The 230,686-nt window shown below is 72.4% G+C and carries 203 protein-coding genes and 2 pseudogenes (2 of these 205 cut by a window edge); 96 read left to right on the top strand and 109 right to left on the bottom strand.

What is annotated here, in order from left to right:
- Positions 1-2,519, bottom strand: the 5' portion of a protein-coding gene (locus AC2H4J_RS06360; protein ID WP_487464006.1) for an ATP-binding protein. The gene continues 2,965 nt to the left of window position 1, outside the view; 2,519 of the gene's 5,484 nt are visible here — the first part of the coding sequence; it begins with the start codon at positions 2,517-2,519; its stop codon lies beyond the left edge, outside the window.
- A 210-nt stretch (positions 2,520-2,729) separates the two neighbouring features.
- On the opposite strand from AC2H4J_RS06360, the gene AC2H4J_RS06355 reads away from it, so the two are divergent.
- Positions 2,730-3,482, top strand: a complete 753-nt coding sequence (locus AC2H4J_RS06355; RefSeq protein WP_487464005.1) for a class II glutamine amidotransferase — start codon at positions 2,730-2,732, stop codon at positions 3,480-3,482.
- 75 nt (positions 3,483-3,557) lie between these two features.
- Positions 3,558-5,189 (top strand): glucose-6-phosphate isomerase, encoded by a 1,632-nt coding sequence (pgi, locus tag AC2H4J_RS06350; protein WP_487464004.1) that lies wholly within the window; start codon positions 3,558-3,560, stop codon positions 5,187-5,189.
- On the opposite strand, the gene AC2H4J_RS06345 is transcribed toward pgi, so the two are convergent.
- Both AC2H4J_RS06345 and AC2H4J_RS06340 read right to left on the bottom strand, forming a co-directional pair.
- Positions 5,190-6,104: a DMT family transporter gene (locus tag AC2H4J_RS06345; RefSeq protein ID WP_487464003.1), complete on the bottom strand. Its 915-nt coding sequence runs from the start codon at positions 6,102-6,104 to the stop codon at positions 5,190-5,192. It abuts the gene before it with no gap.
- 47 nt (positions 6,105-6,151) lie between these two features.
- Positions 6,152-7,180 carry an Atu2307/SP_0267 family LLM class monooxygenase gene (locus AC2H4J_RS06340; protein WP_487464002.1) on the bottom strand — a complete coding sequence of 343 codons (1,029 nt, stop codon included), beginning with the start codon at positions 7,178-7,180 and terminating at the stop codon, positions 6,152-6,154.
- 198 nt (positions 7,181-7,378) lie between these two features.
- Here AC2H4J_RS06340 and AC2H4J_RS06335 point away from each other — a divergent pair, with 198 nt between their 5' ends.
- The 3 genes from AC2H4J_RS06335 (at position 7,379) to AC2H4J_RS06325 (ending at position 9,397) form a co-directional block, all read left to right on the top strand.
- Positions 7,379-7,945, top strand: a complete 567-nt coding sequence (locus AC2H4J_RS06335) for a DUF6529 family protein (RefSeq protein WP_487464001.1) — start codon at positions 7,379-7,381, stop codon at positions 7,943-7,945.
- The gene (locus AC2H4J_RS06330; protein ID WP_487464000.1) at positions 7,942-8,385 is read left to right on the top strand and encodes a QcrA and Rieske domain-containing protein; all 444 of its coding nucleotides are present in this window, start codon (positions 7,942-7,944) and stop codon (positions 8,383-8,385) included. Before AC2H4J_RS06335 ends, AC2H4J_RS06330 begins: the two co-directional genes overlap by 4 nt.
- A 163-nt stretch (positions 8,386-8,548) precedes the next feature.
- Positions 8,549-9,397, top strand: coding sequence for a nucleoside hydrolase (locus tag AC2H4J_RS06325; protein WP_487463999.1), 849 nt, complete (start codon positions 8,549-8,551; stop codon positions 9,395-9,397).
- 6 nt (positions 9,398-9,403) lie between these two features.
- On the opposite strand, the gene AC2H4J_RS06320 is transcribed toward AC2H4J_RS06325, so the two are convergent.
- The gene (locus AC2H4J_RS06320; protein ID WP_487463998.1) at positions 9,404-10,654 is read right to left on the bottom strand and encodes an RNA polymerase sigma factor; all 1,251 of its coding nucleotides are present in this window, start codon (positions 10,652-10,654) and stop codon (positions 9,404-9,406) included.
- Positions 10,655-10,658: 4 nt separating this feature from the next.
- Positions 10,659-11,003, bottom strand: coding sequence for a YciI family protein (locus AC2H4J_RS06315; RefSeq protein ID WP_487463997.1), 345 nt, complete (start codon positions 11,001-11,003; stop codon positions 10,659-10,661).
- A 263-nt stretch (positions 11,004-11,266) separates the two neighbouring features.
- On the opposite strand from AC2H4J_RS06315, the gene AC2H4J_RS06310 reads away from it, so the two are divergent.
- The 4 genes from AC2H4J_RS06310 to AC2H4J_RS06295 all read left to right on the top strand — a co-directional run bounded on the left by AC2H4J_RS06310 (position 11,267) and on the right by AC2H4J_RS06295 (position 15,968).
- Positions 11,267-12,511, top strand: a complete 1,245-nt coding sequence (locus AC2H4J_RS06310; protein ID WP_487463996.1) for a globin domain-containing protein — start codon at positions 11,267-11,269, stop codon at positions 12,509-12,511.
- Between the two features lie 72 nt (positions 12,512-12,583).
- Positions 12,584-13,723: a globin domain-containing protein gene (locus tag AC2H4J_RS06305; RefSeq protein WP_487463995.1), complete on the top strand. Its 1,140-nt coding sequence runs from the start codon at positions 12,584-12,586 to the stop codon at positions 13,721-13,723.
- Positions 13,720-14,463, top strand: coding sequence for a DivIVA domain-containing protein (locus AC2H4J_RS06300; protein ID WP_487463994.1), 744 nt, complete (start codon positions 13,720-13,722; stop codon positions 14,461-14,463). The genes AC2H4J_RS06305 and AC2H4J_RS06300 overlap by 4 nt, the downstream gene beginning before the upstream one ends.
- 80 nt (positions 14,464-14,543) lie before the next feature.
- Positions 14,544-15,968: an MFS transporter gene (locus AC2H4J_RS06295; protein WP_487463993.1), complete on the top strand. Its 1,425-nt coding sequence runs from the start codon at positions 14,544-14,546 to the stop codon at positions 15,966-15,968.
- 3 nt (positions 15,969-15,971) lie between these two features.
- Here the strand turns inward: AC2H4J_RS06295 and AC2H4J_RS06290 are convergent, their stop codons facing one another.
- Positions 15,972-16,556 carry a peroxidase-related enzyme gene (locus AC2H4J_RS06290; protein ID WP_487463992.1) on the bottom strand — a complete coding sequence of 195 codons (585 nt, stop codon included), beginning with the start codon at positions 16,554-16,556 and terminating at the stop codon, positions 15,972-15,974.
- Positions 16,557-16,600: 44 nt separating this feature from the next.
- Between AC2H4J_RS06290 and AC2H4J_RS06285 the strand changes: the two genes are divergently transcribed.
- The gene (locus AC2H4J_RS06285; protein ID WP_487463991.1) at positions 16,601-16,987 is read left to right on the top strand and encodes a YchJ family protein; all 387 of its coding nucleotides are present in this window, start codon (positions 16,601-16,603) and stop codon (positions 16,985-16,987) included.
- Positions 16,988-16,991: 4 nt separating this feature from the next.
- Here the strand turns inward: AC2H4J_RS06285 and AC2H4J_RS06280 are convergent, their stop codons facing one another.
- A complete protein-coding gene (locus tag AC2H4J_RS06280; protein WP_487463990.1) occupies positions 16,992-17,375 on the bottom strand; it encodes a DUF6221 family protein in 384 nt (127 codons plus the stop codon).
- A gap of 193 nt (positions 17,376-17,568) precedes the next feature.
- Here AC2H4J_RS06280 and mqo point away from each other — a divergent pair, with 193 nt between their 5' ends.
- On the top strand, positions 17,569-19,083 hold the full coding sequence (gene mqo / locus AC2H4J_RS06275; protein WP_487463989.1) for a malate dehydrogenase (quinone): 1,515 nt from the start codon (positions 17,569-17,571) through the stop codon (positions 19,081-19,083).
- Here mqo and AC2H4J_RS06270 read toward each other — a convergent pair.
- The gene (locus AC2H4J_RS06270) at positions 19,073-20,095 is read right to left on the bottom strand and encodes an NAD(P)-dependent alcohol dehydrogenase (RefSeq protein WP_487463988.1); all 1,023 of its coding nucleotides are present in this window, start codon (positions 20,093-20,095) and stop codon (positions 19,073-19,075) included. The two genes, mqo and AC2H4J_RS06270, sit on opposite strands and share 11 nt — an antisense overlap.
- A gap of 88 nt (positions 20,096-20,183) precedes the next feature.
- Here AC2H4J_RS06270 and AC2H4J_RS06265 point away from each other — a divergent pair, with 88 nt between their 5' ends.
- From AC2H4J_RS06265 to AC2H4J_RS06255, 3 genes are read left to right on the top strand one after another with little or no spacing between them, the layout of a single operon-like run.
- Positions 20,184-20,846: a TetR/AcrR family transcriptional regulator gene (locus tag AC2H4J_RS06265; protein ID WP_487463987.1), complete on the top strand. Its 663-nt coding sequence runs from the start codon at positions 20,184-20,186 to the stop codon at positions 20,844-20,846.
- Between the two features lie 27 nt (positions 20,847-20,873).
- Entirely contained in the window at positions 20,874-22,001 is a 1,128-nt protein-coding gene (locus AC2H4J_RS06260; protein ID WP_487463986.1) for a flavin-containing monooxygenase, read from the top strand.
- An 11-nt stretch (positions 22,002-22,012) separates the two neighbouring features.
- Positions 22,013-22,375: a DUF1330 domain-containing protein gene (locus AC2H4J_RS06255; protein WP_487463985.1), complete on the top strand. Its 363-nt coding sequence runs from the start codon at positions 22,013-22,015 to the stop codon at positions 22,373-22,375.
- Here the strand turns inward: AC2H4J_RS06255 and AC2H4J_RS06250 are convergent.
- The 4 genes from AC2H4J_RS06250 to hppD all read right to left on the bottom strand — a co-directional run bounded on the left by AC2H4J_RS06250 (position 22,338) and on the right by hppD (position 26,841).
- Complete coding sequence (locus tag AC2H4J_RS06250; RefSeq protein WP_487463984.1) at positions 22,338-23,225, bottom strand: ATP-grasp domain-containing protein; 888 nt, start codon at positions 23,223-23,225, stop codon at positions 22,338-22,340. The two genes, AC2H4J_RS06255 and AC2H4J_RS06250, sit on opposite strands and share 38 nt — an antisense overlap.
- Entirely contained in the window at positions 23,222-24,364 is a 1,143-nt protein-coding gene (fahA, locus tag AC2H4J_RS06245) for a fumarylacetoacetase (protein WP_487463983.1), read from the bottom strand. The genes AC2H4J_RS06250 and fahA overlap by 4 nt, the downstream gene beginning before the upstream one ends.
- Positions 24,361-25,566: a cupin domain-containing protein gene (locus AC2H4J_RS06240; RefSeq protein WP_487463982.1), complete on the bottom strand. Its 1,206-nt coding sequence runs from the start codon at positions 25,564-25,566 to the stop codon at positions 24,361-24,363. Before AC2H4J_RS06240 ends, fahA begins: the two co-directional genes overlap by 4 nt.
- Before the next feature lie 69 nt (positions 25,567-25,635).
- A complete protein-coding gene (hppD, locus tag AC2H4J_RS06235; protein WP_487463981.1) occupies positions 25,636-26,841 on the bottom strand; it encodes a 4-hydroxyphenylpyruvate dioxygenase in 1,206 nt (401 codons plus the stop codon).
- A gap of 117 nt (positions 26,842-26,958) precedes the next feature.
- Here hppD and AC2H4J_RS06230 point away from each other — a divergent pair, with 117 nt between their 5' ends.
- Positions 26,959-27,453: an Lrp/AsnC family transcriptional regulator gene (locus AC2H4J_RS06230; RefSeq protein WP_487463980.1), complete on the top strand. Its 495-nt coding sequence runs from the start codon at positions 26,959-26,961 to the stop codon at positions 27,451-27,453.
- 175 nt (positions 27,454-27,628) lie between these two features.
- On the opposite strand, the gene AC2H4J_RS06225 is transcribed toward AC2H4J_RS06230, so the two are convergent.
- From AC2H4J_RS06225 to AC2H4J_RS06195, 7 genes are all read right to left on the bottom strand, one after another.
- Positions 27,629-28,180, bottom strand: a complete 552-nt coding sequence (locus AC2H4J_RS06225; protein ID WP_487463979.1) for a DoxX family membrane protein — start codon at positions 28,178-28,180, stop codon at positions 27,629-27,631.
- A gap of 104 nt (positions 28,181-28,284) precedes the next feature.
- Entirely contained in the window at positions 28,285-29,148 is an 864-nt protein-coding gene (locus AC2H4J_RS06220) for a dioxygenase family protein (RefSeq protein WP_487463978.1), read from the bottom strand.
- Between the two features lie 13 nt (positions 29,149-29,161).
- Positions 29,162-30,133, bottom strand: a complete 972-nt coding sequence (locus tag AC2H4J_RS06215) for a quinone oxidoreductase family protein (RefSeq protein ID WP_487463977.1) — start codon at positions 30,131-30,133, stop codon at positions 29,162-29,164.
- A gap of 2 nt (positions 30,134-30,135) precedes the next feature.
- On the bottom strand, positions 30,136-30,495 hold the full coding sequence (locus tag AC2H4J_RS06210) for a hypothetical protein (protein ID WP_487463976.1): 360 nt from the start codon (positions 30,493-30,495) through the stop codon (positions 30,136-30,138).
- Positions 30,492-31,355, bottom strand: coding sequence for a DODA-type extradiol aromatic ring-opening family dioxygenase (locus AC2H4J_RS06205; protein ID WP_487463975.1), 864 nt, complete (start codon positions 31,353-31,355; stop codon positions 30,492-30,494). The genes AC2H4J_RS06210 and AC2H4J_RS06205 overlap by 4 nt, the downstream gene beginning before the upstream one ends.
- Entirely contained in the window at positions 31,348-32,172 is an 825-nt protein-coding gene (locus AC2H4J_RS06200; RefSeq protein WP_487463974.1) for a citryl-CoA lyase, read from the bottom strand. The genes AC2H4J_RS06205 and AC2H4J_RS06200 overlap by 8 nt, the downstream gene beginning before the upstream one ends.
- Positions 32,165-33,319: a CaiB/BaiF CoA transferase family protein gene (locus AC2H4J_RS06195; protein WP_487463973.1), complete on the bottom strand. Its 1,155-nt coding sequence runs from the start codon at positions 33,317-33,319 to the stop codon at positions 32,165-32,167. The genes AC2H4J_RS06200 and AC2H4J_RS06195 overlap by 8 nt, the downstream gene beginning before the upstream one ends.
- A gap of 210 nt (positions 33,320-33,529) precedes the next feature.
- Between AC2H4J_RS06195 and AC2H4J_RS06190 the strand changes: the two genes are divergently transcribed.
- The 3 genes from AC2H4J_RS06190 to AC2H4J_RS06180 are packed head-to-tail and all read left to right on the top strand — an operon-like array spanning position 33,530 to position 36,913.
- On the top strand, positions 33,530-35,008 hold the full coding sequence (locus AC2H4J_RS06190; RefSeq protein ID WP_487463972.1) for an amidohydrolase family protein: 1,479 nt from the start codon (positions 33,530-33,532) through the stop codon (positions 35,006-35,008).
- Between the two features lie 16 nt (positions 35,009-35,024).
- Positions 35,025-35,849 carry an IclR family transcriptional regulator domain-containing protein gene (locus AC2H4J_RS06185; protein ID WP_487463971.1) on the top strand — a complete coding sequence of 275 codons (825 nt, stop codon included), beginning with the start codon at positions 35,025-35,027 and terminating at the stop codon, positions 35,847-35,849.
- A gap of 14 nt (positions 35,850-35,863) precedes the next feature.
- Positions 35,864-36,913, top strand: a complete 1,050-nt coding sequence (locus AC2H4J_RS06180; protein WP_487463970.1) for a 5-methyltetrahydropteroyltriglutamate--homocysteine methyltransferase — start codon at positions 35,864-35,866, stop codon at positions 36,911-36,913.
- Here AC2H4J_RS06180 and AC2H4J_RS06175 read toward each other — a convergent pair.
- The 3 genes from AC2H4J_RS06175 to AC2H4J_RS06165 all read right to left on the bottom strand — a co-directional run bounded on the left by AC2H4J_RS06175 (position 36,897) and on the right by AC2H4J_RS06165 (position 40,158).
- Positions 36,897-37,844 (bottom strand): MBL fold metallo-hydrolase, encoded by a 948-nt coding sequence (locus tag AC2H4J_RS06175; protein ID WP_487463969.1) that lies wholly within the window; start codon positions 37,842-37,844, stop codon positions 36,897-36,899. The genes AC2H4J_RS06180 and AC2H4J_RS06175 overlap by 17 nt on opposite strands.
- A gap of 4 nt (positions 37,845-37,848) precedes the next feature.
- Complete coding sequence (locus AC2H4J_RS06170; protein ID WP_487464353.1) at positions 37,849-39,114, bottom strand: MFS transporter; 1,266 nt, start codon at positions 39,112-39,114, stop codon at positions 37,849-37,851.
- 81 nt (positions 39,115-39,195) lie between these two features.
- Positions 39,196-40,158, bottom strand: a complete 963-nt coding sequence (locus AC2H4J_RS06165) for a LysR family transcriptional regulator (RefSeq protein ID WP_487463968.1) — start codon at positions 40,156-40,158, stop codon at positions 39,196-39,198.
- An 82-nt stretch (positions 40,159-40,240) separates the two neighbouring features.
- On the opposite strand from AC2H4J_RS06165, the gene AC2H4J_RS06160 reads away from it, so the two are divergent.
- The 6 genes from AC2H4J_RS06160 to AC2H4J_RS06135 are packed head-to-tail and all read left to right on the top strand — an operon-like array spanning position 40,241 to position 45,880.
- A complete protein-coding gene (locus tag AC2H4J_RS06160) occupies positions 40,241-41,236 on the top strand; it encodes a cyclase family protein (protein WP_487463967.1) in 996 nt (331 codons plus the stop codon).
- Positions 41,237-41,244: 8 nt separating this feature from the next.
- Positions 41,245-42,375: an FAD-dependent oxidoreductase gene (locus AC2H4J_RS06155; RefSeq protein WP_487463966.1), complete on the top strand. Its 1,131-nt coding sequence runs from the start codon at positions 41,245-41,247 to the stop codon at positions 42,373-42,375.
- 14 nt (positions 42,376-42,389) lie between these two features.
- Positions 42,390-43,328: a VOC family protein gene (locus tag AC2H4J_RS06150; protein WP_487463965.1), complete on the top strand. Its 939-nt coding sequence runs from the start codon at positions 42,390-42,392 to the stop codon at positions 43,326-43,328.
- A complete protein-coding gene (locus AC2H4J_RS06145; RefSeq protein ID WP_487463964.1) occupies positions 43,328-44,296 on the top strand; it encodes a fumarylacetoacetate hydrolase family protein in 969 nt (322 codons plus the stop codon). Before AC2H4J_RS06150 ends, AC2H4J_RS06145 begins: the two co-directional genes overlap by 1 nt.
- Before the next feature lie 13 nt (positions 44,297-44,309).
- Positions 44,310-45,479, top strand: a complete 1,170-nt coding sequence (locus AC2H4J_RS06140; RefSeq protein ID WP_487463963.1) for an alpha/beta hydrolase family protein — start codon at positions 44,310-44,312, stop codon at positions 45,477-45,479.
- Positions 45,476-45,880 carry a VOC family protein gene (locus AC2H4J_RS06135; RefSeq protein WP_487463962.1) on the top strand — a complete coding sequence of 135 codons (405 nt, stop codon included), beginning with the start codon at positions 45,476-45,478 and terminating at the stop codon, positions 45,878-45,880. Before AC2H4J_RS06140 ends, AC2H4J_RS06135 begins: the two co-directional genes overlap by 4 nt.
- Positions 45,881-45,886: 6 nt before the next feature.
- Here the strand turns inward: AC2H4J_RS06135 and AC2H4J_RS06130 are convergent, their stop codons facing one another.
- Together AC2H4J_RS06130 and AC2H4J_RS06125 are read right to left on the bottom strand one after the other, a co-directional pair.
- Positions 45,887-46,531, bottom strand: coding sequence for an NAD(P)-dependent oxidoreductase (locus AC2H4J_RS06130; protein WP_487463961.1), 645 nt, complete (start codon positions 46,529-46,531; stop codon positions 45,887-45,889).
- Positions 46,532-46,634: 103 nt separating this feature from the next.
- Positions 46,635-47,906: an ROK family transcriptional regulator gene (locus AC2H4J_RS06125; protein ID WP_487463960.1), complete on the bottom strand. Its 1,272-nt coding sequence runs from the start codon at positions 47,904-47,906 to the stop codon at positions 46,635-46,637.
- A 362-nt stretch (positions 47,907-48,268) separates the two neighbouring features.
- Between AC2H4J_RS06125 and AC2H4J_RS06120 the strand changes: the two genes are divergently transcribed.
- From AC2H4J_RS06120 to AC2H4J_RS06095, 6 genes are all read left to right on the top strand, one after another.
- Complete coding sequence (locus AC2H4J_RS06120; protein WP_487463959.1) at positions 48,269-49,561, top strand: ABC transporter substrate-binding protein; 1,293 nt, start codon at positions 48,269-48,271, stop codon at positions 49,559-49,561.
- A gap of 100 nt (positions 49,562-49,661) precedes the next feature.
- A complete protein-coding gene (locus tag AC2H4J_RS06115) occupies positions 49,662-50,606 on the top strand; it encodes a carbohydrate ABC transporter permease (RefSeq protein ID WP_487463958.1) in 945 nt (314 codons plus the stop codon).
- Between the two features lie 16 nt (positions 50,607-50,622).
- On the top strand, positions 50,623-51,465 hold the full coding sequence (locus AC2H4J_RS06110; RefSeq protein WP_487463957.1) for a carbohydrate ABC transporter permease: 843 nt from the start codon (positions 50,623-50,625) through the stop codon (positions 51,463-51,465).
- A gap of 5 nt (positions 51,466-51,470) precedes the next feature.
- Positions 51,471-51,869: a C-glycoside deglycosidase beta subunit domain-containing protein gene (locus tag AC2H4J_RS06105; RefSeq protein ID WP_487463956.1), complete on the top strand. Its 399-nt coding sequence runs from the start codon at positions 51,471-51,473 to the stop codon at positions 51,867-51,869.
- Between the two features lie 11 nt (positions 51,870-51,880).
- A complete protein-coding gene (locus AC2H4J_RS06100; protein WP_487463955.1) occupies positions 51,881-52,936 on the top strand; it encodes a sugar phosphate isomerase/epimerase family protein in 1,056 nt (351 codons plus the stop codon).
- Positions 52,933-53,799, top strand: a complete 867-nt coding sequence (locus AC2H4J_RS06095; RefSeq protein ID WP_487463954.1) for a nucleoside hydrolase — start codon at positions 52,933-52,935, stop codon at positions 53,797-53,799. The genes AC2H4J_RS06100 and AC2H4J_RS06095 overlap by 4 nt, the downstream gene beginning before the upstream one ends.
- Positions 53,800-53,806: 7 nt before the next feature.
- Here the strand turns inward: AC2H4J_RS06095 and AC2H4J_RS06090 are convergent, their stop codons facing one another.
- The gene (locus AC2H4J_RS06090; protein WP_487463953.1) at positions 53,807-54,451 is read right to left on the bottom strand and encodes a TetR/AcrR family transcriptional regulator; all 645 of its coding nucleotides are present in this window, start codon (positions 54,449-54,451) and stop codon (positions 53,807-53,809) included.
- 107 nt (positions 54,452-54,558) lie between these two features.
- On the opposite strand from AC2H4J_RS06090, the gene AC2H4J_RS06085 reads away from it, so the two are divergent.
- Complete coding sequence (locus tag AC2H4J_RS06085) at positions 54,559-55,764, top strand: FAD-dependent oxidoreductase (RefSeq protein ID WP_487463952.1); 1,206 nt, start codon at positions 54,559-54,561, stop codon at positions 55,762-55,764.
- A 10-nt stretch (positions 55,765-55,774) separates the two neighbouring features.
- Positions 55,775-57,979: a cytochrome P450/oxidoreductase gene (locus tag AC2H4J_RS06080; protein WP_487463951.1), complete on the top strand. Its 2,205-nt coding sequence runs from the start codon at positions 55,775-55,777 to the stop codon at positions 57,977-57,979.
- Positions 57,980-58,004: 25 nt separating this feature from the next.
- Here AC2H4J_RS06080 and AC2H4J_RS06075 read toward each other — a convergent pair whose 3' ends face one another.
- From AC2H4J_RS06075 to AC2H4J_RS06060, 4 genes are all read right to left on the bottom strand, one after another.
- Positions 58,005-61,130, bottom strand: a complete 3,126-nt coding sequence (locus AC2H4J_RS06075) for a glycosyl hydrolase (protein ID WP_487463950.1) — start codon at positions 61,128-61,130, stop codon at positions 58,005-58,007.
- A 31-nt stretch (positions 61,131-61,161) separates the two neighbouring features.
- Positions 61,162-62,697, bottom strand: coding sequence for an MFS transporter (locus tag AC2H4J_RS06070; RefSeq protein WP_487463949.1), 1,536 nt, complete (start codon positions 62,695-62,697; stop codon positions 61,162-61,164).
- A 182-nt stretch (positions 62,698-62,879) separates the two neighbouring features.
- The gene (locus AC2H4J_RS06065; RefSeq protein WP_487463948.1) at positions 62,880-63,662 is read right to left on the bottom strand and encodes a nuclear transport factor 2 family protein; all 783 of its coding nucleotides are present in this window, start codon (positions 63,660-63,662) and stop codon (positions 62,880-62,882) included.
- Entirely contained in the window at positions 63,659-64,552 is an 894-nt protein-coding gene (locus tag AC2H4J_RS06060) for a ThuA domain-containing protein (RefSeq protein ID WP_487463947.1), read from the bottom strand. The genes AC2H4J_RS06065 and AC2H4J_RS06060 overlap by 4 nt, the downstream gene beginning before the upstream one ends.
- Positions 64,553-64,593: 41 nt before the next feature.
- On the opposite strand from AC2H4J_RS06060, the gene AC2H4J_RS06055 reads away from it, so the two are divergent.
- Complete coding sequence (locus AC2H4J_RS06055; RefSeq protein WP_487463946.1) at positions 64,594-65,925, top strand: ROK family protein; 1,332 nt, start codon at positions 64,594-64,596, stop codon at positions 65,923-65,925.
- On the opposite strand, the gene AC2H4J_RS06050 is transcribed toward AC2H4J_RS06055, so the two are convergent.
- From AC2H4J_RS06050 to AC2H4J_RS05950, 21 genes are all read right to left on the bottom strand, one after another.
- Positions 65,922-66,833: a ThuA domain-containing protein gene (locus AC2H4J_RS06050; RefSeq protein ID WP_487463945.1), complete on the bottom strand. Its 912-nt coding sequence runs from the start codon at positions 66,831-66,833 to the stop codon at positions 65,922-65,924. The genes AC2H4J_RS06055 and AC2H4J_RS06050 overlap by 4 nt on opposite strands.
- Complete coding sequence (locus tag AC2H4J_RS06045; RefSeq protein ID WP_487463944.1) at positions 66,830-67,606, bottom strand: TIM barrel protein; 777 nt, start codon at positions 67,604-67,606, stop codon at positions 66,830-66,832. The genes AC2H4J_RS06050 and AC2H4J_RS06045 overlap by 4 nt, the downstream gene beginning before the upstream one ends.
- A gap of 10 nt (positions 67,607-67,616) precedes the next feature.
- Positions 67,617-68,603, bottom strand: coding sequence for a sugar phosphate isomerase/epimerase family protein (locus tag AC2H4J_RS06040; protein WP_487463943.1), 987 nt, complete (start codon positions 68,601-68,603; stop codon positions 67,617-67,619).
- A complete protein-coding gene (locus tag AC2H4J_RS06035) occupies positions 68,600-69,544 on the bottom strand; it encodes a sugar phosphate isomerase/epimerase family protein (protein WP_487463942.1) in 945 nt (314 codons plus the stop codon). Before AC2H4J_RS06035 ends, AC2H4J_RS06040 begins: the two co-directional genes overlap by 4 nt.
- Positions 69,541-70,512, bottom strand: a complete 972-nt coding sequence (locus tag AC2H4J_RS06030) for a sugar phosphate isomerase/epimerase family protein (protein WP_487463941.1) — start codon at positions 70,510-70,512, stop codon at positions 69,541-69,543. Before AC2H4J_RS06030 ends, AC2H4J_RS06035 begins: the two co-directional genes overlap by 4 nt.
- On the bottom strand, positions 70,509-71,471 hold the full coding sequence (locus AC2H4J_RS06025) for a sugar phosphate isomerase/epimerase family protein (protein ID WP_487463940.1): 963 nt from the start codon (positions 71,469-71,471) through the stop codon (positions 70,509-70,511). The genes AC2H4J_RS06030 and AC2H4J_RS06025 overlap by 4 nt, the downstream gene beginning before the upstream one ends.
- A 173-nt stretch (positions 71,472-71,644) precedes the next feature.
- Entirely contained in the window at positions 71,645-73,303 is a 1,659-nt protein-coding gene (locus AC2H4J_RS06020; protein ID WP_487463939.1) for a GH35 family beta-galactosidase, read from the bottom strand.
- Positions 73,300-73,599: a hypothetical protein gene (locus AC2H4J_RS06015; RefSeq protein WP_487463938.1), complete on the bottom strand. Its 300-nt coding sequence runs from the start codon at positions 73,597-73,599 to the stop codon at positions 73,300-73,302. The genes AC2H4J_RS06020 and AC2H4J_RS06015 overlap by 4 nt, the downstream gene beginning before the upstream one ends.
- Complete coding sequence (locus AC2H4J_RS06010) at positions 73,596-75,065, bottom strand: glycoside hydrolase family 43 protein (protein ID WP_487463937.1); 1,470 nt, start codon at positions 75,063-75,065, stop codon at positions 73,596-73,598. The genes AC2H4J_RS06015 and AC2H4J_RS06010 overlap by 4 nt, the downstream gene beginning before the upstream one ends.
- Positions 75,062-76,018: an alpha/beta hydrolase gene (locus AC2H4J_RS06005; RefSeq protein ID WP_487463936.1), complete on the bottom strand. Its 957-nt coding sequence runs from the start codon at positions 76,016-76,018 to the stop codon at positions 75,062-75,064. The genes AC2H4J_RS06010 and AC2H4J_RS06005 overlap by 4 nt, the downstream gene beginning before the upstream one ends.
- A complete protein-coding gene (locus tag AC2H4J_RS06000; protein WP_487463935.1) occupies positions 76,015-77,322 on the bottom strand; it encodes a C-glycoside deglycosidase beta subunit domain-containing protein in 1,308 nt (435 codons plus the stop codon). Before AC2H4J_RS06000 ends, AC2H4J_RS06005 begins: the two co-directional genes overlap by 4 nt.
- A 3-nt stretch (positions 77,323-77,325) precedes the next feature.
- The gene (locus tag AC2H4J_RS05995) at positions 77,326-78,891 is read right to left on the bottom strand and encodes a GMC oxidoreductase (protein WP_487463934.1); all 1,566 of its coding nucleotides are present in this window, start codon (positions 78,889-78,891) and stop codon (positions 77,326-77,328) included.
- On the bottom strand, positions 78,888-80,393 hold the full coding sequence (locus tag AC2H4J_RS05990) for a GMC oxidoreductase (RefSeq protein ID WP_487463933.1): 1,506 nt from the start codon (positions 80,391-80,393) through the stop codon (positions 78,888-78,890). Before AC2H4J_RS05990 ends, AC2H4J_RS05995 begins: the two co-directional genes overlap by 4 nt.
- The gene (locus AC2H4J_RS05985; RefSeq protein WP_487463932.1) at positions 80,390-81,406 is read right to left on the bottom strand and encodes a sugar phosphate isomerase/epimerase family protein; all 1,017 of its coding nucleotides are present in this window, start codon (positions 81,404-81,406) and stop codon (positions 80,390-80,392) included. Before AC2H4J_RS05985 ends, AC2H4J_RS05990 begins: the two co-directional genes overlap by 4 nt.
- Positions 81,403-81,813 carry a C-glycoside deglycosidase beta subunit domain-containing protein gene (locus AC2H4J_RS05980; protein ID WP_487463931.1) on the bottom strand — a complete coding sequence of 137 codons (411 nt, stop codon included), beginning with the start codon at positions 81,811-81,813 and terminating at the stop codon, positions 81,403-81,405. The genes AC2H4J_RS05985 and AC2H4J_RS05980 overlap by 4 nt, the downstream gene beginning before the upstream one ends.
- A 16-nt stretch (positions 81,814-81,829) precedes the next feature.
- Positions 81,830-82,837 carry a sugar phosphate isomerase/epimerase family protein gene (locus tag AC2H4J_RS05975; protein ID WP_487463930.1) on the bottom strand — a complete coding sequence of 336 codons (1,008 nt, stop codon included), beginning with the start codon at positions 82,835-82,837 and terminating at the stop codon, positions 81,830-81,832.
- A 9-nt stretch (positions 82,838-82,846) separates the two neighbouring features.
- Positions 82,847-84,022: a Gfo/Idh/MocA family protein gene (locus AC2H4J_RS05970; RefSeq protein ID WP_487463929.1), complete on the bottom strand. Its 1,176-nt coding sequence runs from the start codon at positions 84,020-84,022 to the stop codon at positions 82,847-82,849.
- Positions 84,023-84,046: 24 nt separating this feature from the next.
- The gene (locus AC2H4J_RS05965; protein ID WP_487463928.1) at positions 84,047-84,433 is read right to left on the bottom strand and encodes a C-glycoside deglycosidase beta subunit domain-containing protein; all 387 of its coding nucleotides are present in this window, start codon (positions 84,431-84,433) and stop codon (positions 84,047-84,049) included.
- 2 nt (positions 84,434-84,435) lie between these two features.
- Complete coding sequence (locus AC2H4J_RS05960; RefSeq protein WP_487463927.1) at positions 84,436-85,416, bottom strand: sugar phosphate isomerase/epimerase family protein; 981 nt, start codon at positions 85,414-85,416, stop codon at positions 84,436-84,438.
- Positions 85,413-86,606, bottom strand: coding sequence for an ABC transporter ATP-binding protein (locus tag AC2H4J_RS05955; RefSeq protein WP_487463926.1), 1,194 nt, complete (start codon positions 86,604-86,606; stop codon positions 85,413-85,415). The genes AC2H4J_RS05960 and AC2H4J_RS05955 overlap by 4 nt, the downstream gene beginning before the upstream one ends.
- Entirely contained in the window at positions 86,606-87,502 is an 897-nt protein-coding gene (locus AC2H4J_RS05950; RefSeq protein ID WP_487463925.1) for a thioredoxin family protein, read from the bottom strand. The genes AC2H4J_RS05955 and AC2H4J_RS05950 overlap by 1 nt, the downstream gene beginning before the upstream one ends.
- Before the next feature lie 244 nt (positions 87,503-87,746).
- On the opposite strand from AC2H4J_RS05950, the gene AC2H4J_RS05945 reads away from it, so the two are divergent.
- Both AC2H4J_RS05945 and AC2H4J_RS05940 read left to right on the top strand, forming a co-directional pair.
- Positions 87,747-88,130 (top strand): C-glycoside deglycosidase beta subunit domain-containing protein, encoded by a 384-nt coding sequence (locus AC2H4J_RS05945; protein ID WP_487463924.1) that lies wholly within the window; start codon positions 87,747-87,749, stop codon positions 88,128-88,130.
- Complete coding sequence (locus tag AC2H4J_RS05940; protein WP_487463923.1) at positions 88,127-89,110, top strand: sugar phosphate isomerase/epimerase family protein; 984 nt, start codon at positions 88,127-88,129, stop codon at positions 89,108-89,110. The genes AC2H4J_RS05945 and AC2H4J_RS05940 overlap by 4 nt, the downstream gene beginning before the upstream one ends.
- Here the strand turns inward: AC2H4J_RS05940 and mug are convergent.
- From mug to AC2H4J_RS05925, 3 genes and pseudogenes are all read right to left on the bottom strand, one after another.
- Positions 89,107-89,622, bottom strand: a complete 516-nt coding sequence (gene mug, locus AC2H4J_RS05935; protein ID WP_487463922.1) for a G/U mismatch-specific DNA glycosylase — start codon at positions 89,620-89,622, stop codon at positions 89,107-89,109. The genes AC2H4J_RS05940 and mug overlap by 4 nt on opposite strands.
- 270 nt (positions 89,623-89,892) lie before the next feature.
- The gene (locus tag AC2H4J_RS05930) at positions 89,893-90,585 is read right to left on the bottom strand and encodes a fibronectin type III-like domain-contianing protein (RefSeq protein WP_487464352.1); all 693 of its coding nucleotides are present in this window, start codon (positions 90,583-90,585) and stop codon (positions 89,893-89,895) included.
- Positions 90,586-92,028, bottom strand: a pseudogene (locus tag AC2H4J_RS05925) (glycoside hydrolase family 3 C-terminal domain-containing protein); the annotation flags it as partial.
- Positions 92,029-92,254: 226 nt separating this feature from the next.
- On the opposite strand from AC2H4J_RS05925, the gene AC2H4J_RS05920 reads away from it, so the two are divergent.
- Together AC2H4J_RS05920 and AC2H4J_RS05915 are read left to right on the top strand one after the other, a co-directional pair.
- The gene (locus AC2H4J_RS05920; RefSeq protein WP_487463921.1) at positions 92,255-92,851 is read left to right on the top strand and encodes a TetR/AcrR family transcriptional regulator; all 597 of its coding nucleotides are present in this window, start codon (positions 92,255-92,257) and stop codon (positions 92,849-92,851) included.
- A gap of 52 nt (positions 92,852-92,903) precedes the next feature.
- Positions 92,904-94,559 (top strand): MDR family MFS transporter, encoded by a 1,656-nt coding sequence (locus tag AC2H4J_RS05915; protein ID WP_487463920.1) that lies wholly within the window; start codon positions 92,904-92,906, stop codon positions 94,557-94,559.
- Here the strand turns inward: AC2H4J_RS05915 and AC2H4J_RS05910 are convergent.
- From AC2H4J_RS05910 to AC2H4J_RS05855, 12 genes are all read right to left on the bottom strand, one after another.
- The gene (locus AC2H4J_RS05910; protein WP_487463919.1) at positions 94,556-95,437 is read right to left on the bottom strand and encodes an LLM class flavin-dependent oxidoreductase; all 882 of its coding nucleotides are present in this window, start codon (positions 95,435-95,437) and stop codon (positions 94,556-94,558) included. The two genes, AC2H4J_RS05915 and AC2H4J_RS05910, sit on opposite strands and share 4 nt — an antisense overlap.
- A 14-nt stretch (positions 95,438-95,451) precedes the next feature.
- The gene (locus AC2H4J_RS05905; protein ID WP_487463918.1) at positions 95,452-96,468 is read right to left on the bottom strand and encodes a zinc-dependent alcohol dehydrogenase family protein; all 1,017 of its coding nucleotides are present in this window, start codon (positions 96,466-96,468) and stop codon (positions 95,452-95,454) included.
- Positions 96,469-96,532: 64 nt separating this feature from the next.
- The gene (locus AC2H4J_RS05900) at positions 96,533-97,519 is read right to left on the bottom strand and encodes a Gfo/Idh/MocA family protein (RefSeq protein ID WP_487463917.1); all 987 of its coding nucleotides are present in this window, start codon (positions 97,517-97,519) and stop codon (positions 96,533-96,535) included.
- Complete coding sequence (locus AC2H4J_RS05895; RefSeq protein WP_487463916.1) at positions 97,516-99,921, bottom strand: glycoside hydrolase family 2 TIM barrel-domain containing protein; 2,406 nt, start codon at positions 99,919-99,921, stop codon at positions 97,516-97,518. Before AC2H4J_RS05895 ends, AC2H4J_RS05900 begins: the two co-directional genes overlap by 4 nt.
- Positions 99,918-102,545: a family 78 glycoside hydrolase catalytic domain gene (locus AC2H4J_RS05890; protein ID WP_487463915.1), complete on the bottom strand. Its 2,628-nt coding sequence runs from the start codon at positions 102,543-102,545 to the stop codon at positions 99,918-99,920. The genes AC2H4J_RS05895 and AC2H4J_RS05890 overlap by 4 nt, the downstream gene beginning before the upstream one ends.
- Positions 102,542-103,453 carry an alpha/beta hydrolase fold domain-containing protein gene (locus tag AC2H4J_RS05885; protein WP_487463914.1) on the bottom strand — a complete coding sequence of 304 codons (912 nt, stop codon included), beginning with the start codon at positions 103,451-103,453 and terminating at the stop codon, positions 102,542-102,544. The genes AC2H4J_RS05890 and AC2H4J_RS05885 overlap by 4 nt, the downstream gene beginning before the upstream one ends.
- The gene (locus AC2H4J_RS05880) at positions 103,450-106,089 is read right to left on the bottom strand and encodes a family 78 glycoside hydrolase catalytic domain (RefSeq protein ID WP_487463913.1); all 2,640 of its coding nucleotides are present in this window, start codon (positions 106,087-106,089) and stop codon (positions 103,450-103,452) included. The genes AC2H4J_RS05885 and AC2H4J_RS05880 overlap by 4 nt, the downstream gene beginning before the upstream one ends.
- Positions 106,086-108,500: a glycoside hydrolase family 3 C-terminal domain-containing protein gene (locus AC2H4J_RS05875; RefSeq protein ID WP_487463912.1), complete on the bottom strand. Its 2,415-nt coding sequence runs from the start codon at positions 108,498-108,500 to the stop codon at positions 106,086-106,088. Before AC2H4J_RS05875 ends, AC2H4J_RS05880 begins: the two co-directional genes overlap by 4 nt.
- 29 nt (positions 108,501-108,529) lie before the next feature.
- Positions 108,530-109,546 (bottom strand): oligopeptide/dipeptide ABC transporter ATP-binding protein, encoded by a 1,017-nt coding sequence (locus AC2H4J_RS05870; RefSeq protein ID WP_487463911.1) that lies wholly within the window; start codon positions 109,544-109,546, stop codon positions 108,530-108,532.
- The gene (locus AC2H4J_RS05865; protein ID WP_487463910.1) at positions 109,543-111,516 is read right to left on the bottom strand and encodes a dipeptide/oligopeptide/nickel ABC transporter permease/ATP-binding protein; all 1,974 of its coding nucleotides are present in this window, start codon (positions 111,514-111,516) and stop codon (positions 109,543-109,545) included. The genes AC2H4J_RS05870 and AC2H4J_RS05865 overlap by 4 nt, the downstream gene beginning before the upstream one ends.
- Positions 111,513-112,454 carry an ABC transporter permease gene (locus tag AC2H4J_RS05860; RefSeq protein ID WP_487463909.1) on the bottom strand — a complete coding sequence of 314 codons (942 nt, stop codon included), beginning with the start codon at positions 112,452-112,454 and terminating at the stop codon, positions 111,513-111,515. Before AC2H4J_RS05860 ends, AC2H4J_RS05865 begins: the two co-directional genes overlap by 4 nt.
- An 83-nt stretch (positions 112,455-112,537) precedes the next feature.
- Positions 112,538-114,082 (bottom strand): ABC transporter substrate-binding protein, encoded by a 1,545-nt coding sequence (locus tag AC2H4J_RS05855; RefSeq protein WP_487463908.1) that lies wholly within the window; start codon positions 114,080-114,082, stop codon positions 112,538-112,540.
- Between the two features lie 184 nt (positions 114,083-114,266).
- On the opposite strand from AC2H4J_RS05855, the gene AC2H4J_RS05850 reads away from it, so the two are divergent.
- Together AC2H4J_RS05850 and AC2H4J_RS05845 are read left to right on the top strand one after the other, a co-directional pair.
- Positions 114,267-115,091: an IclR family transcriptional regulator gene (locus AC2H4J_RS05850; protein WP_487463907.1), complete on the top strand. Its 825-nt coding sequence runs from the start codon at positions 114,267-114,269 to the stop codon at positions 115,089-115,091.
- Between the two features lie 135 nt (positions 115,092-115,226).
- Entirely contained in the window at positions 115,227-116,195 is a 969-nt protein-coding gene (locus tag AC2H4J_RS05845; RefSeq protein WP_487463906.1) for an alpha/beta hydrolase, read from the top strand.
- Here the strand turns inward: AC2H4J_RS05845 and AC2H4J_RS05840 are convergent.
- Together AC2H4J_RS05840 and AC2H4J_RS05835 are read right to left on the bottom strand one after the other, a co-directional pair.
- Entirely contained in the window at positions 116,185-116,694 is a 510-nt protein-coding gene (locus tag AC2H4J_RS05840) for a DUF1579 family protein (protein WP_487463905.1), read from the bottom strand. The genes AC2H4J_RS05845 and AC2H4J_RS05840 overlap by 11 nt on opposite strands.
- Positions 116,691-118,058, bottom strand: coding sequence for a wax ester/triacylglycerol synthase domain-containing protein (locus AC2H4J_RS05835; RefSeq protein ID WP_487463904.1), 1,368 nt, complete (start codon positions 118,056-118,058; stop codon positions 116,691-116,693). The genes AC2H4J_RS05840 and AC2H4J_RS05835 overlap by 4 nt, the downstream gene beginning before the upstream one ends.
- 157 nt (positions 118,059-118,215) lie before the next feature.
- Here AC2H4J_RS05835 and AC2H4J_RS05830 point away from each other — a divergent pair, with 157 nt between their 5' ends.
- From AC2H4J_RS05830 to AC2H4J_RS05815, 4 genes are read left to right on the top strand one after another with little or no spacing between them, the layout of a single operon-like run.
- Positions 118,216-118,776, top strand: coding sequence for a quercetin 2,3-dioxygenase (locus AC2H4J_RS05830; protein ID WP_487463903.1), 561 nt, complete (start codon positions 118,216-118,218; stop codon positions 118,774-118,776).
- Positions 118,773-119,702 carry an alpha/beta hydrolase fold domain-containing protein gene (locus AC2H4J_RS05825; protein WP_487463902.1) on the top strand — a complete coding sequence of 310 codons (930 nt, stop codon included), beginning with the start codon at positions 118,773-118,775 and terminating at the stop codon, positions 119,700-119,702. The genes AC2H4J_RS05830 and AC2H4J_RS05825 overlap by 4 nt, the downstream gene beginning before the upstream one ends.
- Positions 119,699-120,547 (top strand): fumarylacetoacetate hydrolase family protein, encoded by an 849-nt coding sequence (locus AC2H4J_RS05820; protein WP_487463901.1) that lies wholly within the window; start codon positions 119,699-119,701, stop codon positions 120,545-120,547. Before AC2H4J_RS05825 ends, AC2H4J_RS05820 begins: the two co-directional genes overlap by 4 nt.
- A complete protein-coding gene (locus tag AC2H4J_RS05815; protein ID WP_487463900.1) occupies positions 120,547-121,800 on the top strand; it encodes a DUF3500 domain-containing protein in 1,254 nt (417 codons plus the stop codon). Before AC2H4J_RS05820 ends, AC2H4J_RS05815 begins: the two co-directional genes overlap by 1 nt.
- 5 nt (positions 121,801-121,805) lie before the next feature.
- On the opposite strand, the gene AC2H4J_RS05810 is transcribed toward AC2H4J_RS05815, so the two are convergent.
- Positions 121,806-123,326 (bottom strand): HNH endonuclease, encoded by a 1,521-nt coding sequence (locus tag AC2H4J_RS05810; protein WP_487463899.1) that lies wholly within the window; start codon positions 123,324-123,326, stop codon positions 121,806-121,808.
- Positions 123,327-123,534: 208 nt separating this feature from the next.
- Between AC2H4J_RS05810 and AC2H4J_RS05805 the strand changes: the two genes are divergently transcribed.
- The 3 genes from AC2H4J_RS05805 (at position 123,535) to AC2H4J_RS05795 (ending at position 127,702) form a co-directional block, all read left to right on the top strand.
- A complete protein-coding gene (locus AC2H4J_RS05805; RefSeq protein WP_487463898.1) occupies positions 123,535-125,193 on the top strand; it encodes an FAD-dependent monooxygenase in 1,659 nt (552 codons plus the stop codon).
- The gene (locus AC2H4J_RS05800; RefSeq protein WP_487463897.1) at positions 125,190-126,359 is read left to right on the top strand and encodes a glycoside hydrolase family 1 protein; all 1,170 of its coding nucleotides are present in this window, start codon (positions 125,190-125,192) and stop codon (positions 126,357-126,359) included. The genes AC2H4J_RS05805 and AC2H4J_RS05800 overlap by 4 nt, the downstream gene beginning before the upstream one ends.
- A gap of 101 nt (positions 126,360-126,460) precedes the next feature.
- Positions 126,461-127,702 carry a multidrug effflux MFS transporter gene (locus AC2H4J_RS05795; RefSeq protein ID WP_487463896.1) on the top strand — a complete coding sequence of 414 codons (1,242 nt, stop codon included), beginning with the start codon at positions 126,461-126,463 and terminating at the stop codon, positions 127,700-127,702.
- Here AC2H4J_RS05795 and AC2H4J_RS05790 read toward each other — a convergent pair.
- The 11 genes from AC2H4J_RS05790 to AC2H4J_RS05740 form a co-directional block, all read right to left on the bottom strand.
- Entirely contained in the window at positions 127,699-128,556 is an 858-nt protein-coding gene (locus AC2H4J_RS05790; RefSeq protein WP_487463895.1) for an aldo/keto reductase, read from the bottom strand. The genes AC2H4J_RS05795 and AC2H4J_RS05790 overlap by 4 nt on opposite strands.
- Complete coding sequence (locus tag AC2H4J_RS05785) at positions 128,553-129,806, bottom strand: FAD-binding protein (RefSeq protein ID WP_487463894.1); 1,254 nt, start codon at positions 129,804-129,806, stop codon at positions 128,553-128,555. The genes AC2H4J_RS05790 and AC2H4J_RS05785 overlap by 4 nt, the downstream gene beginning before the upstream one ends.
- Before the next feature lie 17 nt (positions 129,807-129,823).
- A complete protein-coding gene (locus AC2H4J_RS05780) occupies positions 129,824-131,293 on the bottom strand; it encodes a rhamnulokinase (protein ID WP_487463893.1) in 1,470 nt (489 codons plus the stop codon).
- Positions 131,290-133,326, bottom strand: a complete 2,037-nt coding sequence (locus AC2H4J_RS05775) for a bifunctional aldolase/short-chain dehydrogenase (protein ID WP_487463892.1) — start codon at positions 133,324-133,326, stop codon at positions 131,290-131,292. Before AC2H4J_RS05775 ends, AC2H4J_RS05780 begins: the two co-directional genes overlap by 4 nt.
- Positions 133,327-133,354: 28 nt before the next feature.
- Positions 133,355-134,527: an L-rhamnose isomerase gene (gene rhaI, locus AC2H4J_RS05770; protein WP_487463891.1), complete on the bottom strand. Its 1,173-nt coding sequence runs from the start codon at positions 134,525-134,527 to the stop codon at positions 133,355-133,357.
- A 34-nt stretch (positions 134,528-134,561) separates the two neighbouring features.
- Positions 134,562-135,989, bottom strand: coding sequence for a hypothetical protein (locus AC2H4J_RS05765; protein ID WP_487463890.1), 1,428 nt, complete (start codon positions 135,987-135,989; stop codon positions 134,562-134,564).
- Positions 135,986-136,351, bottom strand: coding sequence for an L-rhamnose mutarotase (locus AC2H4J_RS05760; RefSeq protein ID WP_487463889.1), 366 nt, complete (start codon positions 136,349-136,351; stop codon positions 135,986-135,988). The genes AC2H4J_RS05765 and AC2H4J_RS05760 overlap by 4 nt, the downstream gene beginning before the upstream one ends.
- A gap of 88 nt (positions 136,352-136,439) precedes the next feature.
- The gene (locus tag AC2H4J_RS05755) at positions 136,440-137,453 is read right to left on the bottom strand and encodes a substrate-binding domain-containing protein (RefSeq protein WP_487463888.1); all 1,014 of its coding nucleotides are present in this window, start codon (positions 137,451-137,453) and stop codon (positions 136,440-136,442) included.
- Between the two features lie 145 nt (positions 137,454-137,598).
- Positions 137,599-138,648 carry an ABC transporter permease gene (locus AC2H4J_RS05750; RefSeq protein WP_487463887.1) on the bottom strand — a complete coding sequence of 350 codons (1,050 nt, stop codon included), beginning with the start codon at positions 138,646-138,648 and terminating at the stop codon, positions 137,599-137,601.
- Positions 138,641-139,681, bottom strand: coding sequence for an ABC transporter permease (locus AC2H4J_RS05745; protein ID WP_487463886.1), 1,041 nt, complete (start codon positions 139,679-139,681; stop codon positions 138,641-138,643). The genes AC2H4J_RS05750 and AC2H4J_RS05745 overlap by 8 nt, the downstream gene beginning before the upstream one ends.
- The gene (locus tag AC2H4J_RS05740; protein ID WP_487463885.1) at positions 139,678-141,198 is read right to left on the bottom strand and encodes a sugar ABC transporter ATP-binding protein; all 1,521 of its coding nucleotides are present in this window, start codon (positions 141,196-141,198) and stop codon (positions 139,678-139,680) included. Before AC2H4J_RS05740 ends, AC2H4J_RS05745 begins: the two co-directional genes overlap by 4 nt.
- 121 nt (positions 141,199-141,319) lie before the next feature.
- Between AC2H4J_RS05740 and AC2H4J_RS05735 the strand changes: the two genes are divergently transcribed.
- From AC2H4J_RS05735 to AC2H4J_RS05720, 4 genes are read left to right on the top strand one after another with little or no spacing between them, the layout of a single operon-like run.
- Positions 141,320-142,423 (top strand): LacI family DNA-binding transcriptional regulator, encoded by a 1,104-nt coding sequence (locus AC2H4J_RS05735; RefSeq protein WP_487463884.1) that lies wholly within the window; start codon positions 141,320-141,322, stop codon positions 142,421-142,423.
- Positions 142,420-143,217: a (Fe-S)-binding protein gene (locus tag AC2H4J_RS05730; RefSeq protein ID WP_487463883.1), complete on the top strand. Its 798-nt coding sequence runs from the start codon at positions 142,420-142,422 to the stop codon at positions 143,215-143,217. The genes AC2H4J_RS05735 and AC2H4J_RS05730 overlap by 4 nt, the downstream gene beginning before the upstream one ends.
- Entirely contained in the window at positions 143,214-144,671 is a 1,458-nt protein-coding gene (locus AC2H4J_RS05725; protein ID WP_487463882.1) for a LutB/LldF family L-lactate oxidation iron-sulfur protein, read from the top strand. The genes AC2H4J_RS05730 and AC2H4J_RS05725 overlap by 4 nt, the downstream gene beginning before the upstream one ends.
- Positions 144,668-145,276 carry a LutC/YkgG family protein gene (locus tag AC2H4J_RS05720; RefSeq protein WP_487463881.1) on the top strand — a complete coding sequence of 203 codons (609 nt, stop codon included), beginning with the start codon at positions 144,668-144,670 and terminating at the stop codon, positions 145,274-145,276. The genes AC2H4J_RS05725 and AC2H4J_RS05720 overlap by 4 nt, the downstream gene beginning before the upstream one ends.
- Positions 145,277-145,281: 5 nt before the next feature.
- Here AC2H4J_RS05720 and AC2H4J_RS05715 read toward each other — a convergent pair whose 3' ends face one another.
- The 3 genes from AC2H4J_RS05715 to AC2H4J_RS05705 form a co-directional block, all read right to left on the bottom strand.
- The gene (locus AC2H4J_RS05715) at positions 145,282-145,425 is read right to left on the bottom strand and encodes a hypothetical protein (protein ID WP_487463880.1); all 144 of its coding nucleotides are present in this window, start codon (positions 145,423-145,425) and stop codon (positions 145,282-145,284) included.
- 114 nt (positions 145,426-145,539) lie between these two features.
- Complete coding sequence (locus tag AC2H4J_RS05710; protein WP_487463879.1) at positions 145,540-147,537, bottom strand: ABC transporter ATP-binding protein; 1,998 nt, start codon at positions 147,535-147,537, stop codon at positions 145,540-145,542.
- Positions 147,534-149,267, bottom strand: coding sequence for an ABC transporter ATP-binding protein (locus AC2H4J_RS05705; RefSeq protein WP_487463878.1), 1,734 nt, complete (start codon positions 149,265-149,267; stop codon positions 147,534-147,536). Before AC2H4J_RS05705 ends, AC2H4J_RS05710 begins: the two co-directional genes overlap by 4 nt.
- Before the next feature lie 76 nt (positions 149,268-149,343).
- On the opposite strand from AC2H4J_RS05705, the gene AC2H4J_RS05700 reads away from it, so the two are divergent.
- The 19 genes from AC2H4J_RS05700 to acs all read left to right on the top strand — a co-directional run bounded on the left by AC2H4J_RS05700 (position 149,344) and on the right by acs (position 171,657).
- Positions 149,344-150,171, top strand: coding sequence for an IclR family transcriptional regulator (locus AC2H4J_RS05700; protein WP_487463877.1), 828 nt, complete (start codon positions 149,344-149,346; stop codon positions 150,169-150,171).
- Between the two features lie 33 nt (positions 150,172-150,204).
- Positions 150,205-151,743, top strand: coding sequence for a histidine ammonia-lyase (gene hutH / locus AC2H4J_RS05695; protein ID WP_487463876.1), 1,539 nt, complete (start codon positions 150,205-150,207; stop codon positions 151,741-151,743).
- 11 nt (positions 151,744-151,754) lie between these two features.
- Positions 151,755-153,410, top strand: coding sequence for a urocanate hydratase (gene hutU, locus AC2H4J_RS05690; protein WP_487463875.1), 1,656 nt, complete (start codon positions 151,755-151,757; stop codon positions 153,408-153,410).
- Entirely contained in the window at positions 153,407-154,579 is a 1,173-nt protein-coding gene (locus AC2H4J_RS05685) for an allantoate amidohydrolase (protein ID WP_487463874.1), read from the top strand. The genes hutU and AC2H4J_RS05685 overlap by 4 nt, the downstream gene beginning before the upstream one ends.
- A complete protein-coding gene (locus AC2H4J_RS05680) occupies positions 154,573-155,889 on the top strand; it encodes a formimidoylglutamate deiminase (RefSeq protein WP_487463873.1) in 1,317 nt (438 codons plus the stop codon). The genes AC2H4J_RS05685 and AC2H4J_RS05680 overlap by 7 nt, the downstream gene beginning before the upstream one ends.
- On the top strand, positions 155,886-157,037 hold the full coding sequence (gene hutI / locus AC2H4J_RS05675) for an imidazolonepropionase (protein ID WP_487463872.1): 1,152 nt from the start codon (positions 155,886-155,888) through the stop codon (positions 157,035-157,037). Before AC2H4J_RS05680 ends, hutI begins: the two co-directional genes overlap by 4 nt.
- 4 nt (positions 157,038-157,041) lie before the next feature.
- Complete coding sequence (locus tag AC2H4J_RS05670; protein WP_487463871.1) at positions 157,042-157,740, top strand: gamma-glutamyl-gamma-aminobutyrate hydrolase family protein; 699 nt, start codon at positions 157,042-157,044, stop codon at positions 157,738-157,740.
- A 109-nt stretch (positions 157,741-157,849) separates the two neighbouring features.
- Entirely contained in the window at positions 157,850-159,400 is a 1,551-nt protein-coding gene (locus AC2H4J_RS05665) for an amino acid permease (RefSeq protein ID WP_487463870.1), read from the top strand.
- Entirely contained in the window at positions 159,393-160,757 is a 1,365-nt protein-coding gene (locus AC2H4J_RS05660; RefSeq protein ID WP_487463869.1) for a glutamine synthetase family protein, read from the top strand. Before AC2H4J_RS05665 ends, AC2H4J_RS05660 begins: the two co-directional genes overlap by 8 nt.
- A 17-nt stretch (positions 160,758-160,774) precedes the next feature.
- Positions 160,775-162,124 carry an aldehyde dehydrogenase family protein gene (locus AC2H4J_RS05655; protein ID WP_487463868.1) on the top strand — a complete coding sequence of 450 codons (1,350 nt, stop codon included), beginning with the start codon at positions 160,775-160,777 and terminating at the stop codon, positions 162,122-162,124.
- Positions 162,125-162,126: 2 nt separating this feature from the next.
- Positions 162,127-162,909, top strand: coding sequence for a 3-oxoacyl-ACP reductase (locus AC2H4J_RS05650; RefSeq protein WP_487463867.1), 783 nt, complete (start codon positions 162,127-162,129; stop codon positions 162,907-162,909).
- A gap of 26 nt (positions 162,910-162,935) precedes the next feature.
- Positions 162,936-163,373, top strand: a complete 438-nt coding sequence (locus AC2H4J_RS05645; RefSeq protein ID WP_487463866.1) for an SRPBCC domain-containing protein — start codon at positions 162,936-162,938, stop codon at positions 163,371-163,373.
- A 75-nt stretch (positions 163,374-163,448) separates the two neighbouring features.
- A complete protein-coding gene (locus AC2H4J_RS05640; protein ID WP_487463865.1) occupies positions 163,449-165,062 on the top strand; it encodes a GGDEF domain-containing protein in 1,614 nt (537 codons plus the stop codon).
- Between the two features lie 56 nt (positions 165,063-165,118).
- A complete protein-coding gene (locus AC2H4J_RS05635) occupies positions 165,119-166,228 on the top strand; it encodes a histidine kinase (protein WP_487463864.1) in 1,110 nt (369 codons plus the stop codon).
- A 39-nt stretch (positions 166,229-166,267) separates the two neighbouring features.
- Complete coding sequence (locus AC2H4J_RS05630) at positions 166,268-167,017, top strand: LytR/AlgR family response regulator transcription factor (protein ID WP_487463863.1); 750 nt, start codon at positions 166,268-166,270, stop codon at positions 167,015-167,017.
- Positions 167,014-167,379 (top strand): hypothetical protein, encoded by a 366-nt coding sequence (locus AC2H4J_RS05625; protein WP_487463862.1) that lies wholly within the window; start codon positions 167,014-167,016, stop codon positions 167,377-167,379. The genes AC2H4J_RS05630 and AC2H4J_RS05625 overlap by 4 nt, the downstream gene beginning before the upstream one ends.
- 5 nt (positions 167,380-167,384) lie before the next feature.
- A complete protein-coding gene (locus AC2H4J_RS05620; protein ID WP_487463861.1) occupies positions 167,385-168,911 on the top strand; it encodes a sodium/solute symporter in 1,527 nt (508 codons plus the stop codon).
- Positions 168,912-169,045: 134 nt separating this feature from the next.
- The gene (locus AC2H4J_RS05615; RefSeq protein WP_487463860.1) at positions 169,046-169,690 is read left to right on the top strand and encodes an acetate uptake transporter; all 645 of its coding nucleotides are present in this window, start codon (positions 169,046-169,048) and stop codon (positions 169,688-169,690) included.
- Positions 169,687-171,657 (top strand): acetate--CoA ligase, encoded by a 1,971-nt coding sequence (acs, locus tag AC2H4J_RS05610; protein ID WP_487463859.1) that lies wholly within the window; start codon positions 169,687-169,689, stop codon positions 171,655-171,657. The genes AC2H4J_RS05615 and acs overlap by 4 nt, the downstream gene beginning before the upstream one ends.
- A gap of 2 nt (positions 171,658-171,659) precedes the next feature.
- Here the strand turns inward: acs and AC2H4J_RS05605 are convergent, their stop codons facing one another.
- Together AC2H4J_RS05605 and AC2H4J_RS05600 are read right to left on the bottom strand one after the other, a co-directional pair.
- Entirely contained in the window at positions 171,660-172,100 is a 441-nt protein-coding gene (locus AC2H4J_RS05605) for a flavodoxin family protein (protein ID WP_487463858.1), read from the bottom strand.
- A 7-nt stretch (positions 172,101-172,107) separates the two neighbouring features.
- Positions 172,108-173,424: an alpha-amylase family glycosyl hydrolase gene (locus AC2H4J_RS05600; RefSeq protein WP_487463857.1), complete on the bottom strand. Its 1,317-nt coding sequence runs from the start codon at positions 173,422-173,424 to the stop codon at positions 172,108-172,110.
- A 68-nt stretch (positions 173,425-173,492) separates the two neighbouring features.
- Here AC2H4J_RS05600 and AC2H4J_RS05595 point away from each other — a divergent pair, with 68 nt between their 5' ends.
- Both AC2H4J_RS05595 and AC2H4J_RS05590 read left to right on the top strand, forming a co-directional pair.
- A complete protein-coding gene (locus AC2H4J_RS05595; RefSeq protein WP_487463856.1) occupies positions 173,493-175,094 on the top strand; it encodes a N,N-dimethylformamidase beta subunit family domain-containing protein in 1,602 nt (533 codons plus the stop codon).
- 79 nt (positions 175,095-175,173) lie between these two features.
- A complete protein-coding gene (locus tag AC2H4J_RS05590) occupies positions 175,174-177,138 on the top strand; it encodes a potassium transporter Kup (RefSeq protein ID WP_487463855.1) in 1,965 nt (654 codons plus the stop codon).
- A gap of 13 nt (positions 177,139-177,151) precedes the next feature.
- Here AC2H4J_RS05590 and AC2H4J_RS05585 read toward each other — a convergent pair whose 3' ends face one another.
- Together AC2H4J_RS05585 and AC2H4J_RS05580 are read right to left on the bottom strand one after the other, a co-directional pair.
- Positions 177,152-177,634 carry a hypothetical protein gene (locus AC2H4J_RS05585; protein WP_487463854.1) on the bottom strand — a complete coding sequence of 161 codons (483 nt, stop codon included), beginning with the start codon at positions 177,632-177,634 and terminating at the stop codon, positions 177,152-177,154.
- Complete coding sequence (locus tag AC2H4J_RS05580; protein WP_487463853.1) at positions 177,631-180,069, bottom strand: molybdopterin oxidoreductase family protein; 2,439 nt, start codon at positions 180,067-180,069, stop codon at positions 177,631-177,633. The genes AC2H4J_RS05585 and AC2H4J_RS05580 overlap by 4 nt, the downstream gene beginning before the upstream one ends.
- Positions 180,070-180,270: 201 nt before the next feature.
- Between AC2H4J_RS05580 and AC2H4J_RS05575 the strand changes: the two genes are divergently transcribed.
- Positions 180,271-180,738, top strand: a complete 468-nt coding sequence (locus AC2H4J_RS05575) for a heme-degrading domain-containing protein (RefSeq protein ID WP_487463852.1) — start codon at positions 180,271-180,273, stop codon at positions 180,736-180,738.
- 7 nt (positions 180,739-180,745) lie between these two features.
- Here AC2H4J_RS05575 and AC2H4J_RS05570 read toward each other — a convergent pair whose 3' ends face one another.
- On the bottom strand, positions 180,746-181,189 hold the full coding sequence (locus tag AC2H4J_RS05570) for a winged helix-turn-helix transcriptional regulator (RefSeq protein ID WP_487464351.1): 444 nt from the start codon (positions 181,187-181,189) through the stop codon (positions 180,746-180,748).
- A 92-nt stretch (positions 181,190-181,281) separates the two neighbouring features.
- Here AC2H4J_RS05570 and AC2H4J_RS05565 point away from each other — a divergent pair, with 92 nt between their 5' ends.
- The 6 genes from AC2H4J_RS05565 (at position 181,282) to AC2H4J_RS05540 (ending at position 186,771) form a co-directional block, all read left to right on the top strand.
- Entirely contained in the window at positions 181,282-181,785 is a 504-nt protein-coding gene (locus tag AC2H4J_RS05565) for an N-acetyltransferase family protein (RefSeq protein ID WP_487463851.1), read from the top strand.
- Complete coding sequence (locus tag AC2H4J_RS05560; RefSeq protein WP_487463850.1) at positions 181,782-181,925, top strand: hypothetical protein; 144 nt, start codon at positions 181,782-181,784, stop codon at positions 181,923-181,925. Before AC2H4J_RS05565 ends, AC2H4J_RS05560 begins: the two co-directional genes overlap by 4 nt.
- Before the next feature lie 247 nt (positions 181,926-182,172).
- The gene (locus tag AC2H4J_RS05555; protein ID WP_487463849.1) at positions 182,173-182,376 is read left to right on the top strand and encodes a cold-shock protein; all 204 of its coding nucleotides are present in this window, start codon (positions 182,173-182,175) and stop codon (positions 182,374-182,376) included.
- Positions 182,377-182,590: 214 nt separating this feature from the next.
- Entirely contained in the window at positions 182,591-184,276 is a 1,686-nt protein-coding gene (locus tag AC2H4J_RS05550; protein WP_487463848.1) for a ribonuclease J, read from the top strand.
- Between the two features lie 57 nt (positions 184,277-184,333).
- Entirely contained in the window at positions 184,334-185,014 is a 681-nt protein-coding gene (locus tag AC2H4J_RS05545) for a Clp protease N-terminal domain-containing protein (protein WP_487463847.1), read from the top strand.
- 47 nt (positions 185,015-185,061) lie between these two features.
- Positions 185,062-186,771: a cation:proton antiporter gene (locus AC2H4J_RS05540; RefSeq protein WP_487463846.1), complete on the top strand. Its 1,710-nt coding sequence runs from the start codon at positions 185,062-185,064 to the stop codon at positions 186,769-186,771.
- A 34-nt stretch (positions 186,772-186,805) separates the two neighbouring features.
- Here the strand turns inward: AC2H4J_RS05540 and AC2H4J_RS05535 are convergent, their stop codons facing one another.
- From AC2H4J_RS05535 to AC2H4J_RS05525, 3 genes are all read right to left on the bottom strand, one after another.
- Positions 186,806-187,957 (bottom strand): thiolase family protein, encoded by a 1,152-nt coding sequence (locus AC2H4J_RS05535; RefSeq protein WP_487463845.1) that lies wholly within the window; start codon positions 187,955-187,957, stop codon positions 186,806-186,808.
- Positions 187,958-188,020: 63 nt separating this feature from the next.
- Positions 188,021-188,788, bottom strand: a complete 768-nt coding sequence (locus AC2H4J_RS05530) for a crotonase/enoyl-CoA hydratase family protein (protein ID WP_487463844.1) — start codon at positions 188,786-188,788, stop codon at positions 188,021-188,023.
- A gap of 2 nt (positions 188,789-188,790) precedes the next feature.
- Positions 188,791-189,969 carry a CaiB/BaiF CoA transferase family protein gene (locus tag AC2H4J_RS05525; RefSeq protein ID WP_487463843.1) on the bottom strand — a complete coding sequence of 393 codons (1,179 nt, stop codon included), beginning with the start codon at positions 189,967-189,969 and terminating at the stop codon, positions 188,791-188,793.
- 42 nt (positions 189,970-190,011) lie between these two features.
- On the opposite strand from AC2H4J_RS05525, the gene AC2H4J_RS05520 reads away from it, so the two are divergent.
- From AC2H4J_RS05520 to AC2H4J_RS05510, 3 genes are all read left to right on the top strand, one after another.
- Positions 190,012-191,187, top strand: coding sequence for an acyl-CoA dehydrogenase family protein (locus AC2H4J_RS05520; RefSeq protein WP_487463842.1), 1,176 nt, complete (start codon positions 190,012-190,014; stop codon positions 191,185-191,187).
- A 224-nt stretch (positions 191,188-191,411) separates the two neighbouring features.
- Positions 191,412-191,948, top strand: coding sequence for a cysteine dioxygenase (locus AC2H4J_RS05515; RefSeq protein ID WP_487463841.1), 537 nt, complete (start codon positions 191,412-191,414; stop codon positions 191,946-191,948).
- Positions 191,945-192,343 (top strand): rhodanese-like domain-containing protein, encoded by a 399-nt coding sequence (locus AC2H4J_RS05510; RefSeq protein WP_487463840.1) that lies wholly within the window; start codon positions 191,945-191,947, stop codon positions 192,341-192,343. The genes AC2H4J_RS05515 and AC2H4J_RS05510 overlap by 4 nt, the downstream gene beginning before the upstream one ends.
- A 1-nt stretch (position 192,344) precedes the next feature.
- Here the strand turns inward: AC2H4J_RS05510 and AC2H4J_RS05505 are convergent, their stop codons facing one another.
- The 3 genes and pseudogenes from AC2H4J_RS05505 to AC2H4J_RS05495 all read right to left on the bottom strand — a co-directional run bounded on the left by AC2H4J_RS05505 (position 192,345) and on the right by AC2H4J_RS05495 (position 193,624).
- Positions 192,345-192,623: a VOC family protein gene (locus AC2H4J_RS05505; RefSeq protein WP_487463839.1), complete on the bottom strand. Its 279-nt coding sequence runs from the start codon at positions 192,621-192,623 to the stop codon at positions 192,345-192,347.
- Positions 192,539-193,057 (bottom strand): annotated as a pseudogene (locus AC2H4J_RS05500) (VOC family protein); the annotation flags it as partial. The pseudogene AC2H4J_RS05500 and the gene AC2H4J_RS05505, both read right to left, overlap by 85 nt.
- 51 nt (positions 193,058-193,108) lie before the next feature.
- The gene (locus tag AC2H4J_RS05495) at positions 193,109-193,624 is read right to left on the bottom strand and encodes an arsinothricin resistance N-acetyltransferase ArsN1 family B (protein WP_487463838.1); all 516 of its coding nucleotides are present in this window, start codon (positions 193,622-193,624) and stop codon (positions 193,109-193,111) included.
- Between the two features lie 85 nt (positions 193,625-193,709).
- Here AC2H4J_RS05495 and AC2H4J_RS05490 point away from each other — a divergent pair, with 85 nt between their 5' ends.
- Positions 193,710-194,174, top strand: a complete 465-nt coding sequence (locus tag AC2H4J_RS05490; protein ID WP_487463837.1) for a hypothetical protein — start codon at positions 193,710-193,712, stop codon at positions 194,172-194,174.
- On the opposite strand, the gene AC2H4J_RS05485 is transcribed toward AC2H4J_RS05490, so the two are convergent.
- Together AC2H4J_RS05485 and AC2H4J_RS05480 are read right to left on the bottom strand one after the other, a co-directional pair.
- Positions 194,125-196,563 carry an HAD-IC family P-type ATPase gene (locus AC2H4J_RS05485; RefSeq protein ID WP_487463836.1) on the bottom strand — a complete coding sequence of 813 codons (2,439 nt, stop codon included), beginning with the start codon at positions 196,561-196,563 and terminating at the stop codon, positions 194,125-194,127. The two genes, AC2H4J_RS05490 and AC2H4J_RS05485, sit on opposite strands and share 50 nt — an antisense overlap.
- A gap of 8 nt (positions 196,564-196,571) precedes the next feature.
- On the bottom strand, positions 196,572-198,569 hold the full coding sequence (locus tag AC2H4J_RS05480) for a S41 family peptidase (protein ID WP_487463835.1): 1,998 nt from the start codon (positions 198,567-198,569) through the stop codon (positions 196,572-196,574).
- A gap of 73 nt (positions 198,570-198,642) precedes the next feature.
- Here AC2H4J_RS05480 and pdxY point away from each other — a divergent pair, with 73 nt between their 5' ends.
- The 3 genes from pdxY to AC2H4J_RS05465 are packed head-to-tail and all read left to right on the top strand — an operon-like array spanning position 198,643 to position 202,019.
- Entirely contained in the window at positions 198,643-199,494 is an 852-nt protein-coding gene (pdxY, locus tag AC2H4J_RS05475; RefSeq protein WP_487463834.1) for a pyridoxal kinase PdxY, read from the top strand.
- 3 nt (positions 199,495-199,497) lie between these two features.
- Positions 199,498-201,072 carry an amidohydrolase gene (locus AC2H4J_RS05470; protein ID WP_487463833.1) on the top strand — a complete coding sequence of 525 codons (1,575 nt, stop codon included), beginning with the start codon at positions 199,498-199,500 and terminating at the stop codon, positions 201,070-201,072.
- A complete protein-coding gene (locus AC2H4J_RS05465) occupies positions 201,069-202,019 on the top strand; it encodes a DMT family transporter (RefSeq protein ID WP_487463832.1) in 951 nt (316 codons plus the stop codon). The genes AC2H4J_RS05470 and AC2H4J_RS05465 overlap by 4 nt, the downstream gene beginning before the upstream one ends.
- 369 nt (positions 202,020-202,388) lie before the next feature.
- Here AC2H4J_RS05465 and AC2H4J_RS05460 read toward each other — a convergent pair whose 3' ends face one another.
- The 3 genes from AC2H4J_RS05460 to AC2H4J_RS05450 are packed head-to-tail and all read right to left on the bottom strand — an operon-like array spanning position 202,389 to position 206,724.
- On the bottom strand, positions 202,389-203,210 hold the full coding sequence (locus AC2H4J_RS05460; protein ID WP_487463831.1) for a shikimate dehydrogenase family protein: 822 nt from the start codon (positions 203,208-203,210) through the stop codon (positions 202,389-202,391).
- On the bottom strand, positions 203,207-204,928 hold the full coding sequence (locus tag AC2H4J_RS05455; protein WP_487463830.1) for an FAD-binding protein: 1,722 nt from the start codon (positions 204,926-204,928) through the stop codon (positions 203,207-203,209). The genes AC2H4J_RS05460 and AC2H4J_RS05455 overlap by 4 nt, the downstream gene beginning before the upstream one ends.
- Positions 204,925-206,724 carry an FAD-dependent oxidoreductase gene (locus AC2H4J_RS05450; protein ID WP_487463829.1) on the bottom strand — a complete coding sequence of 600 codons (1,800 nt, stop codon included), beginning with the start codon at positions 206,722-206,724 and terminating at the stop codon, positions 204,925-204,927. Before AC2H4J_RS05450 ends, AC2H4J_RS05455 begins: the two co-directional genes overlap by 4 nt.
- Before the next feature lie 140 nt (positions 206,725-206,864).
- Between AC2H4J_RS05450 and AC2H4J_RS05445 the strand changes: the two genes are divergently transcribed.
- The 3 genes from AC2H4J_RS05445 (at position 206,865) to AC2H4J_RS05435 (ending at position 209,861) form a co-directional block, all read left to right on the top strand.
- The gene (locus tag AC2H4J_RS05445) at positions 206,865-207,764 is read left to right on the top strand and encodes a LysR family transcriptional regulator (protein WP_487463828.1); all 900 of its coding nucleotides are present in this window, start codon (positions 206,865-206,867) and stop codon (positions 207,762-207,764) included.
- Between the two features lie 121 nt (positions 207,765-207,885).
- The gene (locus tag AC2H4J_RS05440) at positions 207,886-208,989 is read left to right on the top strand and encodes a Gfo/Idh/MocA family protein (protein ID WP_487463827.1); all 1,104 of its coding nucleotides are present in this window, start codon (positions 207,886-207,888) and stop codon (positions 208,987-208,989) included.
- On the top strand, positions 208,986-209,861 hold the full coding sequence (locus tag AC2H4J_RS05435) for a TIM barrel protein (protein ID WP_487463826.1): 876 nt from the start codon (positions 208,986-208,988) through the stop codon (positions 209,859-209,861). Before AC2H4J_RS05440 ends, AC2H4J_RS05435 begins: the two co-directional genes overlap by 4 nt.
- A gap of 1 nt (position 209,862) precedes the next feature.
- Here AC2H4J_RS05435 and AC2H4J_RS05430 read toward each other — a convergent pair whose 3' ends face one another.
- The 6 genes from AC2H4J_RS05430 to AC2H4J_RS05405 form a co-directional block, all read right to left on the bottom strand.
- Positions 209,863-210,612: a hypothetical protein gene (locus AC2H4J_RS05430; protein WP_487463825.1), complete on the bottom strand. Its 750-nt coding sequence runs from the start codon at positions 210,610-210,612 to the stop codon at positions 209,863-209,865.
- A 52-nt stretch (positions 210,613-210,664) separates the two neighbouring features.
- Positions 210,665-211,123 (bottom strand): type II 3-dehydroquinate dehydratase, encoded by a 459-nt coding sequence (gene aroQ, locus AC2H4J_RS05425; RefSeq protein ID WP_487463824.1) that lies wholly within the window; start codon positions 211,121-211,123, stop codon positions 210,665-210,667.
- Between the two features lie 41 nt (positions 211,124-211,164).
- Positions 211,165-211,929, bottom strand: coding sequence for an ABC transporter ATP-binding protein (locus AC2H4J_RS05420; protein WP_487463823.1), 765 nt, complete (start codon positions 211,927-211,929; stop codon positions 211,165-211,167).
- Positions 211,926-213,749 carry a branched-chain amino acid ABC transporter ATP-binding protein/permease gene (locus tag AC2H4J_RS05415; RefSeq protein ID WP_487463822.1) on the bottom strand — a complete coding sequence of 608 codons (1,824 nt, stop codon included), beginning with the start codon at positions 213,747-213,749 and terminating at the stop codon, positions 211,926-211,928. The genes AC2H4J_RS05420 and AC2H4J_RS05415 overlap by 4 nt, the downstream gene beginning before the upstream one ends.
- Positions 213,746-214,615, bottom strand: a complete 870-nt coding sequence (locus AC2H4J_RS05410; RefSeq protein ID WP_487463821.1) for a branched-chain amino acid ABC transporter permease — start codon at positions 214,613-214,615, stop codon at positions 213,746-213,748. Before AC2H4J_RS05410 ends, AC2H4J_RS05415 begins: the two co-directional genes overlap by 4 nt.
- Positions 214,616-214,699: 84 nt before the next feature.
- The gene (locus AC2H4J_RS05405) at positions 214,700-215,839 is read right to left on the bottom strand and encodes an ABC transporter substrate-binding protein (protein WP_487463820.1); all 1,140 of its coding nucleotides are present in this window, start codon (positions 215,837-215,839) and stop codon (positions 214,700-214,702) included.
- Between the two features lie 439 nt (positions 215,840-216,278).
- Here AC2H4J_RS05405 and AC2H4J_RS05400 point away from each other — a divergent pair, with 439 nt between their 5' ends.
- The 5 genes from AC2H4J_RS05400 (at position 216,279) to AC2H4J_RS05380 (ending at position 222,249) form a co-directional block, all read left to right on the top strand.
- The gene (locus tag AC2H4J_RS05400; protein ID WP_487463819.1) at positions 216,279-217,262 is read left to right on the top strand and encodes a LacI family DNA-binding transcriptional regulator; all 984 of its coding nucleotides are present in this window, start codon (positions 216,279-216,281) and stop codon (positions 217,260-217,262) included.
- Between the two features lie 179 nt (positions 217,263-217,441).
- A complete protein-coding gene (locus tag AC2H4J_RS05395) occupies positions 217,442-218,353 on the top strand; it encodes a shikimate dehydrogenase (RefSeq protein ID WP_487463818.1) in 912 nt (303 codons plus the stop codon).
- Positions 218,354-218,363: 10 nt separating this feature from the next.
- The gene (locus tag AC2H4J_RS05390) at positions 218,364-220,199 is read left to right on the top strand and encodes a bifunctional sugar phosphate isomerase/epimerase/4-hydroxyphenylpyruvate dioxygenase family protein (protein ID WP_487463817.1); all 1,836 of its coding nucleotides are present in this window, start codon (positions 218,364-218,366) and stop codon (positions 220,197-220,199) included.
- Positions 220,200-220,227: 28 nt separating this feature from the next.
- Positions 220,228-221,850: a peptide chain release factor 3 gene (locus tag AC2H4J_RS05385; RefSeq protein WP_487463816.1), complete on the top strand. Its 1,623-nt coding sequence runs from the start codon at positions 220,228-220,230 to the stop codon at positions 221,848-221,850.
- The gene (locus AC2H4J_RS05380; protein WP_487463815.1) at positions 221,851-222,249 is read left to right on the top strand and encodes a hypothetical protein; all 399 of its coding nucleotides are present in this window, start codon (positions 221,851-221,853) and stop codon (positions 222,247-222,249) included.
- A gap of 1 nt (position 222,250) precedes the next feature.
- Here AC2H4J_RS05380 and AC2H4J_RS05375 read toward each other — a convergent pair whose 3' ends face one another.
- The 4 genes from AC2H4J_RS05375 to AC2H4J_RS05360 form a co-directional block, all read right to left on the bottom strand.
- Positions 222,251-223,078, bottom strand: a complete 828-nt coding sequence (locus AC2H4J_RS05375; RefSeq protein WP_487463814.1) for a hypothetical protein — start codon at positions 223,076-223,078, stop codon at positions 222,251-222,253.
- Positions 223,079-223,175: 97 nt separating this feature from the next.
- The gene (locus tag AC2H4J_RS05370; RefSeq protein WP_487463813.1) at positions 223,176-224,615 is read right to left on the bottom strand and encodes an ATP-binding protein; all 1,440 of its coding nucleotides are present in this window, start codon (positions 224,613-224,615) and stop codon (positions 223,176-223,178) included.
- Positions 224,612-226,270, bottom strand: a complete 1,659-nt coding sequence (locus AC2H4J_RS05365) for an NAD(P)/FAD-dependent oxidoreductase (RefSeq protein WP_487463812.1) — start codon at positions 226,268-226,270, stop codon at positions 224,612-224,614. Before AC2H4J_RS05365 ends, AC2H4J_RS05370 begins: the two co-directional genes overlap by 4 nt.
- Positions 226,271-226,281: 11 nt before the next feature.
- A complete protein-coding gene (locus AC2H4J_RS05360) occupies positions 226,282-226,728 on the bottom strand; it encodes a DUF5709 domain-containing protein (protein WP_487463811.1) in 447 nt (148 codons plus the stop codon).
- 28 nt (positions 226,729-226,756) lie between these two features.
- Here AC2H4J_RS05360 and AC2H4J_RS05355 point away from each other — a divergent pair, with 28 nt between their 5' ends.
- A complete protein-coding gene (locus AC2H4J_RS05355) occupies positions 226,757-227,098 on the top strand; it encodes a UBP-type zinc finger domain-containing protein (RefSeq protein WP_487463810.1) in 342 nt (113 codons plus the stop codon).
- 130 nt (positions 227,099-227,228) lie between these two features.
- On the opposite strand, the gene AC2H4J_RS05350 is transcribed toward AC2H4J_RS05355, so the two are convergent.
- The gene (locus AC2H4J_RS05350) at positions 227,229-228,653 is read right to left on the bottom strand and encodes an NADP-dependent succinic semialdehyde dehydrogenase (RefSeq protein WP_487463809.1); all 1,425 of its coding nucleotides are present in this window, start codon (positions 228,651-228,653) and stop codon (positions 227,229-227,231) included.
- A gap of 106 nt (positions 228,654-228,759) precedes the next feature.
- Here AC2H4J_RS05350 and AC2H4J_RS05345 point away from each other — a divergent pair, with 106 nt between their 5' ends.
- Both AC2H4J_RS05345 and AC2H4J_RS05340 read left to right on the top strand, forming a co-directional pair.
- Positions 228,760-230,244 (top strand): amino acid permease, encoded by a 1,485-nt coding sequence (locus tag AC2H4J_RS05345; RefSeq protein ID WP_487463808.1) that lies wholly within the window; start codon positions 228,760-228,762, stop codon positions 230,242-230,244.
- A gap of 80 nt (positions 230,245-230,324) precedes the next feature.
- Positions 230,325-230,686, top strand: partial view of an anti-sigma factor RsbA family regulatory protein gene (locus AC2H4J_RS05340; RefSeq protein ID WP_487463807.1) — the start only. The gene runs 610 nt beyond the window's last position; 362 of the gene's 972 nt are visible here — the first part of the coding sequence; its start codon is at positions 230,325-230,327; the stop codon falls past the right edge of the window.

Below are 230,686 nucleotides of genomic sequence, written 5' to 3'. Positions count from 1 at the left end.
GCCACCGGCGGGTCGGCCTGCAGCCACCGCTCGAGCAACGCCTGCACGGCGGGCAGCTGGTCGGCGACGCGCTGCTGGGCGAGATAGAGCCGGTACACGGCCTCCTCGAGCGCCGGGCCGGGCTCGAGGTCCCGAACGTCGTAGTGCAGCAGCGCGCGGGCGAGCCGTCCCCGGAAGCTCTCGGGCAGCCCCTCGCGGTCGACGTCCAGGGAGTGCAGGTAGGCGTGGAAGAACTCGCGGGGACTGTGGACCTGCTGGTCGGCCTCCTCCTCGCTGCCCGACGGGCGGTTGCGGGAGAGCTCGCTCAGGTCGGCGAACGTGGTGAGGACCGTCAGCTCGCCGCGCAGCAACTCGGGGTCGTCGTTCGGCAGCTCGTTGCGGGCAGCGTCGTACTCGGCGACCAGCTCGGAGGCGTAGCGGCCGCTGACGTCGTAGCCGGTGATCAGCGCCTGGAGCGCCGCGAGCAGGGACAACGCCCGGTCGCGGTGGCCACCGTTGCGCACCTCGACGTCCGGCAGCTCGACCCGTTCCCCGGACGCCTCCTCGACGTCCCCGCCGACCTGCTCGAGGTTCAGCAGCGGTGCGCCCGCGTCGACCTGGGAGTTGGCCGCGGCCAGGATCTCGCGGACCCGGCCGGCGAACGGCGCGCGGACCGCCGTCTCCATCTTCATGCTCTCCAGGACGGCGATCGTCTGGCCGGCCTCGACCTCCTGGCCCACCTCGGCCCGGATCGCGACGACGACCGAGGGAGCCGGGGCGCGCACGACACCCCCGGCGTCACGGGTGACGCGGTGGCTCACGCCGTCGACCTCGACCAGGTGCGAGCCGACGGCCTCCACCGAGACGACGGCGAAGCGGTGGTCACCCACCCGCAGCCGGCTCTCCAGCGCGTTGAGCCGGTCCACGTCGACGTCGGCGTAGCGGCCGTCCAGCTCGACGCGGTAGCGGTCCCGGCCGATCTTCGTGACGGTCAGCCGGTACACCTGGCCCCGGTAGCCCAGCTCCAGCGTGCGGCCGACCTCGTGCCGCGCGCGGGGGCGGCCGCCGCGGGCCGAGGCGAGGAAGGCGGCCCGCTCGACGGACTCCTCGGCGTCGGCGGCGTCGATGGCCACCTGCACGAGCGCGGCGTAGGCCGAGGGCGCGGGCTCGGTCGTGCCCGCCGTCCCGGTGCGGTCCAGCCAGCCGGTGTCGGCGGTGCCGGCCACCACCTCCGGGCGGTCGAGCAGGTCGAGCAGGAACGTCTTGGTCGTCGTCCCGCCACGCAGGACGACGGTCGTGTCGCGCAGGGCCACGCGGAGCCGGGCCAGCGCCTCCGGCCGGTCGTGACCCCAGGCGATGATCTTGGCGACCATCGAGTCGTAGGCGGGCGGGATGACGTCGCCGACGCTCATCCCCGTGTCGACGCGGACGCCCGGCCCGGTGGGGAACCGGAGCAGCTGGACCTGTCCCGGTGCGGGGGCGAAGCCCTGCTCGGCGTCCTCCGCGTTGAGCCGCGCCTCGACCGCGTGCCCGAACTCCCGCGGCGGCTCCCCCTCGAGCCGGCCGCCGGAGGCCACGTGCAGCTGGAGCTTGACGATGTCGAGACCCGTCGTCTCCTCGGTCACGGGGTGCTCGACCTGCAGGCGGGTGTTGACCTCGAGGAAGGTGAACAGCTTCTCCTCGGGCTGGTACAGGAACTCCACCGTGCCGGCGCCCACGTAGCCGGCCGCCTTGACCAGGGCCATCGACGACTCGCGCAGCGACGTTGACTGCTCGGGCGTCAGCGCCGGCGAGCTCGACTCCTCGATCACCTTCTGGTTGCGCCGCTGCACCGAGCAGTCGCGCACGCCGGGCGCCCAGACGTTGCCGTGCTGGTCGGCGATCACCTGCACCTCGACGTGCCGGCCGCCCTCGACCAGCCGCTCCATGAAGATGGTGGGGTCACCGAAGGTCCGCTCGGCCTCGACCGTCGTGCGGGTGAGCGCCTCCTCCAGTTCCGACTCGTCCCGCACGATGCGGATGCCGCGGCCGCCACCGCCGCTGCGGGACTTGACGATCAGCGGGTAGCCGATCTCCGCCGCGTGCCGTCGTCCGTCCTCGACGCCCTCCACGGGGCCGCCGCTCCACGGCGCCACCGGGACACCGGTCCGCTCGGCGAGCACCTTCGCCTCGATCTTGGCGCCGAGCAGGCGCATGGCCTCGGGCGACGGGCCGATGAACGTGACGCCGAGCGAGGCGCAGAGTTCGGCGAACGCCGGGTCCTCGGCCACGAAGCCCCAGCCGACCCAGGCGGCGTCCGCCCGGCTCTCGCGCAGCGCCCGCCCCAGCTCCTCGTGGTCGAGGTAGGGGTTGCCGGCACCGGTCTCGCGGAGGACGACGGCCTCGTCGGCGGCGCGCACGAACGTCGCCCGGCGCTCGGACTCGGTGTGCAGAGCGATCACCCGGATGCCGTATCCGTGCTCCGCGTTGAGCTCGCGCACCGCTCGGGTCAGGCGCATGGCGGGCTCACCGCGGTTGACGACTGCGATCCGGCTGAACACCTGCGCACCTCTTCCCCCGGGAGCGCGGTCGCTCCCCCATCGGGAGCTTTCCCGTGCTGCGGTGAGGCCGTCAAACGGGGGTGGACGACGCGGGCTCCCGGGACGGGTGCGACGGGCGGTACGCGCCCCCTCCGGAGGTCCCCGGCTTGCCGCAGGACAACCTCCATCGTGGGGCGGACCGACCGCGATCCGAGGAAGGAAGGGCCCCCCATGTGCCGTCTCCTGGGCTGGGCCACCCGCGTGCCCACGACGCTCCGTGACCTGCTCGGAGCCGACCTCGTGGACTTCGCCGAGCTGTCCGCGAAGCACGGCGACGGCTGGGGCGTCGCCCGCGGCACCCGGCGCGGGGTCGCGGTGCGCAGGCGCCCGGACGCGGCGCGGACGAGCGCCCGGTTCGCCCGCGAGGCCGGACGGCGCAGCGACCTGGGCATCGCACACCTGCGATGGGCGACCCTGGGCCTCGGTGTCGGCCGGGACAACACCCACCCCTTCACCGACGGGCGCGTGGCGTTCGCGCACAACGGCTCGATCACGCCGCCGGCCGCCCTCGACCGGCTGCTGACCGACCGCGCACAGCGCCGCCGGCAGGGGACGACGGACAGCGAGCGCTACTTCCTCGCCGTCGCCCAGTTGCTGCGTGACGGAGCGGCGCCGGAGGAGGCCCTGCGGACGACGGCCGACCGGATCGCCGCGCTCGCTGCGTTCACCAGCCTCAACTGCCTGCTGCTGACCCCGGAGAACCTCTACGCGTTCTGCCGCTACGACCCGGCCGGCCGGTGGGAGGACGACGACCCCGACTACTACCGCCTGCGCTACCGGGTCGCCCCCGACGCGGTCGTGGTCGGCTCGAGCGGCTGGGGCAGCGGGTGGCGCGAGCTCGCGAACGGCGACCTGCTGGTGGTGGCCCGCCGCAGCCTGGACACGACCGTGGTGACCAGCGCCGGCCGCACCGTCGCCGCCTGACCAGCCCCCGGAGTCGTCCGTAGCGGCGTCCTGCGAGAGGCTGGCACCGACCGGCAGCGAGCAGGAGGAATCGGCGTGGGTATCAGCGACAGCGCGGAGTGGCAGGCACTGGCCGAACACCACCGAGAGGTGCGCGACCGCCACCTCCGCGAACTGTTCGCCGAGGACCCGGCGCGCGGCGAGGAGCTCAGCGTCCGCGCCGGTGACCTCTACCTCGACTACTCCAAGAACCGGCTGACCCGCGAGACCATCCGGCTGCTGGTGGCGCTGGCGGAGAAGGCCGGCCTGCGCGAGCGCACGGAGGCGATGTTCTCCGGGGAGCACATCAACACCGCGGAGGATCGCGCCGTCCTGCACGTGGCCCTGCGCGACCCCGCCACCAGCGGCCTGGTGGTCGACGGGCAGGACGTGCGGCACGACGTCCACGAGGTGCTCGACCGGATGGCCGACTTCGCGCACCGCATCCGGAGCGGCGCGTGGACCGGGCACACCGGCGAGCGCATCACGGCGGTCGTGAACATCGGCATCGGCGGCTCGGACCTCGGGCCCGCGATGGCCTACCTGGCGCTGCGCGACTACTCCGACCGGTCACTGACCTGTCGGTTCGTCTCCAACATCGACCCGACCGACCTCGCCGAGGCCACCCGCGACCTCGACCCGGCGAGCACCCTGTTCGTCGTCGCGTCGAAGACGTTCACCACCCAGGAGACACTGACCAACGCCACCGAGGCCCGCCGGTGGCTGCTCGACGGGCTCGGCGGCGACGAGAGCGCCGTCGCCAAGCACTTCGTCGCCGTCTCCACCAACGCCGAGAAGGTCGCCGCCTTCGGCATCGACACGGCGAACATGTTCGGCTTCTGGGACTGGGTCGGCGGCCGCTACTCGTTCACCTCGGCCATCGGGCTCTCCGTCATGGTCGCGATCGGCGCCGACCACTACCGCGACATGCTCGACGGCTTCCACACCATCGACGAGCACTTCCGCACCGCCCCCTACGAGGAGAACCTGCCGGCCCTGCTCGGCCTGATCTCGCTCTGGTACGTCGACTTCTTCGGCGCCCAGACCCAGGCAGTGCTCCCCTACTCCCAGTACCTGTCGCGCTTCCCCGCCTACCTGCAGCAGCTCTGCATGGAGTCCAACGGCAAGTCGGTGAGCCGGGACGGCACGCCCGTCGACGTGCACACCGGGGAGATCGTCTGGGGCGAGCCGGGCACCAACGGGCAGCACGCCTTCTATCAGCTGCTGCACCAGGGCACGCTGCTCGTGCCGGCCGACTTCCTCGCCTTCGCCCAGCCCCACCACGACCTCGACGGCATGCACGACCTGTTCCTGGCCAACTTCCTCGCCCAGCCGCGCGCGCTGGCCTTCGGGAAGACGGCCGAGGAGGTGGCCGAGGACGGGACGAAGGCCGACGTCGTCCCGCACAAGGTGATGCCGGGCAACCACCCGTCCAACGCGATCGTCGCGCCCAAGCTGACCCCCCACACGCTCGGCCAGCTGGTGGCCGCCTACGAGCACCGCGTCTTCACCCAGGGCGTGATCTGGGGGATCAACTCCTTCGACCAGTGGGGGGTGGAGCTCGGCAAGGTGATGGCCAACCAGCTCGCCCCGAAGCTGCAGAGCGAGTCGGCGCCCGAGTACGACTCCGACTCCTCGACGAACGCGCTCATCAGGCTGCTGCGCGAGGGCCGCGGCCGCCCCGCCTGATCAGGCGGCGCCGGGCTCGGCCAGCGGGGGCCGGGGCTCGGGGGGCCGGGTCTCGGCGGTGCCGTGCGGCTCGCCGGTGCGGGCCAGGAGGACGACACCGATCGCCGCGATGATGGCCGCGGGCACCCACACCGTGGCGTGCCCGGGCTCGAGGCGCTCGCCGAGCAGCCACTTCGCGGCCGGGATCGCGGCGAGCGGGTCCATCAGGATCAGCGCCGGCAACGACCACGCGAGTGATCCCCGGGCATACGCCTGCTGGCCGCCGACGATCGCCACCACCGCCACGAGGATCGCGCCCCACACGGCGACACCCGCGAAGGCGTGCACCCAGCCTCCTTCCTGCAGGCTGCGGACGCCGACGGAGATCAGGACGGCACCGATGCCGGCCGCGATCCCGGCGGCCGTGCCGCAGGCCAGCGCACCGTGGGCGCCGTGCCCCAGCAGCGTCGCCCCGGCGACGAGGAGGATGGAGAGCACGACGGCGGCGATCACCTCGATCGAGGACGGCGGCGCGGTGTGGATGCCCTTCGCCGGCTGTGCGGCCACCAGGAACACGGCCAGCCCGCCGGTGGTCAGCGCGGCGCCGAACAGCTCCAGCCGCAGCGGCGCCTGGCGGGTGCGAATGGCACGCAGACCGAGCGCCACGACGAGGCCGACGGCGAGCACCGGCTGCACGACCGCGACCGGCGCGACGGCGAGGGCGCCCACCTGGGTCCCGGTGCCGCAGAGGGTCGCCGCCTGGCCGAACATCCAGCGCTTGCGCCGGATCATCAGCCGCAGGCTCAGCCCGGTGGGTGTCTTGCTGCGCTCCGCGGCCTCGTGCTGCAGCACCGCGCCCACCGCGAACAGCACCGCCGCGAGCAGGGCGAGCAGCAGGCCCAGGAGGGGCCTGCCGTGAGCGTCGGGGCCGTGCACAGGTCAGGTATGCCCGACGAGCGGCATCACGAACAAGCCCCTGCCGATCACGAGGTGGCCACGCGCGGCGCGACCTCGGTGCCCAGCAGTTCGATGCCCCGCAGCAGGTCGTCGTGCGCCAGCCGCGGGTTGGTCATCTGCAGCGAGATGCGGTGGACCCCGCCCAGCTGCTCCGACACCCGCACGAGCTTGGCCGCGACCGTGTCCGGGTCGCCCATGAAGAAGGCGCCGTCCGGCCCGCTGGTGGCGTCGAACTGCGCCCGCGACGGCGGGGCGAACCCCCGCTCGCGGCTCACCCTCGCGAACATCTCGTGCCAGCCGGGGTAGATCGTGTCGGCCGCCGCCTGCGTGCTCTCGGCGACGAAGCCGAACACGTGCAGCCCGACCTTCAGCGCGTCGGCCGGGTGCCCCGCCTGGGCGCCGGCCCGGCGGTACAGGTCGACCAGCGGTGCGAACTGGCGCGGCTCGCCCCCGATGATCGCCACCATCAGCGGCAGCCCGAGCAGACCGGCCCGCACGAAGGACTCCGGCGTGCCGCCGACGCCGACCCAGATCGGCAGGGGGTCCTGCAGCGGGCGCGGGTAGACACCCTGGCCGGTGAGCGCCGGACGGTGCCGGCCACGCCAGGTGACGTGCTCGGACTCCCGGATGCGCAGCAGCAGGTCGAGCTTCTCCTCGAACAGCTCGTCGTAATCGGCCAGGCTCAGCCCGAACAGCGGGAACGCCTCGGTGAACGACCCCCGCCCGACCACCAGGTCGATGCGCCCCTTCGAGATCAGGTCGAGGGTGGCGAACTGCTGGAACACCCGGACCGGATCGGCCGCGCTGAGCACCGCGACCGCGCTGCCCAGCCGGATCCGCGTCGTCCGTGCCGCGGCGGCGGCGAGTATGACCGGCGGCGCCGAGTCGTAGTACTCGGGTCGGTGGTGCTCACCGATTCCGAAGGAGTGCAGCCCCACCCGGTCGGCGAGGGCGATCTCCTCCAGCAGGTGCGCCATGCGCTCCTCCGCTCCGATGACCCGGCCGGACCGCGGGTCGGTGACGGCGGAGACGAAGCTGTCGATGCCGAGATGCACGGCGGGAAGTCAACCAGCCCGGTCAGCGCGGCGGCGCCCGGCCCGGCCCGCCTCCGGCCCTGTCGACAGCCACGGGCGGTGCGAGGTGAGCCTGCCAGTCACACCGGGCCCGCTGGCAAGGGGCTGGGAGTGACGTGGCCGCGGTGCTAGCTTCGGCCCCTCCCGTCGTGCGCCCGCCCGTGTCAGGAGACTCAGGCCATGGTCGCGAAGCCGGCCGTCGCTCCCCCGCGCAACCGGACGGCGCTCGCCCTGCTCCTGCTCGCCGGGGCCGCGGTCGCCGTGACGGTGGGCGTCTACGCCCGGGTGCACCGGCCCGCGGCACGGCCGCTCTTCCTGCTCGGGTTCTCGGGGATGCTTCAGCTCAAGTCGTGGCTGGCCACCGCGGCGATGGTCCTGGTCGTCGTGCAGGTCGTGACCGCGCTCTGGATGTGGCGACGTCTGCCCGGCGCCGGCTCTCCGCCGGCCTGGCTGGGCGGCGCGCACCGCTGGAGCGGCAGCGTGGCCTTCACGCTGAGCCTTCCGGTGGCGGTGCACTGCGTCTGGTCGCTGGGGTTCGTCACCACGACACCGCGGGTGCTGGCGCACGGCCTGCTGGGATGCGCGTTCTACGGCGCGTACACCGCGAAGATGCTCGGCCTGCGGGTGCGCCGGCTGCCGTCGTGGACGGTGCCGGTGCTCGGGGGGTCGGTGTTCGCCCTGTTCCTGCTGGTCTGGACGACGTCCGCGGCGTGGTTCTTCACGCGCTCCGGCGTGCCGCTGTGGTGAGGAGGCTGACCCGGCGGAGCGCGCTGCGAGGGGCGCTGGTCGCCCTGGTCGGGGCGGCCGGCGGCTACCTGGCCGTCCGCGGCAGCAGCGCCGCCCGCCCGCCGCGAGGAGAGACCGTGGCCAACGCGTACGGACCGGCGACGCAGGACGGCAGCCGCACGCTGGTGGCCGTCGACGCGGTGCCCGTGGGCGGCGGCGTCGTCCTCCGGCAGGAGAAGGTCGTGGTCACCCGACCCACTGCGGACGCCGTGCGCGCGTTCTCCGCCGTCTGCACCCACCAGGGGTGCACGGTGAATGCGGTGGCCGACGGCACCATCGACTGCCCGTGCCACGGCAGCAGCTTCGACGCGACCACCGGGGCGGTCCGGCAGGGCCCGGCCACCCGTCCGCTGCCGACGGTGGCGGTCACCGTCCGGGACGGGAAGGTGTTCGCGTCATGACGCCGCTCCAGCGGCTGCTCGCATCCGGTCCCACGCTCGTCTGGCTGCTCGCCGCCGGCTTCGCGCTCGGGGCCCTCCTCGCCCTGCGCTGACCCGGACGCGGCCGTGCCGGCCATTGGCACGGGCGCCCCGGCCGGGCCACCGGGCGGTGCAGGGTGTCCGGATGGCCACCGAAGGACGGCTCCGTCTCGCCGAGCAGTGCCGGGTGATCGTCGACAACGACTGGGCCGGCGACCCGGACGGGCTGGTCGCGCTCGCCCACCACCTGCTCTCCCCGACCAACCGCGTCGTCGCCGTCACCAGCTCCTTCCTCAATCCCGTGTTCGGCGAGTCGGACGCGACCGCGGCGCGCGGGGCGCTGATGGCGCAGGAACTGATCGACCTCGTCGGCGGCCCGGCCCGCCCGCTGGTGCACTCCGGCGCCGAGCGGGCCCGCGGCGGCACGACGGCGGCGTCCGCCGCGATCGTCGCCGAGGCGCGCCGGGACGACGACCGGCCACTGTTCCTGGTCTGCGCGGGCCCGCTGACCAACGTCGCGGCCGCGCTCGAGGACGCGCCCGACATCGCCGAACGCCTGACCCTGGTCTGGGTGGGCGGTGCCCTGACGGCGGGAACGCCCGAGTACAACCGGGACACCGACCCGGCGGCCGCCGACCTCGTCCTCGGCCGTCCGGATCTCGACGTCTGGCAGTTCCCGCTCGAGACCTACCGGCGCTGCGCCTACTCGGTCGCCGAGCTCGAGCAGGACGTCGCCGGCAGCGGCCGGCTCGGCAGGTGGCTGTGGACCCGGTTCCTCGAGCTGCCGCTGCCGGACTGGATCCGGCTCGGCGGGGTCTGGCCGCTGGGCGACAGTCCACCGGTGCTGGTCACCGCGCTGAGCGACGAGTCGAGCACGTGGACGGAGTCGGCAGGCCCGGACGGGGGCGTCCGCCGGATCTACACCGACGTCGACACCCGGCTGCTCTTCGGCGACCTGCTCGCCCGCCTCCGCCGGCACGAGAGCCGGAGTTGACCGGCCTCAGGCCGGTCCGAGGCCCTGCAGCCGACTCATCAGGAAGTCGCGTTCCACCGAGTTCTCGGTGAGGACCAGCGCCTCGGTGTACGCCGTCCGCGCCTCGTCGACCCGGCCCAGCCGGCGCAGGAAGTCGGCCCGGGCCGCGGGCAGGTAGCCGTATCCGGCCAGCTGCCGGTCGCCGGCCAGAGCGTCCACCGCGGCCAGCCCGGCGTCCGCGCCGCAGGCGAACCCGATCGCGACCGCCCGGTTCAGCGCCACCACGGGCGAGGGCCACAGCTGCGCCAGTAGGCCGTAGAGCGCGGCGATCTCCCGCCAGTCGGTGTCGTTCCACGAGGGCGCCTCGGCGTGCACGGCGGCGATCGCCGCCTGCAACGCGTAGCGGCCCGGCGGGCGCCCGCGCAACGCCTCCCGGACGAGCGCGGCCCCCTCGGCGATGGCCTGGTGGTCCCAGCGGGCGCGGTCCTGGTCCTCCATCAGCAGCAGCCGGCCGTCGGGCCCCGTCCGGGTCTCGCGCCGGGCGTCGGTGAGCAGCAGCAGGGCCAGGAGCCCCGCCACGGCCGGGTCGCCGGGCAGCAGGCGGCGCAGCATCCGGGCGAGCTCCATCGAGCGCTCGACGAGGTCCCGGCGCACCAGCTCGTCGCCGGACGGCGTCGTGTGGCCGGTCGTGAACAGCAGGTGCACGACCGCCAGGACGGCGTCCACCCGCTCGGGCAGCTCCGCGGCCGGCGGCACCCGGTACGGGATCCGCGCCACCGCGATCTTCTTCTTCGCCCGGGTGATCCGTGCGGCCATGGTCGGCTCGCTCACCAGGAACGCCCGCGCGACCTCCGCCGTCGACAGGCCGCACATGAGCCGCAGGGTCAGCGCGACCTGCGCCGTCCGGTCGAGCGCGGGGTGGCAGCAGGTCGCGATCAAGCGCAGCCGGTCGTCGGGGATCTGATCGCCGTCCGGCGCCTCGTCCGGCCCCGGGACGGCGTCGTCCTCGACCAGCAGCGGCAGGTACCGGTGCTCCACACCCCGATGACGCAGGACGTTCAGCGCGCGACGCTTGGCGGCCGTCGTCAACCAGGCACCCGGCCGCTCGGGCACACCGTTGCGGCCCCAGTCGGTGAGCGCGGCCGCGAAAGCCTCCTGCGCGCACTCCTCGGCGGTGTCCAGGTCGCGCGTGACACGCACCGTCGCGGCGAGCACGAAGGCCCACTCGCGACGGTGCGCCTCGGCGACCGCGGCCGCGACGGCCGAGGGGTCCGTCACGCGCTCACTCGAAGGTCATGACCGGCCGCACCTCGACGCCGCCGAAGCGGGCCGGGCAGAGCTTGCCCGCGGCGAGCGCGGCGTCCAGGTCGGGGGCCTCGACGAGGTAGTAGCCGCCGAGCACCTCCTTGGTCTCCACGAACGGGCCGTCGGTGACATCCGAGCCGCCGCGGATGCTCGTGGCGGTTCCCGTCGACTGCAGGGCGTTGCCGCCGAGGATCTTCACGCCGTGCTGCTCGGCCCGGCCGGGAAAGTCGTTGTGCGCCTGCATGATCTCGCCGTAGACCTCGGGCGTCGCCGTCGCGTACTGGGCCTCGTCCTCGTAGATGAGGATCAGGTACTGGGTCATCTCGATCCCTTTCGGTCCGGACCCGCCGATCGGGCCCACACAACTACGACACGCACGCCCGGGGTCCATCGACAGGTCGTCGACAAGACTTTCTTCGACCGGATGCGGGGCCCGTTCTACCGCCTGGATCGGGGGCCCGCGGCTCCCGGCGACACGCCCGGGCCGGGATTCGCACGCCTGCCTTGCGGTAGAACGGGTAACGAACGACAAGCGGAACGTGACCGCTGCCAGCGGGGGGACATACGACTGGCAAAGGAGACCACGTGCTTTCCGATCGATCCCGACCCGTGATCGAGGCGACCCTGCCGGTGGTCGCCGACAACATCGAGGAGATCGCCACCCGGTTCTACGGCCACCTCTTCGGGGAACACCCCGAACTGCTCGACGGCACCTTCAACCGCGGCAACCAGGCGGAGAAGACCCAGCAGATGGCCCTTGCGGGCTCCGTGGCGGTGTTCGCCAGTTCGCTGGTGAAGGTGCCCGAGCAGCTGCCGGAGCACCTGCTCAACCGCATCGCCCACAAGCACGCGTCACTGGGCATCACCCCGGCGCAGTACGACGTCGTCCACGACAACCTGTTCTGGGCGATCGTCGACGTCCTGGGCGACGCCGTGACGCCCGAGGTGGCCGCCGCGTGGGACGAGGTCTACTGGCTGATGGCCTACGCGCTGATCAACCAGGAGCGCGGCCTGTACAGCGCCCGCGGGGTCCGGCCGGAGACCGTCTGGCGCGAGTGGGAGGTCGCCGAGCGCTACCAGGAGACCGACGACGTCGTCACCTTCCGGATGCGCCGGACCGACGACCGCCTGGTCCGGACGTCCTTGCCCGGCCAGTACGTCACCGTGCAGGTGCCGATGCCCGACGGCGTCCGGCAGCCCCGCCAGTACAGCCTCACCAAGGCCGACGACGGCGACCACCGCCAGTTCTCGGTCAAGCGGGTGCGGGGTGGGGACAAGCCGGACGGCGAGGTGTCCAACGTCCTCTTCGACCACGTGCACGTGGGCGACCGGCTGACCATGTCGCTGCCCTTCGGTGACGTGGTCCTCGACGACTCGCGTCCCGTGGTCTTCGCCAGCGCCGGCATCGGGATCACGCCGATGGCCGGCATGCTCTCGCACCTGACGGCGGCGCGGTCCCGCCTGCCGATCCTGCTGCTGCACGCCGACGCCGACGAGAGCTCGTTCGCGCTGCGCCGGCAGGTCCTCGCCGACGTCCGTTCGCTGCCGGGCGGCACCGCACACGTCTGGTACGAGCACGGCGCCAACACCACACTGCCGGTGGAGGTGCACGGCGGCATCATGGATCTCGACGAGGTGTCGCTGCCCGACGGCGCCATGTACTACCTGTGCGGCCCGGTCCCCTTCATGCAGGCCATCCGCAGCTCCCTCATCGACCGCGGGGTGCCGGCCCGCGACATCCAGTACGAGGTGTTCGGCCCCGACCTCTGGCAGGCCGACCTCGTCACCGAGGAGTCCCCCGGACACCACGCCGCACACGCAGGCGTCTGAGGCTCCCCCCGCCCTCCGCCGACCGTCCGCGCCCTGCCGTGCGGCCGGACGCCGTACCCCCGAGGAGATCTCGTGGACATTCCCGCGATGCGGGCCAACTTCGCCAAAGCCGCAGCGACCGGGGACGAAGCCCCGCTGTACTTCTACTCGCACCTGTTCCTGAGCCATCCCGAGACGCGGGCGCTGTTCCCGGTCTCGATGGCGCACCAGCGCGATCGGTTGTTCGCCGCGCTGGGTGACGTCATCGCCCGGGTCGACGACCTCGAGGCGCTGCTGCCGATCCTGCAGCAGCTCGGCCGCGACCACCGCAAGTTCGGGACCGTCGCCGCGCACTACCCCGCGGTCGGCGCCAGTCTGCTAGCCACGCTCGAGCACTTCGACGACGCGTGGACCCCCGAGCTCGCCAAGAGCTGGTCGGAGGCCTACGACGTCGTCGCCACGGTGATGATCGACGCCGCCGAGGCCGCGGCCGAGCAGCCGGCCTGGTGGGACGCCGATGTCGTCGGGCACGAGCGCCGCACCCTCGACGTCGCCGTCCTGCAGATCCGGCCCCGGGCCCGCTTCGACTACGCGGCCGGCCAGTCGGTCTCGTTGGAGACCGACGTCCGGCCGAAGCTGTGGCGCTACTACTCCCCCGCCAACGCGCCCCGGCCCGACGGCCTGATGGAGTTCCACGTCAAGGCCCGGGACGGCGGCCCGGTCAGCTCCGCGCTCGTCCGCCGCATCGGCGTCGGCGACGTGCTGCGCCTGGGGCCACCGGTGGGCCACCTGGTGCTGCACGAGGACGCCGACCGCGACCTGCTGCTCGTCGCCGGCGGCCTCGGCCTCGCCCCGCTCAAGGCGCTCGTCGACTCGGTGGCACGCAAGGGGCCGCCCCGCCGGGTGGACCTGTTCGCCGGCTTCCGCACCGAGGACCAGATCTACGACCGCGCCGACCTCGAGCGGCTGGAGCGGGAGCACCCCTGGCTGACGGTGACCTTCGCCGTCTCCGAGGACAAGATCTCCCGCCTCGAGCACGGCGAGATCGGCGACGTCGTCGAGCGCCACGGCCCCTGGAACAGCCGCGAGATCTGCGTCGCGGGCCCGGCCGTGATGGTCGAGGACACGGTGTCGAGACTGGTGCGCAGCGGCGTGCCCACCCAACGGATTTCCAGCGAGGTCTTCGCCCCCAGCCGACCGGGGCCCAGTGTTGACGGAGAGGTGACCGAATGACCACCGACCAGAGCCCAGCCGAGAACCCAGCAGCACCCACCGAGCGGGGACTCACGCCGGCGGACCTGCACAACGTGCGGTTCACCCGCGCCTCGATGATGCGGCCCGGCTACGTCGACAGCGAGGTGGACCGGGTGCTCGCCCGGGTCGCCGAGGAGCTCGGGCGCCTGTACGCGGAGAAGGCGGCGCTGCGCGACCAGGTCCGCTCGCTGCAGGCGCAGGTCGAGGGGATCGTGGTCCCCGAAGCGCCGAGCGAGCAGGCCGTGCGCATCCTGTCCAGCGCGCAGCAGACCGCGGACGCCTACGTCGCGGAGGCCGAGGAGTTCAGCCGCCAGGTCACCCACGACGCCCGCGTCGAGTACGAGGAGATGACCCGCGAGGCGCGCGAGACCGCCGGCGCGATCATCCAGGCCGCGCAGGAGGCCGCGGCGAAGATGGGACCGGCGCCGCTGGCTCCGGGCAGCGAGCGCGACGTCGAGCAGCTCCAGGAGCAGGTCGCCTACCTGAAGGCCTTCGGGCAGGCGTGCCGCACCCAGCTGCGGTCCTACCTGGAGGCGCTGCTCACCGAGGTGGAGTCCGAGTGGGGGAAGGCCGACCCGATGGCCCTGCCGGCGGCGGTCTCCCTCCCTCCGGCGCAGCGGTCCAGCACCACGTTCGTGGCAAATACCGTCGAGGAGAACCCGCCGGAGGACGCGGACGAGGCGGTGCCCGCCACGTCGGGCGGGCAGCGGGCCGGCTGAGCCGGGGCCGGAGGGCGTGACGCGAGCCACTCTCTCCGGCCCGGCGTCCCTGACCGTCCCGCTGGGAGGCTGGAGCGGTGGTGACCCCCCGATCCTCGCGCGCACTCGTGCCGGTCCTGATCTTCATCGGCACGGTCGTGGCGGTGATCAGCAGCCTGGGCGCGCCGCTGGTCCCGGCGATCGCGTCGGCGACCGGTTCCTCGCTGCCGCAGGCGCAGTGGGCGCTGACGATCACCCTGCTCGTCGGCGCCGTCGCCACGCCCGTGGTCGGCCGGCTCGGGGACGGTCCGAACCGGCGCGCCGTGGTGCTGACCGTCCTGGGCCTGGTGACCCTGGGCGGGCTGCTGGCCGCCCTGCCGCTCGGCCTCGGCTGGCTGATCGCGGGCCGGGCGCTGCAGGGGTTCGGTCTGGGTCTCACCCCGATCGCCATCGCCATCGCCCGCTCGGCGCTTGCCGGTGAGCGCTCGCGGTCGACCGTGGCCGCCCTGTCGGTGACCGTGGCCGCCGGCCTGGGCCTGGGATACCCCACCGCGGGTCTGATCGCGGAGGTCGGCGGCGTGCACGCCGCCTTCTGGACCGGTGCCGGCATCAGCTTCCTGGCACTGGTCGCCGCTGCCGTCGTGCTGCCGGGCTCGGCGGAAGCACCCGCGCGCCGGCTCGACGTCGTCGGGGCCGTGCTGCTCGGGGCCGGGCTGGCCGGCCTGCTCCTCGCCCTCGGGGAGTCCGAGGCGTGGGGCGCGGGTTCACCGCGGGTCTGGGGGCTGGCCGGAGGCGCCGTGCTCGTGCTCGCCGGCTGGATCTGGTGGGAGGCCAGGACGCCGTCCCCGCTGGTCGACCTCCGGCTCGCCCGCGGCCGGACGGCGGCCACCGCCCACGTCGCGGCGACGCTGGTGGGGCTCACCAACTACCTGCTGCTGGCCGCGATCCCGATCCTCTCGCAGGCACCCACCGACGGGGACGCGGGCTTCGGCACGTCGATCGTGGTGGCCGGCCTGATCCTGCTGCCGTTCTCGCTGGCCAGCGTCGCCGGCGGGAAGCTCGCCCGCGCCGTCGCCGACCGGGCCGGCGGGCGCATCGTGCTGCCGCTCGCGGCGCTCGTGCAGGGCGGTGCGTTCGTGCTCTTCCTCGTCGCGCGCACCCAGCTCTGGGAGCTGTTCCTGCTCATGGCGGTCGCCGGCCTCGGGGTCGGCGCGGCCTTCGCCGCGTTCCCCGCACTGATCATCTCCGCCGTCCCGCAGCACGAGACGGGCAGCGCGATGAGCCTCAACCAGGTCTTCCGCTACACCGGGTTCGCGGTGGGCAGCGCGCTGACGGCGACCGTCCTCGCCGCCTCGACCCCCGCGGGGACGTCGTCCCCCGGGAGCAGCGGCTACGGGACGATCGCGGTGATCGGCCTGGTCGCCTGCCTGACGACGGCGGCGGCCACCTGGTTCATCCCGGGCCGGGCCGCCGCGCCGCCGAAGGCCGGGGTGCGGACGCCGGAGGCCGTGGTCGATCGCGGCTGACGATCACTGCCCGCGGGGCACCCGCCCCATCAGGAAGAACTCCGGGTTGGGCTGCAGCGCGGCGAAGTGGGCCAGCCGGTTGGACAGCGCGAAGAACGACGTGATCATCCCGACGTCCCAGACGTCGTCCTCCGTCAGGCCGTGCGCGGTCAGCTGCTCGAGGTCGGCGGCGGTGACCGCCGCCGGCTCGGCGGCCAGCCGGGTCGCGACCGCGAGGACGGCGTGCATCCGGGGTGACAGCGGCGCCTTGCGCCAGTCGACGGCGACCTGATCGGCGATGTAGGGGTCCTTGGCCCGGATCCGCGCGATCGCCCCGTGGGCGACGATGCAGTACAGGCAGTCGTTGACGGCGCTGGTCGCCACCACGATCAGCTCCCGGTCGGCCTTGGACAGCCCCGGCGTCTCCTTGTCCATCAGCGCGTCGTGCATGGCGAAGAACCCCCGCGCCTCGTCCGGGCGCCAGGCGAGCGCGGAGAAGATGTTGGGCAGGAACCCGGAGCGCCCCTCCACGTCGGCGAACCGCTCGGCCAGGTCGGGGGGCAGCTCGTCGCGGGCGGGGATCGGGAAGCGGCTGATCGGCTGGCTCATGGGCTCACTCTCCCAAGGGCGGGGCGATCGGACACCATGAGCGAGTGGATCCTCGACGCTGTCCGTGCGGCACCGGCCTGCCCTACGCCGAGTGCTGCGGACGGCTGCACGACGGGAGCGGCACGGCGGCCACCGCCGAGCAGCTCATGCGCTCCCGGTACAGCGCCTTCGCCGTGGGCGATGCCGCATACCTGCTGGCCACCTGGCACCCGTCCACCCGCCCGGTCCGGCTGGACCTCGACGACGACGTGCGCTGGACCGGGCTCGAGGTGCTCGCCACCAGCGGCGGCTCGCTGCTGGCGGCCGAGGGCACCGTCGAGTTCCGCGCCCATCACGTCCGCGACCGGCATGCCGGGGCGCAGCACGAGAACAGCCGGTTCGTGCGCGAGGACGGCGCCTGGCGCTACCTGGACGGCGTCTCGCTCGGCTGAGCACTCACGGCCGCCACTCGGGGCGGTAGTCGTGATGGCCGGCGTAGGGCAACGCCAGCAGGGCGAGGGTCACCGCCGCGAGCTGGTGCTGGTCGTGCGGGGCGGGCGGATAGTCGCCGAGGCCCGCCAGCCGGGCGCCCAGGATCCGCGTGTCCGGCCGCAGCTCGCGGCAGGCGAGCACGATGCGGCGCTTGGCCGCGCAGTCGGCGCGCACCCGGTCGGGATCCAGCGGTGAGGGGTGCCCGTCGGGCTGCACGGGACCCGTGGCGGCCGGCGCCGCGGCGGCGAGCCGTTCGTCCTCCGCGATCCGCGCCAGGAGGAACTCGTCCAACCGCGGGCCGGACCCCCACGACGCCTCGGGACCCCACTCCACGTCCATGCCGCTCATCCTGTCCTCCCCCGGGGTGACGGGCAGCGCAGTCGCACCCCGAAAACGGCCGATCCCAGGCCGTTTCATGGCGGAGATCACGGACCGGGGATTCCTCACAGCCGCACAGCTACATGTTCTGCGCCTTCTGGGCCGACGATCAGAAGGAGCGGCGCCTTCGGCGCCTTCCCTTTGCACGTCCAGAGAGGCAGAAGTGACTTCCCAGCCCGGCCCGGTAGCCAGCGCGGTACCCGACAGCGCGAACCCCGACGTCGTTCTCGTGGGGGGTGGCATCATGAGCGCCACGCTCGCCGCCCTGCTGGGTGTGGTCGCGCCGCACTGGAGCGTCACGGTTTTCGAGTCCGCCGGGGACGTCGCCGGCGAGAGCTCGCAGGCGTGGAACAACGCGGGCACCGGCCACGCGGCCCTGTGCGAGCTCAACTACACGCCGGCGGGGCCCGACGGGCGGGTCGACCCCGCGAAGGCCGTCACGATCAACGAGCAGTTCCAGGTGTCGCGGCAGTTCTGGTCGCACCTCGTGCGCGCCGGGCTGACGGGGGCGCCGAAGGAGTTCATCACCCCCGTTCCGCACGTCAGCTTCGTCACCGGCGAGGACGGCCGCGCCTACATGCGGGCCCGCCACTCGGCGCTGGCCACCCAGCCGCTGTTCGAGGGCCTGGAGTACAGCGACGACGCGGCGGAGCTCGCCGACTGGATCCCGCTGATGATGGCCGGCCGCGATCCCCGGCAGGTCGTCGCCGCCACCCGCTCCGCCGCCGGCACCGACGTCAACTTCGGCGCCCTCACGCGCATGCTCCTCGAGGACGCGGAGGACCGCGGTGTCGCCGTGCACGTCAACCAGCGCGTCCACGGCCTGACCAAGGAGACCGACGGCCGCTGGAAGGTCGCCGTCCGGGACACCGTCACCGGTGAGCGCCGCACCGTGCGCGCCCGGTTCGTCTTCGTCGGCGCCGGCGGTGGCGCCCTGCCGCTGCTCCAGAAGGCCGGCATCCCGGAGATCGCCGGGTTCGGCGGCTTCCCGGTGAGCGGCAAGTTCCTGCGCACGACGTCCCCGGAGCTGGTCAGCAACCACCAGGCCAAGGTCTACGGCCAGGCCGCGGTCGGCGCGCCGCCGATGTCGGTGCCGCACCTGGACCTGCGCCTGATCGACGGTGACCACTCGCTCATGTTCGGCCCGTACGCCGGATTCTCCCCCAAGTTCCTCAAGGCCGGGTCGATGTTCGACCTGCCCCGCAGCGTCAAGCCGAACAACCTCGGGTCGATGCTCGGCGTCGCCCGCACCGAGCTGGCGCTCACCCGCTACCTGATCAACGAGCTGGTGCAGTCGGGGGCCGACCGTCACCAGACCCTGCGCGCCTTCGTGCCCGAGGCCGACCAGCACGACTGGGACATGGTCACGGCCGGGCAGCGGGTGCAGGTCATCAAGCGCGACCCCGCCACCGGTCGCGGCGTCCTCCAGTTCGGCACCGAGCTCGTCGTCGGCGGCGACGGCACGGTGGCCGGCCTGCTGGGCGCCTCGCCGGGCGCCTCGACGGCGGTGTCGGCGATGCTGACCCTGCTGGAGCGCTGCTTCCCCGAGCGGATGCCGGCCTGGCGCTCGGCGCTGCAGGAGGCCATCCCCTCCTACGGCCGCTCGCTGGCCGACGACCCCGGCCTGCTGGCCGAGGTGCGCGCCTCGACCATGCAGACCCTCGAGCTCAACGGCTGACCTCGACGACGACCTTCCCGCGCGCCCGCCCCCCCGCCACATGATCGACGGCGGCCGGGGCCTGCGCGAGCGGGAAGGTGCGCTCGACCGCCGGCCGCACCCGACCGGCCTCGACCAGCCCGGTCACCGCGATCAGGTCCGCGGCGGTGTCCGACGCGACGAAGAAGCCCAGCCGCTGCCCGACGAACGGTGACAGCAGCGCCGCCCACATCTGCCGGCCCATGCCCAGCCAGCGGCCGCCGCCCTCGCCTCCGACGATCACCAGCGTGCCGGTGGGGGTCAGCACTCGGCGGAGCCGGCGCACCGGCCGGTTGCCGCCGATGTCGAGGACGACGTCGTAGCGCGTGCCGCCGTCGTCGATGTCGGACCGCGTGTAGTCGATGACGGCGTCGGCGCCCAGCGAGCGCACCAGCTCGACCTTGGCCGTGCTGGAGACCCCGGTCACCTCCGCGCCGAACGCCTTCGCGATCTGGACCGCGTAGCTCCCCACACCGCCGGACGCGCCGATGACCAGCACCTTCTGCCCGGCCTGCACGTGCCCGTGGTCGCGGACCGCCTGGAGGGCGGTGGTCGCCGAGACGGGCAGGGCGGCCGCCTCCACCGCGCTGAGGTCCGCCGGCCTCGCCGCCAGCCGGTCCGCCGACGCCCTCGAGAACTCGGCGAACGTGCCCTTCCCGACGCCGTAGACCTCGTCGCCCACCGCGAAGGCCGTCACGCCGGCACCGAGCGCCGCCACCGTGCCGGCCAGGGCCATCCCGGGCACCGGCTGCCGGGGCGCGCGCACCCCGAAGGCCAGCCGGGCCGCGTAGGGCTTGCCGGCCATGAGGTGCCAGACCCCGCGGTCCACACCGGCCGCCGCCACCCGGACCAGCACCTCACCGGGGCCCGGCACGGGCCGCGCCGCCTCGGTCAGGCCCAGCACGGTTGCCGTGTCGCCGTACCGGTCCTGGACGATGGCGCGCATCGTCGTCGCTTCTGTCGTGGCACCCGTCCGTCGCTGCTGGGTCGTCATGATTCCTCCACCTCAGGATTGGCTTACGTTGTAAGGTTTACGCTTACAACGTAAGCTCGTCAAGGGACGAACGTCAGGAGGCACGCCGATGACCGACGCAGGCACGGGCCGCGCGCGGCTGAGTCGCGACCGCGTGCTGCGCGCAGCGGTCGCGCTGGCCGACTCCGCGGGCATCGAATCGCTCACCATGCGGCGGCTCGGGCAGCACCTGGGCGTCGAGGCGATGTCGCTCTACAAGCACGTGGCCAACAAGGAGGACCTGCTCGACGGGATGGTCGACCTCGTGTTCGCCGAGATCGAGCTGCCCTCGCCGGGCACGGAGTGGCGGACGGCGATGCGCGCGCGAGCCGTCTCGGCGCGCGAGGCGCTCACCCGCCACGCCTGGGCGCCCCCGCTGATGCAGTCGCGGACGGCGCCCGGTCCGGCGACCCTGCACCACCACGACACGGTGATCGGGACGCTCCGCGGCGCAGGCTTCTCCGTCGAGCTGACCGCGCACGCGTTCTCGGCCCTGGACGCCTACGTCTACGGCTTCGCGCTGCAGCAGCGCAGCCTGCCGTTCGACACCCTGGAGGAGGCGCAGGAGGTGGGCCGGCAGATGTTCGCGCGGATGCCACCGGGGGCGTTCCCGCACCTCACCGAGCTCACGGTCGAGCACATCCTGCAACCCGGCTACGACTACGGCGACGAGTTCGAGTACGGCCTCGACCTGGTGCTCGACGGCCTCCAGCGAGCGCTGGGCGAGAGCTGACCCGCTAGCGTGCCCGCGGGAGGTCCGATGGACGCGGATGTGCTGGTGGTCGGTGCGGGTCCCGCGGGGCTGGCGGTCGCCGCCTGCCTGCGCAAGCGCGGCGTCGACGTCCTCGTCGTCGATCGTGGCGGCTCCGTCGGCGACTCGTGGCGCAACCGCTACGAGCGGCTGCACCTGCACACCCCCCGCGTGCAGTCCGCGCTGCCCGGTCTGCGCGTGCCCCGCCGGTACGGCCGATGGGTGGCCAAGGACGACGTGGCGGCCTACCTGGCGCAGTACGCGGAGCACTCCGGCGTCACGCCGCGCTTCGGGGTGGAGGTGCGCCACCTGGAGCGGGACGGCGACGGCTGGACCGCGCACACCGACGGGGCGCCGCTGCACGCGCGCCAGGTGGTCGTGGCCACGGGCTACAACCGGACGCCGGTCGCACCGGACTGGCCGGGCCAGGACTCCTTTCCCGGCGACGTGCTGCACGCGTCGGCGTACTCGAGCGCCGAGAAGTACCGCGACCGGGACGTCCTCGTGGTCGGCGCCGGGAACACCGGGGCCGAGATCGCTGCCGACCTCGCCGAGAGCGGGGCCCGCAGGGTGTGGCTCGCCGTCCGGACGCCGCCGAACGTCGTGACGCGGCAGCTGGGCCCGATCCCCACGACGCTGCTGGCGATCTCGATGGACTTCTCCCCCGCGTGGCTGGCCGACCCGATCAACCGGGTGCTGCAACGGCGGTTCGTCGGCGACCTGACGCCGTACGGGCTGCCCGCCCCGCGCGCCGGCGTCGTCCGGCAGATGCGGGCCACCGGGGTCACGCCGACCATCGACGTGGGGCTGATCAAGGAGTTGCGGGCCGGGCGCGTCACGCCGGTCGCGGCGCTGACCGTGTTCGAGAACGGGGAGGCGGTCCTGGCCGACGGCACCCGGCTCTCCCCCGACGCGGTGATCGCGGCGACCGGTTACACGACCGGGCTCGCCCCGATGGTCGGCCACCTCGGCGTCCTCGACGACCGCGGCCGGCCGCTCACGAACGGGGCGAAGGCGCGCGTGCCGGGACTGCGGTTCGTCGGGCTGTCGAACCCGCTCAAGGGCCTGCTGCTGCAGATCAACCTCGACGCCCGGGCCACCGCACGCGCGATCGCCCGGGAACTGCGCCCCGCCTAAGGTCGGTGGGCATGGCGATCGATCCCCGCGGAACCGACCTCAAGCGCTACCTGCAGGAGGACCCGGGCGGTCCCGTGGTGATGCTCAACCTGCTGCGGTTCGCCGACGGCGGCCGCGAGTCCTACGACCGCTATGCCGAGGCCCTGCGGACCACGTTCCTCCCCCGCTACGGCGCCGAGGTGCTCTACGCCGGTGACGGGTCGACGACGCTGGTCGCCGAGACGGGCCAGGACTGGGACGCCGTCCTCCTGGTGCGCTATCCCTCGCGGGAGGCGTTCAGCCGCATGGTGGCCGATCCCGAGTACCAGGAGGTCACCGCCTGGCGGACCGGTGCGCTCACCGAGGCGGTGCTGCAGGCGACCGTCCCCTGGTGAGCGCGGCCACCGCCTGCGCCAGGGTGGCGGCGGCAGCGGGCACCTGGGGGAGGAAGAGGCTCGGCTCGGTCAGCTCGAGTTCCAGGACCACGGGTCGGCCGTCGCCGTCCTGCACCAGGTCGATCCGGGCGTAGAGCGGTGCGTCGTCGACGCCCCCCAGCCCGGGGACCGCGTCGAACACCGCCTGGGCCACCTCGCGCTGCGCCGGCGTCGGGTCGGCGGGCCGCAGGTCGCCCCGGCTGTCCCTGTCCTGGCGGACGCCCTCGCCGGCCGCGAGCAGCGGGCCCTTGCGGACGGCGTGCGAGAAGCCGCCGCCGATGAACAGCATCGCGGTCTCCCCGAGCGCGTCGACGCTGGCGAGATAGGGCTGCACCATCGCCGTCCGCCCGGCGCCGGTCAGCTCCGCGACGTGCTCCAGCACCGCGGCGGGGGTGTCCCAGCGTGCGGTGTCCCGGGAGCCGGCCGAGATCGACGGCTTGACGACCCACTCCTGCGCGTCCGGAAGCTCGTCGGCGCTCGTCGGGTTCCAGGCGGTCGGCACGACCGGCAGCCCGGCCCGCTCGAGGTCGCGCAGGTAGACCTTGTCGGTGTTCCAGCGCAGCACCTCGACGGGGTTGCGCAGCCGCGGCACGGTCTCGGCCCAGCCGAGGAACTCCTCCAGCCGCCAGGCGTAGTCCCAGCACGAGCGGACGACGACGAGGTGGTAGCCGGCCCAGTCCACGGCCGGGTCGTCCCACCGGACGACGTCGACGGCGATCCCGGCCTCCTGCAGCGCTGCGGCGGCGAGGGGCAGGTCGGGGTCGATGCCGAGACCCTGCTCGGAGCCGACCAGAGCCACGCGGTCGGTCACGAGGCGACCCTACCGGTGACCTCCCCGAGGCTGATCCGGCCGTTGGCGCCAGGGGCGGTGGCCGTGATGGTCACCTCGTCACCGTCCTCGAGGAACGTGCGCGACGAGCCGTCGGCGAGGACGAGCGGCTCGGCGCCGCCCCAGGACAGCTCCAGCAGCGACCCGCGCTGGTCACGCTCGGCGCCACTCACCGTGCCCGACCCGTACAGATCCCCGGTGCGCAGCGTCGCGCCGTTCACGGTGAGATGCGCCAGCTGCTGGGCTGCGGTCCAGTAGAGGCCGGCGGCCGGGGGCCGGCTCACGGTCTGCCCGTTCAGGGAGACCTCCAGGGTGATGTCCAGCCCCCAGGGCTCGTGGTCCGCCAGGTACGGCAGCGGCTCGGGGTCGCGTGCGGGTGGATCCACGCGCGCCGTCTCCAGCGCGGCCAGCGGCACCACCCACGGGGAGATCGACGTCAGGAACGACTTGCCGAGGAACGGGCCCAGCGGCACGTACTCCCAGGCCTGCAGGTCGCGGGCCGACCAGTCGTCGAGCAGGCAGACCCCGAACACGTGGTCGGCGAACGCGCCGACGGGCACCGGCCGGTCCGACGGCGCGCCGACGACGAACCCGAGCTCGGCCTCGAAGTCCAGCCGGGTGCACGGCCCGAAGACCGGGACCCCCTCCCCCAGCCGCTGCCCGTGCGGTCGCGGGACCGGCGTGCCCGAGACCGCCACCGTGCCGGCGCGGCCGTGGTAGCCGATCGGCAGGTGCTTCCAGTTGACCGGGAGCGGGTCGGAGCCCGGCCGGAAGATGCGGCCGACGTTCTCCGCGTGCTCCTGCGAGCCGTAGAAGTCGACGTAGTCGGCCACCTCGATCGGCAGGTGCAGGGTCACGTCGCCGACCGGGTGGAGGTTCGCGTCGACAGCGTCGTGATGCCCGCCGGCGGTGAGCCGTCGCGTCAGGTCGGCGCGCAGCGCGGCCCACGCCTGCGGGCCGCGGGCCATGAACGCGTTCAGCGTCCCGGTCGCGTGCGCGTCGTCGCCGGTGAGGCCGGCCAGGTCGAGCACCGCGTCGCCGATCCGCACGCCGGTGCGCGGGCCGCCGTCCGCAGTCGAGAAGATCCCGTACGGCAGGTTGTCGACGCCGAATCCCGTCACGCGGAGGGTCCGCGGCCCGACCACGACCAGGCGTAGGCGCCGTCGTCCGACGCCGTGCCGGCCTCACCCAGCGACAGCGGCCGGAACGTGTCGACCATGACGGCCAGCTCGTCGAAGTACTCCGCGCCCAGCGAGCGCTCCACCGCGCCCGGCTGCGGCCCGTGCGAGTGGCCGCCCGGGTGCAGCGAGATGGAGCCCTTGCCGATGCCCGAGCCCTTGCGCGCCTCGTAGTCGCCGTCGACGTAGAACATGACCTCGTCGGAGTCGACGTTCGAGTGGTAGTAGGGCACCGGCACGGCCAGCGGGTGGTAGTCGACCTTGCGCGGCACGAAGTTGCAGACGACGAAGTTGGCGCCCTCGAACACCTGGTGCACCGGCGGCGGCTGGTGCACGCGGCCGGTGATCGGCTCGAAGTCGGCGACGTTGAAGGCGTAGGGGTACAGACAGCCGTCCCACCCGACGACGTCGAACGGGTGCTCGGGCGTGACGTGGATCGTGCCGGTCAGCCCACCCGGCCCCTGCCCGCGGTGCTTGACGTACACCTCCACGTCGGTGCCGGTCTCCAGCAACGGCTCGGCCGGGCCGCGCAGGTCCCGCTCGCAGTACGGCGCGTGCTCGAGCAGCTGCCCGTACCGCGAGAGATAGCGCTTCGGCGGCGCGATGTGTGAGTTGGCCTCGATCGCGTAGGTGCGCAGCGGCTCCTCCCCCGCGGGGATCCACCGGTGCGTGGTGGCCCGCGGCAGGATCACGTAGTCGCCCTGGCCCACCTCGAGCACGCCGAACACGGTCTCGACCGTCGCCGACCCGCGCTCGACGTACACGCACTCGTCGCCGGTCGCGTTGCGGTAGAGCGGACTGGGCAGCGACGACACCGCGTAGGAGATGCGGACGTCGGCGTTGCCCAGCACCAGCCGCCGTCCCGTCACCGGGTCGGTGGCCTTGTGCTCCTCGCCGGGGAACAGGTCGTGCAGCTTCAGGTGCCGCGGCATCAGCGGGGCGTTCGGCGTCAGCGACTGGTCCGGCAGCTCCCACGGGCGCGCGTCCACCAGCGCCGACGGGATGCCGCGGTGGTAGAGCAGCGAGGAGTCCGACGAGAAGCCCTCCTCGCCCATCAGCTCCTCGGAGTACAGCCCGCCGTCCGGACGCCGGAACTGTGTGTGCCGCTTGCGCGGCACGTCCCCCACCTGCCGGTAGTGCGCCATCGCCGCCTCCTCCACCCAACCCGACGTCTAGTGCACTAACCGTCGGTACTTTTGTGCACAAACCGTCGGTTAGAAATTGCCGCGCTTGTCCTGCTCGCGCTCGATCGCCTCGAAGAGTGCCTTGAAGTTGCCCTTCCCGAAGCCCAGCGAGCCGTGTCGCTCGATCAGCTCGAAGAAGACGGTCGGCCGATCACCGATCGGCTTGGTGAAGATCTGCAGCAGGTAGCCGTCCTCGTCGCGGTCGACCAGGATGCCGCGCTTCTGCAGCTCCTCGATCGGCGCGCGCACGGTGCCGATCCGGGCCCGGAGCTCAGGGTCGGAGTAGTAGGAGTCCGGCGTGCTGAGGAACTCGATGCCCTCGGCCACCAGCGCGTCGACGGTGCCGATGATGTCGTTGCAGGCCAGCGCGACGTGCTGGGCGCCCGGGCCGCCGTAGAACTCGAGGTACTCGTCGATCTGCGACTTCTTCTTGCCGATCGCCGGCTCGTTGAGCGGGAACTTCACGCGGTGGTTGCCGTTGGCGACGACCTTGCTCATCAGCGCCGAGTAGTCGGTGGCGATGTCCTCGCCGATGAACTCCGCCATGTTCGTGAAGCCCATGACCCGGTTGTAGAAGTCCACCCACTGGTCCATCGCGCCGAGCTCGACGTTGCCGACCACGTGGTCGACGGCCTGGAACAGCCGCTTCGGCGCGCCCTCGCGCCTGACGAAGGACGACGTCCGCGCGACGTACCCGGGCAGGTACGGCCCGTCGTACCGCGACCGGTCGACCAGCGTGTGCCGGGTGTCCCCGTACGCGGCGATCGCGGCGACCCGCACCGTGCCGTGCTCGTCGGTGATGTCGTGCGGCTGCTCGAGCACGGTCGCGCCCTGCGCGGTGGCGTGGGCGATGCAGCGGTCGACGTCGGGGACGGCGAGCGCGATGTCGACGATCCCGTCGCCGTGCGCCCGGTGGTGGTCGGCCAGCGGACTGGCCGGGTCGTACGCGCCGGTGACGACGAAGCGGGCGGCGCCGGAGCGGAGCACGAAGGCGTGATGATCGCGGTTGCCGGTCTCCGGGCCGGAGTAGGCGACCAGCTCCATGCCGAACGCGGACCGGAAGAAGTGCGCCGTCTGCACCGCGTTGCCGACGATCCAGACCAGGGCGTCCCAGCCGGAGACCGGGAAGGGGTCGGTGGAGGCGTCGTACTCGACGAGGCCGACCAGCTGCTCGAGCTGCCGAAGGTCGAGGCCGGCCAATCGCTCCTCGTCGTTGAGGGTCTGTTCGAGGCTCATGGTGGGCACCCCACACCCACCGGCCGGGCTGTGCAAGTAGCGCCCGTCGACCTGGTCCGACTGCACGATCGAGCTACCTGTCACCCGGTTCTGCTGTGCGGCGTGCATAGTTGCGGCGTGGACACCCTGGACGTCGAACTACTGGCCGCACTGCGGGAGCACCCGCGCGCCGGCGCCCTGGAGCTCTCCCGGATCACCGGCGTGGCGCGGGCGACGGTGTCGGCGCGCCTCCAGCGACTCGAGGACAGCGGCGTCGTCACCGGCTACGGCCCGGAGGTCGACGTCGGTGCCGCCGGTTTCGGAGTCCAGGCGTTCGTGACGCTGGAGATCGCCCAGGGCGCGCTGGACGACGTGCATCGAGACCTCGAGGCGATCCCGGGCCTGCTCGAGGCGCACGCGACCACCGGCAGCGGCGACGTGCTGTGCCGGGTCGCCGCGGAATCGCACGAGGCGCTGCAGCAGGTGCTGGTCGACCTCAACCGCTCCCCCGCCGTCGTCCGCTCCACCAGCGTGGTCGCGCTGTCGACGCTCGTGCCGTGGCGCACCCTGCCGCTGCTGCGGTCGACGGCCGCACCCGGCGCGGGGCGCGCACGCCCGGCCACTGGCCGCTGACTCCCAGGTACGCGCCAGGCTCCTGCCAGGGAGCGCCCCCATAGTCGTGAGGGACCACCCGAACCGGGGTTCCGCGTCTTCCCCTGGCGGACCGTCCCGGGCAGTCCGAATCGCCCCTGCTCCCGTGACCCGGAGCGGGGGCGATTCGGTCGCTGCGGTCGCCTCAGGCGGCAGCTCAGGCAGCGGTGCGCTGGAGGGCAGGTCGGCTGTACACGCCGATCAGCACGAGGGCCGCGCTGATCAGGACCAGGTTCTTCACCACGAACTCGCCGTCCGCCGTCAGCGTCAGCGGGTCGCCGTCGTCGAACATGAGCGTCGTCGCGGTGACGAAGGTCAGGAAGGTGCCGGCCAGGTGCCCCACGAGGACCACCAGGGTGACGCGCCGGAACACCCCGCTCGCCACGGCCAGGCCCAGGACGACCTCGACCACACCCAGCGCGGGCACGACGACGTCCGCCGGGAGGAAGGGCAGCGTGGCGACGAGCAGGTCGTGCACCGGGCTGTGCCCGACGACCTTGAGCGCTCCGAACCAGACGAACACCACCGCCAGGGACAGCCGCAGGGCGATCGGCGCGAGCCGCACGTTGAGCTCCACCGCGCGGTCGACGAGGACGGCACCGGGCCGCCGCGACGGGCGCCGTTCCGCCTGGGGCCCGCCGGCGGGCGCCTCGAGCGCCACCTCCGCCGGGCGCGTCATCAGGGCCGTCGACCGCGACGTCTCAGCCATGGTCATCTCCTCTCCTTCCCGGGGCCACGCCGGTGCGCGACCGTCGACCGGGAGAGGAGCGGCGGCAGGCCGGGGATACGGAACCGGGGTGACGAGCAGCGCGGCTACCGGAGCGGCTGGAGCACGAAGTCGTAGCGCGCCTCGAGCCAGGGACGGTCGAAGCTCCCGCCGTCCGGCGCCGGACCGGGCTCGCGGGGCTCGAACGGGACCACGAGTTCCTGCTTGGTGCCGAAGACGACGTCGCTGTCCAGGTACTCGGCGCCCTCCTGGAACAGGTGGGTGATCAGCGACTGGTAGCCCGGCGCGTCGATCAGGAAGTGCACGTGCGCCGGGCGGAAGTGGCTGATCGCCGTCTGCGAGATCAGCTCACCCACCGGGCCGTCCATCGGGATCGAGTAGCCCTCCGGCGCGATCGTGCGCAGGCACCAGCCGCCGTCGGCGCGGGTCGTGTACTTGCCCCGCAGCCGCGCCTCGTCGACGTCGGGCACCTGCGACTCGTAGGCGCCCTCGGTGTCGGCCTGCCAGACGTCCAGCACCGCACGCGGCACCGGGTTGCCGGCCAGGTCGCGCACCGTGCCGTGCAGCAGCAGCGGCGTGCCGGGCAGGCCCTGCGACATGTCCCCACCGAAGCCGAACTCCGGTGAGCCCTCGATGTGGAACGGCCCGAGCACGGTCGCGGGCGTCGCGGCCGGGTCGAGCCGGTGGTTCATCTGGACGACGAGCATCGACAGTCCGAGGACGTCGGAGGCGAGGATGAACTCCTCCCGCTTGTCGTCGCTGATCTGCCCGGTGCGGGTGAGCCACTGGATGCCGGCCATCCACTCGGCCTCGGTCAGCCGGACTTCCCGGGCGAAGTCGTGCAGATGGCGCACGAGCGCCGTGAGCAGCTCGGCGGCGCGTGGGTCGCGAGCGGTCGCCCAGCGCTCCACCGCGAGTCCGGTGACGTTGTCCTCGGTGACGAGCTGCACGGCTGCCTCCACATCAGGGGGTGAGTACGAGGCGGACACCGCCGGTGCCCACTGCCTGCCGGCGCCAGGCCACGTCCGCCGCGGGAAGGGGGATCGCCTCGGCGGCGACGGAGATCTGCCCGGCGCCAGCGTGGCGCAGGACGGCGGTCAGCGCGTCGGCCTTCTGCGCGGGGGTCAGCGCGTTGTTGGTGTAGCCCAGGACGGACGCCGTCCGGCTGCGCAGCGCGGCCGAGGAGAAGGACGCCGTGTCCCCGGCGGCACCGCCGAGGTTGACCAGCCGCCCGCGTTCGGCCAGCACCCGACCGGCGGCCGTGGCGGCCGGCCCGAACACCGGATCGAGGACGACGTCGGCCTCGCCCTCCAGCGCCTCCCTCAGCTGCCCGGCCAGGACGTCGACGTCCTCGGTGTAGGCGATCGCCGCCTGCGCCCCGAGCTCCATGGCCCGCCGGCGCGCGGCCTCCCCGCGGCAGACCGCGACCACCCGGCCGGCGCCGAGCGCGACGGCGGCCCCCACCCCGACCTGGCCGACCGCTCCCCCGGCGCCCAGCACGACGACCCGCTCCCCCGCCCGCAGCCCCGCCCGCCAGGTGAGCGCCATCCACGCGGCGATCCCCGACAGCCCGATCGCGGCGACGGCGTCGTCGGGAACGCCGTCCTCAAGCGGGACGAGGTCGTCCTCGCCGACGGCACACAGCTCGGCCATGGTGCCGTCGCCGGGGGCCATGCCCGCCGAGGAGGACACGAAGACCCGCGTCCCGGCGGCCAGCCGGGAGGAACTCTCCACACGCCCCACGCCCTGCACGCCGGGTACGTACGGCAGCGGCGGCGGGCCGAAGTAGGAGGTGCCCGACGCGCAGAGCAGGTCCAGCGGCACCACCGGCGCGGCGGTCATCCGGATGACGGCCTGGCCGCGGCCCGGCCGCGGATCCGGGTGCTCGGCGGCCGACGGCGGCTGCCCGTGGGCGGAGAGGACGGCGGCCCGCATGGCTATGTCGCGATGTCGGGGTACGGCAGCGAGAGGTGCGCCATCGCCTTGCCGTAGGCCTTCTGGTACTCCAGCGGCCCGTGATCGCGCTCGAACATGGCGATGAACAGCGTGAGCGTGAGGAACGGGTGCGCGCCCATGCCGAACAACGTCACGTGGTCGTGCTCCCGCAGCGCCGTCCGTTCCTCGTCGGTGAACGACAGCCACGTCGTCCGTTCCGCCGCCGTGCAGTTGAGGAGAGTGTTGGCCATCTCGGCCTCCCACCACTCGACCGTGCCGGCCGGGTCCTCCCGGTACCGCTCGACCAGCTCGGGGTCGCGGTCGACGGTGTAGAGGAACTTGTCCAGCAGGTACTTGCTCATGCCGGAGCTCCGTTCGGGTACCAGGTGAAGTACGCCTCCATCGTGTGGAACAGGTCGAGGGAGTCGACGTGGTCGGCCTTCTGTCCCTCGCCGGCGACCCCCATCATCAGCAGGAAGTCCATGAACCCGTGCGTGGCGTTGCCGGGGGCGTGCAGCGACTCCAGCGACACCTCCGCCAGGCAGCCCTCGATGTCGCCCGACGCGATCCACTCGACCGCCTTGCGGTCGAACTCGGGGTCCGGCCCGTGCTCGCCGAACTGCCGCGGCCCGCCCAGCTCCAGCGAGAGGTGGCCGGTGCCGATGATCGCCACCCGCTGGTCCGACTCCCACGACTCGACCATCTCGCGGATCGCCTTGCCCAGGGCCACGAACCGGCGGGGCTGCGGCAGCGGCGGCGCGAAGATGTTCGTGTAGATCGGCACGATCGGCAGATCGGCCTGCGGGCGGAGCGTGATGATCGGGCACGTGATGCTGTGGTCGATCCGCAGCTCGTTGGAGAACGCCAGGTCGAAGTCGCGGTCGAGCCCGTCGCGGAGGAGATGGGCGGCGAGGTCCTCCTGGCCGCGCAGCGTCATCCGGGGCAGCCCGAACTCGCGCTCCTCGTTGTACCAATTGGCGTCGAAGTACGGTGCCTTGCCCACCAGGAACTGCGGCATGTTGTCCAGCCACAGCTGGTGGAAGTGGTCGCTGCCGACCATCACCAGCACGTCGGGCTCGGCGCGGGTCAGCGTCTCCCGGAACCGCTCGATCTTCGCCACCCACTCGTCGGCGAACGGCGGCCGGTCGGCGCCGGTCGACGTGCTCGCGCGGTAGTAGAAGGGGTGATGCGTGGACGCGATCACCGCCGCGATCTCAGCCATCGGTGCCTCCCAGCGGCTCGGGGACGAACGGGTCCGGCGGCACGGGCCGGTTGTTCAGGTCGACGGACAGGAAGACGTCGTTGCCGACCGGACGGCGCAGCTCCTCGGCCAGCTGCCCGATCAGGCCGGCCGTGCGGGCCAGCAGGGCGAAGCCACGCAGCAGCTCCAGCGGCAGGCCGAGGTCGGCCAGCGCCGCGCCGCAGACGCCGGCGCCGTTGAGCGGCAGGGTCTTCCCCAGCACCTCCGGATGCACCCGGCCGATGGCCGCGAACAGCGAGAGATGGGGGCCGTAGAGACCCTCCTCGGTGGCGATCCGGAACAGCCGTGGGGTGCGCGGATCGCCGTCCTTGTGCACGTGGTGGCCGAGCCCCGGCACGAACTTCTTCGCCGCCCGCTGTGCGGTCACGGTCTCCAGCGCCAGGGCGTCCCAGCCGGCGTCGTCCGTGGGCAGGGTGCCGGCGCTCACCAGGACGTCGTGCAGGAACCGGCCGCAGTCCTCGGTGACACCGAGGAACCGGGAGCCGCCGCCGAGCAACCCGGCCGCGAGCGCCCCCTGCACGGAGTCCGGCGCGGACAGGTAGGTCAGGCGCGTGACGATCGCGGTCGGCGTGAACCCGTGGTCGGCGAGAGCGGCCAGCACCGCCTCGAAGACCCGGGTCTCACCGGACGACGGACGGCGCTGGGTGGCCAGCCAGAACGCCAGCTCGCCGAAGCCCACCGTGCCCATCACGTCCTCGGCGAGGTCGGCGCCCAGCAGCGTGATCGAGTGCAGGCTCGACGCGCCCAGCGCGGTCGGGTAGCCCGGCAGCTCAGACATCGGCGCAGTCCCCCAGCCAGCGGCGGATCTCGTCGCCGTGCTCGTCGAGCGTCGGTGGCGGGAGCCGGTACTCCGCAGCGGTCGCGGAGAAGGTGATCGGGTTGCGCACCGACGGGACGGCGTCCGTCCCCTCCCCCACGGTCACGACCGGGTCGAGGCCGACCTCCTCGGCGAACGCCACGCCCTGGTCGATGGTGTTGATCGGCCCGCACGGCACGCCGGCGGCGATGATCTCGCGGAACCACTCCTGCTTCGGCCGGGTGCGCAGCCGCTCGACCAGGAGCGGCCGCAGCGCGTCGCGGTTGGCCGTGCGGTCCTCGTTGCGGCCGAACCGCGGGTCGTCGGCCAGCTCCGGGACGCCGAGCACCTGCACCAGGCGGCGGAACTGCCCGTCGTTCCCGGCGGTGACGATCAGTTCCCCGTCGGCGCAGGGCAATGGCTCGTACGGGAACAGGCTCGGGTGGCTGTTGCCCATCCGGAACGGGACGACACCGCCGGCGACGAACGCGCTGGTCTGGTTGACCAGCCCGGAGAGCGCCGAGGACAGCAGGTTGACCTCGACGTGCTGCCCCGCGCCGGTGGTGTGCCGGTGGTTGAGCGCCGAGAGGACGCCGATGGTGGCGTGCAGGCCGGCCATGACGTCGAAGAGCGCGACGCCGGCGCGGTAGGGCTCCCCGCCGGTGTCGCCCGTCAGGCTCATGAAGCCCGAGATCGCCTGCACGATGAGGTCGTAGCCGGGCAGCGACCGACCGCCGGGACCGCTGCCGAAGCCACTGATGGAGGCGTAGACGACCCCGGGGTTCGTCGCCGCGACGCTGTCGTAGTCGAGGCCGAACCGCGCCAGGCCGCCAGGCTTGAAGTTCTCCACCACGATGTCCGCGCGCCGCGCCAGCTCCTGGGCCAGGCCCGCGTCGACCGGGTCCTTCAGGTCGAGCGCGACGGACCGCTTGTTGCGGTTGACGCCCAGGTAGTAGGTCGAGACGCCCTCCCTGACCGGCGGCTGCCAGGTGCGGGTGTCGTCGCCGCCCGGCCCCTCGACCTTCACGACCTCGGCGCCCAGGTCGGCGAGCAGCATGGTGGCGTAGGGACCGGCGAGGATGCGGGAGAAGTCAGCGACCAGGAGTCCCGCCAGAGGTCCGCTGCTCATCGGTCCGCGTGCACCTCTCGCGTCGTGCCCGGATTGCGGACGTCCGTCCGCCGTCACCGCATCTTTCGACCGGCGACGCGGCCGTGTCAACCACCGGCCGAGAACGACGCGGTCCCCTTGACACCACAACCCGTGCCGCAGCAGGGTGGCCGCCGACAGCGCCGTCGTCCGCTGTACGGACAGTCGTCCGTGACTGCGAGGAGGAGTCCTATGACCCAGTCCGAGGTTCCCGGGGCCGGCCGCCCGCTGGTCTTCCGCGGCGGCACCGTGCTGACCGTGGACGCCGCCGGCACCGTCCTGACCGACGCCGACGTCCTCGTGGTCGACGGCACGATCGCCGCCGTCGGGCAGCGGATCGACGTCCCCGACGGCACGCACGAGATCGACGCGCGCGGCGGCATCGTGATGCCCGGCATGATCGACACCCACCGGCACATGTGGCAGACGGCGATGCGCGGCTACGGCGCCGACTGGACGCTCACCCAGTACTTCGTGTGGAACTACCTCGAGCACGGCAAGAAGTTCCGGCCGCAGGACATCGCGGCGGGTAACCGGCTCTCGGCCATCGAGTCCCTGGACGCCGGCGTCACGACGACGGTCGACTGGTCGCACAACCTGCACACCGTCGACCACGCCGAGGCCGCGCTCGATGCGCTCCGCTCGGTGCCCGGCCGGTTCGTGCTGGCCTACGGCAACATCCAGGCCGGACCGTGGGAGTGGACCGCCGATCCCGCCGTCCGTTCCGTGCTGGAGCGACTGCGCGACGCCGGGGACGACCGGATGGGCGTCCAGATCGCCTTCGACGTGACCGGTGACCCGGCGTTCCCCGAGCGGGCCGCGTTCGAGGCGGCCCGGGAGTTGGGCATCCCGGTGACGACGCACGCCGGCGTCTGGGGTGCGACCAACGACGACGGCATCCGGCTGATGCACGAGAACGGGTTCATGAACCCCGACACCGTGTACGTGCACGCCTCGACCCTCACCCGCGACAGCTACCAGCGGATCGCGGCCACGGGCGGCTCGATCTCCGTCTCGACCGAGTCCGAGTGCAGCGCCGGCCAGGGGCATGCGCCGACCGAGCAGGTGCAGCAGTACGGCATCCCGGTGTCGCTGTCGATGGATACCAGCGTCTGGTGGAGCGCGGACATGTTCTCGGCGATGCGGGCGACGCTGAACGCCGACCGGATGGCCGAGCATCTGACGGCGCACCTCACCGGGGACACGGTCACGCATCTGCGGCTGCGCGCCCAGAACGTGGTCGAGTGGGCCACCCGGGGCGGCGCGCACGCGCTCGGCCGGGACGACCTCGGCAGCCTCGAGCCCGGCAAGAAGGCCGACGTCGTGCTGATCAAGAACGACGCCTCGCCGGTGATGTTCCCGCTGATCAACCCGTACGGTCACGTCGTCTTCCAGGCGCAGCGCGGGGACGTGCACACCGTGGTCGTCGGCGGGCAGGTGGTGAAGTCAGAGGGCAGGCTGGTCGGCATCGACCTGGCCCCGGTGCGCCAGGAGATCGAGGACACCGTCGACTACCTCCGCTCCCAGCTGGGCGACGAGGCGTGGGAGCAGGGCATGCATCCCGACCTGCCGGAGGGCGAGTCGAAGATGCTGGACAACCCGTACCAGTACACCGACTACAAGGACGAGTCGACGCGGACCGGCGGCGAAGAGCGCGTGCTGGGCCGGTAGGAGAGAGGAATCGTTCATGGCCGGCCGAGGCACCGGGCCCGACTTCGTCGAGGCCCTGGCCCGGGGGCTCGACGTCCTGACCTGTTTCGACGCCGACCACCGGAGCATGTCGCTCACCGACGTCGCCACCGCCGCGGGCCTGGCCCGCCCCACGGCCCGGCGGCTGCTGCTCACGCTGGAGGAGCTCGGCTTCGTCCGCTCGTCGGCCGGCATGTTCGCCCTGACGCCGAAGGTGCTGACCCTCGGCATCGCCTACGTCTCGTCGCTGGGGCTCTGGAACATCGCCCGGCCGCACCTGGAGGCGCTCGTCGCCCGCACCGGCGAGTCCTCGTCCATGGCGCAGCTCGACGGCAGCGACATCGTGTACGTCGCGCGGGTGTCGGTGCCCAAGCTGATCGCGCTGCGGGTGGAGATCGGTACGCGCTTCCCCGCCGTCCAGACATCCCAGGGCAAGGTGCTGTTGGCCGCCCTGCCGTCCGAAGAGCTCGAGACCGTGCTGGGACAACCCAGCCGGGCGGGGCTGCCGCCCTACATCGGCCGGACGCCGGAGCAGCTGCGTGCCGAGCTCACCGAGGTCCGCGCCCGCGGGTGGGCGACCGCCGACGAGGAGCTCGCTCCCGGCGTCCGCTCGGCCGCCGTCCCGGTGCGTGATGGGACCGGTGCCGTGCGGGCCGCGATGAACGTCACCGTGCACGCGGCCGAGACGTCGCGGGAGCGGCTGCTGCAGGAACACCTGCCGCTGCTGTTGCGCACCGCAGGTGAGGTCAGTGCAGAGTGGGCACTGTGGCAGTCCCGCCCGCACGTCGAGATCGCCCGCCCGGGCGGCTCGGTCACCGCCTGAGATCTGGAGACCTTGTGCAGCTCCCGCCCCTGCCCACGATGGTCGTCGGCAGCCTGCCCCAACCGGACTGGCTGATCGACCGCGAGCGGCTGGGCCACCAGACCCCGCCGCGGGTGCGGGCCCGCGAACTGTGGCGGGTGCCCCCCGAGTTGCTCGAACAGGCGCAGGACGACGCCACCCTGGCGACCATCCGGGTGCAGGAGGAGGCCGGGCTGGACATCCTCACGGACGGCGAGATCCGGCGGGAGTCCTATTCCAACCACTTCGCCACCGCGCTCGAGGGCGTCGACATCGACACCCCAGGCAGCGTGATCAACCGCTCGGGCAAGCCGATCCCCGTGCCGCGCGTCGTCGGGGACATCTCCCGGCGCGGCCCCGTCCAGGCGCGCGACGCCGCCTTCCTGCGGGCGCACACGGACCGCACGATCAAGATCACCGTCCCTGGCCCGTTCACCATGGCACAGCAGTCCCAGGACGAGCACTACGGCGACGACCGCGCGCTGGCCCTGGCCTACGCCGACGTCGTGCGGGAGGAGATCGCCGACCTCTTCGCCGCGGGCGCCGACATCGTCCAGCTCGACGAGCCGTGGCTGCAGGCCCGTCCGGACGTCGCGCGGAAGTACGGCGCCGAGGCCGTCACCCGCGCGACCGAGGGCGCCGCGGGACCGGTGCACGTGCACCTGTGCTTCGGCTACGCCGCGATGGTGGCCGACCGGCCCGAGGGCTACTCGTTCCTGGCCGAGCTCGCCGACACCCCGGTCGACGCCGTCTCGGTCGAGACCGCGCAGTCGCACCTGGACCCCGCGACGCTGCGGCCGCTGCGTGGCAAGGGCATCGCGCTCGGCGTCCTGGACCTGTCGACTCCGGAGGTCGAGACGCCGGAGACGATCGCCGACCGGGTCCGCCGCGCGCTCGACGAGGTGGACGTCGACAAGCTGATGCTCTCCAGCGACTGCGGCCTGAAGTACCTGCCCCGGGCGTCGGCCGCCGGCAAGATGCGCTCCCTCGCACAGGCCGCGGCGCTGCTGCGGTCCGAGCTCCAGGCGGTCAGGCCAGGCAGGTGAGCGGCCGGCCGCCGTTGTAGGCGACCATGTCGCTCAGCGCGCCGGGGAAGTCGATCGGACCGCCGCGCGCCTCGACCGGCACGGCGAGGTCGGCGTAGGCCCGGTGCAGGTTGCCGACGATGCGCTCGCGGTCGCTCCACTCGGCGTAGCGACCCAGGTCCGTTCCGCGCGCCAGCTCCAGCGGCGGGACCCCGGCGTCCCGCCCCTGCGTGGCGAGGTTCCGGACGAAGTGGAGGTAGCCGAGCACCTCGGCGATGATCTCGGGGCCGGCGACGGGGCCGTGGCCCGGCACGATCGTCTGCGCCCCCAGGGGCCGCACGAACGTCTCCAGGACGTCGATCGCGCCGAGCACGGAGCCCGACAGCAGGAACGGGGTGCCCCCGTTGAACAGCAGGTCGCCCGCGAAGAGCACCGACAGCTCCGGCAGCCACGCCACGACGTCGTTCGTCGTGTGGGCCGGGCCGCCGCAGAACAGCAGGTCGCACCGCAGCTCGTCGGCCCACAGGGTGAGCCGGTCGGCGAAGGTGAGGAACGGCAGCGCGAGCTTCAGGTCCCCGTAGTCGACATCGGTCCAGACGCCGCTGTTGTGCGGCAGCCCGAGCATGCGCATCTCCTCGCGCGCGTTCTCGTGGGCCACGATCGTGGCGCCGGTGAACAGCCCGTTGCCCGCGGTGTGGTCGGGGTGGTGATGGGTATTCACGAGCGTGCGGACCGGCGCGGACGTGACGCCGCCGATGGTCGTCAGCAGGTCCCGCGTACGCCGCTCCGTCGAACAGGCGTCGATGGCGCTCACGCCGTCCCGCCCGACCAGGAACCCGGTGTTGTTGATCATCCAGCTGCCGTCGGGCTGCACGTAGGCGAAGACGCCGTCGCTGACCTCCTCCAGCGAGAAGCGCACGTCCGCCCCCGCGTCGTCGATGCGAGAACTCATGCGTTCAGTGTGCGGCGAGCGCGGGCTCGGCCGCCTGCGTCGGGCGGGAGAGCCGGACGCCGACCGCTGTAGCGACCGCGACGACACCCAGGACCAGGATCGCGATGCCCAGGCTGTCGAAGGCACCGGACAGAGCGAGCACCACGAGAGGGCAGACGAACTGGCCGATGAAGAAGGCCGACGTCCACACGCCGGTGCCGCGGCCGCGCTGCTCGAACGTGAGGGGCCCGAGGGCCCAGGTCAACAGCGACGGCAGGATCAGGCCGTTGCCGAACCCGGCGACGACCGCGAAGACGACGACCAGCGGCAAGGTCGACGCCAAGCCCATGCCGACGAGGCCGACACCCGAGAGGCCGAACGCGAGCGGCACCGTCGTGGCGGGGCCGCGCTTCGCCAGCCGACCGAAGAGGAATCCGCCGATGGCCGTGCCGAGCGAGGCGATCGCGCTGGCCAGGCCGATCGTCGCCGCGGACTTCACCCCGATGTCGTCGAGCTTGAACGACAACTCGACGATGAGCACGTAGAACACGAGCCCGCCGACCAGCGTGACCAGCACGGGCGCGCGCAGGGTCCGCCACGGCAGCGGCACCAGCTTCTCGGCGCGCGCGGCCGCCTGGGCACGCGGCGCCGGCTGCCAGATGAGCCGGGCGGCAGCCACGGCCAGCGGAAGGCTGACGGCGTACAACCAGAACGGCGTCCGCCAGTTCTGGGCGCCGAGCGCTCCGCCGATCCCGAAGAAGATCGTCGCCGCGACCGTCGTGAAGACCACCTGCAGGCCGAAGTACTTCTCCCGCTGCGAGCCATGGAAGTAGTCGGCCAGCAGTGTCGTGCAGCAGGTCATGATCGCGGCCTCGGTGAGGCCCACGAGGACCCGGCTCACCACGATCAGCTGCAGCGAGGACAGCCACACGGGTGCCGTGCCGACGACGGCGTAGACCAGCAACGCCGAGACGAGCAGCCGCTTGCGACCGAGCCGGTCGACGATGCGGCCGGCGACGGTCGCCGTCAGCCCGATCACGAGAGCCGGCGCCGTCAGCACGATCGGCGTCAGCGCCTTGACTCCGGGGGTGCCGGCGAACGCGTCCTGGATGTGCGGCAGCACGGGTGCCAGCAGGACTGCGCCGAGGACGGCCAGGCAGCTGGACAGCAGCAGCACCAGGGCCTGGGCGCGACCCGCGGGCCGCCCGGTCGCCGGGTCGACGGCGACCTCGCCGGCGAGCGGCTCCTCGGCGGACCGATCAGGACTCAGGAGGTTCTCCGACACGGGCATCTCCGTCGACACGGGCGCGCCGGTCCCAGTGACCGGCACCACTGAACGAGCAGTGTCGGGATCACCGGTCCCGAGCGGAAATCACTTCTGCTGAGGCCGGCTATCGACCAGATCTATGACGTCGTCGGCCCCCTCGCCGATCGCCAGGTCGGCCGCCCGGACCACGAGGTCGCGCAGGTACGCGTGCTCGGGATCGTCGTCGTACACCGGGTGCCACCACATCGCCTCGACCAGCTGCCCGACCTCCACCGGGCACGGCAGGGCCCGGACGCCGACGTTCAGAGGCAAGAGGTCGACCAGCTTCCGCTGCAGGAGCGCGACGCGATTGCTGCCGGCCACCAGACCCGGCACGGTCAGGAAACTCTCGGTGATCACCTGCACGTGGGGCTCGATTCCGCGCTGGCGCATCTGGCGTGAGGCCGGCGTGGCCGCAGTGGGCCCGTGGTAGGTGACCACCCACGGAAGGGTCTCCAGGTCCTCGACGGTGAGCCCGTACTGGACCGCCGGATGGTCGGCCGAGACGATGCACACCCACTCGTCGCGGTACAGGTCGTGGTGGGACAGATCGGTGACGAATCCGTGCGGCAGGACCAGCAGGTCGGTGCTCAGCAGGATCTGCTCGGCGCGGTCGACGGCCGCAGGCGTGTTGGCGGACAGCCGCAGGCGGGCGTTCGGCGCCTCCTCGGCGAGCAGCCCGGCGATCGTGTCCCCGAGCACGGCGACGATGTAGTCGCTCACCAAGAGGGTGAACTCCCGGCTCGACGACGCCGGGTCGAAGGCCGGCTGGGCGTCGAAGACGCGCTCGATCCCGGTCAGCGCGAGCCGCGCGAGCTCGCGCAGCTGGACGGCCAGCGGGGTCAGCCGGTACTCGTTGCCCACCCGGGTGAGCAGTTCGTCGCCGAAGTGCCGGCGCAACCGCGCCAGCGAGGCCGACAGCGCCGGCTGGCTCAGGCCCATCCGCGCGGCAGCCTTCGTGACGCTGCGCTCCTGGAGGAGGGCGTCCAGCGAGACCAGGAGGTTGAGATCGAGGCTGGCCAGGTTCACGACCCCAGTATCAACCCGGTGGATGCCCGGCATCACACATCTCCTCTTCCCGAGTGATCCGCCGTCCTAGACCGTGGGGAGCGTGACGGACATCCCGGCGCTGGATCGCAGCGATCCCGAGAGCGCGATCGCCGCCGCAGCCAAGCGCTGCTCCAACTGGGGCCGCTGGGGCGTCGACGACGTGATCGGCACGATGAACTTCCTCGACGACGCGAAGCGCCGCGAAGGAGCGGCCCTGGTCCGCCGGGGGGCGAGCTTCTCCCTGGCCCAGTCGTTCGACACCGACGGCCCGCAGAAGGGCTGGCGGCGGCGCACGAACCCCGTGCACACGATGACCGACACGGGCACCGACGCCGAGCGCGGCAACCAGGGCTTCCCGCACGGCATCGGCGGCGCGGACGACGTGATCTCCATGCCCCTGCAGTGCTCGACCCAGTGGGACGGTCTCGGCCACATCTTCGACCACGGCAACGCCTGGAACGGCCGCCGCGCGGGCGACGTCGTCACCAGCGAGGGCGACCTGGTCACCGGCATCCAGACCGTCGCCGGGCTGATCGCCGGCCGCGGCGTGCTGCTCGACGTCGGCCGCGCGATCGGGACCGACGGCGAGCTGCCGGACGGCTTCGCCATCACCACCGGGCACCTCGAGGCGACCATCGCGGCACAGGGCGAATCCGCCCGCGTCGGCCGCGGCGACCTGCTGCTCGTGCGCACCGGACGCCTGACTCGCGCCCGCCGCGACATCGCCGAGGGCCGCGGCTGGGGCGACTACGCCGGCGGCCCCGCCCCCGGTCTGTCGTTCACCACCGCCGACTGGCTGCACTGCACCGAGATCGCCGCCGTCGCCACCGACACCTGGGGCTTCGAGGTGCGGCCGAACGAGTTCGACGTCGCCTTCCAGCCCCTCCACCAGGTGTGCATCCCGAACATGGGGCTCTTCCTCGGCGAGATGTGGGACCTCGACGCGCTGGCCGCCGACTGCGCCGAGGACGGCGTCTACAACTTCTGGCTGACCGCCGCTCCCCTGCCCGTGACCGGCGCCGTGGGGTCGCCGGTCAACCCGATCGCCGTCAAGTAGGAGCACCCATGCCCGCCGTGAACAACGTGCTGGTGGTCGGGGCCGGCCTCGCCGGCGCCGCCACCGCGATCCACCTCGCCAAGGCCGGTGTCGCCGTCGACCTGATCGAGATCAAGCCCGACGTCGCCGCCCTCGGCTCCGGCATCACGCTGCAGGGCAACGCGCTGCGCGAGCTCAGGACGCTCGGCGTCTGGGACAAGGTGCAGGCCGCGGGCTACGCCTTCGACGTCACCGGGTTCCGCGCACCCGACCCGGCGGGCACGGTGCTGTTCGAGGTGCCCGACGCCAAGACCGGCGGTCCCGACCTGCCCGCGGTCATGGGCATGCCGCGCCCCGAACTGGCCCACATCCTGGCCGACCGCGCCACCGAGGTCGGCGTCAAGCTCCGGCTCGGCACGACCTTCACCGGGCTCACCCAGGACGATGCCGGTGTCGACGTCACCTTCTCCGACGGCTCCACCGGCCGCTACGACCTCGTCGTCGGCGCCGACGGAGTGCGCTCGTACACCCGCCGCACTCTCGGCATCAACCTCGAGACCAAGTCGGTCGGCATGGGCATCTGGCGCGCCTTCGGGCCCCGTCCGGCCAGCGTCACGCGCACCGATCTCATCTACGGCGGGCCCTCGTACATCGCCGGCTACTGCCCCACCGGTGAGGACTCGCTCTACGCCTACATCGTCGAGGACGCGCAGGACCGCAGCGCGCTGTCGCCCGAGGAGCAGCTGGCGACGATGAAGCAGCTGTCGCAGGCCTACCACGGACCGTGGGACGAGATCCGCGAGTCGCTGACCGACCCGGCGCGTGTCAACTACACCTGGTTCGAGACCCACGTGCTGCCCGCGCCGTGGAACCGCGGCCGGGTCGTCCTGATCGGCGACGCCGCGCACACCTGCCCGCCCACCATCGCGCAGGGCGGCGCCATGGCCCTGGAGGACGCCGTCGTCCTCGGCGAGCTGCTCACCGGGCGCGACACGCTCGACCAGGACCTGTGGGACGCCTTCACCGCCCGCCGCTTCGAGCGCGTCAAGACCGTCGTCGACGCGTCCAACCAGCTCGCGCAGTGGCAGCTCGACCACGTCCAGGGCGACATCCCGAGCCTCATGCGCTCGATCGCCATGCTCACCAGCCAGCCCGCGTAAGGAAGACACGACCCATGACCCAGCGCCTGATCACCCACCTGCGGCACGTCGACCTGGCCGTGCCCGACTTCGGGAAGCAGCTCGACTTCTACTCCGGCATCTGGGGCCTCACCCCTGAGCACACCGACTCGGGGCTGGCATTCCTCGCCGCCGAGGGCTCGCCGGAGCAGTACATCGTCCGGCTGCGCGAGGCCACCGACAAGCGGATCGACCTGATCTCCTTCGGTGCCGCCACGGCCGCCGACGTCGACACGCTGGCCGCGCAGCTCGCCGCCGACGGCGTGCGACTGGTCGGCGAACCCGGCACCCTGCAGACCCCCGGCGGCGGCTACGGCTTCCGGTTCTTCGACAACGAGGGCCGGACGATCGAGATCAGCTCCGACGTCGAGGCGCGGCAGCACCGCACGATCGAGGAGGGCGAGTCGATCCCGGTGCGGCTCTCGCACGTGGTCATCAACTCGGCAGACCCCGAGGGCACGGTCGCGTTCTACGACAAGTACCTCGGCTTCTCCCTGTCGGACACCCTCATGCACCCGCGGATGGGCAACATGATGTGGTTCCTGCGCACCAACCCGTGGCACCACAGCATGGCGATCGCCCGCGGCCCGCACCCCTCGCTGCACCACGCCTCGTTCGAGATGCGCGGCATCGACGAGTACATGCGCGGCACCGGCCGGCTGCTGCGCGCGGGCGTCGAGAAGATCTGGGGCCCCGGCCGGCACATGGCCGGCAACAACACCTTCAGCTACTTCCTCGACCCGCACGGCAACACCGTCGAGTACACGACGGAGCTGGAGATCGTCGACGAGGACACGTGGCACCCGCACCTGTACGACTTCAGCAACCCCGAGGTCAGCGACCAGTGGGGCACGGCGAACGCGATGAACGAGTTCGTGGCGCAGAAGTCGTTCAACGACCCCGACAAGGGTCTGTTCGTCGCTCCCCCGGTCTGATGCGCTTCGCGACCTGGGAGGCCGACGGACGGGTCTCCGCCGGCGTCGTCTCCGACGCCGGCCTCCACGAACTCCCCGCGCGGGCGACGGTTCTCGATCTCGTCCGCGCGGGGCTCCCAGCCGCCCTCGAGACCGGCGCCGCAGCCCTCGACGGCCCGCCCGTGCCGATGGAGTCGGTCCGGTTGCTCCCGCCGCTGCAGGCCCCGACGGTGCGCGACTTCGTCGCGTTCGAGGAGCACGTCGAAGGCGTCCGCAAGTCGATCGACGGCTCCGCGGGCGTGCCGGACGAGTGGTACCAGGCTCCCACCTTCTACTTCACGAACCCGTACGCGCTGATCGGCGCCCACGACGACGTCGCGGTGCCGCCGGGCTCCCAGCGGTTCGACTTCGAGCTCGAGGTCGCGGTCGTCGTCGGGAAGGACGGCGCCTCGCTCACTCCCGAGATCGCCCGCGAGCACGTCTTCGGCTACACGATCCTCAACGACTGGTCGGCCCGCGACCTCCAGGCCCGGGAGATGCGGGTCAGTCTCGGCCCGGCCAAGGGCAAGGACTCCGCGTCGACGCTCGGCCCCTGGCTGGTCACGGCCGACGAGCTGGAGCCCTACCGGGACGACGAGGGATTCCTCGCGCTGGACATGAGGGTCTCCGTCAACGGCGTCGAGATCGGCCAGGACCTGCTGTCGAACATGGGCTGGCCGTTCGAGGAGCTCATCGCCTACGCCTCCCGCGGCACGGAGGTGCGGGCCGGTGACGTCCTCGGGTCGGGCACCTGCGGCAACGGCGGCTGCCTGGCCGAGCTGTGGGGCATCCGGGGCGACCAGGCCCCGCCGCCGCTCCAGCCGGGCGACGTGGTGGAGATGACCGTCGAGGGCATCGGCACCATCCGCAACCGCGTCGTCCCCGGGGTCGAGCTGCCTCCGGTCCGCTCCGCCCGACCGCGGCCGCGCACCCGCGCGCGCACCGCCTGAGAGAGGAACACCTGTGTTCGAGTACTTCCCCACCGGCCCCTACACCTGGAACCTCGGCGTCGTCGCGACGCTGAACTCCGGCGGGCTGATCGACGAGGTCGACCGGGCGTGCGGGCCGATCAAGGACGCCGCCAACGCGGGCGAGGACGCCGGCACGCCGGACTTCCTCCGCGCCTGGACCGCGCTGACCGACCAGCTCGTCGCGCAGGCCGAGGACGCGGAGAAGGCCGGCCACGTGCGCACCGCCGGCCAGCTGTACTTCCGCGCCAGCAACTACCTGTCCCAGGCCGAGCGGATGCTGGCGCACTCGGACCCCAACCGGATCCCGACCTACCGGCGGATGCTGGAGATCGCGCAGAAGGCGTTCGACACCCACAGCCCGAACGTCTCCCGGGTCGAGATCCCCTACGAGGGGACGACGCTGCCGGCCTACTTCAGCCAGGCGCCCGGCGACGGCCCCCACCCCGTGATCGTCCTGGTCAACGGCCTGGACTCGACCAAGGAACACATGTACAGCTCCAGCCACTGGGCGGAGCTCGCGGCCCGCGGCATCTCCTGCCTGATGCTCGACCAGCCGGGCACCGGCGAGGCGCTGCGGCTGCAGGGCATCACCGCGCGCATCGACACCGAGGTCTGGGCGGGCGCTGCAGTGGACTACCTGGAGATGCGGGACGACGTCGACACCGCGCGCATCGGCATCGTCGGCTGGTCGCTGGGCGGCTACTACGCCCCGCGCGCGGCCGCGTTCGAGAAGCGGTTCGCCCTCGTCGTCGCCTGGGGCGCCAACCACGACTGGGGCGCGGTGCAGCGCCGCCGCAAGGAGCGAGAGGGCGAGCGCCCGGTCCCCCACTACTGGTCGCACGTGCTCTGGGTGTGGGGCAAGGACGGCGACGAGAACCACCTCGACGCCTTCCTCGACTTCGCCGACGACGTGAACCTCGAGGGCGTGGTCGAGCAGATCACCGTGCCGTTCCTCATCGCGCACGGGGAGAGCGACCGCCAGATCCCGGTCGCGATGGCGCACCGCTCGTACGAGCAGGCGGTCAACTCGCCCAAGCGCGAGCTGCGGGTGTTCACGCCCGAGGAGGGCGCGACCGAGCACATCGGCCTGGACCACCTGCCGCACGTGAGCACCTTCATCGCCGACTGGGTCGCCGACACCTTCGCGGAGCTGGCACGATGACCCAGCGGATGATCTTCCTCAGTCTCCCCGTGACCGACCTCGGCACGGCACGGTCCTTCTACGAGGGGCTCGGCTTCCGGATCAACGAGTACTCCTCCGACGATCGGACGGCGTCCGTCGTGGTCGACGAGAACATCGTCGTCACCCTCCAGACGCGGGACCGGTTCGCCGAGCTGGCCGGCGCCGATGCCGGCGACCCGGCCAGGCCGACGTCCGTTCCCTGTCTCACGGTCGAGGACCGCACCGAGGTCGATGACCTCATGGCGCGGGCGGTCGCGGCCGGCGGCAGCCAACGCGAGCCTGTCCGCGACGAGGAGGCGCGCTACACCGGAAGCTTCGCCGACCCGGACGGCAACCTCTGGCAGGTTCTCTGGCTCGACCAGCTGCACGTCCTCAACTGACGGACGTCAGTGGGCGGTGTGGAACCGCCGGCGCCGGTAGCGGGGCTGCTCGATCTCATCGAGCACGGCGAGGGCGAGATCGGCCGCGGAGATGGTCGACGTGCCGTTCGCGTCGGTGATCAGCACGTCGTCGCTGATGCGGTAGCTGCCGGTCACGGGGGCGGCCACCCACGAGCCGAACTCTGCTGCCGGGCTGACGTAGAACCAGTCGAGGCTCTCCGGCGACCGGTTCAGGGCATCGAGCAGGTCGAGGCCGGTCTGCACCTCGGGCAGGATCTCCGGCGCCGGCGGGTGCACGTCGAAGAACCGGGGGCCACCCTCGGACACCAGCGTGGAGGAGACGCCTCCGAGCACGCCGAGCCGCACCCCGGCCTCGTCGGCCAGCCGGATCAGGTCGTCGACGACGCCCTCGACCTTGCCTGCCATGTCGCCGCGCGGCGACAGCGTCTCGAAGACGACGTCGGCGTTGCGGACGCTCTGCGCCAGGAGGTCGGCGTCCAGCAGCGAGCCCGTCACGTAGGTGACGCCTTCCACCGGCTGCTCCGGTGGCCGGCGGCTGTAGGACGTCACCTGGTGTCCGCGCCGGACTGCCTCTCGAGCGACCGCCTCGCCGCCGTAGCCGGTGCCGCCGAGAACCGAGATGCGTGCCATGGGAGTGCTCCTTCGTCGTGGTCCGCCGGGGTCAGCCGGCGACGGGCAGGTCGAGCAGGTGCGCGGTGTGGTCGCGCTTGCTCGACACGCCACCACCGAACGTTCAGGCCGCGGTGCGCTCGCCATCCGCGGCGGCCAGCTCGGGCCGGCCGGCGGGCGTGCTCCACGGCAGCCACTGGGCCAGGCGATGGCGTGCGAAGAGCTCGTCCAGGACGAGGTGGACGGCGCCGGCCAGGCCGGCAGCGTGACCGACAGCCGAGAACTCGATCCGGAGGGTGCGCGTGGCCAGCGGGAGAGACCGGCGGTAGACCGACTCGCGCACGGCGGCCAGCACGTGGTCCCCGGACAGGACGACGCCACCGCCGAGCACGACGAGACCCGGGTTGAAGAAGCTGACGAGTGTCGCCAGGGTGCCGCCCACCAGCCGTCCGGCGCGGGACAGCAGGGCTCGCGCGGCCGGGTCCCCGCGCTCGGCGGCGAGCAAGACGTCGGCGGTGGAGACGTCGCCGGACGCGGCCAGCATCTCGGCCATGACCGCGCTCCCGCCGGTCTCGGCGAGCCGGCGGCCCTCCCGGGCGATCGCCGCGCCTCCGGCCACGGCTTCCAGGCAGCCGCTGTTGCCGCACCGGCAGATGACGTTCTCCGCCTCGGCCACCGCCACGTGACCGATGTCGCCGGCGCAGCCGTTCGTCCCGCGATGCAGCCGGCCACCGGACACCAGGCCCGCCCCGATGCCCGTGCCGATCTTCACGAAGAGCAGGTCGCCCACCTCGGCCGCGCGCGGGTTCGTGCGCAGCTCCCCGAGAGCCAGCAGGTTCACGTCGTTGTCGACCCACGTGGGGGCGCCCAGCCGGTTCGCGAACCGCTCGCGGATCGGATAGCCGTCCCAGCCGGGCATGATCGGCGGGGAGACCGGCAGGCCGGAGCTGAACTCGACCGGGCCGGGAACGCCGATCCCCACGCCCCAGATGTCGCCCACCCCCGGATTGCGGGCCAGCAGCTCGTCGATCGCCTGCTCCACCCGGGAGAGCACGACCTCCGGGCCGTCGGCGACGTCCACCGCCTCCTCGAGGTGGTCGAGGATCCGCCCGCCGAGGTCGGCCAGGCCGATCTCCATGAACGTGGCGCCGATGTCGACGCCGACCACCACGCCCGCCTCCGCCCGCAGTCGGAGCTGACGCGGGGCCCGCCCCCCTGTGGACGGGCCCATACCGGCCTGCACCACGAGCCCTGCGGCCTCGAGCTCGGCGATGCGCGCGGCAACGACACTGCGCCCGAGGCCGACCTGCTGGGTGAGCAGCGGCTGGGTCATTCCTGCGGCGCTCCGGATGGCCGCGAGGACGGCGGCCAGGCTGTCGATCCGTTCAGCGGGCACGCGGGTCCTCCTCAGAATGGCGGTGCGGACGGCTTCTCACGCTAATCGACAAAAGTCCGTACGTCAGCACCCGAAGTGCAGGGCGGTGGAATCCTGAAGTGGTGCGTCCTCCGACCCGCCGCCGCCGAAACGGACGTACCGGTCCGTAATAGCGGTAGCTGCTGCGCGCCGATGCGGTCAGGCCCTCCCCGATCGTAACCGCAGGTCAAATGGCCGTCGCCAGAGATAACCACGGTCTATGTCGACCATCAGCAGACTTATGTTTGCAACCGACTGAAGCTCTGTGACACTGCCCACGTCGCACTAGTCGACCGGTGGGCTCCCCCGCCGGGCACGACCTCCGAGCTCCCGAAAGGCTCACCATGACCTACACGATCACCCGGCGCCGCACCGCCGCCGTGGCCCTGCCGATGGTCGCGGGCCTGCTGCTCGCCGCCTGCGGGTCCGGGGACTCCGGCAGCAGCGGCGGTGGCAAGGAACCGCAGTCGATCACGTTCTCCTACGGCCCGGCGAACCCCAACGACAACGCCTACGAGGTGCTGGCCAAGGACTACGAGGCCGCGCACCCCGGCGTGACCATCAAGGTCAACAAGATCAACGCCGAGACCTACGGCCAGACGCTGCAGACCCAGATGGCGGCCGGCAACGGGCCCGACGTCATGCAGGTCAACTCCGGCGGTGGTCAACCCGGCACGGTCGGCACGCTGGCCAAGCCCGGACTGCTCCTGAAGCTGACGGACTCCAGCTTCACGAAGAACATCCCGGAGGCCGAGCGCGTCGGCTACGACTACCAGGGCAAGCTCTACGGCGTGCCGAGCTCGACGGCGATCATGTCCGTGATCTACAACGAGGACCTCGCCAAGCAGAACAACGTGAACATCACCGCGACGACCACGACCGACGACGTGGTGTCGCAGTGCGGCTCGGTGCCGGACGGCAGCTCGATCTTCGCCCTCGCCGGCGGCGTTCCCGCGAACACCGGCATCATGACGGTCGAGATCGCGTCCTCCACCGTCTACGGCCCGGATCCCGACTGGGACAAGAAGCGGACCGACGGCAAGACGACGTTCGCGAAGACCGAGGGCTGGAAGCAGGCGCTGCAGGCCGTCGTCGACATGAACAAGGCCGGCTGCTTCCAGGACGGCGCCGCCGGTGCCGGCTTCGCCGACCTGACCAACGCCTCGAGCTCCGGCAAGGCCTTCGGCTTCTTCGCCCCGAGCGGCGCGGCCAAGTCCATCATGGACGCCGCAGGCGGCCACGTGACCCTGGTGGCGATGGGCGCGCCCTCGCCGGCCGACAAGAACTACCTCACGATCAGCTCCGACATCGGGCTGGCCGGCAACGCGAAGACCAAGAGCCCCAAGCTCGTGGAGGACTTCATCAAGTTCTCCGTGTCGCCCGAGGAGGCCAAGAAGTTCGCCGACGCCCAGGGCACGATCCCGATCGGCAGTGACATCAACGCCGCCGACCTGCTGCCGCAGTACAAGCCGGTCGCCGACCAGCTGTCGAAGAAGGACTACCGCACCTTCGCCGTCGACAGCTGGACCAACCCGCAGGTCTACCAGGCCCTCGGCTCGGGGGTCACCGGCCTGCTGACCGGCCAGAAGACCGTCGACGACGTCCTGAAGGACATGGACGCCGCCTGGGGCAAGTGATCGATCGATGGTGGGTGGGGCGGGCAGTCCGCCCCACCCACCATCGGCCCTCCGCGGGCCACACTCACCGCACGACCGCACCGATACCAGGGGGCAGGCAGTGACCGCCATCCAGAGCCCGGCGCCACCGGCCAACGACGGCGCGGTCGCCGCCCCGGGCCGCCGCGAGGCCAGGCAGAAGAACACCTACAAGCTGGGCTTCGGCCGCTGGTGGTGGGCACTGCCGGGCGTCGTCCTCATGCTGGCGCTGATCTACTTCACCACCGCGAGCGGCGCGTTCTACGCGTTCACCGACTGGACCGGCATCGGCGACTTCAACTTCGTCGGCCTCGACAACTTCGCGAAGATCTTCCGGACGTCGGAGTTGACCGGGGCACTGATCAACACGCTGATCCTGGCCTTCGGCTTCCTGATCTTCACCAACGTCTTCGGGCTGCTGTTCGCGCTCGCGCTCAACCGCACGCTCAAGAGCCGGTTCGTGCTGCGCACCCTGCTGTTCATGCCGGTGGTCATCGCGCCGATCGCGGTCTCCTACGTGTGGAAGTTCATCTTCGCCTTCAACGGCCCGCTCAACCAGACGCTCGCCGCGATCGGGCTCAAGAGCTGGCAGCACGACTGGCTCGGCGACCCGCACTGGGCGCTGTGGTGCGTGCTCGTGGTGATGGTGTGGCAGAGCGTCGGTTTCACGATGGTCATCTACCTGGCCGGGCTGGCCACCGTCCCGGTGGAGCTCGAGGAGGCCGCGGTCCTGGACGGGGCCGGGACCTTCACCCGCTTCCGTCGGATCATCGTGCCGATGATCCAGCCGTCGATCGCCATCGCGACGACGCTCATGCTCATCCAGGGACTGCGGGTCTTCGACCAGGTGCTGGCGCTGACGGCCGGCGGCCCCGCGGGCTCGACCCAGACACTGGGGACCGAGGTCTACCAGCACAGCTTCGTGTTCAACAACTTCGGCTTCGGCGCGTCCCTCGCCCTGGTGCTCTCGGTGCTGATCCTCGTCTTCACCGTCATCCAGCAGTACGCCACCCGCGACCGCTTGTAACAGATCGGACGAGACCGTGTTCCGCTACTCCAAGAAGACGCTGGTCCTGGAGATCCTGACGATCCTCGGCGCGATCGTGATGCTGATGCCGTTCTACTTCCTGATCACCACCTCGCTGAAGACCGGCCCCGAGGTGCTCTCGGGCTCCGCCCTGGCGCTGCCGACCAGCCCGACGTTCGCCAACTTCGTCACCCTGCTGTCGCCGTCCTCCGATGCGTCGTCGGCGATCTTCCACGGCCTGCTCTACAGCCTGATCATCACCGGCGGCACCATCGTCGGGCTGATCGTCCTCGGCTCACCGGCCGCCTACGTCCTGACCCGCTCGACCAGCCGGTGGAGCAGCCGCACCTATTACCTGTTCCTCATCGCGATCCTGCTGCCCACTCAGCTGGGCATCGTGCCGCTGTACGTCGAGGCGCGGAATCTGGGCCTCACCGGTAGCCCGTGGGGCATGATCGTCATCTACACCGGCGTGCTCATGCCGCTGTCGGTGTTTCTCTACGGCGGTTTCTTCCGCCGGCTGCCCCGCGACTACGAGGAGGCGGCCACCGTCGACGGGGCGTCCCGCGGCAAGGTCTTCGTCCGCATCGTCTTCCCGCTCATGGGCCCGGCGACCGGAACGGTCGCGATCCTCGCCGGCCTCATCGTGTGGAACGACTTCTTCACCGCCCTGATCTTCCTCAACGGCTCGGACTACGCCACGTTGCCGGTGGTCATGTACAACTACGTCGGCGGCCTGGTCTCCCAGTGGAACCTCATCTTCGCCGTCGTCATCATCTCGATGGTGCCCATCCTGGCCTTCTACTTCTTCGCGCAGAAGCGGTTCATCCAGGGCTACGGCGGCGGGTTGAAGGGCTGATCACGATGGCCACCGGAGACACCGTCCTGACCGACGACAGCCTGCTGGTCCGCCCCGAGGGGCTGGGCATCGCGCTGACCGTGCCCTGGTACCGCAGCCTGTGGCTGTCGAGCGTCACCTCGATCGCGGTCGCGGTCGAGGGGCGGCCCGTGCCCACCGAGGACCTCCGGGTCGAGCTGGCCGGCCGGACCTTCACGGTGGCGGAGCTGCCCGAGCAGTGGGACACCCTCTGGTTCATCCAGGACCGCCTCGTCGTGGTCGTTCCACTCGACCAGCCGGTCGTCGCCGGCGCGGAGGTCGACGTCGAGGTCACCGTCGACCTGCGGCTGCCGTACATGCAGATCGCACCGATGACCTACGTGACCAACCACGCCGCCAACCGCCGCACGCTCGCGGTCCGCTGAGGGGACGACCGATGACAGCCACCGTCCCCTCCCCCACCGCCGCGCCCGCTGTCCCCGGCAGCGACATCACACTCGGCCTGACTCTCTACTCGCTCACCAGCGAGTGGGCGGCGGGGCGCTACGACCTGGCCGGCCTGCTCGACGCGGTGGACACCGCGGGCATCGGGCCGGGCATCGAGATCGTCGCCTCGCAGACCATCCGCACCTACCCGCACGTCACCGACGAGTTCGTGCGCGAGTGGCGGGCCGCGTTCGACCGGCACGGCTTCGTGCCGAGCTCGTTCGGCGCGAACCTCGACATGGGCCGCCGCCGCGAGCGCGACATGACGCCCGACGAGGAGTACGAGTTCACCGTCGCGCAGTTCCGCAGCGCGCGGGCGCTCGGCTTCCCGCTGGTGCGGATCCAGAGCGCCCAGCCGGAGCTGATCCGGCGACTCATGCCCGTCGCCGAGGAGCTCGACCTCACGCTCGGCTGGGAGATCCACGCACCGATCGGGCCGAACTCGCCCAAGGTCATGGCCATCCGCGAGCTCTACGACGAGATCGGCTCGCCGCGGCTCGGGTTCGTCGCCGACTTCAGCTCCACGATGCACGCCATGGCGCCGACGACGCTGCGCAAGCTGACGGCGATGGGTGGCCTGACGCCGGACGACCTCGACCGGCTGCAGCAGATCTGGGCGACCGACGCCGACATCAACGCCCAGCACGGCGAGTTCGTCGACTACCTCCGCTCGCGGGGCATCGCCCCGGAGAGCCTCGGCTCGTTCGCCCGGCTGGCCTTCAACATGCACGGCAAGGTCGACCCGCGGGAGTGGGCCGACATCATGCCGCAGATCGTGCACGTGCACGCAAAGTTCTACGACATCGACTCCTCCGGCAACGAGCCGGCGATCGACTACCCGGAGCTGGTGCGGGTGTTCGTCGAGGGCGGGTACTCCGGCTTCTTCTCCAGCGAGTGGGAGGGGCACGCGTTCGCCGACCTCGGCGAGGCCGACCCGATCGACCTGGTGCGCAAGCAGCACGACCTGATCCGCCGGTCGATCACGGCCGCCCTCGCCGGCCGGTGAGGCCGCGCCTGGAGCTGTGCGCACTGTGCCGGGTCGTCGTCGACAACGACTTCTCGGGTGACCCGGACGGCCTGCTCGCCCTGGCCCACCACCTGCTCGCCCCGTCGAACCGGGTCGTACTCGTCACCAGCTCGTTCCTGAACCCGTCGATGTCGGGGCCGCACGCCACCGCCGCCGACGGCGCCGCGCTCGCGGCGGAGCTCGTGGACGTCGTGGGCGGCCCGACGCCTTCGGTCGTCGCTGGGAGCGAGCGGGCGTTCGATCCGGACGCCGGGGCACCGTCGGCGGCCGCGGACGCGATCGTCGCCGAGGCGCGGCGCGACGACCCGTTGCCGCTGTTCGTCGTCTGCGGCGGCCCGCTGACCAACGTGGCCGAGGCGCTGCGGTCGGCGCCGGACATCGCGCAGCGGTTCACGCTCGTGTGGATCGGGGGCTCGACCCGCGACGGGGTCTTCGAGTACAACCGGGACACCGACCCGTCCGCCGCCGCGTTCGTGCTCGGTCTGCCCGAGCTCGGCGTGCACCAGTTCCGGCTCGAGACCTACCGGCGCTGCGCGTACTCGATCGCCGAGCTGGAATCCGACGTCGGGGACGCCGGCCGCCTCGGTCAGTGGCTCTGGGAGCACTTCACCAGCCCGCCGGACTGGATCGTGCTCGGTGGTGTGTGGCCGCAGGGTGACAGCCCGCCGCTGCTCGTCACGGCGCTCACCGACGAGTCCAGCAGGTTCACCGAGACGCCGGCCGAGCCGGGGCAGGGCCTGCGGCGCATCTACACCGACGTCGACTTCCGGCTGCTCATGGGCGACCTGCTGGCCCGCCTGCGCCTGCACGAGCGCGATCGCGATCGCGATCGCCGGACGTAGCTCCCGGTCAGCGAACCGGCGGACCGAGCAGGTAGCGCACCGCCATGTCGCCCAGGTCCGCGACGAAGGCGGCGTCGTCGACCGGGTCGGGTGTCGCGAAGCCCGGACCGTAGGCGACCCGGATGGTCGACGTCGCCGAGACCATCCCGAAGCACGAGCGCACCGCCGCCTCCGGGTCCGCGTGCGAGATCGCCCCGCGAGCCCTCAGCACGACACGGGCGAAGCGTTCACCCAGCTCCTGGCTGTAGCCGGACCCGCGGCGGCGGACCTCGGCGTGTGCCGCGGAGATGAGGACGACGGCGCCGAGGAAGCGCTGATGACGCAGGGAGATGCCGACCATCTCCGCCACCGCGGCCCGTACCAGGTCGGCCGGCGTCAGTCCGGCCCAGCGAGAGTCATTCGCGAAGACCGCCTGCTCGGCCGTGAGCCGGCTGATCCCGTGCTCGTAGATCGCGAGGAAGAGCGCGTCCTTGCTCGTCGTCCGCGCGTAGATGGTCGGGGGCGCGACCTGGGCCCGCTGGCACACCGCGGCGATGGTCAGGGCGTCGTAACCGCTGTCCTCCAGGATCGCCACACCCGCGTCGAGCACACGGGTCCACGATTCACGACTGCGCTGCTGCTTCGGCGGGCGCACCTCGAGTTCGGCATCCACCGCTGCAGTCTCGCCGACGGTCATTGACAGGACCAGAACGGCCGCTACAGTTTCACCCTAATTGTAGTGCGCGCTAAGTTTTGCGCCCGATCCTCCCGAGGTGCCCGATGGTCCCGTCCTCCTCGTCTCGCCGCGGCCGGGTGGCCGTGCTCGGCGCCGGTCCGGCGGGCATGGCCGCCGCACTGGGCGTGCTCCGGGCCGGGCACGACGTCGTCGTCTACGAGCGCTACCGGGAGGCGCGCCCCGCCGGCAACATCCTCAACCTGTGGCCGCCGCCGCTGAAGGCGCTGCGCGCACTGGGCGTCGACACCGCCGACCTGGGGGCTCCGACCGACACCGAGTTCCGCAATCTCCGCGGCGACGTCCGCGTGCACGTCAGGCAGGACCCGGGGGTGACGAAGGAGTACGGGGGCGGCTTCATCGGCCTGCTGCGGCCCGAGCTCTATGAGCGGATGCTCGCCGCGATCCCGCCGGGGGTGCTGAGGTTCGATCAGCAGGTCGATCGCATCGACCAGGACGACCGGGCAGTCACGCTGCACTTCGCCGACGGCACCACCGCCGAGCACGACCTGCTCGTCGGCGCCGACGGCATCGACTCCCTGGTCCGGCGATCGCTGTGGGGCGACAGCCCCAAGCGCGAGCACCGGCTGCACATCTTCGGCGGCTTCACGTTCGCCCACGTGCCGGGGACCGAGCCGAACAAGTCGGTCCTCACCCACAGCCGCACCACGCAGGGCAGCTGGACCTCCATCCGCAACAAGGGCCGGGACGGCCACCAGTGGTGGGTCCTCACCGCCACCGATCCCGACGCTCCTGCCCCCGCTGACCCCAAGGGCGCCGCCGCCGAACTGGCCGAGGGCTTCCCGGCGCCGCTCCCGGGCCTGATCGCCGCCACCGAACCGCGGAACGTCCAGCGCTGGGTGCTGCGCGACCGGCCACCCCTCCCGCAGTGGTCCAAGGGGCGCGCCACCCTGGTGGGCGACGCCGCACATCCGACCTCGCCGTACGCGGCCTACGGGGCGGGGATGTCGATCGAGGACGGCTACTTCCTCGGCCGGGCCCTGCGTGGCATCGACCTCCGCGATCCGGACGCGCTCTCCCGGGCGCTGCAGACCTACGAGGACCCCCGCAAACCCCACACTGCGTTGCAGGTCAAGCAGGCCTGGATGCTCGGCAAGGTGTTCCACCACGCACCGGCGCCGCTGCGCCCGCTCCGCGACTTGCTCTTCGACCACACGCCGTTCCTGCAGAAGGTCGCCGGAGACTCCAATCCTCGCGAGATCAACAAGCAGCTCGCACTGATCGAGGACTGAGGCGGAACCGGTGCCTACGCCGACACCCGAGGGCACGTGCCCCTTCTCCGTTCCCCGGTCGCTGCACCGGGATCTCGCTGCCCTGCGCGCCGCCGCCGGTCTCCCGTACGCCGAGGTGCTGGAGGCCCGGGTGGTCAGCCGCTACGACGACCTCGTCCGCGCGCTGCACGACCCGGAGACGTTCTCCACGACGGCCACCGTTCCCGACATGCCACCGCCGTTCCGGGAGATGTTCGCCGGACGGGTGCCCTCCCGTGGCACGCTCCTCGGCCTGGACAACCCCGACCACGACCGGCTGCGCGCCGCCGTGAACACCTTCTTCATGCCCCGTCGGCTCGCGCGCTACGAGGCGTGGATCCGCGAACAGGCCCACCTGCTCGTCGACGGCTTCGTCGCGGACGGGTCGACGGACCTGAAGACGTCGTTCGCGCTGCCACTGCCGCTCCGGGTGATCGCCCACGTCGTCGGCCTGGAAGTCGAGCGCGCCGACTGGATCGGTGCGGCCCTCGGGTTCTTCCTGGGCCCGGCGGACATCCACCACTCCGGCACGCCGGAGGAGAAGGCGCGGCGCCTGCTCGACCTGCACGACTACGTGCTGGAGGTGATGGCCGAGCGCAAGGACGACCCGCGCGACGACCTGATCAGCCATGTCTGGGCGATGCGGAACTCGGGCGCGGTGCAGATGACCGACTTCGAGATGCTCTCGCTGTTCCCCGGACTGATGCTCGCCGGGCACGAGACCTCCTCGAACCTGATATGCACGGGCCTGTCGCACCTGCTGGCCGACCCCGACCGCTACACCGCCGCCCAGCGCGACGACACCAGTCGCGCGGCCGCACTCGAGGAGCTGTTCCGCTTCGAATCGGCCATCACCGGCATGAAGCGCCTGGTCACGCGGGACACGGAGCTCGGCGGAGTTCCGTTGAAGGCCGGCGAGCACGTCTTCCTCGCCTACGCGGCCGGTTCGCGCGACGCCGGCCGGTTCTCCTCGCCGGATGTGCTCGACTTCGACCGGTCGTGGGCGGTTCCCCATCTCGGCTTCGGGCAGGGCGTGCACGCCTGCCTCGGCGCGCCGCTGGCCCGGCTGCTCCTGCGCGTCGAGCTCGACGTCCTGGACGAGCGACTGCCCGACCTGCGCCTGGCCGTGCCGTACGAGGACCTCGAGTACCTGCCCGTCTCCGCCGGTCGCGGGATGGTTGCCCTCCCCCTGGCATGGACACCGGCACCGGTGACCGCGCGGCCGGCGGTCCGGAGCGTCGTGGCCGCACCGGTCGAGGCCGTGCCGGTCACGGTGGCCGGGCGTCGCCTGCTCACCGCGGACGTCGTGGAGCTGACGCTGACCGTCGACGAGCCGGGCCGGTTGCCCGACTGGGAGCCGGGCGCGCACATCGACCTCGAGCTCCCGGACGGCGCACTGCGCCAGTACTCGCTGTGCGGCCGGCCGGGGACCGCGGAGCTGCGCATCGCCGTCCTCCGTGAGGCGACCGGTCGCGGCGGCTCCGTCGCCGTCCACGACGACGTGCGGGTCGGTGACCGGCTGCGCATCCGGGGCCCCCGCAACCACTTCCGCCTGCGTCCCGCGACGTCACTGCTCTTCGTCGCCGGTGGCATCGGCATCACCCCGCTGCTGCCCATGATCGAGGAGGCGCAGCACCGCGGGACCGACTGGCGCCTGGTGTACCTCGCCCGGTCTCGCGAGCGGATGGCCTACCTGGACGAGCTGGTCGAGCTGCACGGCGACCGGATCGAGGTGTGGGCCAGCCAGGAACGCGGCCGGTACGACCTGACCGGCCTCTGGGCGCGACTGCCGCGCGAGGACGGCTACCTTTTCGCCTGCGGCCCGGACGAGTTGCTGACCGGGCTTGAGGACTCCGCGCGGTCCGCGGATCGCGAAGCGCACCTCGTGGTGGAACGCTTCGCCGCCCGCCCCGCGACGTTCGAGCCGAACCGGCCGTTCGAGGTGACGCTCGCCCGCAGCGGCACGACAGTGACCGTGGCGGAGGACGACACCGTGCTGGACGCCGTGAACCGGGACGGGGCCGCCGTGCTCTCCACCTGCCGCGAGGGCACCTGCGGTACGTGCGAGGTGCGCGTCCTCGACGGGGTGCCCGAGCACCGCGACTCCGTGCTGGGGCTCGAGGAGCGGCTGGCCAACGAGACGATGATGACCTGCGTCTCCCGCTGCCGCGGGCGACGCCTGGTCCTCGACCTCTGACCCCGCAATCGGGCCGGTCGCGAGGCTATGCGATGCGCAGGACGACCGGGCCGCTCAGCCCGCTCGGCTGGACGGCGGCATCAGCCGAGTAGACCGACGCGACGGGGGCGAAGATCTCGCCGGTCGGCGCCGCCGCCTCGGCGATCAGCCGGTTCATCCAGGCATTGGCGACGTCGACCTCGACGGTGTTGGTGCCCGGCCGCAGCGCGGTGGTGACGTCCACTTCCCAGGGAGCGGTCCAGACGATCCCACAGTCGACCCCGTTGACCCGGACCCGCGCGAGGTCGCCGACGTCTCCGAAGCTGAGCGCCGCCGTCCGCGAGCCGCCTTCCGGGAGCTCCACCTCGGTCGCGTACGTGCCGACGCCCGCGAAACCGGCAGGCCCCGTCCCGAGTTCGGTCCACGGCCGCGGGCCCTCAGGCAGGTCCCTCTCCGGGACGCCGGGCAGGGACAGCCGCCACGGGCCGTCGAGGGTGAGCTCCTCCCCCACCGGCCGATCCTCGTCGGTCGGGCCGCCGGGCAGCACGAACACCGATCCGAGGGCCGGGAGGTCGATCCGGCCGTCCCGGACTGCGGTCCGACGGAGGGACACCGGGTCCCACGCCACGAGGCCGGCCGACCCCACCGTCACGGTCACCGCCTCGGGCGACGGGTTGGCCAGGAAGGTCACCTCACCGTCGCCGATCCGGCGGCCGATCCGCAGCACCCCGGTGTCGTCGACGGCCAGCCCCGGACGCAGTCCGAGCTGGTCGAGCGCCGCTCGGAGGTCGTCGGTGTCGAGAACGCCGCCGCTCCACAGCCGGTCGCACAGAAGGGCGTGCTCGGCGTCGTCGTCGGCCAACGACGGCGAGCCGACCGGACGGCGGCCGACCACCGTGGCGCCGTCGTCCACGAGCTCTGCCAGCCGACGCAGCGCCCGCACCGTCATCCGCGAGCTGCTGCCGCCCAGATAGAGCAGGCCGTAGCGCGTCTCCCCCGCCGCCAGGCCGCCGTCGGCCACGCGGACCCGCTGCTCGAGGGCGTCGAGATCGACGTAGTCGAAGTCGAACCCAGACGGGACGCTGCGGTCGGGCGCCGCGCCGAACAGGCTGGTGACCGGCGCCTCCTCGCCGATGAACACGGCGACGTCCACGGCGGGAACGCCCTGGTTGAGCAGCCACGAGCAGCGGGCGAGGTAGTCGATCCACGGCCCAGCCAGCTCGGCCCACGGCTCGGTGCGGATGAACGCCTGCCCGAGGAACGGGGCTAGGCCGATACCGGGCGGCGGCACCTGGGTGGGCTGGTGCGGCGAGGTGTGGATGCAGAACCGGGTGACGCCGAGCGCCAGCTCCAGGTCGGCGATGTGCTTGAGCCGCCGCGGCGTGTAGCTCCACGGCCGGTGGAATGCGGTCATCGACTCGGCGCCGGTGAACGCCTTGCCGTGGACGTGCGCGACGGACGACGCGCCCTTCAGGTCGGCCAGGTAGGTGGGCTCGGGGCGGCCCGTGCCGGCGTCGAACAGCCACATGGCGCCCATCGGGACGTCGGCGTGGCTGCGCATCGCCAGGTCGTTGCCCAGCTGCGGACGGCGGTCCTCGAGCGCCTCCGCGTAGTACACCAGGCCGCGCCGGTGCGCCTCGGCCTCGAGCGTGCCGTAGTACTCGCTCGCCACGAGGTCGGCGATCGTCTGCCGGAAGTCCCAGAGGAACCGGTCGGTGCGCGCCGCGTCGCCGACGACGAGCCCGGCCAGTGCGGGCAGCCACGGCGTGGGGTCGTAGCCCCGCAGCTCGGTGAACCGCTCGAGCAGCCGGTCGGTGTGGTTCTGCGCGCCCGACTCGATGCTGTCGCTCAGCAGGGCGTCCAGCGTCACGCCCTCGAAGTGGCCGAGGTAGGTGCCGAGGTAGCCGCGCACCGTGGCTGCGTCGAGCTTGTCGACCTCCAGGCCGGTCGCCTCGGGCGAGGCCGGGCCGTTCGTCTGCCCGGTCAGCGAGGCGCCCAGCCGGAGGATCTGCCACGCTCCGGCCGGCGCCTCCCAGCGCAGGACGCCGTCCTCGACGAACCGCGTGACATCGGTGACGCGCTCGGGGTCGATGCCGGGCGTCGGGACGGTGTCCAGGGCGTAATAGTCGGGCGCGGCCGCGAAGCCGGCCTTGAGCTCGGCCTGGTGCACGCGGCCGCCCGGGAACAGGGCGAACTCCGAGACCAGGAACTCCGAGACGCGCCGCAGGATCGGCGGCAGCCGCACGCCCTCGGCGAGGCGGGGCAGACCCTCCTCGGCGCCCGCGCCGGAGAGCACCAGCCGGAAGCGTCGGGCGGTCACCGGCGGGAACGCGATCGTGCGCACCGGCACCGCCTTGTCGGCGTTGCCGGGCGCGTCCAGCGCCGCCACCGAGCGGTAGGTGACGCCGTCGTCGCTCGTCTCCAGCACCGCCGACGGCGGCGGCGCGGCCGCGAAGCCGGTCGGACCCGGCAGGCCGACGGTGACCGCCCCGACCTCCACCGGCTCGTCGAAGACCTGCTCGAGCCATGCGGTGGACGGGCCGTCCGGATCGCGCGGCAGCGAGACCGCCTCGGCGAAGCTCCCGTCGAGCAGCGCACCCCAGTCCTCGACGGCCTTGGATCCCTGCACCGAGGCGGGCACGAGCGCGGGAGCCACCTGGTCCGCCGGCACGGCCACCATCACCCAGTCCTGGACCCATCGGCGGCCGTCGGGGTCAGCGCCCCAGCGGGGGCAGTCCTGGTACGGGCCGGCGACGTCGGGCAGCGGAGCCAGCGGTTGCTCCACCCGGCCGCCCCCGTCGACGGGCGTCGCCGACCAGACCACCTTCTTCATGGCGTCCGCGGGCTCGACCCACGGGCCGCCGGCGGCGCTCCAGCCCGCGGAGGTCGCGACGGCGAACTCCAGGCCGAGCTCACGGGCCGTCGTGGCCGCCACCCGGACGGCGTCCCGCCACTCCGGGGACCCGTGGGCCACCTTGCGCGGAACCACGAGCGGTGTGCCCATGCCGCCGTCGAACATCTGGACACCGCGGACGCCGACCCGGTGCAGCCACTCCAGGTCCAGCCGGATGCCGTCGGGGTCGACGTTGCCGTCCATCCAGTGCCACCAGGCGCGGGGCCGGGCCTCGTCCGGCGGCGTGCAGAAACCGGCCCACAGCGTCTCGTGATCCATCGTGGGACCGATCCTCCTGACCGGGACGTGGTCAGGGCAACGAGTCGGGCACGTACGAAACCTGATGCGCGTCATCGGCCTCGGTGATGAGGTGCTCGCCGAGCTGCCGGTCCGGCAGGAACAGCGCGACGACGACGCTCGCCGCGAAGAGCACCGCCAGGCCGGCGAACAGCGGTGACATCGCCGCGAGGTACGCCGCGCCGTACGTGTGCCGGAGTGCCGCCGGCAGCTGCCGCAGCTGCTCCGGCGACTGCCGGGCCAGGTCGCCCAGCGGGCCGAGTCCGTGCAGCAGCCGGGCCGAGAGCAGTCCACCCAGCGCGGCCGCTCCGAGAGTGACTCCCAGTTCGCGGACGAGCGCCACGGTGGACGTCGCCGTCCCCACCAGCCGGGCCGGCACGGCGTCCTGCACCGCGACGTTGGTGACCTGGCCGAAGGCGCCCACCCCCAGCCCGACCAGGCCCGCGCAGGGGCCGACGAGGACGGGCGGGGTCGACGTCCGGACGAGCGCGAGGCCGGCCAGCCCGGCAGCCGCGATGGCACACCCGGCAATGGGAAAGCGCCGGTACCGGCCGGTGCGCGCCGTCCGCCGTCCCGACCAGATGCTCGCCGACAGGATGCCGAGCACGAGCGGGAGGATGACCGTGCCCGCCACGGTCGCCGGCAGACCGTAGGCGGCCTGCATGAGCCCGGGCAGGTAGCCCACCATCCCGAACACGGCGACGCCGACGACGAAGCCGAGCGCGCTGCAGATGACGACGGTCCGTCCGCGGAACATCGACAGCGGGACGATCGGGTCGGGGTGCCGCAGGGAGCGCCGCACGAACAGCGCGAAGACCACCACGGCGAGAGCCGCGGTGACGAGCACGACGGACGACGTCCAGGCGAAGGTCGTCCCTCCCCAGGCCGCCACCAGCACCGTCGCCGTGACCCAGACCGCCAGGAGCGCGGCGCCCACGGCGTCCAGGCGCTCCCCGTTCCGCTGCGGCCTGATGCGCGGAACGGACAGGAAGGCCATCAGCAGTGCCACACCACCGATCGGCGCGTTCACCCAGAAGATCCACCGCCAGCCGACCGTGTCGGTGAGGCCGCCCCCGAGCAGTGGCGACACCACGCTGGCGATGGCGAACACCGAGGCGATAGGTGCCAGGAACTTCGGGCGCTCGCGGGCGGGGACGGCGTCGGCGACCACGGCCTGGCCGAGGACCACGAGCCCGCCACCGGCGACCCCTTGCGCGAGCCGCAGGGCGACCAGCTGCCCGAGGTCGGCCGCGAAGCCGCAGAGGACGGAGGCCAGCACGAACGCTGCGATCGACCAGAGGTACAGCGACCGGCGTCCGCGCAGGTCCCCCAGCCGCCCGAACACGGGCATCGCGATGGTCATGGACAGCGTGTAGGCGGCGAACACCCAGCCGATCTGCCGCTCGCCGCCGATATCGGCCACGATCGAGGGAAGGGCGGTCGCGACGATGGTCGCGTCCATCGCCGACAGCAGCGTGATCACCACGAGCGACACGAACAGCAGGCGGAGGGAGACGGCGCGCGGCGGCGCCGTCGAGAGCGAGGTCATCAGCGGCGAAGTCGCCTTCTCGATCCTGGGGAGGGATCACCGACGCGGCCTCGTGCGCGGTACCCGGCGTCTCACCGGACCGACGGGCGAACCCCTGGAAGAGGCGCCCCTACGTCGTCGTCAGTCTAATCAGCACGGAGGCATTACGTGCGCTTCCGACGTAATGCCTCCGTACCGGCGCGTCAGGCGAAGGTGTCCTCGTAACGGTCGTAGGGCCGCGGGGGCTCCGGGAACAGCTGCTGTGCGGTGTCGACGGCGTACGGCTGGTGCGGCGTGACCCCGGGCGCATCCACGGGCGGCAGGAAGACCGGCTTCCCGTCCTCGCCGAAGTAGGCCAGCGTCTTCTCGTAGGAGGCCCGCTCGTGGGCGGCGAAGGAGATCCAGTCCTCGTCGAACGGCGCCCGCGCGATCTCGAAGCAGCGGAACGTGAGGATCCGCCACTCCCCTTCCTGCTTGACCATGTCCAGGCCGTACTTGCACCAGATCCAGTGCGCCCAGACCTTGCGCCCGTCGACCTCGCGCGGGGCGAAGAAGAACGGTGGGATGTTCTCGGCCTCGGCCGGGTCGGTGATGCCCGACTCGATGCCGGCCATGAGCCACAGGCCCTTGGCGGTGGTGCCGTCGGCGGAGACCTCGATCACCGGGGTCGTCGTGTAGTGCAGGATCAGCTTGCCGACCGGATGGGGCCGGCCCCGGTGGTATTCCATGACGGCGTCCCAGTCGGTGTAGACGCCCGTGTCGTTGTACTGGGCGCGCACCCCCTCGGTGCCCTTGGCCACCCAGAGCTCGTCGATGATCCGCTCGTCCTCGAAGGCGTTGTGGTAGTGCATGTAGCGGGAGAACACGTTCTCCACGTCCCCGCGGTCCTGCGCGCGGGTGGCCGCAAGCTCGGCTGCGCCCAGGCGCTCCTCCAGCGCCGCGACCCGCTGCGCGAGTGCCTCGGTGCCCGTCTCTGTCGTCGTCACTGTGCGGCTCCCTGCTTCCTCTGCTCGTACATGTCTCGGACCATCGGTTCCAAGGTCGTGGGCCACCAGTCACCGCCGGGCACCGGCTCGCCGACGCCCTCGGGCAGATCGCGGGTGACCTTGCCAGTGGCCGCCCACTCGGCGCCGCGGGCGAACAGCGCGCGGAAGGACGGGTGCGAGACCGCCTCCGGGCCGTGCCCGATGCCCGTCGCGAACACGCGGCCCTCGCCGTAGCGGTTCGTCCACACGAGGGGGTGCTCGTCGCCCATCCCCGGCAGTGCGTTCCACTCCTCGGGCACCTGCGTGTACCGCAGTGGGTTGTCCCAGCCCGTCACCAGCACCTCGACGTCGGCGCCGGGCGCCCACTCCAGATTCACGTACAGGTCGTCGTCGTAGTGCGGCATGAACTCGGGCATGCCCGCCGTGATCGGGTGGTCGGGCGCGACGACGTGCAGCCGGAAGTCCGGGATGGGCGCACGGCGGCTGCAGTGCTGCCGCATGACCCCGCCGGCCATCCGCTCGAAGTCGTCCTCCCAGCCCTCACCCATCTGCAGGGACGCGTGGTAGACGACGACACCCTTGCCGCGGGCGACATGGTCGTAGAGGGCCTGCTCGGCGCGGGCGCCCCAGCGCTGCTCCGGCGCGCGGCCCCACGGCTCGAACCGGCCGAAGTAGTTGAGGACGACGAGGTCGTAGGGCTCGAGCGTCTCCGGACCGGCGCCACGGAACTCCTCGGCGATGCGGACGTCGAACAGCCCCGTGTCCCGCAGCAGAGACGCCAGCATCGGCGACATGGTGCGCCAGTCGTGGTGGATGTCGGTGTGACCGGTGACGATCAGGACCCGCAGCCTGTCGTCCCCGGCGAGCTGCCGCTGTCCGATACCGGGCACGAGGACCCCCTTCGGGAGGATGTGGGTGGCGCCGACCGCCGGTGGCCATCATTATGTATAAAATCTGCATAAGTCAATGCACCGACGACCGGGAGGAGGCCGCGTTGCAGCCGCCGCCGTCCGCACGGGACGTCCTCGTCCTGGCGCAGATCGTCGACCTGGTGCGCTCCGGGGCCGGCGCCACGCGACCCGAGCTCGAGGCCGTGACCGGGCTGGGGCGCACCATCGTCAACGACCGGGTGCGGGAGGGCATCGAGCTCGGGGTCCTTGCGGAGCTCGAGGCGGCTCCATCGGGCCAGCGGCGTGGCCGGCCGTCGCGCAGCATCCGCTTCCGGACGGAGGCCGGCGTGATCCTGGCCGCCTCGCTCGGCGAGGTGTCGCTGCACGCGGCGGTGACCGACCTCGACGGCCGCGACCTGGTGCGGGAGTTCCGCTCCATCGACGTGCAGGACGGGCCGGAGAAGGTCCTGCGCGCGGTGCACGAGTCGTTCCGGCGGCTGCTGCGCGGGCTCGGGACCCCGGCCCCCGTGTGGGCGGTCTCCGTGGGCCTGCCGGCGCCGACCGATCATGCGACCGGCCGCGTCGTCACCCCGCGGACCATCCCGGGCTGGGCCGGTTTCGACGCGCGCTCCTGGTTCTCCGCCCGCTACGACGCGCCCGTCTGGATGGACAAGGAGACCAACCTGCGGGCCCTCGGTGAGTGGGAGCGCGGGGAACCGCAGGAGCGACGGGACCTGCTCTACGTCAAGGTGGCCACCGGCATCGGCAGCGGTCTGGTCACCGGCGGCCGGCTGCACCGCGGCGACTCCGGCGCCGCCGGCGACATCGGTCACGTGCGCGTCACCGACGACCCCGCCGCCGTCTGCCGGTGCGGGAAGACAGGGTGCCTGGAGGCGGTCGCCGGCGGCTGGGCCCTCGTACGCACGCTGACCGAACGAGCACGTGCCGGCGAGAGCCCGGTGCTGGCCGAGCGGCTCGCCGAAGCCGGCGACCTCACGGGTGAGGACATCGGCCGCGCCGTCGCGGCCGGCGACGAGGCGGCCCGCTCGGCCGTCACCCGTGCCGCCCGGGTGACCGGCACCGCGATCGCCGGCGTGGTCAACTTCCTGAACCCCGGCACGCTGGTGCTCGGCGGCGGGGTCCTGCGCACCGGCGACCTGTTCTTCGAGGAGTTCCGGCAGGCCGTCCTGGACGGCGGGATCGAGCTCGCGACCCAGGACCTCACCATCCGGCCGGCATCACTGGCCGACGCCGAGGGGACGACGGGCGCGGCGCTGCTGGCCGCCGAGAACCTGCTGCGGCCGGCGGCCCTGCAGCTGTGGTTGGCCGACGGCACCCCCGTCCCGGCGGCCGCCCGCCTCCAGACCGCCTAGTGACCAGCCGCCTCGGTGGCTGACGGCGAACGGTCGAACCGGGACGGATCGCCGGCGTAGTACGGCCACACCCGCCACCGGGCGTCGCCGGTCCGTTCCGGCGGGTCCAGGGTCACGTGTCCGGTGGCCGCCCACTCGACACCGCGGACGAGCAGCGTCATGAACGGCACCTTGCGGAAGGTGTCCCAGTCGTGCCCGAGGGTGACGCAGCACGACCGGCCGGCGCCCCACTCGTTGATCCAGGCCAGGGGCTGGTCGGTGTTCATGCCGGAGAGCTCCTCCAGCCCGCCGGGCGGCACGACCACGGGGGTGTGCGCGTTCGGCCAGCGGGCCCGGCGGTAGCTGTCCACGTCGTCGCAGACGGTCAGCAGTACCTGCGCCGACGGGTCCATCCGCGCACCGGTCAGGACGTCGTCGTTGACCACCGTCCACTCCGGCTCGAGGCCCTCGGTGATCGGGTGGCGCGGGTCCGTCGTCCGCACCACGACCTCGCCCTGCGGCCGGGGTCGGAGTCCCGTCTCCCGGCTGAGCGAGGCGCCGCGCATCCGGTCGAACTCAGCGGGCCAACCCCAGTCCGGCTCCTGCACCGACGAGCCGTGGAACCAGACGATGCCCCTCCCCCGGTCGCGCACGAAGCGGAGCAGCGCCTGCTCGGTCGTCGTCCCGAACCGCTCGGCGGCCGAGTGGTAGTCGTCGCGCCCCTCGTACATGACCAGGACGACGTCGAACCGGTTGAGCAGCTCGTCACCGATGCCGCGGAACTCCTCCAGCACGCGGACGCGGAAGCGACCCGTGGACTCCAGGAGCGCCGTCAGCATCGACGTGTGGTGCCGGAAGCTGCGGAACTCGTTGTCGTGCTCGACGGTGACCCTGCCGGTGGCGATCAGGACATCGAGCTTCCCCGTCATGCCTCCGCGGCGACCGACCGGATGTACTCGGTCGACGCCGCCGACTCGAGCGCCGGGAAGTACTCCAGGCCGATCGGGCCGTCGTAGCCGGACGCGCGGACCACGGCCAGCTGCGCGGGCCAGTCGACGTCGCCACTGCCCGGCTCGTGCCGGCCCGGCGCGTCGGCGAGCTGCACGTACTTCACGAGGCCCGCGGCGTTCGCCAGCTCCGTCGCCGGGTCCTCGCCCTGGACGATCGAGTGGTACAGGTCGTAGAGGATGCCGAACCGCTCGGAGTTCATGGCCCGGGCGATGTCCACGGCGTCCTCGGTGCGGTCGGTGAGCGCACCGGGGTGGTCCACGCGCGAGTTGACCGGCTCGAGGATGAAGTCGACGTCCGCGTCGCGGTTCCGCTCGAGCGCCTCGCCGTACATCTCGACGAGGAACTGGTGGTTCTTCTGCCGGCTCATCCCCGGGAAGCCCATGCCGGAGGCGAGGACGATCCGCGGGCAGCCGAGCAGACGGGCGTGCTCGACGGCGAGGTCGAGGCCCTGGTGGAACGGGGCGAGATCGGTGCCCGGGTACGTGTAGGTCATCCGGGGGCCCGAGAGCAGCGAGGTCACCTGCACGCCGGTGTCGGCGAGCGCCTTGGCGAGCGAGTCGAGGTCCTTGTCCGTGGTGAACCACATCTCGACGGCGTCGAAGCCGGCCGCGGCGGCGGCGCGGACCCGGTCACCGGCGTCGGGACCGGCCTCGGTGAAGAGCAGTTCGATGTTGGCGGAGAGCTGGTACATGTCAGGAGTCCTAGTCGGTGAGGGCGGCCGCGGTCGGCCGCTGGGTGAGGGGGCGCAGCTCGCTCTGGAGCAGGTAGCCGCCCAGCAGGCAGCTGGCGGCGGGGTGCGGGCTCTGGTCGCTCTCGAACACGATCCAGCCGTCGTAGCCCGTGTCGAGGAGCGCCCGGGTGACCGCCGGGAAGTCGACGAGACCCCCCTCGGCACCGGGCTCGGCGAACCAGCGCGGCACCTCCCGCGCTCCCCCGCGCACCCGCACCGTCCAGTGCGCGTGCGGCTGGACGTACTCCTCGTCGGTGTCGACGGCGAGTGCGTCCTTGAACTGCACGTGCCAGACGCGGTCGCCGTACCGCTGGATGACGTCGACCGGGTCGATCCCGCCGGCGGTCAGCTCGCCGGTGTCCAGGGCGAGCCCGACGACCGCGGGATCGGTCCGGTCGAGCAGCGCGGGCACGTGGTCCCGGCGCAGCGCCGAGAGGAAGTCCACGTGCAGGGCGAGCCGGACGCCGTGCTCCACGGTGGCCCGGCCGGCCGCGTCCCAGCAGGCGGCGAGCCGGCCGACGGCGTCGTCGTCCAGCGGGTCGACGTCGCCGGCCCCCGGTACGGGACGCACGAGCAGCACCGACCCGCCGAGCTCGGCCAGGGCCGCCGCGTACTCGGCGGCGCGGGTGGCGATCGCCGGGTGGTCGCCGGCCGACAACGGGGACATCGGTCCGGTCAGGTGCTCCATGGAGCGCTCGGCCGGGTCCCAGTACCAACTGCTGACGGTGTCGACCGCGCACTCGCCGAGGAACTCGCGGAAGCCGGCGAGCGAACCGAAGTTGGCGACCAGCTGCACCGGGTTGCCCAGCGGCTCCCACCGGCCGGTGCCGGCGGTCAGCTCGACGCCCTCGAAGCCGGCGATCGAGATCGTCTTGAGCGCGCGCTCGTGCTGCTCGCGGCGGACGAAGTCGTCGAACTGCGGCTTCCACTGGTTGATGGCGTACGCGAAGCGGATCACTTGTAGATCTCCTCGAGGACGTTCTTCGCGTACCAGCGCGAGATGGCGGTGCTCTCCGAGTAGTCGCCGCCCTGCTTGTTCGCCTTGTCGTGCTCGACGGAGATCCAGCCGCGGTACCCGTTGTCCCGGACCGCGGTCATCATCGCCTCGAAGTCGACCAGCCCGTCGGGCGTGCCCATCTCGTAGAACCACTTGCCGGTGGTCGGCGCCATGATCTCGGAGTCGGGCCGGTGGCGGTGGTCGTCGCCGGTGGCCACGTTCCGGGTGTCCTTGAAGTGGAACCCGGTCACCCGGCCCGCGTGCCGGTTGTACAGCGCGACGGGGTCGAGGCCCGCGATGCAGTGCTGGGCGGTGTCGACGAACAGGTTCACGTACTGCGGGTCGGTGTAGCCGTAGAACGTGTCGATGTCGGCCTCGCTCTGGATGCCGCAGAAGAACTCGTGGTGGCAGGTGAGCTTCACCCCGAAGCCGGCCGTGATCTCACCGACCTTGTTCCAGCACTCCGCGGTGTACTTGAGCTTGTCGTCGGTGATCGGCTCCATGTCGTAGTAGAGCGTCGCCGGCATCACGATGATGTTGTCGAGCTGGATCTCCGACCAGCGGCCCATCGTGACGCGGAAGTCCTCGAAGATGTTCTCGTGCGTCTCGGGCAGGTGGGGCGCGTAGTTGCGCAGGTCGTAGTCGGCGGCGTGGAACGTGTTGACGATCCGGTCCAGGCCGTGGTCCTGCACCATCTCCTGGTACTTGGCCGGGCCGCCGTAGTCGCCGTACATCTGCCAGATGCGGAAGTCGAACGTGTCGATCGCGTCGAACCCGGTCGCCTTGATCTGCTTGAGGAAGGCCGACATCGTCTTCCGCGAGTGCCACTGGTCGATCGGGCCGGCCGGGCCGTCGCTGCGCCAGTGGTCCATGTACGACCACTTGATGTTCGGCCCGCTCATTTCGCGATCGCCAGTTCGTGCTGCAGGTACCAGCTGTTGAGCATGGCGAGTTCTGCCGGGTTGCCGCCGTGGTCGCTCTCGACGACGACCCAGCCGGCGTAGTCGTTCTCCCGGAGTGCACTGACGAAGCCGGGCACGTCGACGAGGCCGCCCTCGGTGCCGAGCTCGTAGAACCAGCGCTCGATCCGCCGCCCCGCGCCGCCCTTGAGCATGGTCGCCTCGGCACCGGGCATCCGGTACTCCTCGCCGGTGTCGGCGTAGCGCGTGTCCTTGAGGTGCACGTGGGTGACCCGCTCGGAGTTCTCCCGGTAGAAGGCCACCGGGTCGATGCCGCCGACCGTCAGCTCGGCGGTGTCGAGCGCGAACCCGACGGTGGCCGGGTCGGTCGCGTCGAGCAGACCGATCAGTTCGGCCTCCGTGTGCACGGCGCCGAGGCAGTCGTAGTGCAGCGCGAGGCCCACGCCCGCTGCCGCGGCGCGCTCACCGATGCGGTTCCACACGTCGCCGATGCGCTTGATGCCGTCGTCGTCCAGCGGTGGCGTCATCCAGGCCGAGCCGACCGGCCGGACGACGAGCTGCTCGGCACCGACGCCGGCGACGAAGTCGACGAACGGCTTCGACCACTCGACGATCGCGTCGGAGTCGGCCGGGTTCGCCGTCGACCGGAAGGCGTAGCCCTCTTCCTCCTCCGTCGGCGCCTGCGGGTCCCAGAACATGCTGGAGACGCGCTGCACCTTCGCCTTGCGCAGGAATTCGAGGAAGCCCTGGTGCGAGCCGTGGTTGAGCAGGATGACCTCGGGCCGGCTGATGTTGTCCCAGCGGCCGGTGCCCGACGCGAGCTCGATCGTGTCGAAGCCGCAGGCCGAGACCGTCTTCAGTGCCCGCTGCTGGTCCTCGTGCCGGACGAAGACATCGAGCCGGACGTTCCACTGGTTCAGCGCGTACGCCCAGCGCAGGGAGTCCTTCACCGTGCCACCCCCAGCTCCGCCTCGGCCTGCGCCTCGGTGAGGACGTTGTCGATGTACCACTTGGCGACGGCGGTGGCCTCCGCGTAGCTGCCGCCCCCGAGCTCGGCCTTGTCGTGCTCCACGGTCAGCCAGCCGTCGTAGCCCGAGCGGACGATCTCCTTCATCAGCGCCGGGAAGTCGACGAGGCCGCCCTCGCCCATCTCGTAGAACCAGCGGGTCACCTGCGGCGCCATCAGCTCCGGGTCCGGCGGCGTCCGGTAGGCCTCGTGCTCGTCGACGTTCTTCGTGTCCTTGAAGTGGAAGCCGGTGCAGCGGTCGGAGTAGTCGCGGAACATCTGCACCGGGTCAACGCCGGCGATGGTGTGCTGCGCGGTGTCGCAGAAGAAGTAGACGTACTCGGGATCGGTGTAGCGGAAGAACGTGTCGAGCTGCTCCCGGGTGCGGATCGCGCCCCAGAACTCGAAGTGGCACGTCGTCTTCATGCCCTGTTCGAGCGTGAGCCTGCCGACCCGGTTCCAGAGGTCGGCGACGACCTTGATGATGTCGTCGGTGACCGGCTCGGTCTGGTAGTAGGTCGACGTCGGCATGACGATGAAGTTCTCGACGCCGGTCAGGCCCTCGCACATGCGCAGGGTGTTGGCGCAGTCGGCGACGATCCGGTCATGGGTCTCCCGCACGTGCGGCGCGGTGTACTTCGTCGCCGACGGATAAGCGGAGAAGATCCCGGTGATCTTGTCGAACCCGTTGTCCTGCAGGTACCGCTCGAAACCCGGCACGCCGCCGTACATCCCGGCGTAGAACGGCAGGTAGAAGAAGAAGGTGTCGAAGCCCGTGAACCCCAGGGCCGACAGCTGCTTGATGTACCGGTCCATGTAGGCGCGGTTGAACGACGGGGGCTGCGGCCCCTGCGGCGTCTCGGTCACCCAGTGGTCCATGTACGACCACTTGCTCCACACCACGGTGGATCCCTTCTCCGGCAGAGAACCGGAGGTCCGCGGACCTCCGGCGGCGGTGCAGATGACCGCCTGGGGCACGAGCCCTGGTCGAGCGAAGGTTTTTGCAGCTTATCAGCAGAAATCATTCTGCTGTGGCCCAGGCCACTGAGGCCAGCGCGTTGTGCTGATGCACTCCATCAGTTCGGCTGATGAACCTCCGAGGGGATCGAGAGCAGCCGGATGCGGACGGCGGCGAGGCCGTCGAAGGGAAGGACGAACAGCCGCTCGTCGCCGTTGAGCGCGCGTCCCGCCACCCACCGACCGTCCACGAATCGGCCCTCCTCGACGGAGTCGACCTCGACCAGCGCGCCATCCCGCGAGAAGTCGAGCCCGACGCCCTGCCCGACGAGGAGGAACTGGTCCTCGCCCTCGGCGATCAGGATGCCGAACGGCCGCTGGTCGGCCGGCGACGGGCCGTGCGGACTGCCGTCGGTCTCGCTGGGCGGCGATGGCGGGGGCGGCGGCGCACCGACGCCGGCGTCGAGCAGCATCCGGCCCAGCAGCGCACGGGCGTCGCGGGCGACGACCTCGTAGCCGCCCAGGGAGAAGGCGAATTCGGCCTCCCCCTCGTCCAGCAGCACGCCGGCGATGCGCTGCCCGGCCTGCGCGGCTGTGACGACGTCCTCCATCTCGCCGAGGAGCGCGCACGCGCGGCCGAGCTGGCCGTCGGCAGTCGCGTGATCGACCCCGAACACCGAGAACCCCAGCGCCCGGTGGTGCCCGAGCGCCCAGAACATCCGGCCGACGGCGAACCGCGACTCGGGGACGAACAGCGGGTTGTCCGGCCGGTCGTAGTCGCGCAGCACGGGCTTCACGTCGTCGACGTAGATGTCCGGTGCGACGAGGTCCAGGGACGGCGCCGCGGCCTTCCAGACGTCGATCACCCGGCCGACCGGGCCGCCGCTCGGATAGTCCCCGGCGTGCGGCTGGCCCGGCTGCGGCCCGAGCCAGGCGTTGGCGTACATCGGCAGCGCCTTGACCGCCTTGCCCGCGGCCGCGAGCGCCCCGCAATAGCCGGCGAACCCCCAGGCCATGAACACCTCGTCGGCCTGCCAGTCGTCGCCGAACACCTCCGCCCACGTGCCCGACGTCCGGTTCCCCTGCCGGGCCCAGAGCGCCGACAGCTCGGGCCGAAGCTCGGTCTCGTGGCCCGTCAGATGATCCAGGAGCGCGCGCGGCACGGGCGCCCGCCAGGCCGCCTCGGCCAGGGGCGACCGGTCGCGGCTGTCGCGCAGCAGGCCCACCTCGTTCTCCACCTGCACCATCACGACGGCGTGCTCCGGATCGGCCTCGGCCAGGTGCTCCATGAACCGCACGAACGCCCGGCGGTCGGCGTCGAGGAGGTCCGCCGAGAACACGCTGAGCACCGGCTTCGGCATCGCGCCGGGATAGGTGAACAGGCCCGTGTCGCTACCCGACACGACCGCGCGGGGGAAGCGCTCCGGGTTCCCACGCACCCATCCCGGGGCGTAGGTGGACCCGGCGTTCTTGAACGCGCCGAACCAGATGAGCACGAGGCGCATGCCGCGGGTGCGCGCCGCCTCGATCTGCGCGTCGACCGTGCTGAAGTCGAACTCGCCCTCCACCGGCTCGACCTGCGCCCAGCTGGCGGCGCCGATCACCGTGCGGATGCCCATGCCCGCCAGCCGGTCCCAGATCGGCTCCATGTGCGCCGGGCTCGACGGGCTCGAGTTGTGCAGCTGTCCGCCCAGCAGGAGCGACGGCAGCCCCTCGATGAGCAGTTGTGCACCCGTCGCACTCGTGCGCAGCGTCGGAAGTGACCGGTCCCCGCTCACGGCGTCGATTCCTCGACGGCGCCGCGGATCCGGGCCACGGCGTCGTCGACGAGGTCGACGCCCAGCGCGTCGGCGAGCGCCGTCAGGTAGACCAGGCAGTCCGCCAGCTCGTCCCGGAGCTCGGCCGTGACGGTGTCCGGCCCCGGCTCGGCCTCCCACTGGACGAGCGAGGCGACGGCGCCGACCCGTCCGGTCAGCGCGAGGAGCAGGCTGCGGGGGGTCTGCAGCGGTGCCCACCCGTGGAGTTCGGTGAGCTCGGTGAAGGCGCTCCGCAGGTCGTGGAGGTCGGCCGTCACGCCAGGGCCGCCGGGTCGTCGGCTCCGGTGTACTCGAACGACCGCACCAGGACGGCGCCGCTGGAGCACGTCACGCCGAGCATGCGGCCGGTCATGCCCCCGGCCACCTCGGTGGAGAGGTACCGGCCGTCGACGCGGCCGAGCTCGGTGAAGGCGTCGTCCCGGACCATCCCGGCGGCCACGATGTCCGGTCCCCGGCCGAGGAAGGGGTTACCCGACTCGTCCGGGAGCAGCCGGATCTCGAGCTCGCCGTCGGCCGGCAGGTCGGCCTCGCCCAGCACGTGCCGGACGGCGCCGACGGCCCACACGGCCTGCACGCGGCCGTCGGCGACCTCGAGTTCCACCGCGTGCGTGGGGTCGATCCGCACCGAGAGGCCCCCGCTGCCCTGGACATCGAGCCGCGCGCGCACTCGGGCGTGCAGGTGCTCCTGCCGGCGGCCCACGAACACCGGCTCGCCGTCGCCGGCCACCCGCACGGCGCCGTCGCCGGCCGTCACGAACTCCGTCGGGAACCGCGACTCCCCGACCCACGAGATCGGCAGCTCGTCGCCGGCCAGAGCTTCGCGGACCACCGCATCGGCGGCGGCCGCGGGCTCGACGTGCCCGGTGAGCACCGGCCAGCCGTCCTCCCAGACGACCTCGTCGGCGAACGTCTCGCGGCCCAGCACGTGCCACTCCGGGCTGGAGCCCCGGGCGCGGACGCCGTGGTAGACGATCGCCCACGTGCCGTCGGGCCGCTCCACGAGGTCGGCGTGACCGGTGTTCTGCACCGGCTCGTCGGTGCCGCGGTGGGTGATCAGCGGATTGCGCGGGTTGCTCTCGAACGGACCCTGCGGGGACCGCGACCGGGCGATCGTCACCGCGTGGCCGCGCTCGGTCCCGCCCTCGGCGATGAGGAGGTAGTACCAGTCGCCGATCCGGTAGAGGTGCGGCCCCTCGGGGAACTTGCCGCCGGTGCCGGTCCAGAGCCCGATGCGCTCGGCCAGCACCTCGCCGGTCAGCGGGTCGATGGGCGACTGGACGATGCCCTCGCCACCCTCGGGGCCGAAGCCGGCGTAGCTCATCAGGCAGGTGCCGTGGTCGTCCCACGCGAGGTCCGGGTCGATGCCCATCGCCGACGGGATGCGCACCGGCTCCGACCAGGGGCCGGCAGCGTCGTCGGCATGCACGAGGAGCTGGCCGCCGTCGTCGGCCCAGTTCGTGGTGATCATCCAGAACCGGCCGTCGTGGTGGCGCAGCGTGGGGGCGAAGATCCCGCCGGAGGGGCCGGCCTTCGAGACGTCGAGCTGCGAGGGGCGGTCGAGGGCGTGGCCGATCAGCTCCCACGAGCGCAGGTCACTGGACCGGAAGATCGGCACGCCGGGCGCGTACTCGAAGCTCGACGTCGCCAGGTAGTAGGTGTCGCCGACCCGGCAGATGCTGGGGTCGGGGTGGAAGCCGGGGAGAACCGGCCGCTGCACGGTCACGCGAAGCCCTTCACGGTGGTGGCGATCAGGTCGAGGCACTGGCCGACCGGCTCGAGGTCGGCCGGCTGGTTGAGGAAGCCGTGCAGGAGGCCCCGCACGGTCACCTGCCGGACGTCGACACCGGCGACGGCCAGCGCCGCGGTGAAGGCCTCGCCGGACGCACGGAGGCCGTCGTACTCGGCGTTGAGCACCAGCACCGGGCAGAGGCCCTCCAGCACGGCCAGCGCCGGCATCGCGTACCCGTCGGCGGACGACAGCGGGCCGCCGAGGTAGTTGACGGTCAGGAAGTCGTCGCGCGGGCCCGCCTTCGGCGCGAGGATCGCCGGCAGTTCCGCGAGGGCCGTGGACACCGCCGGCGAGGGCGGCGGGACGACGGGGTGCGCGACGCCGTAGACGAACAGCAGGGTCTGGGGCAGCCAGCCGTCCCGGTCGCGCAGCTTGAGGACGGCGCCCGCCGTCAGGTTCGCGCCGGCACTGGCGCCGCCGATCGAGATGCGGGCGGCGTCGATCCCGAGGTCGGCGGCGTTGTCGCGCACCCAGCAGACGGCGGCGACCGTGTCGTCGTGCGGCACGGGGTAGCTGACCCCGTCCACGGCGAGCCGGTAGTCGACGCTCACGACGACGGCGCCGGCGCGGACGCACACCTCGCGGGCGGTCCAGTCGGCCTCGCGCATGTCGAGGTCACCGCCGAGGAAGCCGCCGCCGTGTGCCCAGATCAGGCACGGCCGCGCCGTCCGCTCCCCCGCCGGCGGCTCGTACACGCGCACCGGCACGGGCCCGTGCGGGCCGGGCGCGACGTCGTCCCGGACCTCGACGACCGGCGGGGCTTCCTCCGGCTCCCACGACTCGTAGGCCCGGATCTGCGCGAGCCCCTCCGGCGTGCCGTAGGCCTCGCGCATCGAGGTGATGCCGTCGAGCATCGGGAACCGGGCCGCCACGGCGGGATGGATCACCGCGAGCCCGTCTGCAGCGACCGGATCAGGGCGTGCTGACGGCGCACCTGGTCGCGCCCGCGGTACGGCTCGCGCCGTCCCTCGTACTCGCTGGACAGGTAGCCCGACCACCCGTTCTCCAGCAGCGTCGGGACGATCTGCGCCCACGGCACGTGCAGGTCGTGCAGGTCGTCGTCGATCTCGACGAACTTCGCCTGGATGAAGTGCGTGTACGGCAGCACCTCCACGAAGTCGGACATCGGCACGCCGAGCGGCCGCAGGTGCGGCGGGATCTCCTCCCCGTCGCCCTCGATCTCCTCCGAGACCTCGAGGATCGGCTCGGTGTTGAAGATGCCGGTGTCGATCAGCAGCTTGAAGTGGTCGGTGCCGCTCTTCTCGATGAAGTCGATGTAGCCCTGGGTGACCGGGTGCTTGATCGGCGTCGGCGTGTGGATCTCCGGGCAGATGACGACGTCCAACTGTGCGGCGAGGTCCAGCGAGCGCTCGATCGTCTCCTGCCAGATCGGGTGCGGGTCCAGGTCCCAGGAGGTGACGCCGAACTTCGGCCGCACCGAGGTGAAGCCGAGCTCCTTGGCCAGCCGCAGGTCGAGCTGCAGCTGCTCGGCGCCCTCCTCGGCGGTCAGGTCGCGGTCGTGCCACCGGGTGGTGTCGACCCAGGAGCCGAAGTTCGTGGGCGTCAGGCCGTACTTCTGCACCAGCCCGTGCCAGTGGTCGATCCAGGCCGCATCGGGCGAGGGGTAGTCCGGGAGGTTGCCCTCGCCGAGGATCTCGATGCCGGTGGCGCCGAGGTCGGCGATCTCGGCGAACACGTCCTCGAGCGTCATCGTCGTGTTGACGTCGCCGGTGTAGCTGTAGGTGGAGACGCCGTACTTGATCGGGCCCTCGGGCGCCGGCGGCACGATCACGGGCTTGGCCGCGGCGCGGAAGTGCGTGCGGGCGATCAGCGGCGGGATGTAGGACCGGCGCAGGAAGATCGTGACCTCGAGGGAGTGCACGCCCGTCGAGAGGCCACCGGGCTTGGGCACGGTGATGGTCGCGGCCTCGTCGAGGTTCCAGCGGACGTCGGTGGACGCGCGCATCTCGTCGAGGGTCATCGTGCGGCCCTGCAGGGTCCACAGCGGCACGTGGTCGGGGATCCGTTCCCCGTCGATCACGACCTCGACACCGTCGAGCATGCTGGCCGGGCCGCCGCGGTAGTTGGGGTTGCGCAGCCGGAACGAGAAGCCGGTGAACTCTCCGGTCAGGCTGCCGTCCTCGACGACGTTGCGGAAGCCCTGGCCCTGGATGGCGGGGAACTCGAGCATCTCTTACTTCCCTTCGGTGGCCGTGGCGAGCACGGCGTTCGTACCGGCGGCCAACCGCGCGGCGATGTCGCGTGCCCCGCCGACGGCGAGAGCCACCGACGTGAGCGTGGGGTTGCAGGCGATCGGTGTCGGGATGACGTTGTTGCCGGCGACGTACAGCCCGGCCACCCCCCAGACCTCGCTGTTCGGTCCGCAGACCGACGTGCCGTCGTCCGTGGCTCCCATCCGGGTGGAGCCCTGGTAGTGCAGGGAGGCGCCGCCGGCCAGCATCAGCGGCGCGTCGCCGATGAACTCGCCGAGCGACCGCGCCGCGCGCAGGATCGCCTCGCGCGCGTCGGCCAGCGTCCGGTGGTCGCGCTCGGTGAGCCGGTAGTGGATCCGCGGCTTCGGCATCCCGTAGTCGTCGGTCTCGTCGTCGGAGAACTCGACGCGGTCGCTCTCCTGCAGGTCCTTGCCGGTGAACCAGCCGAGCCCGACGATGCTGCCCGGCGCCGGCACGTCGTCGCCGACCAGCGGGATGGGCGACGCGTCGAGCTGCATCACCTGGCCGTGGAACGGGTGTTCGTCGGTGTAGGGCACCCACTGCACGCCGCTCTGCTCGGTGATCGCCGTGTCGCCGCGGGGGTCGTGCTCCTCCACCGCGGGGTGCTCGATGTCGCGCAGCCGGACGGCGAACACCATCTGCGGCTGGTCGTTGAGGTAGCGGCCCAGCGCCGGCGGCCGGACGCCGGAGGCGAACAGCACCTGCGGCGTCCGCAGCGCGTCGGCGGCGACGACGACGTAGCGGGCGCGCACCTCGTGCTCGCTGCCGTCGGTCAGGTCGCGGACGACGACGCCGACCGCCCGGCCGTCCTCGACCAGCACCCGGCGAACCGGTGCCTCCGCGAACAGCGTGAAGTTCGGGTTCGAGCGCGTGACATCGCCGAAGACGATGTCCGGCCCGCTCCAGACCAGGGCGCCGTCGTCCCGCCGGTGCACCGCCAGCGGCATGGCCCGCACCCGGCGCTCCTCCGGCCGGCCGGCGTCGAACTCGGCGGCCAGCCGGTCGCGGACGACGTCGGCGAACGGCGCGTCGTCGAACGGGTGCCGGTCGACGGCGAGCACCCGCTCTGCCTCGTCGAGCAGCTCGTCCAACTCGGGCAGGAAGGCGATCCGCTCGGCGTCGCCGGGCCGCGGGCAGGCGCAGGTCCAGTGCGCACCCATCCCGCCGACGTTGGTCGACATGGCGATCGCCGGGATGCCGTCCTCCCCCGGCTCCTGGTAGCCCTCGGGCAGCAGGTGGGTGCCGGGGCGCACGACCCGCTTCGTCGGGTCGGCGTAGACGACCTCGTCCTTGCTGGCGGTGTGCGGCCGGACGCCCTCCGACCGGCGCTGGGCCGCGAGTCGCTCGTCGAGGTCGGCGATGTTCTTCACGTGCATGCCCGGCGGGTCGGTGAGGACCGGGCCGGCCTCGAACTGCGCGATCGTCGCGCCCGGCGCCTGTTCGCTGAGGATCCGCGCGTACGCGGCGCCGGTCGGCCCGCTGCCGACGATGGCGACGTCGACGTCGGTCGGGAAGGTGCGGGTCATCGGTTCTCCGCCAGGTCGGCAGCGAGCGCCCGCGCGCCGCGGACGGCGAGGGCGACGCTGGTGAGGGTGGGGTTGCAGCTGTTCGCGGTCGGGATGAGGCCGTTGCCGGCGAGCACCAGCCCGGGGACGCCCCAGACCCGCGAGTCCGGGTCGCACACGCTCGTGCCGTCGTCCGCCGGCCCCATCCGGAACGTGCCCATGTAGTGCAGCGACGTGCCAGGCGGCATGAGCCGCGGCATGTTCTCCACGAACTCGCCGAGCACGCCCGCCGCGCGGGCCTGGTACTTCTTCGCCTGGTCGATCTCGGCGTGCTCGCGCTCGGTGAGGTCGTAGGAGACGACGATCCCGGGCAGGCCGTTCTCGTCGGGCGTGCTCTCGTCGAAGGTCAGCCGGTCCTCGGACCGGGGGAACTTGCGCACCCCGTAGCCGACCATCGCGTATCCGGCCGGGTTGTCCCGGTGCGGGCTGCCCTCGGGCAGCGGGACAGGGCAGACGGGTGAGTACATGAGCTGCGCGTGGAACGGGTGGTTCTCGCCGAAGACCACGGAGACGACGCCGCGGATCGGGTCGGTCTGCAGCCGGCTGTCCCGGTCCGGTGGGGGCAGCACGCCCTCGCGGACGGCGACGATGCCGAAGATCAGCGGGTGCTCGGTCAGGTAGCGGCCCAGCGCCTCGGGGCGGATGCCCGACGCCCACAGCAGCTGCGGCGTGCCGAAGGCGTTCGCCGCGACCACGACGGCGTCGGCGCGGACCTCCTCCTCCGTACCGGTGCGCTGGTCGCGCAGCACGGCGCCGACCACTCGGTCGCCCTCCCGGAGCAGCCGGACGGCGAGCGTCTCGGGGCGCAGCTCGAACCGGTCGCCATGCGCTCCCTCGGCCAGCGGGCCGAGGACGACGTCCGTGCCGCCCCACCGCAGGGTCCCGTCGGGGCGCGGGTCGGCCGCCACCGGCAGCGGGCGCACGGTGAGCCCGTCGGCGGCGAACTCCGCACCGACGCGCTCCATGATCGCGGCCGCCTGCGGCGAGTCCCCGAAGGCGCTGCTGGTGACGTGCAGCAGCGCCGACGCCTCGTCGAGCAGCGCGTCGAGGTCGGTCAGGAAGTCGATCCGCTCAGTGCCCTCCGGGCGCGGGGTGGCGCAGGTCCAGTGCACGCCCTGACCGCCGACGCAGGCGGACACGGCGGCGGCGGGCAGGCCGCCGGAGCCCTCGGCCGGCCGGCCGACGAGATAGGTGCCGAAGCGGGCGGTGACCGTCCCCTCCGCGGCGGTGCCACCGGGGAGCCCCGCCGTCCCCGCGGAGTGCTCGCCTCGGCCCTGGGACGTCTCCCGGGCACGGCTCTGCTCGGCCGGGTCGTCGATGTTCTTGGCGTTCATGCCGGGCGGGGTCGAGACGACCGGGCCGGCCTCCACCATCAGGACCGACACGTCGGGGCTCTGCTCGAGCAGCCGGCGGGCGTAGGTGGCGCCCGTCGGACCGCTGCCGACGATCAGCACCCGGCTCACCGGGCACCCGCCAGCTGGGCCTCCAGCAGGCCCTTGAGCATGTCGTGCTGGGCGCTGATCTGGTCGAAGGCGTTCCAGCGGTCGCTGTACGCGTGCGCCTCGTACTCGCTGGAGATGAATCCGTCGTAGCCCTGCTCCACCAGCACCCGGGCCACGGCGGGCCAGTCGATGGACGGGTCGGCCCCGTCGACGATCCCGTAGAACTTGCCGTGCACGTGCACGACGTGCGGGAAGAAGTCGGCCCACCGCTGCGGGTCCATCTTCCCGTGCATGGTGAAGAGCATCTTCAGGTTGCCGACCTGGGGCGGGGTCGCGCCGGCCTCGGCCGCGCGGCGCTCCAGCTCGGGGAACTTCGCCATGGTCGGGCCGTCCTCGGCCCACAGCGCCTTCGTGAGCGCGGTGAGCTCCGGGGAGATGCCGGCCGCCCGGTGGGCGTCGTCCACCGCGTCCGGGATCGCCCGCATGCTCGAGCTCATGTCGGGGATGAAGCCCAGCCACGGCGTGTCCAGCCGGGTGAAGAGCTCCTTGAGCGCGGCGACCGGCGGCGCCTCGATGGTCAGCGGTGCGTGGATCTCGACGCCGACCTTCACCCCGAGCTCCTCCGCCAGGGGCAGCAGCCGTTCGAGGATCGCCGGCGACGTCTCCACGCCGACGCGGGTGACCGGGAAGCCGAGCGCCGCGGCGCCGCGGACCTGCACGGCGACGTACTCGTAGGACTCGTCGTCGCTCAGCAGGCGGCCCGGGTACAGACCGAGGTCGTTGTTGATCGCCAGGCAGGAGGGCGTGAGCCCCGAGGCCTCGACCACGCCGCGGACCTCGCGGACCTGCTCGTCGGTCGGTCGCGGCCAGCCGCGCAGGCTCTGGAAGGCGACCATCTCCAGCCCCGGCCCGAGGTCGCGCGCGGCGACCTCGTTCACCAGGGACGCGAAGTCGCGCCCGGGCTTGCGCTGCTCCAGCGACAGGCTGAACAGAGTGGTACCCAGCCGCGGCAGCCCGGGCGCGGTGTCGGTCACGATGAGGCTCCCGCCGCGGTGAGGGTCTTGTCGGTCGCACTCGGCGCCACCAGCGGCACCCGGTCCGGCCCGGTGAGGATGTAGGGGATCGACAGCCCCAGCAGCAGCTGGACGCGGTGCTGGCGGCCGGGGGCGGTCTCCACCGGCACGTGCAGCACGGCCGGATCGGTCGTGAACCAGTACTCGTCGCCCTTCTCGGCCAGCGCCTCGAAGGGGTAGCGGTTCCCGTTCACCGTCACCGACAGCACGGCGGGATCCACCGGCCGGCCGTCGACGGTGAGGTCGACGCGCTTCAGCGAGGGCAACGGCAGGGCCCGGTACCAGTGGGTGTAGATCGCGATGTCCAGGCCGTCGGCGGTCGCGGTGAGCGAGTCCTCGCGCACGACCTGGTCGTCGAGGGGTCCCATCGGTTCCTGCTCTCTTTCAGTTGCCGCTGGCGAACGCGGCGTCGAAAGCGGCGGCCGGCGGGTCGAATGCGAGTCGGCGGACGAAGGCGAGGGCTTCAGGAGCGCCAACGAGGCGGTCCATGCCGGCGTCCTCCCACTCCACGGAGATCGGCCCGTCGTAGCCGATGGTGTTGAGCATCCGGAAGCAGGCCTCCCACGGGACGTCCCCGTGACCGGTGGAGACGAAGTCCCAGCCGCGCCGCGGGTCGGCCCAGGGCAGGTGCGACCCCATCCGGCCGTTGCGGCCGTTGCCCACCTGCTTCTTCGCGTCCTTGCAGTCGACGTGGTAGATCCGGTCCTTGAAGTCCCAGAGAAAGCTGACCGGGTCGAGGTCCTGCCAGACGAAGTGCGAGGGGTCCCAGTTGAGGCCGAACGCCTCGCGGTGCCCGATCGCCTCCAGCGTGCGGACCGTCGTCCAGTAGTCATAGGCGATCTCGGACGGGTGCACCTCGTGCGCGAACTTCACGCCGACCTCGTCGAAGACGTCCAGGATGGGGTTCCAGCGGGCGGCGAAGTCGGCGTAGCCGTCCTCGATCATGGCCTCGGAAGCCGGGGGGAACATGGCCACGGTCTTCCAGATCTTGGAGCCGGTGAATCCGACGACGACGCCGACGCCGAGGTTGCGCGCCGCCCGCGCGGTCAGCTTCATCTCCTCAGCCGCCCGCTGCCGCACGCCCTCGGGCTCGCCGTCGCCCCACACGCGGGGGTTGACGATGCCCTTGTGCCGCTCGTCGATCGGGTCGTCGCAGACGGCCTGGCCGTTGAGGTGGTTGGAGATCGCGAACAGCTGCAGGTCGTGCCTCTTCAGCAGCTCGAGCCGCTCCTGCACGTACGAGTCGTCGTTGGCGGCGCGCTCGACGTCGAGGTGGTCGCCCCAGCAGGCGATCTCGAGTCCGTCGTAGCCCCACCCGGAGGCGAGACGGCACATCTCCTCGAACGGCAGGTCGGCCCACTGGCCGGTGAACAGGGTGACGGGACGGGGCATCGGTGCTCCTCAGATCTCGGTGAAGGCGGAGTTGTTCGCGGAGCTGCGCTCGACGGCGTCGAGCACGCGCTGCACCCGGAGCCCGTCGGCGAAAGACGGGGTGGGGTCCTCGTCCTTGGCGATGGCGGTGAGCAGGTCGACGACCTGGTGGGTGAAACCGTGCTCGTACCCGAGGCCGTGGCCGGCGGGCCACCAGGCGGCTACGTAGGGGTGCTCGGGCTCGGTGACCAGGATCCGCCGGAAGCCGGCAGTGGCGGCCGGGTCGTTGCCGTCGAAGAAGTGCAGGACGTTCATGTCCTCGAAGTCGAACGCGAGGCTGCCGGCGGACCCGTTGATCTCGACGCGGATCGCGTTCTTGCGCCCCAGGGCGAACCGGGTGGCCTCGAAGGTTGCCAGGGCGCCCCCGCTGAACCGGCCCGTGAACAATGCGGCGTCGTCGACGGTCACCCGCCCCGTCCCCTCCCCCGCGGTGCCCGACAGCGACCCGGCCTCGGCCGGCAGCGGCCGTTCGGTCACGAAGGTCTCGAGCATCCCGCTGACCCCGGTCAGCAGCTGGCCGGTGATGTGCTGGGTGAGGTCGACGATGTGCGCCCCGATGTCCCCGAGCGCACCCGAGCCGGCCTTCTCCTTCTCCAGCCGCCACGACATCGGCGCGGCCGGGTCGGCGATCCAGTCCTGCAGGTACTGCGCCCGGACGTGCCGGATGTCGCCCAACCGCCCCTCGGCCACGAGCTGCCGCGCCAGGCCGATCGCGGGCACCCGGCGGTAGGTGAAGCCGACCATCGAGCGCACGCCCTTCCTGGCAGCCCGGGCGGCGGCCTCGGCCATCGCCTCCGCCTCGGCGACCGTGTTGGCCAGCGGCTTCTCGCACAGGACGTGCTTGCCCGCCTCGAGGGCGGCGACGGCGATCTCGGCGTGGGTGTCCCCGGGTGTGCAGACGTCGACCAGTGCGACGTCGTCCCGCTCGATGACGCGCCGCCAGTCGGTCTCGGTGGACGCCCAGCCGAGCGTGCCGGCGGCGGCAGCGACCGCGGCCGCGTTGCGCCCGGCGAGCACGGTGAGCTCCGGCCGCAGCGGCAAGTCGAAGAAGTGGGGGGCGGTGCGCCAGGCCTGCGAGTGCGCCGCGCCCATGAAGGCGTAGCCGATGAGGCCGATCCCGATGCCGGGACGGTCGGGGGATGTCATGAGGGTTCCCGTCGAGTTCGAAATTCAGGCGGCCAGCGTCAGGCGCTTGCGGTCCCGGCCACCGCCGGGCACGGGCATGTACGAGATGCGCAGTCGCACCGAGACGGCGACGTCGTGCTCGCCCGGTGCCAGCGGCTCGTCGGTCTCGAAGGCGAGCTGCGCCCGCTCTCCCATCTCCCACCGGTCGTCGACGGTGTGCGGCAGCTGGTCGAACGTGTAGGTGTTGCCGTGCACGGTGAACGTCGTGCGGGGCGGCGGCACCGGCTGCCCGTCCAGCGTCAGGTCGACGGCCTCCACCATCGACAGCGTCAGGCCGCGGTAGTAGGGCATGCGCACCTCGACGATCCCGCCGGTCACGCCGTCCTCGCGGGCCCGGAAGCCCTCCTCGCAGACGATGTACTGGTCGTACACGACTACACCTCTTCCCCGAGCAGGCGCGCGAACAGGGCGTGCTGCCGCCTCACCTGCTCGACGCTGTCGACCGGGAACGCGTCCTGGATGTGCCGGTTGCCCTCGTACTCGCTGGACAGGTAGCCGTCGAACCCGCCCTCCACGAGCACGGGCACGATCTCGTCGTAGGGGATCGAGTACTCGACTCCCTCGTCGGTCATCTCGTAGAACTTCGCCTGGATGTGCCCGATCAGCGGTAGGTGCTCGAGCATCGAGCGCGGGTCGGTCCAGATGTAGTGCGTCGCCTGGCGGGCCAGACCGATCTCGGCCGGACCGCCGTGGCGGTAGTTCATGATGTCCATCAGGGCATGGGTGTCGCCGTGGTCGTCATACGTCTTGACGATGTAGTCGACGAGCTTCGGGTCGGCGCCGTCGCGGATCGCCCGGTCGCTGACCACGCGCGGGAACCGCTTCACGAAGGTGCCCATGTCGGGCATCAGGCCCAGCGCCGGCGACTGCGTCCGGTGCATCACCTCGAGGTGCTCGAGGATCCACGGGTGCCCGTAGTGGAACGGCGCGTGAACCTCGAGCAGGAGCCGGACACCCCTCTCCTCGGCGTAGGGCGCCGCGCCCTCCATCACCTCGGGCGGGGTGTTGATGATCGCCCGGATGATCCGCGCGCCCAGCTTCACCGCGATGTCGATGTCCCGGTGAACCGAGGCGATCTGCTCCTCGAGCGTCAGCCACCTGTCGGGGTGGAGCTTCGTGTCGAGGAAGAGGTCGGTGGCGACCGGCGTCGTCCCGTACTTGTCCATCCAGCCGAACCAGGTGTCGACGAACTCGTCGGAGACGCGCGGGAACCCGGGGATCGACTGCTCGGGGATGATCTCGATGCCCCGGGCGCCGAAGGCGGCCGATTCGCGGATGCAGTCCTCGAGGGACAACGTCCGCAGGAAGTACTCGTCCTGGTACGAGTAGAGACTGACGCCCCGCTTGACGGTCATCGCGCGCCCCGGGTGAGCGCGTCGCCGGTGGCCGGGTCGAAGAAGTGCAGCGACGACGGCGACAGGGCGAACTCCGCGCGGGTGCCCTCGCGGACGGCGGTCGTCCCGGGCAGGCGGGCGTTGAGCACCGAGCCCTTGCCGAGGGCGCGCAGCTCGTCCACCGCAGCGGCGTCGACGTCCTTGGCGATCTCCAGCGTGGCGTCGGTGATTACCTGCTCGGCGTCGATCCGCAGGTGGACCAGCTTCTCCGGCGGCACGTTCTCGACCAGCTGCACGTCGGCGACCAGGCGCGGCCACGACGGGTCGGCGACGGCGGCGTCGCGCAGGCTCTCCGGGCGCAGCCCCAGGGCCACCGGGACGGCGTCCCCGGCGAGCGACGGGAGGCCGTCGAGGGCCCCGGCCGGCAGCGGCAGCCGCTGGGAGCCGACAAGGAGCTCGGACCCGCGGACGATCGTCGCGCTCACCACGTTCATGGGCGGCGAGCCGATGAACTCGGCGACGAAGAGGTTCGCCGGGGAGTCGTACAGCTCCTCGGGCGTACCCAGCTGCTGCAGGACACCCTTGCGCAGGACGGCGATGCGGTCACCCATGGTCATCGCCTCGACCTGGTCGTGGGTGACGTAGAGGGTCGTCGTCGCGTACTCGCGCTGCAGCGCGCGGATCTCGGCGCGCATCTGGCCGCGCAGCTTGGCGTCGAGGTTCGACAGCGGCTCGTCCATGAGGAACGCCTGCGGGCTGCGGACGATCGCCCGGCCCATCGCGACGCGCTGCCGCTGGCCGCCGGAGAGTGCCTTCGGCTTGCGGTGCAGGTACTCGGTCAGGCCGAGGGACTCCGCCGCCCTCTCGACCCGCGTCGTGATCTCCTGCTTGGACATCTTCGCGCAGGTCAGGGGGAAGGCGATGTTGTCGCGCACGGTCATGTGCGGGTACAGCGCGTAGTTCTGGAAGACCATCGCGATGTCACGGTCGGCCGGGGCCACCGCGTTCACCACCCGGTCACCGATGAGCAGCTGCCCGCCGGAGATCTCCTCGAGCCCGGCCGCCATGCGCAGCGCTGTCGTCTTGCCACAGCCCGAGGGCCCCACGAGGACGAGGAACTCGCCGTCCTCGATGGACAGGTCGAGGTCGGAGACGGCCTGCGTGCCGTCCGGGTAGCGCTTGACGATGCGTTCGTAGGTGATCGACGCCATCAGGACTCCTGCTTCGAGGGTTTGCGGGGGTCCACCCAGCCGGGCAGGTCCCAGGGGCGGGCGAGGGCGTCGCGGAGACGCTCGCCCAGTTCGGTGGCGGCCGGCAGGGGCGAGCTCCGGCCGTCGCGGTCGTAGACCCGGCAGGTCAGCGCGGGCGCCGAACCGGTCGGGAACAGGTCGCGCAGGCCGACGGCGAAGGTGGGCGATCCCGGGAAGCCCAGGCGCTCGGCCTCCTCGCGGGTGCGCACCTGGCGCTCCACGACGTACACGTCTGCCCGGCCCATCTCCGCGAGCGTGTCGCGGAGCAGGTCGGCCGCCTGGCGGTGCGTGGGGCAGCCGTCCCACCAGAGCAGCTCGACCCGCCACTTCATCGAGCAGCCCGCAGGCGAGGTGGCGGGGCGGCGGACGTCGCGGCCGGCCAGCACGTCGTCCAGCGCCTCCCGAAGCCAGTCCGCGGACTGGGCCGGGTCGTCGTGGTCGGCGTCGGGTGCGCCGTGGTACCGGACGATCCCCTCGCGGTCGACGACGAACACCTCGGGCGTCGCGGTGGCGCCGTAGGCCTGGGCCGCCGTCTGCTCGGCGTCGCGGAGGAACGGGCCCGCGAGCTCACCGGCGGCGACGCGGGCCCGCATGGACTCCAGGGAATCCTCGGCGTGGTCGGTGTCGTCGTTGCTGACGACCTGGAGCACGACGACGCCGCGGCCTGCGTAGTCGCGGGCGACCTGCTGGATGCGGTCGTGCCAGGCGCGGGCGAACGGGCAGCCGCTCGCCGTGAAGACGACGACGGAGGCGACGTGGTCCGCGGGCTCCAACTGCACGTAGCCGCCGTCGGCGGCGGGCAGGGTGAAGAGCGGGGCACGATCGCCGACGCCGAGCCGGATGGTCGACCCGGTCACGACGTGCACGGGACGCCGATGATGCCGGCACGGACGCGAGCGGTCATCAGGACCTCCAGGACTCGGCGTGGTCGCGGCCACAGTGGGTTCGGTTCCATACTTCTGTCGACTGCCGGAGGAAGTCAACGCGTCGCGGACACATCAATGCTGATGCCCGTCATAGCCCTCGATGATGACCCGACCATTCAGTCCCGATCTCGACATTTTGTTGCCTATCAGCAGAAATGCCGTGTAGACAGGCGCCGTGTTCGCCCGCCACCTGCTCGAGTCCGCGAGGTTCGAGGAGGACGTCCTCCGGCTCGCCGTCCGCCTGAACTGGTACCGCTCGGTGCCCCTGTCGTGCGTGGAACGCCTGGAGATCGACCTCGACGGCGAACTCCTCGATGCCGACCGCACGATCGTGGAGTTGCACGGGGTTCGGGTGCCGGCGGCCGATCTGACCGCGCAGGACGAGCGCTGGTGGTCCGTCCTCGACGCGGCGACCGTGCGGGTGGTCCTCGAGGCGCCGCCGGCCGCGGGTCCGCACGCGGTGGGTCTGGTGATCGGGACGCGCATCCCCTACCTGGTCAGCCCCAGCGGTGACGCGGCCGTGATCGTGGACCGGGCACGCTCGGAGGTCGCGCGATGACCACCCCCCGGCTGGGCGTCATGCTGTTCAGCCTCGGCGGCCTGTTCTGGCAACGCCGGCTCACCCTGACCGGCTGCCTCGAGCAGGTCGCCTCCCTGGGGCCGGACCAGGGCATCGAACTGGTGGGCGCGCAGAGCCTGCGCTCCTATCCGCACGTCTCCGAGAACGAGGTCCGCGAGTTCCGCGCGGCGGTCGACCGGACCGGAGTCGTCCCGGTGTCCTATTGCGCCTATCTGGAGCCGGCGCGCTCGTCGTCGAAGATCCTGTGCCCGCTCGAGTCGGTGGATCTGGTCGAGGCCGAGGTCGACCTCGCCCGCCGGCTGGGCTTTCCGATGATGCGGATCAACACGGCGACGCCGGAGGTGCTGCCGGCCCTCGCCCGACTGGCCGACCACACCCGCATGGCGGTGGTGGTCGAGCTGGCCACCGAGCCCCGCACCGACCCGGCCGTCGCCGCCCTCGTCGAGGAGCTGGACCGGCTCGCCTGCCCGCATCTGGGCCTCATCCAGGACTTCAGCGCGTTCGTCCAGGCGATCCCGGCGCCCTACCTGGCCGACGCCGAGGCGGGCGGCACCCCGGCGGCCGCCCTGCGGGTGATGACGCAGGCGTGGTCCGCGGGCCGCCCCGTCGCAGAGGCGGTGGACGAGGTGCTAGCACTACCGGGCCTCGCGCCCGACGAACGTGGCCTCTCGGTGCAGACGGCGCACATCGCCTACGCCCTGTTCCGGGCCGGCGATCCGGACGGGCTCCGCGACGTGCTTCCCCACCTGCGGCACGTGCAGGCGAAGTTCTTCGCCCTCGGCGCCGACGACGCCGAACCGTGCATCCCGTACCCGGAACTGGTCGCGGTCCTTCGGGACGGTGGATACACCGAGCGGATCCACAGCGAGTTCGAGGGCTTCCTGTGGGACGACCACCTCGACGCGGTCGACCAGATCGCCCGCCAGCAGCGCGAGCTCGTCCGGCTCTGGAACCGCTAAGCGGGCCGTAGCTCGGCGTACGCCCGCGCGAGGTCGTGCAGCTGGTGGCGGGCGTTGAGCCCGCTCGGGTTGGGGGCCACCCACGTCGTGACGCCACCGATGCGCTCCGGCTGCAGGCCCACCGTGGCATGGGGACGTTCGAACGCCGCGCGCCAGGCGGTGACGCCGAGGACTGCCAGGACGCGGGGCCGGAAACGGGTCACCAACTCGGCCAGTTCGGCAGCGCCCTCCCTGAGCTCCGCCACGCCGAGTTCGGCGGCCGCCCGCGTCGGCCGCGCGACGACGTTGGTGACGCCGAGCCCGTACTGCAGGAGCTCGCGGTCCTCCTCCGGGGCCAGCCGCCGCGGGGTGAGGCCGGCCAGGTGCAGCGCCGGCCAGAAACGGTTGCCCGGCCTCGCGAAGTGATGACCCCGCTCGGCCGACATCAGGGAGGGGTTGATCCCGCAGAACAGGATGTCGAGCCCCGGCGCGATGATGTCGGACAGCGGCTTGCCCGGGGCGCCCTCGGTCACCTTGGCGAGCCTGGCAGATACGAGAGCGGAGCTGACACCCGGGAGGGCGGCACGGCCCCGGCGCGGGGACTTCACGACCACGCCGGGGCCGGTGTGCGGCGCTGTGCCCCGGGGTGGGCCGGCCGAAACGGAGTACGACGGGCGGAGGTTCCGCAACAGATGTCCATGACGTCTGCTGCGACGTTTTGGTGGGCGACAGCTCCACCCGGGTTCCCCCAGGGCCGCGCCCGGCGACAGCATGCAGCCGAACACCGGCCGGCGCAATGATCTCTAGAGCGTCCGTTCCTCTCGTGCTGCAGCGGCGACGGCGATCAGCCGCTCCAGTTCCCCGACGGGGACGAACTCGCCCATGTCGGCCAGGAACCGGCGCATCGGCATGGAGCCGACCATCGTCATCAGCAGCGAGGTGTCGCCACCCGCCTCGGCCACCGCGGCGGGCATGCCGGCCCGGAACAGCCGCAGCATGTCGGCGCCGGTCACCGGGTGGCCGAACCACTCGCCGACCGAGGAGTCGAAGGTGAGCCTCGGGACGAGCCGGTCCCCCGCCAGCGTGAGCACCGTCTCGGCGACGACGTCCATCGCGCTGGCCCCGATCTGGACGGCGTACTCCCCCGGCGCGACGACCCAGCCGCCCTCCCGCACGTCGTAGTACGCGAACGCTCTGCGCTCGAGGTCGAACCTCACCGTCCGCGACTCGCCCGGCTCGAGCGCCACCTTGGCGAAGGAGCGCAGCTCGCGCGCGGGCCGGCGCACCGGGCCCGCGGTCGTGGCGACGTACACCTGGACGACGTGCTTGCCCGCCCGGTCGCCGGTGTTGGTCACGGTCACCGAGACGCGGGCCGTGTCCGGTCCGGTCGCCGCGACGGTCAGGTCCGTCGTGGCGAAGGTGGTGTAGCTCAGGCCGTGCCCGAAGACGTAGCGGACGGGCCGGTCCAGCGTCGTGTAGCCGCGGTAGCCGACCATCACGCCCTCGCCGTAGCGGACGTGCCCCTGCTCGCCGGGGAAGCTCAGGAACGAGGGGGTGTCCTCCAGCCGCAACGGGATCGTCTCCGCCAGGTGCCCCGACGGGTTGACCACGCCGAACAGCACGTCGGCGAGCGCGCCCCCGCCGGCCTGCCCGAGCAGGAACCCCTCGACGACAGCGTCGACGTCGTCGTGCCAGTCGTCCAGCGTGACGACCCCGCCGTTGGAGAGGACGACCACGGTGCGTGCCGCGACCTCGGCGACCGCGCGGACCAGGTGCGCCTGGGCCTCCGGGATCTCGAGCGTCTCGCGGTCGAAGCCCTCGGACTCCTCGGCGTCGCCCAGCCCGGCGAAGACCACGGCGACGTCGGCACCGCGGGCCAGCTCGACCGCCTCGGCGCGCAGGGCCCCGGCGTCCCCGGAGCCGTCGAGGGTGAACCCGGGCGCGAACGTCGCCGACGGGGCCAGCGCCCGGACGGCGTCCAGCGCGGACTCGACCCGCGTGGCGTTGACGTTGGAGCTGCCGCCGCCCTGGAACCGCGGCGTCCGGGCGAACTCGCCGATGACGGCCACCCGGGCGGTCGGGGCGAGCGGCAAGGTCCCGTTCTCGTTCTTCAGCAGCACGACGCAGTCGGCGGCGAGCTCCCGGGCCAGCGCGGCGTGCGCCTCGACGTCGAAGCCGTCGGCGGGTTCGCGCACGTAGCGCGCCAGGGCGGCCACCCGCCGGGCACTCGTGTCGACGAGCGACTCGTCGATCTCCCCGGCCCGGACACCCTCGATCGCGCGCCGGTCACCCGCACCGCGATCACCGGGCATCTGCAGGTCGAGCCCGGCGGCCAGCGCCGCGACCCGGTCCTCGACCGCACCCCAGTCGGAGACCACCACCCCGTCGAAGCCCCATTCGTCGCGCAGCACCTCCGTGAGCAGCCAGCGGTTCTCGGCGGCGTACACGCCGTTGATCCGGTTGTAGGCGCACATCACCGCACCCGGGCGTCCCTCGGTGACGACCCGCTCGAAGGCGGGCAGGTAGATCTCGCGCAATGTCCGCTCGTCGACGTCGACGCTGACCCGCATGCGCTCGGTCTCCTGGTTGTTGGCCGCGAAGTGCTTGACCGACGCGCCGACCCCCTACGCCTCCTGTCCCCGGACGTGCGCCGTCGCGAGCACCCCGGCCAGCAGGGGGTCCTCGGAGTAGTACTCGAAGTTGCGTCCGCACAGCGGCGAACGCTTGATGTTGACACCCGGCCCGAGCACCACGTGCACGCCCAGCGCCTGTGCCTCGCGGCCGATCGCCGTCCCGATGCGCTCGGCGAGCTCCGGGTCCCAGCTGGACGCGACGGCGACCGCCGGCGGGAAGCACGTGGCCGGGAGCCCCTCGAAGAAGCCGACCGCGTCGAAGTCCGCGGCCTGCCGGCGAACCCCGTGCGGCCCGTCGCAGAGCACGACGGCGCGGAGGCCGACGGAGGGCACCGGTTCGGTCGTCCAGAAGTTGGCGCCCGAGAGCAGCGAGGCCTTCTCCTCCAGCGACAGTGAGGCCAGGTCAGGAGTCACGGCGACAGCCTGCCGGAACGCCGGAGACTCGGATGCATGGGGCCGCGCCTCGCAGCCCGACGCGCCGTGCAGTCCCAGCAAGTTTGCAGGGACTGCAAGTTTCTGCGATCATGGCCAGGTGACCTCGGGCCTGCGTGAGCGCAAGAAGCTCGCCACGCGGCTGGCGCTGCACCAGGCGGCTCTGCAGCTCGTCGCCGAGCGCGGGCTCGAGCACGTCTCCGTCGACGACATCACCGCGCGCGCCGACGTCTCGCCGCGCACCTTCTTCAACTACTTCTCTTCCAAGGACGACGCCGTCCTCGGCCTGGACCCCGAGGCGATGCACCGCCAGGTGCGAGCCCTCCGCGACCGACCGGTGGACGAGCCGCCGGTGGAGGCGCTGCGCTCGGTGACCATGGAGCAGGCCGAAGAGATGGCCGGCGAGACCGAGCTGTGGCCGCTGCGCCTCACCGTCATCGATGCGCATCCCGTACTCGTCGGCCGACTCGCCGCCATGTTCGGGGAGTCCGAGCGGGTGCTGGCCGCGGCGATCGCCGAGCGCACGGGCACCCGGGTCGGCGCAGACGTGTATCCCACACTCCTGGCGGGGGTGGCCGGCGTCGCGATGCGAACGGCTCTGCACCGCTGGCTCGCGACCGACTTCACCGCCTCCCTCCCCCACCTCGTCGACGAGGCGTGGGACGCACTTCGGGCCGGGCTCCCCGCCCCGAAGTGACCCGGCGCCGCGCACCCGCGGCACCGGGCCGGTACGACCCCTGGAGTTCCCCGTGCAGGCCCCGCTGTCCGTCAGCCCACCGCCGATCGTCCTGACCCGGCGGCGGGTGAACCTCATCTTCTCCGCGCTGCTCGCCGGCATGCTCATGGCAGCCCTCGACCAGACGATCGTCTCCACGGCGATGCCCACCATCGTCGGCGACCTGGGCGGCGTCTCCCACATGGCGTGGATGACCACCGCCTATCTGCTGGCCACCACACTGGTCATGCCGATCTACGGCAAGTTCGGCGATCTGTGGGGCCGCCGCAACCTGTTCCTGATCGCGATCGGGCTGTTCACGCTCGCCAGCCTGGGCGCGGCGCTGTCGCCGGACTTCACCTGGCTGGTCGTCTGGCGCGGCGTCCAGGGCCTGGGCGGCGGTGGCCTGATGATCCTGTCGCAGGCGATCATCGCCGACATCGTCCCCGCCCGGGAGCGGGCCAAGTTCATGGCCCCGATCGGCGCCCTGTTCGGCCTGTCAGCCGTCGCCGGGCCCCTGGTCGGCGGCTTCCTCACCGACTCGGCGGCGCTGGGCTGGCAGTGGTGCTTCTGGGTCAACGTCCCGGTGGGGCTCGCCGCCTTCACGATCGGCTGGTTCGCCCTCACCCTGCCCCGCAAGCGCAGCACGACGCCGCTGGACTACGCCGGCATCGCCGCGCTCTCGGCGACCACCACGTCGCTGATCCTGTTCACCGACTTCGGCGGCAGCGACGGCTGGGCCGCCGGCCGGACGCTGGCCATGCTCGTCCTCTTCGTCGTCTCGGTCATCGCCTTCGTGCTCATCGAGCGGCGCGCGACGGAGCCGATCATCCCGCTGAGCCTCTTCCGCAACCGCACGTTCGTCGTCGCCACCTCGCTGGGCCTGGCTGTCGGGCTCGGCATGTTCTCCGCGATCGCGTTCATGCCGACCTTCCTGCAGATGAGCTCGGGTCTCTCGGCGGCGAACTCGGGTCTGCTCATGCTGCCGATGACCGCCGGCATCATCCTCACGATCCAGAGCTCCGCCGGCTTCATCCAGCGGACCGGCCGCTACAAGATCTTCACCGTCGCCGGCGTGGCCGTGATCCTGGCGGCGCTGGTCTGGCTGACGTCCCTCTCCGGGTCCACGTCGCTGTGGACGGTCGGCGCGATGTTCTTCGTACTCGGCGCCGGGCTCGGCCTGATCATGCAGAACGTGGTCCTCGCCGCGCAGAACGCCGTCTCGGCCGACCAGATCGGCACCGCCACCTCGACGAACAACTACTTCCGCGAGGTGGGCGCCACCCTCGGTGTCGCGATCTTCGGGACGCTGTTCACCAGCCGGCTGGCCGACAACCTGGTCTCCGCGCTCACGAGCCACGCGCAGCAGGCCGTGCAGGCGGGCATCACCTCCCCGGAGACGTTGGTCCCGTCGGCCGTGAAGGCCGCCGGTGAGCCCCTGCGGACTGCGATCGTCGACGCCTACGCGAACTCCCTCGCCCCGGTGTTCTGGTACCTCGTGCCGATCCTCGCGGTTGCCCTGGTGCTGGCGATCTTCCTCAAGGAGATCCCGCTCTCCGAGCACGCGGGCATGGTCGCCCGCGGCGAGGCGGTGGAGTCCGAGGAGGAGCTCGCCGCCCTCATGACGATGTCCGACCCCACGGCGACCGTGCCGGTGGTGGTGCGGGACGAGGACGGCGTCTCCGTCTAGCGCCCCGGCAGGCCGTGCTCTTCGCAGACGAAGGGCACGGCCTGCGCCGGGACGCCGCGCCCGTCGGGTCGCGGCCAGTGGACGCCGACCTCGGCGACTCCGAGCTCCGTGAGGCGTCCCAGGACGTCCAGGTAGCGCTCGCGGCTCTGGAAGGGCCAGCGCACCTCCAGGCCGAACAGCACCGTCCGGCGCAGGTCCGACGCGCCGCGGCCCTCCCGTTCCAGCGCCTCGGTCAACCGGCGGCTCTGGTGGCCCACGGCGGCGAACCACTCGTCGGCTCCGACGTCGGCGCCGTACGGGCCGTAGGTGACCCAGGCCGAGCCCAGGCGCGCCGCCAGCGACAGCGCCCGGGGACCGGTCGCGGCCACCGTGAACGGCACCCGCGGCTGCTGCACGCAGCCCGGGAGCTGGTGGGCGTCGACCGCTCGGTACCAGGTCCCCTCGATCGTCGAGACCGGCTCGCGAAGCAACCGGTCCAGCGTCGACAGCCACTCGGCGAACCGGTCCGCCCGCTCGGCAAGCGTCAGCGCCTCACCGCCCAGCACCCGGGCGTCGGGCCCTTCGGTGCCGGCGCCGACGCCGACCTCGAGCCGGCCGCCGGTGAGCTGGTCGAGGGTCATCAGCTCCTTGGCGAACGGCGCCGGATGGCGGAAGTTCGGCGTCGCGACCAGGGTGCCCAGTCGCACGCGTTCCGTCCGGACCGCCGCCGCGGCGAGCAGGGGCACCGCGCCGAACCAGGGGCCGCCGGCCAGCAGCGGCCAGGTCAGGTGGTCGTAGGTCCAGACCGTGCGCACGCCCGCGCGCTCCGCGTCGAGCACGTCGTCGAGGAACGTCGAGATCGGGAAACGGTCCGGGAGAACGACAGCCGACAGGTCCACGGTGACTCCTGGCCTCACGGCCGCAACAGGGCCTTGATGGCGCGCCGCTCGTCCATCGCGCGGTAGCCCTCGGCGACGTCGTCCAGAGGCAGGTCGAGGTCGAAGACCCGGCCGGGATCGATCTCCCCGCGCAGGGTCGCGTCGATCAGGTCCGGCAGGAACCGGCGCACCGGCGCAGGGCCCCCGTGCAGCCGCACCATCGTCGTGAAGAGGGTGCGGCCGCTGACCTCGACCCCGTGCGGCACCCCGACGAAGCCGACGCCTCCGCCGGCCCGGGTCGAGCGGATGGCCTGCGACATGGCCTCTCCTGTACCGACGCACTCCAGGACGGCCTCCGCGCCCACCCCGTCGGTCAGGTCCTTGATCCGCTCCACGGCCTCGTCCCCGCGCTCGGGCACGATGTCGGTGGCACCGAACTCGGTGGCCAGCTTCTGCCGCGGCTCGTGCCGGCTCATCGCGATGATCCGCTCGGCGCCCATCTGCCGCGCCGACAGCACCCCGAGCAGGCCGACGGCGCCGTCGCCCACGACGGCGACCGTCATGCCGGGCTGCACTCCGGCGGCGACGGCGGCGAACCAGCCGGTGCCCATCACGTCGGAGAGGGTGAGCAGGCTCGGGAGCAGCTGCGGATCCGGCTGGTCGGGTGTCGCGACGAGCGTGCCGTCGGCGTGCGGCACGCGCAGCAGCTCGGCCTGGGCGCCGGTCATGCCGACCCGGTGCGCGCACGCGCTCTGGTAGCCGGCCCGGCAGTGCGGGCAGGTGTTGTCGGAGGCGATGAACGAGCCGATCACGAACTGCCCGGGCCGGACGGATGTCACCTCCGACCCGACCTCCTCGACCACGCCGCAGTACTCGTGGCCGATCGGCGTCGGTTCGCTCACCTCGTTGATGCCGCGGTAGGGCCAGAGGTCCGACCCGCAGACGCAGGTCGCCGACATCCGGATGATCGCGTCGGTCGGCTCGACGATCTCCGGATCGGGCAGTTGCTCGATGCGGACGTCGCCGGGGGCGTGCAGCACAGCTCCGCGCACGGTGCGGTTCCTCTCGGTCGAGATGCGGGGTGGTCCCCCGGGTGTATCCCGGCGCGGCGCCCGACTACCGCAGACTGCCAGCCCCCTGCACGGTCAGCTGCCGGCGGACCTCGTCCATCGTCTTGAGGACGTCGATCGTGTCGCGCAGCGGCCGGAGCGGGTGCTCGAGCAGCCCGTCCCCGATGGCCTCGCAGACCGCCCGGAACATCGGCACGTAGCCGGCGCCCTCGATCTCCACGGCCTCGGTGCGCGACTCCATGTCCGGCCACTGCACGACGCGGAAGGAGCCGGTGGCGAAGAACGGCGCGTCGAAGGAGACGATCCCCTCGGTGCCGCCGATCGAGGCGACCGGGTTCACCGGGCCGGCCAGCGACGTCAGCGCGTGCGCGAAGCGGCCGTCGCCGTAGCCGAGCAGCACCGACGCGGTGACGTCCAGCCCGTCGGGGCGGATCGCCCCCGTGGCCTCCAGGGTGTCCGGCGGCCCGAGCACCAGGTCGGCGAGGGTGAGGGGGTAGACGCCCATGTCGAGCAGCGCGCCGCCGCCCAGCTCGGGCCGCCAGATGTTCGCCGTCCGCGGGAACGGGATGCCGAACCCGGCCTGGACGCTGAGCACGTCGCCGATCGCCCCGTCGTCCAGCTCGCGGAGCATGAGGTTGATCGCCGGGTTGAAGCGCATCCACATCGCCTCCATCAGGAAGCGCCCCTGCTGCGCGGCCAGGGCGGCGAGCGCCCGCGCCTCGGCAGCGGTCGTGGTGAACGCCTTCTCGACCAGCACGTGCTTGCCGGCCAGCAGCGCGCGCCGCGCGAGCTCCGCGTGGGTGGCGATCGGCGTCCCGATGTAGACGACGTCGATGTCGTCGTCGGCGAACAGCGAGTCGTAGTCGCCGTAGGCCCGGGGCAGCTCGAACTCCGCGGCGAACGCCGACGCGTTCTCGATCGTCCGCGACGCCACGGCCAGGAGGTCGAGGTCGTCGGTCAGGTGCAGGTCACCGGCCGTCGTCCGGCTGATCCCGCCGGTGCCGACCACCGCCCAGCCCAGCCTCCGGCTCACCGCGCCTCGACCGTCACCGCCACATCTTCGCAGCCGCCTGCCGAGGCGGTCACCGTGATCGTCCCGGGGCCGGTCGGACGGACGACTGCCAGCGCGCGGCCGTCGAAGGTGGTGTGGACGTCGTCGAGGTAGGACTCCTCGGTGGACGGGGCGGCACTGCCGAAGCCGGCCAGCACGCCCGGCCCGTCGATGACGACGGTCACCTCGCGGTCGAGCCCGAGGAACACCGCGCCGTCCGCGTCCTGGAGAGCGATCTCCACGTACGCCAGGTCGGTGCCGTCGGTCCTGATCACCGGACGATCCGCGACGGCAGCCAGCCCGACCGGGCCCACCGCCGACCGCAGCACGTGCCGCCCCGTTTCCGCGCCGCCGGTTCGCGCGACCGCGGTCAGCTCGCCGGGCTCGCAGGTCACCAAGAACTCCGCGCGGAAACGGTTCTGCTCGCCCGCCTTCGCCGTCCCCAGCGACCGTCCGTCCAGGACCAGCTCGACCTCGTCGGCGTCGCTGTACACCTCGACGGTGACTGCGCTGCCCTCCGCGCCCGTCCAGCACCACGAACCCACGACGTCGTTCCACGCCCACGGCGTCTTCGACAGCTCGCGGCCGTGCCGCTCCGGCCGGTGGACGGCGATGTACGGGTCGGTGCGCAGGCCGAAGACGATCTCCCGGTAGTAGGACGCCGGGCGGCGGTGGCCGGTGATGTCGATGTCGCCGACGTGCGCCAGCAGCCACGGGTAGGGCGCCCCGAACTGCCCGGCCGTGGGGTCGTCGGCGAACGTCACCCGGCCGACGCCCGCCTCGCCGAGGTAGTCCCAGCCGGTCCAGGTGAAGTCGCCGATCACGTGCGGGTTGTCCCGCACCAGCCGCCAGAGCCGGTCGATCTTGCCGGAGAAGGTCTCCGTGCCGACGATCACCCGCCGGGGGAACAGCTCGCGGTCGACCTCGTAGCGGGCCTCCATGTAGTTCATCCCCGCGGCGTCGAGGACGTCGTAGGACTCCTCGGTGCGCCGCGCGACCAGCTCCGACGCCGACAGCTCGTCCATGAACTCGGCCATGTCGCTGAGCATCGTGTTGATGCCCGCCTGCTCGCGCTCCGCCGTGGCCTCGCCGATCACCGCGAGCATCGCGTTGATGCCGTTGGTGACGAACCGGGTGCCGTCGAGGGCGCGCACCTTCTCGGCCAGCCGCCGCGACCAGACGCCGCCGTGCGGCTTGCCCACCTCGGGGATCTCGTTGCCGATCGAGTACAGGACGACGCTGGGGTGGTTGCGGTCCTTGCGCACCATCGCCTCGACGTCGCGCTCCCACCACCGCGGGAAGTCGAGAGCCGCGTCGAAGTCCGTCTTGCTCTCGGTCCACATGTCGGTGAGCTCGTCCATCACCAGGACGCCCTCGCGATCGCAGGCGTCGAGCATGGCCCGGCTCATCGGGTTGTGCGCGCTGCGCAGTGCGTTGAAGCCCGCGGCCTTCAGCAGCTGGACGCGCCTCTCCTCGGCACGGGCGATCGTCGCCGCGCCCAGCACGCCGTTGTCCGAGTGGACGCAGGCGCCCCGCAGCTTCACGGGCTCTCCGTTGATCCGCAGCCCGCGCTGGGGGTCCAGCGACAGGCTGCGGATGCCGAACGTCTCCTCGGCGTCGTCGGTCACGGTGTGCCCGTCGACCAGGGAGACCGACGCGGTGTACAGAACCGGGCTGTCGACGCTCCACAGCGCCGGAGCCCGCACGAGGACTCGCTGGCGGACGACGGCCGGCTCGCCGGGCAGCACGGTGACCGGCGACGCGGCCGTCGCGACGACGGCGCCGGTGGCATCCCGGATCTCGGTCGCCACACGCCGGGAGGCGAGGCCCCGGCCGTCGTGCTCGACGGTCGTCGCCACCTCGACCACGGCGGCTTCGGCGTCCACGTCCCTGGTCGTGACGACGACGCCGTCGAGCGCGATGTGCACGAGGTCGGCGACGACCAGGTGGACGGGCCGATGGATGCCGGCGCCGGAGTACCAGCGGGAGTCCTGGTGGGCGCGGCAGACGACGCGCACCTCGTTGTCCTCGCCGTAGCGGAGGTGGGTGTCGAGGTCGACGGTGAAGTCGGTGTAGCCGGAGGCCCACTGGCCGGCCAGGCTGCCGTTCACGTAGACGCTGGCCGACCGGTAGACGCCCTCGAAGTCCAGGAGCACCCGTCTGTCGCGGTACTCCTCCGGCACGGGGAACGTCTTCCGGTACTCGTACACGCCGCTCGGCACATATCCGGTGCCGGAGCCGGCGGCCGGGTCGCGGTCACGTCCCAGTGCGGCGTCGTGCGGCAGGGTGACAGACCGCCATGGCTCGGCGACGCCGATCATCTCCAGGAAGAAGCTGGCGTGCGGCCGGGTCTCCCAGCCGTCGTCGAACGACATGCGTCTCATGACTCGTGCACCGAGAAGTCGGGCAGCTGCGGTTTCTCGACCGGCTTCGGCTCATCGATGGTCGCGCTGAACGAGTGCCGGCCGGAGCCGACGCCGACCGGCGCGGAACCGTCGGGAAGGGCGATCTCGGCCGTCGTGTTCGGCGGCACGGTGACGTCGAGGGAGAACTCCGTCCCGCCGTCGAGCGACCACGAGACCGCCGCCGTCCCGTACGGGGTCTCGTGGGTGGCGGCGGCCGACGTGATCCCCGGCCCGGGTCGCGGGGCGACGCGCAGCGCCCGGTATCCGGGCGCTCCGGGCGCCAGGCCGGCGACCGTGCGGTGCAGCCAGTCCGCCACCGCGCCGTAGGCGTAGTGGTTGAAGGACGTCATCTCGCCCTCGTTGATCGAGCCATCGGGCAGCATGGAGTCCCAGCGCTCCCAGACGGTCGTGGCGCCCATGGTCACCGGGTACAGCCACGACGGGTTCTCCCGCTGCAGCAGCAGCTCGTACGCGCTCGCGACGGCCCCGGCGTTCACCAGTGCGTCGGTGACGAACGGCGTGCCCAGGAATCCGGTGCCGATGTGCCAGCGGTCGTTCGCCACCTGCTCGGCGAGGAGCGCGCCGGCGTGCTCGCGCTGCTCCGGGAGGAGGAGATCGCACTCGAGCGCCAGGGCGTAGGCGGTCTGCGCCGGGTAGGCGAGGCGGCCGTTGGGCGAGACGAACTCGGCCCGGAAGCGCACTGTCACCCGATCGGCGAGCGCGCTGTACCGGCCGCCGTCGTGGCCGAGGACCTCGGCGGCCCGCGCCATGATCCGCGCCGAGCGGGCGAGGTAGGCGGTGGCCACGAGCGGCCACGGCGTGCGAGCGGCTCCCGGCTGGTCCGGCGGCGCGGCCGGGTCGAGCCAGTCGCCGAGCATGAACGGCACCCCGGCGAAGTCCAGCGCCTCCCCCGCGGCCGCCGTGAAGGCGTCCAGCCAGGCGGTCATGCTGGGCCACTGGTCGGTCAGGAGCTGCGCGTCGCCGTGCGTCTCGTACAAGGTCCACGGGACGACGACGGCCGCGTCGCCCCAGCCCGCCTCTGCCGACAGCGGGAACGGCATCAGCGGGATCCACGGCACGTACAGCGGCACCAGGCCGTCGAGGTCCTCGAGCTGCTCGACCGCGAGATCGGCCAACCAGGAGCGCAGCATGCCGGCGGTGTCGTAGAGGAACGCCGCCGTCGACACGAACGCCTCGAGGTCACCGGTCCAGCCCAGCCGCTCGTCGCGCTGCGGGCAGTCGGTGGGCAGGTCGACGAAGTTTCCGCGCATCCCCCAGACGACGTTCTCGTGCAGCTTCGTCACGTCGGGGTCGGAGCAGGTGAACGTGCCGGTGCGGCGGAGGTCGGTGTGCACGACGACGGCCTCGAGGTCGGCGGCACGCAGCTCGCCCGGCCATCCGTCGACCTCCGCGTAACGGAAGCCGTGGAAGGTGAACCGCGGCTCCCACGTCCGCGGCCCCGTGCCGTCCAGCACGATGACGTCGGTGGCGTCAGCCTTGCGCAACGGCCGCACCCCGAGCTCGCCGTGCTCGAGCACCTCGGCATGCCGAACGGTGATCTCGGTGCCGGCCGGGCCGTCGGGCAGCGAGAACCGGATCCGGCCCACCAGGTTCTGGCCGAAGTCGACCAGCGTCCTGCCCGACGGAGAGGTGATGATCTCCCGGACCGGGAGCGTCTGCGTGCGGCGCACCGGCGGCCCGCTCGGCGCGACCAGGGTCGCCGGGTCGAGCGGCCCGATCTCCACCGGCGTCCAGTCGCCGTCGTCGAAGCCCGCCGACGACCAGCCGGCGAGCTCGCGCCGGAAGTCGATCGTCTCGCCCTTGTAGATGTCGGCCCGCGTCTCGGGACCGATCGTCGAGCGCCACGCGCTGTCGGTGGTGACGACCGTGCGCGTGCCGTCCGGGTGGTCGACCTCCAGCTGCAGGAAGGCCCCGGTGCGGTCGCCGTACAGGTGCCGCTTGCCGGTGAATCCCAGGTGGCCGCGGTACCAGCCGTCGGCGAGGGTGACCCCCAGCGCGTGGGTGCCCTCGGACACCAGGTCGGTGACGTCGTAGGTCTGGTAGCGCAGTCGGTGCCGGTAGCTGGTCCAGCCGGGTGCGAGGACCTGGTCGCCCACCGCCGTCCCGTCGATCTCGGCCTCGTACACGCCGTGGGCCGTGGCGTAGAGCCGGGCGCCTGCCACCGGTTTGTCCAGCGTGAACTCGCGGCGCAGCAGGGTCACCGGCTCGCCGGCTCCCCCGGGCGCGGGCAGGAGCGGCTCGACCAGCTGGGCCTTCCAGTCGGAGGCGGCGAGCAGGCCCGCCTCGACGACCACGTCCTCGCTCCAGGCCGACGGCTCGGTGTTCCCTTCGCCCCACACGCGGACGCGCACTGTGCGCCGCTCGCGGCTGGTCAGCGGCGGCGCGCCCCAGGCGACGAGCACCGACTCGGCGGAGTCGATGCGACCCGACGACCAGTCGCCGATCTCCAGTTCGTAGGCGGCCTGCCGCCAGCCGGACAGGTCGGTGTCGATGACCCAGGACAGCCGCGGGGTCGTCTCGCCGATCCCGAGCGGCTCCCGATGGTGCTCGACGGTGACGGGCCGGACGGTCAGGTCGCTCACTTCAGGGCCTTTGCGAGGTAGTCGACGGAGAGCTGGACGACCGCGTCGATGTCCGCGCAGCCGTCGAAGATGTGCTCTGCGCCCTCGACGGGAACCAGCCGCGACTCCACGCCGGCGGACGTCAGGGCGGCGTGCAGCTGCTCGCTCTGGCTGAACGGCACCAGCCAGTCAGCGGTGCCGTGGACGAGCAGGAAGGGCGGCGCCTGCGGTGTCACGTGGGTGATGGGGCTCGCGTCGGCGCGTGTCACGGCGTCCGCCCCTCTGAGCAGGAAATCCTCCGGCGGGGTGGCGAACTCCGGCGGCAGCTTCTCGGCGATGTGCGGGGGTGGCGTCGCCCGCGGCATGGTCGTGAGGTCGGAGACGCCGTACCAGTCGACGGCGGCGTCGACCGCGCTCGACGTCCCCACGACGCCCTGGGAGCCCTCGAGGTCGGCCCGGTGGGCGGTCAGTGCGACCAGTGCCGCGAGGTGACCGCCCGCCGATTCGCCGGCCACGCCCACCCGGGACGCGTCGACGCCCAGGGCGTCCGCGTGCGCCCGCAGGTAGCGGACGGCGGCCTTCGCGTCGTGCAGCTGAGCGGGGAAAGGCGCCTCGAGGGCGTGCCGGTAGTCGATGGTCGCGACGGCGAGCCCGGCCTCCAGCAGCGCGTCGAACAGCTGGTCCGGACGCAGGGTCTCGGGCAGGTACCGGCGGTCGCCGCCCATCCAGGCCCCACCGTGGATCCAGACCACCAGCGGGCTCCTGGTCTCCTCGGAGGGCACCCAGAGATCCAGCTGCAGGGGGCGGTAGCCGACGGGCGCGGCGTAGGTCAGCCCGCTGTAGTGCAGGGCGCCGTCATCCCTGCGGAGCGGCTCGTGCGGCGGCAGGAACCGGGGCGGACCCGCCCATTCGGTGGTCACGTCGGTCACGAGAAGTCCTCCAGAACGTAGGTGTGCTCGCCCGCCGGGGCGGTGGACGTGGCGCCGTCGGGCAGGACGACCGATGCCTCCGTACCGGCCGGGACGACGACCCGCAGGTGCAGGGCGCCGCCCTCGATCCGCCAGGCCGACTCGATCCGGCCGTACGGGGACTCGAGGGCTGCCTCGGCGGACGTGAGCCCGCCGCCGGGACGCGGCCGTACCCGGAAGCGCCGGTAGGCGGGCTCGACCAGCTCGATGCCTGCGGTGTACCGGTGCAGGAACGAGATGACCGCGCCCTTGGAGTAGTGGTTGAGCGACTCGTACGGCACGCCGTCGGCCGAGACCCCGTTCCACCGCTCCCAGACCGTGGTCGCGCCGCGGTCGACCATGACCAGCCACGACGGCTCGCTGTCCTGCAGCAGCAGCTCGTAGGCGACGTCCAGGTGGCCGGCGTCCGCCAGCACCGGCAGCAGGTACGGGGTGGCCAGGAAGCCGGTGCCCAGGTGGGTGCCGGCCTTGCGGATCAGCTCGACGAGCCGGTCGGCCACCGCCGGCCGGAGCTCGTCGGGCACCAGGCCGAAGGCCAGCGCCCGCACGTGGTTGGCCTGGGTGTCGGTGGTGAGCCGGCCGTCGGCGTCGACGTACTCGGCCTGCCAGGCGGCCCGCGCGTTCGCGCTCAGCTCCGCGTACCGGGCGGCGTCCTCGTCCTTGCCGAGAAGCACCGCGATCCGCGCCATGAGGCCGGCGCAGTACGCGAAGTACGCCGTCGCCACCTCGCCCTTGTCCGCGGCGACGAACGCCCCGAAGTCGGGGATCTCCTGGCCCGGAACGAGCCACTCGCCCCAGTGGAAGCCGGTGTCGACCAGGTACCGCTCGTGCGGGGCCGCCTCCGGGCGGCGCGCCGCCCGGGCGGGATGCCGCTGGTCACGAGCCATCCGCTCGTAGCGGTCCAGCCAGCGGACCATCGTCGGCCACAGCTCGTCCAGGACCTCGACGTCGCCGTACGCGCGGTAGAGCTCCCACGGCACGGTCACCGCGGCGTCGCCCCAGCCGGCCGACCCGTTGAGGAAGGCGATCGGGCCCTCCCGACCCTCGGCCCGGGTGCTCGGGCTCAGGTTCGCGATCGTGCCGTCGGGCCACTGGTCGACGGCGACGTCGCGCAGCCACTTCAGCGAGAAACCGGCGACGTCGAAGAGGAAGGCAGCGGTGGGCACGAACAGCTGCCAGTCGCCCACCCACGGGCCCCGCTCGCGGTGCGGGCAGTCGGTCGGCACGTCGCAGGCGTTGTCCCGCAGGCTCCACACGGCGGCCTCGTGGAAGCGGTCGATGCGCTCGTCGCTGGAGGAGAACCAGCCGGTGCGCCGCAGGTCGGTGTGGACGACGACGCCGCGGACGTCGTCCTGCGTCAGGTCGTCGGGGTGGCCCTCGATGCGCACGTACTGGAAGCCGTGCGTCGTCCGCCGGGGTTCGAAGACCTCGCCCGGCACGCCGAACGAGACCACCGAGTCGACCTGGCCGGCCGGCAACGGCTCGGGCAGGAACGGCACCGCGGGCTTCAGGTGGTCGGTCGTGACGTCGGCGTCGGGCCCCAGCCACTCGCCGTGGGTGAGCGTGACCGTGGTGCCGGCCGGACCCAGATCGGTCAACCGCACCCAGCCGTTGATGTTCTGGCCGAGGTCGACGATCTGCCGGTGCTCGTCGAGGCGGGTGACCGAGACCGGCACCAGCTCCTCGACCCGACGCACGGGTGGCGCGGGCGAGTCGACCAGCCCGGCGAAGCCGTGCTCGACGATCGCGACGTCGTCCCAGTGCTCGTCGTCGAAGCCGGGGGCGTCCCAGCCACGCTCGAGGCGGGTGAGGTCCCAGCGCTCGCCGGCGATCAGGTCGGCGGCGGCGACGTGGCCGGTGCTGCTGCGCCAGCCGGGACCGGTGCCGACGACGGTCCCGCTGCCGTCGTCGTGCGTCAGATGCAGCTGGGCGAGGACCGCCAGCCGGTCGCCCCACTGCCCGGCGGCCCGGGTGACGCCCGTCTGCCCGCGGAACCAGCCGTCGGCCAGGATCACGGCGAGCGCGTTGCGTCCGGTCGCGACCGAGGCAGTGACGTCGATCGTCTGCACCTGCAGCCGGACGTCGTACTGGGTCCAGCCCGGCGTCAGCTCCGCGTCCCCCACGCGGTCGCCGTTGAGGAACGCCTCGTAGATGCCCTGGGCGGTCGCGTGCAGGCGCGCCGACACCACCGGCCGGTCCACGTCGAACTCGAACCGCAGCAGCGCAGCAGGCCGCTCCCCCGCCGGTCCGTCCGGCATGACGCCGGGCTCCACCCAGGAGGCGTCCCAGTCCTCCGCCCAGAGCAGCCCGGTCTCGAACCAGGCCGGCTCCGACAGCGAGGTCTCCCCGAGGTCGGTGCGCACCTGCACCCGCCACTCGACCGGCTGCGAGGAGGCCAGCGGCGGTCCGGCGTACGGCACGAGCAGCTGCTGATGGCTCTCGACCCAGCCGGTGTCCCAGCCGCTGTCGGTGGTGATCCGGTAGGCCTGCTGTTCGCGCGCACCATCGGGCAGTCGCCAGGAGAGGCGCGGTGCCGTCGTCCGGATCCCGAGCGCCTGGTGGAGGTGCTCCACCCGCAGACCGTGCGGAACGGTCACAACGCCACCGTGGTCGAGGCGGCGGGGCGTCCGGCGCTGGGTCCGGTGGCGAGGGTCAGCTCCCCGGGTTCGACGGCCCAGCCGCCGTCCCAGTGCCGCAGCGCGCGCGGCGAGATCTCGACGGGCACCTCCACGGTCTCGCCGGGCCGCGCGGTCACGACGGCGAACCCGGCCAGCCAGCGCACCGGGCGCTCGACCCCGGAGTCGGGGCGGGACGCGTACACCTGCACGACCTGCTTGCCCGCGCGGTCGCCGGTGTTGCGCAGCCGCACCGTCGCAGAGGTGGCGTCCGTCGCCTCGATCGACTCCCAGGCCCAGGTCGTGTAGCCGAGGCCGTGGCCGAACCAGAACGCCGGCTCGGTGCCGTCGCGGAGGTATGCCCGGTGACCGATGTGCAGACCCTCGGCGTACTCCAGCCGGCCGTCGGCGGGGGTCACGTCCAGCACCGGGACGTCGGCCATCCCGGTGGGCCAGGTCGTGGGCAGCCGGCCGCCGGGCTCGGCGGCGCCGAGCAGGACGTCGGCCAGCGCGTTGCCGAACTCCATGCCGGGGAACCACGAGACCAGGACGGCGGACACGTCGTCCCGCCACGGCAGCTCCACCGGGGAGCCGGAGTTGACGACCACCACGGTGCGCGGGTTGGCAGCGGCCACTGCCCGAACCAGCTCGTCCTGCCGCCCCGGGAGGGTCAGCGTGGTGCGGTCGAAGCCCTCGCTCTCCACCGTGTCGGAGGTACCGACGACGACCACCGCGACGTCACTGGTGCGCGCCAGCTCGACGGCGTGCGCCAGCTCCTCGTCGGCCGGGCGCGTGGGCGCCCCCACCACGAAGCCGACCCGGAAGATGAAGCCGTTCTCGGGCCAGCGGTAGCGGATCGCCACGTCGACCCGCTGTCCGGAGCGCAGCGGGGCGGAGGTCGCGTGCTGCGGCGGCGACTGGAACATCTGGTGGACGTCGAAGACCTCCGGGTCCTCGGTCTCGTCCAGCACGGTCTCGCCGTCCAGGGCGAGCGCGACCCTGCCCAGACCCACGACGCCGAGTCGCCAGTCGCCGTCCTCGTCGGGCACGAAGCCGGTGCGCACCTCGAGCTGGGTGGCGCCGTCGGGAACGCTGTCGAGCAACCGGATGATCGTGGCGGTGCCGGCCGGCTGCTCGGCGACCGTCGCGCCGTCGGCGTCCAGCCAGCGCAGCGTGACCGCGGCGTCGTCCCCTCCGGCCAGCTCGTCTGCCCGCGCGGCCCGCAACGACTCCGACAGCGTCGCGCCGACGGCCGTGACCACCTCGGCCCGGCCGTCCAGCGCCGCGCGGATGCCGGCGAACGGCGTGATGACGTAGGGCAGCGGCACGCTGGCCGAGCCGCCGCCGAGGGCGCGGGCGTCCTTGGCCCCCGGGCCCACGACCGCCACCCGCTGCAGGCGGTCGGTCGCCAGCGGCAGGACGCCGTCGTTGCGCAGGAGTACGGCGGCCGCCGCAGCCGCCTCGCGGCCCAACGGCGCGGCGTCCTCGATCCGGCCGGCGGCCGGCTTGCGGTCCCTTACCCCGATCCCGTCGAGCGCGCCCGCGCGCGCCGCCAGCCGCAGGATGCGGCGCACCTTCTCGTCGATCGCCGCCTCGGACACCCGGCCGTCGCGGACCGCCTCGACCAGCGGTTCGCGCCACTGCGCCTCGGGCCCGGGCATGGTCAGATCCAGCGCGGCCCGCGCCGCCGGCTCCCCGTGGTACGTGGCACCCCAGTCGGAGACGACGACGCCGTCGAAGCCCCACTCGCCCTTGAGCGGCTCGGCGAGCAGGTCGTTCTCGGTCATCGGTGTGCCGTTCACGCCGTTGTAGGCGGCCATGACCATCCACGGCTGCGCGTCGGAGACCACCGCTTCGAACGGGGCCAGGTACAGCTCGCGCAGCGTCCGCTCGTCCACCCGGCTGTCGACGGTGAAGCGGTCGGTCTCGGCGTCGTTGGCGACGTAGTGCTTGGGACATGCGCCGATCCCTCGCTCCTGGACGCCGCGCACGTAGGCGGTCGCGAGCCGGCCCGACAGCAGTGGGTCCTCGGAGAAGCACTCGAAGTGCCGGCCGCCCAGCGGCGAGCGGTGCAGATTGATGGTGGGCCCGAGGACGACGTCGACTCCTTTGCGCACCGCCTCGGCGGCGAGCCGGCCGCCGATCCGGTGCAGCAGCTCCTCGTCCCACGTGGCTGCCATCGCCGATCCCGAGGGGAACGCGGCGGACGGCTCCAGCTCGGTGTCCGTGCCGCCGCGAACGCCCACCGGCCCGTCCGAGACGGTCAGCGGGCGCAGGCCGATCTCCGGAGCCGCCTCGAGCGTCCACGCGCCCGCGCCCGAGAGAAGTCGGACCTTCGTCTCCAGGTCGAGCTTCCCCAGAAGAGCGTCGAGGTCGGCATCGGACGAGGACATGGTTCTCCCAGGGATCGGCGGTGCGGGGCTCAGAGCGCGGGGACGCGCTCGGCGTGGTGGCAGGCGGTCAGCGTCCGGTGCACCAGCCGCAGGGGCGGCCGCTCGGCGACGCAGACGTCGGTGGCCAGCGGGCAGCGAGGCACGAAGGGGCAGCCGGACGCGCCCGGGTTGGCGGCGCCGGCGGTGCCGACGCCGAGTGCTTCGCGGGCGGCGCGGCGGGCGGCCTGCTCGGCCGGGCGAGGCACGGGTGCGGCGGCGGTCAGCGCCACCGTGTACGGGTGCCGGGACTCCGAGTTCACCGCCTCGACCGGGCCGGTCTCCATGATCTGCCCGCGGTAGAGCACGACCGTGCGCTGGGCCAGGAACCGCACGACACCGAGGTCGTGGGCGATGAACATGAAGGCCAGCCCGCGCTGGTCGCGGAGGTCGGCCAGCAGGTTGAGCACCTGCGCCTGGGTGGACAGGTCCAGGGCCGAGACCGGCTCGTCGAGGACGACGACCTTCGGGTCGCAGACCAGGGCCCGGGCGATGGCGATGCGCTGCCGCTGGCCGCCGGAGAACTGCGCCGGGTACCGGTCGGCGGCATCAGCGGGCAGTCCCACCGACTCGAGGCCGGCCCGCGCCTTCGCCAGCGCCTCCGGGCCCTTGATGCCCATCAGCCGCAGCGGCTCGACCAGGGTCTGCCCGATGCTGCGCGCCGGGTTGAGCGAGGAGTACGGGTCCTGGAAGACCACCCGCAGGTCGGCGACCTGGGTGCTGCGCTGCTTGAGCGACATCGAGGTGATGTCCCGCCCGTGCAGCTTGACGGTGCCCGACGTCGGCGGCTGCAGGCCGAGCACGGCCTTGCCGATCGTCGACTTGCCCGAACCGGACTCCCCGACCACGCCGAGCGTCTCGCCCGGGGCGATGTCGAAGCTGACCCCGTCGACCGCCGGTGGGGTGTTGCGGGCCTTGCGTCCGGAGCCGTATCGGACGACGAGATCGCGGACCTCCAGCACAGGCGTACCGAGCCGGGCTTCGGTCGCCGTCGGGGCAGGGGCGGTCATGACGGCACTCCAGCGGTGGTCTCGGCGCCGACGGCCTCGGCGTCCCAGGTGACGTTCTGGTGGGCGAGCTCTTCGACCCGGATGCACAGAACCGAGCCGTCCCCGTGCGCGGGCAGCGACACGAACGGCACCGCGCACTGCTCCTGCGCGAACCGGCACCGGGCGGCGAAGCGGCAGCCGGTGGGCCAGGATCCGGGCGGGGGGACGGTGCCCGGGATGGACGCCAGCCGCACGGGCACGGGTTCCCCCTCCGGCACGTGCGGGTTCGCACCCAGCAGCGCCATCGTGTACGGGTGCGCCGCGTCGTCGAGGACGGCGGCCGCGGTGCCGGACTCGACGACCTCGCCGGCGTACATCACGGCCACGTCGTCGCAGATGTCGGCGACCACGCCCAGGTCGTGGCTGACGATGACGATCGACAGGCCGGTGTCTCGGACCAGGGCACGCAGCAGGCTGAGGATCTCGGCCTGAACGGTGACGTCGAGGGCCGTCGTCGGCTCGTCGGCGATGAGGAGCTTCGGCTGACCGGTGAGAGCGAGTGCGATGCAGACCCGCTGGGCCATGCCACCCGACAGCTGGTGCGGGTAGGACTTCAGCACCCGGTCGGCGTCGACGATGCCGACCTGGCGCAGCAGTTCGGCCGCGATCTTCTTCGCCTCCGACCGGCCGACACCGCGGAAGCGACGGATCGGCTGGGTGAGCTGGTACGCGATGGAGAACATCGGGTCGAGAGCCACCATGGGCTCCTGGGAGATCATTGCGATCTCCTTGCCCCGGACGTCGTTGAGCCTGCTCTCCGGCAGACCCACCAGTTCCCGGCCCTGCCAGAGGATCGACCCCCCGGACACATTCACCCCGTCGGGCAGCAGGCCGAGCAGCGAGCGGGCCGTCATCGTCTTGCCGCAGCCGGACTCGCCGACCAGCCCCAGCACCTGGCCGGCGCCGAGCGCGAAGGAGACATCGGTGACCAGCGGCGGCCCGTCGTCCACGGACACCGACAGGTCGCGGACCTCGAGGACGGCTCCTGGATCGGCCGGCTCCGCCGTTCTGGAGGCCACGACGCGGACCCGGCGCCTGGGCTGGATCTTCTCCTTCGCCGCCTTGCCGGCGATGGTGTCGGCGAGCTCGTTGACCGCCACCACGGTGAGGGCGAGGACCAGGCCGGTGGGCACGAGCATCCACGGGGCGTCGTAGATGTGCTGCGACGCCGTCTGGATCATGGTGCCCCAGCTGGGTGCCGGCTCCGCCGGGCCGAACCCGAGGAAGGCCAGGCCCGAGAGGATGAGCAGACCGATGCCGAACAGCTGGGCGGCCTGGACGGCGATGACCGTGGCCAAGGCAGGGAGCACGTGGCGGACGTTGACCGCCAGCGAGCCGAGGCCGTTCACCCGGGCCGCGTCGACGTAGAGGCGCTGCCGCACCGACTGGGCGACGCCCAGCAGGACCCGGTACGTGGCCGCGGAGATCATGACGCCGAGGATCGCCATGACCCAGTAGATCTTGACGCCGATGACGCCGATGACTGCGAGCAGCAGGATCGTCGAGGGCAGAGCCATCAGCACCTCGGTGAGCCGGCTGATGACCCGCTCGACCCGCTGGCCCCGCTCGGCCGCGATCAGCGCCAGCGGGACGCCGATGCCGAACGCCACGAGGACGGTGAGCGAGGAGGCGAGCAGCGGCTGGGCGCCGGCCGAGAAGATGCGCGAGAGCAGGTCGCGACCGTTGGGGTCGGTGCCCAGCCAGTGCGCGCCGGTGGGGCCCTGGAGCCGGTTGGCGAGGTCCTGGTCGGCCACGCCGTAGGGGCGCCACAGCGGAGCCGTGAACGAGGCCACGACCAGGAAGACCAGCCAGAAGACGCTCAGCGCGGTACCGGGCCGGCGGAGGAGCGAGGGAAAGCCGCGGCGGCGACGCGTGGGGGGAGTGGGCTCGGTGGAGACCTCGTCCGCAGCGTCCAGGGGCAACACGCTCATGCTGTCCGAACCTTCGGGTCCAGCGCCGCGACCACGAACTCGAGCAACAGGTTCGTGAGCACGACGACGACAGTGGCGATGACGACCACGCCGACAAGTGCGGGCAGGTCGTGGGAGCTGGAGGCGGCCTGGCTGGCCTGGCCGAGCCCGGGAAGGGCGAAGAGGTTCTCGATGATCACCGAGCCGCCGAACAGGGCGATGAACTGGATGCCCAGCACCGAGACCACCGGCACGCTGGCGAACCGCAGGGCGTGCAGGTAGCGGATCCGCCAGGCCGGCGTGCCCAGGGCGCGCAGGGTGCGGATGTGCTCCTGGCGCAGGGCTTCCCGCATGCCGGCGGCGGCGGTGCGGGCGATGATCGCCGCCCCGCCCACCGCCAGGGTGAGGACCGGCAGCAGCAGGCTGGTGAACCAGCCGACCGGATCGTCGGAGAAGCGCGTGTAGCCGGTGGCGGGCAGCCACCCGAACTGCAGGGAGAGCACGTAGACCAGCAGGATGCCGACCCAGAAGGCCGGGAGGGAGAGCGCAACCCCACTGCTGGAGGTGATGAACCGGCCGAAGCGACCCCCGCGGACGGCGGCGGTCACGCCGAGGACGATGCCCACCACGCCGGAGAGCAGCGTGGCGAACAGTGCGATGAATCCGGTGACCGGCAGCCGCGAGGCGAGGTCGGCGCCGATGTCCTTGTTGTCGATGAGCGAGGTGCCGAAGTCGAGGCGCACCAGCCGGCCGAGGTAGTCGGCGAACTGCTTCCACAGTGGCTGGTCCCAGCCGAGCTGGTGGTTGTACTGAGCGATCTGCGCAGCGGTCCCGCTGGCGCCGGCCTTGATGGCGCCCGGGCTGCCGGGGGTGGCGTGCACCAGCAGGAAGCTGATGAGGACGGCGGCCAGCACGGTGCCGATGGCCAGGGCGAGCCGTCGGGCGACGTAGGCGAGCATGCGGATCCCTCGGTCGTGGTGTGTGGGCCGGTCAGCCGGTGGCGGCGGGGTGCGCCGCCAACCGGCCGATCAGGGAACCGGGGTCAGCTGGCCGGCTTGACGCTGGAGAGCACGAGGAAGTTGTTCGTGCCCGCCCACGCCGGTTCGGTGACCTCGCTCTTGTTGTAACCGGTGTACGTGAAGTCCTCGTACACCGGGAGGAACCAGCCGTCGTTGGTGATGGCGGCGTTGAGCGCCTTCAGCGCCCCCTGCTGCGCGTCCCCCTTGGCACCGAGGGCGGCGCCCAGGTTCTGCTCGATGTTCGGGTCGGTGGCGTGCTGCAGGTTGGCGAAGCCGTTGTAGATGACTCCCGCCACGAACCCGGCCGGGTTGCTGCCCACCGCGAAGCCCCCGAAGCCGAGCGGCTGGGTCACCGCGGCGGCGAAGATCTGGTCCGTGGAGGTGGCCGAGATGAAGTTCAGCGTGACGCCGATCTTCTTCCACTGGTCCTGCAGCGCCAGCTCGTCGGGCGTCGGCTGACCGCCGACGGTCAGGTCGATCTTCAGGTCCGGGAAGCCGGCGTCGGCCAGCATCTTCTTGGCCTTGTCCGCGTCGTAGGCGTACTTCTGGTTCAGCGAGGCGTCGAAGCCAGGGCTGTCGGACGGGAAGAGCTGCGCCGTCGCCTTCGAACCCGGGTGCAGGCTCTTGACCAGTGCGTCGCGGTCGGTGCCGTAGCTCAGCGCCAGCCGGACGTTGGGGTCCTTGAACGCGGGGTTGGTGCTGCCCAGCTTGTCGAAGACCGGGAAGCCGACGATCGAGCCACCGACCTTGGTGACGGTCTGCTTGGACTGGACCAGGTCGAGGGTCGTCTGGTCGATCTGGCTCGCGACGTCGGCCTGACCGGACACGAGCGCGTTCGCCAGGGCCTGAGGGTCGGTGATCACCTTGACGGTGAGGTGGTCGTAGGACCATTCACCGGCGTTGGCACTCTTGGTGTTCTTGTCCAAGGTGTAGGTGCTGCCCTTGGTGGTCTTGCCGGCGTTCAGCGTGTACGGGCCGGAACCGTCGGGCTTGGAGGCCAGGGACTCGGGGTCGGCGAGGCCGTCCGGTCCCACGATGACGCCGGCCGTGTCGGCCAGGTTGTTCTCCGGGGCCGCCTGCGGGGCCTTCCAGGTGATGACGACGGTCTGCGCGTCGGGCGCGGAGACGTCGGTGATCTCGCTGGCACCGCCGGGCGCGATCTGCCCGTACGCCGCTTTCTTCGTGTCGGTGCGTCGGTCGAGGTTCGCCTTGACGACGCTCGAGTCGAGCTTCTTGCCGTCGGCGAAGGTGACGCCGTCCTTCAGGGTCAGCGTCGTCTGCAGGTTGTCGGGGCTGTTCTGGAACTTGCTGACCAGGTCCGGCTGCGCCTTGCCGTCCGTGTCCGTCGCGAACAGCGCGTCGTACATCGTGGCGAAGAACTGGTACTGCCCCTGGGAGTAGAGCAGCGGGTCGTAGCCGTTCGGCGCGGCGTCGGCATTGAGCGCAAAGGTGAGGGTGTCGCTGGCGCTCTGGCTGCTGCTGCCGCCGCTCCCACCGCCACAGGCGGCGAGGGACGCCGCGGTCGCGACCGCGAGCACCGCCGTACCGCTGGCCTTGAATCGATTCATGATCTGGTGGCTCCTTCGCCGTCAAACGGAGGGGTCGGGGGTGGGCCGTCCTGGCCGGGCCGATGCAGGGAGCGCGGCTTGGCGGCAACGATGCGGTCGACGTCACAGCGACGTCAGGCACAATGCCAACCAATGGAAAACATCTGTGGCGCGCGCCTCATCCTGAACGGCAGATGACCCGACCATGACCGAGGTGTCTCCCGAACCCGCTCGCATCCGCGGCCGGCGCCCACCCCAGGGTGACCCCGTGGTCGACCGGGCGTTCGCACTGCTGGCCGCCTTCGATGCGGGCCACCGTTCGCTCAGCCTGGGCGAGCTGAGCCGGCGCAGCGGCATCCCGACCAGCTCGACGCTGCGGCTGGCCGGCCGGCTGCAGGCCTGGGGTGCGCTGGAGCGGGACGCCGACGGGCGGTTCACCGTGGGCCTCCGGCTCTGGGAGGTGGCGTCGCTCGCACCGCGCGCGCAGGGCCTCAAGCAGGTCGCGCTGCCGTTCATGGGCGACCTCGAGGAGGTCACCCGCCAGCATGTGCTGCTCGCCGTACGGGAGGGCACCGAGGCGGTGATGGTCGAACGGCTGTCCGCGCACGGCGCGATGGCGGTCCTGTACGACGTCGGAGGCCGGCTGCCGCTGCACTCCACGGGGGTGGGGCTGGTGCTGTTGGCCTATGCGGCACCGGAGTTCCAGGAGGACGTCCTGTCCCGGCCGCTCGTGCAGCTGCCGGAGAAGGTGGCCCTGTCGTCCGCGGCGCTGCGGCGGACCCTCTCGGAGGTCCGCCGCGAGGAGCTGGCGACCATCCGGCGGCGATCACCGCAGCCGCTGGTCAGCGTGGCCGCCCCGATCTTCGGCGCCGACGACAAGGTCGCAGCGGCGCTGTCGGTGGTCGTGCCGCAGGAGAACGCCGAGCCCCGACTCCTCGGGCCCGCCGTCCGCACGGCTGCCCGCTCGATCTCCCGGGGCCTCGGAGCGCGGAGATCCATCGGTCACACGGGAGCACTCACGGGCCCCTGAGTCGTGTGCCGCTCAATGGCACGGCTCTGTGGGCGGCGCCACGGGTCGGCGACCCTCGCGGTTGCGGCTCGTGGCGGGAGATCAGAGGGCCCCGCCGCGAGCCGCGTCTGTCGGCCCCCGTGTCGAGGAGCCCGCGTGCCCATCCACCCCAGCCAGGCGTCGAAGTTCCACCTCCTGGAGGGCATCGAGTCCTTCGAGAAGGGCCTCGCCGACCCGGCGACCCGGGCACGCATGGACCAGTTCATGTCCATCACCGACGCACCCGCTCCGCCCGCGGTAGACATCCGCAACGACGCCGCCTCCGGCCCGCACGGGCGCGTTCCCGTGCGCATCTACACCCCGCCCGGCGGTGGCGCGGGCCGCCCCTGCCTCGTCTGGCTGCACGGCGGCGCCTTCCGGATGGGCGACCTGAACATGCCCGAGGCCGACTGGACGGCCCGCCAGATCTGCGCCCGGGCGGGCGCCGTCGTGGTCAGCGTCGACTACCGGCTCTGCGTCGGCGGCACCACCTACCCGGTGCCGCACGACGACTCGGTGGCCGCGATCCGGTGGGTCCGGCTCAACGCCGACTGCCTCGGCGTCGACCCCGCCCGCATCTCCGTCGGTGGCGGCAGCGCCGGCGGCAACCTCGCCACGGGCGCCGTCCTCCGGCTGCGGGACGACGACAGCTGGGTGCCGGCCGCGCTGCTGCTGGCCTACACGACGTTCCACGCCGTCGTGCCGCCGCCGTCGCCGTCCCTCGCTCCCCTGCTCGAGGAGGTCCCGCGGCTGCTCCGCTTCCTGCCGGAGGACCGGCGGGGCATCACCGAGAACTACCTCGGCGGGCCGAGCAGCCTCGCCGACGGCTACGCGATGCCGGCGAACGCCGTTCTCGAGGGTCTGTGCCCCGTCGTGCTGCTGAACTCCGAGTACGACGACCTGCGGGCCTCCGCCGAGCTCTTCGCGGGCCAGCTCGCGGTGGCCGGGGTCGACGTCCGCCAGGTCCTGGTCCCCGGCATGCTGCACGGCTTCCTCAACCTGCACGCCGGAATCCAGCCGGTCGACCGGGCTCTGGCTCTGATGGCCGACGTAGTCGCCGGCGATCGGGTCCGCGTCACGGCCTGAGGGCGTCGTCCGTCACCGGGGTGCAGACGTAGTCCTCCACGAGGGACCACGGGCCGTCCTGCACGGACATCTCGTTGCGCCAGAGCACGGTCGACCCGTCCAGCTGCCATGTCAGGCGGATGCGCACCGGGGGCTCCCCGACGGATTCGAAGACCAGCCGGTCGCCGTCGATCCGGCCACGCATCACCTCGGCGTGCCCGTACACGTCGGCGACCGTCGCCCGGTACTCGCCGTCCGCCGGACTCCATCCCGCCACCCAGTGCAGCTGCCACGTGAGCACGTGCTCACCGTCGAGCAGGTACTGGTCCTGCTCGTAGTGGCCGACGACCCAGCGACCGTCCTGGATCACCTCGTGCCGGCCCCGCCCCTGGGCGGTCATCGCCGGCGTACCGGGACCCATCCCGCCCTCGCGGATCGTGCCGGTCCAGTTCGTGTCCACGTGGAAGCGGCGCAGGGCGGCCATCTCCGCGCCGGGAGGCGGCGGCAGGGGCACGGTCATGACGTGGAACTCTCCGCGGACGCCGCCGCCCGGAAGGCGTCGAAGGACCGGCTCATGCCGTCGGCGAGCACCCGCAGGTCGGACACCGATCCGTCGGCCTGCGCCGAGACCGCGAAGTCCCCGGCGTAGGACAGGGCGGCGACGCCGAGGCCGACGTGCTGGACGAGGGGCGCGACGGGGACCGCTTCGAGCAGCCGGGCACCGGCCAGCCACAGCGGCGCCGCCGGCCCCGGGACGTCGGTGACGAACAGATTGACCCGGGTGCCGCCGAAGCGTCGCATCCACCGCATGCCGACGCGGGCGAGGGGCACCGGCAGGTGCATCACGTCGGTGATGTCGGGCGCCCCCGCGTACAGCCGCCGCTTCGCGCTGCTCGTGGCGGCGTTGACCACCCCCAGCCGTCGCAGTGGATCCGGCTCCGCCACGGGCAGGTCGACGAGCATGATGCCGCTGGCCTGCCCACCGGCTCCGGTCGCCGCCGGCACGGACGCTCGGATCCGCAGGACGTCGACGTCCTCCCCGCGTGCCCGGAGCAGCTCGCGCAGGCCACCGGCCACAGCAGCGAGCAGCAGGTCGTTGACCGTGACTCCGAGGGCGTGGCCGGTCCGGCGCAGCTCGTCGAGCGGCCGCCGGACGACCACCAGCCGACGGTCGGGTCCGACCCGTCGCGGCAGGGACGTCTCCGACGTCCGGGTCCTCAGGTCCGAGGACGCGTCGCGGGCCTGGGCGGCGAGATCCCGCAGTCGGGTGAGCGTGGCTGTGCTGGGCAGCCGGGCGCGCCGGAGCGCGGCGCCGGTCCGGTCCCAACGGTCCCGGAGCAGCTCGCGGTGGGTCGGCAGCGGGGTCGCCGGGGGCAGTGGGGCCGCCGGGCCCGGTCCCTCCTCCGCCCCGTCGAGGAGCGAGCCGGCCAGTGCGACACCCGCCATGCCGTCGGCGGCGACGTGGTGGACGACGACGAGTACGGCGAACCGCCGGCCGGGGAGGCCGTCGACCACCTCGGCCCGCCACAGCGGCCGGTCGAGCGGCAGCGGCCGGACGATCCGGTTCGCGGCCCAGTCCGCCAGCTCCGCACCCGCCGGCAGCGTCGCGGCCCCGAGGTGCTGGTCGGGGTCGAACGCCGGGTCGGGCGCCCAGACGGGCATGCCCTCGCCGAGGCGGGTCCAGACCACCCGCCGGCGCAGTGCCGCGACCCGGGACGCGCGGACGGCGAGTTCGTGGCGGATCCGCGGCACGTCCACCGAACCGTCGGCCAGGAGGAAGGGTGCCGCGTCGAACACCCCCAGCAGGGCGATCTGGAACGGCGTGCACTCGTCGGCCACCCAGGCGTTGACCAGCTCGTCCATGCGGAGTGGGGTCAACGGCATGAGCGCACCGTGCCGGACGTTCCAGCCGTCCGGCCAGGGACCAACGCCCCGTGCAGGCAGGCACCTTGGTTGCCGTTCAATGGCACCGGCGTAGGACCGGTGACCCCGGTCACCGATGCTCGACGCAGTCACCGATGACCCGACCCGGGGAGACCTGATGAGCTTCGAGTACCTGATCGACCCCGCGAAGGGCCCGCAGTGGAAGGGCATCCTCCCCGGCAAGCCGCAGCCGTACGTGCTGCGCAGGGGCGAGGGCGAGCACGCGATGCTGTTCACCGATCTGTTCACCGTGCTGCTGTCCGGTGACGAGACGGAGAACCAGTTCGGGATCATCGTCAGCGACTCCCCCGCCGGCGACATCATCCCGACGCACTCGCACAACGAGACCCACGAGACGTTCTACGTGCTCGAGGGCACGGTGCGCCTCTACTACCAGGACGCCGAGGGCGCCAAGCACTCCGAGCTGCTGAACACCGGCGACTTCGGGTACGTACCGGCCGGCTTCGCGCACGCCTACAGGATCGAGGAGGCGGCGCGCCTGATGGGCACGCTGTCCGGCGGCTTCGAGCGGTTCTTCCAGCACATGGGCACCGAGACCGACCACCCGACCAAGGACCAGCCGCCGTTCATCCCGGACTTCCCGCGGATGGGGGCCGCCGCGCAGCAGCACAACATGCAGTTCCTGCAGGGCTTCGACTGGTCGGACGCCGGCGAGTGACCGGCGCGGCGCTCCCCCTGCCGCCGCCCGCGCACGAGCTGCCGCTGCCGGCTGCGCATCCCGGTGACGGCGGTGTCCGCTTGCTGCTCGGCGTGCCGTACGCGGCGACCCGCGGCATCCGGCCGCTGGAGCTCGACCTCGTACTGCCGGACGGCGACGGGCCGTTCCCGGTCGTGGTGTTCCTGCACGGCGGCGGCTGGCAGGTGGGCAGCCGGCACAGCGCTGGCCCGGGGTACCGCGGCGTCCGTCCGACGCCGTTCGAGCGGGTCGCGCAGGCGGGGATCGCGGTCGCGAGCATCGACTACCGGCTCTCCGGGGAGGCGGTCTGGCCGGCGCAGCTGCACGACGTGAAGGCCGCCGTCCGCTGGCTGCGCGCCCGCGCCTCGGAGATCGGCATCGACGGCGACCGCATCGCGGCGTGGGGCGAGTCCGCCGGCGGCCACCTCGCCGCGCTGCTCGGCCTGGTCACCGATCCCGCGCTGGAGGGGGACGTGGGGATCACCGGTCCGTCGAGCGCCGTGTCGGCGGTGGCGGCCTGGTACGCGCCGAGCGACGTCGCGGCCGTCGCCACCGACACCGGGCTGGACCCGTTGGACCCCACGACTCGCGAGAACCGGCTGCTGGGCGCCCCGGCGCCGCAGGTGCCCGAGCTCGCCGCGCAGGCGAGCCCGATCAGCCACGTGTCCCCTGGCGCGCCACCGTTCCTGCTGCTGCACGGGGCCGCCGACCGGTTCATCCCGCCGGTGCAGAGCGAGCGGCTGCACGCGGCGCTGGTCCAGTTCGGCGTCGACGCCGAGCTGGAGTTGCTCGACGGCGCCGACCACATGTGGAACGGCTCCTCCAAGGCCCCCGAGCAGGCCCTCGACCGCACGATCGACTTCCTCCGACGCACGCTCGCCGCCCGACCGACGAAGGACCCGACATGAGGCTCGTGGGCATCCGCCGCGCCGGCGGACCGGTGCAGGTCGCGGCGCTGTCCGACGACGGCGCGCGGGTGACCGTCGTCGCCGGGCTGGAGGAGTTCTGGGCCGACGCGGCCGGATTCCTCTCGCGCGAGCCCGCCGGCGACACCGTCGCCGCTGACCGTGTGGAGTTCGTGCCGCCGGTGCTGCCCGGCGCGCGGGTCATCTGCATCGGGCTGAACTACCTCAAGCACGTCGCGGAGGGCAGCTTCTCGGAGGAGGGCGTGCCGCCGTACCCGACGCTGTTCGCGCGGTGGACCCGGTCGCTGACCGTCGACGGCGCCGAGGTGCCGGTACCGGCGAACGAGGACGGCATCGACTGGGAGGGCGAGGTGATGGCCTACGTCGGCTCGCCCCTGGTCGACGCCACCCCCGACGAGGCGCTGGCCGCCGTCGTCGGCTACTCCACCTTCAACGACCTCACCTCTCGGCGGGCCCAGAAGCTCACCTCGCAGTGGATCCTCGGCAAGAACGGCGACAACTCGGGACCGCTCGGACCGTTGGTACCCGCCGCCGAGGTCGGCGACCTGCGCGACGGCCTGCACGTGCAGACCCGGGTCAACGGCAAGGTCGTCCAGGACGGGCGCACCGACGAGATGGTCTACACGGTCGGCGACACCCTCGCGCTGATCTCGCAGACGTTCACCCTGCGACCGGGCGACCTGCTCGCGACCGGAACGCCCTCGGGCGTCGGCTACGCGCGGACGCCTCCGTGGCTGCTCCAACCCGGCGATGTCGTGGAGGTGGAGGTCGACCGGCTCGGCGTGCTGACCAACCGCGTCGTCGGCAACGAGGCGAGGAAGGCCTGATGTCCGGGGAGTTCCGCCAGTACCTGTTCCCGCACGGCCACCCGCGGGTGGCCGAGGTGCGCGGCATGGACCCGTACACGTACGGAGAGTTCTCCCGCACGCCCGGCACGTTCACCGGCGGCCTGGTCGAGGGCTGGACGCCGCTCTACAAGAACGAGTTCCGCGGCGTCACCGAGGACGGCACCCTGCGCCCGGGCCTGTACCCGCTCGAGCCCGCGCGCCCCGGGGAGGAGGCGCCGGTCGAGGCCGTGGTCGCGGCCGCGAACGACCTCCTCTCGGTCCTGGACGACGACCAGCGGAAGCGGATCGCCTTCGACGTCGACGCCGTCGAGTGGCAGACCTGGGCCAACCCGGAATTCATGCAGTTCGACACCGGCCTGCGGCTGGACCTGCAGCCGGTCGAGGTGCGCGAGAAGGCTCTGGCGCTGATGCGAGCGTCGCTCTCACCCGAGGGCTACGAGCTCGCCCACGCGATGATGCTGATCAACGGCTTCCTCGGCGAGGTCGTCGACCTGGAGACGGTGCTCAACGAGTTCAGCTACAACATCGCGCTCTACGGCGAACCCGACCCCCGCGCCCCGTGGGGCTGGCAGCTCTTCGGCCACCACGCCGCGGTCAACTGCCTGGTGGTCGAGGGCCGCATGGTGGTCTCGCCGGTGTTCCTGGGTGCCGAGCCCGACGAGATCGACGCCGGTCCGCACGCGGGCCTGCGCGACGTCTTCGGCGACCGCATCCGGCTCGGCACCGCGCTGATGGCCGCACTCCCCGACGAACAGCGACGCGCGGCGACCGTCTTCGAGCGGATGGTCGACCCGGCGATGCCGGCCGGCCGCGTGCACCCCGGCGACGAGCGTCACCTCGCCGGGGCGTTCCAGGACAACCGGATCATCCCGTTCGAGGGCATCCGCGTGGCCGAGATGCCCGCCGAGGCACGGAAGAAGGCACTCGCCATCGCCGAGGCCTTCCTGCGGCTGCTGCCCGAGGGCCCACGCGCGGCGCGCATGCGGGAGGTCTGCGAGCACCTGGACGAGACCTGGTTCTGCTGGATCGGCGGCCATGCGCCCGGCGACGTCTTCTACTACCGCCTCCAGTCGCCGGTGCTCATCGCCGAGCTCGACCACCACTGCGGGGTCTTCCTCGACTACGACACCCCGCAGCCCTTCCACATCCACACCGTCCTGCGCACCCCGCACGGCAACGACTACGGCCGCGCGTACGTGCGGCAGTGGCGGGAACGGAACCTCGGCGGCTGACCTGCTCAGAACGGCGGCGGGTCGGGATCTCGTTCGGCCGGGACCCGCAGCACCGCGCTGTCGTCGGCGGCGGTCATGCCCGGTGGTCGGCCCACGCGGGTGACGCCGCTGGGCGTGGTGATGGCGAGGACCCCGTCACCGGTCATGACGTAGTGCCAGCCGGGGGCGTGGGTCTTCAGCCGGTGATGCCGGCGGCACAGGCAGCAGAGGTTGGTGCAGTCGGTCTCGCCGCCGTCGGCGTGGGCGAGCACGTGGTCCAGGTCGGCCCAGCCGGCCCGGTTGCCGCAGCCGTAGTGCCGGCAGGTGCGGTCGCGGGTGGTGGTGAACCGCCGCTGGGCGGGGCTGGGTTCGTACCGGTCCACCGCCGGCGGCGGGCACAGTCCCCCGCCGTGCCGCACCGCGGACTCCAGCTCCCGGCGGGTCACCGCGGCGATCAGCCGCCCGTTCTCATCGACCACCGACAGCATCAGGGTGCCGTCGGTGGGCGCCTGCAGCCCGCCCGGGCACAGCGCGTCCAACCGCTCCAGCAGCTGCCGGGCCTGCGCCGCGGTCACCGGCTCCCCGTCGACCAGCACCGGATCCCGCCCCAGACCGGGCGCCCCGGCGGCCGCGGACTCCAACGCGTCCAGGTGGGCGAGGACCTCCACGTGCGCCGACACCGCCGGCCGGTCCTGCCCGGCGCCGGTGACCCGGGCGTGCAGCGCCACGGCCCGCAGCAGGCCGATCGGACGCTGGTCCCCGGCGGCCTTCGCCGCCCGCGCGTCGGCGTCGACCCGCGCCCGGATCTCCTTCGCCTCCGGCAGCGGCATCGTGGCCCGCAGCTCCCCCATACCGTTCCCGATCCCGCCCGCGGTGACGTCGGCGGCGCGCAGAGCCTTCTTCTTCCGCAGCTCCACGGCCGCGGGGTCGGCCTTGATCAGCTCCGCCCGCACCAGCGCCTGCAACCGGGTGATCGACAACCCGGCCGCCCGCGGCAACACCACCGCCTCGACGGCGGCCAGCACATCCTCGGGGGTCTCCCGGGCCGGCCAGCCCAGCTCGACGGCGATCGCCCGCGCCCGCGGCCAGTCCAGCTCCCCGTCGGCCAGCGCCGCCCACGTCCCCGGCAGCCGCCTGCGCAACGTCGTCGACTGCTCCCACAGGTTGGTCGCCGCCGTCCGCGAACAGTTCAGCACCATCGCCAGCTCGTCGGCGTAGAACTCCGACACGTCCTCGTCCAGCAGATCGTCGGCCCACGCATCCGACGCGGCGCCGGTCTGCCCCCGCCGCCGGTCCACCGTCGCCGGCCGATCCGCGGCCAACCCCACCACCAGCTCCACCTCGAAGGCGGCCAGCACCGACTTCGCCTGCTGCACCCGCTGCAGCTGCGCGGCCTTCTGCTCCGGCGACATCGACGCCACCCGCAGCAGGTCCCCGATCCGCGACGGCCGCGACGACACCACACCCTCCGGCACGACATCCGCCCACGGGTCCGGGTGCAGCCGGTCCACGGTCACACCGACCGCGAACGACTCCGGAGGGAACATGCCCGAACGGTAGAGCGGGGGTACGACAAGAACGGGCCGCTGAGCTGGCCGGATGCCGACTGCAGGTGTTCCGTCCCGAACTCGGCCGTTCCGCACTGCCGCTCAATGGCAACGGGGTACGTCGTGCTGACCCGCGCCACGGATCCTGGGTGGGCGCCACCGCGGAGACCCCGCACCGGTCGCCACCGCCCCCATGACAGGAGATCCGATGACGACCGTGTCCGACCGCGTCCCGGTGCTGATCGTCGGCGGCGGCCCCAGCGGGCTGGCGGCGGCGATCGAGCTGGGCCGGCGCGGCGTCGAGGTGGTCGTCGTCGAGCCGCGCACCGCGCTCGACCCGCTGCGCCCCCGGGCGAAGACGACCAGCGTGCGGACGATGGAGCACCTGCGCCGCTGGGGCATCGCCGACCGGCTGCGCGCCGCCGCTCCCCTGCCGGTCGCACACGCCCAGGACGTCGTCTTCGTCACCGGCCTGTTCGGACGCGAGATCACCCGCTTCCCGAGCGCCTTCGGCCTCTGGACGACCCTCCAGGACATCAGCCCCGAGCCGGGCCAGCAGGCGCCACAGCCCCTTGTCGAGGAGCTGCTGCGCGAGGCCGCGGCCGAGCTGCCGAGCGTCACGCTGCTGATCGGCTGGCGGGCGACGTCCGTCGTCGACGGTCGCGACGAGGCACGGGCCGTCATCGAGGGCCAGGACGGCGAGTCCCGCGAGATCCACGCCCGGTACCTGCTCGGCGCCGACGGGAGCAGCGGGATCAGCCGCTCGGCGATCGGCGCGCGGTACGAGGGCTCCTCCGGAACGCTGCCCAACCTCTCGATCACCTTCCGCAGCCGCGCACTGGAGGAGCGCCCGCTGGGTGCCCTCGGCGTCCACTACTGGGTCATCGGTGCCCGCTACGGCGGACTGATGGGGCGGCTCGACCTCGACGGCACGTGGTGGGCGATCGTGCAGGGCATCGCCGAGGACCCGCGGGACGCCGACGCCGCCGAGCTGGTCCGGGCGCTGGCCGGCGACGACATCGACGTCGAGGTGCTCGCGACCGACCCCTGGTCGGCCCGCATGCTGCTGGTCGACCGGTACCGCGGCGAGCGGGTGTTCCTCATCGGCGACGCCGCGCACCTCAACCCGCCGTGGGGTGGTCACGGGTTCAACACCTGCGTGGGCGACGCGGTGAACCTCGGCTGGAAGCTGGCCGCGGTCCTGGGGGGCTGGGCGCCGGAGTCGCTGCTGGACAGCTACGAGCCCGAGCGCCGTCCGATCGCCCTGCGGACCATCGACGCGGCGGGCAGCCAGGAGGCGTTCCTCGCGCCGTCCTTCGCCGCCGCCGAACTCGACGCGGACGGTCCGGACGGCGAGGCGCTGCGAGCCGAGGTGGCCCGCGCCCTGCAGGTGAAGGACCCCGAGTTCCACAGCCTCGGCCTGGTGCTCGGCTACGACTACCCCGACTCCCCGATCGTCGTCCCCGACGGCACCCCGCGAGTGGAGCACCAGGTGACCACCTACGAACCGACCGCCCGGCCCGGGGCCCGCCTCCCGCACGTCTGGCTGCCGGACGGCTCGTCGATCTACGACCTGCTCGGCGACGGCTTCGCCGTCCTCCGCCTGGGTCTCGACTCCTCGACCGACGCCCTGTCCGAGGCGGCGACCACGCTCGGCATGCCGCTGCGCGTGGTCGATCTCGTGCACCTGCCGCGATTGCGGACGCTGTACGACGCCGACCTCGTCCTCCTCCGTCCCGACCAGCACGTGGCCTGGCGCGGCACGCACGTCGAGGACCCCGAGGCACTGCTCCGCCGAGTCGTCGGCGCCACCGAACCCAACGTCGCGGCTCCCGCGCCGTCCACTCTCGAGGAGATCGCCCGATGACAGCTTTCCCTGACGGATTCCTCTGGGGCACCGCCACCGCCGCCCACCAGGTCGAGGGCGGCAACGTCAACAACGACCACTGGGAGATGGAGCACGCACCGCACTCGCCGTTCGCCGAGTCCAGCGGCGACGCCTGCGACTCCTATCACCGGTGGCGCGAGGACATGGACCTCGTCGCCGACGCAGGGCTGAATACCTACCGGTTCAGCCTCGAGTGGAGCCGCATCGAGCCGGCCGAGGGCGAGTTCTCCCGCGCCGCGCTCGACCACTACCGGCGCATGGTGGACGGCGCCCACGAGCGCGGCCTCAACGCCATCGTCACGCTGGTGCACTTCACGATGCCGCGCTGGCTGATGCACGACGGCGGCTGGGCCGGTCCGAAGACCGGCGACCGCATCGCCCGGTTCGCCGAGTTCGCGCTGCCGGCGCTGCGCGACGCCGAGTACGTGGCCACGATCAACGAGCCCAACCTGATGGCCGCGCAGCCCGTGCTCGGCCGCATGGCGATGGCCGGCGAGCCGATCCTCGGCCTGCCCCGCCCGGACCAGGCAGTCGCCGAGGCGCTGCTCGGCCTGCACGACCGCACGACGAAGGTGCTCAAGGACGGCGGCATCGAGCGAGCGGGGATGACGCTGATCGGCCGCGAGCACATCGCCGAGGACGGCGGTGAGGCGCGGATGCGCGAGGAGCGCGCCGCATTCGAGGACCAGTTCCTCGAGGCCGCCCGCGGCGACGACTGGGTCGGCCTGCAGATCTACACGAGTGCCCGATTCGACGCCGACGGCCTGGTCGCCGTGGCCCCCGACAAGCAGACGCTCGCCCACGGCATGGAGCGCCGTCCCGAGGCGCTCGGCGCCGCCGTTCTCCGCGCGTCCGAGATCCTCCCGGATGTGCCGCTGATCGTCACCGAGAACGGCATCGCGACCGCGGACGACGCCGACCGGATCGCCTTCACCGAGGAGGCCCTGCGCGGCCTCTCCCACGCGATCGCCACCGGCGCCGACGTCCGCGGCTACGTGCACTGGAGCCTGCTCGACAACTTCGAGTGGATGCTCGGCTACGCGCCCACGTTCGGTCTCGTCTCGGTGGACCGGGAGACGTTCGTCCGGACGCCGAAGCCCAGCCTCGCGTGGCTCGGCGAGGTGGCGCGCCGCAACGCGGTGTGACGCGCGGGAGGGTCCGGAATGAATGACGGCGGGGGCTGATTGGCTCCTCCTGAGAGGGCCAACGGCGGCGCTCGAACCGCTGTCTTCCCGCGAAGGACCTCGTGACCCTCACCGCAGAACGCCCCACCGCTCCGCCGAGAACGCCGGCGGCGCCCCCGAGCATGGCGCGCCTGGCGCTCATGCTGGGCGCATTCGTCGCGCTCGGCCCGCTGACCATCGACATGTACCTCCCGGCCCTGCCGACGATCCGGCAGCAGCTGGGGACGACGTCCGCGACGGTGCAGCTCACGCTGACCGGCACCCTGGTCGGCCTCGCCCTCGGCCAGTTGGTCATCGGCCCGATCTCCGATGCGGTCGGACGGCGCAAGCCGCTGCTCGCCGGCACCGCCCTGCACGTCGTGGCCTCGCTGCTCGTGCTCGTGGCGCCGAACGTGGGCGTCCTCGGGGTGCTCCGCGTACTGCAGGGGGTGGGCACCGCCGCCACTGCCGTCGTCGCGCTCGCGATCGTCCGTGACCTGTTCGAGGACCGCGCCGCGGCGACCATGCTCTCCCGGCTGTTCCTGGTCATGGGCGTCGCGCCCGTGCTCGCACCCACGATCGGCGGGGAGATCCTGCGGTTCACGTCGTGGCGCGGTGTCTTCGCCCTGCTCGCGGTCTACGGCCTCGTCGTCCTCGCGCTCGGCTCGTTCTCCCTCCGCGAGACGCTGCCCGCCGAACGCCGCCACCACGGCGGTATCGCCGACTCCCTGCGCACCTACGGCCGGCTCTTCCGCGACCGCCGCTACGTCGGGCTGATCGTCGTCGCCGGCCTCACGATGGCCGCGCTGTTCACCTATGTCTCCGGCTCGTCGTTCGTCTACCAGCAGCAGTTCGGTCTCGACGAGCAGCAGTTCGGCCTGCTGTTCGGCGCCGGGGCCGTCTGGCTGATCTCGGCCACCCAGCTCAACCCGGTGCTGCTCCGGTGGTTCGCGCCCGCGCAGATCCTGGTCACCGCCACGGTCGCGGGCACCGTGGCGGGCGGCACGCTGCTGACCCTCGCCGCAACGGGCATGGGTGGTCTGTTCGGCGTCGCCGTCCCGCTCTGGGCGGTGCTCTTCGCCTGCGGGCTCGCCCTCCCGAACGCCCCGGCGCTCGCGCTGGCCGAGTACGGCGAATCCGCCGGCTCGGCCGCGGCCCTGCTGGGCGCGGTGCAGTTCGGCGTGGGCGCGGCCGTGTCGCCGCTGGTCGGGCTGCTCGGCAACGACGCGGTCGCCATGGGGGCGGTGATCGTCGTGGCGCTGCTGCTCGCGGTCGCCGTCCTGATGCTCGTGGTTCGTCCGTGGCAGACGGCGGAGCCCGCTTAGACGAACAGCGGCTCGGCGTCCGCACGGGCGGCGAGGCGCGCCATCTCGTCGTCGGACGGCCGTCCCGCGAACCGCTCGGCGGCGTCGAGCAGCCGCGGCAGCACGTCGACGTCGCCGGTGGTGAGCAGGAAGGCCTCGGGCCGGCCCAGCACCCAGGCGACGGCGAGGTCGATGTCGGCCTGCTCCCGCAGCGGCTCGTACCAGGTCGCCGCGGTGTGCTCGCGGCCGTCCCAGCGGCGGCGGGCGAGGCTCTTGATGGTCTGCAGCGCCACGTTCCGCTCGGCGCACACGGCGGCCAGCGCCTCGAACGTCTCCGCGTAGCGCGGGTCCTGCATCTGCACGTAGTTGTACGGCGCGAGGACCGAGTCGAACGCGAATCGCTCGAGGCTGCGCCGGTGCATCTCGGGCACGGACAGGCCGTGCCCGGTCACGCCGATGAAGCGGACGAGGCCTTCCTCGCGTGCCTCGATCGCGGCCTCGAGCGCGCCGTCCGCGCTCAGGGCGGTGTCCCACTCGATGACGTCGACGAGATTGTGCAGCTGGATCGAGTCGACGCGGTCGACGCCGAGCCGGTCCAGCGACCGCCGGATCTCCTCGCGGGCGCCGCGGTACGTCCGCTGCCCCGTCTTGGTGGCGACGAAGAACGTGTCCGGGTTCCGCTGCAGCCACGACGCGATACGCAGCTCCGCATCGCCGTAGTCCGCCGCGACGTCGATGTGGTTGACGCCGTGCTCGAGCAGGAGGTCGAGCGCCCGATCGGCGTCGCCCTTCGACACGCTGCCCAGGGCGGCCGCTCCGAAGATCACCCGGCTCGAGTCGTGCCCGGTCGCGCCGAAGGGCGCCGTCTCGATCACCCGGACGAGCCTAGGACCCGTTCCTCCAGCCACGCATTCCGAAAGGCACCGCGCGCGTCGAGGCGGGCGGCGAGCGCGACGAAGTCGGCATGCCGCTCGTACAGCGGCGAGATCGACGCGGCGCCGGCGAGGAACACCTTGCCCCAGTGCGGGCGGGCGCCGAATGGTGCGAGCACACGCTCGAGGACGGAGAGCAGCTCCGCGACGGCATCGGGCTCCTGCCGCCAGGTGAAGTGGAGGGCGACCGAGTCCTCGCCGTTGCTGGTGCTCATCCACAGCCCGTCGGCCGCCACCGTGCGGATCTCCGTGACGAGGAGGAGCGGCCGGATCCGGTCAGCCAGCGCACGCACCGCCTCGATCGCGGCCACTGCGTGCCGTCGCGGGAGCAGGTACTCCGACTGCAGTTCCACGCCGGCACTGGGCGTGAACCCCATCCGGAAGTGCGGCAGCCGCTCGTACCACGGCCCGGGGCGGCCGAGCTGGGGCGTCGCCGGTGCCGGATCGATGCCGAGGATCGGGTGCCGCTCGATGCTCGCGGGGACGGCGCCGAACAGGTCGCTTCCCGTGCGCTCCAGCTGATCGAGACGGCTCTTCACCCAGACCTGGTCGACGGTCTCCTGCCAGCGGGTGAACACGCTGACGCTGTATCCGGACGCCATGATCGCCTCGAAGTTCTCCGCGAGGGCCGCCCAGCGCAGACCCTCGAAGACCCGCTGCAGCACCTCGTAGGCGGGCTGCACGTCGAGCGTGATCCGGGTGACCGCGCCCAGGGCGCCGAGTCCGACGACCAGCCCGTCGAAGTCCGGATCGCCGCGGGACACCCGCAGCAGCTCACCGGCCGACGTCACCAGTTCCAGCCCCGCCACCGCGGTGGCCAGATTCCCGTTGCCGACGCCGGAACCGTGGGTGGCCGTCGCCACGGCGCCCGCGACCGAGATGTGCGGCAGCGAGGCCAGGTTGTGCAGGGCGAGGCCTGCCCGGGCCAGGTGGACCGCGAGGGCGCCGTAGCGGAGACCCGCCGCGAAGGAGACCGTGCCGGCCCCGGGGTCGACGACGACGTCGTCCGGCAGCGCGTCGAGGGAGATCAGCTGCTCGGCGTCGGCGATGTCGTTGAAGGAGTGGCGGGAGCCGAGCACCCGCACGCTCGCGGCCGCCGCGACGAGCTCCCGCACCTGCTCGACGCTCGCCGGGCGGTGCAGCGTCCGCGCGGCGTACCGGTGGTTCCCGGCCCAGTTGACGCCGACGTCCATGCGCTCCCCTGCCTGCGTCAGGACGGCGTCGGAAGGCGGTCCTCCGCGCTGCGCCACGAGCTTTCGGCGCCCGGGGTCGGAAGATACAGACGCGGGACCTGCGTGGTGCGCAGGAGGGCCCGCAGTTCGCCGAGGCCGCCGTCCAGAACTCCTGCGGAGCGGACCTGCACGAGAGCGTTGCCCAGGGCTGCCGCCTCGACCGGACCGGCGAGGACGGGGAGGCCGCACGCATCGGCGGTGAGCTGGCAGAGCAGGGCGTTGCGCGCTCCCCCGCCGACGACGTGCACGACCTCGACGTCCCTGCCGGAAAGCTCGGCCGCCCGGCGGACCGTGCGCCGGTAGGCCATCGCCAGGCTGTCGAGGATGCAGCGCACCGTCTCGGCCTGGCTCTGCGGAGGCGTCTGCCCGGTCCGCGAGCAGGCGGCGGCGATGCGGGCGGGCATGTCGCCCGGGGGCAGGAAGGCCGGGTCGTCGGCGTCCACGACGGCGGTGAACGCCGGCACCTGTGCCGCCCCGGCGAGGAGCTCGGTCAGGTCCGCCGGCAGGCCCGCGGCGGCCCACGTCCGCTGGCACTCCTGCAGCAGCCACAGGCCCATCACGTTGTGCAGGTAGCGCACCGTGCCGTCGACGCCCAGCTCGTTGGTGAAGCCCGCCGCACGGCTCGCCTCGGTGAGCACCGGCTTCTCGAGCTCCACGCCGACCAGCGACCACGTGCCGCAGGAGATGTAGGCGAACCGCTCCGACGTCGCCGGCACCCCCACGACAGCGGAGGCGGTGTCGTGCGACCCCACCGCGATCACCGGCACCGGACCGGTCAGGCCGGTCTCGGCGAGGACGTCGTCCCGCAGCTCTCCGAGCCTGTCCCCGGGCTGCACCAGCGGGGGGAACAGCTCCCGGCGGAAGCCCAGCCGCTCGATCAGCTCGGACGACCACTGGCGGGTGGTGGCGTCGAGCAGCCCGGTGGTCGAGGCGTTGGTGACCTCCGCCCCGACCGCACCGGTGAGCCAGTGCGCCAGCAGGTCGGGGATCAGCAGCAGCCGGCGGGCGGCAGCCAGTTGGGCGGTACCCCGCCGGGCCGCGAGCTGGAACACCGTGTTGAACGGCAGGTGCTGCAGGCCGCCGACGCGGTACAACTCGTCGGCCGGCACCGCCGCGTGCACGGCTCCCACCGCGGTCTCGTGTGCGGCGTCCCGGTACTGCAGCGGGTTGCCCAGCAGCTCGCCGTCGGCGTCGAGCAGCCCGTAGTCGACGCCCCAGCTGTCGATGCCGATCCCGTCGAGCCGCCCGGCCTCCCGGCCGGCGGCGCGCAGCCCGTCGAGGACGCCGGCGTAGAGTCCCAGCACGTCCCAGTGCAGCCGGCCTCCGGCGCGCACCGGCCGGTTGGCGAACCGGTGCGCCTCCGTCAGCTCGAGACGGTCGGCACCGACGCGCGCGACCATGACCCGGCCGCTGGACGCGCCGAGGTCGACCGCCGCGAACGACTTCACCGCAGGAAGGCGGCGGCCACGCCCGAGTCCACCGGCACGTGCAGCCCCGTCGTCCGGGTGAGGTCGCCGCCGGTGAGGGCGAACACCGCGTCGGCCACGTGGTCCGGCAGCACCTCGCGCTTGAGCAGGGTCCGCTGGGCGTAGAACTCGCCCAGCTTCTCCTCCTCGACGCCGTAGACCGCGGCCCGGGAGGCGCCCCACCCGCCGGCGAAGATGCCCGACCCGCGGACGACGCCGTCGGGGTTGATCCCGTTGACCCGGATCTGGTGCGGGCCGAGCTCCGCGGCCAGCAGCCGCACCTGGTGGGCCTGGTCGGCCTTGGTCGCCCCGTAGGCGATGTTGTTCGGGCCGGCGAACAGGGAGTTCTTGGAAGAGATGTAGACGATGTCGCCGCCGATGCCCTGCTCGATCATGATCCGGGCCGCCTCGCGGCTCACCAGGAACGAACCCTTCGCCATCACGTCGTGCTGCAGGTCCCAGTCCTGCTCGGTGGTCTCCAGCAGCGGCTTGGAGATCGACAGGCCGGCGTTGTTGACCACCAGGTCGACCCCGCCGAACGCCAGCACCGCGGCGCGGAAGGCCTCGGCCACGGCCTCGGCGTCCGACACGTCGGCGGCCACGCCGATCGCGACGTCCGACGACCCGATCTCAGCGGCGGCGTCCGTCGCCCTCTGCAGGTCCAGGTCGGCGACGACGACGCAGGCCCCCTCGGCGGCCAGCCGGACGGCGATCGCCTTGCCGATGCCGCTGGCCGCGCCGGTCACCAGCGCGACGCGGGTCGCCAGCGGCTTGGGCTTCGGCATCCGCTGGAGCTTGGCCTCCTCCAGCGCCCAGTACTCGATGCGGAACTTCTCGCTCTCGTCGATCGGCGCGTAGGTGGAGACCGCCTCGGCACCGCGCATGACGTTGATGGCGTTGACGTAGAACTCGCCGGCGACGCGGGCGGTCTGCTTGTTGGCCCCGAAGCTGACCATGCCGACGCCGGGGACCAGCACGATCGCCGGGTCGGCGCCGCGCATCGCGGGCGAGTCCGGGGTGGCGTGTCGGGAGTAGTAGGCGGCGTACTCGGTGCGGTACTGCTCGTGCAGCTCCTTCAGCCGCGCGACGACGTCCTCGACCGGCGCGTCCGACGGCAGGTCCACGACCAGCGGCCGCACCTTCGTGCGGAGGAAGTGGTCGGGGCAGGACGTGCCGAGGGCAGCCAGCCGCGGGTGCTCGCTCGAGGCCAGGAAGTCCAGGACGACGTCGGTGTCGGTGAAGTGCCCGACCTGCGGCTTGTCCGTCGAGGCCAGCCCGCGGATGACCGGCGCGAGCGCGGCGGCCTTGATCCGCCGCTCGGCGTCCGACAGGGGCTGGTAGCCGGGCAGCGGCGCGCCGAAGGGTTCGGGCCTGCCCCGCTCGGCGAGGAACCGCTCCGCCGTCCGGATGATCTCGAGACTGTTGGCCTCGCAGGCCTCGCTGGTCTGGCCCCAGGCGGTGACGCCGTGACCGCCGAGGATGCAGCCGATGGCCTGCGGGTTCTTCTCCGCGATCGCGGCGATGTCGAGGCCCAGCTGGAAGCCGGGGCGCCGCCACGGCACCCAGACGACGCGGTCGCCGAAGCACTCGCGCGTCAGCGGCTCGCCGTCGGCCGCGGTGGCCAGCGCGATGCCGGAGTCGGGGTGCAGGTGGTCGACGTGGGCGGCCTGGACCAGGCCGTGCATCGCGGTGTCGATCGACGGGGCGGCCCCGCCGCGGCCGTGCAGGCAGAAGTCGAAGGCGGCGACCATCTCGTCCTCGCGCTCGACGCCCGGGTAGACGTCGACCAGCGAGCGGAGGCGGTCCAGCCGCAGCACGGCGAGGCCGGGCTCGGTGAGCGTGCCGAGATCGCCGCCGGAACCCTTCACCCAGAGCAGCTCCACCGGGTGCCCGGTGACCGGGTCGGTCTCGGCGCCCTTCGCGGAGGTGTTGCCGCCGGCGTAGTTGGTGTTGCGCGGGTCGGCGCCGAGGCGGTTGCTCCGGCCGAGCAGGTCATTGACCACGGGGTTCGTCACGTTGCGTCGTCCTGTTCTGTCGGATTCTTCAGGCGCCCCAGCCGGCCTGGGTGCCACCGACGCGCTCGCGGGCGATGCGCTCCTGGTGGCCCGAGGCGGCGTACGCCGTGTACGGGTCGGTGTCGATGCCCTGCTGCTCGCGCAACAGCGCCAACAGCGGGCGGACGTCGGAGTTGTAGGCGTCCATCAGCACGTTGTTCGCGCCGAGCACGTCACCTGCCTGCTGGGCCGCGGCGAGCGCCTCGCGGTCGACGAGCAGCGCCTTCGCCGTCGCCTCCTGGACGTTCATGACCGACCGGATCTGGCCGGGGATCTTCGGCTCGATGTTGTGGCACTGGTCGAGCATGAAGTTCACGCCCGCCCCCGGGCGCAACGCGTCGCTGGCCACGATCTCGTTCATGATCCGGAACAGCTGGAACGGGTCTGCCGAGCCGACGATGAGGTCGTCGTCGGCGTAGTTGCGCGAGTTGAAGTCGAAGGCGCCCAGGCGACCGGCGCGCAGCAGCTGCATGACGATGAACTCGATGTTCGTGCCGGGTGCGTGGTGGCCGGTGTCGAGGACGACGGTCGCCTGGTCGCCGAGGGCGAGGCAGTGCACCAGCGAGGTGCCCCAGTCGGGGATGTCCATCGCGTAGAAGTAGGGCTCGAAGAACTTGTACTCGAGCAGCAGCCGGTGCTTCGGCTCGAGCATCGCGTAGATCTGCTGGAGCGAGTCGGCCAGCCGGTCCTGGCGACCGCGGAGGTCGTCCTGGCCCGGGTAGTTGGTGCCGTCGGGCAGCCAGATCTTCAGGTCGGTGGAACCGGTCTTCCGCATGACGTCGATGCACTGCGCATGGTGCGCGACGGCCTTGTCCCGCACGGCCTTGTCGACGTGCGTCAGTGAGCCCAGCCGGTACTCGTCGTCCTGGAAGAGGTTGGAGTTGATCGCACCGATCTCAACGCCGAGATCCGCGGCGTGCGCGGCGAGCTTGCCGTAGTCGTCGACCAGGTCCCAGGGGATGTGCAGGGACACCCGCGGAGCGACGCCTGTGTACTTGTGCACCTGGGCGGCGTCCTCGAGCTTCTCGAACGGGTCGCGGGCCACGCCCGGCTGGCCGAACACCTTGAACCGGGTGCCGGAGTTCCCGAACGCCCACGAGGGCAGCTCGATGGTCTGCTGGGCCAGTGCGGCGAGAGCACGGCCACGGAGGTCGTCGGTCACGGGGTTTCTCCGATCGGGATGGTGGCGTCGGCGGTCACGGAGCGACCTCGACGAGTTCGATGCCGAGCAACTCGGCGGTGGCGCGCAGTTCGGGCCGGAGGTCGCCGGTACCGAGCGCCCAGTGGTGGGAGATCCCGGTGGCGCTCCAGGCGTCCGTCCACTCCCCCGGGTCACACCCGAAGTCGACGCGGGAGGTGGTGTTGCCGATGGCCAGCAGGGGGCCCGGGACGACATCCCCGGCGGACACGACGAACCGGAAGGAGCCATCACGGAGCTGGGCGATGCCGAACACCGTGACCTGGCCGTGCCGGACGTCGAACTCCACCGAGACGCCGAATCCGCGCTTGCCGTGGTAGACGCCGAGGCCGCGCAGCAGCGGCTTGCCGGCGCTGATGGCCAGGTGCGCGGGGCCGTCGTGCCCCATCTCCACCACGTCGTCGACGAAGTTCAACGCCTGCAGCTCGGTGAAGGACCCGCCGCCGCCGAGCCGGTCGGTGATCAGCATCGCGAGCGACGTCCGCAGCTCGTACTCGCCGACGGCGGGGATCCCCCGCGCCGTCAGGAGCGAGGCACCGAGGATCATCCCGGCCCCGAGACGTTCGTGGATCTCGCCCTCCAGACCGCGGTGGTAGTAGGCCAGGCTGTCCAGCCCGAAGTCCTCCACCAGCCGGTCCAGCCCCACGGACACCGTGGCCGCCCAGCGGAAGTCGTCGTCCTGGACGCTCGCGTCGAGCTCGAAGACCTCGGCCGCCAGCTCCATGCGGGCCCGCACCTCGGGCGCGGTCTCCTCGGGCACCCGGACCCGGAGGTCGTCGAACTCCAGCACCTCCACGTGGCCGCCGAAGTTGACCGGGACGAGGGTCAGGTCGGTGGAGACGTCGAGCATGCCCGGGTAGAGGTGACCCATCAGGCCGTGCCGGCCGTTGCGCAGGGCGCCCCGCACGCCGGCGGCCCTGATCCAGCGGCCGATCTTCGCCCAGGCCCGCTCGTCCTCGAGGTAGCCGGAGACCGAACGGAACGGGACGCCGGCCCGCAGGAAGGTGTTCGCCATCTCGGGCAGCGGGCACGCGCCGCAGTAGGCCAGCCACTGCCCGGTGTCGAAGGTGGCGTGGTCCATGGTCTCGGTCGGCTGCAGGTTGATCAGGAGCACCGGCGCATCGCTGCGCTGGGCGACCGGCAGCAGCATGGACGCCGTCATGTACGTGGTGAGGAACCCGACGATGAGGTCGCACCCGGCGGTGCGCAGCTGCTCGGCGGCGCGGGCGCCCTCCTGCGCGTCGGAGATGAAGCCGACGTCGACGACGTCGCAATCCATCCCCTTCATGCGCTCGGAGACGCGGGCGGCCGACCGCTGCAGCGTCGGCAGCAGGTCGGGGAACTGCGGCCAGTAGGTGCCCAGTCCGCCGGCGACCAGGCCGATCCTGGGACGGCGGCCCGGCACGCGGGACGACGATGTGGTCACGGGACTCTCCCCTCGTCAGACGGGCGGACCTCGGCGAGTTGGTCGTCGAGGTTGAAGATCTCGGTCAGCAGCGCCATCCCCTCGTCGGGGCGACGCCCGTCGAGGCCGACGAAGAAACGGCTCATCTCCGCCTGCCAGCGCGCGTTGACCTCGGTGGCCTCCATGGCGGCCCGGGCGGCGGCGAGATCCTCGGCCTCGACGTAGCCGACGAGCAGGCCGTCGGGCCGGGCGAAGATCGAGTAGTTGCGCCAGCCGCTGTCGGCGAGAGCCTCGAGCATCTCCGGCCAGACCGCCGCGTGACGGCGGGTGTACTCGTCGAGCAGGTCCGGCCGGACCTGCATCAGGAAGCAGTAGCGGGCCACGTCTCCTCCTCGGGCCGAAGGCGTCTGCGGGAGCTGGGTTGCCGGCCGGCGATCCGACCGGCAACCCGCTCCTGCGGTGCGACGTCGCTCAGAAGTTGAACTGATCGATGTTCGAGGCGTCGAAGACCGTCGGCGGGCCGAGGACCACCGACCCACCGTTCGGATCGGCCTTGATGGTGTAGCTGCCGAGCTTGCCCGCCTTGAAGGTCGCGCCGTCCTTCAGCGCCGTCGTGCCGGAGGCGAGGTTCGCGGCCGCGTAGCCGGCCAGGTAGCCGAGGTCACTGGGGTTCCACAACTCGAAGGCCTTGACCGTGCCGTCCTTGACGTAGGACTTCATCTGCGAGGGCAGCCCCAGGCCGGTGAGCGTGATCCGCGAGGCGACGTCCTTGTGCGTGTCGAAGTACTGCGCCGCCGTCGAGATGCCGACCGTCGTGGGCGAGATGATGCCCTTGAGGTTCGGGTAGGCCGAGAGCAGGCCCTGCAGAACCGTCAGCGAGGTCGCGGGGTCGTCGTTGCCGTAGACGGTCGAGACCAGCTCGAGCTTCGGATACTTGGCCTTGATCTGCTCCTTCATGGCCGCGATCCACGAATTCTGGTTCGTCGCGCTGGCCGCGGCGGAGAGGATGGCGATCTGCCCGGTGTCGGTGCCCATCTGCTTGACGAGCAGGTCGACCTCCGAGGTTCCGATCTGCTTGGTGTCCGCCTGGTTGATGAAGAGGTGGTCGGCGCAGGTCACGTCGGAGTCGAACGCGACGACCTTGACGCCCTGGGCCTGAGCCTGCTTGAGGGACGGGCACAGCGCCGACGGGTCGTTGCCGGCGATGACGATCGCGTCCGCGTGCGCCTGGATCGCCGCCTGGATCGAGGGGATCTGCGCGGCCGCGGTGTCCGCGGTGCCGCTGCTGACGACGACCTTGCCGCCCAACTCCTTGAGGGCCGCCTCGCCGCCCTTGTCCGCGAGCACCTCGTACGGGTTCTGGGTGTCCTTGGGGATGTAGTAGACCGTGAGGCTCTTCTTCACGGCCGTGCCGCTCGCCGACGAGGAGGCGCTGGTTCCCGAGCCCGAGCCGCACGCGGCGAGGACCGTGGCGACCACGGCCACCCCGATGACGGTCGGGAGCCGTCGGCCAGTTCCGCGGAATCGCGTCATTGCTGTTTCCCTCCAGAGATGGGTCGTGCGGATCGGACTGCCACTGTTGGCAGGACGGGAAGGCCGGCAGGGGCCCCCGGAACGGCGGCGGGCACCACTAGGTCGTCCGCCTGGCGCGCGCCCCGAGGCGCCGGAGCGTCTCCGCTGCGTTGGGGACGATCACGCTGATCAGCAGCAGGGCGCCGGTGATGATGTTCTGGACCTCGGCCGGCACCTGGTTCTGGGTGAGCGCCTGCTGCAGGGCGCCGACGATCAGCACCGAGAGGACGACGCCGAGCACGGTGCCGCGCCCGCCGAAGATCGAGACGCCGCCGAAGAGCACGATCGCCACGACCGAGAGCTCGAGACCGCTGCCCGCCCCGTAGCTGGCCGAGCTGTTCTTCAGCGTGAACAGGATGCCGGCGAAGGCGCACACGATCCCCGACAGCACGTAGAGCCAGAAGGTGATCCGCCTGACCCGGATGCCGGCGAACTGCGCGGCCTCGGGCTGCAGGCCGATGGCGACGAGGGCCCGGCCCAGCGGCGTCGCGTGCAGCACGACCGCCGTGACGATCGCCAGGACGATGAAGAACAGTGCCGACCACGCCAACTGGGTGCCCGGGACGGGCAGCACACCGAGGTCGGCCAGCCCGGTCGGGAAGGGCTTCGCCGTCGGGTTGGGCAAGATGATCTCGGCGATGCCACGGAAGAGCGTCAGGCCGCCGATGGTCACCGCGATCGACGGCAACCCCGTTCGAGCCACGAGGACCCCCATCAGCGAGCCGCCCGCCGCCCCGACCGCCAGGGCCGCGATCATGGCCAGCGCGATCGGAGCGCCGTGCTCGTACAACGTGCCCATGACCGCGCCGGCCAGGCCGAGCATGGAGGCGACCGACAGGTCGATCTCGCCGATCATGACGATCAGCAGCATGGGCAGCGCCATGATGGCGATCTCGCCCATGTTGAGCCCGGTGAAGTAGAAGGTCGAGCTGGACAGGAAGGTGTCCGACTGCAGCGACCCGAACACCAGCACGGCGAGAAGGATCACGACCAGCGCGCTCTCCCAGCGCAGCAGGCCGCGCCAGACCGGCTGCCGACTGGCGTCGACCCCCGTGTAGGCAGGACCGGCCGGCGTGGTGTCCGCCGTCCTCGTTGCGGTCTCAGACATCGCGGTGCGCCCCTTCGGCGGACGTGAGACTGCGGGCGACGCGCAGGCTCAGCCAGCGGTCGAAGGCGATCGCGCCGAGCAGCAGCGCGCCCGCGATCGCGTCGGTCCAGAAGGCCGACACCCGGCTGGACACGAGCGCCTGGTTGATGGTGTTGAGCAGGAGGGCGGCCAGCGCCGCACCGAAGACCGTCCCGCTGCCACCGAAGATGGCGACGCCTCCGACGACCACCGCGGAGACGACCAGCAACTCGTAGCCGCTGCCGGCGGTCACGTCGACCTGGGCGTGCAGCGCCAGGAACAGTGCACCGGCCAGCCCGGCGAGACTCCCGCTGATGAAGAACGCCGAGAACACCCGCCGCACGGTCGGGATACCGGCCAGGGCCGCAGCCTCCGGATTGGACCCGATCGCGTAGAGGTCGCGAGCCGCGCGGAAGGACCGCATGGCGTAGCCCGCGGCCGCGACCACGACCGCCACCACGATGAACAGCCAGGGAACGCCGAGGATCGTCTTGTAGCCGACCGCCTGGAAGCCGGACGGGACGGAGCCTGGATCGATGGTGACGCCGTGCACGATCAGGCCGTCGATGCCGCGGATGATGTAGAGCCCCGCAAGGGTGACCACGAGACTGGGCACCCGCAGCACGGTGACGATCACGCCGTTGATCGCGCCGATCACCGCACCCACGAGGATCCCGAGCAGGAATCCGAAGGCGATCGGCATCGACGGGTGGTCGCGGAAGGTCATGCCGACGATGTAGGCGGAGATACCGACGACCGATCCCACCGACAGGTCGACGTTCCGGGTGACGATGACGAGCGTCTCGCCGACCCCCAGCAGGGCGATGATCGCGGCCCCGGTGAGCAGTTGCTGGATGCTGTGGGGATGGGCGAAGGCGCTGTTCTTCAGCGTCGCGACGAGGAAGACCACCACGATCAGCAGCGCGATGCCGAGCTCGCGGACCCGCAGCAGCGAGCTGGTGCGAGAGGAGGCGCGGGGCAGGTCCGGGGCCGGCGGTGTCAGGGTCGTGCTCATGCCGGGACCTCCGTGGGAATTCCCGACGCCGCCCGCATGACCGCGTCCTCGGTGGCTTCCGCGCGGGTCAGCTCCGCCGTCATGCGGCCCTCGTGCAGGACGAGCACCCGATCCGCCATGCCGAGTACCTCGGGCAGCTCGGAGGAGATCATCAGCACCGCGGTCCCGGCGGCGACCAGGCCGTCGATGATGCGGTGCACCTCGGCCTTGGTGCCGACGTCGATCCCGCGGGTGGGCTCGTCGATGATCAGCAGCGCCGGCTCACGGGCCAGCCATTTGCCGAGCACGACCTTCTGCTGGTTGCCGCCGGAAAGCGTGGAAACGGAGTTGTTCATCCGGCCGAACTTCAGCTGCAACCGCTGAGCCCACGTACCGGCCAGCTTCTGTTCGTCGGAGCGCCGGATCAGCCCGTGACGGCGGAGCCGGCCGAGGGAGGCCAGCGCCATGTTCTGGTCGATGCCGAGGTCCATGACCAGGCCCTGCTGACGTCGGTCCTCGGGCACGAGGGCCACGCCCGCCCGCATCGCTGCCTGCGGTGAGCCCGGCGGCAGGACCTTGCCCAGCACCCGCACTGTGCCCGAGGTGCTCCGGTCGATCCCGAAGACCGCCCGCGCCACTTCACTGCGGCCGGCGCCCACCAGGCCGGCGAGCGCGACGATCTCCCCTCGGCGCACGGAGAACGAGATGTCGTCGAAGGCGCCCTCGCGCGCCAAATCCTCGACCTCCAGGACGACGTCGCCGGGGTTGGCGGCTGTCTTGGGGAACAGCGCGTCGAGGTCGCGTCCGACCATCGACCGGATGATGTCGTCGATCGTGAGCTCCTCGATCGGCGCCGTCCGCACGAAACGCCCGTCGCGCATGATCGTGACCCGCTGGCAGCTGGCGAACACCTCCTCGAGCCGGTGACTGATGAACAGCACGGCGGCGCCGTGCGAGCGCAGCGTGCGCATCACCTCGAACAGCCGCTGGACCTCGACGCTGGTCAACGCCGCGGTGGGCTCGTCCATGACGAGCACCCTGGCGTCGAGCGAGAGCGCCTTGGCGATCTCCACGATCTGCTGGTCGGCGACCGACAACCCGCGAGCGGGACGGGCCGGATCGAGCACGACCCCGAGCCGGGCGAAGATGGCCCGTGCCTCGGCGTTCATGGTCCGCCGGTCGATGCTGCGGCCACGCCCGAGCGGCTGGCGACCCATGAAGATGTTCTCCGCGACGCTGAGGTCGGGGAACAAGGTCGGCTCCTGGTAGATGATCGCGACGCCCGCGGCCTTCGCGTCGGCCGGGCCGGCGAACTCGGCCGGCGCGCCGTCGATGACGAGCGAGCCGCTGTCGGGCCGGTGCACTCCGGCGAGGATCTTCACGAGGGTCGACTTGCCGGCCCCGTTCTCGCCGAGGAGGGCGTGCGCCTCGCCCGGTAACAGCGTGACGGAGCCGTCGATGAGTGCCTTGACGGCGCCGAAACTTTTGGCCGCCGAGTCCAGGACGAGCAACGGCCGACCGCCGGGAGACTCGGTCATGGCCCTCCTCTCCGGTGCAGTGAAACGTTTCAGTCCCTCTGTGACGCACACCATAGGATGCCTCGTTGCAGGTGTCAACGGTCGCCTGTGCGCCCTGTCCATTTGGCAGGAATGAGGCACGGTGACCCTATTGACACGTTTCAGTGCTGGCAGTCACCATGCGGTCAGCAATGCGCGCGTACCGGCGACCTGGGGAGGACAACTGACCACCAGCATCCGGGACGTCGCGGGGCACGCCGGCGTCTCGGTGGGCACGGTCAGCAACGTCCTGAACCGGCCCGAGACGGTCAGCGAGGCGACCCGTCAGCGCGTGATCGAGGCGATCGCTGCGCTCGGTTTCGTCCGCAACGAGTCGGCCCGCCACCTTCGCGCCGGGCAGAGCCGGACCATCGGCCTGGTGGTGCTGGACATCGCGAACCCGTTCTTCACCGACGTGGCCCGGGGTGTCGAGGAGGTCGCGAATGCCGAAGGCCTCGCGGTCATCCTGTGCAACAGCGACGACCGCGCCGACAAGGAAGCCGCGCACCTCGACGTGCTCAGCGAGCAGCGGGTCCAGGGCGTCCTCATCACACCCAAGGCGGAGTCGACGCCGGCGCTGGACCGGCTGCGGTCCCGGGGCACGCCGGTCGTCCTGCTGGACCACCGGTCAGCCGGACCCGATCAGTGCGCCGTCGCCGTCGACGACGTCCTCGGTGGGCACCTGGCCGCCGGGCACCTGCTGGAGCGAGGCCATCGACGGATCGCCTTCATCGGCGGGTCCTCCGGCCTGCCCCAGGTGCACGAGCGGCACCAGGGCGTCGAGACGGCCGTCCGCGATGCGCTGGGGTCGACCGACGGTCTCACCGTGTTCTCCCCCCAGGCGCTCACGGTCGCCGGAGGTCGGGAGGCCGGAGCGGAGATCGTCGGGATGCCGGCCGCGCGCCGCCCGACGGCCGCCGTCTGCGCCAACGACCTGATCGCGCTGGGGCTGCTGCAGGAGATGGTGCGCCACGGCGTGCGGGTACCGGAGGACTTCGCGATCGTGGGGTACGACGACATCGATTTCGCCGCGGCCGCGGCGGTGCCGCTCACGTCCGTGCGCAAGCCCCGGCAGGAACTGGGCCGGACCGCGGCGCGACTCCTGCTCGACGAGGCGCGCAACCCCGATCACCGGCACGAGCAGCTGGTGTTCGAGCCCCAACTCGTCGTCCGGGAGTCCAGCATGGTCCGTCGCAGGCCGTCATGAAGGTCGCGCTGTTCGCCACGTGCCTCGTCGACACGATGGTGCCGCAGGTCGCGCGCGCCACCGCCACGCTGCTCGAGCGGCTGGGCCACGAGGTCGTCGTCCCGCCGGGGCAGAGCTGCTGCGGGCAGATGCATGTCAACACCGGGTACCGCCGCGAGGCCGTGCCGATCGTCGCCAACCACGTCCGGGCGTTCGCGGGCGCCGAGGCGATCGTGGCGCCGTCCGGCTCGTGCGTCGCCTCCATCCATCACCAGCAGGCGGCCGTCGCCCGCCGGGCGGGTGAGCACGCGTTGGCCGACGAGGCCGAGGAGCTGGCCGGCCGGACCTACGAGCTGTCGCAGTTCCTGGTCGACGTCCTCGGGGTCACCGACGTCGGCGCCTACTACCCGCACCGGGTCACCTACCACCCGACCTGCCACTCGCTGCGGCTGCTGCGCGTGGGCGACCGGCCGCTGCAGCTGCTGCGCGCCGTCCGCGGGCTGGAGCTGGTCGAGCTGCCGGGCGCCGACCAGTGCTGCGGCTTCGGCGGCACCTTCGCCGTCAAGAACGCCGACACCTCGACGGCGATGCTCACCGACAAGATGGCCGCCATCCTGGGCACGCACGCCGAGGTGTGCACCGCCGGCGACGCGTCCTGCCTGATGCACATCGGCGGGGGGCTGTCCCGGCTGAAGTCGGGCACGCGCACCGTGCACCTGGCCGAGATCCTCGCCTCGACCGAGAACGCGGTGACGCCGCACCAGGCGACGGCGCCATCGATGTCCCGCCCGACCACCCCGACGGTGTCGCGATGACGCAGGTGTTCCTCGGCCTGCCGACGGCGCCTCGCGGGGTCGGCCACCTGCGCGGCGAGCAGTCGTTCCCGGACGCCGCCCGCACCGCGCTGCGCGACGGCCAGCTGCGCGCCAACCTCGGCCACGCGACCAGCACGATCCGCGGCAAGCGGGCCGCCGTCGTCGGCGAGGTGCCCGACTGGGCCGAGCTGCGCGAGGCCGGCCGCGGGATCAAGGCCGCCACCATGGCCCGCCTCGACGAGCACCTGATCGCGCTCGAGGAGCAGGTCACCGCCCGCGGCGGCACCGTGCACTGGGCCCGCGACGCGAACGAGGCCAACGAGATCGTCACGGAGCTGGTGCGGGCCACCGGCGCCGACGAGGTGGTCAAGGTCAAGTCGATGGCCACCCAGGAGATCGGCCTCAACGAGGCGCTCGAGGCCGCCGGCATCACCGCGCACGAGACCGACCTCGCCGAGCTGATCGTGCAGCTGGGCGACGACAAGCCCTCGCACATCCTGGTGCCGGCGATCCACAAGAACCGGGCCGAGATCCGCGAGATCTTCCTGCGCACCATGCCGGGCGTCGACGAGACCCTGACCGACGAGCCGCGTCGCCTGGCCATGGCCGCGCGGGAGCACCTGCGCGAGCGGTTCCTCCGGGCACGCGTGGCGATCAGCGGCGCCAACTTCGCCGTCGCGGAGACCGGCACCCTGGCCGTCGTCGAGAGCGAGGGCAACGGCCGGATGTGCCTGACCCTCCCGCAGACGCTGATCACCGTCATGGGCATCGAGAAGGTGGTGCCCACGTGGCGCGACCTCGAGGTGTTCCTCCAGCTGCTCCCCCGCTCCTCCACCGGCGAGCGGATGAACCCCTACACGTCGCTGTGGGCCGGGGTCACCCCCGGCGACGGGCCGCAGGAGTTCCACCTGGTCCTGCTCGACAACGGGCGGACGGCGGTGCTCGCCGACGAGGTGGGCCGCGAGGCGCTGCACTGCATCCGCTGCTCGGCGTGCCTGAACGTCTGCCCGGTCTACGAGCGCACCGGTGGGCACGCCTACGGCTCGGTGTACCCGGGGCCGATCGGCGCGGTCCTGTCGCCACAGCTCACGGGGGTCGAGGACAACGCCTCGCTGCCCTACGCGTCGTCGCTGTGCGGAGCCTGCTACGACGTCTGCCCGGTGGCCATCGACATCCCCTCGATCCTCGTGCACCTGCGCGCCGAGCACGTCGAGGCGCAGGCGCACGCCACTCCGGAGGCGGTGGCGTTCCGGGCACTGTCGAAGGCCATGTCCAGCCCGCGTCTCTGGCGACTCGCGCAGAAGGCAGCCGGCCTGGGCCGGTTCCTCTCCCGGGGAAGGCCGACGCTGCCGAGCGCCCTGCCCCCGCCGGCCTCGGCGTGGACCCGCACCCGCGACCTGCCGACCCCGCCGGCGAAGACCTTCACCCAGCAGTGGGCGGAGGACCATCGGTGAGCGCCCGCGACGAGGTCCTCGCGCGGATCCGCACGGCGCGCGGGAACGCCCCGGTACCGCCGATCTCCCGCGATTACCGGACCGCCGACGGCCGGCCCGCCGGCCATCCGGCACTGCTGGACCTGCTCGTCGACCGACTCGAGGACTACAAGGCCACCGTGCTCCGCTGCGGCCCGGGCGAGGTCGCCGCCACGGTCGCCACGGCCCTCGCTCCGGTCTCCGGCAGCGTCGTCGTCGCACCCGGCGTGCCGGCCGCCTGGCGGCCGGACGGCGCGGTCGAGGACGACGGCCGGCCCGCCGTGGCGCTGGCCGGCCATGCGGCGACCGTCACCGGGGTCGCCGTCGCGATCGCCGACACCGGAACGCTGGTGCTCGACGGCTCCCCGCTGTCGGGCCGGCGGGCGCTGTCGCTGCTGCCCGACTTCCTGGTCTGCGTGGTCGAGGCGGCGCAGGTGGTCGGCACGGTGCCCGAGGGGCTCGCCGTCCTGGATCCGGTCGCGCCCCTGACGATGATCAGCGGCCCGTCGGCCACCAGCGACATCGAGCTGTCCCGGGTGGAGGGCGTGCACGGGCCGCGGACGCTGGTCGTCGTGCTCGTGGCCTGAGGCGGTCAGCCCCGGCGCGCGTCGTCCCCCTGCCCCAGCGCGTCGTCGACGCTGGTCTCACCCTCGGTGCGTCCCCCGCCGGCCCGGCTGACGGGGGTGGAGCCGGTGTCGTCGTCGGGCTGCTGTGGGGTCGTCGGCTGCTCGGTCATCGCGTGCCTCCTCTGCGCATGCTGCTGAGGTCCACACTCTCCTCCGTCGAGTCATGCGAAGTGGTGGCCGTCATCGCCTGATCGCCACGAGTTCGTATGACTGGATGCCGCACCTCAGCTCGGGGCGGCCTCGAGCTCCTCGGCGTCGACCACCGGCCCGCGGAACTGGGTGTTGTAGAGCCGGTAGTAGGGGCCGCGCGCGGCCAGCAGTTCGTCGTGCGTCCCGGACTCGACGATGCGTCCGGCCTCCATGACCAGGATGAGGTCGGCGTCGCGGATCGTGGAGAGCCGGTGGGCGATGACGAAGCTCGTCCGGTCGGCCCGCAATGCCGCCATGGCCCGCTGCACGAGGAGCTCGGTGCGGGTGTCGACGGAGCTGGTGGCCTCGTCGAGGATCAGCAGCGACGGCTCGGAGAGGAACGCCCGCGCGATCGTGATCAGCTGCTTCTCCCCCACGCTGATGTTGCTGGCCTCCTCGTTGATGACCGTGTCGTAGCCCTCGGGGAGGCTCTTCACGAAGCGGTCGACGAAGGTGGCCTCGGCGGCGGCGTGGATCTGCTCCTCCGTGGCCCCGGGCGTGCCGTAGGCGATGTTGTCGCGGATCGTGCCGCCGAACAGCCAGGTGTCCTGGAGCACCATGCCGATCTGCGACCGCAGTTCCTCGCGGCGCATGTCGGTGATGTCGACGCCGTCCAGGGTGATCCGGCCGCCGTCCAGCTCGTAGAACCGCATGACGAGGTTGACCAGCGTCGTCTTCCCCGCGCCGGTGGGCCCGACGATCGCGACCGTGTGGCCCGGCTCGGCGACCAGCGACAGGTCGTCGATGAGCGGCTGGTCCTCCTCGTAGCGGAAGGACACGTGCTCGAACTCCACGCGGCCGCGCCGGTCGGCGGGCACCTGCGGCTCGGCGGCGTCGGGCTCCTGCTCCTCGGCGTCGAGCAACTGGAAGACCCGCTCGGCCGAGGCCACCCCGGACTGCAGCAGGTTCGCCATCGAGGCGACCTGGGTCAGCGGCTGGGTGAACTGGCGGGAGTACTGGATGAACGCCTGCACGTCCCCGAGGCTGAGCGAGCCGGTGGCCACCCGGAGCCCGCCGACGACGGCGATGACCACGTAGTTCAGGTTCCCGATGAACATCATCGACGGCATGATCAGGCCGGAGACGAACTGCGCTCCGAAGCTCGCCTGGAACAGCGCCTCGTTCTTCTCCCGGAACTGCTCGTGCACCTCACGACGGCGGCCGAACACGGTGACCAGCTCGTGGCCGGTGAAGGCCTCCTCGATGTGCGCGTTGAGCTTGCCGGTGTTGGCCCACTGCGCCACGAACTGCTTCTGCGACCGCTTCGCGATCCGGGTGGTCACGAACACCGACAGCGGGATGCTGACCAGCGCGATGACCGCGAGCAGCGGCGAGATCACCACCATCACGACCAGGACGCCGAGCACCGTGAGCAGCGAGGTGAGCAACTGGCTCATCGTCTGCTGCAGCGTCTGCGACACGTTGTCGATGTCGTTGGTGACCCGGCTCAGCAGCTCACCGCGCGGCATGCGGTCGAAGTAGCGCAGCGGCAGCCGGTGCAGCTTGTCCTCCACGTCGGAGCGCAGCCGCAGGACGGTGGCCTGCACGACGTCGTTGAGGAGGTAGCCCTGCAGCCAGCTGAACACCGACGCCGCGACGTAGAGCGCGATGGCCCAGATCAGGACGGTGCCCAGGGCGCCGAAATCGATGCCCTTGCCGGGTACGACACCGGACCCGAGCAGCAGCTCGGCGATGTTCGCGTGCCCCGCGGCGCGGGCCCCGTCAGCGGCCTCCTGCACGGTGATCCCGGCGGGCAGCTGCCGGCCGAGGACGCCGGCGAAGATGATGTCGGTCGCCCGGCCGAGCAGCTTCGGCCCGGCCACGGCGAAGCCGACGCTGAGGACGGCGAGCACCAGGACGGCCGCGACCTTCGCGCGCTGGGGGGCCAGCCGGCGCAGCAGCCGCTGGGCCGACGGCTTGAAGGTCATCGCCTTCTCGGCCGGCATGCCCATGCCACCCATCGGCCCGCGCCCGAACAGCCCGCCCTGCGGCCGAGGCGGGCGAGCCGTCGCCGGCTGCGAGGGCGCGCTCACGAGACCTCCTGGAGGGAGAGCTGGGACTCGACGATCTCCTGGTAGGTGAGGCACGTGGCCAGGAGTTCCTCGTGGGTGCCGATCCCGGCGATCAGCCCGTCCTCCAGCACGATGATCTGGTCGGCGTCGGCGATGGTGGACACCCGCTGGGCCACGATCACCACGGTCGCCTCCCGCGTGGTCGGGGCCAGAGCCGCCCGCAGCCGGGCGTCGGTCGCGAGGTCCAGCGCGGAGAACGAGTCGTCGAACAGGTAGATCTGCGGACGCCGGACCAGCGCGCGGGCGATCGCCAGGCGCTGGCGCTGCCCGCCCGAGAGGTTGCTGCCGCCCTGCGTGATCGGCGCATCCAGGCCGCCGGGCATCGCCTCGACGAAGTCGCGCGCCTGGGCCACGTCGAGCGCCGCCCACAGGGCGTCGTCGTCGGCGTCCGGGTCGCCGTAGCGCAGGTTGCTGGCGACGGTGCCGGTGAAGAGGAAGGCCTTCTGGGGCACCAGCCCGATCCGGCGCCACAGCGCCTCGGGATCCATGTCGCGCACGTCCACGCCGTCGACCTCGACCGAGCCGCCCGTCACGTCGAACAGCCGCGGGACGAGGGAGATCAGCGTCGTCTTCCCGGCGCCGGTGCTGCCGATGACGGCGGTGGTGCGCCCGGGCAGCGCCCGGAAGGAGATGTCGCGGAGCACCGCCGTGGCCGCGCCCGGGTAGCGCAGCTCGACGCCGGTGAACTCGAGCTCCCCGCGGGGGGGGACGTCGGCGGCGGGCTCCAGCGGCGGCAGCACCGACGACCGGGTGTCCAGCACCTCCCGGATGCGCTCGGCGCACACCGCGGCCCGCGGGATCATGATCGCCATGAAGGTCGCCATCATGACCGACATCAGGATCTGCATCAGGTACTGGAGGAACGCCGTCAGCGACCCGATCTGCATCTGACCGGCGTCCACCCGGCCGGCGCCGAACCACAGGACGGCGACGCTCGAGACGTTCAAGATCGCCATCACCGTCGGGAAGATGAGCACCATCAGCCGCCCGGTGCGCAGGGCGGTGGCGGTCAATGCCCGGTTGGCCTCGCCGAACCGCTCGGTCTCGTCCCGCTCGCTGACGAAGGCCCGCACGACGCGGATGCCCATGAGCTGCTCGCGCAGCACCCGGTTCACCGAGTCCAGCCGGGTCTGCATGGCGCGGAACTGGGGCACCATCCGGGTCACGATCGACCCGATCGACAGCAGGAGGGCCGGCACGCTCACGACCATCAGCCAGGACAGCCCGAGGTCCTGCCGGAGCGCGAGGATGATGCCGCCGACGCACATGATCGGCGCCGCCACCAGGACCGTGAAGGTCATCACCACCAGCATCTGCACCTGCTGCACGTCATTGGTGGTGCGCGTGATCAGCGACGGGGCCCCGAAGGAGCCCAGCTCGCGGGCGGAGAATTCCCCGACCTGGGCGAAGAGCGCACCGCGGACGTCGCGGCCGAAGGCCATCGCGGTGCGCGCCCCGAAGTAGACGGCCGACACCGAGCAGGCGATCTGCACGAGGGTGACGGCCAGCATCCACGTGCCGGTCCGCATGATGTAGCCGGTGTCGCCGGTGACCACGCCCTTGTCGATGATGTCAGCGTTGAGGGTCGGCAGGTAGAGCGAGGCGATCGTGCCGACCAGCTGGAGCCCCACCACCGTCAGCAGCGGACGCCGGTACGGCCGCAGGTAGGTGCGCAGGAGGCCCATGAGCATGACCGCGAGGCTAACCCCGCTGGGCAGAAACGCTTGCGAATATCAACGAGTACGCGCGCCTTCGTAGGGTGGCTCGATGACCGAGCCCATGGCGCGCCGGGCAGGCGGCGTCCCCGCGGCCCGGCACACGCTCGCGCTGCTCCAGGCACTGGCCAGGCAGCCGGGCGCCGTCCCCGCGGCGGCACTGGCCCGCGACCTGGGCCTCCCCCGGTCCACGACCTACCACCTGCTGGCCGAGCTGATCGCGGCCGGCTTCGTCGTCCACTTGCCCGAGGAACGCCGCTACGGCCTCGGGGTGAGCGCGTTCGAGATCGGCAGCGCCTACTCCCGCCAGGAACCCCTCGCGCGGCTGGCCCGGCCCCTGCTGGCCCGGCTGGTCGACGCGGTCGGGCACTCGGCGCACCTGGCGGTGCTGCACGGCCGCGAGGTGCTCTACGTGGTGGAGCAGCGCGCTCCGGGCCGGCCGCCGCTGGTGACCGACGTCGGCGTGCGGCTGCCCGCGCAGCTCACCGCGAGCGGCCGCGCGGTGCTCGCCGACCTGCCCGCCGCGCAGGTGCGCGCGCTCTTCCCCGACGCCGACGCGTTCGTCGACCGGCACGGCGCCGGCCCGCGGAAGCTCTCGGAACTGCGCCGGCTGCTGGGCGAGGTGCGCCGCTCGGGGCACGCCACCGAGGACGGCGAGGTGACGCCGGGCTTCGCGTCCGTGGCGGCCGCCGTGCACGACCACGCGGGGCGGCCGGCGGCCGGGATCGCGGTCACGTTCCCCACCGAGGACGTCGACCCGGCGGCGCGCGACGAGCTCGCCCTGCGGGTCGGCCGCGCGGCCGCCGAGCTGACCCGGCGCATCAACGGGCGGTCGCCGCAACGTCTGGGATCCCGGACAACTCCTCCCGTCAGGGCCTAGGCCAGCACCGCGACCGGGTGTGCGATGAACGGCATGGAGCTCCCCCAGGTCGTCGTCGGCACCGGGCCGGTCCCGCTGGACGACGTGCTGCGCGTCGCCCGGCTCGGACACGGCGTGCGGCTGGCGGACGACGCCGTCGCCGAGATCGCCCGCAGCCGCGCGGTCGTCGACTCACTCGCCAAGGACGACCAGCCGCACTACGGCATCTCCACCGGCTTCGGCGCGCTGGCCACCAAGCACATCCCGCTGGAGCTGAGGGCCCAGCTCCAGCGCAGCCTGATCCGCTCGCACGCCGCCGGCTCGGGTCCTGAGGTGGAGCGCGAGGTGGTGCGCGCGCTGATGCTGCTGCGCCTGTCGACGCTCGCCACCGGCCGGACCGGCGTGCGGGTGGAGACCGCCCAGGCCTACGCCGCGATGCTCGACGCGGGCATCACGCCCCTGGTGCACGAGTACGGGTCGCTGGGCTGCTCCGGCGACCTGGCGCCGCTGTCCTCGATCGCGCTGGCGCTCATGGGCGAGGGGCAGGTGCGCGACGCGGACGGCGAACCGCGCGGAGCCGCAGAGGCCCTGCGCGCGCACGGCATCGAGCCGGTCGAGCTGGCCGAGAAGGAGGGGCTGGCCCTGGTCAACGGCACCGACGGCATGCTCGGCATGCTGGTGCTGGCGCTGGCCGACCTCCGCCGGCTGCTCACCACCGCCGACCTCGCTGCCGCGATGAGCGTCGAGGCGTTGCTCGGCACCGACGCCGTCTTCGCCGACGACCTCCAGGCGCTCCGGCCGCACCCTGGCCAGGCCCACTCCGCCGCCAACCTGCGGGCGCTGCTGGCCGGCAGCGGCGTCATGGCCAGCCACCGTGGCCCGGAGTGCACCCGCGTGCAGGACGCCTACTCGCTGCGCTGCGCCCCGCAGGTGCACGGCGCCGCCCGCGACACACTCGACCACGCCGCCACGGTCGCCGACCGCGAACTGGCCGCCGCCATCGACAACCCGGTGATCACCCTCGACGGCCGGGTGGAGTCCAACGGCAACTTCCACGGCGCCCCGGTCGGCTACGTGCTCGACTTCCTCGCCATCGCCGTCGCCGACGTGGCCGGCATGAGCGAGCGGCGCACCGACCGGTTCCTCGACAGGTCGCGCAGCAACGGGCTGCCGCCCTTCCTCGCCGGCGACCCGGGCGTCGACTCGGGCCACATGATCGCCCAGTACACGGCCGCCGGGATCGTCAGCGAGCTCAAGCGGCTGGCGGTGCCGGCCAGCGTCGACTCGATCCCGTCGTCGGCCATGCAGGAGGACCACGTCTCGATGGGCTGGCACGCCGCGCGCAAGCTGCGCCGGGCGATCGACGGGCTCACCCGGGTGCTCGCGATCGAGATCCTCACCGCCGCCCGGGCCCTCGACCTCCGGGCGCCCCTGGAGCCCGCCGCACCCACCGCCGCCGTCCGCGACGCCGTCCGGGCCGCGGGCGTCGGCGGTCCCGGACCCGACCGGCACCTGGCCCCCGAGATCGAGACCGTCGTGCACCTGGTCCACGACGGCGCACTGCTGACCGCCACCCGCCTCGACCTGAACTGAGGAGAAGAGCCATGGACGGAGCACGACCCGTGCGCTCCCCGCGCGGCACCACCCTGACCGCGCGCAGCTGGCAGACCGAGGCGCCGCTGCGGATGCTGCAGAACAACCTCGACCCGGAGGTCGCCGAGCGGCCCGACGACCTGGTGGTCTACGGCGGCACCGGCCGGGCCGCGCGCGACTGGCGGAGCTTCGACGCGATGGTCCGCACACTGACCACCCTGAGGGACGACGAGACCATGCTCGTCCAGTCCGGTCGCCCGGTCGGCGTGATGCGGACCCACGAGTGGGCGCCGCGGGTGCTGATCGCGAACTCGAACCTGGTCGGCGACTGGGCCACCTGGCCCGAGTTCCGGCGCCTCGAGCATCTGGGCCTGACCATGTACGGCCAGATGACCGCCGGCTCGTGGATCTACATCGGCACCCAGGGCATCCTGCAGGGCACCTACGAGACCTTCGCCGCGGTGGCCGCCAAGCGGTTCAACGGCACGCTCGCCGGCACGTTGACCCTCACGGGCGGCTGCGGCGGCATGGGCGGCGCGCAGCCGCTCGCCGTCACGCTGAACGGCGGCGTCTGCCTCATCGTCGACGTCGACGAGAGCCGGTTGCGTCGCCGGGTCGCCCAGCGCTACCTCGACGAGGTCGCGAACGACCTGGACGACGCGGTCGAGCGCTGCCTGGCGGCGAAGCGCTCGAAGACACCGCTGTCGGTGGGCGTGGTCGGCAACGCGGCCACCGTGTTCCCCGAGCTGCTGCGCCGGGGCGTCGAGATCGACATCGTCACCGACCAGACCTCGGCCCACGACCCGCTCAGCTACCTCCCCGAGGGCGTCGACCCCGACGACTGGCACGACTACGCGGAGAAGAAGCCCGAGGAGTTCACCGACCGGGCCCGTGCCTCGATGGCCACGCAGGTCGAGGCGATGGTCGGGTTCCTCGACGCCGGCGCCGAGGTGTTCGACTACGGCAACTCCATCCGCGACGAGGCCCGCCAGGGCGGCTTCGAGCGGGCGTTCGCCTTTCCCGGCTTCGTGCCCGCCTACATCCGGCCGCTGTTCTGCGAGGGCAAGGGCCCGTTCCGCTGGGCCGCCCTGTCCGGCGACCCGAAGGACATCGCCGCCACCGACCGCGCCGTCCTCGACCTGTTCCCCGACGACGAGCACCTGCAGCGCTGGATCCGCGCGGCCCAGGACAAGGTCGCGTTCCAGGGGCTGCCTGCGCGCATCTGCTGGCTCGGCTACGGCGAGCGCGACCTCGCCGGGCTGCGGTTCAACGAGCTGGTGGCCTCCGGTGAGATCAGCGCACCGATCGTGATCGGGCGCGACCACCTCGACTCCGGCTCCGTGGCCTCCCCCTACCGGGAGACCGAGGGCATGGCCGACGGCTCCGACGCGATCGCCGACTGGCCGCTGCTGAACGCGCTGGTCAACGCCTCGTCCGGGGCGACCTGGGTGTCGATCCACCACGGCGGCGGCGTCGGCATCGGCCGGTCCATCCACGCCGGGCAGGTCACCGTCGCCGACGGCACCCCGCTGGCCGCGCAGAAGCTCGAGCGGGTGCTGCGCAACGATCCCGGCATGGGCGTGATCCGGCACGTGGACGCGGGCTACGAGCTGGCGGCACAGGTGGCCGAGGAGCGGGGCGTGCGCATCCCGATGACCGAAGGATGAGCTCCTTCACCTCGATGTGGGCCGACCTCGCGCCGGTCGGCCGCGACGCCTCGACCGGGGGCTATCGCCGGTACGCGTGGACATCCACGGACGGCGAGCTGCGGGAGTGGTTCCGCGGCGAGGCGGCGCGGCGCGGCCTGGAGGTCGTCCCCGACCGCGCCGGCAACCTGTGGGCATGGCACGGCGACCCGGACGCCGACGGTCCCGGCCTCGTGCTCGGCAGCCACCTCGACTCCGTCCCGGACGGCGGCGCCTTCGACGGCCCGCTCGGGATCGTCTCGGCCTTCGCGGCGCTGGACCTGATCGACCGGTCGGCACTGTCGCGGCCGCTGGGCATCGCGTGCTTCGCCGACGAGGAGGGGGCCCGGTTCGGCGTCGCCTGCGCGGGCTCCCGGCTGCTGACCGGGGTCCTCGACCCCGACCGCGCGCGGGCGCTGACCGACGACGACGGGACGACGATGGCGCAGGCGATGGCCGCCGCGGGTCAGGACACGGCCGTCGTCGGGCGCGACCAGGAGACCCTCCGGCGGATCGGCACCTTCGTCGAGCTGCACGTCGAGCAGGGCCGCGGGCTGGTCGAGACCGGTGCCGCCGTCGGGGTGGCCGATTCCATCTGGCCGCACGGGCGCTGGCGGCTGGACCTGCTGGGCCGCGCCGACCACGCCGGCACCACCCGGCTGGCCGACCGGGACGACCCGATGCTCGCCCTCGCGGACGCCGTGCTCGCGGCCCGGGCCGCCGCCGAGCGACACAGCACCGTCGCGACCGTCGGCAAGGTGCGGGTGCGCCCCAACGGCGTCAACGCGATCCCGTCCGAGGTCACCGCCTGGCTCGACGCCCGCGGCGCCGACGCGGACGACGTCCGCGCCGTCGTCGCCGAGGTCGGGACGGCCGCGGGGACCGCACCCGTCGAGGAGTCGTGGACTCCGTCGACCGGCTTCGACGCGACGCTGCGCGACCGGCTCGCCGCCCGGCTCGGCGCGCCGGTGCTGGCGACCGGCGCCGGGCACGACGCGGGCATCCTCGCGTCGGCCGGCGTCGATGCCGCCATGCTCTTCGTCCGCAACCCCAGCGGGATCTCCCACTCCCCCGCCGAGCACGCCGAGCCCGACGACTGCCTGGCCGGCGTGGCCGCGCTGGCCCGGGTCGTGGAGGAGCTCGCGTGCTGAGCTTCTGGTGCGAGCACGCCTGGCTGGACGACGGGCCGGTCGCCGGGGTCCGCGTCACCGTCGACGACGGGCGGATCGCCGCTGTCGAGGTGGCCGACGCGACCGAGGGCGACCAGCGGCTGGCCGGCGTCGTGCTCCCCGGCTTGGCGAACGGGCACTCGCACGCCTTCCACCGTGCGCTGCGCGGACGCACGCACGACTCCGGCGGCACGTTCTGGACCTGGCGGGAGCGGATGTACGACGTCGCCGCCAGGCTGGACCCCGACAGCTACCTCGCGCTGGCCCGCGCCACGTTCGCGGAGATGGCGCTGGCCGGGGTCACCTGTGTCGGTGAGTTCCACTACCTGCATCATGCCCCGGGGGGCGGTCGCTACGACGACCCGAACGCGATGTCGGAGGCCCTGGTGCAGGCGGCCGCCGATGCCGGTGTCCGGCTGACCCTGCTCGACGCCTGCTACCTCAGCGGCGGCCTCGAGAGCGACGGCCACCTGCCGCTGGACGACGTCCAGGCCCGGTTCTCCGACGGCGACGCCGAGGCGTGGGCCACCCGGGCCGGTGCGCTCGCCGAGCGGCCGGGCCTGCGGATCGGGGCGGCGGTGCACTCCGTGCGGGCGGTGCCCCGCGACCAGCTGCCCACCGTCGTCGCCGCCGCCGAGGGACGGCCGCTGCACGCGCACCTGTCGGAGCAGCCGGCCGAGAACGCGGCCTGCTCGGGCTTCTACGGCTGCTCCCCCACGTCGCTGCTCGCGGACGCCGGCGCCCTCGGCCCGCACACCACGGTGGTGCACGCGACCCATCTGACCGAGCACGACATCCAGGTGCTGGGCTCCAGCGCTACGAACGTCTGCGCCTGCCCCAGCACCGAGGCCGACCTCGCCGACGGGATCGGCCCGTTCCGCCGGCTCCGCGACGCCGGGTCCCCGCTCTGCCTGGGCACCGACCAGCAGGCCCTGACCGACCTGCTCGGCGAGGCGCGGCTGCTGGAGGCCGACCAGCGGCTGGCCGGCGGCGAGCGCGGACGGTTCCGGCCGGCCGAGCTCGTCGGGGCACTGACCGCGCACACGATGCTCGGCTGGCCCGACGCCGGCCGGCTGGCGCCCGGGCAGCGAGCAGATCTGGTCGCCGTCCGGCTCGACAGTCCCCGCACCGCCGGCTGCGCCCCGGATCAGCTGGTCATGGCGGCCGCGGCCGCGGACGTGCACACCGTCGTCGTCGACGGCCGGGTGGTCGTCTCCGACGGGCAGCACGTGCTGGGCGACGTCGGCCGCCTGCTGGCCGACGCGATCGCTCCCTTGTGGGAGACACGATGACGACCCTCGTCACGGGCATCGCCGAGCTGGTCACCCACGACCCGTCACTCGGCACGTTCGCGGACGCCGCACTGGTCGTCGACGACGAGTTCGTGGTCTGGGCCGGGCGCAGCTCCGAGGCGCCGGCCGCCGACGAGCGGGTCGACGTCGGCGGCCGCGCCGTGATCCCGGGCTTCGTCGACAGCCACGCCCACCTGGTGTTCGCCGGCGACCGGGCTGCGGAGTTCGAGGCGCGCATGGCGGGCGTCGCCTACGACGGCGGCGGCATCGCCTCGACGGTGGCGGCCACCCGCGCGGCGTCCGATGCCGAGCTGCGCGCGCGGCTGCGCGGGCTGGTCGCCGAGATGCGCGCGCAGGGCACCACGACCGTCGAGGTCAAGAGCGGCTACGGCCTGACCGTGGACGACGAGACCCGCGCGCTGCGGCTGGCCCGCGAGGTGACCCCGGAGACGACGTTCCTCGGCGCCCACGTGGTCCCACCCGGCAGCGATCGCCGCGACTACCTCGACCTGGTGTGCGGCCCGATGCTCGCCGCCTGCGCCCCGCACGCGCGGTGGATCGACGTGTTCTGCGAGCCGGGGTCCCCCGCCGCGTTCGACGGCGACGAGGCGCGCGCCGTGCTCACCGCGGGGCGCGCCGCGGGCCTGGACCTGCGGGTGCACGCCAACCAGCTGACGGCCGGGCCGGGTGTGCGGCTGGCGGTCGAGCTGGGCGCGGCGAGCGCCGACCACTGCACCCATCTCACCGACGGCGACGTCGACGCGCTGGCCGGGGGGACGACGGTGGCCACCCTGCTGCCCGGCGTCGAGTTCTCCACCCGCTCGCCGTATCCCGACGCCCGCCGGCTGCTGGCAGCCGGCGTGACGGTCGCGCTGGCCACCGACTGCAACCCGGGCAGCTGCTTCACCTCCTCCATGGCGTTCTGCCTCGCGCTCGCCGTCCGCGAGATGCGGATGACACCCGCCGAGGCACTGTGGTCGGCGACCGCCGGTGGGGCGGCCGCGCTGCGCCGCACCGACGTCGGCCACCTGGGCGTCGGCGCGCGAGCGGACCTCGCCGTCGTCGATGCGCCGTCCTACCGGCACCTGGCCTACCGGCCCGGCGTGCCCCTGGTGCGTGCCCTCGACCTGGCCGGAGGGGAACACTGAGCCCGTGCGCCCGCTGATCGGCATCACCACCTACCGCGAACAGGCCCGGTGGGGCTTCTGGGACGTGCCGGCCGTGCTGCTGCCGGCGAGCTACGCCGACGCCGTCGCCGAGGCCGGCGGCGAACCGGTCCTGCTGCCCACCGGCGCCGTCAGCGCCGAGGCGGTCGGCCGGCTGGACGGCCTGGTCCTGGCCGGCGGGGCCGACGTCGACCCCGCGCGCTACGACGAGGAAGCCGGCCCGCACACCACCGCCACCCGGCCCGGGCGGGACGCCTCCGAGCTCGCCCTGCTGGAGGCGGCCCTCAACCGGGACCTGCCGCTGCTGGCCATCTGCCGTGGCATGCAGTTGCTCAACGTGCTGCTCGGCGGCAGCCTGATCCAGCACCTGCCCGACGTGCCCGGCGCGCAGCCCCATCAGCTGGGACTCGGGCTGTACGCCGAGCGGGAGGTGCGCATCGATCCGGCCAGCGCGGTCGGGGCCATCCTGGGCCCGGCCGCCACCGTGGACTGCCACCACCACCAGGCGCTGGACCGGATCGCGAAGGGGGTGGTCCCCTCGGCGTGGGCCGAGGACGGCCTGGTGGAGGCGGTCGAGGTGCCCGGCCGCCCGTTCTGCCTCGGCGTCCAGTGGCACCCGGAGGCGGGCGGGGACCGCCGGCTGTTCGGGGCCCTGGTCGGTGCCACCCGTTCGACGACCAGGTAACGGGCAGGGAACAGCCGCCGCGCGCCCTTGTGGAGCGCGTTTCCGTCGCCCTAGGGTCCTCCCGCTGATCATTCGGCCAGCAGCGAGCCGCCTGAAGGTAGGAACGCGCATGAGCACCGAGCCCGCCACCCGGCCCGAGAATCACGATCACCACCACGACGAGGACACCCACCGCCTCCACCAGCTGGGTTACGCGCAGGAACTGGCCCGGCACATGTCCGGGTTCTCCAACTTCGCCGTCTCGTTCACGATCATCTCGATCCTCTCCGGCTGCCTGACGCTCTACGGCTTCGGCCTGAACACCGGCGGGCCGGTCGTGATCGTCTGGGGCTGGCCGTTCGTCGGGCTCATGACCCTGTTCGTGGGGCTTGCCATGGCCGAGGTCTGCTCGAGCTTCCCGACCGCCGGCGGCCTCTACTACTGGGCGGCCAAACTCGCGAAGCAGAACGCAGCAGCGTGGTCGTGGTTCACCGGCTGGTTCAACTTCCTCGGCCAGGTGGCGGTGACCGCCGGCATCGACTTCGGCGCCGCGTTCTTCCTCAACGCGTTCCTCGACCTGCAGTTCGGGTTCGACGCCCGGCCCTGGCACACGATCCTGTTGTTCGGCCTGATCCTGCTGCTGCACGGCGCCCTGAACCAGTTCGGCGTCCGGGTGGTCGCGCGGCTCAACGACGTGAGCGTCTGGTGGCACGTCATCGGCGTCGCGGTGATCGTCGGCGTGCTCGCCTTCGTGCCCGACCACCACCAGTCGGCCTCGTTCGTGTTCGGGCACTTCGTGAACAACACCGGCTTCGGTTCCAGCTTCTACGTCGCGCTGATCGGACTGCTGCTGGCGCAGTACACGCTCACCGGGTTCGACGCCTCGGCGCACATGACCGAGGAGACGCACAACGCGGCCCGGTCCGGCCCGCGCGGCATCGTCATGTCGATCGTGGTCTCGGTGGTCGCCGGCTGGGTGCTGCTGATCGGGCTCACGTTCGCGATCCAGAGCTACGAGAGCGCGACCGGCACCCAGACCGGCGTGCCGCCCGCGCAGATCTTCATCGACGCCGTCGGCAACACCGGCGGCAAGCTGCTGCTGCTCATCGCGATCGGCGCGCAGCTGTTCTGCGGGATGGCGTCGGTGACGGCGAACTCGCGGATGATCTTCGCGTTCTCGCGGGACGGCGCGCTGCCCGCCTCCCGCGTCTGGCACCACATCAACCCCCGCACCCGGACGCCCACCCGGGCGATCTGGCTGGCCGCGGGCGGCGCGTTCGTCCTCGGCCTGCCCTACCTCTGGAACGCCACCGCGTACGCCGCGGTCACCTCGATCGCGGTCATCGGCCTCTACATCGCCTACGTGCTGCCCACGTTCCTGCGGCTGCGCCAGGGCGATGCGTTCGAGCCGGGACCATGGCACCTGGGGCGCTGGAGCCGGCCGATCGGCACGATCGCCGTGGCCTGGGTCGTCTTCATCACCGTGCTGTTCATGCTGCCGACGGTGAGCCCCGTGACGGCGAGCTCGTTCAACTACACACCCGTCGCGGTGCTCGTCGTCCTCGGCTTCGCCGGCATCTGGTGGCTGGTGTCGGCGAAGAACTGGTTCACCGGCCCGAAGGTGCAGGGGTCGCCGGAGGAGCTGGCCGCGGCCGAGCGGGAGCTGGAGAGCCTTGCCTGAGCGCAGGGGCGGCGTCCTCACCATCGAGGACCTGCGTCACCTGGTCGATCACGGCGAGGTCGACACCGTCGTCGTCGCGATCACCGACATGCAGGGCCGACTGCAGGGCAAGCGGCTGCACGCCCGGTACTTCCTGGACGTCGTCCTGGAGCACGCCACCGAGGGCTGCAACTACCTGCTGGCCGTCGACGTCGACATGAACACCGTCGACGGCTACGCGATGTCGTCGTGGTCCAGCGGCTACGGCGACTTCGTGATGCAGCCGGACCTCTCCACCCTGCGGCCGATCCCGTGGCAGCCGGGATCGGTGCTGGTCCTCGCCGACCTGCGGTGGGAGGACGGCAGCCCGGTCGTCGCCTCGCCGCGGCAGGTGCTCGCCCGGCAGACCGCGCGGCTGGCCGACGCCGGGATGGCTGCGTACGTCGGCACGGAACTGGAGTTCATGGTCTTTCGCGACACCTACGAACAGGCCTGGACGGCGGGCTACCGGAACCTCACCCCGGTGAACCAGTACAACGTCGACTACTCGCTGCTCGGCACGGCGCGGATCGAGCCGCTGCTGCGCCGGATCCGCAACGAGATGACCGGTGCCGGGCTGGTCGTGGAGTCGGCGAAGGGCGAGTGCAACCTCGGCCAGCACGAGATCGCCTTCCGGTACGCGGAGGCATCCGCGGCCTGCGACGGGCACGTGATCTACAAGACCGGGGCCAAGGAGATCGCGGCGCAGGAGGGCGTCGCGCTGACGTTCATGGCCAAGTTCGACGAGCGCGAAGGCAACTCGTGCCACATCCACTGCAGCTTCCGGGGCACCGACGGCTCCCTGGTGCTCGCCGACGGCCACGGCTTGTCGAAGGTCGGCGAGTCCTACGTCGCCGGGCAGCTGCGGTACATGCGCGAGCTCACCCTGCTGCTCGCCCCCAACATCAACTCCTACAAACGCTACGTCGAGGGCTCGTTCGCCCCGACCGCCCTGCGCTGGGGCCGCGACAACCGCACCTGCGCCTTCCGGCTGGTCGGGCACGGCGCCTCGCTCCGGCTGGAGAACCGCATCCCCGGCGGCGACGTGAACCCCTACCTGGCGACGGCGGCCACCGTCGCCGCCGGTCTGGCGGGCATCGAGGAGGAGCTGGAGCTGGAGCCGGCCGTCGAGGGGAACGCCTACGACGACCCGGAGGCGTCCCACGTGCCGACCGGCCTGGCCGAGGCCCGGGACCTGTGGCTGGGCAGCGATTTCGCGCGCACTACATTCGGCGACGACGTGGTCGAGCACTACGCCAACATGGCCGCCGTGGAACTCGCCGCCTTCGGCAGGTCGGTCACCGACTGGGAGCGGATCCGGGGGTTCGAGCGGCTGTGAGCAGTACGTCCCATGACGTGATCAACCCAGCCACCGAAGAACTCATCACCACGGTCCCACTCGCCGACGTCGACGAGACCGACGCCGCGGTGGCCCGGGCGGCGCAGGCCTATCGGAGCTGGCGGCAGGTGGCGCCGGCCGACCGCGGGCGGCTGCTGCGGCGCTTCGCCCAGCGGGTCGAGGACTCGATCGAGGAGCTGGCCCGGCTGGAGGTGGCCAACTCGGGGCACACGATCGGCAACGCCCGGTGGGAGGCCGGGAACGTCCGCGACGTGCTGACCTACTACAGCGCGGCGCCGGAACGACTGTTCGGGCGGCAGATCCCGGTGGCCGGCGGCGTCGACATCACGTTCCGCGAGCCGCTGGGCGTCGTCGGCGTCATCGTGCCGTGGAACTTCCCGATGCCGATCGCCGGCTGGGCGTTCGCCCCCGCGCTGGCCGCCGGCAACACCGTCGTCCTCAAGCCCGCGGAGCTCACCCCGCTGACCGCGATCCGGCTCGGCGAGCTGGCATTGGAGGCCGGCCTGCCCGAGGACGTGTTCACCGTGCTGCCCGGCAAGGGCTCGGTGGTCGGGCAGCGGCTGGTCGACCACCCCGACGTCCGCAAGATCGTGTTCACCGGCTCGACCGAGGTCGGCAAGGGCGTGATGGCCGGCTGCGCGCGGCGGGTCAAGCGGGTCACCCTGGAGCTCGGCGGCAAGAGCGCCAACGTCGTCTTCGCCGATGCCGACCTGGAGAAGGCGGCGGCGACGGCGCCCTACGCCGTCTTCGACAACGCCGGCCAGGACTGCTGCGCCCGCTCGCGGATCCTCGTGCAGCGCTCGGCCTACGACCGGTTCATGGAGCTGCTGGAGCCGGCGGTCCAGGGCGTGCGCGTCGAGGACCCGGGGCTCGACACCGCCGAGATGGGGCCGCTGATCAGCCGCGGCCAGTGGGAGCGGGTCCGTGCCTACGTGCCGGACGACGCCCCCGTCGCGTTCCGCGGCAGCGCGCCCGACGGGCCCGGGTTCTGGTTCCCGCCGACCGTGCTCGCGCCGGTGGATCCGGCGGCGCCCGCGGTCACCGAGGAGATCTTCGGCCCGGTCGTCGCCGTCGTCCCGTTCGACGACGAGGACGACGCCGTCCGCATCGCCAACCAGGGCGAGTACGGCCTGTCCGGGTCGATCTGGACCCGCGACGTCGGGCGGGCGCTCCGGGTCTCCCGGGGCATCGAGGCCGGCAACCTGTCGGTCAACAGCCACTCGTCGGTGCGCTACTCGACACCGTTCGGCGGCTTCAAGCAGTCGGGGCTGGGCCGGGAGCTCGGTCCGGACGCCCTGAACTCGTTCACGGACGAGAAGAACGTGTTCCTGTCGACGGAAGGCTGAGTGTGTCGGAGCAGGCAGTGGTGCGGCGGCTGGTGGACCGGGTCGCGGTCGTGACCGGTGGGGGCAGCGGGATCGGGCTGGCCACCGCCCGGCGGTTCGCGTCGGAGGGTGCGCTGGTCGTCGTCGGCGACGTCGACCCGACCGCCGGCAAGGCGGCCGCCGACGAGGTCGGCGGCATGTTCGTGCAGGTCGACGTGACCTCCCCCGGGCAGGTCGACGCTCTGTTCCAGGCCGCTGTCGACGCCCACGGCGGGCTGGACATCGCGTTCAACAACGCCGGCATCTCACCCCCGGACGACGACTCGATCCTCACCACCGGCCTGGACGCCTGGCGCCGCGTGCAGGAGGTGAACCTGACCTCGGTGTACCTCTGCTGCAAGGCGGCCATCCCGCACATGCAGGCCCGCGGCAAGGGCTCGATCATCAACACCGCCTCGTTCGTGGCGCGGATGGGCGCCGCGACCTCGCAGATCTCCTATACCGCCTCCAAGGGCGGCGTGCTGGCGATGTCGCGCGAGCTCGGCGTGCAGTTCGCCCGCGAGGGCATCCGGGTGAACGCGCTCTCCCCCGGGCCGGTGAACACGCCGCTGCTGCAGGAGCTCTTCGCCAAGGACCCCGAGCGGGCCGCGCGCCGGCTGGTGCACATCCCGGTGGGGCGGTTCGCCGAGCCCGACGAGATCGCGGCCGCCGTCGCGTTCCTCGCCTCCGACGACTCGTCGTTCATCACGGCGGCGGAGTTCCTGGTGGACGGTGGCCTGAGCGGCGCGTACGTCACTCCCGTCTGACCCTCACCGGTGCTTGGATCTGCCGCATGACGCAGGTGTTCGAGGCATCGACCCGGATCGAGATCGACGCGCCGCCGGAGCGGGTGTGGCAGGCCATCGTGGACCCCGACCTCGTCGCCCGGTACATGTACGGCACGACCCTGGACACCGACTGGGCGGTCGGTTCACCCGTCTTCTGGCGGGGCGAATGGCAGGGGGAGAGCTACGAGGACAAGGGCGAGGTGCTCGCGTTCGACGCACCCCGCCGGCTCGCCGTCACCCATTGGAGCCCGCTGACAGGTGAACCCGACGAACCGGCCAACTACCACCACGTCACCTTCGAGCTCGAGCCCCTCGACGAGCGCCGGACCGGGCTGACGCTCACCCAGGGGAACAGCCCGAGCCAGGACGCCGCCGACAGGCTGATCGCCGAGGGGTGGACGACTGTGCTGCAGGGGCTCAAGGAGGTCGCCGAGGGCAGCTGACGCATCCCCCTTCCTGGGTACGAATGTGCTGGTGGAGGGACTCAAGGAACCGCGTAACCCTGCCGATGGACCGGTGTGACCAGCTCTCCGGTGGTGGACGACGAGCGCATGCCCGCGCTCGGCCCCATCGACGACCCCCGCGCCGGCGACCTGCTGGCGACCGTGGTGGAGCTCGAGATGCTCGCCAGATTCGACTCCGGCATCGCCGAGCAACGGGCCGACCGGTCGATCGCGCTCGCCCGCGAGCTGGGTCTCGCCGAGCTCGAGCAGCGCGCCCAGCTGGTGCGCGCCGACATGCTGCGCCGCCGCGGGAACGTCGCGGAGGCCGGCCGGATCGCCCAGGACGTGCACCGCTGGGCCACCGACCAGGATTCCGGCCACGCCCTGGCCCGGAGCCATTTCGTGCTGTCGGCGGTGTTCCAGGAACTCGGCGACGTCTCCGTCGCCCTGGAGCACGCCGTCCGGGCCGTCGACCTCCTCGTGGAGGGCGCCGATCCGGCCATCCGGATCGACCACCTCACCCGCCTCGGGGACTGCCTGGCCCTGCACGGTGACGAGGCCGCGCGGGAGCGCTACGCCGAGGTCCAGCAGCTGGCCGAGGAGCTCGGCGACGTCGATCGGCGCCTGATGGTGCTGAACAACCGGGCCTACTCCGAGACGCTGTGGGGCGACTTCGCGGCCGCGCTCGAGTTCAGCACGCAGCTGCAGGCCGTCGCCGCCGCGCACGACGTCCCGCTGCACATCGGCCGGCTGGACACGGTCGCCCGCGCACTGATGGGCCTGGGACGTCTCGAGGACGCCGAGGCCGCCATGCTGCCCGGCGCCCGGCCCGAGGCGCTGGCCGCATCCCTGGACGGCGACGCCGGCGCCGACTTCCTGCTGACCCTCGCCGAGGTCCGCCGCCGGCTCGGCAACATCGACGGCGCTCAGGAGAGCCTCGACGAGAGCATCCGCCGCTGCGAGGAGTTCGGGCTGACCTCGATCCGGGTGCGCGCCCGCCGGGAACAGGCCGAGCTGCACGCCGCCGGCGGCGATTTCAAGGCCGCGTACGAGGAGCACAAGCTGTACTGCGAGGAACTGATGGACCTCCAGTCGGCCGAACGCGACGCCCGGGCCCGGGCGCTGCAGGCGATGTACGAGACGACGGAGGCCCGCCGGCAGAGCCGGCGGTACCGCGAGCTGTCGCTGCGCGATCCCCTCACCGGGCTCTACAACCGGCGCTACGTCGACGAGCAGCTCCCCCGCCTGCTCCAGCGCGGCCCCGGCGCCCCGGAGGTGACCGTCGCGCTCCTCGACCTCGACTACTTCAAGCTCGTGAACGACACCTGCTCGCACGAGATCGGCGACGAGGTGCTGCGCATCGTCGCCGAGATCCTCCAGGACGCCGAGGCGGCGCACGCCGGGGGTTCCTTCGCCGCGCGGATGGGCGGCGAGGAGTTCCTGCTGGTGCTGGCCGGCAGCGGTCCCGCGGAGGCCGCCGGCCACCTCGAGGACGTGCGCGCGACCGTGGCCGCCCACCCGTGGGCGGAGCTGACCGGCACGATGTCCATCACGGTCAGCATCGGGGCCGCGAGCACCACCGGCTGCTCCGGCGACCCGGCGCCGACCGCCCTGCTCAGCCGCGCCGACGCCCACCTGTACCGGGCGAAGCGCAAGGGCCGCGACCGGGTCGTCGGCGACCTGCCCTGACCCCGCCGGTGCGATAGCTTCCGGGCACGGCCGGGGGCGACGAGGCGGGTGGACGCATGGCGCTCCTGCGAAGGCGGAATCTCGGATCGCGATCCACCCAGATCGCCTTCGACACGCTGCACACGGTCAGCCTCATGGGCCCCGCCCTGCGCGAGGGGCTGACCCGCGGCGGCGCCGCGCGCGCGGTGAAGCAGCTGCGCTCGCTGCTGGGCGTGTCCGCCGTCGCGCTCACCAGCGACGGCCAGGTCCTGGGCTTCGACGGCGGGCCGCATCGTCACGCGGCCACCCCGCAGGCCGACGTCGCCGAGGCCTCGCGCACCGGGAAGACGGTGGTGCTCCGGTCGCGTGCCCTGTCCTGCGGTCCCGACTGCGACGTCCGGGCCGTCGTCGCCAGCCCGCTGGTCGAGGGCGACACGGTCGTGGGTGTCCTGGCCGCGTACGGGCCGTCGTCCTCGGCGCTGCTGGTCCGCGCGGTCGACGAGGTCGCCCGCTGGGTCTCGACACAACTGGAGCTCGCCGCGGCCAGTCGCCAGCAGGCCCGCGCCGCCGAGGCGGAGCTGCGCGCGCTGCGGGCGCAGATCAGCCCGCACTTCGTGTACAACACGCTGACCGCGATCGCGTCCTTCACCCGCACCGACCCCGAGCGGGCACGGGACCTGCTGCTGGAGTTCGCCGACTTCACCCGCTACGCGCTGCGCAGCGGGGGGCAGCTGGCCACGGTGGCCGACGAGCTCCGCAACACCGAGCGCTATCTCGTCCTCGAGCAGGCGCGGTTCGGCGCCCGGCTCGCCGTCCGGCTGCGCGTCGCGCCCGAGGTGCTCCCGGTGGCCGTTCCGTTCCTCGTGATCCAGCCGCTGGTGGAGAACGCGGTGCGGCACGGGCTGGAGGGGTCCACCGACCCGGTGACCGTGACGATCACCGCGGCCGACGACGGCGCGGACGCGGTGCTGACCGTCGAGGACGACGGGAGCGGTGCCGCTCCGGAGGTCATCGAGGCCAGCCTCGTGCGTGGTGGCGGCTCGTCGCGCGGCCCCGGCGGAATGGGACTGGGCAACGTCGACGCGCGGCTGCGATCGGTCTTCGGTGACGCCTACGGGCTGGTCGTCGAGACGGCTCCGGGCGCCGGCACGAAAGTGACCGTCCGGGTTCCGAAGTCCGCTCCGTGAGCACTGTCGAGGCCGTGACCTGGGAGGTAACGTCGGAACATGTCCCTCCTGGAGGAGGCGGCTCCGAGCCTGCGGGTGGTCGTCGTCGACGACGAGTCACCGGCCCGGTCGGAGCTGGCCTACCTGCTGGGCAGCGACGCACGGATCGCCTCCGTGCGCTGCGCCGCGAGCGCGGCCGAGGCGCTCGCGATCGCCGCGGCCGAGCCGGTCGACGCCGTCTTCTGCGACGTGAAGATGCCCGGCATGGACGGGATCGCGCTGGCCCGCGTGCTCGCCAGCTTCGCGCACCGGCCGCAGATCGTCTTCGTCACCGCCTACGACGAGCACGCCGTCGACGCGTTCGAGCTGCGGGCGGTCGACTACGTCATGAAGCCGGTGCGTGCGGGCCGCGTGGCCGAAGCCGTCCGGCGCCTGTGCCCGGGTCCCGACAGCACGACGGACGCCGACGACAGCGTGCCGGTCGAGCTCGCCGGGGTCACCCGCTTCGTCCGCCTCTCCCAGGTGCGCTACGTCGAGGCGCAGGGCGACTACGCCCGCCTGCACGTCCCGGGCGGGAGCCATCTGGTGCGGATGTCGCTGGCCACCCTGGAGCAGCGCTGGGCCGACTTCGCCCGAATCCACCGCAGCACGCTGGTGGCCCTGACCCACGTGCAGGAACTGCGCATGGACGACGGCCACTGCACCGTCGGGCTCGACGACGGCGTGGAGCTCGTCGTCAGCCGGCGGCACACCCGTGAGCTGCGCGAGCGGCTGATGCACCGTGGCCGTCCCGATGGCCGATCCGGATGAGCGAGCGGACCCGGATCACCCATCCCCGGACCGTCGCGGCACGCCCCGGCCCCACCCGCCCGCCGGCCCGGGAGATCGACGAGCTCACGGCGCTCGGCGAGCTCTACCTGGAGTCACTGCTGCGCAGCCAGCGGCGGACGGCGTTCGCCGTGTGCGCCGCGACGGTCGGCATGCTGCTCGCGCTGGCCGTGGCCGTCGCCGAACTCGCCGGCTGGCGCGCGATCACCGTGTTCGGCGTCCAGCTGCCCTGGGTGCTGGTGGGCTGCGCGATCTACCCCGCCCTGTGGGGCATCGGCTTCCTCGCCGTCCGCCTGCTCGAGCGCAACGAGCGGGCCTTCGCCGAGCTGATGCACCAGCGCTGATCCCCGTGGGCACCCCCGTCTGGCCGATCGTCGGCGTCGGCGCGGTCACCGTGGTCACGATCGCGGCGGGCAGCCTGGGCCTGCGCCGGGCGCGCACCACGGGCGACTTCTACGTCGCCTCGCGAGCGGTCAGTCCCCGCTGGAACGCGGCGGCGGTCAGCGGCGAGTACCTGTCCGCGGCGTCGTTCCTGGGGATCGCCGGCCTGGTGCTCACCTACGGCTTCGACATGCTCTGGTACCCGGTGGGCTACACCGCCGGGTACCTGGTGCTGCTCGCGCTGGTGGCCGCGCCGCTGCGCCGCTCGGGGGCCTACACGCTGCCCGACTTCGCCCAGCTGCGGCTGGGCTCCCTGGCCGTGCGCCGGGCGGCGAGCCTGCTCGTGGTGCTGATCGGCTGGCTGTACCTGGTGCCGCAGCTGCAGGGGGCGTCGCTCACCCTGACGGCCCAGGTCGGCGCGCCGCGGTGGGCGGGCGGCCTGCTGGTCTGCGCCGTCGTGCTGATCGCCGTGGCCGCCGGCGGCATGCGGTCGATCACGTTCGCCCAGGCGGTCCAGTACTGGATCAAGCTGACCGCCCTGCTCGTGCCGGCCGCCGTGCTGGCGACCGTCTGGCGCGCCCGGGGCAATCGCCTGCCCGGACCGTCGGACGACGCCTGGCTCCGCCCCCTCGGCTCGGGCCTCGACCACCCGCTCTACGTCACGCTGTCGCTGATCGTCGCGATCTGCCTCGGCACGATGGGGCTGCCGCACGTGCTCGTCCGCTTCTACACCAACCCCGACGGCCGGGACACCCGGCGCACGGCGCTCATCGTGATCGGGTTGCTGTCGGCGTTCTACCAGCTGCCCACGCTGTTCGGCGTCTTCGGGCACCGCTACCTGCCCGGCCTGGCGTCGACCGGCTCGGCCGACGCGACGGTGCTCCTGCTGCCCGAGCGCATGCTGCCGGGCCTGCCCGGTCAGGTGCTGGGCGGTCTGGTGACCGCCGGGGCGTTCGCCGCGTTCCTGTCGACCGCCTCCGGCCTCACCGTGTCGGTCGCCGGCGTGCTCACGCAGGACCTCTCGCGGGCGGCGGGGCGGCGGCAGGACCGGATCCGGCGCTTCCGGGCCAGCGCCGTCGTCGCCATCGGGGTGCCCTACGTGCTCAGCCTCAGCGGGCTGCGGATCAGCGTGGCCGCGACCGTCGGGCTGGCGTTCGCGCTCGCGGCCTGCACGTTCTGCCCGCTGCTGGTGCTCGGCATCTGGTGGCGCGGGCTCACCGACACCGGCGCCCTGGCCGGACTCACCACCGGCGGGCTGCTGGCGGGTGCGGCGGTCCTCGCCACCCTGCTGCTGGCACCCCGCGGCGGATGGCCGGGCGCACTGCTGGCCCAGCCCGCCGCGTGGATCGTGCCCCTGACCTTCGCGGTGATGATCATCGTCTCGCTGAGCACCCGGTGGCGGGTGCCGGCGGACGTCGGCCGCGTGCTCCTGCGACTGCATGCGCCCGAGTCGATGACCGGCGACCTGCCCTCCCTCGACCGATCGGCGCACTGACCCGGCCGCTCGGCGCAGCCCCCGAGCCGTTGACCGGCGCGGATCCGCGCGGTCGGCGATCGGCGCTTCCGCGCAGGGGTTCGGCGCTGCCAGCGTGGGAGCACGAAGGCCGACCGAGGCTCAGGGAGCAGACCATGACCACAGTGACGCCGGGCGCCCGCGGCGCCATGCACGACGGACAGCGCGACGAGGCGGTCAGCACGGCCGCGAGCGTCTCGCCCGGAATCGCCGACCCCGGGCCGCTGGGCCTGGCGGGGTTCGCCGCGACCACCTTCTTCCTCTCGGCGGTCAACGCCGGACTGCTGCCGAAGACCGTGGAGGGCGCGGTGTTCGGGCTCGCGATCTTCTACGGCGGCATCGCCCAGCTCCTGGCCGGGATGTGGGAGTTCACCAAGGGCAACACCTTCGGCGCGCTCGCGTTCAGCTCCTTCGGCGCGTTCTGGCTGTCCTTCTGGTACCTGGTGACGCACCTGCCGAAGGCCCCGGCGTCGGACCTGAACAAGGCGGTCGGCACCTACCTGCTCATCTGGACGATCTTCACGGCCTACATGTTCATCGCGTCCATGCGCACGTCGGGCGCGATCATGGCCGTCTTCGCCCTCCTGACCCTGACCTTCCTCTTCCTGTGCATCGGGGCCTACAGCGGCACCACCGGCATGACGCGGGTCGGCGGGTGGCTGGGGCTGGCCACCGCGCTGGTCGCCTGGTACGCCTCCCTGGCCGGCGTCTTCAACTCCACGGCCAAGCGGGCCGCCCTGCCGACCTTCCCGCGCGCATGACCGAGACGCTGTCCAACCTCTCCCGCGAGGAGCGGCGCTTCCCGCCCGCCCCGGAGTTCACGGCACAGGCCAACGTCGGCGAGGCCGCCTACGCCGAGGCGTCGGCCGACCGGCTGGCCTTCTGGGAGACCCAGGCGCGCCGGCTGACCTGGGAACGGCCCTGGGACACCGCGCTGGACTGGTCCAACGCGCCGTTCGCGAAGTGGTTCGTCGGCGGCAAGCTCAACGTCGCCTACAACTGCGTCGACCGGCACGTCGAGGACGGCCACGGCGACCAGGTGGCCTACCACTGGGAGGGCGAGCCGGGCGACACCCGCACCCTCACCTACGCGCAGCTCAAGGACGAGGTCTGCAAGGCGGCCAACGCCCTGACCGCGCTCGGCGTGCGGGCCGGCGACCGGGTGGCCATCTACCTGCCGATGATCCCGGAGACGGTCATCTCGATGCTCGCCTGCGCGCGGCTCGGGGCGCCGCACACCGTCGTGTTCGGCGGCTTCTCCTCCACCGCGCTGTCGGACCGGATCATCGACTGCGACGCCCGGGTCGTCATCACCGCGGACGGCGGCTACCGGCGGGGCGCCCCGGCGGGGCTCAAGCCCGCGGTGGACGAGGCGCTGCTCAAGTGTCCAGACGTCCGCTCGGTCCTGGTGGTGCGCCGGACCGGCCAGGACGTGGAGTGGACCCAGGGGCGAGACCAGTGGTGGCACGACCTGGTCGACGGCCAGTCGGCCGAGCACACCCCCGAGGCCTTCGACGCCGAGCACCCGCTCTACGTCATGTACACCTCGGGCACGACCGGGCGGCCCAAGGGCATCCTGCACACCACCGGCGGATACCTCACGCAGGTCGCCTACACGCACTGGGCGGTCTTCGACCTCAAGCCCGACGACGACGTGTACTGGTGCGCGGCCGACATCGGCTGGGTGACCGGGCACAGCTACATCGTCTACGGGCCGCTGGCCAACCGGACGACGTCGGTGATGTACGAGGGCACCCCGAACACCCCGGACGAGGCCCGCTGGTGGCGGATGATCGAGAAGTACGGGGTCACCATCCTCTACACCGCGCCCACCACGATCCGCACGTTCATGAAGTGGGGCGAGCAGTTCCCGGCATCGGCGGACCTCTCGTCGCTGCGGCTGCTCGGCTCGGTGGGCGAGCCGATCAACCCGGAGGCGTGGATCTGGTACCGGCGGGTCATCGGGGGCGACCGCACGCCCGTCGTCGACACCTGGTGGCAGACCGAGACCGGGGCGATCATGATCAGCCCGCTCCCCGGCGTCACCGCGACCAAGCCGGGGTCGGCCACCCGGCCGCTCCCCGGGATCGGCGCCGACGTCGTGGACGACGCCGGCAACTCCGTCCCCGACGGGTCGGGCGGCCTGCTCGTGCTCACCGAGCCGTGGCCGTCGATGCTGCGGGGGATCTGGGGTGACGACGAGCGGTACCGGGAGACCTACTGGTCGCGGTTCGCCGAGCAGGGCTACTACTTCGCCGGCGACGGGGCGAAGAAGGACGAGGACGGCGACCTGTGGCTGCTCGGCCGCGTCGACGACGTGATGAACGTGTCGGGGCACCGGATCTCCACCACCGAGGTGGAGTCGGCCCTCGTCTCCCACCCCACCGTCGCCGAGGCCGCCGTCGTCGGGGCGAACGACCCGACGACCGGGCAGGGCATCGTCGCCTTCGTGATCCTGCGCGGCGGCGGCCCGACCGAGGAGTCCGAGGGGCAGGAACTGGTCGGCGTCCTCCGCGACCACGTGTCGAAGGAGATCGGTCCGATCGCCAAGCCCCGGCAGGTGATGATCGTGGCCGAGCTGCCGAAGACCCGCAGCGGCAAGATCATGCGGCGCCTGCTCAAGGACGTGGCCGAGCACCGCGAGCTCGGCGACGTGACGACGCTGACCGACTCGACCGTCATGGACCTGATCAGCGAGAAGCTGCCGGCCGCGGCCTCGGAGGACTGAGCTCAGAGCTGGACGGCGACGGTTGCGGCCAGCTCGCGGCACGCCTCAAGCTCGGCCGGTCCCGGGGCGCCCACGAGGCTGAGCGGCGCGGCGACCTGCTTCCAGCGCAGCGCGCCGGTGATCTTCCCGATCGCGGTCAGCGCACCGGCGGTGTCGTCGTTGCCGTGCACGTACACCCCGTACGGCAGGCCGACGGTCGCCTCCAGGCACGGGTAGTAGACGGTGTCGAAGAAGTGCTTGAGCGCCCCGGACATGTAGCCGATGTTGGCGGGCGTGCCGAGCAGCACGCCGTCGGCCGCGAGCAGGTCGGCGGCGCCCGCGGACAGCGCCGGGCGCAGGACGAGCTCGGTCCCCTCCGCCAGGGCGACGCCCTCCCGCACCGCCTCCAGCAGCGCCTGCATCGCCGGCGACGGCGTGTGGTGGACGACGAGCAGCTTCGGCACGCCCGGATCATCCCCCCGACGCGACCAGCGCGAACCGGTGCGGTGGCACCTGCACCGAGCCGCCGCGCACCGACGCCTGCCCGGCGACCACCTCGCCGACGACCATCGGCAGCACGACGTCGGCCGGTGCGTCGCCGACGTTGAGGACGACGGCCAGCGCGTCCTCGCCGGCGGTCAGCCGGACGGCGAGCACCTCGTTGGTCAGCAGGTCCGGCTCCTCGATCGTGGCCCCGGCCAGCCAGGCGTGGCGCCGGCGGACCCCGATCAGCAGCCGGTGCAGGTGGGCGATCGCGGCGGCCTCCGGGCCGGGCGGCGCGTCGCTCTCCGGCAGCGGCGGCCGGACGGCGTCGTCCCCACCGGCTCGCTCCTCCTTCACGCCGCGCAGCGCGAACTCGTCGCCGTAGTAGACCGTGGGCACGCCGGGCAGCGCGAACAGCAGGGCGAGCGCCAGGGGCAGGTGCCGGGGGTCGTCGAGCCGGCTGGCGAGGCGGGTGACGTCGTGGTTGCCGACGAAGGTCTGCGGCAGGAAGGACGCCACCATCTGCGCGTGCCGCGTCAGCGCGTGCGCCAGCTCGAACAGGTTGCGGTCGTTGAGCGAGCTCCAGATCGCCTTCCAGAGCTCGTACTGGGTGACCGAGTCGACGCCGGACTCGGCGACGTAGCCGGCGTAGTCGCCGTGCAGCACCTCGCCGACGACCCACACGTCGGGATGGCGCTCCCGCACACGCGGCAGCACCTCCCGCCAGAAGGCCGGGGGGACGGCGTAGGCGGCGTCCAGCCGCCAGGCGTCGACACCGCGGTCGCACCAGTAGCTCATCACCCCGGCGACGTGGTCGACCACCTCGGGGTGGGCGTGGTCGAGCGCGACCAGGGCCGAGTGCCCCTCGAAGTCCCGGTAGCCGAAGCCGTCCGGGCCGTCCCCGTCGATGTGGAACCGGCGGGCCGCGGGGGCGCCGGGGCCCTGCTCCAGCACCTCGCGGAAGCGCGGGAAGTCGCGGCCGACGTGGTTGAAGACGCCGTCGAGGAGCACCCGCACACCCGTGGCGTGGCACGCATCGATCAGGTCGACCAGGTCCTCCTCGGTACCCAGCCGGCGGTCGACGCGCAGGTGGTCGACGGTGTCGTAGCCGTGGGTGGAGGACTCGAAGACCGGGCCGAGTGCGAGGCCGTTGCAGCCGAGCCCGACCAGGTGCGGCAGCCAGGCGTGCAGCTGCGCCAGCCGCGGGACCGGCGGGGCGCCGTCCGGCAGGGCGGTGCGCTCGGCACCGGTGGCGCCCAGGGGGTAGACCTGCCACCACACGGCGTGCCGGATCCAGTCGCTCATCCGCGCGACTGTGCCAGAGGGCGGCGTGCCGAGCTCTGCGGGACGAACCCGGTCAGCACAATGGTGCCGTGCCTGTCGTTCGCCGCCGCGGGCCGTCGGCGAGGGTCACCCGGCTCCTGCTGGCCACCGTGCTCGTCCTCGCGGCTGCCCTCACGATCGTGCTGATCCGCGGCGACCACGGGTCGAACGCGCCGGCCGCGGCGACCGCGCCGGGACGGGCGGCCGGTGGGTCGCCGACGCCTCGTCCGGGTCCGGAGCTGACGCCCACGTCCGAGTGGCACGCCGCCTCGCCGGCGGGCACGGCCATCGAGGGGTACGCCTCGAGGACGAGCGTGCCGCCCGGCGGCAGCGTCGAACTCCGGGTGTCGGCCACCGCGGCCTCGTTCAGCGTCTCGGCGTTCCGGATGGGCAGCTACGGGGCCGATCCGGCCGCGCTCGCCTGGCGGGGCGGCCCGTTCCCCACCGTCGCCCAGCCCGCCGCGGTCGAGGTGCCGGCGACGGGCACGATGACGGCGCCGTGGCAGCCCACCGCCACGGTGACCGCCACGGACTGGCCCCCCGGCGCCTACCTCCTGCGGCTGGAGGGCGCCGACGGCGCCCAGAGCTACGTGCCGCTCACGGTCCGCTCGCCCTCCGGCGCCGGCCGGGTCGTGCTCGTGCAGGCGGTCACGACCTGGCAGGCGTACAACGCCTGGGGCGGCAAGAGCCTCTATCACGGGGCCGACCACCGGGGCGGGGAGAGCCGCGCGTACGCGGTCTCGTTCGACCGCCCCTACGACATGGCCTTCGGTTCCGGGGACTTCCTCGGCAACGACCTCCCGCTCATCACCTTCGCCGAGAGCCTGGGCATCCCGGTCGGCTACGCCACCGACGTCGATCTGCACGACGACCCCCACCTGCTCGACGGCGCCCTCGCCGTGGTGTCCCCGGGGCACGACGAGTACTACTCCACCGCGATGCGCGACGCGCTGACCCGCGCGCGCGACGCCGGGACGAACGTCTTCTTCCTGGGCGCCAACGCCGTCTACCGGCACATCCGGCTCTCACCCACCGACATCGGGCCCGACCGCCTGGAGACGGACTACAAGGACGCCGGCCTCGACCCGATGACCGCGACCGACCCCACGGAGTCCACGGCACAATGGCGGTCGGCCCCGCTCAACCGGCCGGAGAGCGACCTCGTCGGCGGCTACTACCGGTGCAATCCGGGACGAGCGCGCCTGACCGTGGCGCCCCAGCTCAGCTGGCTCACCGAGGGAATGGGGCTCGCGCCCGGGCAGCAGCTCGGGGAGGTCGTCGGACCGGAGTACGACCGCGTCGACCTCCGGGTGCCCACCCCGCACCCGCTGCAGGTGATCTTCCACTCGCCCATCCACTGCACGGGCGGAGGCGGCATCGACGACGCCTCCGACGTCACCTACTACACGACGCCCAGCGGAGCGGCCGTCTTCGACTCGGGCACCAGCAAATGGGTGTGCGCCCTGGACGACGAGGCGTGCGACGGCTGGGGTGACGCCGCCGCCTACCAGGTGGTCCGCGAGGTGACCCGGCGCCTGCTCGTCGCAGCTGCCACCGGCCCGATCGGACGGACCCACCCGGCGGTCGACACCACCGGCGGCCCACCGGGCCCGGGCGACGGCATCGCGGGGATCGGGCGCCCTGGGAGCTGAGCGGGCACCACGACGCGCCGTGCGGCGGGGTTCGGCGGAGACTGCGGACCGTGCAGGTACGACGGGAGGAGGCCCGACCGTGAAGGGCGCGATGAAGGCCGCCGCCGCGACGGCCGAGGAACCCGGGCAGCCCGAGCAGTCGACGCACCCGACCCAGCACCGCTCGGCGGCGGGCGGGCTGGTCCTCGCCGCGCTGGGGATCGTGTTCGGCGACATCGGGACCAGCCCGCTCTACGCCCTGCAGACGGTCTTCTCGCTCGACCACAACGCCGTGCGGCCCACCCAGACCGACGTCTACGGCGTGATCTCCATGATGTTCTGGTCGGTCACGCTGATCGTGTCGATCAAGTACATCAGCGTCCTGATGCGCGCGGACAACGACGGCGAGGGCGGCGTCATGGCCCTCACCGCGCTGGCCCGGCGGCTGTACGGACGCGCCGGGGGGCGCAGCGGGCCGCTCGTCGTCCTCGGCATCCTGGGGCTCGCCCTGTTCTACGGCGACTCCCTGATCACGCCGGCGATCAGCGTGCTGTCGGCGGTCGAGGGCGTGCGGGTGGCAGCCCCGGGCCTCGGTCATGTCGTCGTCCCCGCCGCCGCGGTCATCCTCGCCGCGCTGTTCGCCGTGCAGCGGTACGGCACCGGCCGGGTCGGCGCCCTGTTCGGGCCGGTGATGCTGCTGTGGTTCGCCGTCCTGGCCGTGGTCGGCATCCGCGGCATCGTGGCCGAGCCCGGCGTCCTCCAGGGGCTGAGCCCGAGCTACGCCGTCCTCTTCGTCGTCGAGCACCCCTTCATAGCCTTCATCGCGATGGGCGCGATCGTCCTGGTGATCACCGGCGCCGAGGCGCTGTACGCCGACATGGGCCACTTCGGCCGGCCGCCGATCCGGCGCGCGTGGTTCTTCGTCGTCTTCCCCGCGCTGACGCTGAACTACCTCGGCCAGGCCTCGCTGATCCTGCGCCACCCCGACTCGGTCTCCAGCCCGTTCTACCTGCTGGTGCCGTCGTGGGGGCAGCTCCCGATGGTCGTGCTGGCCACCGCGGCCACGGTCATCGCCAGCCAGGCGGTCATCTCGGGGGCGTACTCCCTGTCGCGGCAGGCGGTCCAACTCGGGCTGCTGCCCCCGGTGACCGTGCGCCAGACCTCCGAGCACGAGGGCGGCCAGATCTACCTGCCGGGCGTCAACGCAGCCCTGTTCGTGGGTGTCATGGCGGTGATGCTCAGCTTCCGGTCGGCCGAGCGGCTGGCCACCGCGTACGGCGTCTCGGTCACCGGCGCCCTGGTGATCGACACCATCCTGATGCTCGTGGTGGCGCGGATCCTCTGGAAGTGGCCGCCGTGGAAGCTTGCGCTCGCCGCGGTCGCGTTCGGCGGGGTCGAGGTGACCTTCCTCGCGGCCAACCTCAGCAAGGTCGCCCACGGCGGCTGGCTGCCGCTGCTGATCGCCGTCGTCCTCTTCACCGTCATGACCACCTGGCGGCGTGGCCGGGAGATCGTGTCCGCCAACCGCCGCAAGCAGGAGGGGTCGCTCAGCGAGTTCGTCGACGAGCTGTACGAGCGCGGCCTCCCGCGCGTGGAAGGCACGGCGGTCTTCCCGCACCCCGGCAAGGACAGCACACCCCTGGCGCTGCGCGCCAACGTCGAGCACAACAAGGTGCTCCACCAGGACGTGCTGATCGTCTCGGCCAGCTCGGCCAACGTTCCGCACATCCCGGTCGAGGAGCGGTTCCAGGTCGACCACCTCGGCCACGAGGACGACAACATCCAGCACCTGTCGGTGAGGTTCGGGTTCTCCGACGAGCCGAACCTGGCCGAGGCCCTCCACCAGGCGTGCGAGCTCGGCGCGCTGACGTCCCCGACGATCGACGCGGAGAACGCGTCGTTCTTCCTGAGCCGCGGGCAGATCCGGCGCACCCGGGCGCCGGGCATGGCGCAGTGGCGGAAGGTCCTGTTCCTGGGTCTGGCGCACAACGCGGCCGACCCGGCCGCCTACTTCGGCCTGCCCGTCCGCCGCACCGTGACGATGGGCAGCCCGGTCGACGTCTGACGAGCTCCCCGGGTCAGCTGGCCAGCACCTGGGGCGAGGACTCCTTCAGCTTGGCGTTGGCCCATCGCGACACCCGCAGCGTCTGCGGATGGCACCGCTCGGCGAGATCGAGCAGCTCCTTGTTCTTCGCGCCCTGGGCGCCCTGGGCGAGCAGCTCCCAGTCCAGCGACGTGCCCGACGCCTCGCGGTACAGGTGCCGCAGGTCGGCGAGCAGGAGCAGTCCCGGCTCCGACTCGCGGCCGGTGAACTCCGCGGCCTTCCGGCGCACCTTCTCCATGAGGCCGTGCACGTGCTCGGCCTCCGGGTCGAGCTCGAGTCCGAACTCCCGCCCCGCCTGGGCGAGCTCCTCGACGTGCTGCTGCGACCACGTCGCCATGTCGCGGGTGACGTGGAAGACCTCGTGGTCGACCCTGTGCCGGTCCGACATCGACAGGAGCACCGTGTACAGCTCGTTCTCGGAGCGGTGCAGCTCCTCGATCGCCATGCCGAGCTTCATGCCATTCCTCCGACCGTCTCGCGGGCCTCTGCCGCGCTGCCGCCGGCCGTGGCCGGCGCCGATCCGGCCACTGGCGCCGATGCCGTGTTCGTGGGCGCGGCCGACGGGCCGTCGGCGTCCCCGATCTTCCGTACGGCGGCGGCCGCGGTCTTGAACAGCGGCTGCTTGGACACCGGGTCCCAGTCGGTGACGGTCAGCTCGTTCGCCGCCCGCTCCGGGCCCTCGCCGCCGGTGTCCCAGTAGCCGTAGTGGAACGGGAGGAACACCACGCCGGGACGGATGCCGCTGACCCGCAGCCGGGCCTCGACCCGGCCGCGCGGGGTGGTGATCTCCATCAGGTCGCCCTCACCGAGCCCCCGGTCGGCGGCGTCGCTCGCAGCCATCTCCACCCAGACCTCGCGCGCGGCCGCCGTCAGCTGCGGCGCGCGACCGGTCTTCGTGCGGGTGTGGAAGTGGAACAGCGTGCGGCCGGTGATCAGCTGGAACGGGTAGTCCTGGTCGGGCAGCTCGTGCGGTGGCAGGTACTCCGCCGCCTTGAGCACCGCTTTCCCGTCGGGGTTGAGCGCCTTGTACTCGGTCTCGGACACCGGGGCGCCGGTGACCATGTCGCGGCCGTACTCCTCGCAGTAGGCGGGATCGGCCCAGAACTGCCCGTCGGCGTACAGCCGCTCGGTGCCGTCGGGGTTCTCCTCGTTGCACGGCCACTGGATGCCGCTGCCGCCGCGCAGCTTCTCGTAGCTCAGGCCGGTGTAGTCGCAGGGGCGCCCGCGGCTGCACTCCTTCCAGCCCTCGAAGGCGCCCTCGGGATCGGTCCACTTCACCAGCGGGGCGCCGTCCTTGTCCTGGAGCCCGAGCCGGCGCGCGAAGTCGACGAAGATGTCGAGGTCCGGCCGCGCCTCCCCCGGCGGCTCCACCGCCTTCTCCGACAGGTGCACGGTGCGGTCGGCGTTGGTGAAGGTGCCGGTCTTCTCCCCCCACGTGGCGGCCGGCAGGACGACGTCGGCGAACTCTGTCGTCTCCGTCGGGAAGATGTCCTGGACGACGACGAACAGCCGCTCCTGGCCGAGGATCGAGCGGATCCGCTGCAGCTCGGGCAGGGACACCGCCGGGTTGGTGCCGATGATCCACAGGAACCGGATGGAGCCCTGCTCGGCGTAGCGGAAGATCTGCATCGCATGGGTGGGCGGCGCGTAGTGCGGGATCTCGATCTGCTCGACGTTCCAGACCCGGGCGAGGTCGGCGACGTGGTCGTCGTTGTCCCAGTTCCGGAAGCCGGGCAGGTCGCCGTCGGCACCGCATTCCCGGGTGTTCTCGGCCGTGGGCTGGCCGTTCATCTGGAGCAGGCCGCAGCCCGGCTTGCCGAGCATGCCGCGGACGATGTGGATGTTGTTCACGCAGACGGCGGCCGCCGTCGCCTGGTGCGACTGGTAGAAGCCTTGCAGCACAGTGGACAGCAGCCGCTCGGCGGTGCCGATGAGCCGTGCCGCCTCGCGGATCTGGTCGGCCGAGACGTCGCAGACCTCCGCGGCCGCCTCGGGCGGGTACTTCTCCAACTGCTTCTTCAGCTCGTCGAACCCGACCGCGTGCGCGTCGACGTAGTCCTCGTCGTACCAGCCGTTGGCGACGATCTCGTGCAGCAGTGCGTTCATGAGCATCACGTTGGTGCCGGGCCGGGGCGCCAGGTGCACGGTCGCGGCCCTCGCGACCGGGGTGAGCCGGGGGTCGACGCAGACCAGCTTCGGCGGGTTCGGCCCGGCCAGCCGGTCGAGGATCCGGGCCCAGAGCACGGTCTGGGTCTCGGCGACGTTGTGCCCGTACAGCGCGATGACATCGGCATGGTCGACGTCGGTGTACGAGCCCGGCTGGCCGTCGCAGGCGAAGGACTCCTTGAGCGCAGCCGCGGCGGTGGCCGTGCACAGCCGGGTGTTGCCGTCGACGTGGTTGGTGCCGATGCCGCCGTGCGCGATCATGCCGAGCGTGTAGTAGTCCTCGATGAACAGCTGGCCGGTCGTGTAGAAGCCGATCGCACTCGGCCCCTGCTCCTCCAGCAGTTCCTGCACCTTGCCGACGACGGCGCCCATGGCGGTGTCCCAGTCGGTCTCGACCAGTTCGCCGTCCCGGCGCAGCAGCGGACGGGTGAGCCGGTCAGGTGAGTGGTTGGCCTGCCAGCCGAACAGGTCCTTCGGCCCGAGGCGGCCGTGGTTCACCCGGTCGACCTCCCGGCCGCGGACTCCGACGATGCGGCCGTCCTTGACCGCGATGTCCATGCCGTCGCCGTTGGAGTGCAGGATCGAGGCCGACTGCTTCCAGGCGTCGACGTCGGCCTCGGTCATCCCGTCGGACAGGTAGGTGTCCACCCGGGCCGGCCAGTCCTCGCCCGGGCCGTAGGGCGTCCGCGTGCCCCAGGGCTCCGCGATCCGATCGACCTTCGTCACCGTTCCTCCCCTGCCGTGTGCACGATTGCCGTACGTCAATGATTCTGGGGCCGCCCCCGTCACCTGGCCATTCGCCTCCTCGCGCGGCCCACGCGAGCACCGGATCTCCCTGCCCGCCGCGCCCTTCCCAGCTCGGGGAACGGCGCTCCGTCACCACGCGGCCACGCCCGACCGCGCGCTGCGGGCTGTAGGAATACAGCCATGACCGACCCGTTCCCGTCCGTGGCCGAGCTCGCCGCCGAGGAGGAGGAGCTGCAGTTCTCGTCCTTCACCAACGACGACGCCTGGGAGCTGGGGACGGCGCTACGGGAGCTGGCACGCCGGCAGGCCGCCCCGGTGGCGATCGACATCAGCCGCAACGGCTCCCAGCTGTTCCGGGCGGCCCTGCCGGGTGCCACCCCGGACAACGAGGCGTGGATCGCGCGCAAGCAACGGGTGGTGCACCGGTTCGGGCACAGCACCCTGCACGTGCGCCAGTCCTTCGTGGCGCGCGGGACGACGTTCGAGGAGCAGTCCGGGCTCGACCCGCGGCGGTATGCCGCGCACGGCGGCGGGTTCCCGGTGCTGGTGCGCTCGGTGGGGCCGGTCGGCGTCCTGGTCGTGTCCGGGCTGCCTCAACTGGAGGACCACCGGCTGATCGTGGCGGCGCTGCGGGCGCACCTGGGCTGAGCCGCCCTCAGCCGGCCACCCGCTGGACCGGTGCCACCTCGCACGGCCCGCTGACCGAGTGCCCGGCCTCGCAGGTCAGCTCCAGATGCACCGAAGCGCCGCAGTCCCGGTGCGTCAGCTCCACGGGGGGCGGTCCGTCGGCGAGGTACGTGTCGCCCCACTGCATGAGGGCCACCAGCGTCGGATAGAGGTCGCGGCCCTTCGGTGTCAGCCGGTACTCGTGGCGCTGCCGCGCGCCGTCGGCCTGGTAGGGCACCCGGGTGAGGACGCCCTGCTCGACGAGGGTGGCCAGCCGGTCGCTGAGCACCGCCTTCGGCGCACCCAGCACCCGCTGGAAGTCGGCGAACCGGCGGACGCCGAAGAAGGCCTCCCGCAGGACGAGCAGGCTCCACTTCTCCCCGACCACCGCCAGGGTCCCGGCTACGGAGCACCGGGAGCGGTCCCACGACATCTCGCTCACCGGCCCAGCATAGAACCTCTGGGTTCACTTGACGAACCCACAAGGGAGGAGCACAGTTCATTCACCGAACCCAGGAGGCCGGAATGGACATCGCCGTCGCGACGCGGCCCGTGCAGCCCACCGACGACGTGCTGTTCCGCCGGCTCTGGCCGCGACTGTCGCCCGACACCGTCTACCGGCGCTTCCACTCGCCGATCCACGGCCTCCCGCCCGACGCGGTGCGGCACCTCGTGACCGTCGATCACGACCGGCGCGAGGCCGTCGCGGCGATCGTCGGCGGCGAGGTGGTCGGGGTCGCCCGGTACGACCGCTCCCCTGCCGATGCCTCGACCGCCGAGTTCGCGATCCTCGTGGAGGACGCCTGGCAGGGGCTGGGACTGGCCCGGCAGCTGCTGACCGAGCTCGTGGCGCTGGCCGCCGGCCGTGGCATCGCGACGCTGACCGCCACCGTGCAGCGCGACAACGACCGCGTGATCGGGCTGATCCGGCGGCTGCTCCCCCGCTCCACGTTCACCCCCGACGGCGACGTCCTCGCCGTCGAGAGCCCGCTCGACCGACCCAGCCAGCAGAGAGGACCACTGTCATGACCAGCCTGCGCACCGCGCTCGCCGCCCACCGCTCGCGCCGCGGCCGGATCCGCGAGGAGCGCGCCGTCCTGCGCGCCCTGGCCGCGGCCCCGACGCTGGAGTCCGCGCACGAGATCGTGTCGCTGCGCGCCCACACCTGACCCGACGGGACTTTCGGTACAGAAAGTCCCCCCGTCGACCCGTTGGGGGCACGCCGGACGCGGCTCGTGGCGAAGATCGCCCGCGACAGCGTAGGGTTCACGCCGGTCGCTGTTGTGCCTCTGCTTCGTTCTTGAACGTCCGCAGTCGTCTCTGCCTGACGTTCCTCTCGGTCCTGCCGGTGGTGCGGCGGCCCGAAGACCGGCGTCGTGCCGGTCGGACACCCCCCAGCACGGAATGAGAATCAGCATGGCTCAGGGCACTGTGAAGTGGTTCAACGCGGAGAAGGGCTTCGGGTTCATCGCCCAGGACGGCGGCGGCGCCGACGTCTTCTGCCACTACTCCGCCATCGTCTCGGACGGCTACAAGTCGCTCGACGAGGGCCAGCAGGTCGAGTTCGACGTCACGCAGGGTCAGAAGGGCCCGCAGGCGGAGAACGTTCGCGCGATCTGATCTCGCGGAACTCCCGGAACGGGGGTCACGGCGCCCACGCGCCGTGGCCCCCGTTTCGCGTTCCGGGGCGCCCAGGGATCCCTCGACGCGTCCAGTCACACGAACTCGTGGCCATCAGCCTCTGATGGCTACGAGTTCGTATGAATCGATGCCCCTGAGCCCACGCGCCGTGGCCCCCGTTCCGCGTTCCGGGGCGCCCACTACCGTTCGGGGCATGAGCCGCAGCCATCCCGAACTCCGCACACCGCCGCCCCTGACCGACGGCGGCCTGCGCGTGATCGCCCTCGGTGGCCTCGGTGAGATCGGCCGCAACATGACGGTCTTCGAGCACGCGGGCAAGCTGCTGATCGTCGACTGCGGCGTTCTGTTCCCCGAGGAGAACCAGCCGGGGATCGACGTGATCCTCCCCGACTTCACGTCGATCCGGGACCGGATGGACGACGTCGTCGCGATCGTCCTGACCCACGGGCACGAGGACCACATCGGCGGGGTGCCCTACCTGCTGCGCGAGCGGCGCGACATCCCCCTGGTCGGCTCGAAGCTCACCTTGGCGTTCATCGACGCGAAGCTCAAGGAGCACAAGATCAAGCCGGTCACCCGCGAGGTGGCCGAGGGCGACGAGGTGGCCTTCGGGCCCTTCGACCTCGAGTTCCTCGCCGTGAACCACTCCATCCCCGACGCGCTCGCCGTCGCCATCCGCACCGCTGCCGGCCTGGTGCTGCACACCGGCGACTTCAAGATGGACCAGTTCCCCCTGGACCGCCGGATCACCGACCTGCGTGGCTTCGCACGGCTCGGCGAGGAGGGGGTCGACCTCTTCCTCACCGACTCCACGAACGCCGAGGTCCCGGGCTTCACGATGTCCGAGGGCGAGCTCGTGCCCGCGATCGAGAAGGTCTTCCGGGACGCCCCGCGGCGGGTGATCGTCTCGAGCTTCGCCAGCCACGTGCACCGCATCCAGCAGGTGCTCGACTCCGCCCATGCGCACGGCCGCAAGGTGGCCTTCGTCGGCCGGTCGATGGTGCGCAACATGGGCATCGCCCGGGAGCTGGGCTACCTCAACGTGCCCAAGGGCCTCGTCGTCGACATGAAGGAGCTCGAGAAGCTGCCGGCGAACCAGGTCTGCCTGGTCTGCACCGGCTCCCAGGGCGAGCCGATGGCGGCGCTGTCCCGCATGGCCAACCGCGACCACGTCATCCGGGTCTCCGAGGGCGACACGGTCCTGCTCGCCAGCTCGCTCATCCCCGGCAACGAGAACGCGATCTACCGCGTCATCAACGAGCTGACCCGCTGGGGCGCGACGGTCGTCCACAAGGGCAACGCCAAGGTGCACGTCTCCGGGCACGCGAGCGCCGGTGAGCTCGTCTACTGCTACAACATCGTGAAGCCACGCAACGTCATGCCGGTACACGGCGAGTGGCGGCACCTGCGGGCGAACGGCGACCTCGCCATCCGTACCGGCGTGCACCCCAGGGGCGTCGTCCTGGCGGAGGACGGGTTCGTCGTGGACCTGGTGGGCGGTCGGGTGTCGATCACCGGGAAGGTGCCTGCCGGCAACGTCTACGTGGACGGCGAGACCGTCGGCGGGGCGACCGAGGCGCACCTGAAGGACCGCCGCAACCTCGCCGAAGAGGGCGTCATCACGGTGGTGGCCATCGTCGACGCCGACACCGGCCGGCTGGCCGAGCCGCCGGACTTCCTGGCCCGCGGCTTCGTCCACGACGAGAAGACGTTCACCGACGTCGAGCCGCTGATCGAGAAGGCGCTGGCGAAGGCCGCCGAGGAGGGCGTGGGCGGGTCGATACAGCTCGAGCAGCTCATCGCCCGGGCCGTCGGACAGTGGGCGCACCGCACCTACCGGCGCAGCCCGATGATCATCCCGATCGTCATCGACGCCTGAGCCCGCCGCGTCAACGCCTGGTTGACGGACAGGCTTTCGTCAACCTACGGTTGACGGATGACGACCTCTGTCCGGCTGGACGACCTCATCGCGGCGATCACCAGGGGACACACCGACGCACTCGACCAGCTCAGCGCCGCGGTGCTCACCGCTGATCACCTCGGCGAGGTGGCCGACCACCTGATCGGCCACTTCGTCGACCAGGCGCGACGCTCGGGGGCGTCGTGGTCGGACATCGGGCGCAGCATGGGCGTGACCAAGCAGGCCGCGCAGAAGCGTTTCGTGCCGCGCGAGGGGCCGGACCCGTCCGAGGGCTTCAGCCGCTTCACCGAGCGCGCCCGCCAGGTCGTCGTGGGTGCGCAGGAGGCGGCGCGCGCCGCCGGGAACGCGACGATCGGGACGACGCACCTGGTCCTCGGGCTGGCCGACCATCTCGACGAGGCGGTGGCGGCCGCGATCGCCGGACAGGGCGTGTCCCTGGACGACGTCCGCCGCACGGCCCGGGCCACCCTGCCCGCCCCGGCCGGCGACGTCCCGGCGCTCATCCCGTTCGACGCCCACGCGCGGAAGGTGCTGGAACTGACGTTCCGGGTGGCGCTCCGGCTCGGGCACGCCGACATCGGCACCGGGGACGTCCTGCTGGCCCTCCTCGAGGCAGAGGACGGCACCGGCGTGCTCGCGGGCCTCGGCGTCGACCGGTCCCGGCTCGAGCAGGAGTTCGCCGGCGCAGGCGGCTGACCCGCCGCTGCGCGGGCGCGGGGCCCGCGTCCGGGAGAATGGCGCGAGTGAGCCCCGAGACGATGCTGTTGCTGGTCCTGGCCGCGGTGGCCGTCATCGTCGCGGTGCGCTGGGTCGCCGACCGGACCGGGCTGCCGGCAGCCGCGCTGCTGACCATCGTCGGCATCGCGTACGCGCTGCTCCCCGGGCCGAACCTCAGCCTCGACCCGCAGGTCGTGCTCACCGTCGTCATCCCGCCGCTGCTCTACAGCGCGGCTCTGGACTCCTCGCTCACGGCGATCCGCCGGAACCTGCGCACCGTGGTCAGCCTGTCGGTGCTGCTCGTGGCGGCCACCGCGATCGTGATCGGCGTCGGCTTCGGGCTGTTCGTCGCCGGGGCCACGGCCGCGGCCGGCATCGCCCTCGGAGCGGCGGTGGCTCCCCCGGACCCGGTCGCCGCGCTCGCCGTCGGCCGCAGGGCGTCGCTGCCCCCGCGGCTGATCACCCTGATCCAGGGCGAGGGCCTGCTCAACGACGCCACGGCGCTGACCATCCTCGCGGTGGCGGTGTCCGCGGCGCAGGGCGACGGCTTCTCCACCCCGGCGGCGCTCGGCCAGTTCCTGCTCGCCGCCGCGGGTGGCGTCGCCGCCGGTGTGGTGGTCGCGTACGGCGTCCGCCCCCTGCGGCAGCTGCGCAGCGACCCTCTGTCGTCGAACGCGATCTCGCTCGCCACCCCGTTCCTCGCCTACCTGCTGGGCGAGAGCGTGCACGTCTCGGGCGTGCTCGCGGTGGTCGTCGCGGGCCTGATCATCGGCCACAACAACCCGAGCTGGGCCTCGGGCGCCAGCCGGCTGCAGACCGGAGCGGTGTGGCGGCTCGTCGACTTCCTGCTCGAGGGCTTCGTCTTCCTGCTCATCGGCCAGCAGCTGCCGCACGTGATCGCCGGGCTCAAGGAGTACGCGACCTCGACCATCGTGATCGCGTCCGGCATCACCGTCGGCGCGGTGCTGCTGCTCCGTCCGCTGTGGCTGTGGCTGACCGAGCACCTGCCGCAGGCCCTGCACACGCGGCTCACCGAGCAGGACCTCGACGGGGACGGCGAACCCGACGCCGGCCCCGACCGCCGGTCGGGCAGTTCCGCGGCCGGCCTGCGGAAGCCCGAGCGGCCGGGGCGGCTGACTGGCCGGGAGATCGTCGTCCTGAGCTGGGCCGGCACCCGCGGCGTCATCTCCCTCGCCGCGATCTTCACGCTTCCGCTGGTCACCGAGCAGGGCGGACCCTTTCCCGACCGCAACCTTCTGCTGTTCTGCGCCTTCCTCACCGTGCTGGTCACGCTCGTCGGACAGGGGCTCACGTTCGGGCCCCTGGCCAGGGTGCTGGGGCTGCGGGCCGACGTGGCCGACCAGGCGCGGATGCGCAACCAGGCCCGCGCCGCGTCGGTCGAGGCGGCGCTGCGCCGGCTCGCCGAGATGGAGGCCGAGCGGCACGACGACGTCGACGACCGCGCCATCACCGGCATCCGGGCACAGCTGCAGACGCGGCTGGACCGCTACCGCCACCGCCTGGACCTGCTCGACAACGCCGACTCCGGCGAGATCCCGCTGTCACCGGAGTACGAGGCCGCGCTCCGGCTGCGCCGCTCGGTCATCGAGGCGCAACGCATGGAGCTGCTGCACTGGCGCGATGTCGGGCGGCTGCCCGACGAGGGCCTGCGCGCGCTGGAGCGCGAACTCGACCACGAGGAGGGGCTGCTGCCCGACCGCGCCACCCCCCGCTGAGTTCGGCCCCCGGCGCGGGGCGGGGGTCCGCTCCCTACAGCAGCTCGAGGATGGTCGCGTTCGCCTGGCCGCCGCCCTCGCACATGGTCTGCAGGCCGTAGCGGATGCCGTTGTCGCGCATGTGGTGCACGAGCGTCGTCATCAGCCGGGCCCCGGAGCCACCGAGGGGGTGACCCAGTGCGATCGCCCCGCCGTTGGGGTTGAGCGCCTTGGCGTCGGCCCCGAGGTCCGCGAGCCAGGCCAGCGGCACCGGCGCGAAAGCCTCGTTGACCTCGAAGGCGCCGATCTCGTCGATCGACAGGCCCGACTTCTTCAGCGCCTTCTGGGTCGCCGGGATGGGCGCGGTCAGCATGATGACCGGGTCGGCCCCGGCGAGGACGGCCGTGTGCACCCGGGCGATGGGCGTCAGCCCCAGCTCGGCCGCCTTCTCACCGGTCATCATGAGCAGCGCGGCCGAGCCGTCGGAGATCTGCGAGGCGTTGCCGGCGGTGATCACGCCACCCTCGGGCTTGAACACCGTCTTCAGCGTGCCCAGCTTCTCCACGGTGCTCTCGCGGATGCCCTCGTCCTGGCTGATGACGGTGCCGTCGGGCAGCGTGACCGCCGCGATCTGGGCCTCGAAACGGCCCTCCGCGCGCGCGACGGCGGCCTTCTCGTGCGAGGCCACGGAGAACTCGTCGAGCTGCTGCCGGGACAGGCCCCACTGCTCGGCGATCATCTCGGCGCCGACGCCCTGGTTGGGGAACACGCCGTCGTAGCGGTCGAGGTAGGCCTGCGAGTACGGGCGCCCGCCGTCCGGCGTGATCGTCGAACCCATCGGCACCCGGCTCATCGACTCCACGCCCCCGGCGACGACGACGTCGTACTGGCCCGCGATCAGGCCGGCCGCCGCGAAGTGCACCGACTGCTGCGAGGAGCCGCACTGGCGGTCCACGGTCACGCCGGTCACCGACTCGGGCCAGCCGGCCGTCAGCAACGCGGTGCGGGCGATGTCGAAGGTCTGCTCGCCGACCTGGCTGACGCACCCCCAGATGACGTCGTCGACCAGCGCCGGGTCCACGCCCGCCCGCTGCACGAGGCTGTTGAGGACGTGCGCGGACAGGTCGGCCGGGTGCACCCCCGACAGTCCGCCGTTGCGCTTGCCGACCGGCGTCCGCACGGCCTCCACGATCACTGCGTCCCGCATGTCCCGATCCCTTCCGTCCTGGTCGACGTGCTCCTCACCATCCCACGCCCCGGCGGTGGTCGGTCAGCGCCCCTTCCACACCGGGGGGCGCTTCTCGGCGAAGGCGGTGGCGCCCTCCCGCGCATCCTCGCTGGCGAACACGGGAGCGATGAGCGCGGCCTGCTGCGACCAGCCGTCGGCGAAGGTCCAGTCGCCGGCGCCCCGCGCGATCGCCTTGGACGCGGCGACGGCCAGCGGCCCGTTCGCGGCGATGGCCGCGGCGAGCTCCAGCGCGCCGGTCAGCGCCTCCCCCTCGGCCGTGAGCCGGTTGACCAGCCCGATCTCGGCCGCGCGGACCGCACTCAGCGGCTCGCCGGTCAGCAGCATCTCCAGCGCGACGTTGAACGGCACCCGCCGCGGCAGCTGCAGGGCCGCTCCCCCGGCGGCGACCAGCGAGCGCTTCACCTCGGGTACGCCGAACCGCGCGTTCTCGGCCGCGACGATCAGGTCGCAGGCCAGCAGCAGCTCGAAGCCGCCGGCCAGCGCCCAGCCCTCCACGGCGCCGATCAGCGGCTTGCGCGGCGGGGTCTCGGTGATGCCGCACAGCCCCCGGCCCTCGATGGCCGGCGTCTCCCCGCGCAGGAAGGCCTTGAGGTCCATACCCGCGGAGAACGTGCCCCCGGCCCCGGTCAGCACACCCACCCGCAGGTCCTCGGACGCGTCGAGCTCGTCGACCGCCGCGGCCACCGCCTCGGCCACCGCGCGGTCGAGCGCGTTCTTCGCGTGCGGCCGGTTGATCGTCACGACCAGGACCCCGTCGTCGCGCCGCTCCACCAGCACCTCGTCGGCCATGGCTACTCCTCGTCGGTCGGTCCGGACGGCGGGGCCTCGCTCACCGTGCCGGCCTCGAGCAGCCGGCCGATCTCGTCGTCGCCGAAACCCCACGCGGCGAGCACCGAGCGGGTGTCCGCGCCGGGCCGCGCGGGCGCGCCGCGGACCGCTCCGGGGGTGCGGGAGAACCGCGGGGCGGGCGCGGGCTGCGGCTCGCCGTCGCACTCCACGAAGGTGCCGCGCGCGGCCAGGTGCGGATGGGCCGGCGCCTCGGTGAGGCCGAGCACGGGGGTCACGCAGGCGTCGGTGCCCTCGAAGACGGCGGCCCACTCGTCGCGGGGCAACGCCCGAAACGCCTCGGTGAAGAGGCGCCGATGCTCGGGCCAGTGTGCGACGTCGTACTGCCCGCCCGGGAGCGCGCCGGTCAGCGCCAGCCCCTCGAGGAACGCGGCGTAGAACTGCGGCTCCAGCGCGCCGACGGCGACGTGCCGGCCGTCGGCACAGGCGTAGGTGTCGTAGAACGGCGCCCCACCGTCGAGCAGGTTCGCCGCCCGCCGGTCGCGCCACAACCCGGCGCCCAGCAGGCCGTAGACCATGGTGATCAGCGAGCTGGCGCCGTCCACCATGGCGGCGTCCACGACCTGACCCCGCCCACTGGTCCCCCGCTCCACCAGTGCGGCCAGCACGCCCACGAGCAGGAACATCGAGCCGCCGCCGAAATCGGCGCCGATGTTGAGCGGCGCGACGGGCTTGTCCGCCGTCCCGATGGCGTGCAGGGCGCCGGTGAGGCCCAGGTAGTTGATGTCGTGGCCGGCGCGCTGGGCCAGCGGGCCGTCCTGGCCCCAGCCGGTCATGCGGGCGTAGACCAGCCGCGGGTTGCGGGCGAGCACCTCGTCCGGGCCGAGACCCAGCCGCTCCAGGACGCCGGGCCGCAGCCCCTCGACGAGGACGTCGGCGGAGTCCAGCAGGCGGAGCAGGACGTCCCGGCCGCCGGCGGACTTCAGATCGACCGCGACGCTCGGGCGGCTGCGGTTGAGGGCGTCCTTCGACGGGTCCACGAAGATCCCGCCGCCGCCAGGCCGGTCGACCCGGATCAGGTCGGCGCCGAGCTCGGCGAGGAGCATGCAGGCGTACGGCGCGGGCCCGATCCCGGCCAGCTCGACGACGCGGATACCGGTCAGCGGGCCGGTCGAGGGCTGCATCAGCGCACCATAACCGGCGGCGGGACACACGAGAGGAGCCCCATGAGCACTCCGATGAACACGCGGCGGCTATCGGTCGAGGAGCAGGACATCGTGCGGCTGGTCCGCGGGTTCGTCGACGGCGAGGTGCGCCCCGTGGTCCGCGAGCTGGAGCAGGCGAACACCTATCCCGAGGCGCTGATCGAGCAGATGAAGGCGCTCGGGGTCTACGGTCTCGTCGTCCCGGAGCCCTACGGCGACGTGCAGGTGTCGACCGCGGCGTTCGCTCTGGTCACCGAAGAGCTGGCGCGGGGGTGGATGAGCCTGGCCGGCGCCATGGGCGGCCACAGCGTCGTCTGCTCGCTGCTGGCGACCTACGGCACGCAGGCGCAGCGCGAGCGCTACCTGCCCCGGCTGGCCACCGGTGAGCTGCGGGCCACCATGGCACTCACCGAGCCCGGCGGCGGCTCGGACCTGCAGGCGATGCGCACCACCGCGCGGCCGGACGGCGACGCATGGGTCGTCACGGGGTCGAAGACGTGGATCAGCAACGCCCGCCGGGCCGGGTTGATCGCCCTGCTCTGCCGGACCGATCCGGACGCCGACCCTCCGCACCGCGGCATGAGCATCCTGCTGGTCGAACCGGGGCCGGGCCTCACCGTCGAGCGTGATCTGCCGAAGCTCGGCTACAAGGGTGTCGAGAGCTGCGAGGTGGTCCTCGACGGCTACCGCGCGCCACGGGACGCCGTCCTCGGGGGCGAACCGGGCCGCGGCTTCGCCCAGATGATGCGGGGACTCGAGCTCGGGCGGATCCAGGTGGCCGCGCGGGCGGTCGGCGTGGGCCGGGCCGCCTTCGACGACGCGCTGCGCTATGCCCAGGAGCGGGAGTCCTTCGGCGTCCCGATCTGGCGGCACCAGTCGGTCGGGAATCTCCTGGCCGACATGGCGACGCGGCTGACGGCGTCCCGCCAGCTCGTCCTGCACGCGGCCGAGCGCGTCGACAGCGGCGAGCGGGCCGACCTGGAGGCCGGCATGGCCAAGTTGTTCGCCTCGGAGAGCGCCATGCAGAACGCGCTGGACGCCGTGCGGGTGCACGGCGGCTACGGCTACTCCACCGAGTTCGACGTCGAGCGGTACTTCCGGGACGCCCCGCTGATGATCGTCGGCGAGGGCACCAACGAGATCCAGCGCAACGTCATCGTCGCCCAGCTGGTCGCCCGCGGCGGCCTCCCCGACTGACGCGACTATCCCTACTAATTCGATCGACTTGACACGCATATCGACCTCTGGTCGTATCTCGACATGGCTGCCGCGACCGACCTCCACCGCCGGGCCGCTGTCGACCTGGGCCGGGTCGCCAGCGCGCTCTGTCCGGCGCGCTGACTGACCTCGCACCCTCCAGCCACCTCCGCGTCCGCCGCCGTGCGGCCTGACGACGCGCCGCACCCTTCCGAGGAATCCCCGTGTCCAGCACGCTCCTGTCCCCTACCGATCCCACTGTCCGCCGAACCGGCGCCGCCGGCCTGGCCGCCGCGCTCGTGGCGGCCGCCCCGTACTGGCTCCCCCTCGTCGAGTACCGCTCCACCAGCCGATGGACGCACCTGCTCGCGGCCGATTCCGCGGCCGACCTGCTCGATCCCGGCCTGCACGCCGATCTCGCGAGCGCCCAGGTCTGGCTGCTCTCCTGGCTGCCCGCGCAGGGCACCCCGCTGCACGACCACGGCGCCTCGGCAGGCGCGTTCAGCGTCGTCCGGGGCACCCTCACCGAACGGGTCGTGGGCGCCGGCCGCGGCAGTGTCCGCGAGTCCACGCACGAACTGAGCGCCGGCCGGGTGCGGCACTTCGGCCCGCACTACGTGCACCAGGTGACGAACGACGGCGCCGATGCCGCCGTCAGCGTGCACGTCTACACACCGGGCCTGGCCTGGATGAACACCTACCGGATCGACGGTCCGTCGCTGGTCCGCACCGGCACCGAGCGCGCCGGGGTGGACTGGTGAGCGCCCCCGTGCTCCCCCGCCCGCGCACGATCGACGACCTGCTGGCCGAGGCGCGCTCGCGCCTCGTGCGGGTGGATCCGCACGAGGCGGCCGCGCGCGTCGCGGACGGCGCGCTGCTCGTCGACATCCGGCCGGCCGCCCAGCGGGCACGAGAAGGCGAGGTGCCCGGCTCGCTGATCGTCGAGCGCAACGTGCTGGAGTGGCGGTTCGACCCGGCGAGCGACGCGCGACTGCCCTTGGCGACCGGGTACGACGTCGACGTGATCGTGCTCTGTTCGGAGGGCTACACCTCGAGCCTGGCCGCCGACGCCCTGCGCTCGCTCGGGCTGCACCGGGCCACGGACGTCGTCGGCGGCTTTCTCGCCTGGGCCGCGGCAGGCCTGCCCACGACCTGACTCACCTGCCGTCGTCGTCGGGCAGCACGCAGAACTCGTTGCCGTCCGGGTCGGCCATCCGCACGATCCCGTCCCGGACGGCCGCGAGGCGAGTCGCGCCGAGGGAGACCAGCCGGTCGACTCCTCCTCCTGGTCTCCACCGGCCGGCGGTGCGACGTCGAAGTGCAGCCGGTTCTCGCCGACCTTGCGCCGCACCGGCGGACCGCCCCAGCTGATCTTCGGACCGCCGTGCGGCGAGCGGATCGCCGTCTCCTCGTCCTGGTCCCAGACCAGCGGCCACCCCAGGGCCTGGCTCCAGAAGTAGCCGACCTCCTGCGACCCGTCGGAGGAGAGCGCCCCGACGAAGCCGCAGTCGCCGAGGAAGCTGTTGCCCGGCTCGATGACGTCGAACTCGTTGCCCTCGGGGTCGGCGAGCACGACGTGCGCCACCTTGCCCTGGCCGATGTCGAGGTGCCGGCCGCCGAGCTCCAGCGCTCGGGCGACCGTCCGCTGCTGGTCCGCGAGGGATGTGCTCGTCAGGTCGACGTGCATCTGGTTCGGCCGCGTCTTCGGCTCCTGCGTGGGCCGGAACCGGATCCGGAAGCCGGTGTCGTCGTTCGGCAGGAGCGTCACGCCGTCGCCGGTCACCGGCCAGCCGAGGACGCCGGCCCAGAAGAGGGCGAGGGTCGCCGGATCGTTCGCGGCGATGCTCAGGGCGACCAGACGAGCAGGCACGGGCGCGACGCTAGGCCGCGGGGAGATCGCTGACGAACGGTTTTCGGCCGGTCAGCGGAGCGGCTCGGGCGGCCCGTCGTCGTCGCCGAGGGGGCGCTGGAACCAGGCGACGTCGTGCCAGCGGCCGAGCTTCCAGCCGACCCGCCGATAGGTGCCGGCGGGCTCGAAGCCGAGCGCCCGGTGCAGGCCGACGCTGGCGTCGTTGGGCAGCGCGACCCCGGCCAGCGCGGTGCGGTGACCGCGCGCCGCGAGCCGATCGAGGAGCGCCTCGTACAGGGCGCGGCCGCCGCCGCGCCGGTGGCCGGCGGGGTCGACGTACACGCTGACGGTGGTCGACCACCGGTAGGCGGCGCGGCTCGCGAACGGGCCGCCGTACGCGTAGCCGACAACGTGACCGTCGTCCTCGAGGACGAGCCAGGCGTGGGCGCGCTGCGCGGCGGCGATCCGGTCGGCCATCTCCTCGGCCGACGGCGGCTCGCTCTCGAAGGAGATCGCGGTGTCGCGCACGTAGGGCGCGTAGATGTCCGCGCACCGTGCGGCGTCGGCGGCGTCGGCGTCCCGGATCACGACCTCATCCTCGCCGCCCCCCGCTGACATCCGTTCTCCAGGTGTCGTTCAGCTTCCTGTCGGCAGCGGGGGCCAGCGTGGACGCATGGACGAGGACCTGCGGCAGGAGCTGTTCGACCCGGCCGGTGCGCACCGGCTCGTGCTGGCCCGGCGTCCGGCGCACTCGTGCGCGATGACCTCGGTGGTGTCCGACGTCGTCTGGTTCGAGGTGGTGCGGCTGCTGCGCTGGTCGGCCGCGACCACCAGCAGCGCGGGCGTGGACGCCGCGCGGTGGTGGCGGCTGGCCACAGGCTGCGCCGATCTGCTCCGCCTGCTGCCGGGCCTGTGCGACGAGCTGGGCGAGCCCTGGGACCGCACCGCCCCGACCTACGACCCGGATCTGCCCGGGGCCGCCCGCGTCACGCTGGCCACCGGCCGGCTCGCCGGGTTGCTGCGCGCGCCGCACCCGGTTCCGCTGCGCCGCCTCGCCGGCGACGTCGACGCGCTGGGCGCGGCCGCGGTCAGCTCGCTGGGGCAGACCTCCTCCTGGGCGGTGCCGGCGACGCCCTGAACACCCGCGAGGAGAGCTCCACCAGCACGGCGCCCGACGCGCCCAGGACGGCGGCGATTGCGACCACCTCGGGCGTGACCTGCAGCAGCACGATCCCCTCCCCCAGCGGCGGTAGGACGACCACGAGGGCCGCGATCCCGGCCATCGCCAGGACCAGCCCGATCTTCCAGGCGCGCAGCGGCCGGGCGAGGACGACCAGCGTCCACAGCGCGACGACCAGCACGACGAGCGTCGCCGCAGTCCGGGCGCCGCCCACGCCCGCTCCCGGGTCGAGCCAGCGGGCGACGGCGTACCCCGCGTAGGCGCCCGCCCCGGTGATCAGGCCGGCGGGCACCGAGAAGCGCAGCACCCGGCGCAGGAAGCCGGGCAGGTAGCGGCGGGTGTTGGGGCCGAGGGCCAGGAAGAAGCCGGGCACGCCGATGGTGAGCGTCGAGATCAGGGTGAGCTGGATCGGCTCGAGCGGATAGGCCGACACCGCGACGACGGTGATCAGCGCCAGCACCAGCGAGTAGATGTTCTTGACCAGGAAGAGGTTGGCCGCCCGCTCGATGTTCGCGATCACCCGCCGGCCCTCCGCCACCGCCTGCGGCAGCGAGGCGAACCGTCCGTCCAGCAGCACGAGCTGGGCCACCGCACGCGTCGCGGCGGTGCCGTTGCCCATCGCGACGCCGATGTCGGCGTCCTTCAGCGCCAGGGCGTCGTTCACGCCGTCACCGGTCATCGCCACGACGTGCCCCCGCCGCTGCAGCGCCTGCACCATTGCCCGCTTCTGGTGCGGGGTGACCCGGCCGAAGACGCTGCCGGCGTCCATCGCCGCGGCGAGCGCGTCCGGGTCCTCGGGCAGGGTCCGGGCGTCGACGGCGTCCTCGGCGCCGGTGACGCCCGGCACGCCGACCGCCGCGGCGACCACGCCGACCGTCCGCGGGTTGTCCCCGGAGATGACCTTGAGTGCCACGCCCTGCTCGGTGAAGTAGGCGAGGACCTCGGCGGCGTCCTCCCGGATCCGCTCGGCCAGCAGCACCAGCGTCACCGGCCGTAGTGCCAGGGGCAGCATGGGCTCCCCCTCGTCGTCGGTTCCGGTGTCGGCGAGCGACGCGGCCAGCAGCAGCACCCGGTTCCCCTGGGCGGCCAGCGCGTCGGCCGTCGAGCGGGCGTCGAGCTGCTCGGGACCCGACGGCGCGGGCAGCACCATCTCGGGGGCGCCCAGCACCCAGGTCGCGCCGTCCGCGATGCGCACCGCGGACCACTTCCGCGCCGAGGAGAACGGGACGCTCGACATCACCCCGCCGTCGGCACCCGGGAAGGCCGCGGCCAGCGCCGCGGCGGTCGCGTTCGCCGGGTCGGCGGCAGCCAGGAGCCCCAGGGCCGCGCGGGCCGGCGCCGGATCGGAGCGGTCGAGCGGCACCAGCCGGTCGAAGCGGACGTCGCCGTAGGTGAGCGTGCCGGTCTTGTCCAGGCAGACGACGTCGACCCGCGCCAGCCCCTCCACCGCCGGCAGCTCGTGCACCAGGACGTTCCGGCGGGCCAGGCCGACGGTCGCGACCACGAACGCCAGCGTCGTCAGCAGGACCAGCCCCTCCGGGACCATCCCGACCAGCGCGGCGACCGTGCCGGTGACCGAGTGCCGCCATCCCGGGTTCTCCGGCGTGCGGAACTGGCTCCACAGCACCAGGGGGCCGACGACCGCCAGCATCACCGCGATCGCCCGCATCAGCCGGTTCGTGCCGGCCACCAGCTCGGAGTACGTCGTCGCGTAGCGGCGGGCCTCGGTGGCCAGCCGCGCCTGGTAGGAGTCGTCCCCGACCGCCGTCGTCTGCGCCCGTCCGCGGCCGGACACGACGATGGCGCCGGACCACACGGGGTCACCCGGCGCCTTGGCCACCGGCTCCGACTCGCCGGTGAGCAGCGACTCGTCGACCGACAGCCCCGCCGTCGTCCGCACCACGCCGTCGGCCGGCACCTGGTCGCCGGCGGCCAGGACGAGCAGGTCGTCCAGGACGACGTCCGCGACCGGGATCTCCTCCTCGCTCCCCTCCCGCACCACCCGGGCCCGGGGCGCGCTCAGCACCGCGAGCCGGTCGAGGGTGCGCTTGGCCCGCAGCTCCTGCACGATCCCGATCCCGGCGTTGGCGACCACCACCAGGCCGAACAGCCCGTTCTGCCACCGGCCGGTCGCCAGGACCAGCACGAAGAGGGTGACCAGGATGCCGTTGAAGACCGTCAGGACATTGGCGCGGACGATCTCGCCGACCGTCCGGCTCGTGCGCACCGTCGTGGCGTTCGTCCGGCCGAGCGCCACCCGCTCGGCGACCTCGGCGGCCCGGAGCCCGGAGGCAGGCGTCTGCGTGCCCGGGGCCGGCGGCCGGGAGGTCAGGTTCGGAGTCGCCACGCCGACGATCAGAGCAGCTGAGTGCGCGCTGCCACCAGCCCCCCTGCCGCGAACCCCTGCACCTGCACCGACGCAGTAGCGGCGACATCGGCGAACGTCAGCGTCGTCTCGCCCTCGGCGACGTCGCTGCTCCCCCGTGGCCGGCCGTCGACGTACACGTCGACACGGTCGAGGCCGCCCGTCGACAGCTGCAGGGTCAGCGTCCCGTCGGCGGCCCGCGCGGGGGTCACGTGCAGGCGGCGGACCGGCCGGCCGGCCAGCAGGGCGCCCGCGGCGTCGAGCAGGTCGACGTTGTTCTCCAGGACGTCGCGACGGGTCATCTCGTGCCGGACGTCGGAGCGCACGCCCAGGTCCTCCACCGGGGTGCCGGCCAGCTTCCCCACCCGCAGCGTCCGGCGGATGGCCACCCGCATGTCGGCCTGGCGCGGCAGCGCCGCGTACGGCGTCTCGGGGTCGGGCGGGAGGTCGCGCAGCGCCTTGAGGAGGCCGTGGGTCCACACGTTCGCGCCGCCGGCGCCGGTGTTGTCGTCCACGCCGAGCACCGGGCCGATCTCATGGTCCTGGAAGCCCGCGGCGAAGATGTCGGTCGCCGAGTAGCAGCGGGCGTCGGTGACCAGGAGGACGGGTCCGAAGTAGCGCTGGCCGATCGAGTTGGCGCCGTCCTCGGAGCTGATCGGGAACGCCGACGAGTACACCGCCCCGGTCTCGACCGCCTGGTCCATCGACGGGAACCAGGCGCCCAGGTCGATCTGGTGCGTCGGGTTGTCCTTGTGCCGCCGGCAGATCTCGAGGTTCAGCGGCGTGCAGGCGAACTGGACCGGCTCCGGGACGATCCGGCGAGGCGTCATGGTCTGCAGGGTGAACTCGCTGGCGAAGATGTTGCCGCCGCCGTTGCCGCGGACGTCGAGGACGAGGCCCTCCTGCGGGAGGAGCTCAACCAGCCGCACGAACTCCGCGACGAACGCCGCCGGGTCCTGGACGCTGAACGTGAAGATGCGCAGGTGGCCGAATGTGCCCGACGAGGTGACCACGCTGCGGGCCCGGAAGACCAGCGGCATCGTCGAGGGGACGTCGGCGCCGGCCTCGGCGGGGCCGCCCGTGATGTCGACGGCCAGGTTGCCGAAGGTCTGCGCGACCACGTGCGGGACGAACAGCAGGGCCCGGGCGCGGGCCGTCTCGTCGGCGTGCAGGTCGACCCCGATCGACGCGGCCGCCGACGTCACCCCCTGGCTGTCGGTGAGGGCCGGGGCGTTCGCCGCCACCAGCCACGGCTCGCGCAGCTCGCGCCGGACGCCGTCGGCGTCGAGGTAGCTGACGGTCACCCACTCCTCGTCCGGCGCCAGGTGGATGCGCAGCGAGCGGAGCGTCAGCGAGTCGACCCCCCGGGCCAGCCGCGCGGCCATGTTGCTGCCGGCGAACCGGTCGGCGTTCACGGCCACCGCGCGCGCGATCGGGATGCCGTTCCAGTGCGTGATCTCCACACCGACGCCGAACGGTGGAGCGGACATGCCCTGAGCGACGCGGGTGACCAGGTACTTCTCCACGCCGCCGTCGACGCAGCGCTCCACCTGGAACGGCAGGTAGGCGATCATGCCGGCGAACGGCGCCGGGAGCAGGTAGTTGGTGTGCAGGTCGCGCACCGAGTGGAAGATCTCCGACATCTCCATGTGGAACAGCCGCTCGGGGTCCATGGTCTCCGCCGTCTGGCGCAGCAGCCGGGCGCGCAGCAGACGCAGTCGCTGGACGGGGTTGACCGCGTGCATCGCCGTCTTCAGCGACAGGTGCACGTAGTTGCCCTCGAGCAGCAGCAGCGCCTGCTCGACCAGCACCATGCGATCGGCGTAGGTGAGACCGCCCGCCGTGGCGAGGAAGTCGTGCAGGGGCACCGAGCCCGGCACCGGGGCCTGCGAAGCGCCGTACGCGACGGTCAGATCGGCGGGCAGTGACTCGTCGGCCAGGGGCCGCCGAGGCCTCGGCCGCTCGACGTAGGTGGCCAGGCTGGTCATGCGCCGGGTCTAGCGGGCGCGGCGTCACCGGGGCGTCACAGCGCGACGGACGCCGTGTGCGACCGTCTCCCCCGTGGTGAACGTCCTCTCCATCCAGTCGCACGTCGCGTACGGGCACGTGGGCAACGCGGCCGCGGTCTTCCCGCTCCAGCGGCTCGGCATCGAGGTCTGGCCCGTGCACACGGTGCAGTTCTCCAACCACACCGGCTACGGCGCGTGGACCGGCCGGGTCTTCGACGGGCAGGCCATCGACGAGGTCGTCCAGGGCATCGCCGACCGCGGCGTCCTCGGCGGCTGCGACGCGGTCCTGTCGGGCTATCTCGGCTCGGCCGACATCGGGCACGCGGTCACCGGGGCGGTGGCCCGCGTGCGCGAGGCCAACCCGGCCGCCGTCTACTGCTGCGACCCGGTGATCGGCGACGTCGGTCGCGGCGTGTTCGTCCGCCCGGGCATCGAGGAGTTCCTGCGCGACGTGGCCGTGCCGGCCGCCGACGTGGTCACCCCCAACCACTTCGAGCTCGACCTGCTCGCCGGGACGACGACCACCTCGCTGGACGCGGTGAAGGACGCCGTCGCCGCTGTGCAGGCCCTCGGTCCGCGGGTCGTGCTCACGACGTCGCTGATCACCGAGGACACCCCCGACGAGTGCCTCGACCTCCTGGCTGCCGAAGGCGGCCGCTTCCATCGCGTGCGGACGCCACGGCTCGACCTGTCGATGAACGGCGCCGGCGATGCCATCGCGGCCCTGTTCCTCGCGCACTGGCTGCGCACCGGGTCGGCCGCCGAGGCCCTCGGCAGCGCCACGGCGTCGGTGTTCGGCCTGCTCCGGCGCACCGCCGACGCCGGATCCCGCGAGATCCTGCTGGTCGAGGCGCAGGAGGAGTTCGTCGCTCCCACCCGGACGTTCCCCGTCGACGAGGTCTGAGGCGTGCTGTTCGTCAACGCCAAGGTCTTCACGGGGGCCGGGGAGGACGACTTCGCCACCGCGTTCCGCATCGAGGACGGCGTGTTCACCTGGGTCGGCGACGAGTCCGCGGTGAGCGGCGGCACCGACCTCGGGGGCCGGACCGTGGTTCCCGGGTTCCTCGACGTGCACAGCCACCCCAGCCTGCTGGCCGAACTGGCCGATGCCGTGCTGTGCCTGCCGCCGGAGATCGACTCGCTCGCCGGCCTGCTGGACCGGCTGCGCACGCACGCCGACCTGGGCCGCGCCGACCGCTGGATCGAGGGGTACGGGTTCGACGAGTCCGCCTGGCCGGAGGGCCGCAAGCCGACCCGGCACGACCTGGACCTGGTGTCCACCACCCAGCCGGTGTTCGCGCGGCGCTGCGACAGCCACTCGCTGGTCTGCAACACCCGGGCCCTCGAGCTGGCCGGCATCACGCGGGACACCCCGGACCCCCAGGGCGGCCGGATCGGCCGGGACGCCGACGGCGAGCCGGACGGCCTGCTCGCCGAACGCCCCGCGTGGGACCAGCTGCTGTCGCTCCGGCCCCCGGTCGGGCGCGACGAGCAGGTCGCCCGGCTGGCCCGACTCGACGCGCACTTCGCCGAGCGCGGCATCGTCGCCGTCGGCGACCTGATGGCCACCCTCACCACCGACGAGCCGCTGCGCCTGTTCCGCGAGGCCGAACGGGCCGGGCTCCGGCCGCAGGTCGGCCTCTACCCGCTGTGGGCCGACCTGGTCGCCGCCGGACTGCCCGACCTGACCGACGACGACCGCACCGGGCGGACGACGATCGCCGGGGTCAAGCTCGTGATGGACGGCGCCTACTCCGACCGGACGGCGTGGACCGAGGACCCGTATCCGGGCAGTTGCGACCACGGGCTGCAGACCGCGACGGACGACGACCTGCTGCGCGCGGTCGGCTGGGCCCGGCGCAACGACGTGCAGGTGGCCGTGCACGCGATGGGTGACCGGTCGCTCCGCTACGTCGTCGACGTCCTGGGCGGCGAGGAGCCGTGGCTGACCGACCGGCCCTCGGTGCGGCTGGAGCACGCCACCCTGTTCCCGCCCGAGCTGATCGACCGGCTCGAGGCCGCGACCATGGACTTCGGCGTCGTCAGCCACTCGATCTTCTTCTTCGCCGAGTACCGCAGCTACGAGCGGAACCTCTCGGAGGGCCAGTCCGCCGTCGCCTATCCGATCCGTTCCTTCTACGACCGGGTGCCCGCGGCCGCCCTCTCCTCCGACACCCCGGCGACCTCCTGGTCCGACGCGGACGACGTGCTGCTCTCGGTGCAGGCGGCCGTGCTCCGCGAGGCGCACACCGGCGCGGCGTTCAACCCGGCGGAGGCGGTGACCGTCGCCCAGGCGCTGCTGCTCTACACCGGGCGGGCCCGGCGGGTGGCTCCGTTCGAGGGCGTGGGACTGATCCACCCGGGGTTCGAGGGCAGCTTCGTCGTCCTGGATCGCGACGTGTTCACTGTGCCGCCGCAGCAGATCGGCCAGGTGCGGGTGGCCGAGACGTGGATCCGTGGCGAGCAGGTCTTCCGCCGGTGACCGCGCCCGCAACCGCCTCGCGCGTCCAGCAGCTCGGCGGCCCGGCCCTGTTCGTGCTGCTGTGGAGCACCGGGTTCGTCGGCGCCAAGTACGGCCTGCCCTACGCCCCGCCGTTCCTGTTCCTGGCCGTGCGGCTGGCCATCGCCGCCGTGCTGCTCACGGTCCTCGCCCGGGCGATCGGCGGGGCCCGGATGGCGTCCCGTCAGCAGTACGGCCGCGCGGCCGTCGTCGGACTGCTGCTGCACGCCGGGTACCTGGGCGGCACCTTCTTCGGCATCTCCCGCGGCGTCCCGGCCGGCGTGGCCGCGGTCATCGTGAGCCTGCAGCCGGTACTGACCGCCGTTCTGGCCGCACGGATGCTCGGCGAGCGGCCATCGGTGCGGCAGTGGCTGGGCCTGGCCCTCGGCCTCGCCGGTGTCGCGCTGGTCGTCGTACCGGGCCTGGTCGAGAGTGGATCCGCCGAGTCGCTGCCGCTGAGCGGGCTCGTCTCGTGCGCGGTGGCGCTGGTCTCCGGCACGCTCGGCACCGTCTACCAGAAGCGCCACGGCGACGGCATCCCGCTGGTCTGGGGGACGGCGGTGCAGTACGCGGCCGCCACCGTCGCGTTGCTCGCACTCGCCGCGGTGACCGAGCCCCTGTCGATCGACTGGACGGCACACTTCGTCGGCGCCCTCGTCTGGCTGGTGCTCGTGCTCTCCCTCGGCGCGGTCCTGCTGCTGCTCCTGCTGCTGCGCCGGGGCACCGCGGCCGGCGTCTCGAGCCTGTACTACCTGGTCCCGCCGGCCACCGCGGTCGAGGCGTACTTCCTCTTCGGCGAACAGCTGCGCGGGCTGTCGCTGGTGGGCATCGGCGTCACCGCAGTCGGCGTCGCGCTGGTCGTCAGCCCCCGACGGAGATCGACGTCCGACGCCGCTCGGGGTCAGGGTCGGACCGGACCACCGGGCTGACGGCCAGGACCGCGGTGCGGCGGGCGCCAGGGTCGTCAGGGCTACCAGCCGGCAATGCGCGCGTCGCGGGAGGTGCCGCGGGCCATCCCGGTCTTCGCCGGCAAGCGGGCGTTCACCACCGCCGGCCACCGCTACGTGCCGGAGCTGAGCGCGGCGGACCTCAGCCGTTCACAGCCCGGGATTCCTCCCAGGCGCTGGACCTCGCCGGCGGCCTGGTGGAGGACTTCCGCATCTCGCAGACCGGGACGGTCGTGGCGGTCTCCGACGCGCCCTCGCCCGCTGCGACGTCGGCGCCGGGGATAGCCGAGCACATCGTCGCCCGGGCGCTGGAGCCGCGGCCCCGGGATGACCGTTGGCTGCTCGAGCGCATCAGGCTCGGCGCGCAAGCGGTCCCTCGGCGAGCAGGAAGTCCGCCAGCAGGCCGGCGACCGCGTCGAACATCGCGCCGCCCGTCGACGTGCCGCAGCCCAACCGCCGCGCGGCCTCGATCAGCGGCGGGACAGCCGGGGTGGTGATCACGTCGCCGACGAAGGTGCCTGGCCCGAGCCGGGCGACGTCCACCGGGAAGGGGTCATCGGGGCGCATCCCCATCGGGGTGGCGTTGACCACCAGGTCGAACCCCTGGGGATCGGCCGACCCACGCTCGACCCGGTCGCCGAAGTGCTCTCCCAGCCGAGCGAGGAGCCCGTCGAGGCGATCTCCGTCGGCGTCGTGCAGCGCCAGACGCGCCGCCCCTGCCTCCAACAACGCCAGCGCGATCGCCGAGCCGGCGCCGCCGACGCCCACCTGGAGGACCCGCGCCCCCTGGGGAACGCCGCCCGCCGCCCGCACCGCGGCGACGAACGCGGCACCGTCGACTTGGTCCCCGTGCCAGGTCCCGTGGGTACCGCGCCGCGCAACGTTGGCCGACCCGAGAAACCGGGCGCGGTCGGAGAGGGTGCCGCAGTGCGCGGCGAGCGCGAACTTGTGCGGCACCGTCGCGATCAGCCCGGCGACGCTCGGCGAGCGGCTCACGCCGCGGACGACCGCGTCGAAGTCGTCCGCAACGACGTGCAGGGGGACGACGACGGCGTCGCGTCCGCGGGCGGCGAGGGTCCGGGTCAGGCCGTCGGGCGATCGGACCTGGGCGATCGGGTCGCCCAGGATCGGTACGACCAGCGTCCGGCCGGACAGGGTGGGGTAGCCGTTCATGACGGCGGCGCCGCGTGCACCGCGTGTCGTGCTGCGAGGTAGCCGAACGTCAGCGCGGAGCCGACCTGGCACCCGGCGCCGGGGTACTCGGCGGCCATGACCGAGTCCGCGTCATTCCCGCACGCATAGAGCCCGTCGATCGCCGCCCCGGACTCGGTGAGCACCTGGGCGGCTGAGTTGGTCCGCAGGCCGAGTGCGGTGCCCAGCGGCGTCGGCACGACGGCGATCGCGTAGTAGGGCGGCGCTTCGATCGGGCCGAGGTTGACGTTGGGCCGGTGCTCCGGGTCGCCGTACTGCCGGTCGAACGGGTTCGCCCCCTTGTCGAACTCCTCATCGACGCCCGTCCGGGCGTAGCGGTTGTTGTCGATGACCGTCTGCTCGAGACCCCGGGGGTCGACGCCGATGGTGGTCGCCAGCTCGCGCACCGTCGGTGCCGTGACCAGGTAGCCGGCGACCTCGTACTTCTTTCGCAGCAGCGCGGGCAGATGCGGACGGACCATGCCGAGCCCGTACTTCGCCAGGGTGCGCGAATCGACGACGAGCCACGCAGGGATGCTGGGCACGTCCTTGTGCGAGTCGTACATGGCCCTGGTGAACCGGTGGTAGGACACAGCCTCGTCGGTGAACCGCCGGCCCGCCTCGTTCACCGCGACGAGTCCGGGCTTGGCCCGGTCCCAGATGTGCGGGAAGACCGCTGTCGAGCCGTCCCGGCGCCGCCCGATCGAACTGGGGAACCACAACGCGTTGTCGTCGTGCCAGGGCCCGAGCGCTGCCCCGACGGACTGCCCGAGGGCCAGCGTGTCGCCGGTTGCGCCCTCCGCCGCCCGCGTGAACTGAGCGGTCGGGGCGGGAAGGTACTGCGCCCGGCGCTCCGGGCTCGCCGAGAACCCGCCGCCGGCGAGCACCACGCCGCGTCGCGCGAGGATCCGTAGCTGGCGACCCCGATAGGTGACGAGCGCGCCCTCGACCCGCCCACGGTCCGCCAGCAGTTCGGTCGTGACGGCGGTGAACCAGACGTCGCCGCCGTGCGTGAGCAGCTGGGAGTACAGGTTCGCGATCAGGGCGTTGCCCATGGCCAGCCGCGTGCCCCGGGGGTAGCGCAGCCGGTCGGACGCCCAGCGCAGCCCGAGCCGGAGGGCCAGCGGAACGCCGGCGAGTGACCCGTCGTAGAGCCCGAGAAGCTGGTTCACCTCCGTGCGGCGCAGCATCATCGTCCCGCCGAAGAGTGCGAACTCGGGCACCGGCCGGCGGACCCGCCCGAAGTGCGCCCGGCCCAGCCTGCGTCCGTCGAAGGTCACCGGTTCCAGCGCGCGACCGCCCATGCTGGCCCCGGGCAGGTCGGGGTGGTAGTCCACGACCTTCTTCGACGGCCAGAAGCGCACCCCGATCCCGTCGAGGTAGTCGACCATCTCGGTGCCGTGTCGGATGTAGGCCGCGCGCATCGGGCGCGGAGACCGGTCCCCGACGAGGTTGTCGAGATATCGCCCAGCGGCCTCGGCGTCGTCGGTTACCCCGTCGGCCCGCTGGAAGCGGTTGTCGGGGATCCAGCAGGTACCCGCCGAGTAGGCCGTAGTACCGCCCACGAATTCGCTCTTCTCCAGGACGAGGACCCGCAGGCCCTCGTTGGCCGCCACCACGGCCGCGCCGAGGCCCCCAGCGCCCGATCCCAGCACGAGCAGGTCCACCTCGGTGTCCCGGTCGGCCTCCCTCGTCGTCACGCCTGCGCCCCTGTCCCGAGTGAGAAATCGGTGGGGCGGAGGCGTCGACCAGAAAAAGGCATCGAGACGGCCTCCGTCTCGAACGCCACCGCCCCCGCGAGGTCTCGACCGGCGACGTAGCCGAAGGTCATCGCCGGCCCGATGTTGACGCCGCCCGCGGGGTAGTGACCGCCCATCACGTTGGCCTGGTCGGTGCCGACGGCGTACAACCCCGGGACGGGTCTGTCGTGCACGTCGAGCACCCGGGCCCGCTCGTCGACGGCGAGGCCGGCGAACGTGCCGAAGCTGCCGGGCACGACCTTGACCGCATAGAACGGACCCTTCTCCAGCGGCGCGAGGGACGGGTTGGGCGCCACCGCTGGATCCCCGCCGTACCTGTTGAACGGGGTCTCCCCGCGGCCGAAGTCGGGATCGTGCCCCTGGCGGGCATGCTGGTTGAAGCGCGCCACCGTGGCCTCGAGCCCAGCGGCGTCGATGCCGCACGCACGCGCGAGGTCGGCCAGCGAGCGGCCGCGCTTCAGGTAGCCGCTGCGGAGGTACGGGAACAGGGGGACGGGGCGGGGCTTGGCCATGCCCAGGGGATAGCGGCGGACGAACCGTGCGTCCGCGATCAGCCACGACTCGACCGGCTCGTCCTCCGGGGCTGCGTCGAGCAGCGCGGTCACGTAGTCGTGGTAGCCGTCGGCCTCGTTGACGAACCGTCGACCGGTGCGGAGGACGGCGATGCTGCCGGGCTTGGCCCGATCCATGATGTGCGGGAACGTGCCGACCCGGCCCGTACGGTAGGGCACGAGCGACACGGGGCAGTAGGCCGCCGGCGCGGCGAGATCCGTCCGCAGCCGGCCTCCGGCGGACTCGCCCAAGGAGATGCCGGCTCCATCAGCGGTGCCCGGGGCCAGCGACCAGTGCTCGTGCCCGGTGGGAGTACGCGCGAAGTGCGCCTGCCGCCGTCCGACGTCCTGCGGGAACCCGCCCGCGGCCAGCACCACCCCCCGCGACGCCTCGATCCGCAGCTCGCCGTGAGCGGTTGCGGCGACCACGCCGGACACGCGTCCATCGGCGTCCTGCAACAGTCGGGTCACGGGCGAGCTCACGCGGATGTCGACCCCGAGTTCGGCGGCGGACTGGAGCAGCCGCCCCACGAGCGCCGTTCCGTTCACCAGGTGCATGCCGCGGCGGTGCACGAGGAGGTCCCGGAGGTGCCGGGCGACGCGGCGGGTCGCGTGCCACAGCCCCCGGACGTCGCCCCGAGAGGCGGAGAGGAAGCCGCGCAGGTCGGGCCCCGCCATGATGCCCATCCCGAGGAAGGAGGTCTCGTACAGCTGGTGGCGCAGGACGGCGCGTACCTCAGGCGCGAGCCGCCGCGCGTCGACGGGCGCGGGCGCCACGGAACGGTGCCCGGTCCCGGCGCCGGGGAGCTTTCCGTAGACGTCGCAGATGGTGGTGCCCGGCACGAACTGCAGGGCGGTCCTCCCGTCGAAGAAACCCACCATGTGCGGCGCGGCGTCGAGGAAGGCGTCGACCCGGACGACGTCGTAGTCCTCACCGAGCGCGGCCCGCAGGTAGGTGCGGAAGGTCGCCACGTCCTCCTGCACGCCGTCGGCGTGGGCCAGCGGATTCCCCGGGGCCCAGATCCAGCCACCCGACCACGCCGTCGCGCCGCCGCACACGGCATCGCGCTCCAGCACGATCACCCGGAGCCCGTGGAAGGCCGCCGTCACGGCAGCGGCGAGACCGCCGGCACCGGCGCCCACCACCACCACGTCGCAAGCCGCCGGGGCAGGCGTGCCGGTCATGGTCCACCTTTCACGTGCGAACGATCCGGACAGATCCGCACACAGACTGTGTGCATATACGTCTAGGTATGTGCTTTGCTGTGCTGGTTCAGGTCTATATGACGGTGGCGCGGAAGACAAGCCACCGGAGAGGAAACGCCATGGAGAGCCGCTGGCTGCAGGCCTTCGTCGCCGTCGCCGAGGAGCTGCACTTCGGCCGGGCCGCCGAGCGCCTCCGGATGGCCCAGTCCCCGCTGAGCCAGGTCATCCGCAAACTGGAGAAGGAGATCGGGACGCCGTTGTTCGACCGCAACACCCGTAGCGTCTCGCTCACCGCCTCCGGCCGCGCGCTGCTGCCGCACGCCTACCGGGTCCTGGAGGAGCTGGACCTCGCCCGGCAGGCCGCGCGAGCATCGACCGGCGCGGTCTACGGCCCGGTCAGCATCGGCTTCACCGGGGCCCTGAACCACCACACCTTGCCGCCGCTGACCCGGGCGATCCGTGAGCGCTATCCGGAGATCGACCTCACCCTCGTCGGGCGGGTCATGACGCGGGACGGCGTGGAGCAGGTCGAGCACGGCCAGCTGGACGTCGCCTTCGTCGGCCTGCCGCTGGACCCGACCCGTTTGAGCACCCGGCTCATCGGCCGGGAGCCGCTCGGCGCGGTCCTGCCCTCGCACCATCCGCTCGCCGGCGAGGCGGAGATCGACCTCCGCGACCTGTCCGGCGAGGGGTTCATCACCACGCCGGTCACCGCGGGCTCCGCACTGCAGGAGGCCGCCATGCGTGCCTGCGTCGACGCCGGGTTCCGGGCACGGGTCGTCCAGGAGATCACCGACCCGTTCATGATCCTCACGCTGGTGTCGGCCGGCGTGGGGGTCGCGCTCATGACCGCCGGGGTGGCCGGCATCCTGCCGTCGGGCTCGGTCCTGGTGCCGCTGACGGGCGACCCGACCTACATGAACCACGGCCTCGCCTGGTCGGCCGAGAACCGCTCCCCCGCCCTGCGAGCCGTGCTCGAAGTCGCCGAGGAGGTGCTTCCCACGCCCAGCGCGGGTTGAGACGACCATGTGCAACCCGCACTGACTGACAGAGCGATTCGGTGTTGGACAGCTGAGCACTCCCGCTGGCAGCCTCGAATCGCAGCGGCGTGCCGGTCAGCTCGTCCGCGGAAGGAGCAGCGTGTCGACGACGGTACCCACCCAGCTGCGCGCAGCGATCGTCGGCTGCGGGACGGTGGCGGCCAATCACGCGGGGGCCTACCGGGCGGCGCCCGGGGTGGACCTCGTCGCCTGCTGCGACCCCGTCCCCGGGAAGGCCGCCGCGTTCGCCGCCCGGCACGGGATCGAGCATGCCGTCGGCGACGTGGAGACCCTGCTCGGCCTCGGGGCGGACGTCGTCAGCGTCTGCACGCCGCACCCGACGCACGAGGCGGTGGTGCTGGCCGCCGCGGCCCGCGGGGTGCACGTCCTCTGCGAGAAGCCGATCGCCGTCGACCTCTCCGCCGGGCTGCGCATGGTCGAGGCCTGCGAGGCCGCCGGTGTCACCCTGGGTGTGGCCTTCCAGCGGCGATTCTGGCCGGCGGCCCGCCGGATCCGGGCAGCCATCGAGGACGGAACGGTGGGCATCCCGGTGCTCGGTCATGCCTCGGTCCTCCTGCACCGGGACACCGGGTACTACACCGCCGACGCCTGGCGCGGGACGTGGGCGACCGACGGTGGCGGGGTGCTGATGACCCAGGCCATCCACCACCTCGACCTGCTGATGTGGTTCATGGGCGAGGTCGTGGAGGTGAGCGCCCGCGCCGCCACCTTCGCGCACGCCGATGCGATCGAGGTCGAGGACACCCTGGTGGCCACCCTGCGGTGCGCCGGCGGTGGGCTGGTGACGCTGTCGGCGTCCACCGCCCTGACGCCGGGACTCGGTGCGCTGGTACGGATCACCGGGAGGACCGGGGCGACGGTCGGGCTCATCGAGTACCCCGAGGGCACGGAGGCCGTCACCGACCTGTGGGCGGTTCCCGGTCAGCTGACAGCGGCACCGTCCTATCCCGCCGGCATCCTCACCGACCCGTCGCTGCCGGAGATCAACGCCGGGCTGGCGCCCTTCCACGCTGCCCTGATCGACGACTTCGTCCGGTCGGTGCGAACCGGTACGCCGCCGGCGGTGACCGGACGAGAGGCGCTCCGATCGCTGGGCATCGTCACCGCCGTGTACGCGTCGGCGGCCTCCGGCGCGCCCGAGCCCGTTCCTGATCTCCGTCCCCGAGAGGACCCACCTCGATGAGCGCTCCTCCGACCCCGGTGGGTATCGCCCACCTCACCCTGCTTCGGCTGAGCCCACCGGACCTGGTCACGACCGCGGCCGCCGCGGGATACGACTTCGTGGGAATCCGGGTGCGCGCAGTGACGGCAGCGGAGAAACCCTGGCCGATGGAGCCCGGGTCACCGATGTCGAAGGAAACGGTGCAGCGCCTGGCGGATACCGGCCTCGTCGTCCGCGACGTGGAATTTCTCCCGCTGGAGGCGCGCACCAGCGCCGAGGACTGGCTGCCGGCCCTGGAGGCCGGCGCCGCCCTCGGCGCCACGACCCTCAGCGTCACCGGCGCCGATCCCGACCGCGGGCGCCTCACCGAGACCCTGGCCCGGCTCACCAGCGACGCGGCGCCGTTCGGCATCCGTCCGACGCTGGAACCGATCAGCTACCAGCCGCTGTGTCGACTCACCGATGCGGCGGCCGTCGCCACCGCGGCCGGTGCCGCCGTCCTGGTGGACGCGCTCCACCTGCAGCGGTCGGGTAGCACGGTGGACGACGTCCGTGCGCTACCTCCCGAACTCGTGCCCTGTGTGCAGTTCTGCGACGGCCCGCTGGCGGCACCGGACAGGCTGGACCTGCCGCCGGAGCTCGCGGCGACAGGCGCCGCCACCGACCCGGTGCTGCAGACCGAGGCCCGGTTCCTCCGGCAGCTGCCCGGAGAAGGCGAGCTCCCCCTGACGGCGCTGCTGGGCGCAGTGCCCCCGGGGACACCGATCAGTGTCGAGGTGCCGCACGCCTGGCTGCAGGCCTCGATGTCGCCGCTCGAGTTCGCCACCGCGACCCATCGGGCAACGACCCGAGTTTTCGCTCAACGGGTCGGCCACCCGGCGCACGGCGGATAGGTCAGGCTTCGCGTTCGCGCAGCGCCCGGGCGCGGGGATGCTCCAGCATGTGGTCGACGAGCACCCTCAGCCGCTCCAGACGCCGGAGCGGATCCTGATCGAGCAGCCCCAGGCCGTCGTCGCCGCCGATCACCACCGGCACGTGAGGAGGAAGGACCGCGAGCTGTCCGGCCGCGGCCTCGCCGTCCAGCTCGAGCATCCGCGCGTCGATCCGCACGTATCCGATGTACTCCCAGAGCTCCGCGATCGCCTCACTGACGAGGTCCTCGGAGCTGGAGTGCACTGGCACGTCGAGCACGAGCCCTCCCCCGCAGAGCTGGACGACGGCTGCCGCTTCGGCGAACAGGTCCTGCCTGTCGACGGGGACCGAGGACAGCAACGGGCGCATTCGGTAGGGGCGTGCCTGGTCGGCGAAGGCAGCGAAGCGGGTGGCCCGGTCCGCGGTACCGAGAACTGCCCCATCCGCCGGGTCGGCGAAGCGCACGGTCACGAACTGTGCCCCCAGGCGCATGCCGAAGTCCAGCACACGATGGTGGACCTCCTCGACGGCCTGCGCCTCGTCCGGAGCGGTGAGTACCACTCGCCCCACGTCGAGGACGGTGACCCTGGTCTCGAGCAGCCGGTCGATCGTCGCTCGCAGCAGGCGCTCTCCGGCTCCGCCCGACCACCACGGCTCGGCCTCCTCCACGGCGCCGATGTGCAGACCGACGGCATCCCAACCGGCCTCTCGTGCGAGGTCGATCGTCTCCAAGGGCGTCCGGGGATGCAGCAAGGACTGGTGGACCGACAGCCTGTACACGTGCTCAGGCCTTGTCCCGCGTGTACCGGTACAGGGCATTGATTGCGACGGGGTAGCCGACGACCCCCATGCCCATCACGATCCCACTGGCCACCAAAGAGATGTAGGAGTGGTGCCGCCACTCCTCGCGCCGGTGGATGTTCGAGATGTGCAGCTCGATGACCGGCACCTCCACTCCCTCGATGGCGTCGTGGAGCGGCACGGAGGTGTGGCCGAGGCCCGCAGGGTTGAGCACGGCGCCGATGGAACGGCCGGCCTTGACCTCGCGTCCCACTTCCTGGATCCAGTCGACGAGCTCCCCCTCGTGGTTGGACTGGCGGAACTGGAGCTCGAGATCCAGTCGCTCGGCCTCCGCCCGGCACATCTTCTCCACCTCGGCCAGCGACGTGGTGCCGTAGACCTCCGGCTTGCGGGTACCGAGAAGGTTGAGGTTGGGACCGTTGAGGACGAACACCGACGGCATGGGCACGCTCCTGTGGACGAGGGATCGGGGACGGGTGAGGCTCAGATGCCCAGATAGATGCGCCGGACGTCGGGGTCGGTCCGGAGCTCGGCGACCGGCCCCGTCTTGACCACGTGGCCGTGCTCCATGACGAGACAGCGGGTCACGGCCTCGAAGCACAGCTTGGCGTTCTGCTCGACCAGCAGGATGCTCAGCCCCGCGCCGTGCAGCCGCTGCAGCACCGCCAGGATGTCGTCGACCAGGATCGGCGACAGGCCCATCGAGGGCTCGTCGCAGACGATCAGGCTCGGCCGGCTCATCAGCGCGCGGCCCATCGCGAGCATCTGCTGCTGGCCGCCGGACAGGGCGCCGGCCAGCCGGGCCCGCATGTCCCCGAGCACCGGGAAGAGCTCGTAGACCTCGTCGACCTGGCCCCGCGTCTTCGCATCCCACTTGCGCGCATACGCGCCCAGCAACAGGTTCTTCTCCACCGACAGGCCGGGGAACACGTGCCGTCCCTCGGGGACGTAGCCGATACCCAGCCGCACCATCCCGCTCGCGCGGGTGCGGAGCAGATCGGTCTCGCCGTAGGAGAGTCTCCCGGCCGAGCGGCCGACCAGCCCCAGGACGGCCTTCATCGTCGACGTCTTGCCCGCGCCGTTGGCGCCGATGATGCCCACCGCCTCGCCGGGAGCGACCGTGAACGACGTGCCGTGCACGGCCTGCACGCCGCCGTAGCGGACCTGAAGCCCCTCGACGACGAGTTCCTTCGGAGTTCCGGTCAGCTGCTCGGCGGCTTCCTGCAGCTCCGGTCGGACCTCGGTCACCGGGCTCCCTCCCGTTCGGTGGTGCTGGCCGTATCGGAGGCGACGACCTCGCCTCCTCCGCCGAGGTAGGCCTCGATGACCTGCGGAGAATTGGCGACGACCTCGGGCACGTCGTCGGCGATCACGACGCCGTTGGCGAGCACGGTGACGCGGTCGCACAGGGACATGACCAGGCCCATGTTGTGCTCGATGAGGACCACGGTCGTCCCGCGCTTGCGGACGTCGCGCACGATCTCCGCCAGTTGCTGCATCTCCTGCTGGTTGAGGCCGGCGGCCGGCTCGTCCAGCAGCAGGAGCCGCGGCGAGCTCGCCATGGCCCGGGCGATCTCGACGCGTCGCTGGGTGCCGTAGGGCAGCTCGCCGGGGACGGCATCGGCGACCGCGGTCAGCCCGTACTGGTCGAGGATCTCCCGCGCACCCAGACGGAGCTCGCGCTCGGCCCTCAGGACGCCCACCGGCCACAGGACGTACCGCCAGGCCCACCGCATCCGTGTCCGGTCGAGGCCGACCAGGATGTTGTCCCGCACCGTTAGCCGGCCGAACAAGCGGAGGTTCTGGAAGGTGCGAGCCACGCCCAGGTGGGACAGGTCGTAGGACTTGGTATCGGTTACCACCCGGCCGAAGAGCCGGACTGCTCCGCCGTTGGCCGTGTAGAGCCCGCTGACGGTGTTGAACAGCGTGGTCTTGCCTGAGCCGTTCGGCCCGACGATGCCGCGGATCTCCCCCTCCTCCACGGTCAGCGACACCTGGTCCAGAGCCTTCACGCCACGGAACCGCTTGCTCAGCCCGTCGACCTCGAGCGCCGGCCGGCCGGTTCGGGCCGACGTCCCGTCCGAGGTGGCGGACGGCACGAAGGGCCGTGTGCCGCCGGCTGCCTCTGTAGTCCGCCGCCTCGTCAGTTCCCAGATCCGCCGGGGAGCCCCGGCGAGACCGGTCGGGGCGAAGACGACCATGAGCACGATCAGCGAGCCGTAGACCAGCTGCGCGTACGTCGAGTAGTCCGCCAGCACCTCGCGCACCACCGTCAGCGTGACCACGCCGACGAGCACGCCGGTGAGGCTGAAGCGGCCGCCGATGATCACCATGGCGAGCAGCAGGAACATCGTGTCGATGTTGAACGACGGCGGGCTGACGTATCGGACCAGACCCGCGTAGAGGACGCCGGCGACGCCGCCGAAGAATCCGGCCAGGGCGAAGGAGGACATCCGGTGCAGCGGCACCTGCACGCCGGTGGACGCGGCCGCGAGGTTGTCGTCACGCATCGCGCGCAGTCGCCGCCCGAACCGGGTGAAGACGACGAAATAGGCGAACGGCGCCACGACCAGCAGGACGACGAGCTCGAAGTAGTAGTAGAGGAAGTGGCTGGAGAGGTCGACGCCCGGGAACGACGGGACGGGCAGCCCGAGCAGGCCTTCCGCAGCTCCTGCGACCTGCAGGTTGCCGACGAGCGCGGTGAACGCCAGCGACAACCCGAGGGTCACGATGCCCAGGTAGTGTGACTGCACGCGCAAGGCCGGGATGCCGATCAACAGGCCGGCGAGCGTGCCCGCGATGACCGCGAGGACTGCCGCGGGCCAGAAGCCGAGGCCGACCTTGGTCGTGAGGATCGCCGACGCGTACGCCGCTACCCCGAAGAATGCGATCTGCCCGAGGTTGATCTGCCCGGCGATCCCGAGCGAGAGACACAGCCCGAGGGCGAGCAGCATGAAGATGATCGCGATGTCGACGACGTAGATCAGGTAACCGTTGAGCATGTAGGGCAGGGCGAAGGCCAGAACGAGGGCCAGGACGCCCGCGCCGGCGAAGGACAGCTTCTTCATGCTCGGCTCACCGTCTGCTCTCCAAAGATGCCCTCGGGCCGGACGACCACGATGACCGCGAAGACGAGATAGACGACGACATCGGCGAAGCCGTGGAACCAACTCGAGCTGAAGGCGTCGACAAGGCCGAACAGCAGGCCCCCGAGGATGGCGCCGGGAACGTTGCCGAAGCCTCCGAGGATGGCCGCGGCGAACCCCTTGATACCTATGACGCCGCTGAGTGCCGGGCTCACGTAGAGGACGGGGCCGGCCATGCCGCCGGCCAGCGCCGCAAGCCCGGCGCCGATGCCGAACGCGATCGCGTTACTGCGCCCCACCCGGATGCCGACCGCGGTGGCCGCGTCGGGGTCCATGGCCACGGCCTGCATCGCCGCACCGGCCTTCGTCGCCCGGAGGAAGTGCCACATGGCGGCGGCGGCGACCGCCGCGACGCCGATGATGACCAGGTCGTACGGCCGCACGACGATGCCGGCAACGGTCACCGGGTGCCGGAACACAGGCGTCGGCACGGCGCGGCCGGTGGCGCCCCAGACGATGATGACCAGCGCCTGCAGCACGATGCCGAACCCGATCGTGCCGATCAGCATCAGGTCGACGTCCTTGGTCTCCAGGGGCCGCAGGACGCCCTCGATCACGAGGCCGATCGCGGCCGTCAGGACGACCGCCACCACCATCGCGAGCACGAAGGGCAGCGACACTGTGAGGAAGAAGGTCGACGCGATGTACGCCCCGACCATGACGACGCCGCCGTGCGCGAAGTTAACGAGACCCATCGTCCGGTAGACGATCGAGAAACCCATGGCGACGAGTGCGTAGATGGAGCCGATGCTGAGACCGCCGATGACGGTCTGCAGGAAGTCCTGCACGAGCTCTCCTTGTCCGGAGCCGGTTGACGGGAGGAGAAAGAGGAAAGCGCGGCCGGCGGCGGAGGACCGCCGGCCGCGCTTCCGTCAGTCTTCCGCTGCGACGACCTTGCCGCCCTTGATGACGCCGATCTGCGTCTTGGTCAGGCCGACACCGTTCTTGTCGAAGGTGAAGGTGCCCTGCAGGCCCTCGTACTTGGTGCTCCGCATGGCGTCGGCGAGCTTCTTGCCCGTCTGGCACTTCACGCTGTCCAGCGCCTTGGCGACGATCTGGGCACCGTCGTAGGCCTTGGCCCCGTGCGCCTCCGCCGTCTCGCCGAACTTCTTCTGGTAGTCCGCGGCGAACTTCTTCGTCGCCGCCGTGGCGTCGTTCGACAGGTACGGCGTGCTGACGAATGCGCCCTCGGCGTTGTCGGCCCCCGCGGTGTCGATGAACACCTGCGTGCCGATGGGTGCCCCCCCGGCGAGCTGCGCCTGGATGCCGAGCGTGCGCGCCTGCTTGGCGATCAGCCCTGCCTCGACTTCCTCGGAGCCGATGAAGACCGCCTGGGGGTTCGCACCGCGGATCGAGGTCAGGGCCCCGGTGAAGTCCTTCTGGTCCGGCGTCACGACCTCGTCGGCGACGGGGGTCACCCCGAGGTCCTTCAGGGCCGCCGTGAACGCGTCGTGCTCTCCGGTGCCGTACGCCCCGTTGTTGGTGATCATCGCGATCGACTTGATGCCCTTGGTGTCGACCAGATACTTCGCCAGGGTGGTGTCGAACGTGGTGCTCGTCGGCGAGTTCATGAACAGGAAGTCGCTGCCGGCCGCCTCCAGCTTGGGCGATTGCCCCGAGGTGACCATCGGGATCGACGCCTGGCTCATGATGGGGATCATTGCCAGGGTGACGCCACTCTCGGCGGTGCCCATGACCGCTGCGTAGCCGCCGGTCGCGACCTTCTGCGCCAGCGTCGTGCCGGTCGTCGGGTCGCCCTGGTCGTCGAACTGGGTCAACTCGATCTTCCGCCCGTTGCACACGCCGCCGTCGGCGTTGATCTGGTCCACGGCAAGGGTGACCCCGCTGGCCTCCCAGTGCCCGAGCGAGCTCAGCTGGCCGCTCTGGGCGTCCACGATGGCGAGCTTGACCGGCCCCGAATCGCCACCGGTCCCGCCGGAGGACGACGACTCGCCCGGAGCGCTGCAGCCGGTCACCAGCAGCGCACCGCCCAAGATCATCGCGCCCGTCACGAGCACTCGGGGGTGAATCCCGTTCCTCATCAGCAGTCCCATCTGTCGTTGATCACGCCGCGGCGTGATGATCCATCGGGCGCCGAGGCTCGGCGGCTCCCGTGTTTGCAGACCCGAACGGCCGACGTGGCCGCGTTGTGGTGTGCGCCATACCCTGGAACCGGTTGCAAGATGTGTCAAGACACAGTTGCGTGTCGTTCGGCCGAACCCGGGACGACGGACCGACGTGTCTACGGGCGCCCCGGCGGCGGGCCGGCCAGAGGGTGACAGTCACACGTCGGTGGGAGACCATCGCCGCCGCGCCGTCCCCTGCATTCGGCAACGCCTACGCTCTGTGCGCGCCGTATGCACGGCGCTGCGACCGTCGAGACGGACCATGGTTCGCCGACCTCGTCCCGCCTATCGACGCCGCGCCCGTCCTCCGGAGGAGAGTCTCACCGTGACCACGATCGCCGATGTGGCCGCCCAGGCAGGCGTGTCCAAGGCGACCGTGTCGCGGGTCTTCTCCCGCCCGGAGGCGGTACGGCCGGAGACGCGTGAGCGCGTACTCGCGACCGCCCGCGACCTCTCGTTCCAGCCGAGCTGGATCGCCCGCTCGCTGGCCAGAGGGCGCACGGGCAGCATCGGGCTCGTCGTCCCCGACGTGGCCAACCCCTACTTCGGACCGGTCATCAAGACCGTCCAGCGCGAGGCGCGGCGCCAGGACCTGACCGTCTTCACCGCGGACTCCGACGAATTCGATGCCGACGAGTTCAGGCTCTCGAACATCCTTGCACAGCAGGCCGACGGCCTGATCCTCTTCTCGCCCCGGATGCCCGACGAGGCGGTCCTGGAGCTGTGCGAGCGGGTTCCGGTCGTGGTGATCAACCGGGAGATCCCCGGGGTCCCCGCCGTCATCATCTCCTCCGACGAAGGCATGGACCAGGCCGTCGAGCATCTCTCGGCGCTCGGGCACCGTCGCATCGCCTACATCTCGGGCCCGTCGGGGACGTTCTCCAACCGGGCGCGCACGGCCGCGGTGCACGCCGCCGCCAGGAAGTCCGCCGTCGACCTCGTGGAGCTCGGCCCCTTCGAGCCGTTCTTCCGGTCGGGGGTCCGGGCGGGCGACCTGCTGATCGCCAGCGGCGCGACCGGCGCGATCGCGTACAACGACCTCCTCGCCCTCGGCGTGATCGAGTTGCTCACCGAACGCGGGCTGAAGGTCGGTTCGGACATCAGCGTCGTGGGCTTCGACGACATCTGGCTGGCCCCCATGACCCGGCCGCCGTTGACGACCGTGCACGCGCCCGCTGCCGCCGCCGCCGCGACCGCACTGCGCTGGCTCATCGAGCTGATCGACGACCCCGGCCACGCGGCGCGGCGCCACGCCCGGCTCACCTGCGAGCTCATCGTCCGCTCGAGCACCGGGCCCGCCCCCCGCTGACGCCGCGGCAGCCACTCCTTCGGAACGGCGCGCCGCGCCGTCCTTGACACGAGTGCGTAACCGGTTTCAAGATGCGCCGGAACCGGTCGGACGCCGTCGACCCCCACGGGGCACTGCTCCTGGCGTGCTTCCCGCTCAGCTGACGACCTCCGTCGACCCACCCCCACCAGGAGGCACCCGTGCCCACCCCACAGGCAGACCGCCCGGCTCTGGGCTCGAGCGTTCTCGTGGCGTTGATCGGGTCGGGGATCGGGCCGTCACTGAGCCCTGCACTGCACGAGCGCGAAGCCGACCAGCTCGGGCTCCGCTACCTCTACCGGCGGCTGGACCTCGACGTCCTCGGGCTGCCGGCGGAATCGGTCGGAGACATACTGGCTGCTGCCCAGCTGGCGGGCTACGACGGCCTCAACATCACCCATCCCTGCAAGCAGCTGGCCCTGCCGTACCTCGACGACCTCTCCCCCGACGCGGCGCAGCTGAACGCTGTGAACACGGTGGTGTTCGCAGACGGCAAGTCGATCGGCCACAACACCGATTGGTCCGGCTTCGCGCGCGCCTTCGACTGGGGTCTGCCGGGCGCGGCCCTCGACCACGTCGTCCTGTTGGGTGCCGGAGGTGCCGGCTCTGCTGTGGCACACGCACTGCTCAGTCTCGGAGCCGAACGGCTGCACGTCGTGGACGTGGACGCCGATCGGGCGGCAGCGCTGGCCGAGTCGCTGTGCGGACGGTTCGGGGCGGCCCGTGCTCGCGGAGCCGGAGCGGCGGACATCGGGGAGGCGCTGGCCGGAGCCGACGGGCTCGTGCATGCCACGCCGACCGGCATGGCAGCACATCCCGGCTTGCCGCTGCCGGCAGAACTGCTCGACCCGCGCCTGTGGGTGGCCGACATCGTCTACCGCCCCCTGGAGACCGCACTCGTCCGGACGGCGCGGTCGCTGGGCTGTCGAGTGCTCGACGGCGGCGGCATGGCGGTCTTCCAGGCGGTCGATTCCTTCCGGCTGTTCACGGGCATCGATCCGGACGCCGAGCGGATGCTCACCCACTTCGCCGACCTGGTCGCCGCCCCCGGAACCGACGTCCGTGTCGGCTGAGCGCATACCGGTGCGCCGCACCCTCGCCACGGTCTGCCTCTCGGGCACGCTGGAGGACAAGCTGGTCGCAGCGGCCGCGGCCGGCTTCGACGGCATCGAGGTCTTCGAGCCCGACCTGATCGCCTCCCCCTGGGCCCCGGCCGAGCTCGCCGCACGGTGCGCCGACCTCGGACTCTCGATCGACCTCTACCAGCCCTTCCGCGACCTCGACTCCACCGACGAGGAGCGCTTCGCGCGGAACCTGCGGCGGCTGGAGGCGAAGTTCGACGTGATGGCCGCGCTCGGCACCGACACCGTGCTGGTCTGCTCCTCGGTCTCCCCGGACGCGGTCGAGGATCGCGATCGGCTGGCCGGGCAGTTCGCCGTCGCCGCGAGTGCCGCGGGCGAGCGCGGGATGCGCATCGCCTACGAGGCGCTGGCCTGGGGGCGGCACGTCTCGACCTGGGACGCGTCGTGGGACGTCGCCCGAAGGGCGGACGCCCCTGCCCTCGGCCTGTGCCTGGACAGCTTCCACGTGCTCTCCCGTGGCGGGGACCCGGCCGACTTCGCCGAGGTGCCCGGCGACAAGATCTTCTTCCTCCAGCTCGCCGACGCCCCGCACATGCACATGGACGTCCTGCAGTGGAGCCGCCACCACCGCCTGTTCCCCGGCCAGGGGGCGTTCGACCTGGGCGCCTTCCTCACGCAGGTGCTGGCGGCGGGCTACACCGGCCCCCTGTCGCTGGAGGTCTTCAACGACGTCTTCCGCCAGGCCGACCCCGCCCGCGCCGCTGTCGACGCGATGCGCTCGCTGCTGTGGCTCGAGGAGCGGCTCGACCTGCTCCGCCCCGACCTCGGCGCACCGCCGCCCCCACCCGCGCCGGCGCTGTCCGGCTACGCCTTCGCCGAACTCGCCGTCGACGGCGTCTCCGGTCCGCAGATCGCCGGCGCGCTGGACACCCTCGGGTTCACGCACACCGGACAGCACCGGTCGAAGCCGGTGCAGCTGTGGGAGCAGGGCGGCGCGCGGGTGCTGCTCAACGCCTCCGTGGTGCGACCGGCGGCCACCGGCGTCGCCGAGGTCGCGGCGATCGCCCTGGAGAGCGCGGACCCCGGCCGCTCGGCGGCCCGCGCCGAGGCGTTCGCCGCGCCGGTCCTCCCCCGCACCCGCGGCGCCGCCGAGGCCGACCTCTCCGCCGTCGCCGCGCCCGACGGGACACAGGTCTTCTTCACCCGCACGGGCCCCGAGGGCTGGCCGGCCGACTTCCTGCCGACCGGGACCGCGGCGGGTCCCGGCGCCGGGCTCACCGCCGTCGACCACGTGGCGCTCACCCAGCCGTTCGACGCCTTCGACGAGGCGGGGCTGTTCTACCGGGCGGTGCTCGGGATGGACCCGGAGAGCGTCACGGAGTACGCAGCCCCGTTCGGGCTGGTACGCAGCCGCGCCGTGACCGGTCCCGACCGCGCCGTCCGGCTCGCGCTGTCGGTGTCGCTGCTGCGCAGGGGCGAGTGGGCCCCGGGTGTCCCGGCTCCGCAGCACATCGCCTTCGCCACGGACGACGTCGTCGCGACGGCGCGGGCCCTGCGCGCGGCCGGAGCGCCGCTGCTCGCCGTCCCCGCGAACTACCACGACGACCTGGCCGCGCGGCTGGAGCTCGACCCCGACCTGTTGGCCGCGATGCGCGAATGCGGTCTCTTCTACGACGAGGACGAGCACGGCAGCTACCTGCACCTGGTCACCGAGGTGCTCGGCTCGCGGGTCTTCTTCGAGATCGTGCAGCGCATCGGCGGCTACGACGGCTACGGCTCGGTCAACGCGCCGGTGCGCATGGCGGCACACCGGCGGCTGCGCAGGTCGGCCGAGTGACCGCTGACGCACGGTTACCCTGGACCTGGTGAGCGCAGCACCTTCCGCCGAGCAGGCGACCGTCGGCACCAGCATCAAGGACGTCGTCCGCCAGGCCGGCCGCCGCCGCACCTTCGCCGTCATCAGCCACCCCGACGCGGGCAAGTCCACGCTGACCGAGGCACTGGCCCTGCACGCCCGCGTGATCGGCCAGGCCGGCGCGGTGCACGGCAAGGCAGGCCGCCGCGGCACCGTGTCGGACTGGATGGACATGGAGCGCGACCGCGGCATCTCGATCACCTCGGCCGCGCTGCAGTTCGAGTACCGGGACGCGGTCATCAACCTGCTCGACACCCCGGGCCACGCCGACTTCTCCGAGGACACCTACCGCGTCCTCACCGCCGTCGACGCCGCGGTGATGCTGATCGACGCCGCCAAGGGGCTCGAGGCGCAGACCATGAAGCTGTTCGCGGTCTGCCGGCACCGCGGCATCCCGGTGCTGACCGTCGTCAACAAGTGGGACCGCCCGGGCAAGGACGCGCTCGAGCTCATGGACGAGATCACCGAGCGCACCGGGCTCACGCCCACGCCGCTGACCTGGCCGGTCGGCATCGCCGGCGACTTCCGGGGCGTGCTCGACCGCGCCGACGGCACCTACCGCCGGTTCACCCGCACCGCCGGCGGCGCGACGATCGCCCCGGAGGAGACGCTGACCGCCGACGCGGCGGCCGCGCGCGAGGGCGACGCGTGGACGCAGGCGGTCGAGGAGGTGTCGCTGCTCGCCGAGACCAGCGGCGAGCACGACCAGGCGCTGTTCCTGGACGGCGTCACGACGCCGGTGCTGTTCGCCTCGGCGGTCTCCAACTTCGGCGTCGGCGCGCTGCTGGACACGCTCGTCGACCTCGCGCCCGCACCGACCGACCAGCCCGACGCCGACGGCGGCGCGCGGGCGCTCACCGACCCGTTCAGCGCGTTCGTGTTCAAGGTGCAGGCGGGCATGGACACCGCGCACCGCGACCGGCTGGCGTTCATCCGCATCGTCTCGGGCGTCTTCGAGCGCGGCATGGTCGTCACCCACGCGCGCACCGGCCGCCCGTTCGCCACCAAGTACGCCCAGCACGTGTTCGGCCGGGAGCGGGAGAGCATCGACCGCGCCTTTCCCGGCGACGTCGTCGGCCTGGTGAACGCCGCGGCCCTCGGCGTGGGCGACACCCTCTACGCCGAGCGGCCGGTCACGTTCCCGCCGCTGACCACGTTCGCCCCCGAGCACTTCGCGGTCTGCCGCGGCAAGGACACCGCGAAGCACAAGCAGTTCCGCCGCGGCATCGAGCAGTTGGACTCCGAGGGCGTGGTGCAGGTGCTGCGCTCGGACCGCCGCGGCGACCAGGCGCCGGTGCTCGCCGTCGTCGGGCCGATGCAGTTCGAGGTGGCTCAGCACCGCATGGAGCACGAGTTCAACGCGCCGATCGATCTCGAGCGGCTGCCCTACTCCCTCGCCCTGCGCACCGACGAGGCGTCGGCCGCGAAGGTCTCGACGGCCCGCGGTGCTGAAGTGCTGCAGCGCACCAACGGTGAGTTCATCGCGGTGTTCAGCGACAAGTGGGGGCTGCGGGTTTTCAAGGAGAACAACCCCGAGCTCACCCTCGAGTCCCTGGTCGCGGCGCAGCTGTAGATGCTCCCGTTCCATCTGGAGACCCTCCGCCTCTTCCTGCACGTGCTCGCCGCCACCATCTGGGTGGGCGGCCAGCTCGTGCTCGCCGCGCTGGTCCCGGCGCTCCGCGGGGCCGGCGCGGAGGTGCCGCGGCTGGCGGCGCGGGCGTTCAACCGGGTGGCCTGGCCGGCGTTCGGCGTGCTGATCCTGACCGGCGTGTGGAACGTCATCGCCGAGGGCGACCGGGGCGCCGCCTACCGGACGACGCTGATGATCAAGCTCGCCGTCGTCGCGGCCTCCGGGGTGACGGCCTTCCTGCACGCCCGCGCGACCAGCCGGCGTGGGATGGCCGTGTTCGGCGCGCTGACCGGCCTGACCGCACTGCTCGCCCTGCTGCTCGGGATCGTGCTGGCCGGCTGACTCACCCGATGCCGGCGGCGCGCAGGATCGCGACGACGGTGTCGGCCGTCTCCGGCTGTAGCGGCAGGTGCGGCAGGACGGCGATCACCTCGTCGGGCTCCAGACCGTGCGCGAGCAGCTGCTCCACCAGCCCCTCGGCGGCATCGGGCGCGACGGGAAGCTCCGCGCCGGTCGCCGTGACCGCCGCCTGGGCGAGGAAGAGAGACCCGTGCAGGTCGGCGTCCGGCGGCGGAACCGGCGCGGCCGCCGCGCCCCGGGTCACCGCCTCGGCGGCGCGGACCAGGGACAGCGGCAGGCCCTCCGCCTCGACCTCGATCAGCGGGACCGTGCCGAGCGCGGCGAGGACCAGGTGCTCGGCGTCGATCCGCAGCGGCGCCTCCCAGCCTCCGCCGCGGACGACCTGGGCCAGGTCGGCCTCGTCCGCACCGACGTCGTCGGCCAGCTCCGCCCAGTCCTCGGGTCGGGTGTTCCTGGCCCGCTCGGCGGCGCGGACGCAGGTCGCCGCCACGAAGGGGTGGAGCACCTCGTCGTCGAAGCGTTGCGCCTGCAGCACTCCGTCGGCGCCGACGGAGTTGAGCGCGTCCTGGAAGCTGCCCGGCCGGGCGTCGTCGAGGTCCAGACGGCCGTCCTCCTGGTCGCCCAGCAGCAGTTCCTTCGCGGCCCGCTCGCCCACCGTCGTCCCGGTGGCGACGATCCGGCCGGCGCTGCGCTGGTAATGCGGCTGGTCGGACATCCCGACGGCCCAGGCGCAGCTCTCGGCGATCAGCTCCGCCGTCCGCTCCCGCAACACCTCGCGGGTGAGCAGCCCCATCCAGTCGACGTCGAACACGCCGTCCACTGTCCCAGCGCCCGCTCCTGGAGTCTTCTGCACGCTCCAGGAGTTCTGCAGGACCTGGAACGCGTGCACAACACCCCGAGAGGCGGGTTCAGGCCGCCGGCGGGCTCGGTTCGGTCAGCGGCAGAACCACCGTGAAGCGCGTGTCGCCCGGCTGCGAGACCACCCGCAGGTCACCGCCGTGCCGCTTGACGACGATCCGCCAGGACACGTCCAGCCCCAGCCCGGTCCCCTGCCCGACCGGCTTGGTCGTGAAGAACGGCTCGAACACCCGGCTGCGCAGCTCCTCGGGGATCCCGGGCCCCGTGTCGCAGACCTCCACGACGGCGCACTCGCCGTCCGTCCCGGTGCGCAGGGTCAGCCGTCCCTCCTCCCCCATCGCGTCGAGTGCGTTCACGATCAGATTCGTCCAGACCTGGTTGAGCTCGCCGGCGTACGCGGGCACCTCCGGCAGGCTCCGGTCGTACTCCTTCACCACGGTGACGCCCGGCGGGACCTTGCCGCCGAGCATCACCAGCGTGGCGTCCAGCCCGGCGTGCAGATCGGTCTGCTGGTGCGGCGTCCGGTCCATCTGCGAGTACTGCTTGGCCGCGTCGACCAGGTGCGAGATCCGGCTGGTGCTGTCGGCGATCTCGGCCAGCAGGGTCTCGGTCTCGACGGTGTAGGCCAGCCAGCGCAGCGCCGGCTCGAGATGGGAGGGCGTCACCGCGTCGGCGACCCGGTGGAGGTCGTCCTCGTCGAGACCGGCCGCCACGAACACGCCGGCCAGCTCCCACGGCTGCGGCACGCCGTGGTCCTCCAGCCAGTCGCCGACCACGTCCTCGCGGTCCGACCGCTCCAGCGCGGAGAGGTCCTTCGCCGCCCCCACGCGGGCGACGAACTCCTCCTGCAGATCGGTGAGACACCGGAGGACGGCGCCGTCCAGGCTGCCCTCGGCGAGCATCGCCAGCTTGTGCCGCATGCCGGCGAACCGGTCGCGCAACGCGGCGGTGGCTCGCGCCGCGGCGGCCGCCGGGTTGTTCAGCTCGTGGGTGAGCCCGGCGGTCAGCTTCCCCATCGCGAGCAGCCGCTCCCGCTGCCCGACCAGCTCGTTCGAGCTGCGGCTGCCGAGAAAGAGGCCTTCCAGCAGGTGCACCGCCATCGGGTACCAGCGGCTGAACACCTCGGCGAACGGCTGCGCGGGCAGGGCCAGGAAGCTCGCCTCGGTGATCGCCCGGACGGTCGCCGGGTACCGCTGTTCGAGCCGGTCGCCGAAGTAGAACTGCACCGCGCCCGAGTACACGCCGCGGGCCGTCGTCCGCACCGTCTCCACCTCGGTGCCGCCGACCAGGCGCGACATCGTCATCTCACCGGACAGCAGGACGTAGAAGCACTCGGCCGGCTCGCCCTCGACCGTGACGTCCGCCCCCGCCGGGAAGGTCAGGACGTCGCCGTTGGCCGACACCCAGTCCAGCTGCTCGGGCGTCAGGTTCTCGAACAGGAACAGCTCGCGCAGCTCGTCGGCGCCGAGCCGGACGGGGGTCGTCGTCATTGCTCCCCCAGGTAGCGGTGCACCAGGGTCACGGCCATCGCGCCCTCGCCGACCGCCGAGGCCACCCGCTTCACCGACTCCGACCGGGCGTCGCCGGCGACGAACACGCCGGGCAGGCTCGACTCCAGGAAGTACGGATCGCGGTCGAGGGTCCAGCCGTGCGGCCGGTGGCCGTCCTCGATCAGCGCCGGTCCGGTGGGGATGAAGCCGCGGTCGTCACGGACGACGGCGCCGTCGAGCCAGTCGGTGCGCGGCGCCCCGCCGATGAAGACGAACAGATGGCTCGCCGGATAGGTGGTGCGCGCGCCGGTGTTCGCGTCCTGCAGCGTCACCTGCTCCAGGTGGTCGTCGCCGTGGGCCTCGGCCACCGTCGTGCAGGTGTGCACGTGCACGTTCTCCGTCCCGGCGAGCTGCTCGACCAGGTAGTGCGACATGGACTCCGCCAGCGACGGCCCCCGCACGAGCAGGTGCACCGAGCTCGCGTACCGGGCGAAGTAGACCGCGGCCTGGCCGGCGGAGTTGGCGCCGCCGACGATGAACACCTTCTGGTCGGCGCACTCGGCCGCCTCGGTCATCGCCGATCCGTAGAAGACACCCCGGCCGGTCAGGCCGTCGGCCCCCGCGACCCCCAGGCTCCGGTAGGACACCCCGGTCGCGAGGACGACGGCGTGCGCGGAGATCATGCTCCCGTCGGCGAAGCGCAGCACCCGCTTGGAGCCGTGCGCCTCCAGGGCGACGCAGTCGCGGGTCAGCAGCATCTCGGCGCCGAACTTGGCCGCCTGCCGCCGCGCCCGCTCGGCCAGTTGCCCGCCGGACACGCCGTCGGGGAAGCCGAGGTAGTTCTCGATCCGGCTGCTCTGGCCGGCCTGCCCGCCGGTCGCCTCCCGCTCGACGAGGACCGTCCGCAGGCCCTCCGAGGCGCCGTACACCGCCGCCCCGAGCCCGGCCGGGCCGCCGCCGACCACGACCAGGTCGTAGAAGTCGGCGCTGGGTTCGACGCTCAGCCCGACGGTCGCCGCCAGCTCGGTCTCGGTGGGCGCACGCAGCACCACGCCGTCCGGCGTGATGACGACCGGGACGTCCCCCGGTGTCGCATCCGCGGCCTCCAGCAGCCGCTGCCCCTCCGGCTCGTCCACGCTGTACCAGCGGTAGGGGACGGCGTTGCGGGCGAGCAGGTCGCGTGCGCGGAACGACGGCGCGGACCAGCGGTGCCCGACCAGCTTCACGTCGGAGACGGCGGCGTCGGGACTGTCCCGCCACGACTGGATCATCGAGTCGACGACCGGGTAGAGCTTCTCCTCGGGCGGGTCCCACGGCTTGAGCAGGTAGAAGTCGACGTCGACGACGTTGATCGCGCGGATCGCCGCGTCGGTGTCGGCGTAGGCGGTGAGCAGCGCCCGGCGGGCCCGCGGGAACAGGTCCATGGCCTGCTCCAGGAACTCGATGCCGTTCATCTGCGGCATCCGGTAGTCGGCGAGCAGGGCCGCCACGGTGTCGCCCCTCAGCTTCAGCTCGCGCAGGGCGGTGAGCGCCTCGTCGCCGGAGGCCGCGCGCAGCACCCGGAACTCCTCGCCGTAGCGCCGCCGCAGGTCACGGGCCACCGCGCGGGAGACCCCGGGGTTGTCGTCCACGCTCAGCAGAACGGGTTTGCCCACGGGCGGCAACGCTAGCCGCGCCCGCGGACGATGTGCACCGCCGCTTCCTCCGCCGAGGCCGCCGCCCCGTCGATGCCCTCGTCGCGCGCGTACAGCTCGTCGTCGGTGTCGTCCGCACCGCCGTCGTCGGCGTCCACCAGCCGACCGGCCCGCTCGTCGCCGACCTCGTCGTCCAGCAGCTCGCCGTCGGTGTCGGAGGAGTCGCCGAGGCCGTCACCCTCGTCGTCGACCCGGTCGGGCAGCTCGCGGGCGAGCCGGCCGTCGAGGCTCTCGCCCGCCTCTTCCTCCGCCTCCGTGGTCCCCCAGTCGTCGACCGCCCAGGGCTTCTCCGGAGGAGACCAGCCCGTGTCGAGCACGTCGCGGACCCCGTGGGTGTCCTCCAGGGTGTCCTCGGGCTCCAGCACGCCGGACGCTTCCTCGGGGTCGGTGCCGTCCGTACCGTAGATGCCGGGCTCCATCTGAACTCCTTCGAATCGGCGGTGGGCTGTGTCAGATCACATCGACCCGTCGGTGCCGCCCAGCGGCACCGGCTGCGCGGACTGCGAGGAGAGCGGCGGGTGGTGGTTCCACCTGCGTCGCTGCGCCCAGTGCGGGCACATCGGCTGCTGCGACTCCTCGCCCGCCCAGCACGCCCGGGCGCACGCGGCCACGGCCGGGCATCCGGTCATGCGCAGCTTCGAGCCGGGCGAGAGCTGGTTCTGGGACTTCAGGACCGAGCGGGACCTCCAGGGGCCCGAACTCGCCCCACCCGCCGCCCACCCGGTCGACCAGCCCGCACCCGGCCCCCGCGGGCGGGTGCCCGCCGACTGGCAACGCCACCTGCACTGAACGCGGCACGCCTCCGAGTCTGGTCGCGCCGCGGCCGGACCGGAAGGAGAAACACCCCGTCCTCCCCACCCTTCGCAAGCTCAGGGCGGGCCCCGGGACGGGGCGGCGAGGGGGGAAGGGCGGTCCCTTCTCATTCAGAGGCGGACCCCGCGGTGTCGCCCGCCGCCTGCTCGCTGCTCGGCGCGCCGATCCACACCGTCTTGGCGTTCATGAACTCGTGCATGCCCAGCTCGGTGAGCTCGCGGCCGTACCCGCTCTGCTTCACCCCGCCGAAGGGCAGATCGGGATAGCTGGTCGTCATGCCGTTGACGAACGCCATGCCCGAGGCGATGTCGCGGATGAACCGGGCCCGCTCGTCGGAGTCCTCGCTCCAGAGGTTGGAGCCGAGCCCGTACGGGTGGCTGTTGGCGATCTCGATGGCCTCGTCGAGGTCCTGCACGGTGAACAGCGCGGCCACCGGCCCGAAGACCTCCTCGGCGTAGAGGTCCATCTCCGGTGTGATCCCGGTGAGCAGGGTCGGCGGGTAGAACCAGCCCGGGCCGTCGGGTCGCTGCCCGCCGGTGACGACGGTCGCGCCCTTGTCGACGGCGTCCTGCACGTACTTCTCGACGTCCTCGCGGCCCTGCTCGGTGGCCAGCGGGCCGATCTGGGTGTCCGAGGCCATCGGGTCGCCGACCGTCAGCGCGGCCAGCTTCTCGGCGAACAGCCGGGTGAACTCCTCGGCGACGTCGGCATGCACGAAGAACCGCTTGGCCGAGATACAGCTCTGCCCGTTGTTCTGGCAGCGCGAGGTGACGGCGACCTCCGCCGCCTTCTCCAGGTGCGCCGACGGCATGACGATGAACGGGTCGCTGCCGCCGAGCTCCAGCACGGTCTTCTTCAGCGCGTCACCGGCGATGGAGGCCACCGACTGGCCCGCCGGGCCGCTGCCGGTCAGCGTCGCGGCGACCACCCGGTCGTCGCGCAGCACCCGCTCGATCGTGTCCGAGCCGACCAGCAGCGTCTGGAACACGTCGTCGGGGAAGCCGGCCTTGCGGAACAGCTCCTCCAGGTAGAGCGCGGTCTGCGGCACGTTGCTGGCGTGCTTGAGCAGGCCGACGTTGCCCGCCATGAGCGCCGGGGCGGCGAAGCGCATCGCCTGCCAGAGCGGGAAGTTCCACGGCATGATCGCCAGCACGACGCCCAGCGGCTGGTACTCCACGAAGGCCTCGGTGGCCCCGACGGCGTCGGCGTCGTAGGGACGGCGCTCCAGCAGCGACGGCCCCCGCTCGGCGTACCAGCGCAGCGCCTTCGCGCACTTGCCCACCTCCGCTTTCGCCGAGGCGAGGGTCTTGCCCATCTCGGTGGTCATCAGCTCGGCCACCGTGTCGGTGTCCTCGTCCAGCACGCGGGCGGCGGCCTCGAGCCAGCCGGCACGCTGCTCCGCCGTCGTCAGCCGGTACCGGGCCCAGGCCTGCGCGGCGCGCGCGATCTTGTCCTCGACCGCCGCCTCGCTGAGTGGCTCGTAGGTCTTCAGCGTCTCGCCGGTCGCCGGGTTGATGGTGGCGATGGCCATGGTGGTCTCCCGTCTGCCTGGATCTCTGCTCCCTCCCCTGCCCGCGCGACCGCCGCTGAAACGGTCCGGCGCGCGGGGCGGCCGGAGGACACCTAGCGTTCCCGTAGTGGAACTGTTCCGGACGAAGTCCGTGGAGAAGATCGGGGCGGACACCCAGGGCGAGGGCGATGCGATCGACCTAGGCCGACTGCGCCAGCACCTCAGCGCCCGGCATCTCGTGGCGTTCGGCATCGGGGTGGTGATCGGCACCGGCATCTTCACGCTCACCGGCATCGAGGCGAAGAACGTGGCCGGGCCGGCCGTCGTGATCTCCTTCGTCATCGCCGGCGTCGTCGCCGTGCTGGCTGCCCTCTGCTACGCCGAGCTCGCCTCCAGCGTGCCGACGGCGGGCAGTGCCTACTCCTACGCCTACGCCACCGTGGGTGAGCTGGTCGCCTGGATCATCGGCTGGGACCTGTTCCTCGAGTTCGCGCTGGGCGCCGCCGTCGTGGCCCGCGGCTGGTCGGGATACGTCGGCAACCTGCTCCAGCTGCCGGCATGGCTGTTCGGCGAGGCCGCGGCGGTCAACGTCGGGGCCGTCCTGATCGTCGTCGTCCTCACCGTGATCGCCGTCCTGGGCATCCGCGAGTCGGCCCGGGTGACCGGCGCCCTGGTCATCGTCAAGGTGGCGATCTGCGTGTTCGTGATCGTGGCCGGCGCATGGTTCGTCACGGGCGCCAACCTCACGCCGTTCGTGCCCCCGGGGACGTCGGCCGAGACCGGCGGCGGGCTCGCCCAGCCCCTGATCGGTGTCATCGCCGGGATCGAGCCGGCCGCGTTCGGCATCGGCGGGATCCTCACCGCGGCCGCCGTCGTCTTCTTCTCCTACACCGGGTTCGAGGCGGTCGCGAACCTGTCCGAGGAGACCCGCCGTCCGGGCCGCGACCTGCCGCTCGGGCTGCTCGGCACGTTGGCGCTGTCGACGGTGCTCTACGTGGGCGTCTCGTTCGTGGTCGTCGGGATGGTGAAGTACACCCATATCGACGAGGGCGCCCCCATCGCCGACGCGTTCGACCAGGTCGGCCTCGGGTGGGCCTCGGCGCTGGTCTCCCTCGCGGCGGTGGCGGGGCTGACGTCGGTGATCCTGGTCGACCTCGTCACGGTCAGCCGGATCGGCTTCGCGATGGGCCGCGACGGCCTGCTGCCGCCCGCCGTCGCCAAGGTGAGTCCGCGGACCGGCACTCCGGTGCGGATGACGTTGGCGTACGCGGCCGTCGTCCTGGCCATGGCCGCCTTCGTCCCGCTGACCGCGCTCGCCGACCTGGTGAGCATCGGCACGCTGTTCGCGTTCGTGCTCGTGTCGGCCGCCGTGCCCGTGCTGCGCCGCACCCGCCCGGAGCTGCGACGTCCGTTCCGGGTGCCGTTCTCCCCGGTCGTGCCGATCCTGTCGGCGGTGGCCTGCCTGTACCTCATGGCGAACCTCAGCGTGGAGACGTGGATCCGCTTCCTCGCGTGGATGGCCATCGGTTTGGTGGTCTACGCGGGCTACGGCTACCGGCACTCGCGGGTGCGGGCCGACGCCACGGCGGACCGGACGCCGGTCGCCGGCTGACCGTCCATCCGGCCGGTCGGGCGCGCACGACCTACGGTGAGGGCGAACGACGTCAGGATCGGACGGAGACGGAGCACGTGGTGGGCCAGTGGCCGGACGACCGTGCCGTGCCGGACGGCCGCCGGCGCTACCGCCACGACGCGCTGCTCTTCGACTCCTCCGACCAGTTGGCGCAGGTCGCCGTCCCCTTCCTGACCGAGGGTCTGGCGGCCGGTGACAGCGCCGTCGTGGCGACGAGCGCGCCCACCGCCGAGCTGCTCCGCGAGGCGGTCGGTGGCGACCCCCGGGTGCACGTGCTCGACCGCGGTGAGGTCTACCGCGCCCGTACCCCGGCCGCGATCACGACGTTCCGGCGGCTCGCGGAACAGCAGACCGCCGCCGGCGCCGGCCGGGTGCGGGTCCTCGGCGAGGTGGACTTCGGCCCGACCGAGCGGGACTGGCT

The sequence above is a fragment of the Blastococcus sp. OS1-29 genome (assembly GCF_057628075.1).
Note: the sequence above shows the minus strand (reverse complement) of the source record. Positions and strands in the feature narration are given on the sequence as shown.

Excerpts from the sequence above, each read along its gene's own strand:
- AC2H4J_RS06205 (WP_487463975.1), bottom strand. The coding sequence starts at position 31,355 with ATGGCTGAGATCGCGGCGGTGATCGCGTCCACGCATCACCCCTTCTAC.
- AC2H4J_RS05865 (WP_487463910.1), bottom strand. The coding sequence starts at position 111,516 with ATGAGCGTGTTGCCCCTGGACGCTGCGGACGAGGTCTCCACCGAGCCC.
- AC2H4J_RS05960 (WP_487463927.1), bottom strand. The coding sequence starts at position 85,416 with ATGACCGTCAAGCGGGGCGTCAGTCTCTACTCGTACCAGGACGAGTAC.
- hutI (WP_487463872.1), top strand. The coding sequence starts at position 155,886 with ATGACGACCCTCGTCACGGGCATCGCCGAGCTGGTCACCCACGACCCG.
- AC2H4J_RS05450 (WP_487463829.1), bottom strand. The coding sequence starts at position 206,724 with ATGACCGGCACGCCTGCCCCGGCGGCTTGCGACGTGGTGGTGGTGGGC.
- AC2H4J_RS05705 (WP_487463878.1), bottom strand. The coding sequence starts at position 149,267 with ATGCTCATGGGCCTCCTGCGCACCTACCTGCGGCCGTACCGGCGTCCG.
- AC2H4J_RS05805 (WP_487463898.1), top strand. The coding sequence starts at position 123,535 with ATGACGACCGTGTCCGACCGCGTCCCGGTGCTGATCGTCGGCGGCGGC.
- AC2H4J_RS05895 (WP_487463916.1), bottom strand. The coding sequence starts at position 99,921 with ATGAGACGCATGTCGTTCGACGACGGCTGGGAGACCCGGCCGCACGCC.
- AC2H4J_RS06315 (WP_487463997.1), bottom strand. The coding sequence starts at position 11,003 with ATGACCCAGTACCTGATCCTCATCTACGAGGACGAGGCCCAGTACGCG.
- AC2H4J_RS05550 (WP_487463848.1), top strand. The coding sequence starts at position 182,591 with ATGAGCCGCAGCCATCCCGAACTCCGCACACCGCCGCCCCTGACCGAC.
- AC2H4J_RS05460 (WP_487463831.1), bottom strand. The coding sequence starts at position 203,210 with ATGAACGGCTACCCCACCCTGTCCGGCCGGACGCTGGTCGTACCGATC.
- AC2H4J_RS06105 (WP_487463956.1), top strand. The coding sequence starts at position 51,471 with ATGGCCACCGGAGACACCGTCCTGACCGACGACAGCCTGCTGGTCCGC.
- AC2H4J_RS05955 (WP_487463926.1), bottom strand. The coding sequence starts at position 86,606 with ATGGCGTCGATCACCTACGAACGCATCGTCAAGCGCTACCCGGACGGC.
- AC2H4J_RS05555 (WP_487463849.1), top strand. The coding sequence starts at position 182,173 with ATGGCTCAGGGCACTGTGAAGTGGTTCAACGCGGAGAAGGGCTTCGGG.
- AC2H4J_RS06135 (WP_487463962.1), top strand. The coding sequence starts at position 45,476 with ATGACCCAGCGGATGATCTTCCTCAGTCTCCCCGTGACCGACCTCGGC.
- AC2H4J_RS05975 (WP_487463930.1), bottom strand. The coding sequence starts at position 82,837 with ATGCCCCGTCCCGTCACCCTGTTCACCGGCCAGTGGGCCGACCTGCCG.
- AC2H4J_RS06280 (WP_487463990.1), bottom strand. The coding sequence starts at position 17,375 with ATGAGCGGCATGGACGTGGAGTGGGGTCCCGAGGCGTCGTGGGGGTCC.
- AC2H4J_RS06255 (WP_487463985.1), top strand. The coding sequence starts at position 22,013 with ATGGCGATCGATCCCCGCGGAACCGACCTCAAGCGCTACCTGCAGGAG.
- AC2H4J_RS05625 (WP_487463862.1), top strand. The coding sequence starts at position 167,014 with ATGAGCGAGCGGACCCGGATCACCCATCCCCGGACCGTCGCGGCACGC.
- AC2H4J_RS05740 (WP_487463885.1), bottom strand. The coding sequence starts at position 141,198 with ATGACCGAGTCTCCCGGCGGTCGGCCGTTGCTCGTCCTGGACTCGGCG.
- AC2H4J_RS06100 (WP_487463955.1), top strand. The coding sequence starts at position 51,881 with ATGACAGCCACCGTCCCCTCCCCCACCGCCGCGCCCGCTGTCCCCGGC.
- AC2H4J_RS05370 (WP_487463813.1), bottom strand. The coding sequence starts at position 224,615 with ATGACGACGACCCCCGTCCGGCTCGGCGCCGACGAGCTGCGCGAGCTG.
- AC2H4J_RS05855 (WP_487463908.1), bottom strand. The coding sequence starts at position 114,082 with ATGAATCGATTCAAGGCCAGCGGTACGGCGGTGCTCGCGGTCGCGACC.
- AC2H4J_RS05995 (WP_487463934.1), bottom strand. The coding sequence starts at position 78,891 with ATGACCCGCACCTTCCCGACCGACGTCGACGTCGCCATCGTCGGCAGC.
- AC2H4J_RS05445 (WP_487463828.1), top strand. The coding sequence starts at position 206,865 with ATGGAGAGCCGCTGGCTGCAGGCCTTCGTCGCCGTCGCCGAGGAGCTG.
- AC2H4J_RS05785 (WP_487463894.1), bottom strand. The coding sequence starts at position 129,806 with ATGGACGTCGGCGTCAACTGGGCCGGGAACCACCGGTACGCCGCGCGG.
- AC2H4J_RS05530 (WP_487463844.1), bottom strand. The coding sequence starts at position 188,788 with ATGGCCGACGAGGTGCTGGTGGAGCGGCGCGACGACGGGGTCCTGGTC.
- AC2H4J_RS05815 (WP_487463900.1), top strand. The coding sequence starts at position 120,547 with ATGTCCGGGGAGTTCCGCCAGTACCTGTTCCCGCACGGCCACCCGCGG.
- AC2H4J_RS06130 (WP_487463961.1), bottom strand. The coding sequence starts at position 46,531 with ATGGCACGCATCTCGGTTCTCGGCGGCACCGGCTACGGCGGCGAGGCG.
- AC2H4J_RS05350 (WP_487463809.1), bottom strand. The coding sequence starts at position 228,653 with ATGGCCATCGCCACCATCAACCCGGCGACCGGCGAGACGCTGAAGACC.
- AC2H4J_RS05520 (WP_487463842.1), top strand. The coding sequence starts at position 190,012 with ATGAGCACTCCGATGAACACGCGGCGGCTATCGGTCGAGGAGCAGGAC.
- AC2H4J_RS05565 (WP_487463851.1), top strand. The coding sequence starts at position 181,282 with ATGGACATCGCCGTCGCGACGCGGCCCGTGCAGCCCACCGACGACGTG.
- AC2H4J_RS05835 (WP_487463904.1), bottom strand. The coding sequence starts at position 118,058 with ATGCCGTTGACCCCACTCCGCATGGACGAGCTGGTCAACGCCTGGGTG.
- AC2H4J_RS05810 (WP_487463899.1), bottom strand. The coding sequence starts at position 123,326 with ATGTTCCCTCCGGAGTCGTTCGCGGTCGGTGTGACCGTGGACCGGCTG.
- AC2H4J_RS05525 (WP_487463843.1), bottom strand. The coding sequence starts at position 189,969 with ATGCAGCCCTCGACCGGCCCGCTGACCGGTATCCGCGTCGTCGAGCTG.
- AC2H4J_RS06265 (WP_487463987.1), top strand. The coding sequence starts at position 20,184 with ATGACCGACGCAGGCACGGGCCGCGCGCGGCTGAGTCGCGACCGCGTG.
- AC2H4J_RS05930 (WP_487464352.1), bottom strand. The coding sequence starts at position 90,585 with ATGGTCGGCTACCGCGGCTACACGACGCTGGACCGGCCCGTCCGCTAC.
- hutH (WP_487463876.1), top strand. The coding sequence starts at position 150,205 with ATGGAGCTCCCCCAGGTCGTCGTCGGCACCGGGCCGGTCCCGCTGGAC.
- AC2H4J_RS06085 (WP_487463952.1), top strand. The coding sequence starts at position 54,559 with ATGGTCCCGTCCTCCTCGTCTCGCCGCGGCCGGGTGGCCGTGCTCGGC.
- AC2H4J_RS06050 (WP_487463945.1), bottom strand. The coding sequence starts at position 66,833 with ATGACGGGGAAGCTCGATGTCCTGATCGCCACCGGCAGGGTCACCGTC.
- AC2H4J_RS06215 (WP_487463977.1), bottom strand. The coding sequence starts at position 30,133 with ATGCGGGCCGCCGTCCTCTCCGCCCACGGGCAGCCGCCGTCGGCCGCC.
- AC2H4J_RS05360 (WP_487463811.1), bottom strand. The coding sequence starts at position 226,728 with ATGGAGCCCGGCATCTACGGTACGGACGGCACCGACCCCGAGGAAGCG.
- AC2H4J_RS06210 (WP_487463976.1), bottom strand. The coding sequence starts at position 30,495 with ATGAGCAAGTACCTGCTGGACAAGTTCCTCTACACCGTCGACCGCGAC.
- AC2H4J_RS06150 (WP_487463965.1), top strand. The coding sequence starts at position 42,390 with ATGACCCAGCGCCTGATCACCCACCTGCGGCACGTCGACCTGGCCGTG.
- AC2H4J_RS05730 (WP_487463883.1), top strand. The coding sequence starts at position 142,420 with ATGAAGGTCGCGCTGTTCGCCACGTGCCTCGTCGACACGATGGTGCCG.
- AC2H4J_RS05860 (WP_487463909.1), bottom strand. The coding sequence starts at position 112,454 with ATGCTCGCCTACGTCGCCCGACGGCTCGCCCTGGCCATCGGCACCGTG.
- AC2H4J_RS05635 (WP_487463864.1), top strand. The coding sequence starts at position 165,119 with ATGGCGCTCCTGCGAAGGCGGAATCTCGGATCGCGATCCACCCAGATC.
- AC2H4J_RS06325 (WP_487463999.1), top strand. The coding sequence starts at position 8,549 with ATGGCCACCGAAGGACGGCTCCGTCTCGCCGAGCAGTGCCGGGTGATC.
- AC2H4J_RS05715 (WP_487463880.1), bottom strand. The coding sequence starts at position 145,425 with ATGACCGAGCAGCCGACGACCCCACAGCAGCCCGACGACGACACCGGC.
- AC2H4J_RS05415 (WP_487463822.1), bottom strand. The coding sequence starts at position 213,749 with ATGAAGAAGCTGTCCTTCGCCGGCGCGGGCGTCCTGGCCCTCGTTCTG.
- AC2H4J_RS06070 (WP_487463949.1), bottom strand. The coding sequence starts at position 62,697 with ATGACCTCGCTCTCGACGGCGCCGCCGCGCGCCGTCTCCCTCCGCCTG.
- AC2H4J_RS06035 (WP_487463942.1), bottom strand. The coding sequence starts at position 69,544 with ATGAGCGGGCCGAACATCAAGTGGTCGTACATGGACCACTGGCGCAGC.
- AC2H4J_RS06335 (WP_487464001.1), top strand. The coding sequence starts at position 7,379 with ATGGTCGCGAAGCCGGCCGTCGCTCCCCCGCGCAACCGGACGGCGCTC.
- AC2H4J_RS06000 (WP_487463935.1), bottom strand. The coding sequence starts at position 77,322 with ATGCTCGAGTTCCCCGCCATCCAGGGCCAGGGCTTCCGCAACGTCGTC.
- AC2H4J_RS05820 (WP_487463901.1), top strand. The coding sequence starts at position 119,699 with ATGAGGCTCGTGGGCATCCGCCGCGCCGGCGGACCGGTGCAGGTCGCG.
- AC2H4J_RS05725 (WP_487463882.1), top strand. The coding sequence starts at position 143,214 with ATGACGCAGGTGTTCCTCGGCCTGCCGACGGCGCCTCGCGGGGTCGGC.
- AC2H4J_RS05435 (WP_487463826.1), top strand. The coding sequence starts at position 208,986 with ATGAGCGCTCCTCCGACCCCGGTGGGTATCGCCCACCTCACCCTGCTT.
- AC2H4J_RS05940 (WP_487463923.1), top strand. The coding sequence starts at position 88,127 with ATGACCACCCCCCGGCTGGGCGTCATGCTGTTCAGCCTCGGCGGCCTG.
- AC2H4J_RS05665 (WP_487463870.1), top strand. The coding sequence starts at position 157,850 with ATGAGCACCGAGCCCGCCACCCGGCCCGAGAATCACGATCACCACCAC.
- AC2H4J_RS05630 (WP_487463863.1), top strand. The coding sequence starts at position 166,268 with ATGTCCCTCCTGGAGGAGGCGGCTCCGAGCCTGCGGGTGGTCGTCGTC.
- AC2H4J_RS06195 (WP_487463973.1), bottom strand. The coding sequence starts at position 33,319 with ATGAGCAGCGGACCTCTGGCGGGACTCCTGGTCGCTGACTTCTCCCGC.
- AC2H4J_RS05480 (WP_487463835.1), bottom strand. The coding sequence starts at position 198,569 with ATGACCAGCCTGGCCACCTACGTCGAGCGGCCGAGGCCTCGGCGGCCC.
- AC2H4J_RS05875 (WP_487463912.1), bottom strand. The coding sequence starts at position 108,500 with ATGTCCTCGTCCGATGCCGACCTCGACGCTCTTCTGGGGAAGCTCGAC.
- AC2H4J_RS05750 (WP_487463887.1), bottom strand. The coding sequence starts at position 138,648 with ATGTCTGAGACCGCAACGAGGACGGCGGACACCACGCCGGCCGGTCCT.
- AC2H4J_RS05545 (WP_487463847.1), top strand. The coding sequence starts at position 184,334 with ATGACGACCTCTGTCCGGCTGGACGACCTCATCGCGGCGATCACCAGG.
- AC2H4J_RS05560 (WP_487463850.1), top strand. The coding sequence starts at position 181,782 with ATGACCAGCCTGCGCACCGCGCTCGCCGCCCACCGCTCGCGCCGCGGC.
- AC2H4J_RS05380 (WP_487463815.1), top strand. The coding sequence starts at position 221,851 with ATGCTCCCGTTCCATCTGGAGACCCTCCGCCTCTTCCTGCACGTGCTC.
- AC2H4J_RS06200 (WP_487463974.1), bottom strand. The coding sequence starts at position 32,172 with ATGTCTGAGCTGCCGGGCTACCCGACCGCGCTGGGCGCGTCGAGCCTG.
- AC2H4J_RS06225 (WP_487463979.1), bottom strand. The coding sequence starts at position 28,180 with ATGGCTGAGACGTCGCGGTCGACGGCCCTGATGACGCGCCCGGCGGAG.
- AC2H4J_RS06240 (WP_487463982.1), bottom strand. The coding sequence starts at position 25,566 with ATGGCGCACTACCGGCAGGTGGGGGACGTGCCGCGCAAGCGGCACACA.
- AC2H4J_RS05850 (WP_487463907.1), top strand. The coding sequence starts at position 114,267 with ATGACCGAGGTGTCTCCCGAACCCGCTCGCATCCGCGGCCGGCGCCCA.
- AC2H4J_RS06170 (WP_487464353.1), bottom strand. The coding sequence starts at position 39,114 with ATGCCCGTGTCGGAGAACCTCCTGAGTCCTGATCGGTCCGCCGAGGAG.
- AC2H4J_RS05840 (WP_487463905.1), bottom strand. The coding sequence starts at position 116,694 with ATGACCGTGCCCCTGCCGCCGCCTCCCGGCGCGGAGATGGCCGCCCTG.
- AC2H4J_RS05980 (WP_487463931.1), bottom strand. The coding sequence starts at position 81,813 with ATGGGACCCCTCGACGACCAGGTCGTGCGCGAGGACTCGCTCACCGCG.
- AC2H4J_RS06260 (WP_487463986.1), top strand. The coding sequence starts at position 20,874 with ATGGACGCGGATGTGCTGGTGGTCGGTGCGGGTCCCGCGGGGCTGGCG.
- AC2H4J_RS05870 (WP_487463911.1), bottom strand. The coding sequence starts at position 109,546 with ATGACCGCCCCTGCCCCGACGGCGACCGAAGCCCGGCTCGGTACGCCT.
- AC2H4J_RS05970 (WP_487463929.1), bottom strand. The coding sequence starts at position 84,022 with ATGACATCCCCCGACCGTCCCGGCATCGGGATCGGCCTCATCGGCTAC.
- AC2H4J_RS06075 (WP_487463950.1), bottom strand. The coding sequence starts at position 61,130 with ATGGATCACGAGACGCTGTGGGCCGGTTTCTGCACGCCGCCGGACGAG.
- AC2H4J_RS06155 (WP_487463966.1), top strand. The coding sequence starts at position 41,245 with ATGCCCGCCGTGAACAACGTGCTGGTGGTCGGGGCCGGCCTCGCCGGC.
- AC2H4J_RS05575 (WP_487463852.1), top strand. The coding sequence starts at position 180,271 with ATGACCGACCCGTTCCCGTCCGTGGCCGAGCTCGCCGCCGAGGAGGAG.
- AC2H4J_RS06185 (WP_487463971.1), top strand. The coding sequence starts at position 35,025 with ATGGCCGGCCGAGGCACCGGGCCCGACTTCGTCGAGGCCCTGGCCCGG.
- AC2H4J_RS06355 (WP_487464005.1), top strand. The coding sequence starts at position 2,730 with ATGTGCCGTCTCCTGGGCTGGGCCACCCGCGTGCCCACGACGCTCCGT.
- AC2H4J_RS06290 (WP_487463992.1), bottom strand. The coding sequence starts at position 16,556 with ATGAGCCAGCCGATCAGCCGCTTCCCGATCCCCGCCCGCGACGAGCTG.
- AC2H4J_RS05745 (WP_487463886.1), bottom strand. The coding sequence starts at position 139,681 with ATGAGCACGACCCTGACACCGCCGGCCCCGGACCTGCCCCGCGCCTCC.
- AC2H4J_RS05615 (WP_487463860.1), top strand. The coding sequence starts at position 169,046 with ATGACCACAGTGACGCCGGGCGCCCGCGGCGCCATGCACGACGGACAG.
- hutU (WP_487463875.1), top strand. The coding sequence starts at position 151,755 with ATGGACGGAGCACGACCCGTGCGCTCCCCGCGCGGCACCACCCTGACC.
- AC2H4J_RS05600 (WP_487463857.1), bottom strand. The coding sequence starts at position 173,424 with ATGAGCGACTGGATCCGGCACGCCGTGTGGTGGCAGGTCTACCCCCTG.
- AC2H4J_RS05685 (WP_487463874.1), top strand. The coding sequence starts at position 153,407 with ATGAGCTCCTTCACCTCGATGTGGGCCGACCTCGCGCCGGTCGGCCGC.
- AC2H4J_RS05570 (WP_487464351.1), bottom strand. The coding sequence starts at position 181,189 with ATGTCGTGGGACCGCTCCCGGTGCTCCGTAGCCGGGACCCTGGCGGTG.
- AC2H4J_RS06045 (WP_487463944.1), bottom strand. The coding sequence starts at position 67,606 with ATGTACCAGCTCTCCGCCAACATCGAACTGCTCTTCACCGAGGCCGGT.
- AC2H4J_RS05645 (WP_487463866.1), top strand. The coding sequence starts at position 162,936 with ATGACGCAGGTGTTCGAGGCATCGACCCGGATCGAGATCGACGCGCCG.
- AC2H4J_RS06175 (WP_487463969.1), bottom strand. The coding sequence starts at position 37,844 with ATGAGTTCTCGCATCGACGACGCGGGGGCGGACGTGCGCTTCTCGCTG.
- AC2H4J_RS05585 (WP_487463854.1), bottom strand. The coding sequence starts at position 177,634 with ATGAAGCTCGGCATGGCGATCGAGGAGCTGCACCGCTCCGAGAACGAG.
- AC2H4J_RS06270 (WP_487463988.1), bottom strand. The coding sequence starts at position 20,095 with ATGACGACCCAGCAGCGACGGACGGGTGCCACGACAGAAGCGACGACG.
- acs (WP_487463859.1), top strand. The coding sequence starts at position 169,687 with ATGACCGAGACGCTGTCCAACCTCTCCCGCGAGGAGCGGCGCTTCCCG.
- hppD (WP_487463981.1), bottom strand. The coding sequence starts at position 26,841 with ATGAGCCTCGAACAGACCCTCAACGACGAGGAGCGATTGGCCGGCCTC.
- aroQ (WP_487463824.1), bottom strand. The coding sequence starts at position 211,123 with ATGCCGTCGGTGTTCGTCCTCAACGGTCCCAACCTCAACCTTCTCGGT.
- AC2H4J_RS06145 (WP_487463964.1), top strand. The coding sequence starts at position 43,328 with ATGCGCTTCGCGACCTGGGAGGCCGACGGACGGGTCTCCGCCGGCGTC.
- AC2H4J_RS06300 (WP_487463994.1), top strand. The coding sequence starts at position 13,720 with ATGACCACCGACCAGAGCCCAGCCGAGAACCCAGCAGCACCCACCGAG.
- AC2H4J_RS06190 (WP_487463972.1), top strand. The coding sequence starts at position 33,530 with ATGACCCAGTCCGAGGTTCCCGGGGCCGGCCGCCCGCTGGTCTTCCGC.
- AC2H4J_RS05800 (WP_487463897.1), top strand. The coding sequence starts at position 125,190 with ATGACAGCTTTCCCTGACGGATTCCTCTGGGGCACCGCCACCGCCGCC.
- AC2H4J_RS05535 (WP_487463845.1), bottom strand. The coding sequence starts at position 187,957 with ATGCGGGACGCAGTGATCGTGGAGGCCGTGCGGACGCCGGTCGGCAAG.
- AC2H4J_RS06120 (WP_487463959.1), top strand. The coding sequence starts at position 48,269 with ATGACCTACACGATCACCCGGCGCCGCACCGCCGCCGTGGCCCTGCCG.
- AC2H4J_RS05700 (WP_487463877.1), top strand. The coding sequence starts at position 149,344 with ATGACCGAGCCCATGGCGCGCCGGGCAGGCGGCGTCCCCGCGGCCCGG.
- AC2H4J_RS05830 (WP_487463903.1), top strand. The coding sequence starts at position 118,216 with ATGAGCTTCGAGTACCTGATCGACCCCGCGAAGGGCCCGCAGTGGAAG.
- AC2H4J_RS05490 (WP_487463837.1), top strand. The coding sequence starts at position 193,710 with ATGGACGAGGACCTGCGGCAGGAGCTGTTCGACCCGGCCGGTGCGCAC.